The organism is Mycoplasma sp. CSL10166 (assembly GCF_017116885.1).
Classification (GTDB): Bacteria; Bacillota_I; Bacilli_A; order Mycoplasmatales; family Metamycoplasmataceae; genus Mycoplasmopsis.
Map to the genome: position 1 here is coordinate 288356 of NZ_JAFIRF010000001.1, position 230686 is coordinate 519041.

Below are 230686 nucleotides of genomic sequence, written 5' to 3' on the forward strand. Positions count from 1 at the left end.
TAAAAAAAGGAAAATTTGAAAAATTACTTTTTATTTTATTACAATTTTACTTTTTTTAATTTTTAGCTATTTTTCTTCTTTTTTTAATTTTTACGATAATTACTCTCTTCTTTTTGAGAGATTTTCAAGTTTATTCAAATTTAAAAATATAGATTATGATAACGGAATTAACAATTTATGATTATCTAATTTAAGACTTTTATGAGTTACTGTTAAGACAACAACAACCGGAACTATATGTGGGTTAGTTTTAGCCTTTTTTACATCTTATATAAATGCGATAAATTTACATAGAAAAATTTATTTTTCTTTATCTGTAAAATTTCTTTTATCGATACTAAGAAGCTTTCCAATAATTATCTTTATTTATTTTTTTAAAAAAATTTCTACATTAAATTTAACAGCCTTTTTAATATTTTTTTGGTCTACGTGACTGTGAATGCACCGATATTTTAATGATATTATTGAGAACTCAGAAGTTAAAAAATATTGAAATGAAATAAATTTAGGTAAAAGTAAGTTTTTAAGTTTTTATAAAAATATTGTTTTAAATAATAAAAATAGATTTATCATGAATTCTCTTTTAGCTTACGAATCCAATGTTAGATGATCTTCTATTTTAGGTTCTATAGGTATTTATGGAATAGGGATTTTCATAGACGCTTACAAAGAAAAATTTGAATATTTATCTATAAGTCTATTTTATATTATTATATTGCTTGTCATGCTAGAATTATTTCTTGTTCTTTTTAATAAAATTATAGGAATAAGAAATTCTAAACAAACAAGGAATATAAATTTTAATAAAACATTTCAATATAATTACAAGAAATTTATTTCAATTATTTTATTAATTATCGTTTTGGTAGTGGTTGTTTTTGGGTTTATCGACTTGTTCAAAGATGATTTTAATTTAAATAATTTTAAAAAATATTTAGTTAGTTTGTTAAGTTCCGATTTTAGTTATCTAAAAAATAATTGAACATTTTATTATATAGATTATGTTTGAGCTTTTATATATACATATCAAGCCATTTTTTTAGCAATATTTTTTTCAATTTTATATTCTTTTTTAATGGTTGAAAAATTATTGTCTTTAAAATTCACTATATTAGCTAAATTTGTAATTATTATTTTAAAATCAATACCCGCAATTGTTTACTTTTATTTTATTATTATTTTATTTTCACAAGAAACAACGTTTATTTTTATGCTAAGTGTTATAGCTTTTAGAGCGTTAAGTAAACAAATTTCTGAAAAATTAAATTCAAAAATAAATAAAAAAGTATCGACATTATTATCTTTAGGCTTTTCTAAATGGAAGATTTATTGAGTTTATTTGCTCCCTCAAATTAATAAAGATATTTATTCTTTTGTATTTTTTGAATTTGAAGGCACTTATAGAAACGCAATTAATTATGGTATTTTTACTGGAGTTATATCGATAAATTCTAACATTGAACATTTTGAATCTAGAGATAAATATGAATTTATATTACCTTTAATGTTACCGTCAGTAATATTTTTTGTTATTTTAGAATTTTCTTTATTTTTAACTAAATATAGGCTAAGAATTAAAAAACATTTTAATTTAACCTTTATCAAAAAATAAACCTAACAAAATTAGGTTTATTTTTTTTAAAAAAAGAATTCTGTATTACATATTATCAATTAATTCTAAAATTGGTTTAGTTGCTTTTTTATAATAATTTGATAAATGAAGACTAAAAACAACTAAATCATCAATAACATTTAATATACTTAAAGATGTATAATCGTTAATTTCGTGATCATTATTAATTATTCGTTCGAGATATTCATTATTTAAAACTAAAACATCATCATCCTTACTATCTTTATATGCTAATAATGCATATAAATTATTGTTTTGAGCATAAATGGAAGAACTTTCTATTGCGTATCCTTGACCAAAAAGTTTATTTTTTTTAAAATTTTCCAATGCTCTAATAAGGTTATTTTTTTCGTCATCGTTAATAGAGTTTTCACTTCTTAATTTAAACATTATATTTATATCTAAGCTCTGTGTTTTAGTTGGTACTAGGCTTATTTCGTAGCCTTCATTAATTATGTTAAAGTGATTCAATATTGAAAAGTTAGGTATATTTTTTTCGTTATTGATAACAAATTTATAAAAAACTAATCTTTTAATATCACTATTTATTATAGGTTTAATTGCGTCTCTAGCTGTTTCGTTTTGTATTTTTGTGTAGGAAGTTGAATCATATAAGTTATTATTCTCAATTACATCTAGATTTTGTATTTCGACAAGATGATTATTTATTGTATATATTTCACATAATCCTACATCAACTAACTTATTTTGATGAGAAATATCAGGATAACTGAGTAAATTAAAGTGTTTGATTGCACCTTTACTATCTAAATATTTGACATTATTTTGGTTATTTAATATTATTTTCTTTATTTCTTCAATGTTGTAAGTTTTGTTTTTTATTAATTCAAAAGCATATCTTTCTATATCTTCGTTTGTTTTAAATGCTATTTTAGTATTTCTTCTTTTTAAAATAAAAAATACTATTGTTAATATCATAAATAGGATAGCTAAAACACTTGAAGGAATAACACCATAATAAATAATTAGTATACCTTGCGCAACACTTTGGATAATATTATTCAAATTCGGGATAAAAGCAAATAATATCAACGCAATCGAAGATAACATAAATAATATAAAAAATATTAAAAAAGTTATGCTAAGTTTTTTATGTTTAATAGACTTTTTAATTGATAAATCTATTTTAGTATAATTGTCTCTTACGAATTTTTCATCAATATTATCAAATATATTATCTAAAATATTTTTTTTAGTATTTTCAAATTCTTCTATTGAATTTTGTTCTTCTTTTAAAGATTGAATAGTTTCACTTGAAATTGAATAAACTAATTTATTATCTAGGTACCTCAATAAAGGTCTATCCCCTAAGAAAGTAGATAAATTTTGGTTTGTATTTTTTTGTTCCTCTGATTTAAAGTTCAAATTTGAATTGTTCATGTATCTCCTTAATTAAATTATAAAATAATTTAAATTTTTATGTAAATATTATTATTATTTTTTTGATTTAAAAATAAAAGATTCAAGGTATTAAAAATTACTTTTATAGCTTATTTATAGGTACAAAAGTAATTTTTTTTAATATTTTTTATTATCATGATAAGTTTTTTGAAACATAAAAATAAACTCTATATATACACTATTTTTATTAATTACCAAATATTTATTAAAATTTATTTTAAATTGTGCTATAATTTCAATACTTTTAAAATAAGTAATAAAAGTTATTTTGCAATTAATTTGGAGGAAATAAATGGTTGTCGAAAACGATAAAAATAAAAAATATACAATTCGTAAATTTGGTCCCAAAACTTTAAGAAGAGATTATTCTATTACAAAAAAGTCTCTTCCATTGTTTGATATTTTAAAAATAAGCAAGGAAAGTTTTGCGCAATTTATTAAAAACGGTATTCAAGATTCTCTTTTAGAAATTTACCCTATTACAGCCGGTAAAATGAAATTAGAATACGTTAAAGGTTCACTTGAAATTGAATACCCGTATAAAAAAATTACAAGTGAATGAGATGAAATAAATAAATGTAAAACTAAAGGAATTAACTATAGTTTTAAAATTTATGCAACACTAAAAGTTGAAAACATTGAAACTGGTCAACTAAAAAGTGAAAAAGTTCTTTTAGGAGAAGTTCCACATATGACTTCAGGTGGAAGTTTTATCATTAATGGTTCTGAAAAAGTTATAGTTAGTCAGTTGATTCGTTCGCCGGGTGCATATTTTGGTCTTGGTGTTCGTAACAAACAATCTGATGATTTGTTCAATAAATTAGAAATATTACCAAGAATAGGTTCATGATTTGAAGTATCACATAAAATTACTTCTAACTCAATTGATTCAGTTAAGGTAAAAGTAGATAAAAGTAAAAATATTTCACTACCAACATTTTTAGGTTCATTTGGTTTTACACCATCAATGATGTTTAAACTTTTTGGTGAAACAGAATTATTAAAAGAAACATTAAAGAAAGATAAGATTTTAAGTAACAGCGAATTAACTCAAGAACAAATTATTGAATTAACTCAAGAAGAAATATTTAAAACAATCAGAAAAGGTGATAGAGATACATTAGAAGCCAAAAAATCTCTTTTACCTTCTATGCTTTTTGATAAGAGAAGATATAACTTATCAAAAACCGGCCGTCATATGTTAAATAAAAAACTTTCACTAGTTGATCGTATAACAAATACATATTTAGCCGAGGACATTGTAAACAAAGACGGAGAAGTTCTTTATCAAAAAGGAATTTTAATAACTTTAAAAATTGCTAAAGATATTCAATCGTTATTTGACACAAAAATTTTAAGTAGCAAAAAAATTGAAAACATAGACCCGGAACATGTTTATCATAAAATTTATAGACCTGAAGGTTTAAATCTTTATGGTCAACAAGTGGGTAATCCAGAACTTAGAAAACGTATTAAAATAATAAGAGTTAAGGTTTACCCAAGTAAAAAATGAATGAATTTAAAACCTGAAGAACCGGTTTTAGTTATTGGTAATGATCCTCAATCAACAGAAACACATTTATTAATCTCTGATATTGTAGCAGCAATTAATTACTACTTTAACTTAACATGTGGTGTAGGTTCTGATGATGATCCTGATTCATTGATTAACAAACGTATTGTTTCTGTTGGTGAATTATTAGAAGGTCAAATCATGATCGCGCTTTCTAAATTAGAAAAAACAACCCGTGAACGTATGGGTGCTAAAGAAACAGAAAAAATAACAGCTAAAAATGTTACAAACAATAAGTTGATAACAAATCAAATGAAAACGTTTTTCAACTCATCAAAACTTTCTCAATTTATGGATCAAATAAATCCGCTTGCCGAAGTTTCAAATAAACGTCGTGTAACTTCTTTAGGTCCCGGAGGACTTAGTCGTGATACTGCACAATTTGAAGTTCGTGACGTTCACGCAACACATTATGGAAGAATTTGTCCTATCGAGACACCAGAAGGTCTTAATATTGGTCTTATTCTTAACTATGCAACATTTGCGCAAGTAGATGATTTAGGTTTTTTAAAAACTCCATATTTTAAAGTTAATGATGGTGTTGTAGATTATGAAGACGTTCGTTATTTAACAGCAGCTGAGGAAATCGGTTACTCATTTGCTCAATCATTAGTTAAAATTGATGATAACAATAGAATTGTAAGTGAATCACTAACAATTAGACGTGATTATAACTATTTAATTGGAACACCAAAAGACGTTGATTTTATTGAGGTTTCTTCAAAACAGATGGTTTCAGTTGCTGCAGCAGGAATTCCTTTCTTAGAAAACGATGATGCTAACCGTGCGCTTATGGGTTCAAACATGCAACGTCAAGCCGTTCCATTATTACAAACTGAAGCTCCACTTATTGCAACTGGTATCGAATCTGATATCGCTAAATATTCATCATATAATTTAACAGCTAAGAATGCTGGTGTTGTAACTTTTGTAGATAGCTCAAAAATTCATATTAAGAGAGATGAAACTGGAGTTACTGATAAATACATGTTAAGAACTTTTGAGAGAAGTAACCAAGGTACAATCATACATCAAAAACCGATTGTTAAATTAAATGATAGAGTAGAAGTGGGTGATTTACTTACAGATGGTTCATCATTTAAAGATGGAGAATTATCATTAGGTAAAAACGTTTTAGTTGGATTTACAACATGAAATGGTTATAACTTTGAGGATGCTATTATTATTAATGAACGTCTTGTTAAAGAAGATGTCTACACATCTATACATATTGAAGAGCATATAATTCAATTTAGAAATTCAAGAGCAGGAAAAGACGAATTAACTTCAAATATCCCTAATGTTTCTAAATACGCAATTAGAAATTTAGATGAATACGGAATTGTTAAATTAGGTTCTGACGTTAATCCTGGTGATGTTTTGGTAGGTAGAACATCTCCGAAAGGAGAAGAAAATCCTTCTCAAGAGGAAAAACTTTTAAATGCTATTTTAGGTACAAAATCATTAGCTTACAAAGACACATCATTAAAAGTTAAAAATGGACACGGCGGAACTGTTATTGACATTCAAGTTCTTTCAAAGGAAAATAATGATGTTTTAGAAGAAGGTGTAGAAAAAATAGTTAAAGTTTCAATTGCACAAAAACGTAAATTAAAACCAGGTGATAAAATGGCTGGACGTCATGGTAATAAAGGGGTTGTTTCTATTATCTTACCAGTTGAAGACATGCCATACTTAGAAGATGGTACTCCGCTTGATATTATGTTAAATCCACAAGGGGTTCCTTCACGTATGAACATTGGTCAAATTTTAGAGTTGCACTTAGGTATGGCGGCTAGAAAATTAAATGTTAAATTTGTTACTCCATCATTTGATGGTGTTAAAAAACCTGACATTGAAGCAGCTTTAGAAGAAGCTGGTCTAGATAAATCAGGAAAACAAACATTAATAGATCCGATTACAGGTAGAAAATTTGATAAACCAGTTTCTGTTGGTGTTATGTATATGCTTAAACTTAACCATATGGTTGACGATAAGATGCATGGTCGTTCAGTGGGTCCATATTCATTAATTACACAACAACCATTAGGGGGTAAATCTCAAAATGGTGGTCAAAGATTTGGAGAAATGGAAACATGAGCTTTAGAATCATATGGTGCGACAAACGTTTTACAAGAAATATTAACTTACAAATCAGATGATATTCAAGGTAGAAACGCGTTATATAGCGCTTTAGTTTCAGGTAAAGAATTACCTAAGCCTGGTACACCAGAATCCTTTAATGTTTTAAGCTATGAGCTTAAAGGTTTAGGAATGAAATTAGAAGTTTCAGAACAATCATTAGATGAGTACGAAAATGAAAATGAGTACGATATGTTACAATTTGAATCCGGAGGAGACAGTGAATAAAAATTCTAAAAATTATATTAATAAAATAACACTTTCGTTAGCAACAAAAGAAGATGTTGCACAATGATCGAATGGTGAAGTAAAAAAACCTGAAACAATTAATTATAAAACATATAAACCAGAAAAAGATGGTTTGTTTGACGAGTTAATTTTCGGACCTGTTACTGATTATAAATGTGCCATTTGTGGTACAAAATATAAAAAGACTGACGAAAATGATATATGTACTAAAACTCCTCAATGTGAAAAATATAAACCTGTTATACTACCTAAAATTTCAAGAAGAAGTAGAATGGGTCATATTAAACTTCATAATCCGGTTGTTCACTTTTGATTCTTTAAAATAGATCATTCAATAATTTCTAAATTATTAGGATTGAGAGTTAATGATTCAAATAAACCAGTTACAAAAGCCGATTTAGAAAAATTAATTTACTATAAATCACATATAGTTTTAGATAATGGTAATTTAAAGTCTCTTAAAAAGAATACAATTATCGATATTAACGAGGCACCAAACATTTATCGTGCCGCACTTGAAGAAATGCTAACATTACAATATGACGATGAAGAAATTCTCCAAGATATTAAAGATACTTTAGATGAATTAATCGAAGTTGCTCAATCGGAAGATGGAAAATCATTTGGTGTTGATTTTTATCATTATAATGATTTAATCGAAGAATATACAACAGCAAAAATAGGAACAGGTTCAAAAGCAATTGAATATTTATTAGAAAATATTGATCTTGAAGAAGAACGTAAACTTGTTCAATCTGAAATTGATAAAATTAACTTAGAAATAGGAAATAATTACGCCTCAAGTTCTAAGTTACAAGAAAGGTCTAAATTATATAAAAGGCTTACAATTATTAGTTCATTTATTAAGTCAGGTCAAAAGCCTACAGATATGTTAATTTATAATTTGCCTGTTATTCCTGCAGATTTAAGACCTTTAGTTCAACTTGATGGTGGTAGACATTCTACAAGTGATGTTAACGAACTTTACCGTCGTATAATAATAAGAAATAGTCGTTTAGAAAAATGAAATAATGCTGACGCACCTATGTTGATTAAACAAAATGAATATCGTATGATTCAAGAAGCGGTTGACGCTTTAATTGACAACGGTAGAAAAAAACCAAATCCAGTTACTGCGAAAGATAATCAACCACTTAAATCTATTTCTGACGCACTTACTGGTAAAAAAGGACGTTTCCGTCAAAACCTTTTAGGAAAACGTGTTGATTATTCTGGTCGTAGTGTTATCGTTGGTGGTCCAGAATTAAGAATGCACGAAGTTGGTATTCCTCGTGATATGGCAGCAAAATTATTTGAACCTTGAATTATTAAAGAATTAATTAACAACGAAGATAATATCACAAGCATTAAAACAGCAAAAAAATTAATTGAAAACTTAAATCCAATTATTTGAAAATATGTTGAAAAAGCAATTGAAGGTAGACCGGTTCTTTTAAACCGTGCTCCTACACTTCACCGTTTATCTATCCAAGCGTTCCAACCTGTTTTAATTCGTGGTAAGGCAATAAAACTTCATCCACTTGTAACAACTGCATTTAACGCCGATTTCGATGGGGACCAAATGGCTGTTCACGTACCTATTTCAGACCAAGCCGTTAGAGAAGCAAAAGAATTAATGTTAGCTTCTAAAAATATTCTTGGACCAAAAGATGGTGAACCAATCATTAACCCTTCTCAAGATATAATTTTAGGTTTATACTATTTAACAATTGAAAAGCCAGGCGCAAAAGGAGAAGGTAAATTCTTCCCAACAATGGATGAGATGTTATTAGCTTACGAAAGAGAAAATATTACTCTTCATACAAGAGTTGTATTACCTATTAAAGCTTTAAATAAATCAAAAATGTTAGAAAAATTAACTGATAGACCATATATTTATTCAACAGTAGGAAAATTTATATTGAATAATGTATTTCCTATTGATTTTGAATTTATTTTTGGTAAAAACGTTGAACGTAAATATAAAGAAGAAAATGGTGAATTAAAAGTAGTTAGTGAAAAAGAAAAAATTCACACTTCAAGTGTTAAAGAACAACTTGAAAGATATACTTTTGATTACGGAACAAACTTTGTTGAAGAATTAAAAAACAAAGAAGCGAATTTAAGTTTAACCAAAAAAGATATTGCTAAAATTATTAGAAAAGTTTATGAAAACTATGTTCATGTTGTTTCTATGGAAGATATAGCAAAAGTTATTGATAAAGTTAATAGCATTAATTATGAAAATATGTTAGAAGAATGTTTAGCTTTAAAAGACTATAAGAATGATAGTATTCCGGAATCACATGCGAATTTAATTAATAATTTTATAAAAGAAGAATTTGAGAAAATTTGATTTAAAACTAAGAAGACATTAACAAATGAAAATGTTACTTCGGGTATGCAAGAATATCAATGAGATATTACAAAGTATACATCTGTGCTTGAAAAAGTTTGATTTAAATATACAAATATTGTAGCGTTTGTTCTTGACGCTATTAAAGATTTAGGATTTAAATATTCAACACTTTCTGGAATTACAATTTCAATGAATGATGTTAAAACACTTGAATCTACAAAAGAAAAAATTGCAAAAGGTGATAAACATACACAAGAACTTAAAGAGTATTTTGAAAATGGATATTTAACCGATGATGAAAGATATAAATTAACAATTCAAAATTGATCAAAAGTTAAAGATGAAATTGAAAAAGAACTTAAAGAAGTTACAAAATCAGATTTAGACAACCCATTATTTATGATGATGAGTTCTGGTGCTCGTGGTAATGCTTCTAACTTTACACAGTTAGCTGGTATGCGTGGACTTATGAATAACAACACAAAAATACTTAAAGCCGATGCCGAAAATGACCGTGTTGTTCGTTCAACAATTGAAATTCCGGTTAAATCATCATTCCTTGATGGTCTTAGTGCTTATGAATTTTATTCATCAACACACGGGGCTCGTAAAGGACTTACAGATACCGCTCTTAACACAGCAAAATCAGGATATTTAACACGTAGATTGGTTGATGTTGGTCAAAGTATTGTTGTTCGCGAAAATGATTGTCACTCAGATTACGGTTTCCCAGTTAAAGATATTAAAGATACCAAAACTGATACAGTTATCGAATCATTATACGATAGAATTGAAGGTAGATATACAAATAAAGCGATTTACGATGATCATGGAAATGAAATAATTGGTGCAAATAAACTAATTACACCTGAACTTGCAGATTTAATTGTAAATGTTCACAAAAAAGAAGTTGTTGAGATACGTTCAGTTCTGTCATGTCATACACGTAACGGTGTTTGTCAACATTGTTATGGTAAAGATCTTGCAACAAATAGAGTTGTAAGTATCGGAGAAGCAGTTGGAGTTATAGCTGCTCAATCTATTGGTGAACCTGGGACACAGCTTACAATGCGTACATTCCATACTGGGGGGGTTGCTGGAGTTGAAGATATTACAGGTGGATTCGGTAGATTAATCGAACTTATAGATGCTTATGACTTCCCTTGAGGTAAACCAGCTGTTATTTCTACAGTTTATGGAAAAATTTCAAAAATAGAACAAGCTAAAAATAAAGAAACAGGTAAAGAAACAGATATTACAATAGTAACTGTTTCACAAAAAAATTCAAAAGGTGAAGAAACACACGTGGATTACCATGGAAAAATTTCTCAAAAACTACGTGTTAAAAAAGGAGATTCTGTTGCTCCTGGGCAAAAGATTTTTGAAGGACCAGTAATTTTAAATGAATTATTAAATGCAGCAGGACCAAGAGCGGTTCAAAATTATTTATTAAAAGAAACCCAAAGATTATATCGTTTACAAGGTATTACAATTTCGGATAAATATATTGAAATTATTATAAGACAATTATTATCAAAAATCATGATTATTGATACAGGTGATTCTAAATTCTTTAACGGTGCGTTAGTGGATACATTTATTTATCAAAAGGAAAATGGAAAATTACTTGCACAAGGTAAAAAACCAGCATATGGTGAAGTAAAAATTAAAGGTGCAAAACAAGTTCCACTTCTATCAGATTCATGATTATCAGCCGCTTCTTATCAAGAAACTGCTAAGATATTAGTTAACTCTGCTGTTGGTATGAGGATCGATAAATTAGATGGACTAAAAGAAAATATTATTTTAGGACACAAGATTCCAGCGGGTACAAATAGTAATTATGAATTAAAAGGTAAATATGATATTAGAGATCCTAAATCATACTTTAAAGAAAAATATGATCCTACAATCGCTTTAGGCGAAAATTTAGATGAATCAGATACTATTTATGATTTAAATGATATTGTTAGCTATAACTATGACGATAATCAATTAGAAACAAATCAAATGGGAGATGATTACGAATTTGAATTCGAACAATTCGAATAATAAAAAAGACTCAGGAATCAACTGAGTCTTTTTTAATAAAATTTTTATACTTCAATCAATGAAATAACATCGATATTTTCTCCAATTAATTGTCTACCATTTAATTCTTTTAATTCTAGTAAGACAATAACTTTTGTCACTGTTACACCTTGAGATTCTAAAAGTTTAATAATAGCTTTTGTTGTTCCTCCGGTAGCAAGAACATCATCGATAATCACCGCTTTTTGACCACTTTTTACGAAACCTTTTTGTAATTCTAATTTATTACTTCCATATTCTAATTCGTATTCCATCGAAATAACTTCACCTGGTAATTTGTTTGGTTTTCTAACCATTATAAATGGTTTTTTTAGTATAGTGGCAGCTGGTGTTCCAAAAAGAAAACCTCTTGCGTCAGGACCGACAATAATATCTGCTTCTTTAGCGTGTTCTGCTATTTTAGTGATTGTGTAGTTTAGTGCTTCTCCGTCAGCTAACAAAGGAGAAATATCTTTAAAAATAATTCCTTCTTTTGGGAAGTTAGGGACGTCTCTAATTAATTTTTTAATTTCCATACTAATTAATTTTACCTTAATTTTTAATTTATTCTTACGTCTTCGTAAAATTCTAATACATCATCTTCTTCGATGTCGTTGTAGTTTTTGATATGAGTTCCAAAATCTTTTCCTTTTACAACTTCTTTGGTGTCATTTAATTCTCTTCTTAAACTATCTATAACACCTTCATGAATTAATTTACCTTTACGATAAACCTTAACTTTAGATTTTTCTTTTACTAAACCAGTATCCATCATTGCTCCTGCAATTTTACCAACTTTTGAGTAAAAGAACACTTTTATAATGTGAGCCTCACCTGTTTTACGTTCTTCATAGATAGGGGCTTTTTCTCCATCGAGCATTGCTTGGCAATCTTCTAAAATTTTATAAATAACGCTGTGTTCGATGATTGTAATATTTTGAGCAGCGGCATTTTGTTTGATTGTAGAAGGAGTCTTTAAATTAAAAACAAATATTATCGCATTTGATGCTTGTGCTAAAAGTAAATCACTACCACTAACATGACCTGCACTAGCTGCAATAACTTTTATAGTAGCTTCCTCGTTTTCCATGTTAGATAATTGTCCTTTTATAGCTTCACTTGTACCATGAACATCACTTTTAATAATTACATTTATAACTTTTTTACCTTCTGCATTTATTGCCTCTACATTTTTGTGATGCAATAAATCCATTTTATCGGCAAAAGCCTTTTCGTTAGCAAGTTTTTTAGCGAATTTTTCATCATTAAACCCGATAAATTTATCTCCTGCGTCAGGAGCATAATTTAACCCTGTAATAACCCCGGGTTGTCCTGGTTCAATTCTTTCGATTTCCAAACCATTTGCATTGGTTATTTTTCTGATTCTACCATATTTTGAACCCGCAACAATAAAATCACCTTTATATAAAGTACCATTTTCAACTATAACTGTTGATACGGCACCAGCACCTTTATCTATTTTAGATTCAATAACAGTACCTATTGGATATCTCTTAGGGTTTGCTTTAAGATCCAATAATTCTGTAAGTAATGTAATTTCATCAAATAAGTCTATCAAACCTTCTCCCTTAAGAGCTGAACCATATACTATTTGTACATCACCACCATATTCTGGTACTATAACTTCATGTTCCGCTAACTCACCTTTAAGTCTATCTAAATCTTTATTTGGTTTATCCATTTTGTTAACAAAAACTATCAAAGGAACGTTAGCAGCTTTAGCGTGTGTTATCGCTTCAACTGTTTGAGGCATAACTCCATCATCTGCTGCAACAACTAATATAATAATATCTGTGACTTTCGCACCACGGGCACGCATTTTTGTAAATGCTTCATGACCTGGTGTGTCCAAGAATGTTATTTTTTTATCTTTGTGTTTGATTTGATATGCACCAGTATGTTGTGTTATACCACTTGATTCAGTTTCAACAACATTTGTGTTTCTAATTTTGTCGATTAATGTTGTTTTACCATGGTCAACGTGCCCCATTACCGCTATTATAGGACTACGATTTATTAAATCTTCTTCTTTATCTTCGAAATTAACTTCATCTAAAAAGTTAGACCCGTCAATGTTAGTTTCTTTTTGAAAATCTAAATTATTTTCAAGACATAATTCAGCGATTTCTTCTTCATCTAAAATGTGATTTAAATTATACATTTTACCCGCCATGAAAAATTTCTTAATAATTTCGTTTGAATTAATTTTTGTCACTTCTGAAAAATCACTTATAGACATTTTACCTGTAAAAATAAATTTTCCATCTTTGATTTCGGTTTTTGTAGTTTGTAATTGTTGTTTAATGTCGTTAACATTACTTATTCTTTGTGTTTTTTTAGCCATAAAAAGACCTCCTTTAATTCTTGCTCTATTTCGAAGTAATTTTCTTTTGAAATATTGCTTTTAAAAACTCTATTTAAAGCTTTTGTTTTTTTGATTTTATTTCAGTTTTCCTCTGATGGTATAAAATATGCCCCACGCCCATTTAATTCTCTTTTTAAATCTAAAGTTGCATGATTATTATTTTTTAAATAATTAAATCTAATTAAATTTTTGATATCAACTATTTGATTTGTTATAATGCACTTTCTTGTAAAGTTATGATTAATTTTCTTCTTTTTCTCAATCATCGTTAAATTCACTTAAATCAAGATCTAAGCTTAAACCGCCATAACTCACTAAATCATTGTCAACGGTAAAATCTTTTATTTTTTTGTATTCTTCAATAACTTTTTTCTTATTTTTATTAGTGGTATCGTTTGTAGGTTTTCTTAAATTATCATCAATAAATTGAGTTTCTTCTTCGTTTGAATCAGAATCGGACATGTCTTGATCATAATATTTACCTAATTCGTTAACAAAATCATAAGAATCATTATTTTCTTCTTGAAATTCAGAAGTGTCTTCTAATTTTGACTCTAATTCAGAAAATACATCATCAAAATTAAATTGTTTATTTGATTTATCCGTTCTTTTTGTCTTTTTATTAGTTTCTTTTTCGTTAGTTGTTTCTTTGTCTTCCATAGATCTTGTAGATCTTAAAAATTCACTAACATCTTTATCAAACTCTTCAAATTTTAAATCTATATCTTTAAAATAGTTATTTGATCTAGATTTTTTATTTATATTCTTACTATCACCATGTGCAAATAATGGTTTATCATACTCCCTTGTTGGTTTATAACCTGATTGGTTAAATGGAATTTTTCTTTTTATAGCTTCATCAACAGGAATAATATTAATTATATTTTCAGTCAATTTTGAGGCTAAATCATTATTAATACCACGCTTACCTATTGCGATTGTTATATTATCAGCATCGACGATAGCAAAACATTTACCAGTTTTTTTATGAATTGCAACATCTATAATTTTTGCAGGAGATAATGCGTTTATGATATAATCTTTTCTATTTTCTGAATATCTAATGATATCTATTTTTTCTCCTAAAATGTTAGAAGCTGCAATAATTCTTTTTGCCCCTTCACCAAAAATAGAACCTATTATGTCAAAATCAAAAATTTTATCCGGATTTGGCATAACCGCAACTTTAGTTCTTAGACCTGGAGCTCTTTGAACTTTTTTGATTATAATATCGCCGTTAGCAATTTCAACAATGGTTTCTTTTAAAATATTTTCTACTTGTTGTGGTTTAATCATAGATACTTCTAAAACATTTAAAGTACTATCATAATTTACTTTTTCCAGAATAACCTTAACCGAAGAACCAGGGTGTAATTCTCTAATTCTTGTAGCCTTATTTCTATTTAAATGTGATGTATATACATTATTTTCATCATCTAATATTTCTACTAAAAAACCACCTTTTGGTAAAGCGTGTTTAATTTTACCATCAAACTCTTTTCCTATTTTATCACCAAACACCTCTCTAATTCTTTCTTTTTCCTTTGATTTTAATTCAGATTTAAAACCATTATTGATTGCTGTCTTTTGTCTTTGTGTTAGAGAATTAAAGCTAAATTCAATGCTTATGTTATCACCATATTTAACGTTAGGGTTTAATTTAATAGCATCTTGGTAATTCATGCTAATTAATCTTTGTTGGTCAAAATTTAAATCATTATTATCATCAAAATCAATTTCAAAATTTTCTTCTTCAACACTACCAGCGATGTTGTAAATAGTGATAGTTTTTTCTTCATGATTTGGTTCTCAAACTATTTGTGCATCTGGGTCGATGTCTCTTTCAAAAACTTTTTGAGTTTCGTTTCTAAAAAGTTCTAGAACTAAATCAAAATTAAAATGATGTTTATTTGCATAATTTTCTACTATTTCATATCAAATCTTTTTTTCTGAAATTAATTTAAGATCTTCTTTATTTTTTGTATCTTTTCTTGCCATATTTTCCTTTAATATTTAATATATAATTCAGCGTTTAAAATATCTTTTTTTTCAAATTCAATTTTTTTCAATTGTCCCTTTTTGTTTCAAGATGCTATAAAACTATCTAATCTATCTTCAAGTATTTTTACTACAAAAATATCTTGACCTAAATATGATTTTTTAAGTTTTAAAGTTACATCTTTATTAATGAATTTATCTAATTGATTAATGTCAACATTAGTATCAAAACCTTTAGATAAAACCTCTAAGTAGTGGTTATCGGTAAATCATTTTTGGCTTTCTAAAAATAATGATATTTTTTTAGAAAGCATTTCTACATCCTTGAGATTTGTGTGATTTACTGTAACTTCTAAAGTTGGCCCAAAATCATTTTGAATCATTTTAGCTTCTAAAATAATATCGCCAAATGCGTTTGTTAATATTTGTTTATAATCCATAAAACTCCTTTAAAATAACAAAGAGCTGTGCAATGCACAACTCCTTTTTTATTACATAACTAACTAGAAGTAATATTATTATATCATAAATAGAATATTTTGAAAAGTAAATGAAGCTTAATTAATTATGCAATATAGAGACTTTGAAATCAAAGTAGGTTGATCTTATTAAAATAAATGTGTAATTGTGAAAAAATACGCTTAAACCTATTTTGTTTTCAATCTCTCGTAATCTATTTTAATCTTTCTAGCAATTGCAAATTTTACTTATAAAGCTTAAATAAAGCTTAAAATTATTTAGCATATAAAAATAAAGTGTAAAATATATTAAAAGGAGAAAAATGGATAAAAAATACGAAAAATTAGCTCAAAGACTTAAAAAATATATGTCAATTGAAGCGATATCAAGATTTGAAGAACCAGTTGTTGATGAATTAAAATCAAACATTAAAAAAGGTGCTTTTAAAATTGAAAGAGACAAGATGGGCTCTGTAATTTTCTTTAAAAAATCTAAAAAAGAAGATGCACCAAAAGTGATGTTAGCTGCTCATATGGATGAAGTTGGTTATATGGTGAGAACAATTAAAGATAATGGTAATCTAATGGTTACACCAATTGGAGGAGTTTGAGCAAATACTGCTATAGGTACAAGAGCAGTTGTTGTTTCTTCTGAAACAAATCAAAGATTTGAAGGGGTTTTTGGACATACAAGCATTCATATTCAGACACCTGAAATGTATAAATCAGCGGTGAAAAATGATGATTTATATGTTGATTTAGGATTTAAATCAAAAGAAGAAGTTGAAAAAGCTAAAATTAATATCGGTGACAAAATTTTTATGACAGGAGAATACATAGAATTAGCAAATAATTTAGTTGGTGGTAAGGCTATGGACAATAGAGCAGGAGTAACTGTTTTAGAATTTGTTGCTAACAACATTGCCGATTTAGATTTAGATGCAGATGTTTATTTAGTTGGTACAGTTCAAGAAGAAGTTGGTACTCGTGGTGCTAAAACTTCAGTTTCAATAATTAATCCAGACGTAGCATTTGCTGTAGATACCGGAGCAGCTCACGATACAACAGGAGCAAAAGAAGGTACACCAGTTTTAGGTAAAGGTGTAAGTATTTTAGTAAAAGATTCTGGAACATTACCTGATCCAAAATTAATTAATTATTTAGACCTAATTTCAAAAGAAAAAGAAATTCCTACTTATAAATATGTAGCAGGAGGCGGTGGTACAGATGCCGCAGAATTGCAATTTGCTCCAGGGGGTGCGGCTGTAATGACTATTTCTATTCCTCAAAGATATCTACATAGTCCTATAGGTGTTGCTTCTTTACTAGATATACAAGCAACAATAGATTTAATGACAGAATTTATTAAGTCGTATTCTAAAGAAACTCACGAAGAAAAATTATCATACAAATAAAAATAAAAAACTCGCAATTTTGTGAGTTTTTTATTGATCTATTTTTATATTTATTTTAATTTTTTTAGTTTGTGTTTTATCAGAAGTTGTTTCATTTTCGGTTTTTATTTCATTCAATTTATTGATTATTGTTCTATTGTTTTCTTCGCTTAAAGAAAAGTAAAAGTCATATGTAAATTCACTAAAAAGAGCGTTTGGATCAACTTGTCCGAAAACATATTTTATATTTTTATTAAATAATATTTTTTCGAATGAATTTATGTCTAATGCCTCATTTTTTCTTATTGACGGTGAGAAAAATAAACTTAATTCATTAGTTTCATTATTGAATTCAACTTTTGTTATTTTCGGATTATACATCTCTATAGGTGCATATTTTGTTAATTCTAATACTTTATTTGTTAAATTGGTTTCTACGTTTTGAGGCTCAATTACATCTCTAAAAATTGGCATCAATTGTTCCAAACTCAATGAAATTTTAAAAAATGAATTTATGTTATCTGGTAAATAATCACTTAAATCTTTTTCGTTTTCTTCATTTTGGATTTCTTCAACTTTATCAAATTGATTTTTATTTGTTTTTGAATATCTTGTTATGAAAGTATCATCTATTCTACGTTTTGAAGCATTAATTACGCTGCTTTCATAAAAATCACTAGATACAAAATTGTTTACAATATAGTTTGAATCAATATATCTATTTTTAATTTCTTGAAGATTAATAAAATCATTGATTTCTTTAGAATTATTAGCTTTATTTATTAATTCTTCTTTAGAAATATTTAATGGATATAATTCAAAAGTTTTATTTTTGTTTGCTTCTATCCCTGATTCTATGTTAGATGTAGATGTTTCACTTGAACTTGGTTGATCGTTTGAAGTATCTTTTCCATTTCGATCAGAATTAGTAACAGGTACATTAATTTTTTTAATATTAAATGAGTTAGTTGAAATACTTCATATATTACTATTTTTATTAAATGTGTATTTTTCGCTTAAAGAATATTTAAAAATATCAAGCATTTCTTTACTAATATTTAAAATATTATTTTGAATTTGGTTATTAGTTTCATCGTTTGGTACATATTGTGGGTTTGAAATTTTGTCTATTATATTTTTTAAATTTAATTTATATTCATTAGCTTTAGATGTAAATAAATTGATTTGATTTTGAGTTTGCAAATCTAAATTTGAATATTTTTCCATTTTATCAACATATTTTCTTGCTTGGTTATTAATAGATTCTGTTAAAAATAAATTTAATATATATTTAAAATTTTCTTTTTCTTTATCTAAAATTAATTTTGATTCATTAGTATAAATCTCATCTTTAAGAGCTTGTTCTACAAAATCTGTTAAAAAATGTAAATAAAAATTGATTAAGCTATTCAATTTTTTAAAACCTTTATTTTCATCATTTTTAATTTCTGTAAAAGTTTTATTAAGATTATCTAGCAGTCCTGTACCTTTTTTTGTGTATTCAACTAAAAAATTATATTTATCTAAGTTTTCTTTCTTTAATTTTTCTGTTTTTTCTTCATTTTCTAAAAATATTTTTGCATCTTTTATAAACTTATCTTCTAAATCTACCGAAAATTTATTAAAGTATTTTTCAACTGGAATTGATATCGAAGATAATTCATCCATTAAATTAATATTTTCAACGGATGAATCTTGTTGTTTATTTTCATTTGTTTTATTATTTGTAGTGGCACAACTTGTACTTAATGTAATTAAGCTTGATAGTGCGAATGCATTTAATAAAAAATTGATTATCTTTTTCTTTTTCATAGTTTAAATTATATATTAATATGATTTATTTGTTTCTTTCATATTAAATATTTAAATTTATCAAAAAGAGTTATATTGTCAGTGCAAAAAAACAATTTTATTTAAATAGTTTCAAAACTTTTTATTTCAATTTAATAATTGGTGATATAATAATAGAGCCATCTAAACAATAACCCACTAACTTGGTCAGGACAGAAATGTAGCAGCCATATGAGGAAGTGTTGTGTTAGTTGGTCTTTTTTTACGGAGAGGTTTTATGGATGTTATTTTTGAAATTGAAAAAAATAAGAAATTTAAATTAAGAGTAGGAGCTATTTTAATACACAAAAATAAGTTATTGATTGCTTACGATGCAGAAAATAATTATTATCAATATTTACCCGGTGGAAAAGTAGGTTTTGGCGAAAGCTTCGAAGAGTGTATTAAACGTGAATTAAAAGAGGAGTTAAATTTAAATGTTAATTCCTTACAAGAATTTTGCTTATACCAAGGTTTTTTCTTCAATAAATATGTAAAAAAAGATTTTCATGAGGTTTCTATGTATTATTTAGTTGAATCTAATATAGAACCTTGATTTGAACAAGATGATGTTGTGTTTTATGAGGGTGATAGAAAATTAACATTTAAGTGAGTAAAGATTGAAAACCTAAATCAATACAACGTTTTACCTAAAAAAATTGTTGATAAAATAAAAAAAGGTGATTTTCGGTTTGATTTAATTTTAGAAAATAATTATTAAAAAATATTTTACTTTTAATGATAAATATGGTAGAATATTATTACGTGGTCGCGTAGCTCAGCAGGACAGAGCACGAGCCTTCTAAGCTTGTGGTCAGAGGTTCGAATCCTCTCGTGATCGCCATTTTTTTATACCTTTTTTTGTGTTTTTTTCAATATTAATTTATAATTTTAATCATTATTAAGATTAAAAAGTACATTTACTTAAAAGGAGTTAAAATGGTTAAAATGTTTAAAATATTACCTAGAAAAATAAAAATTGAGATGTTATTTTCTTTTATATTGATATTTTTGAATGTTGTAACAATGATGTTTGTTCCTATTTTAATATCACAAATATTACCCTTACTAATAGGGCAATCTGAAATTTATAGTGTTATAGTTTTTAAACATCCGATCTATACCTCTACTGATTACAAGTCAACGTTAACTTTTCTAATTTCTACAATTATTTCGTTAATATTTGCGTCTACATTTATTACTTTAATGTCTACATATACTTTGGTTTGAGCGGGAGAAAAAGCTTCTAATTTTTACAGAGATTCATTGTATAAAAAATTTCAAACTTTAAGTTTAAAAGATATTTCCGATATTACAATAGCTAGTTTGATTACAAGAATAAATGATGATGTAGCGATGTTCTGAGATTTTTTAGTTGGTGCAATAAGCATTTTGATTAAAGCTCCAATGTTTGTTATTATTGGTTTGGTATTTGCATTTACAACAGATTTACAATTAACATGATCTATATTAGCAGTAGTGCCTATATTACTTTTCTTTACATTTTTTATTTTCTTTAAAGTTGTTCCGATTATTAGAACCGGAAGAAAAAGACTAGACAATATAACTAATGCTGTTAGTGAAAATATTTTAGGTGCAAAATTAATTCGTGATTATAATTTACAGGAACAACAGTTAAATAAGTTCAAAAAAACAAACAATGAATGATTAACTAATATTAGAAAAGTTATGAAGTTTTTTACCTTAGGGCAACCGTTTTTCTTCTTTGTTGTTAATTTTGTTATTTTCTTAATATTTCTTACTTCGTTTTTTATTTTACAAAATAATCCAAACACAGATATTAAACAATTAATTGCCAAAATTAATACTTTTATAGAATTTGAATTCATGATTGCGCTAGGTTTAACAATGTTTAGTCAATTTTTTGGCGCATTTTTTAGAGCTAAAGTATCTTCTGGAAGAGTCATGCAAATTTTAAACTATAAGAGCGAAAAAATAAACGTATTAGATGGTATAAAACTAGAAGATAAACCTAATTATTCTCTAGAATTTAAAAATGTATCTTTTAAGTATTTTGAAGAATCAAAAGGTTGAGATTTAAAAAATGTTAGTTTTAAAATTGAAGAAGGAAAAACTTTAGGAATAATTGGGCCCACCGGATCAGGTAAGAGTACAATTGCTAATTTAATTGTTAATAATATGGAGTACTCCAACGGAAATATATTAATCGATGAAAAAGAATTGAAAGAAATTAACACTAATGATCTAAAAAAGAATGTAGGTATTGTTTATCAAAATGCTTTATTGTTTTCTGGAACAATCGAATCTAATATTAGATTTTCTAAAGAAGATGCTACGGATGGTGAGATTGATTATGCTTTAGAATTTTCTTGCTCTAAAGACTTTGTAAATTCTTTTGAAAAGCAATTACAACATGAAGTTTCACAACAAGGTAAAAATTTATCTGGAGGTCAAAAACAAAGATTATCTATTGCAAGAACATTATTAATTAAACCTAAAATTTTAGTTTTAGATGATTCTACAAGCGCTTTAGATAATTTAACAACAAAAACATTAATTAATAATATTTCTAGAAAAAATAGTTCAACAAATGTAATTATTTCACAAAAAATAACATCTATAAAAAACGCCGATAAAATTATAGTAATGGATAAGGGTGAAATAGTTGCGGAAGGTACACACAAATATTTAGTACAAAATTGTGAATGATATAGAGAAATAAGTCAAAATCAATTAGAACAATAGAAAGAGTCATAATGAAAGATATTAAAAAACAAAAAAATTATTACAAAAATTTAAAAAGACTTTTATCTTTTGTTAATAAAGATAAAAAAAGTTTTTATTTAGCTATGTTCTTCTCTTTTATTAATGCAATTTTTTATATTGGTGGTAGTTATTTAATCGGTTATATAGTTTCTAGTTTTTTTGAGCCACTTGGAAACGGTAAAACTTTTAGTGATTTTGAAACAACTAAGTTTTTTCTAATTTTATCAGTTCTAGTTTTATCATATTTAGTTTATGGAATATTTAGATATTCGGAACAATACATATATGCAAAAATTAGTTATCAAGCTTCCGCGAGATTAAGAAATGAAATTGTAGATAAATTAATTCATTTAGATATAAGTTTCTATGATAAGAATAAAACAGGTGATTTAATTTCTAATTTAGTTATTGATGCTAATAATATTGCTAACTCATTATTTCAACTTCTCTCACAACTTATTAGTGCTTTCTTTAATATTACTATTACTATAGTCATGATGTTTTTAGTTTCAACTGCTTTATCATTAATTATAATACCTATAACTCTAATTAGTTTTGGTATGGTATTCTTATTGATCAAGAAATCTCAACCTTATTTTATTAAAATGCAAATGATTTTTGGAGAATTAAATGCTTTTGTTGAAGAATCTCTCCAAAATACAAAAATTACAAATGCATTCAATAAGCAAGAACATTTATTTAATCAATTGACTGATATAACCAAAAGAATTCGTGATACGGCGTTCAAAGGTGACTTTATATCGAAAAGTTTTGATTCAATATACACTTTTTTAAGTAATTTTCTTATTTTAATTATTACTGGTATATCAGCTTATTTTTATTTTAGAGGAACAAATGTATTGGGCCTTCAAGGGTTCGGAGCGGATATAAATGGTCACGCAACAGCAGGCCTAATATTTACTTTTATTTCTATAAATTGAAACTTTTTAGGTCCGTTTCAAGCTTTAATGGGTGCTGTATTTAATATTCAAGTTGGTATAGCCTCAACAAATAGAATTTCAAAATTATTAGATGAACCTTTACCAAAAACTGATCATGAAATAATTAGGATTGTTAAAATAAGTTACAACGAAAACGTTAATGATTTTTTAGAATGTTCTAACGAAGATCCTTTTGGTTTTTTTGCATGAAAAATATACGATCCTAATATCGAAAAATATGTTTACAAATCTGTTAAAGGGAATGTTGAATTTAAAAACGTTTACTTTAGTTATGATCCGACTAAAAATAATAAATATCAACTCAAAAATGCTTCATTCAAAGTAGAGCAAGGTCAAAATATAGCTATTGTAGGACCTACCGGAGCAGGAAAAACTACAATTATAAATTTAATTAGCAAATATTATAACTATCAAAAAGGAAGTATTACAATTGACGGTTTTGAGCTAAAAAATATTAATAGAAAAGATTTAAAAAGAATTATGACTATTGTTTCACAAGATTCATTTTTATTCAATGAAACTATTTTAGATAATTTGAATATGTCTAATGAAGGAATTAATGAAAACAACATTAAAAAAGCAATTGAGATGACACAATCACAACATTTTATTGATTCATTACCTAAAGGCGTTAACACTTTAATCGAAAATAATGGACAAAATATATCTCAAGGTCAAAAGCAATTACTTTCAATAACTAGATCAATACTCTCTAACAAAAATATATTAATATTAGACGAAGCAACATCTAATATTGATTCTAATACTGAAATAATAGTTCAAAAATCAATGCTTAAATTAATGAAATATAAAACTTCATTTGTTATTGCTCATCGTTTAAGCACTATTAAAAATGCCGATTTAATATTAGTAGTTAATAACGGAGAAATAATAGAAACAGGAACACATAAGAGTTTAATTAACTCTAGAGGATTCTATTATGATATGTATACTTCACAATTTATTAATGATTAAAAATATAGATTTTCCCAAATCTATATTTTTTTTACTCATTTTTCTATGCTAAAAACATCTTTATCAATTGTTTCTATAAGTTCGTACATGGATAAGTCAAAGTTTAAAAAAACATCTCCGCTAAATTCTCCGTGAATTCTACTTATAATCAATTCATCTGCAAAATTATAAAATGATTCGTAAATACTTTTACCACCGGCTATAAAAAGTATTTGTGAATTATTTTTATAGTATTCAAATACTTTAAATAATTCACTTGTGTTATTAATGGTTACATCAGCATTAGGTATATTTTCTTCACTCAAAACATAAATTTTTCTATCTTTTAATCTATGCGGTAAACCTAAAAAAGTATTTTTACCAAATAACAGAGAATGATTAAGTGTAGTTGTTTTAAAATGATTTAATTCCTCTTTAATCCTTCAAGGTAATTTGTCTTTATTGCCTATTAAATTATTTTTATCAAGTGCAACTATTAATTTAATCATTATACAGCAACCTTTGCTTTTATCGCAGGTAAGTATTCATAATCTTCTAGTTTAATATCTTCTAAAGTAAAATCAAATATATTATCAATAGACTTATTTAAAACTAATTTAGGTAATTTTAAAGGTCTTCTACTTAATTGTTCATTTACTTGCTCAATATGGTTTGAATAAATGTGTGCGTCACCAATTGTGTGTATGAATTCTCCTACTTTTAAATTCGTAACATGTGCTACCATACTTAATAGTAATGAATATGAGGCTATATTGAATGGTACACCTAAAAATAAATCACCACTTCGTTGGTAAAGTTGTAATGATAATTCATCATTCTTATTTACATAAAATTGAAATAAAGTATGACAAGGTGGTAATGCCATATCTTTTACTTCTAAAGGATTTCATGCACTAACTATATGCCTTCTTGAATAAGGATTTTTCTTAATATCATTTATTAAATTTGAAATTTGATCTACACCAAGAAAATCTCTTCATTGCTTTCCGTACACCGGACCTAAATTTCCGTATTTTTTCGCAAATTTTTCATCTTCCTTTATTCTTTGGATAAATTCTTTTAAAGTTTCTCCCTTAAAATCATTAGATTTTTTAAAATCTTCATAAGGTCATTCGTTTCAAATGTTTACATTATTGTCTATTAAAAATTTAATGTTGGTATCACCTTTTAAAAATCATAATAGTTCGATAACTATTGCTTTTCAAGCCATTTTTTTAGTTGTTAAAAGAGGGAAACCTTCTTTAAGATTATATCTTGATTGGGTACCAAAATAACTTATAGTACCTGTATTAGTTCTATCGTCTTTATTTATTCCTTCTTTTTTAACTAGGTTTAAAAGTTCTAAATATTGTTTCATATTGCTCCTTGTAATAATTAATATGTATTCAATATTATAAATTAAAAAAATGATTTTATGTTAATTTCCATAAAATCATTTTTTAATAAAACATTAAAATTTAATGTGGCATACAACATTTGGATTTTTATCTGAGTAATCTTGATGATATTCTTCGGCTAGATAATAGTTATCTAACTTTTTAATTTCTGTTACAACTTCACCATCAATATCTTTTGAAAGTTTTTCAACAGTTTTTTTAATTATTTCTCCATCTTCTTGTGTTTCGAAATAAATGCCGTTTCTATATTGTGTTCCATGATCGGGACCTTGATAATTTAAAGCCGTTGGATCGATAACTTCAAATAATTTTTCTACTATTTGGGATAAACTTATATTTTCTTCATTGTAATATAATTCTAAAGTTTCGACTGCGTTAGTATCGCCTTGACACACTTGTTTATATGTTGGAGCTTCAACGTCTGAGTTAGCGTATCCTACAGTACTAAATTTTGTTCCTTTTATTGTTTTAAAATAACCTTGCACACCTCAAAAACATCCTCCAGCTAAATATATTCTTTTCATTTTTCCTCCTTTAATTTAGATAATATTTTACCATAAAAAAATAATGCAATATTTATATACTGCATTTCTTGTTTTTTTCAACTAACGTATACTTTTAGATTAAAATTATAAATCTATTATTTTTATTTTTGAAGAAAATGATTCGTTTGTTGTTTCTGAATTTATTTTTAATTCCTCTTTTTTGTTTTTATCCAAAATTCTTAGTTGCAATCCGCTAAATGTTACTGCTGATAGTTTTTTGTTATTTGCATTACTATAATAACTAACTTGAGGTGTTCATTTTATACGAATATATTTTGCTTTTGTTGGATTAAAATCTATATTAAAAATAGTTGCATTGGTTCCCTCGTACGCAAGAAATGAGTTTCCAATTAGCGAACGATATCCAATTGTTTCTTTATATCCTGACACAGGACCAAAATCTTGTAATTCAATTTTATTTTGATTTTGGACGTTGAAGAAATTTTTTCCGTCCATAGAATACTGAATATTTAGTTTACTAGGTAAAAATAATTCTGTTTGATTTTCTTGAGTTAATAAGAAATCAAATCATGAAAATTTTAAGGTATCAAACCATTCGCCTTCTTTGTTAACTGTTTTTAAAGTTATTTGGTTAATATCGTTTTCTTGGTTTGTATTGTTTCTGTCTAAATTACTTCAGAAGTTGTTTTGAGTTTTTCTTAATTTTTCAAATTGTCTTTGAAATATTTTATCTATTTTATCAGGGTTTGATTTGTTTGAGTTATCTTTATCGATAGTTACTTTTTGACTTCAATTATTTTCTTTTGTATTCAAATCATCACTTATTTTTGTACGATCATATTTTACAAAATTGAATTTAGCTTTATATTTTAAGTTTTTAAAATTTGAAGGATTTTCAACGTTTTCTAAAACACCATCTAAAATAATTTCCGATTTTTTATTCTTTTTAATAACACCATTATTATTTTTACTAAATATAATTTTATATTTACCACTAGGTAAAACGTTAGATTCATCTTTCAAATCGATAAAATAATTGTTATTTTCAATATTAAATATTGAATTTAACCTAATAACGTCAGTATAAACATTAAAACTTTGTGTAATTAATTTGTTATCTTCGTATTTTCTAAAACTATCTTTTGAAATTAAAGCTATTTTTTCTTCTGAAGTTTCTGAGTTTGAAGTTAATGTATATTTAATTTCAATGTTTTCTTCTTTTTTAGACGCCGATATAAAGTTAATTTGGAAATTATCTTTTTCAATTAAACCTATAATATTGTCTCGATTTAATTCTTCTTCAGTAATTGAATTGTATGTTTTATTTTTTGAATTTTTAAATTTAAAAGTTGCAAAACTATTATCAAAATTAATTGGTTTTCTAAAACTATCTTTTGAAATTAAAGCTATTTTTTCTTCTGAAGTTTCTGAGTTTGAAGTTAATGTATATTTAATTTCAATGTTTTCATCTTTTTTAGACGCCGATATAAAGTTAATTTGGAAATTAATTTAAAAGTTGCAAAACTATTATCAAAATTAATTGGTTTTCTAAAACTATCTTTTGAAATTAAAGCTATTTTTTCTTCTGAAGTTTCTGAGTTTGAAGTTAATGTATATTTAATTTCAATGTTTTCATCTTTTTTAGACGCCGATATAAAGTTAATTTGGAAATTATCTTTTTCAATTAAACCTATAATATTGTCTTGATTTAATTCTTCTTCAGCAATTGAATTGTATGTTTTATTTTTTGAATTTTTAAATTTAAAAGTTGCAAAACTATTATCAAAATTAATTGGTTTTCTAAAACTATCTTTTGAAATTAAGGATGTTTTTTCTTCTGAAACTTTATTATTGTAAGATATTCTATAAGTTACAATTATTCCGAGTTCGCTCTTTGTAGCACCAATAAATGTATATTTATATTTTGTGTCTATTTTTTTTAATAATATGTTTTCTTTGACTAAATCCAAATTATTTATTGAATTAAATGTTTTTTCTTTTGAGTTTGCAAATAAAAAATTTAGATTCATACTAGATAAAATATTTTTTTCTTTAAAATTATTGCTCTTAGAAATATATATTCCTGAAATCACAATGGACAAAAATGTTGATAAACTTAATGCAGCTGTCCCGATCGCAAAAAGTTTAAAAATCGATGTTCTCTTCATAACACGAGCAATTATAGTCTTTTTTGCCTAAAAACTAATTATTTTTTTAAGTAAAAATAAGTTTTAAAAAGTTAAATTAGTGTATTTGCGAATATAAATATGTAAATAAATGTACAATTATAATATATGATTAAAAAAGAAAATATAATTAATAAAATTTCTAAAGTTCCAAATACTTTTGGTGTTTATTTATGAAAAAAAGACAATGAAGTTATTTATGTCGGTAAGGCAAAAAAACTAAAAAATAGATTAATGCAATATTTCGGTGGCCATAATAATTCTTGATTAACTCCTAAAATGATTAATAGTATAACTGATTTTGATTATTTTTTAGCAAAAAACGAAAACGATGCATTTATTAAAGAACAGAAATTAATTAAAGAATATAATCCTAGATTTAATATAAAATTAGTAAATAAAAAAACTTATCCATATATTAATTTTAATGCCACAAAAAAGGATATTAAGATTCAAATCGGCGACAAAGACAATAACTCGTTGTATAGTTTTGGTCCTTTACCACCAAATACATACTTTAGTGACTTTGTTGATGTTTTAAAAGATATTTATTTATATAATCAAGGCCAAAAAATTTATTTTGATTCCGAAGAAAAAATAAAGCTAATTATTAATGATATAATCGATATTTTTAATAAAAAGTACTCTTACTTTAAAGCTTTAATTTCTCAAAGAGAAAAAGATTATAGTGAAAAACTTCAATTTGAAATAGCTAATAAATATTATAAGGCATCAAAATTTTTGGAAAAAATTAAAGAAAGACAAATTTCTGAAATTTCAAATGAGCACTCAATTGATTTTTTTGATTTTCAAAAAGTTAAATCGAAAGTTTTCATATCTATGTATTCATATAACTACGGATCATTAATTTATCACGAATATGAAAATAAAAATTGAGAAGGATTATTTGCAGAGTTTATTGAAAAATATTTATCTAATTTTTATAGTAAAAATAAGGTTCCGGTTCAAATAGTTTTAAACAAAGAAATGGAAAATTTAAATTTAGAATTAAATGATTTAATTTTGAAAAAAGTAAGATTTAGTAAGAAAGGAATCTTGTACCAAATTAGTGATTTATTAATGCTTAATAACAAAGAGAGTATAAATAAATATCTTGTTAAGCATCCTAATTTTCTAAATGATAACGAGATTGTTTGAGAAAAATTAAAAAATAATTTAGGATTATCAAATATAGAAAAAATCTTTATTTTTGACAATTCATTTCAAAATCATAATAAAAATGTAGTGGGTAGTGTTGTTGCTTTTGATATAAATGGGAAAATTACTAGAATGACAAAAACATATGATTTAACAAACATTGTAAAAAACATTAATAAACATTCTGATATTCAATATACCTACTATAATGCAATCTATTTTTTAGATAAAAATATATCCAAAATTAAAAATAATGATATTTTTATAGCAGATGGTTCAATGGCTCAAGTGAAAGAAATAAAAGAAGCTTTATTGAATTTTAATTTGCAAAATAATGTTTTTGGTCTCGTGAAAGATTCTAAACATAAAACTAAAAAAATAATTAATGATAAGAACATAATTTTAGATATAGATAACGAAATTTTTAATTTTTTGAGTAAAATACAAACTCAAGTAGATCAAAATGCTAAATATAGATATAATAAAGTAAAGAATAAAAATATGAAGTCTAGTGAAATTTTAAATATTAAAGGCATAGGTGAAAAAACACTTAAAAATATTTTGTCATATTTTAAAACTATTGAAAATTTAAAAAAATCTAACTATTCTGAATTAGAAAATCAATTTGGAAAGCGTATTGCAAAATTATTTGAAGAAGCAGATTTTTTTAAAAAATAAAACACTAATATTTTAATTAGGTTAACCTAAAATATTAGTGTTTTTTATTAATTATCTTCACTTAATCTCAATGAATCAATTTCAATGATTAATTCTGTGTTTTTACCAAACTTCTCAAAAACAACTGTTGCTTCTTTTCCTTTTTTATCAACTTTAATAACGGTTGCAATTTGTCCAATGTATGGTCCGCTTATTATCTCTACAATATCTCCGCTAATTAGACCAAAAACATCTTCTCCATCTTCGAATGATTTTATAGCTTCTTGTTCTCTTTTAAACATCCTTTTGATTTCAATATTGCTTACCGGTGTAGGCTTTGCCCCTTTTCTGGATGAACCTACTAAACCTGTTACATATTGAGTATTACGTACTAAGAACCATGCTGCATCAGTCATATGCATTCTTGCAAAAATATATCCAGGATATAAATTTATGTAGTTAATTTTATAATCTAATCCATTAAGTTTTTTTTGGTATTCTTTTTGAGATAAACTTGGTTTTTTAAAAATTCTAAATGCACCAGTTTCTCCAATTTCTTGATCAAAATATTCTTTAAGATCTTCTGCTATTATACGGTTATTTAGAGCTTCAACAACTTGTTCTTCTTTACCTCTCATTGTTGAAATCATATATCATTTCATTTCTTTCATAAATTCTCCTAGTTATTTATATCATTTCTAAAATTTTTGTAAATGCTAGTGTAACACCATAGACAAATAAAGCAAAAATAGCGGTAAAAATTATTATTCTAACAAAGTTTATTGTATTAGTTTTAGCGTCAGGTCATCTAACGCGTTTGACTTCTTTTATTGTTTTTCTTATTCAATATTTTTTATTTCTTAATTGTTTCAATGTTTTTTCTTCATTATTTTTTTTCATTTAGATTTCTTCCTTATGAAGTGTATGTTTTTTGCAATGAACACAATATTTTTTAACAATTAAACGTTCTAAATTCCCTAAACTTTTGTTAGTTATGTAGTTTTTTCTTCTGCATTCTTCGCACGCTAATGAAACTTTATTATTTTTCATATATGTATTTTACCATAAAACGTCTTTTTTAAGTCGGTTTAAAATTGATTAAATACTTTGACAAATATTATTGTATTTAATTCTTATGTTATTTATTATTTCTAATTGTTTACTTCTTGAATATCATGATTTATTTTTAATAGGCATATCTATATTGTTTATATATTCTTTTTCAATTTTATTTAATTTAGAGTAAAGTAATACAAGCAACTCTTTATAATGTCTATTCTCATTTGAATTTATATTATCTAAATAATCTAAATAATTTATTTTATTAAATAATTTTTGATAATTTATTAAGTGATTTCCAATGTAGTTATCAAATATATTTTGTCTACTTTTTAACTTACCTAAAGAATTAAGTGAATTAAATTTCAAACTATTTCAAAATTTATTTTCAAAAGGTATTTTGTCGTCATATTCTTTGAGCATTAGTTCGAAAGATTCAAATAATAATGTATTATATATTTCTTCTCAGCTAATGTTATAAGGCCTTGTCATCCGAAAAATCTTAGCACAAAAAATTTCTATATTTGAATAGTATATCTTTTGAAATTTAAATAATATTTCGTTTTTTGTTATATATTTTTTGTTTTGGTTAATTTTTAAAAATAAAATTACATACTTTGAAAGTTTATTGATTTCGATTTTCTTATCCATTTTTCTTATTGATTAAATCAAAAAGTATAATTCCTGTTGCTACAGATACGTTCAAAGATTGTACTGTTCCAAATTGATTAATATAGATGAATTCATCACTAACGGAAGCTACACTTTTTGAAATTCCAACTCCTTCGTTACCAACTACAATTACTGTTGGCCCATTATAATTTACTTTTGTGTGTGGAAATGCCTTTTCATTTAAAGTTGTTGAATAGATTCAATATCCATGTTTTTTAATTTTTGTTAAAGAAGCAGAAATACTATTTACCCTATAAAAATTAATTCCAATATAACCACCGGATGAAACTTTCAAAGCGGTACTATCTAATTGAGCCGCATTTGTTTTAGGTAAAATTATATCTTTAATTCCTGCTGCATTAGCAGTTCTTATTATTGCTCCTAAATTATGTGGATCTTGGATTTTATCTAATACAAGTACATTTTCTGGTTTATTCTTAATTAAATTGGTTAAATCGAAATAATTAATTCCTGGTAGTACAGCAATAAAACCTTGGTGATTTTCTTGAGTTAAACTATTTAAAAAAATATGGTCAACAATTTTAATGTTAACTCTGTGCTTATTAAAATATTTTAAATTCTCTTTTTTTGATATATAAATTAATTTAATTTTTTGATTATTATTATAAGCATCTATAACTGAGTTTTTACCACACACTAATAATTGTTCCATATTTTATATCCTCTTTTTTAATAATTTTTGTAGTTTTTTATTACTAAATTAGTTCGTTTTTAATCAATGTTTCTCTTACCTTGTCGGCATCAACAAAATTTTTGTTTCTTAAGTGCAACTGTCATTGATTATATAAGTCAACATAGTCTTTATAATTAAATTTAGAAATATCAAATTCTAAACTATCAAATATTTTCATAATTGTAGCCATGTAAATTTTTGAATTATTTTTATTAATCTCCTTGAATAATTCATTAAGAAGCTTATTGAATTTTGAAAAGTTTTTCTCAAAAATATAACTCATTGCTTGTTTAAATAAATCTTCATCATAATTTCTATCGATTTTATTTATTGTTGCTTCAAAAAATATTTTTTTAATTTTTTTCAAAAATAAAGAAGCGTTATTTAATAAGTTTTCATCTATATTAATCTCGCTTGTTAGGTTTGAAAGTAAAAAAATAACTTTCAAATGATCTGCAGAGTATGCTTCGATAAAATCTTTAGGTAAAATTACATTTTGAAGTGATTTAGACATTTTAATTCCGTTTATATTAATTTGACCCGTGCGAAGTCAATTTTTACTTAAGTCCTTACCTGTTATACTAAAAAACTGAATATTTTCGTTTTCGTGATGTGGGAATGTTAAGTCCATCCCACCACCGTGGAAATCAACGCCATTTTCTTTAAAATGCTTGTAAATTAACGCGACACATTCTGTATGTCAACCAGGTCTCCCCAATCCAAAAGGAGAATTGTATTTTACACCTATATTTGTGTCTTTTCATAACGCGAAATCGGCAGGAAAACGTTTTTGATGGTCACTATCTTCAAATTTCATTTTATCAATTTGTTGATTTGATACTTTTCCGTAATTTTCAATATTTTTATTAACGTCAAATCAAACATTTGAACCTATTTTATAAGCGCTTCCTTTGTCTATCATTTTTTGAATTAAATCATAAATTGTATCTAAATTTTTAGTTACATATTCTAAGTGTGTAATTGTGTTTACGTTAAGACTTTTTAAAATTTCTAAATAGTGTTTTGAATATTTTGTAGATATTTCGTCTTCTGTAGTATTTTCTTCGATTGCACGATTGATTATTTTATCATCAATATCAGTTATATTATGAATAAAACTAAATTCAATACCTAAATTTCTAGCAGCTTTTAATATTAAATCGTATGTTAATATTGGTCTAATATTACCAATATGAACATCGTTATAGACCGTTGGTCCGCAAACATAAATTTTTAACATATTTTTATTATATAATGTTTTCATAAAATGTATAATTAAAATACAATGTAGGAGGAAAGTGATGCTTTTAAACGTAAAAATTAGAGATTTGATTATAGATTCGATAAAAAAAATGCAAAAAAATAATTTTTTTCAACAAGAATTTGATGCGAAAAAAATAGGTTTTTTGATTAGTTTACCAAATTTGCCCGAACATTTAGAAGATGAAGAAATCAAATATGATTTATCTACTAATGTAGCATTTTTGCTCAAAAAATTTGTTAAAACTTCACCATTAAATATCGCTACCGAATTAGCAAATACTTTGATGTTAAATTATGAAGTATTTGCTAAAGTTGATGTAGCAACCCCTGGTTTTATAAATATAATTTTAAAAGATGCAGTTTTCAATGAGGTATTATTAAACGCAAATGAACAAGGCTTTAATTATGGTGCAAACCAATTTGATCCAATTAAAATAAATGTCGAATATATTTCTGCTAATCCAACAGGATTTTTACATGTAGGTCATGTTAGAGGTGCTGTTTTTGGAGATTCCTTAATTAAAATTTATCGTCACGCCGGTTATAAAGTAGAGTCAGAATATTATGTTAATGACGCAGGAAATCAAATTAATGTATTGGCTAATTCTGCAAAAGTAAGATATTTTGGATTATTTGACAAAGAATTAGATATGCCTGAAGAATCATACAAAGGACAAGATATTACTTGAGCGGTAGAGCAAATTAAAAATAAAAAAGGAGATTATTACTTAGATAATTTTGATTCAAAATACAATGAATTTAAAACGGAAGTTAAAGATATTTTGTTAGACAAAATTAAGTTTGACTTATCGAAGTTAAACATTAGTAAATTTGATACCTTCTCAAGTGAACTTTCCATTTTAAAAAACGGAGCAGTAGAAGAAGCTCTAGATAAAATGAAAGAATTTACATATCATAAAGATGGTGCTTTATTTTTAAAAACAACAGAATTTAAAGATGATAAAGATCGTGTTTTAATTAAGTCCGATGGAGCTAACACATATTTACTTCCTGATATTGCATATCATTTAACAAAATTTAAGAAAGCGGATCGTTTAATTAATATTTGAGGTGCCGATCATTCAGGTTATGTCGAAAGAATGAAAGCAGCATTAAGTATTTTAGGATATGATGAAAAAAAATTAGATGTTTTAATAATTCAATTAGTTAGATTAATAAAAAACGGAGAAGAATTTAAAATGTCTAAAAGAGCAGGGACAAGTGTTACATTGTCAGACTTATTAGAGGTTAGTTCACCGGACGCAATTAGATTTATGATGTTAACTCGTGAAATTAATAATAAATTTGATTTTGATATTGATTTTTCAAATTCATCAAATAATAGTAATCCAGTTTATATTGTTCAATATGCACACTCTAGAACAGTTTCATTACTTAATAATTTGATAGTTCCGAGTTTAAATGCCGAATTTAAATTAAGTTATAAAGCTAAAAAAATAGTTTTAGCAATTGATGAGTTTCCATCTTTAATTAAAACAATTGTTGAAACTTCAAAAGTTAATTTAATGAGTCAATACTTATTAAATTTAGCTAAATTATTTAATAGTTTTTATTCCGAAACAAAGCTTAAAGGACACGAAAACGAATCTGAATATGCTTATCTAGTTAAGGTTGTTCAACTTGTTTTACGTCTTGGTTTAAGTTTAATAGGTGTTACTGCACCAGAAAATATGTAATTTTTAAACAAATATTAAAAAAAACATTTTTTGGTTTATAATTAATACACAAAGTATCGAAAGGAAAATTAATGAAGAATAAAACAATGTTAGAAATAGCTATAGAAGTTATTTCTTCTGATACATCTAGATCTTTCACATTTGATGAAATTTTCCAAAGAATTGAAGAAGAACTTAGGGAAGTTTGAATTCAAAGCTATGAAGATGACGAAAATTTTACCCTTGATAAGATAAAAGAAAAGAAAATGGGTGAATTATATCGTTTGTTAACTGTTGATATGAGATTTACAAGAAATCTTGACGGTACTTGAATTAGTAGTACAACAGAAATTAATTAACAATGAATAAAATAGAAAGTAGGAAAAAAGATGCCATTAGTAAACGCAAAAGAAATGCTTAAAAAAGCAAAAGAAGGAAAATACGCAGTTCCTCACATTAATATTAATAATCTTGAATGAGCAAAAGCTGTTTTATTAACAGCTGAAGCCGAAAAATCACCAATTATTGTTGCAACATCAGAAGGTGCAGTGAAATATATGGGTGGTTTAAATGCAGTTAGTGGAATGGTTTTAGGTTTAATAAAAGACTTAAAAATTACAATTCCTGTTGCATTACACTTAGATCATGGTTCATATGAAGGTGTTAAAGCTGCTATCGAAAATGAAGGATATACATCAGTTATGTTCGATGGTTCACATTATCCGTTTGATGAGAACTACGCTAAAACAAAAGAATTAGTAGAATTAGCTAGAAAAAGAAATATGTCATTTGAAGCTGAAGTAGGAACAATCGGTGGAGAAGAAGATGGAATTGTAGGAAATGGTGAATTCGCAAATCCTGAAGAAGCTAAAAAAATGGCTTCACTTGGAATTGATGTTTTAGCGGCTGGAATCGGAAATATTCATGGTCCATACCCAACAACATGAGAATCATTAAGTTTTGACACATTAACAGAAATTAGTTCAGCCGCTGGAATCGGTATCGTATTACACGGTGGAAGTGGAATTCCTTCAGAACAAATCAAAAAAGCTATTAGTTTAGGTGTTACAAAAATTAATGTTAATACAGAGTTACAACAATCAAACCATAAAGCATTAAGAGAATATATTTTGAGCGGAAAAGACTTAGAAGGCAAAAACTTTGACCCACGTAAATTATATAAACCAGGGTTTGAAGCTATGTGCGAAACAGTTAAGTTTAAAATACATGAATTCGGTTCAAATAATAAAGCTTAATTTGACAAAAAACACTAAAATAAAGCGAAATAAGTATCGTTTTATTTTTTTTAAAAATTTTTTACAAAAAACATAAAAAAAGTTATAAAATACTTTTAAGCAAACACAAACAAAGGAGTGCTATGAGCAATTTTAGAAAGAGTTTTGATGTTATATATATTACTCTTCTAATTATCTCGAGTGCGTTTTTTTTCATTATTAATTTATGAATAAGAGGATCTTTATTTGGTTTTGCTATAGGGTCTTTTACTTCGTTTTTACTTTTTAAAATTACCTGGATTTTGAATACAGTTAATCTTAAAAAAAGAAAAATATTAATTATTGCTCATATATTAAAAATGTTAATATTTTTTATTATTTTATCCTTAATTATGTATTTAATAGTAAGTATTAATAAAATCTCAAATCAAAGCACAAAGTCCTTATTAGAAGTTAATTTTACTGATGCTCAAATCAATTTAGGTATATTCTTTATTGGTTTATTAAGTAGCTTCATAAGTATTATTTTTACTTCAATATACTTAAAAAATAAAAAGGAGGTTTAATGAAGATAATCGAGAAATTATGAGTTTGAAATTTACCTCAACTATTGTCATTATTTATGACTGTGTTAATTATTGTGGTGCTATCAATTATTGCTTTTATAAAAGTTAAAAAAGTTAAAAATGATAAGTCGCCAACGGGCGTAGCTTTAATAGCAGAATCATATGTAAAGGCATTGGATGATAATTTCGATAATGTTGCTGACGGTTCAATTCCGAAAGCTAAATTTTATATTTTTACTTTAGGTACTTTTTTAGTTATAGGTAACTTGTTACCAATAATTGGATTAAAACCAATTGGTAGTTCAATCTCAGTGCCTTTTACACTTGCTTTAATGACATGAATGGGTGTTTTTGTGGCTGGTGCAATTCATCGAAAAAGAAAATATATTAAAGATGTTATGAATCCGATGGAATTGATTGGTAAATTTGGTAGTTTAATTTCGCTTTCAGCTCGTATGTATGGTAACTTAATGGGTGGTGCTGCGATCTTATTAATGGTATATGCTTTAGTAGGAAATATAACTATCGGAGGGTCACCATTTTATTACTTAGGATCTATCTTTACTCCTGTGCTACATTTTTATTTCGATATATTTGGGGCAGTGTTGCAAGCTATAGTTTTCACGCTGTTAACAATAGTATATTGAAAGATGGAATCGGAAGTTCCAGAAGAAAAACCGAAAAAGTTTACTTATAAAATTTTTAAAAATATGAAAAAAAATAAAGTAGAACATATATATTAATAAAATAAAAGTAGGAGAAAAAATGATTATAGAATCAATTCAAAAATTAGCAGAAGAAGCTTCAAACTCAACATCAAAGGCGGCCGAAGTTATGGCTAACAATGGTGGAGCAGACTTAAAAACTGGATTATTAGCAATCGGTGCTGGTTTAGCAGCTATCGGTGTTATAGGAACAGGGGTTGGACAAGGTTATGCAGCTGGTAAAGCAGCTGAAGCTGTTGGGAGAAACCCAGAAGCAGAGAAAAAAGTTAGAAACATGTTAATTGTTGGTGCTGGAATTGCTGAATCATCAGCTATTTATGCTTTCGTTATTGCTATATTAATTCTTTTCGTATTATAATAGTATTTTTCTTATGATATTAAATATCGATAAATTCCATAAATTTGCAGCAGAAGCGTCAAGTAGTACACCGAGTGCAGGAGAACAACTTAAAGAAGAATTTTTAGGTATTTTTCCAAGTATTCCATTAATGATTGCAACTATTCTTGCTTTCATAATAGTATTTGCTGCACTATGATATTTTCTATATAAACCTGTTAAAAAAATGATGAAAAATCGTCATGATTTTATTCAAAACAATATAGATGATTCGATCAGTAAAAAAGAAGAAAGTATTAAAACATTAAACGAAGCAAATGCGCAACTCAAAAATGCGCACGTGCAAGCTGACAATATCCTTACAAAAGCTAAATTAAAAGCAGAAAAAATAGCAGAGTTTTATACTAACCAAGCAACTATTAAATCAAAACGTTTATTAGATGAAACAAGATTAGACATTAGTGCGCAACAAAAAGAATTTGATCTAAATTCTAAAAAATATATTGTTGAAATTGCTACACAATTATCAGAAAAAATTCTAAAACGTGAAATTTCAAAAGATACACAAGATAAAATCATTGATCAATTCTTAAATTCAGATAAAGAGGTTGAAGAGTTATAATGTATGAAAAAAGACACATTTCAGCCTACGCAGTTGCTATATTTGATTTAGCTAAAGAGGAAGATAAATTTGAAATTCTACAAACAGAATTTGAAACAATTAAAGAATTTACGGATAACAAAGATTTTATAAATTATTTATCAAATTATGATATTAGTGAAATGCATAAATTCGAAACAATAGATATTGCCTTTAAAGGTTTTCACTGAATAACTACTAATTTTATCAAGGTCATTGTTTCCAGAAAAGTTGTTAGTTACCTTAAAAAAATAATTATTGAATATCTAAAACTATCAAATCACGAATTAAGAATTCGTTTTGTAGATGTTATTTCGGCATTTCCAATCGACGAAAAACAACTTTTAGATATTAAAAACAAACTTCAAGAAAATACTCGTAGAAAAGTTAGAATTACACATCATGTGGATCCTAATTTAATTAGCGGTTTTAAAATCGTTTCCCGTACCGAAGTTTTAGAAAATAACATTAAAAACGAATTAGATAAATTAAAAAATGATATTTTAATTAATAAAAAGGAGGTTTAGATGGCAGTCAAATTAGATGATATTTCAGCGATTATTAAAGATAGAATTAAAAATATTAATTCTAATGTAGATCGTTCAGAGATCGGGAAAGTTATCTCTATTGGTGATGGTATAGCTCTTGTTAACGGGCTTGAAAAAGTTATGAATAGTGAAATTGTTACTTTTGACAATGGTGTTTTTGGGCTTGCTCTTAACCTAGAAGAAGAAACAGTTGGTGTCGCTCTTTTTGGAGATGCTAATTCAGTTTCTGAAGGAGATTCTGTTAGAAGAACTGGTGAAGTTATTTCTATTAGTGTCGGAGATGAACTTTTAGGTAGAGTCGTAGACGCACTAGGGAATCCAATTGATGGTAAAGGTCCAATTATCACAACTAAAAAATCAGAAATATTTAAAACAGCTTCCGGTGTTATGAGCCGTAAAGAAGTTAATCAACCTATGGAAACAGGTATTTTAGCAATTGATACCATGATTCCGATTGGTAAAGGACAAAGAGAACTTATTATCGGTGACCGTCAAACCGGTAAAACAGCAATTGCAATTGATACAATTATTAATCAAAAAGATAAAAATGTTAAATGTGTTTATGTCGCAATTGGTCAAAAGAATTCAACAGTTGCTCAAATAGTTCAAAAATTATCAGATTCTGGAGCATTAGAATATACTACAATAGTTGTGGCTGGAGCTAGCGAGCTAGCGCCACAACAATATATTGCGCCTTACACTGGTGTTACAATTGCAGAAGAATGAATGTTTAAAGGTGAAGATGTTTTAATCGTTTATGATGATTTATCAAAACACGCTATCGCTTATAGAACATTATCATTACTTTTAAGAAGACCTCCTGGTCGTGAAGCTTATCCTGGTGATGTTTTCTATTTACACTCTCAATTATTAGAACGTGCCGCAAGATTGAATAAGAACTTCGGTGGTGGTTCAATTACAGCATTACCGATTATTGAAACTCAACAAGGTGATATTTCAGCTTATATACCTACTAACGTAATTTCTATTACTGATGGTCAAATTTTTACAAAAGAAAGTTTATTTAATTCTGGTCAAAGACCTGCGGTAGATATTGGATTTAGTGTTTCTAGGGTTGGTTCTTCAGCTCAAACAAAAGCTATGAAACAAGTTGTGGGTTCTTTGAAGTTAGAATTGGCTCAATATAATGAAATGTTAGCATTTGCTCAATTTGGATCAGATTTAGATGAATCTACAAAAACAATTCTTGATCATGGTGCAAAAGTTTATGAACTATTAAGACAAGAACAATATTCACCAATAAAACAAGAAATTCAATCAATTTTACTTGTAGGTGTTAAAGAAAGAATTATAAACCCTTTACCTAAAGAATACATTCACGAATATCGTGACAATATAATTAATTGAGCAACAACAGATAGTGTCGGTTTATCATTGGTAAGTAGAATCTCAGAACAAGGTAAAATTACAGAAGAAGATTATAAATTAATTGAAAATACAGTCGTTAAAATAGTAAATGATATTGTTGCTACAATACCGGAATATAATCCAAACTTACATAAACAAATGCCAGAAAAATATAGTTTAAAAGATGCCTAATTTAAATAGCTTAAAAAATAGAATTAATGTTGTTAGCAACACACAAAAAATTACTAATGCAATGGAACTTGTTTCTACTTCAAAATTAAGAAAAATGAGAAATGACTATATAAATATTATTTCTTATCAAGAATCATTGCAAGAAACTTTCGACCAATTAATTGCTAATATTGACGAAAATGACTTTTATGCTATTTTTCCAAAGAATTCAGATGTAAAAAGCAGATTATTTATTTTAGTAACTAGTGATTTAGGTTTATGTGGTTCGTATAATCACAATGCTTTTCAATTATTACGTGATAAAGTTTCTGAATACGATCAAATCATAGTTTTAGGAGGAAAAGGGATTAGTTTATTGGCATCTAGTTCCTTAAAATCACAAGTCATAAAACAATATTCAAATATTGGGGATAAAATGCCATATAAATTAGCTTCAGAAATTTCAAAATTAGCTATGGAGCTATACAAAAACAAAGAAATTAATTCAATTAATTTAGTTTATACAAAATTTATTAATAATATAAATCAAGATGCATTATGTCAACAAATTTTTCCGTTTGATTTTACTAAAAAAGAGAATGTTCAAACAAGTAGTTCTGTAATTGAGTTTGAGCCAAATGCAGAAACAGTGCTTTCTTCTTCAGTTCCATTGTTTTTAGCAAGTACTATTTATTGTTTAAGTTCAAATTCGAAAATTTCAGAAACAGCTTCAAGACGTAATGCGATGGAAAACGCAACAAACAATGCTACAGAATTAATTTCGGATTTAAAATTAGAATACAACAGAGAACGTCAAAGTAAAATAACACAAGAATTAACAGAAATAGTTGCTGGTGCAGACGCAACTTAATTAAGGAGAATTTATGATAAGAAACGAAGGTACAATAGTACAAATTCTTGGTCCGGTAGTTGACGTGCGTTTTCAAGAAGGTAAATTACCTAAATTATTAAACGCTTTAACTATCAAGCACGAAGATCAAGTTTATACTTTTGAAGTTGCACAACATATTGGTGATGATACAGCTCGTACAATTGCAATGGGCTCAACAAACGGGCTTCGTAGAGGAATGACAGTTTTAGATACAGGACGTGCTATTTCTATGCCGGTTGGTAATGCAGTTTTAGGTAGAATGTTTGACGTTTTAGGTAATCCTATTGATGATAAACCAATGGATGAAGATGTTGAGCGAATGCCTATTCATGCCCCTTCTCCAAGTTATGAAGAACAAAAAACATCTTCAGAAATATTAGAAACAGGTATTAAGGTTATTGATTTATTAATACCATACGCAAAAGGTGGAAAAATTGGTCTTTTTGGTGGTGCAGGGGTTGGTAAAACAGTTCTTGTTCAAGAATTAATCAACAATATTGCAACACAACATAATGGGCTTTCTGTTTTTGCGGGAGTTGGTGAACGTACTCGTGAAGGTAATGATTTATACCATGAAATGAATGCTGCTGGTGTTTTAGATAAAACAGCATTAGTCTTTGGTCAAATGAATGAATCTCCAGGTGCTCGTATGAGAGTTGCGCTTAGCGGTCTTACAATGGCAGAATATTTTAGAGATAAACAAAATCAAGATGTTTTATTATTCATTGACAATATTTTTAGATTTACACAAGCTGGTTCGGAAGTGTCAGCCTTATTAGGTCGTATGCCATCAGCTGTTGGTTATCAACCAACATTAGCAACAGAAATGGGCGCCTTGCAAGAACGTATTACTTCAACTAGAAGAGGTTCAATAACATCTGTTCAAGCGGTTTATGTTCCTGCTGATGATTTAACTGATCCGGCGCCTGCAACAACATTTACTCACTTAGATGCTAAAACAGTTTTAGACCGTGGTATAGCTTCTTTAGGTATTTACCCGGCGATTGACCCTCTTAACTCATCATCTAGATTATTAGATCCACTTGTGGTTGGTGCTGAACATTATGATGTCGCACAAAAAGTAGTATCTATTTTACAAAGATTTAAAGAGTTACAAGATATTATTGCAATTTTAGGTATGGGTGAACTATCAGAAGAAGATAAAAAAATAGTAGCTCGTGCAAGAAGAATCAGAAACTTCTTATCTCAACCGTTTACAGTTGCAGAGAAGTTTTCAGGTATTAAAGGTGCATATGTGCCACTAAAAGATACAATACGAAGCTTTAAGGAAATTTTAGAAGGTAAATACGATTCATATCCTGAAGATTTATTCAGATATGCAGGAAGCATCGATGATGTTATCGCAAGATTTAATAAAAAATAATGTCTAAAATGTATTTAAAAATAACTGTTCCTTCAGGTATTTTTTATGAAAATGATGTTGAGATTATTACACTTAAAATGTCACGTGGTTATATAGGAATTCAACCGGGACACTCAACAATGTTTTCAAATATTGAAATAGGAACATTAACAATTGGTTGAGAAAATAAACCTGGTACCGAAAAATTTTTCATAGGTGGCGGGTTAATTTATGTGCTTAAGGATAAAATTAATATTATAACAGATGATATTATAAATGTTAAAGACATAGATATTGAACGTGCAATAAAAGAAAGAGATCAATTGGAAAATAAACTTCGTGAAAACAAATATAGTGCAGCAGATGCATATAGCATGGAATTAAAACTCAAAAAAACATTATTGAGAATTGATACATATAATAAAAAATAATATATGACACCTTAGTTTAAATCTAAGGTGTTTTTTATAAGTAATGATTCAAATTAAAAAAGAAAAATAAAATCAGTTAATTAATGATATAATAATTTAGATTTGTAAAAAAATTAATTTATAAAAAACCACAATTACATAAATTTATCTAAATAATTTTATTTACTAGTCCTTTTTGTTCTAATTTATAATTTAAAGATTTTTTAATAAAAATTCATAAGAAATAATTTTGTATACAACAAGTTACAAAATTATTTCATCATTTAATTCATATTATTGTTTAGAAAGGTTAAAATATGAAAACATCGGCATTTAAATATTCAAAATTTGCTTTTAATACTGTGTTTAAGAAGAAAAGTTCAATCATTATTCCATCTTTAACTTTAATGGTTTCTTTTATTATTGGTTTTGTATTTAAGTTTGTTATAAGCGAAAAACACTTGCCACTTTCATCACATTTATACATATTTGGAATTCTAATTACAACAGTTTTATTTGCATCGATTAAGTCTTTGAATATTTTTAAAGATTTTGAAGAAGAGGGTTTAGAATTAGTCGGTTTATCTAAACCTATTTCAAGGAATAATTTTGTATTAGGAAAATTATTAACTCTAATTTATTTTGGATTAATTTGGTCATCAATTTTATTCATATCAGCATTTATTTCTACATATGCATTATATTCTTCGGTAAATCTTTTTGTTTATTCATTATTATTTTTTGTTGTAGGGTTAGTAACCTATTTATTGATTGGTTTAATAACTTCTTTAATAAGTTATAAACTAAGTCAAAAAATATCAATTACATTACCACTAGTATTTTTTATCCCTTTAGCATTAGGGGGTTCATTACTTTCTTCTAACGCTACTACAAATGTAAATAATGCTGCATACTATATAAATAAAAAATACCCTTATCATTTTTCGGGCAATGAGGTCAATGTGGAACCTTATTTCATGAATAACAATAAAGATGAGTTATTATTGATACCAAATGGTTATGAAAATAAAAAATTTACCCAAGAACAAGTTAATTATTTAAAAGAAGTTATGAATATTGCTAATAAATCATCAAATGAGTGACAAATCTATTCATGATTATCTACTCCTTACCAATTGTTAGATATTTTTAATTTTAATGATCAAAACGTATTTGAATCTATTAGTAAAAATAGTTTTTCAAATCAAGATAATTATGTTTATTATAATAATTTAGATAGCATTTTATTTAAATATAAATTAGATCAAAATGTAGATCAAAAGAAATTTAATGTAACAAACAAAAACCAAAACTCACAAAAATATATAGTTCCTGGACTATTAAAATCAAATTCTGTAATTCCAAATAGTATTAACACTGATATTATTTATGCAAGAGAAGACGCTTCAAGTGTAGATGTTTCTTTTCCTGAAGATAACTCGGAGTTCTCTGCTGAAAACAATTTGGTAGGTAAATTAAAATGAAGATATGTTTATGAAGTTTTACAAGATCCGTCATTTAATTTTATAGCTAGAGAATTTGTTAATAATTTTAAAAGTGAAGTAGGTAATGGTGACGAAATAATTGATGTTGTTCAATTAAAATGAAAATTATTTGATACTATTTCGTCTTTTGTTAATAATAACGAAAGTCAAATTAATCAATACTCTAATTCTAATTTAGTATTGTTTGATGAACATGCGATTAAAGATAAAAAGTTACAGTCCGAAATAGAGAGAAAACTTTATTTTGCGGTAGCAATACTTAATTTTATTTATTTTAATTATCAAGATAGTGATATTTTTGAAGCGGTTATCGTTGATCAAGAAAAACCAGATTCTTTTGGCGATAATAGGATCGAATTAAACGTTGCAGGGTTTAAATACTTAATCGGAGGATATCAAAGTTTCGAAAAAAAACTATTTGTAAAAGAAAATAAAGTTTTAATTAGATATGATTTAATCCATAGTAATAGTAATTATTTATTTCAATCTGAAGACCAGTTATTTTCTATAAATAGAGAAAAACAAATAGTAAACAAAAATATCTACTTTATATTATGAATAATAATTATTTCAGGGCTATTTGCATCCGTATTTGTCCTATACAAAAGAAAGGAATTTAAATAGTTATGAAAAAAATTTTAGAAATTAAGAATTTAAAAAAAATATTTTTAAAATCTAATCGTGGAATTAATGAAATTAGTTTTTCTATAGATGCCGGAGCATTTCATGCTTTTATAGGTGAAAATGGTGCTGGTAAAACAACGACAATTAAGACAATAATTGGTGCATATACAAATTACCAAGGAAATGTTTTAATCAATAATATTGATGTTAAAAATGCAGAGGCGCGCGAAATATTAGGTTATGTTCCTGAAGTTGCCGTATTCCCAAAAGAATTAACAGTTTATAACTATTTATATAATTTATCTATTTTATCAAACATCAAAAAAGAAGTTGCTAAAGAAAGAATTTACCACTATTTGAAGTTCTTTAATATTGAAAATTTAATTAACGAAAAACCATATAATTTCTCTTCAGGGCAAAAGAAAAAAGTTTTATTAATTCAAGCTTTGTTACATAATCCTAAATTATTAATTTTGGATGAACCAGCCGCTAATTTAGATCCTAGTGCAAGATTTGAATTATTTTCATTACTAAAAAACATTAATGATAAAGAAAAAATTACAATTTTAATTAGTTCTCATGTTTTAGCAGAAATAGATAAATATGTTGATTCTGTAACGCTTATTCATAATGGTAAAATATTATATTCAGGTCATAAAAAAGAATCTTTAGAGGCGTTGTTTTATGAAAAAGTTATTTCTAGTTAGTGCTAGTTTATTTATCTTACCAATAAGTGTTATTAGTTGTATAAGTAGTAACGAGCAAAAAAATCAGATAAACTCATTCAATAAAAAAGAGAAAAATTATTTTTATAAAAACTCTTCTATTGAAACTATTTTAAATTTTTTCACAAATGATAATGAAAATGAAAAAAATATATATGTTTTTCAACAAGAAAATAAATCAGATGCTAAATATAACGAATTAAAATATGCATTTGTTTATGATCCGATTTTTATTACTAATAGTGTTCATAAAAATGGAGATTATAATTATTTAGCCAACAAATCTAAAGATGTAATTAAAAATGCATTGTCAAATGATTGATATTGAACACTAAATAATATTTCACATTTTAAGTATATATATAATCCGTATGGAGATAAATATCGTGCTTTTGATAAGGAAAAAGAGTATTTCGATCAAGTTAAAAAAGATTTTGGTTCATTAACTATCAATATTAAAAATATTAACCCTACAAAATTAATTAAGATTAATTATCAAGATATTGATATGTTAAAAAATAGCAACGCTTATACCGATAAAGAATCTTGATATTTAATTTATGACAACAATAAAGCAGTTAAAATTTGAAAATTTAAAGAAAATGGAGTCCCTAAAATTCAAATTATGACAGATTTATTAATTTTAAATGATTCGAATAATATTGAAGAACAATTACAAAATTTAGAAAACTTAATTTATCAAAAACGTCTAGAAGAATTTAATAATGAGTATGAATATGCAAAAGGGGACGCCGAATCAGAAGGCGAGACATTTAACGATGAATCCTTCTTAAGCGATCATAACGACGAAAAATATATGGAATTTCAAGCTATATATCAATATAACGGACATTTTACATCAGCTCTAGATGAAATCAATAAAGACGGACTAAATATATATAGATTTAGTATGAGGTTTATAGATGAGTAAAATTAAAAAAAATTTTTTAAGAATTTCTTTATTGGGAACTTTACCAATTTTCTTTTCTCTTGCTTCATGCATAAATATTAGTGAAAGTTCAAAATTAAAGAGCAATATTCCAACTGGTTTTGAGTTTGTTCCTAACACTTTAAACCCACATGAAGTTTCAACAAACGAAATTATTGAAAATTTAGTTAATTTAAGGTTTAGAGATGATGAAATTGGAAAAGTTAATTTTTTAAATTCACAAAAAAAAGAAAATGAATTATTTAATCAGTTTGATGAATTAAGTAAAAGTTATTTAGAATTTAAAACCGAAGAAGGATTAAATAAATTAAGAAATTTTTACACAAATAATTGATTATTTATAATTAAAAATATAGATAAATTCAGTTGAACTTATTCAAGTTGATGAACATTTCCGGAAATAGAAACTGCTAAACACACAGAAGAATTTTTTAGTCGTTTAAAAAAACAATCAAGACCTGATGGTTTAAAATTCTTTGATAATTATTGAGACCAATTAAAGGAAGGTGATGAATCTTTTGAATCTCCAAATGACGTTTATTACTTAAGGAAAGGTAGAATATTAATAAGAGTATTAATTTCTAAGAATAACGAGGAAAACAAAATTTTAACTTTTGATAAGATTGTTTATTTTTCAAGATCGAGAACACAAAATATATCTATTAAATTAGTATCTGATGCTTATCATAATGGTATTATTCATCGTCAACAACAAGGTTTCGACTCATTTGAAAAAGAAGTGATAGATAATTTTGGTTTTCCAGCACTTGGTGCGTTAGTTTATAAAGGTGGTAAATAATGAAAAAAATTAAAAAATGATTTATTTTCTCTCCAATTTTGGCTTTAGTTCCGACAATTGCTGTTTCATGACAAAAAACACAAAATATATCTAACGAAACAAAAATGAGTCAAATTGTTACTAAAGAAATAAAAGAAGACAAATGGGACATTTTCTTAAAATATGAATATGTAAACTCTTTATTAAATTTGGCCTTTAAAACAGAAAAAAGTAAAAAAGCTTATATTAAAAAACAAAGAGAAATAAGTGATAATTATTTAACTGAAATAAAAGATTATTTACTTTATGGTAATAATGTTGTTGCAATGTATCGTTCAGATGATAGCTTTTTTTCAAGTAAAAAAGTAATTGGTCTAAAAGATTATCGTGCAAAATTATCTGAATTATTTTCAAGAAATTGACTTTGATTTTTATTTAATTTAGATAGATTTACATTTGCTCTATACGATGCTTTTGATCAATTTCAAGGTACATTAGAGGCATTAAGTCAAGACATACAAAAAAGCAGTTTAGAAACAAGCGCCTTTAATCGTCCAACAACAAATGAAGTTTTGCAATATGTTATCGAAGAAAATGTTATGGATGAAAATCTTGAATATGATGCTTACTTATTAACTAAACAAGGCATTATTTTAAAAATTTCTTTTTCAACACAAGTTAAAGATGGAGACCAAGAAATTCCAAAAAATAAACAAAAAACTGATGTTGCAATTTTTACATATTCATATATTTATCCGTCGTTATTTCAAAACCAAGTAGCATTGCAAAATTTTGATTTAGCTAGATATGCTAGATCAGAAAAATTAGCATCAACATTCGGTTCTAAAAGATGAGTAAAAATTTTGTTTGATGAGCAAAACGGCGGGACACCTTTACGTTTTACAATTGTATACGTAGATGATAAAAAATAATTGAATAAAAAGTTCCTTGTAATTATCAAGGAACTTTTTTAATACTATAAGTCAAATTCTTTTAATTTAGAATCAAATAATTCTTTGTTTTCTTCGTAGTATTTTTCAGGATTTGTGTCTTTAAATAATGCTGTTTTTGTGCCTGTAATTTCAATTGTATCAACTTTTTTTGCTCCTAAGAAGTTAAATGTACCAACTAATCAACTTATATGGCTTCCTCATTGATATCAATCACGTGGTGCACCTTGAGATGCAACCACTAAAACATTTAATTTGTCTAATAGACCAACAGCATCACCTTTTTTAGAATATTTATATGAAAATGTTTTGTTAGCAACAGCTATTGAATCGATAAAGTTTTTAACAACAGCTGCTGCCCCAAAGTTTGTCATTGATTCTGAAATAACTAATAAATCTATTTCTTTTAGTTTGTCAATTCAAAAATCACTTTTAATATCGTTAAAGTATGTTTTTCATGTTGAGTTTGTTAAAAATACTTTTGAGTGTGTTTCGTTTAAGTTAAATTTTTCAACTTGGTGACCTTCTGCAACTAATTTTTCATATAATTTATTCATAGCAACTGTTGAATATGAGTTGTTTGAATTATCTAATGATCCTTCCAAAAATAGTACTTTTTTCATTTTTTTCCCCCTAAAATTGTGTTTTTGTATTTTTAATGTAATTATTATATCATTTTTTATTTTTAAAATTTAAAAATCAAAACAAAATAAAATATATTTTTTTCAATTATAAGAGTAAAATTAAATGTATATTAAAAAATACAAAAAGGAGTTAATATATGGCAAAATTTAAACGTATATTTATGATTGTAACAGACGGTCTAGGTATTGGTCCTGATAGAGATCAAAAATTCTTTGGTGATGCTGGTGCAAATACAATAAGATCGGCTTCAATGGTTGAAGAATTTAAAATTGACACATGAAAAAAATTAGGAATAGGTAATATTACAAATTTAAATGGTAACTATCATGTGCCAAAAACTTTAGCATATATGGCTAAAGTTCAAGAAGTGTCTAATGCAAAAGATACTTTAGCAGGACATTGAGAAATGATGGGTATTAAAACAGTTACACCATTTCCGACATTTACGGAAACAGGGTTCCCTCAAGAATTGATTGATGAGTTATCTAAAGCATTTGACGGAAGACCAATTGTTGGTAATAAATCTTCATCAGGTACTGAAATAATTAATGAATTAGCACATGAAGAAAAGGAAAGAGGCGCTATAATAGTTTATACATCACTCGACTCCGTTTTACAAATATGTGCGCACGAGGAATGAACAGGATTAGATAATTTATATAGATATGCAAAAGCCGCTCGTGAAATTTGTTCATCGCGTCCTGAATGGAATGTAGGTCGTATTATTGCTAGACCATACATCGGTACATTCGGAAGTTTTGAGAGAACATTTAATAGACATGATTATGCAAACAAACCAAGCGAAATGATTTTGAACAGACTACAAGATAAAGGTGTCGAAGTTGTTTCGATAGGTAAAATCAACGATATTTTTGTTGGTCAAGGAATTAGTACTCACTACGCAAGTCAAGGTGATGAAGATGGCATGGATATTACGATAGAATTAGCACAACAAGAGACAGAAAATAAATTTATTTTTACTAATTTAGTACAATTTGATTCACACTATGGACATAGACGTAATGTTCACGGTTATGCCGAAAATATTGCTAAATTAGATGTTAAATTAGGCAAATTAATTAACGCAATGCGTGAAGATGATTTATTAATTGTAACTTCCGACCATGGAAATGATCCTTTATATCCAGGATTTAATCATACAAGAGAATTTTTACCTGCTACAATTTTTTCAAAAATGTTTACAAAACCAAAAGTATTACCTAACTTCCAAGGTTTAGGAACATTAGGTAATATTGTTGCTAAAAACTTTGGCGTTGATATTGTTGAAGAAACAGGTGACGACATTTTTGATCAATTAGTGTAATTAAAAAATGCAAATTTAAGTTTGCATTTTTTATTATCTAATTACACAATTTAATATCTTCAGGATTAAGCGTTTCTGCTACTAAATAATATTTGAGACACTCTGTTTTTAATAGAATCAAATAAATCTAAAATAGTATTTATTTTTTGAGGGATTTGATTTTTATTTGCTATATTTTCTATAACACCTGCAAAGTAATTGGCTATTTCTCCTTTAAATTCATTTGATCCGATAAAATTATTGTTAATAACCAATAAATCTTTGAAATTATTAACTAATAATTGTTTATCATTTTGATTTAAACTATTAAATCTAAATGATGTTGTTCCGTTTGATTCTCTATTATAACTATATAATTTTCCTAAAATTCCTCTAATTACCATTATTTTTTGATTTATCTCTTCAGAATTTTTACCTGGTTTAGGAGTGAATAATGAACTTATGGAAGCTTCGATATCGGAATCTTTTATTTGCTCCTTAATGATGAGTTCTTTTATTTTTGGTTGTCTCTTAAACACGCTTAAATACATATTTTTTAATCTTTCAAGTGTTTCCGCAATTCCTAAAAAATCTTTTAGTTTATCAATTATAAACATTGTATTTTGCATTGATGTATTTATACTTAACTTAAAACTGTTATATAATTCTAGAAGATTATTAGCTTTTTGCAATGTTTTTTCAACATCAAGAATTTCTTTTAATATAGGTAAAATTTCATAAGAGATAATTTCTTTAGCTTCTTTTGCGCTAAAACCTAAACTAATTGTAAGATCAGAAAAAATACTTAGAACGTTTTCGATTATCAACTTCACATTTTCTTTGACTTGTGCGTCTTTTGCAACCGACACAAAACTATTTTTAAATGATTTTATATATTGCAAGATGTTTTCGTTAATTATATGTACTTCACTATTTCCGTTATTAGACTTTATTGCATAAAATTTTAGAAATTTGGAATTTTCAGATATTCTATAAGAGTGTTCATCTACTTTATCTTTTTCATTTAATTGTTGGATTTCGTTATCAATAATTTCGTTTAATTTTTCAATACCTTTTTGAATTTCTTCAATAAGAGTATTAGCTTGTAATGAATTTTGGTTTTTTAATTCATTAATAGATTGCACGTTATTTTCATTATTCAACTGAACTGTTGATTTATTATAGATAACTTCTGGGTCATCTGCTTTTTTATTATTTTGTTCATTGGCGTTGCATGATACCGCAAAAACTAGTGAACTAGTCATAGAAGGTATTAAAGTACCCAATATAAATTTTCATTTTTTCATATTTTATTTTAAAAACTCCCTAATATAAATTTAATTATCAAAATTATTATATTAAAATTTTATTCAATTTATTTTATTTGGCATAAAAAGATGCTAAATTAATATCTAATAAAAATATTTTGAAAGTATTTATTATCATCATTAAAAGATGCAAATAAAATTTAATATATTTTTAGTTCAAAAAATGGCTATTGAATAATTAAAAATGAAATTAAGAATTAACTCTTAATTTCATTTTTTCTTTAAATATCTTTTGCTAAATTATATATTCAACTTATGGCTTGATTAGTATCATTTTTTTATATTGTATTATCACCATTCTCTTCTATATCTTTTAAAGTTATACCATTTTCATTTTTTCAATCGGTTCTACCATTTGTGTTCATCCCTAACACGAACGCTGCTGCGTATGATGGACTATTGAAAAGATAGTTTTTTGTAAGTCTTCCATTTACTATTTCATTATTATTTTTACATTTTTTTCTAATTTCTTTTATTGTTTTAGGTATAGAATTTGAATCTTCTAATTCGATAATACTATCTTTTAGTACTACAAATCCTTCATTAGTTCTCATACATTTCGATTCAATTATCTTGTTTGATTTTTTGTTTTTACGAGAAAGATACAACATTAATTCTTTTGTTTCTTTAGGGGTATTTTTACTTGTATGATCAATTAGTGGGACAAATAATTTATATCCTAAAACACCAAGCACCATTTTTGAATATTCAATGAAGTCTTCTAGTTCTGATTCTTTTTCTTCAGTAACGTTACCAGGATTGGGATCGTTTTCATTTCTAACTTTAAATCTATCTGTGGAAACGGTCATATTAGTAAATCTATTTTCGAGATAACTTATTTCTGTTGGTCCAAACGAGTTATTTTGGGTTGTTATCATTACTACGTCGCTAAAGTATGTATTATCCCTTAAGTGTTCCATCACTCTAAAAAGTATACCTTCACCATTTTTACGAATTCCTGCTTGTCCTATATAAACTTCATCTTCATCGTTGTCGTTTTTATCGAATAGAAAATAAACTCCACTTTGTTTCAAGTCTTGTCTATCTTTGCATTTATCAATATGCGATCTTGGCACTTTATATACAAGGCCAGTTCAATTTGCTAATGTACACTTTATTCTTCCAGTAACATCACCATCCATCAAATAGAGATTAAAATTTTTGCTATTATTCATTTTTTGTGTCTCCTAAATTTTGCTTCTAATATTTATTACTATTAAATTATAAAATAGTTCTTATTTATAATAAGAAGAAATAGAATTATAATGTATATTTTAAATTTATTTTTTTAAAAGGTTTATAATTAGTATAGGTTGATTTTTATAAGTCAGCCAAAAATAAAAAAATAAATTGAAACATTAATCTTAACTTTTCAGAATATTTACTACATATATAAGCTTAATGTTACTTTATTATTTTCTAAATTAGTGAATTCACTAATCGTTCTATAATTTTATTTGCACAGCTCTAATTCGATCTAAAATAAAAAAGAGCTGTGTTTTTTTAATGAATAATAATTTTTAATAGATTATCACTGTTAAAAATTATTATTTTTATAAGATAATATTTTTAATTTTTATGAAATAATGTAAAATAATATTAAGCCCGAGTGGTGAAATTGGCAGACACGCTAGACTAAGGATCTAGTGGAGCAATCCGTGCAGGTTCAAGTCCTGTCTTGGGCACCAAATAATAAAACAATTATATTTTTTATTTATTAAAAGTGATAAATAGTAAATATAATTGTTTTATTTTCTTTTATAATTAAGTGAATTTAATAACAATTATAGTAAAATATAAATATGTTATTTATTAAAAATAAATTAAAAAAAATGTTAATTAAAATTAGCTTTTCTTCTTTAATTATTTCATTTCCGATTATGGTTGTTTCTTGTTCGGTTCCGAGCGAAGCAAAGTTTGCAAGCAATATAAATTATTTAGAAAAAATTTATATAAATACTCAGTCTAAAAATGATCCGAAATATCGTTTTTTATTGCCGGTAATCAAAAAAAATATTGATTTAATGAAAAAGACAATTAATGAAGATATTAAAGGTTATGATATTAATACAAACGGTTGAAATCATTATATACCAAATCAAGAAGCTAAAATTAAGTTAATTGAAGATGTTATTTTGGAAATTGAAAAAATACCAAATGAAAGTATTGAATCTGAAATAAGATCTGAAAAAATGACTTTACTTTACGCTTTAATAGATGGTTTCGGAGGCATAGATTCTTATTATTTTGATGAATCAAATAGAGAATTATATCAGTTAAAATTAGATTATTATGAGCAAAAATTGTACTTTCTTGAAAAAATGACTTATTCAATAGTTAGTGAAGAAGGTAAAATTAAAAATTTATCTTGATCTATAAAAACTTTAGTCGATAAAAGAAACACTAATAAAAGATTTGAGTTTGAAGATTTGGAACAAATTAACAAAATTCAGAATGATTTTAAAAATTTATACTATGATGATTTGAAATTTTCTTTATCATTCGATTTTATGGAACAATTTGATAAATTATTTGATTTATACTATAAAAGATCTGAAAGTATTTTTGTTAAAGTTTTAAACAATTATTATAATGCTTTAGAGTTTAAATTAATTATTCCTTCTGAAGATTACCAGAAACTAAGAAATAACTGGAATTATATGAGCCAAATCGTTGATGATTATTTTACAAATTTATATGCTTTTGATTTTTCAGACAATAAATTTGATGCATTAGAAATGATTTATAAAAAAATCATAAGCTATGATGCGATTAAAAATGATAAAATAGAAGAAATAGAAGAAAAGTTTAATGTTCTAAAAAATGATAAATCAAGTGAAAAATTAGATGATTTTAGAAGTTATCTAATTTCATATTTAAATAATATTTTTGATTTAGAATTAATAGATAAATATTTAGATAAAATTAATAAAAATATTTAGGAGAAATAATGAAAATAGGAAATTCCCAAGTTGCAATTGATGCAATAAAAAAATATAAAAATATAGTGATTTTTCACCATATTAGACCAGATGGTGATTGCTTAGGATCACAACATGGGCTCGCTGAACTAATTAAAACAAACTTTCCAGATAAAAATGTTTATACAATTGGTAATAATTATGGTATTTTTGAATTTATGGACTATAAATTCACGCCAATTGATCAAATTGATTTTAATGATTCTTTATCAATTGTTGTAGATGCTTCTAGTGGTGATAGAATTGAATGTTCTGAATTGCTTTACGAGAAAAAAACAACCGCTAGACTAAGAATTGATCATCACCCAAATGATGCTGATATTGAATATGAGTATCAATGAATAGACGAACATTATGTAGCAGCCGCTGAAATGATAGCAAAAATTGCTTATGATGGAAATTGAGAAGTTACTCAAAAGGCTTCTGCACATATTTATTTAGGAATCAACACTGATTCAGGTAGATTTTTATATCCAGATACATCGCAAAGAACTTACGAATTAGTTTCGTTTTTAATGAAAAATGGATTCCATCCAAAAGAAATTTTAAGAGAACTTTCAAAAAGAAGTCTTTTAGATATTAAAATTTCTGGACGTATCTTGTCTGAATTTAAGCAAGAAGGACGTGTTTTATATTATGTCATAGAAGAAGATTTCTTAAAAGAATTTAACATTGATTCGTTTAAAGCTGCACAATATGTTAATGATTTAGCTAACATTGATAATAATTCTTGTTGAGCCTTATTTGTTCAATTAGAAGATGGTAAGGTTAGAGGAAGATTGAGATCTAACGGGCCACTTGTAAATAAAATCGCAAAACAATATAATGGTGGTGGTCACGACAATGCCGCAGGGTTAACTTTAGAAAGTTTTGAACAAATTCCTGAAGTTATTTCAAAACTTAATGATTTAATACTTGAATGAGAGGCAAAATAATGAAAGTTGGTAATTTAGAACTAGTAACTAAAGAAATTTATAAATATGATTCGATAGTTATATTTCATCATATTAGACCAGACGGTGATTGTTTAGGTTCACAATTTGGTTTAAAAGAACTAATTAAAACAAATTTTCCTGATAAAAAAGTTTACGCAATAGGAGATAGTAAAAATACTTATAATTTTTTAGATTTTACAATGGATCAAATTCCTGATGATGAAATTTTATCAAAATCACTAGGTGTAGTAGTTGATGCAAATGGTAAAGAAAGAATCGAATCTAGAGAAGTTTTAGATAAAAATTTATTCCCTACAATTATAAGAATTGATCACCATCCTAACGGTGATGATTTAGGTGATAATACAATTAGGTGAGTCGATAGTTCATATTCTGCGGCTGACGAAATGGTTACAGAAATTGCGGTAGTGAACGGTTGAAAAATTACACCTAAAGCAGCAAATTATCTTTATTTAGGAATAAATACAGATTCAGGTAGATTTTTATTTAGTACCGTAAAGGCAAGAACCTTATATTTGGCTTCAAAATTATATGAGGCTGGTTTGGATGCTGATTATATACATAAAAGTTTAGCAACAACTAGTTTAGAAGATTTAAAATATAATTCATGATTATTATCGACTTTGAAAACTAGAGATGGGGTTGCTTATATTCAAAATTCTCTTGAAGATACACTCAAATTAGGTAAAAACCCTCAATCATCAGTTAAAGTCAATACAATCGCTAATATCAAAGGATTCCCGATATGAGTTCAATTTACAGAGGAAGAAGATAGAAGAATTAGAGTTGAATTACGTTCAAATGGTCCGATCGTTAGAAATGTAGCCGTTAAATGAGGCGGCGGAGGTCATGAACGTGCATCAGGATGCATCATAAACTCATTCGACCAGGTCGAAGAGGTTGTTGATGATTGTGCGGCTGAAGTAATGAGATATTTATCAGAAAAATAATTTTATTGCACATTTAAATCGCATTTTGTGCGATTTTTTATTTATTTTTAACATTATAATTTGTTTAAAAAAGTTTAAAAATATAGCATTTTTACATATCATTTTTAACTTTCTGAGATAAAAAAGAGATGATTTTTTTACTTACTTTCTTTCAAAAAATAAAAATAGTAGTGTAATTTGAAAAAGAAAATATTTTTTTATGTTTTTTAAAAATTACTTAAAAAATAATTTTATGTTATACTTTTATGCGCTATGGAAAAACTAAAAAATAAGTTAAAGTATTTTTTATCAATTAACATAGGAGTTGTTATGTCTATTTCAACTCTTTCCTGTTCTAGCGATAAAAAAGAAATAGAAAAAAATATTATTACAAACAATAAACAGAAAGGAGGTAACGGAAAAGAAAAAAATAATATTAACACAAACGTTGCTTTAAATAAAGAGAGAGATATTTTTGGCAAAGAAAATAAAACTATGGAAAATAAAAATATAAATTATAAATCATATGAGCAACACGTAAAAGAGGCTGAAAAATTTTTAAACTTAAATCAAATTCAAATAAAAAAATTTCAAATTGATGTAAATAATTTATATACGATTATCCAAAAACATAAAAAAAGTATCTTAAATAAAACTACAAACATTCAACTTTTAGAAAATGACAAAAATGAATTAGACAAATCAATTAATAATATTAAACAATTAATGAGAGAAGGAGTTGAAAAAAGCAAATTAATTGACTCTATAAACGAATGTATCGTTGACATTAATAGTTTAATAAAAGAAGTTGAAGGTTCTGGGTACGCTAAAGAAACTTTAGTAAAATTAAATGAGCTTATTAATAAAATGAAAATAAAAGAAAAAAACTTTAAAAATACTTTTAAAGAATTAAAAGACTTAAAAGAAAAGTTAATTACACAAAAAGAAAAAATAAAATTTGAGTATAGATCTAATTTACTTAACGTACAAAAAGAATTATTTCTGAAATATAATCTTCTAAAAGATAAATTAAATATATCAACAACTAAAAATGATAATAAAATAACAATAAATGATGAACTTAAAAAACAATTATTTGATTTAAGTGAATCTAACTTAGAACATTCTAATATTTTAAGTAATATTGAAAAAGTTAAACGAAATATAAATGAAATTTCTGAAATATTAAGTTTATTAGAATTAAATAATAGCATAAAAAATATTAATTTAACCACATTGCAATCGTTAATCGAAAGAGTTAAATATGCTAAAATACATTCTGAAACTTACAATATTTATCATCCTTTAAAATCTCGTGCGAAAGAAATTATTGAAAGAGCCGAAAAAATAAAAGAATGTGAATTAGATTCTTCATTATGAACTGTGGATTCGAATAATAAAAACGAATTATTCTCCAAAATAAAAAACATTATAAATGTCCATTCTTCTTTAAATGAATTTTTAGAAGATTATAGTTTAAATGCATATTACCCTGAACCTTAATAGAATAAAAAACGCAAATAATCTTTTATAGATTACTATGCGTTTTTTATTCTATTACAATTTCTTTGTTCTTTATTATTACCTTTTTATCGAATTCTAATTTTTTATATTCGCCATTATTAATATTATAATAAAAAAAGAATCTTAAATTTTCTGAATCAGTCCTATTTAAATAATCACTTAAATCAAATGTTATTCATATTGTATTATTAGGTGTTTTACTACTTTTTTTGTTACTTTTTTGAAGTCTATGTGAAAATTCCTCTTTTGTAGGAAATGTTCAAAAATCATATTTTGAATAATCATCTTCTAGCCTTAAATTCAAGATTACACTTGATTTAGTTTTTAAGATTGTAATTATTCCATATTTTAATGGTTCTTTATCAATTTCTTGTTTGTTATTTTCTTCATTATTTGGTTTTAAACTATTATCTAATATATCAGATGTTTTATCTATTTTTTCAACTGCTCCTCATGGTAACGTGAACATACCTAAGAAAAAATTATCGTATATTTTTCTTTTTTCTTCGCTTAAATTTAAATATTTTTTAAAAGTACTAATTTTTTTATTTTGTTTTTGTTCTATTGTAATTTTATCATTAGATTCTTTATTTAATGAAGGATTATCCTTTTTATCATCAGATATCTCGTTTTTATTGTTTTCTTTGTCAGTATTAATATTTTTGTCTAGTTTATCATCCGTTTTATTTTTGTCATAATTGTTATTTGCGCATGCTGTAGAAGTCACAAAAACAGGGATGATACTAACTGCTAATAATGAGTAATATTTTTTTAAAAAAATCTTTTTCATATTTTCCTTTCTCTTTTCTTTAGTTTAAAGTTTTCTAATATATTATATACGTAAAATTCTTTTTGAGAATTTATAAACTAGTACATAAACCATTCTGTTTTATCTTCAAACAAAAAAGAACGAATTCTTTGAAATGCGTTCTTTTTTGTTTAATAATTATTAATTTTTCAGGAATCTAATTCCTCTTCAGTTGCTAGAATGAAATGATCATCATTAATTTTAAGTCATTGCGGCTGATTATCATCGGTGTATTTATGCATATTAATGTCATATTTATAACCAATCAAACTTCCTTTTTTTCCATTAATAGATGGCACAGCATCCAATAAACTCTTTGTGTAAGGATGTAAAGATTTATTCATTATTTCATCAGTTGTACCAATCTCTAATAATCTTCCTTTATTCATGACGGCAATACGATCTGAGATGTATTCTACCATACGTAAATCGTGAGCGATAAATAGAATAGTCAAATTATATTTTTCTTTAAGTTCGTTAAAGATATTAACAACTTGTGCTTGAATTGAAACATCTAATGCTGAAATAGGTTCATCTGCGACTAAAAGTTGTGGTCGTAAAACAACTGCTCTTGATATACCAATTCTTTGTTGCTGACCACCCGAAAATTCAAGTGGATATCTTCTTAAAACAGAATCATCTAATCCAACCGAACTTAAAATATCGCGAACTAATAATCTTTTACAATCGTTTTCGGTTAGTTTGTTCAATTTATTTCTTTGTTCAATATATTTATCCATAAATTTATTTAGATATTCATTTTTAATATTTCTAACTTTATTATTAGTTTCAACATAAAATGCCTCATAGGCAATTTGATTATTTTTAGAAATTTGTTCATCTAATCAAGTTTCATATTCTCCAAAAAATTCTTTATGGTGTACGTCACATAATTGAGAATAAAATTCTTTTTTATTTTCTTGATCTATATTGTATAAATATATTTCTTTAGCATTTTTTGTATTGGTTAAACCTTCTGAAACTATCGTTTCAACGTTTGCATGTGGATTTAACGAGTTTGCAGGATCTTGAAAAATCATTTGAACTTTATTAACTAAGAAATTTTCAATTTCTTTATACTCTTTTAGTGATTTACCCATTTTAAAACCTCTGCCCATTTTCTTAGGTAAGGTTTTATCTAAAAGCTTTATTTCTCCAAAGTTATAAGGAACTAAACCGACAAGAGCTTTACCGATAGTACTTTTGCCAGAACCTGATTCACCTACCAATCCTAAAACTTCGCCTTTATATATATTTAAGTTTAAGTCTGCAACTGCTCTAAATTCTTTTGTTCCGGTCCCGTAATTTATATCAACGTTTCTAAGTGATGCTAAAATTTCTTGATTTTCATTAGGTTCTAGCATTTGCTCAGTGCCTTTTGTTAGTTTTCTAATAAATCTTTTTTCACCAAAAAGGAATTTTTTAGTTTTATAAATTTTCTCAGTCATTATTTTTTATATTCCTCTCATAGTTTTTGGATTAATGTGGGCGGTTGATATTTTGGTGCTCGCGGATCTTGTAATGCAGATTTTACTTTATGAGTTTCGCTTACTTGGTAAAAATCTGGATCGATACTAAAATCTCTACCAAGAGCATATGAATTTCTAACTGCGAAAGCGTCACCAATAATGTTATTTAAACTTGAAGGAACGCTCCCCGGAATTATAGAAAGTCTTTTTCCTTTATTTAAGTCAGGCATGCTTAAAATTAAACCTCATGTATAAGGGTGTTGTGGATTATGTAAAATTTCATCTGATGTACCTTCTTCAATGATTTGTCCGGCGTACATAATTGAAATATAATCAGCAATTGAAGCTACTACTCCTAAATCGTGAGTTATGAATACAATTGATAATTTAAGTTTTTCTTGCAATTCTTTAATTATATCTAAAACAAGTGCTTGAACTGTTGGGTCTAGCGCCGTTGTAGGTTCGTCCATAACTAATATTTTTGGTTCAAGAGCGACTATTGCAGCAATAACAACACGTTGAATCATACCTCCCGACATTTCATGTGGGTATAATTTCATGACCGCCTCCGGGTCATTAATTTTTGTTAATTTTAGAAATTCTACCGCTCTTTTATATGCTTCTTTACGATTTGGCACAACTTTGTTTTCGAGCATACCTTCTATTATTTGTTCTCCAACTTTCATGGTTGGATTTAAAGTTGACATTGGATTTTGGAAAACGGCTGATACAACTCTACCGCGATAATGTGATTTTTCTCAATCTTTAAAAGAAAATTTTTCTACATTATTATTGTAAAGTTTTACTTCTCCCGAATCAATTACAGCATTATCGCCTGTTAACCCATATAAAAGAGATGTTATAACGGATTTACCTGAACCTGATTCTCCAATAATTGCATGCACTTTACCTTCATATATTTTTAACGAAGGGTTTCTTAAAACCTTATTTTTTTCTCCGGGACGAGCAGGATTTGTAAATGATAAATTAATATTCTTAATTTCAGCTGCAATTTTTAATTTAGTACCATCACTAAATTCTTGATATTCAACATTTTTATAGAATGTTTCCCAATCAAAATCTTTTTTTCGAAGTAATTTATTCTTAAATCAATTACAAAAATTTATTTTTTGTTTATTCCTTTTTTCTTTATTTTTTATTTCTTCATCAAGTTTATTGTTTGCTTCAGTTTTTTGTTCAGCATATTTAATTTTTTCATCGTGTTTTTGAGATATGTGTTCATGTGTTTCAGTTATTAATTCTTCAATTTCTTCATATTCTCTAATATAAATATATTCAACTTCTTTTTTAACTTTTTTTGATTTAAATTTTGGTTTTTTATATCTTTTTGATTTTATTTTCATATTTTCCTATCTTTGTCTTCTTAAGGCGTCTTGAACACTTGCGCCAATCAATTGAACACTTGTTGTCAATAAAATTAAAATTGAAGAAGGAACGAATACATATCTTAAATAAGTCGGGAATACCTTTTGTCCTTCAGAAATTAAGTTACCTAATGTAGGAACATCATCAATTGCTAAACCAATAAATGCTAATGATGTTTCTGATAATATAACTCCTGGTATTGTAAATACTAGCTGAGTAATTAAGATTGGTAAAATAACAGGTATGTAATTTTTTAATATTTTTCAAATGGGAGTTCCTAAAACTTTTGATGCTGAAACTCATTCAAAATGTTTGGCTCTTTTTACTTGTGCTCTAATTTGGTTTGCCATTCCTGTTCAAGAAGTAAATGAGAGTGAAAATACAATAACTCAAAAACTTGGTCTAATAACAATTGTCATTAATATTAAAATTATTATTGTCGGAACAACAGATAAAATTTTAATTATAAAAGTCATTATTTTATCAAATTTTTCAAATTGACCCATCATAATACCTATTGTTAAACCGATTACTACTTCTATTAAAGTAACAACTAACGCTAATGAAAGAGAATATCTTAATCCATGTCATAACCTTGCTCAATAATCACGTCCAATATCATCGGTACCAAAAAAGTGATATACATTGTTTGAATCATACTGATCAAAAGTTAAATTTCGATTATTAACATCAGTTAAATTAGGATCAAATGTTGTAAAGGGCATAATTAATGCTAAAACGATTATTGTAATTAATAAAATAAAACCAAATACACCTGAGAAGTTTTTTGAATATCTAAAAACAAACTCTTTAAATATTTTTGTTTCTTCTTTAAGTTCCTTATCCGCATGATAATCAAATGTTTTACCAACTATTTTTCATGCTTGATATTGAAAAGGTTGTAAAAATGGATTGGGAGCAATATTGCCTTTTCAATTATTAGATTCGCCAACATCATTTCTTGAACGAATTTTATCGGCATATTTTTTAATAAATGTATTAAGTTTACTTGTCATTTTTATGCTCCTTTTCTTCTTACACGTGGGTCAATTACTTCGTATAGCATATCTCTTGTCGCATATGATAATATTGTTAAAAGTGTAAACATAACTATTAAAAATAGTATAACATTGTAATCTTTTGTTTGAATAGCTTGCAATAAGGTTGCTCCAGAACCTGGTATAAAAAATATTTGCTCAATGAAAATAGAACCAATAAAACTACCGAAAATAACGGCCGGAAAGAATGTGGCTATCGGGAATAAAGAAGGTTTAAGAGCATGTTTTCAAACAAATTTGGTTTTACTTAATCCTTTTAAATATGCAAATTTAGCATGAACAGAATTAAGTTCACGATTCAATTCTGTTCTAATATACTTAATATATACAATAATACTTCCTAACGATAATGCCAAACCAGGCAATATATAACTTGCAAAATTATCTACATCAAATATATAAGGAATATTCATTAACCTTCCTAAAAATACCAAGATTAAAGCGAAAATAATAGACGGAACTGACGAAAATATACTTACTAAAATTGTTGAAATATTATCAACTAATCCACCCGGATTTTTACCTACTCAAATACCTAAACTAATTCCAATAACTACTGTTAGTAATACTGAAAAAATTCCAACTAAAAATGATTTATAAAAACGTTCTCATATAAAACTATTGATTTCTCTTTCCGGAAAAAGAGAAAGTGAAATTCCAAATTCTCCTCTAAATAATCCTTTTAAGTATAATCCGTACCTTTGTATAAGTGGTAAATTTAATCCGTACTGAGCTTCTTTAACTTTTCTAGCAGTTTCATCACTTAGACCACTAGTAATTGAATTTGAACCAGGGACAAGATTTATTAAGAAGAATGTAATTGTTATAACTATCAATCCTATTACGAAAAATTCTAACATTATTTTAATAAATCTAATGATTGAATTTAGAAATGGTGAGTTTATAGTAAATATTTTTTCTTTTAAAGTTGAGTCATTAATTCTTTTATTGGTAAAAAATATTTTATTTGAATCAACAAAATAAGTTTTTTTATCTCTTATCTCTTTTTTGAATTTCATTATTGTCCTCTCTTTCTTGGTAATCCTGGTCTAGGTGGTCTTGTAAAATCGTAGGCATATTGCAAACTAAATCTAAAAAGTGAATCAACTCCACCGATTCTTGTTATTTCTCAATTAGTATCAACTTCCATAAGAGGTATAACAGGTGCTGAGTCTCTAACTATTTTTTCAAGTTCTCCAATGAAAACGTAAACATATTCTTGGGTTCATTTTTGTTTTACTTCTTCGTTTGTGAAATTGGCCGAAAAGAATGCATTTAAACGATCTGTATATTGCGCAAATGTTTCATCCTTTTTAAGGAAAGATAATTCGATAAATTTAGATCAAAAATCAATTGATGATGTATCAGATTTATCTTTTAACGACTGTTGTATGTTTAGTCTTTTTTTAGTGTCTAATGTTAATTTTTCAATTCTATTTACTCCGTATTTTTCAAAAATAAATAATTCTGCAAGATGGTTTAATCTATTATTTTTAATTTTTGGATTGTTGATTAATAAAAACTCAAAAGCGTATTTTAATAATTGATTGCTAAAAGATGAATCTTTAAAATCATTACTTAATTTTGTTGCTAAAGAAGATACATCTACAAACTTTTGGGATTTTTTAATTTTATTAAATTCGTTTTTAAATTGAGATTGTTTTGTGGCAAAATTCAAAAGTTCATTTAATAAATTTTTTAATAATTCTCCTTTATTAATATTAAGTTTATCTAAAACTAATTGGCTAATATATGTTGAGTAAGTAAATGAACCTACAGGATTATCTTTGAAAGCTATTCTTTTTTGTATTGAAGAATCTACTTCATCAGGTTTAAAGAAAACTGATACGTAGTCTTGCGCACCGTTTCCACCTAATTTATCGTAATTTTGATAAATTATGTCATATTTACCTTCTTCAATTCAAGAAGCAAATGCATTTTCTGGTAAGCTCTTGTTTTCAATCTTAATAAAACCATCGAAAACTCTATTTAGTTCGGTTGATAAAAAAGTACCAGCTTTTTTTTGCTCATCAGTTGAGTTATTTAAAAATCTTAATGTTACATCTTTTAAGTTAGGATATTTTTTCTTAAATCTTTCAAGATAAATTTTTGCAACTGTTTCATTGTGGGCAATATCGCTTCTTCTTGTTTTTTCAAATGTAAAACCTTTAGCTAGGTGTACTACAAAATCATAGTTTTGCAATGACATTTCCTTAGATCCTTCGCCATTAGCATCTGGTTTAGTATTCATACTTAAGTCACTAAAGTAGTTTTCGATGTTTTTACCGTCAAAAGTTTTATATTGTCCATAAGCAGTCCATGTGCTTACAGGGAATGAAAAGTCCCAACCAACCATTTTTAATATTTTTTCTCTATCGATTGCGTAATAAATTGCATTTCTTAAATCTTGATCATTCAAATAACTTTCACCGTTAGTTTCGCTATCTAAATTGAAACCAAAACCAATTGTCCCGTAGCCTTGATTTTTGTTTAAATAATCTTTATATTCTGGATTTGTTCAATATTCATTAATTTTATTGGCAGGTATATATGTTTGTGAAACAAAACCGTCCTCAAATAATGTTGAATTAGTATTTTTATCAGTAGATAAATAAATTTTAATTTTATTAGAAATTGTATTATCAGCATCAAAATAATCATTATTTTTCACTAAATTAATATATCCTTGTGGGCCGAGCAAAATGTTGTTTCTATCCATTAAGAACGGTCCTGATGTTAAAAAAATATTTGTATCAGAGCCGTATTTATCAATTCCGCCTGCAATTGTTTCGATATATTTTCTATTAACCGGGAATAATCCGTTTAAAATATTTGATAATAAAAAGTTTAAACTTGGTGTTTTATTTTCATCAAATATCATTGAAAACGAGTTTTCGTCCGAACTAATACTTTTTATTTTAGCTAAAATAGATTCTCCTTCAAGGTTAAAAATTTGGTCAGGATTAACAAATGGATTTTTAATAATTTTCTTTGTTATTAAAGTATTTGTGTTTTTATCCATAAATTTAAAATCTTGAATTTCTTTATTTAAATCAAAATTATTTTTTTGATTTTCTTGATGGATGTTATATATTAAATTTTCTGAAATTTCTTCATTTGTATAATCTAAAAATAATTGACCTGTATAAAACCCAAAATCTAATGATGCATTTTTAATTTCTTCAACTTCTTTTAAATCTAAAGGTTCATTTTTGTCATTAAAAACTTGTGGTTGTCATATATTTTGGTTTGGATCTTGGATGTATGTATTTGAAGATTTATCCAAAATATATTTTCTTCTTCCTCATGGATTTAAATATGATTTATTAAACTTTTGGATGTAATTTTTTTGTGCTTCAATAAATCTATCTGTTCCTCTAATTCCGTATTTTTTTATTTCATCAAGCTTTTGTGAGCCTGTATTTAAGTCTAAAATGTATTCTAAATAATCTCTAATGTCATTTGCTGTAACAAAATCATTATTGCTTCAACGATTTCTTTTTGCATTTACTCTTCCTGTAATTGCCATAAAATTATTTGAGTTTTTAGGATTTCTAAAACCATATAATGTTGCATTTGTACGTGGGTCACCTACAGTTGCAGAACCTAACCCTCCGACTATTTGAAATTCATCAATGCTATATCAAGTACCTTGAACTCTACCAAAACCACTTTCTTCTTCCAAAGAGTTTTTATTGTTTTTTATGAAATCAGAGTATTTAGAAGATATGTTTCCGTCTACGTCGATTGTGTTAGAAGAGTCCACCATAACAAAATTAAATTTATTTGTAGTGATAACGCTTTTTAAGGTTGTGTTAGGACCTGTTTTTAAATAAGAATCAACTAATGAAGGAAGTATTTTGTCAATTGACTTGTATTTAATGTAATTTAAATTATTAATTGGTTCTGCTGTAAGTCCAAAATCATAATTTATTAAATTATTTTTATTTATTTGTTCATTATCATTATTTTGCATTGAGCAAGAAACAATGGCAGTTATCGAACCGAAAGAAATTATGCTTCCTAAATAAAAAATTGATTTTTTAATTTTTTTATTTTTCATTTTTCTCCTTCTTATTTATTATCCTGTGATATTAAATTGGTAATCTACAGATATTAATGTTTCGTTTGTATTTTCTTCTTTAATTAACTTGATCGATGCTTGATCGAATGTTTTACCATTTTCTGCTATATATTCAAGATCTCCTAGGTTTATGTTCGAAACTTTTTTACCTTCAGAATCTATAAAGTAAGCATAATATTGATGTTTTGGTTTTAGTAAAGTATCACGATATTTACCCATAAGAGCATAATCCGAAATTCAAGTCGAATATCCTTCATCATTTAAAGTGTGTTTTGAATTTGAATCACCTTGTTTTGTTAGGTAAAAAATGTTATTAGTATCTTTTATATTAACTTTTAAAGTTCTAGCTTCACCAGTTTCTTTGTCTATAAATTGTATTCTATCAATTTTTGAAGCAGTTTGATTATCTAAATAACCATACAAGGCCAATGCGTCTTTTCTTTTGTTTCTAAAAATACCAGATACATTTCTTTTTCCTATACCATAATTTAATAATTGTGATATGAAAAACGCTCTTGCTCTTGAGTTAATTTTTTGTCCATTAAAATCTTTTAATCTTATTGTGTTATCGATTATTTCTTCACCATTATCATCATACAATTCCATTCCAATTTTTGTTTTTTGTCATCTATCTTTAAAGAAACCATTACTTTTGACGGAAAATTGACCAAAATATGAAGAATTTCTTTGTTCGTTACTTGAAATAATATTCTCATTTGAGAAGTCGCCTAATGCAGTTTTTTTAATATTTGATATTTCGTTGTTAAGTTTGTTCAAAATATCTGAAAATTCTTTTCTAAGTACGCTTAATTTGTTCTCGTTTGAATCGTTTTGCTCACTTAATTCTTTTATTTTTTGAACTTGTACGTCTGTTAAATCATCATTTTGTTTAATTTGTTCGATTTCATTTTGAATTTGTTTAATTTGATTTTGAATTTTTAATATATTTAAATGTTTTTGATTTAAATTATCTTGATATTTAGAATTTATTTGTGCAGTTTTTTTGTTAATTTCTCTATATTTTAGGGCTCTTACTGCCTCTAATACACCGTTATTAATGTTTTCTTGATTATTTTTTTTATCATTTCAAACAGATAATTCTGTTGAGTCAACAATATAATCCAATCCTGAAGTAGCTTCATTTAAACCTTTTAGATATTTAGGTAGGTTCTCAAAATCCTTATAGTTTGGCACATAAGTAGTTTGAACATAATCTCTAGTTAGTGTTTCTGCTAAATTGTAGACATAGTCGGTAAATTTATCGCTTAATAAAGCTTCAACTCTAGAAAGATTATAATTTATAACATCGCTAGTTGGCTCTCCGTTTAAGAAATTAACGAAAAGAACTTGATTAAGCGCATAACTTTGATATGAACCATTCCCTTCTCAAATAATTAAATTACCAATAAATTTATATAAGTCTTGAGAATTTATCGAATTATATATATTTTGATCATCTTCATTTGTGTTAAGAATTTTTTTAACATATTTTTTTAGTGCGTCTTGAATATCATTAATGCTAAATTTAGATTCATTATCAATAAAATGAGGATCTTGCTTATTGAAAGTTAAACCTTCTCTAAAGTTATTGTTTGAAATTACAATTCCATATTCTTTTGAGAAAATAGCTTGATTTTCAATTAAATTATTAATCGGATTAAAATCTTTAACAGCCATAAAATAATTTGAATGTCTAAATCTAAACATTGCTATATTAGCAAGTTGTTGTTCGCTATATGTTGAAATAATATTTTTAAGAGGGTCGTTTTCAGAACTAGAAATTTTATTTTTAAATGTATTTAAATCAAATTTAGTTTTAACATAATCAATATTTCAATTAAAATGACTTTCTTCGATACCTTTATCGTTTATTGTCACACTTTCTAATTGTGCTTTTGAATAATCGATGGAACTAAATTCTCATAGTTTTTCAAAAGAATCAAACGAAATTGTTTCTACATCGTTGATTGTAACTTTATTTTGATTAGTCGAGAACGAATTATATAACAATTGTGTAGAATCTTTTTTTTGAGTGTTAAAAATTAATTTATTAGTTAATTCATATAATTTTTCATTATTTTGATTTCTTAATGCGTCTAATATTTCTTGGCTAGTTGCTACTTTATTTTGTGAGTTAGTAAAAAGTATAACAGGATTTGTTTGATTATTTCTTGTTGTTAAAAGGCCTGTGCCTGTTCTTAAAAGTGTAAAAATAGGATTTGTTTGAATAAAACCTGATATTTGTGATATACCAAATTGATCTTTGTAAGTATTTAATGCATTTATATAACCGAATTGACTAGATAAAAAGTTTGAATCATTAACGTAAGGGAATGAATATGATTTAGTAATTTTGTTATCTTTAACATACGCCAAAATATTCCCTACTAGTCCTTGTGAGACTCTAGCGTTACTTAAATTATTTGAAGTTATAATGTATTGAATTAAAGTTTTTGCATTGTTTTGCCCTTCATTTATTGAAGTATATTCAAAGGATTTTCTTCCTGAATCTGGTCTATACCCGTTTGTTTGTGGATTTATTTCGATTAAGTTATTTCTATATTTAATTGAATTATATAAGCCGCTATCATCTTTATAACCGAATAATGTTTTAAAATAAGATTTAATTTCTCCACCCAAAAATGTTTCCTCATTATTTCAACCAGTTTCACTGTAATTTGAGATAATAGAATTCAATATACTTCTTTGAATAATTCTAGTTTTTTCATTAATAAATCTAATGCTTTCTTGATCTAGAGGTTCGTTTAATTTAACATTTATTAAAGGAGTGCCGTCTTCGTTGAATAAATTAATTTTTGTTGCAATTATTTGGTTGTTTTTTTGGGTTAATTCGACTATTCTCAAGTTTATGGAATCATTATTATTGATTGTCATAAAATCTAAGTAATTATTACCTAACCCATCTTTCAAATCTTTTGCTATTTTTAAAATACTAATTTCTTCATAAGTATTATTTGGTTGTTGATCATTTTTGCTTTTAAAAGCTTTTGCTTTTCCTGTAATATACGGATTTAATGTACCGGAATTTTCATCGAATGAATTGGCTATAAATAAATCACCTAAGTCATTTTTTCTTATTTTAGAAGCATTTTGTAATCCTTCAAAATCTTGTAAAAATCTTCTTTCAGGGTTCTCAAGAGTTTTATATATGTTTTCACCATTATTTTTATTTCCTCATATTTGATTTTCTGTCTCTTTTTCTTCGTATTTATATGTTCCATCATCTTGTTTTTTTCCGAAAATAAATTTAAAGAAAGCTCCTTTTTCGGCATTTGTACCAAGTGCATTCACTCTTGAAACATCTAAATGAGTTCTAGCATAAAGATAATTTTTTAAAGCTTCTATTGAGTAGTATGATGATTCGTTTAAACCGCCTCTAGTTGATAAACCACCAACAATAACAGCGTTACCTTTTTCGTTTAATGCTTGAGATTGGTCTAAAGTAAAATGATGTCCATATTCGTGAGTTGCAACATATTTTAAAAAGTCAGTTGAAATACCTTGAAAATCATCAAATGATGCCCCTAAAATAAGAGGAATACCAATTCTGTCGCTTTCTGAAAATCCTTGATATTCACCATCCTCTAATTGATATTCATAATATCCTTTATCATTTAGTTTTTTAACTATATGCGGACCATTTTGTGTTTTTAATAATTGAGGATATTTTTCAATGACTTTGTCGATTAAGTCTGAATATACATCATTATATACTTGGTACCTTCTGCTTTCTAAACCACCTATAGGCTTTCCGTTTTTATCTAATAATGAGACATCTTCAGGACCTGCAGTTAGAGATCTAGGTGTAATTGCTCCATTGTATTTAAGCGCAAATTTTAAGTTATTAAATTCTTTTTTTAACTTAAAGTAATTATTTTTTAATTTTTCATAATTTATTTTATTTATATTTTTGTTCTTGTATTGTTTGTTCAAGTTTTGAAGATATTCATCACTTATTGATTTTGAATTAAACGTTATTTTTTCGATGTTATTATTCGAATCATTTAATGAAAAGGTAATTATCCCATTTTTGACATCAATTTTATTTACGATAAATTCTTTTAAAGAATTTCTATCTTCTTCTTTAATATTATTTAAATCTTTAAATTCTTTTAGTTTATTATATGCTTCAATTTTTGAAGAGAAAAAATAAATATTTTTTTGTGAATCAATAAATTTGATAATTTTTTTATTTTCATACATCTTAACATCATAGAAATCTAAAAAGTGAATTAACGAGTTTGAAATAGCGCTTTCAAATGTTTGATATGTTACTTCGAAGTTTTTATTATTCATATCTTCATTTAAATTGATTGTTTCTTTTCTATTGCCGAAATTAAAAGTAATATTTAGAAAAAGTTTATTATTTTGGTTTCTATCTTTTGAAGTAACAATATCTTCTATCGTAGCTTCTTGAAAATCATTAAAATGCAACTCAGAATCAAAGGAGTTAGAGTTAAAATCGTTATTAAATTGTTTTTCGGTATATTCAAATGGTAAAACAACAAATTTACTTGAATTATTTGAACCTAAATTCTTAGGATTATAAACTAGAAATCTTTTACCTATTAATCTTTTTGGTCCTATTAAGGATAAAAATGTATCATTTCCATTTTGCAATTTTGAATTTTTAATTGCCGAAGCTTCGGGAATAGACTTTAAATATTCGTCAACATTTTGTTTAGTTGTCAACTCTTTAAATAATGAATATGTTAAAGAATCTGACGCATTACCTGGACCAGATTTAATTGAATATATAGGCATAGAACCAAAAAAAGCATCTGGAAAGAATTTGATTTCACTAACTTCTTTATGTATGGTTGAATGAGATCCTAAAGTTATTGCATTACCATTTTCTTCTACTCCGGGAACTATTCTAAAACTCTCGAGTGTAAGTAAGTCTGGACCTCATGAGACGTTGTTGATAAATCATTTTGTAAATTGAACGAACTTTTGTGGTTTTACTGCTAATACATATTCATCATAAAAACTAAATGAACCGTATTTAACTTCCAATATAAATGATTCTTTATATTTTTCAAAATATTCGTTATAAAAGTCATCAAAACCATATTTTGTGTTAGCTTCGTTTGTGAATCAAAACAATGTTTGATTTTCATTTGATTTAGCCACTATATTTTTCTTTAGCGGATCCAAAATTACTATTTCGGGTTTTAAATTTTTATTTTCATCATATATTGCTGAATAGTCATTTTTTAACTCTTTTGAGCTTATGTATGAGTATGAACCATTTACTTCGTCAGAATTATTAGCGTACGAAAACATTGACGCAATGCTAATTGCTGAACCAATTCCAATTATTCCAAATGACAGTAGTATTTTAGATTTTAAATTTAGTCTTCTTTTTTTCATTTTCACCTCTTTTGAGAATGCTATTTTGCTGTTTGTTTTATTGCATAAATGCAATATTAGTGAATAATTTAATATGTTTTTTATTATATCATTTAATGTATAAATTATAAAAAAATAAGCATATTATAATAGGTATTTTTGTAAAAAGTTTATAATTTAAAATATGGAAAATAAGTACCCAAAAATAAAGATTGGAAAAGTTCAAAAAGTATTCAATGACTATGCGATAATTCAGACAAAAGAATTAGAAAAATTTGTGATTTTCAAAAATGAAATTACAGATTTTAATAGAAATATTAATAATATTTTAAGACAAAATGACTTGATTAATTTTGTTGTTTTGTCGTTTAATAGTGAAAAAAATGAAGGAAAAGGAAGTTTTAAGAGAAATCATACTAACGAATTAAATAATCGTATTATTTATAAGTTAAAGGAAACTCCTGGTGGATTTAAAAATTTATTATCATTCACATTAGCTAATATTTCAAAGAAGACAACGGGCAAACACACAAAAAATGGTATCGAAAATGTCAAAAATTAAAATAATAGCCAATAATAACTTAATTATTAATAATAAAATTGAAAATGAAGATTATCGTGACTTGTTAAATCAAATTAAATCATTAAATTTTAAAGGATCAGAAAATCTAGAATTCGATGATATTGCTATAAATTATTCTATTAATGGAATTGATAAAATTATTGAATATTGTAATTTAATTTATTCTAATAATGTTGAGTACCTTATCGTTTGGTCGAGTAAAAACACTGAATTAGCATTAAAAAGTGTTTTAAATTATATTTTTGGATTATATGACTATAATATAGAGAAAAAAGTAAAATTATTATTTTTAAATAGCTCAGATTCTAAAGAGGTTTTTAAAGAAAAAGTTAATTATTATTTTAATTTTTCAAAAGGAAATAATCTTGCAATAATGTTTTTAGATGGTTTTAATTCAAAAGATGATAAGGATAATTTATTTTATTCTAATTATTTATTAGATAAATTTAGTCGTCAAGCCAGTAATTTTTTAATAAAAAAATTAATTTATTTCGTTGGAAAAAGTACCTGGTTAAAATATATTGATAATTTCAATATACCAAATCAAAATATTTTTATTGTATCAGAGCAAATTAATAAAACTTATAATATATTAACTGAAATTTGTTTAATTGTTTTAGCAACACAAGGAGTAAATATAATTAAATTAATCAATGGTTACAAAAATGCATCTAAATATATTTTGACCAATAATTTATATTTCAATAATTCATTAAAATTAGCGTTATATTTAAATAAATTTAGTAAGCAAGAGCAAAAAATGAAAATTAGAAAAAGTAGTTTAAATTTGTTTATTGCATATGACGATTTTTTGACAAATTTAATGAACTTGTTTGCTAATAACTTTAATCAAAAAACATTAAATAAAAACACTTTTAATGATTATGCTGAATTTCCTGGAGATATTTCTGTTTTAGGGCAATCTATTCTCTCTAATAACATTAATAAATTAGTAGTTTACTTTAAAATAAAACAGAAATATTTTGATTTTCAATTATCTTCTAATGCAGATTATAATGATTTATTAACAAATTTTAGTAATTTAACTATGCAACAATTTAACGAAATTAGCTATAAGTCTTTCGATAATTATTTAACTTCTTTTAATGATGATGTAACTTCGCTATGTGTCGAAATTGAAAAAAACGATGAAGAAAGTTTAGGGGAGTTAATTTCTTTACTTTATTGAAGTAAAATATTTTATTGTGTGCTAAATGATATAAATCCTTTTTAAAAAAATCTAAATAAGATATTTTTTTCTTATTTAGATTTTTTATAATTAACTATTTTTTAATAGCTCATTTCCTTCTTCGTGTCCATCGTAAATACATTCACATTCTAGATTGTTTGAATCGTCCATTTTGTACATCATTTGTAAGAACTCTGAGTATTTTTCTTTAAAATCAGGCATTAATTGATAATATAAATTATGTCCTTCTTTTTTTGCGTACACTATTTCCATAGTTCTTAAATTCATTAAATGTTTAGAAATGTTAGCTTGCTTAGAATTAAATTTATTAGCTAGCGTTAGAACATCACATTCATTTTCATGACATGAATATAAATGCAAAATAATTTTTCTTTTGATATCCTTGGAGAATAATCCTAAAAGTGATGATAAATCATTATTATTTGTCTTTTTGTTCATAATCTCCTAAATCTATTTTAAGTTTTTTTGTAATATTTTTTATTTCGTTTTCGAATTCTTCGTTATTATCTAAAAGATCTTCGTCTTCTTCCGTTCCTGGTATTCCTTCAAAATTAATTCACTCGTCGTCTTTGTTAATGTTTTCAACTATTTGATCAATATGATTGAAGTTTTTATTTTCTTCTTCATTTGAGTTCGCGATAAAAGACATAGCAGAATTTATTTTTTGTTCTAGATTTAACTCTTTTTTAGTTATTTCATCATCTTTTTTTTCGAATGAGTGTTCTTCGTTGAAAAAGTAATTTTTATTATTTTGCAAATCTTCTATATCTTTAGATTCTTCATCGTCCAAACTTCACTCATCTTCCGGAATTTTATAAATATCGGAATATTTAATTTTATTTTCAATGTAATTTAATTCATTATTATTTAAAGTTTCGTTTTTTTCTAAATTATCAAAATTTTGATGAGGTTCAAATTTTATTTCATTATCATTGTTATTGTTCAAGCTTATTTCTCTAGTTTTTTGCGTAATAAAATCATTATAATTATTTTCGAATATTTCTTGGGTGTATTCTTTTTGTGATTGATTTTTAACATTTAACAATATATCGTTGCTTATGTTTTTATCTTTTTCTTCTTCAACAAAATTTATAAATTTTGTTTGAGAAATTGTATTTGAATTTTTGTTGTTTATTTTAATTTCTTCTTGTTTTTCAATTTCCACATTAGATTCTTTTTTATTTAAAATTTCTTTTGAATTTGAACTATCATTATTTTGATCAAAAATAAATTTAGTATTTCTTTCGTCTATCTTAATTTCTTTATTATCTATAGATTCATCTGATGTATTAATATTTTTATTTAGTAAATATGAGTTTGTTAATATTTGAGTTTGTTGTTCTGTATTATTTTCATCGGTTTCAAATCAAATATTAATTAATTTTTGTTGTTCAATTCAAGAGATTGGGCTAATAATAGTTACGTCATATTTTTTGCTTTTTAAGAATCAATATTTATCTCTTATTAAAGCATATCTTTTAATGCTTTTATCATAATTTAATGTATCAAAAATAAAACCTTTAAAAACCCTCTTGTTTTTAAGGATTACAAAATCAAAAGTTATTGAGCCTACTGAATAATTTTTCAATAGTTCATAATTTTGATTATTTTTGATAGTTTGTTCAAATCTATCTATTACATATTTTTTAAATCATTCTTCATAAGAATTTGAATTGTTTTGTTGAGTGTCTTTTTGTGAGTTATCTATATTTTTTAAGAAAGTACGTCTACCACTTGAACCTGATTCTAAAAACTCTAATCAATTTTTAAATAGTATAAGGTCTGAAGTTGAATTTTGAGTTAATTGTATATCTCTTGAATTGATAGTTTTTACTACTATCATTTTTGTTTTTGCTCTTGAAACAGCAACGTTTAATGCGTTTTTACCGTTTTCACGACAAATATATGTAGAACTTAATTTTGTGTTTTGATCGTATGCTACTGTAGCAATAATTAAATCAGCTTCATCACCTTGTATGTTTTCTACGTTTCTTATTAATAATTCTTTATTATTTAGTTTTTCAGCAAATAATTCATAATTATTCATATCTTCAAAAATTAAATTAGTTATATAATCGCTTTGTTTAGCGTTAAAACCTAAAATTATTATTTTTTTAAAATCGTTAATATTTTCTTTTAATATTTCAATTACCTTATTTGCTTCTGCAATATTTTTATTATCAGATCATATACCATTTACATCATATACTTCTATAGGTTCTTCGATATTTTCGAGGTTAGAATCAACTACATCAAGATTAGATTCGTAAAAATATTTTGAAGAGAAAGACATTAAGGAAGCATAATTCGATCTGTAATTTTTATTTAAAATAGTTTGGTAAACACCTAAGGAAATTACATAATCTAATAATGATTCTACTTTACCAAAAATAGTATCATCGGTATTTCTAGATCCAAATCAATTGCTTGGACGCATTTGTTTTATATCTCCAGCAAGAATTTTAGTTTTTGATAAATAAAGAATGGGTAGTCCGTTTTCAATAAACATTTGGCTTGATTCATCTAAAATGGAATAATCAAACTCTTCTTTTGATCAACCGGATAAATCCGAATCGGGAGTGGCCACAATGATTGGGAATAATACTTTTATTATGTCTATGTACTCTTTTACGAATTTATATGGTTGGTAATTTTCTACTTTAACGGACTGCGCAAATTCTTTGTAACGCTTCATTTTTTCTTCGCTAAAATTATTTACTTTATTAAAAATTACGCCGGCAACATGTTTTTTTATATCTTCTTTTTTGTAAAATGTTTGTTTAGCTCTTAGGTTCTTACTTAATTGAATTAAGTTGTTAAGTTGCCTAAATGGACTATTATTATTAAAAATTAATCCATCATAATTAATTGCGTTAAAGAATTTTGTCAAATCTTGTAAATTACCGTTAAAATCTGGTAGTTTTAAATTTATATCTTTAGCAATATTTTTTACATTTCAATATTTTTTTAAGAAAAACATATATTTAAGTTTGTTTTCTAAGATTAATTTTTTAACATTATTCTCTGAGTTAAATTCTTCTGAAGGATAATAAATATCCTTTGGTAGATTCATTATATATTCGATATCGGTATCTAAATTAACTTTAACTTTTTTTCTATAAAGATAATAATAAGCTTTTAAAATATAGTGTATTTGAGAATTTTTAAACAATTCAGAAGCTTGAAGAACGAATTGTGTTTCAGCTTCATTAAAATTTGGCTTATCGCCTAATTCAATTTTAGAATTATAATTTTCTAAATAATCAATATATTCTCTAATGGGTTTATAAAATTCTTCTTTTTTTAATATTTTAGAATCACTTAAAAATAAACAAAAACTACTTAGTACACCCAATCTTTCCTTAATAACATCTAATGCTGCTTTTTTTTGTGAAGCAACAACTGCTGTTAATTCATTGAATAATATATTTGAAATAAGATTAATTATTGTTTCGGATTTTCCAGTACCAGGAGGACCTCATATAACTGTATTTTGCAATAGTGATGAAAAAATAGCAGTATCTTGAGAATTGTTTGTTTTAGTTATGTTTCTAAGGCTGTAATTATTGGTGTAGAAACGATTGTTTATAGTATTTTTATATCTATTTTTATTAAAGTCAACATTTATAATAGAATCAATTTCATTATTTTCAATAATTTCTTTCATTCTATTTCTAGAATATCCACCAGAAGGCATAAAAATACCTAAAACAGTACCTGTGTAAAATATAATATTTTCATTTGTTATTTTTTCTGGATCAATATTTGTGAATTTGTCAAAATCATGGATTGGAAGTTGGTATAAATCTTGTCAATCATATTTTATTTTATTTCTTAAGTCGTAAATTGTAAATTCTTCGAAATTTTCATCTAGTTTAATTTGGAATCCTTGAGCATTTAATCAAAAAATTAATTTTTCATTAATTTTAATTCCGCCTTTACTTCTTAAGAAAGGTTTGTTGTTTCTATTAATTATCTCTACTTCTTTAAGAAATAAAGGTGCATAAATTGCCTTTTCATCTTTTCTCAATCTAACAAATAAGAAACCAATATGTAAAGATCAAACATTACTTTCATCAAGTATTTCATTTACCTTTAATTTAAGTTCGTTTCAACTTCTTAATGATTTTTGATACCTTTTACTTAATTCATTAATAATTTTTTGCTGAGCGACTTTAAGTTCAACATCTTTTCCGATTTCGTTAAAAGCAAAATTTGTTTTATTTTGGTTTACCAATATATGATTAATTTCTTCAATGCTATTTGCGTAAGAAATTTTTGTTATTAAATTATTGATTTTATCATTAATTAAACTGATTTCAAAATCTTTGTTTTTGATCAATTTGTTAAAATCATCGTTTTTTAATATTTTAAAAATATCAAAATATTTTTTATTGTCAACACTAGTAAAAATGGATGCATCGTTTTGTAATACATCTAACATATTATCTAATATGACTTGATATTTATTTTGCATCACGAACCTCCTTTAGAACAATTTCGTAGAAAATTTTTGAAAATTCTCCGAGTATTAATGAAATAGAGTTGCTTTTTAAAAATACACCTGTTATTCCTTTTGTGTTTTTCAATTCTTCAGTATTTACAATTTTAGAATTTTTTATATGCAAATTTACTCTTGAAGGTTTTAAATCTAAATCTATAATATTTTTTTTACCACCCAAACTTTTTATAACATCATCGAGTTTGAACGGTAAGTAATCTAGTTGAAAAAAAGTGTTAGCAGGTTTTTTAGCTTGTTTTTTTCATTTAATTCATATTAAACCGAAAGATATTACGGTATAAAAAATTAATTTAATTTTGTTTTTAATCATGCTTTTAATTATACTTTAATATATTAAATATATTAATATAAATTAATATTAGTGTTTTTTTAAGGCTTTTTGTAATTTTTTTATTAAAAATAACAAAGTACTTTTTTAATATTAATTTTTTTATTATTTGCTATACTTATCATATGAAAAAATTAGGAATTATTTTAGATTCATTTTCTTGTATGTCAATTACCGAGGCAAATGAAAAGGGGTATGGTTTTTTACCTTTGGAAATTCAATTTAATAATAAAATATACTATGATACAGGAGAAAATAGTGAAAAAATACTTAAAGAATATGACAATAAAGAACTTGTTATAAAAACATCATCACCTAGTTTAGGTTTTATGACAGAAGTTTTCGAAAAGTTTTCTAAAGAGTTTGATGAAGTTGTTTATTTAGGTATTTCATCACATATGTCAAGCACCATTCAACATGCTAGAAATATTGCACAAAAATTAAAAAATATTTTTATAATGGAAACTCATTTATTTAATACTCAGTTAGTTAGAGTTGCCGAGCATATAAAATGACTTTATGAACAAAGAGATTTTCAAATAAATGATTTATTTGAAAAAGTTAATGAAATTAACGAAACTTCAAAAACATATTTTGTTCCAAAAGCCCTAGAAAATCTTATAAAAAGCGGTAGGTTAAGTTCGATTAAAAAGTTTATTTTAAGTAAAGTTAAAATTTTCCCCATTTTTGAATATAAGGAAGATGGCACAATTAGTCCTCATTCTATTAAATTAACTTTTAAAAACGCTCTTAATAAAGCTTATGGATTAACAAATAGTTTCATTGACAAAATGAGAGAATTAGATCCTAAAGCTAAATTTTATTTAGATATTGTCCACGGTTTAGATAAAGAAGCTAATGATTTTGTTGATTCTCAAGAGCAATTACAACCTTCGACAAAAAACTACTTACCATTAAGTATTGCAGCCCATACCGGTAATGAGGCTATTGGTATTTCTATAATGCCTGAATTAAAGTAATTTATGAAAAAAAGTAAAAATAAAATTGAAAAGCAATTTACTAAAGTTATTGAAGAAGTAATCAACGAAAACCATTTACCCGTTGAAGAAATAAAAAAATATAATAAAAACAAAATTATTTATATAATTGCATTATTGTCGTTTATAGCTGTTTTAGCTCTAATAGGCGTTGTTGTATATTTGATTTTTTTAACACAAAAATAAAAAAGATTAGATTGTATGTTTCTAATCTTTTTTTAAATAAGTAATTGACTCGATATGTTCTGTATTTGGAAACATATCAAAACCTTGTATAAAATTAATTTTATAATTTAATTTTTGAAATAATTTTAAGTCTCTAATTAGACTTTTAGGATCGCAAGACATATAAATTATTTCTTTAATTTTTTTAATTTCAAATCACTGTATTATAGATTCGTTTAATCCACTTCTTGGAGGGTCGACCACTACTAATGAATCTTCAAGATTTATTTTTTTAGCCTTAGATTCAATTATTTTAAAAGCATCTCCAGAATAATATGTACCATTAACTTTATTAATTTCTTTATTTTGGTTCGCCAAATCTATAGAGTTTCTATCTATATCTACACCTATTATTCGTTGATTATTAGTTGCAATAAGTTGAGAAATTACTCCAACACCGCAAAATAGGTCTATTAGTATTTTTTTATTTGAATTTAAATTAATTTCTTTTATTTTGTTAAACATTAAAGATGAAACAAAACTATTTACTTGAAAAAAATTAGTTGGATTTACAAGAAATTGTTTATCATTAATTCGCATATTTAAAGTACTAATATTGATTAATTTTATGTATTTGTTTTCCAGTTTTAAAAATAATTGATTAATATTATTTGTATTTTTTAGTTCTTCAATTAAGTTGCTATCTAAATTAAAAAAATTAGTAATTTCAATTATTATTTGTAACTTATTATTTTCTCCAATTCTAACCGTTAGTTCTTTGAAAAATGATTTATTCTCGTTGTTTGAATAATATTTTTTAATTAGTGTAATTATTTGTTTAATTTTTAATTCTAATTTTTTATCAACTAAAATTAAATCTTGATCTAATTTTATGATTTTATTACTTCTTCTTTGATATTGACCTATGTCAATGTTATCTGAAGTTATCAAGAAAGGGAATCTTGCTTTATTTCTGTAATTTTTAGTAACTGGAGAACTTACAAAATCATATATTAGTTTATCTTCAATACCTAAATTTCATTTAATTAATTTATGAAAATATTCGCTTTTAAATTCAATTTGTTTTTTATATTCTAAATTTACTAATGAAGCATTATTGTATTGAAGATATTGTTTATCTTTCAATCTAAAACTTGATTTTTTTATAAATTCAACAACTTCTCCGAATGCATATTTTGAATAAATTTGATTTAATTTAATTTTAGCAATTTCTCCTGGTAAAAAGTTCGGGACAAAAATACTATATTTTTCAAATCTAGCAGCTCCATATCCTTCGTATGTTATTTCGTTACATTCAATTTTTAAAATATCATCCTTAAAAAAGTTATTCATTTTCATAACAAATATATAAAATATCTATCCTTCCGTATCTTTTTTGTTTAAAAATTCTAAATTTATTTGGAATAATTATTTCATTTATTTTATTTGTTTCTAGTATTATTTCACCATTCGAGTTTAATAAAGACTTTTCACCGATTTTTTCTAAAACACTATTTACAAGTTGATATTCATTGTACGGAGCATCTAAAAAAATAAAATCAAAAGAGTCGCTGTTTTTATTTAAAAAATCATTTGCATCAATATTTAAAGTTCTTATATTCTTAATTTTTAATGAGTTAATATTAGAAGTTAATGTTTTATAAACTTCTCTATTTTTCTCAATTGCGATTGCTTTTGATGCACCTCTACTTACGGCTTCAATAGATAAAGCCCCCGAACCTGAAAATAAATCAAGTATATTTTTATCAATAATTTTGAATTGTATAGATGAAAAAATAGCCTCTCTAACTTTATTTGTTGTGGGTCTAGTTATTTTTAAGTCCGGCTCTTGTATTAGTCTATTTTTATAGATTCCACTTATTATTCTTAACATATAAAACTCCTTTATAAGTATTATAATATATATACTTATTTTAGTATATTTTATTTTATTATATAATAGTATTAGTACTTAAAATTAAAGTATTATTCATTTTTTCAAATTTAATAATTTAGGAGATTTCATGCTATCAAAAAAAGAAAAAACACCTACAAAATTGATAGCTTTAGGTGGTTTTCAGGAAATTGGAAAATCAACTTTAGTTATTGATCATGAAGATCATATTTTTGTAATTGATGCTGGTATAAAGTTTGCTGACACTTTTAACACTGGTGTTAAAGGTATCATACCTAACTATGAATACCTAAACCAAGAAAATAAAGTAATTGAAGGTTTGTTTATAACACACGGTCACGAAGATCATATTGGTGGAGTAATTTATTTAGTTAAACAAACAAATTTAAACAAAATATTTGCGCCAAGAATTGCAATTCAATATTTAAAACTTAAATTCGAAGAGCAACGTATTAATAAAAAAATAGAATTTATAGAAATAGAAAAAAGTGCTGTATATAAGTTTGAAAATAATTGTAAAGTAGATTTTTGAACAGCACAACACTCTATTCCAGATGCTTTTGGAGTTAGAATAACTACACCAAATGGTAGTGTAATGTGCACCGGTGATTTTAGGTTTGATTATACACCAATAGGTAACTATACAGATTTTGCTCGTCTAGATCAAATTGGTAAGGAAGGACTTACAGCGCTACTTTCCGATTCGACAAATGCCATGAGACCAAATCACTCACCTTCCGAAAGCGATATTCTGAACGATATTGAAAACATCATGGTTAATGCAAAAAGAAAATTAATCGTTACAACTTTTGCGTCTAACTTAACTAGAGTAAAGGTAATTATTGAACTTGCTGAAAAATTAGGTAAAAAAGTTATAACATTTGGTCGTTCAATGATTCAAGGTGTTAAAATCGGTAGAAAATTAGGCTACATTAATGTTGGTGATGATGTTTTAATTGAAAAAAGACAATTAGCAACAGTGAAAGACCAAGATTTGGTTATTTTAACAACGGGTTCTCAAGGGGAACAACTTGCAGCTTTATCTAGAATGAGCTACGGTAAACATGCAAGTATTAAAATAACAAAAAATGATACAATTATTTTTTCATCTAGCCCAATTCCAGGAAACAGGATGGTTGTTGAATTATTAATTAATAGATTATACAAATTAGGCGCAATTATAAAAGAAAACGGAGTAGATGGTTACTTACATACTTCAGGTCATGCTTACAAATGAGAACATGATAAAATATTCCAATTAACTAAACCTAAATACTTTTTACCATATCATGGTGAGTATCGTATGAGTGTTACTCATGGTAATACTGCTAAAGAAAATGGTGTTAAAGATTCTAATGTAATTATTTTTGATAAAGGTGTTGTTTACGAAATGTTAGATCAAGAAATTTACAAAACAAATAAAAAGGTAAATTACGGTCCGGTTTATATTGATGGTCATACAGTTTTAACCACTAGTTCAGAGACATTAAAAGAACGCGAGATATTAAAAAAATCCGGTTTTGTAAATATTATTTTTTATATTGATAAAGAAAATAATAATATTATTTCTAGACCTCAAATAATAACTCGTGGTAGTTTCTTTGTTAAAACTTCTAAGAACTTAGTTGAGGAAGCTAAAAGGGTAAGTAATGGTGCTGTTTTACACCAAATTAAGAATGTAAAAGATTGAACTAAAGAAGACTTAGAAAAAATAATTATCGATCGTTTAAGTTCTTTATTCTACAAAGAAAAAAGAAGAAATCCGATTATTATACCTACAATTATTTTCACTGATGAACAACCTGATTCAGATTTAATTACTAAAAAAATTAAGTTTACAAATAATAGAAACACTCAACCGCAAGAAGAGCAAAAACCAGTTAAAAATAATAAGAGAATTTCTAATAAACAAAAAGAAATGTTATTAGAAATTAAGAACGAAATATTTGGAAATGTCGATGTTGAAGATGATTTAATTGACGAAGACGATGAAGTTTAATTATAATTAAATAGCAAATGATACTTTGCTATTTTTTATACTTTTTGACTAGTATTAACTCAAAAAAGTACTAATGAATTAAACATTTAAATTAATATATTATGCAACAAAATGATATAATTTTTAAATTTAAATAAATATTTAAAACGGAGAAAAATGAAAATTGAAGTAAAAGATTTTTTTAATTTAACTGAAGAGCAGATTAAAAATATGAAAGTAGAACTTTCAATGAAATTAGGTGCGGAGATGATGCTCCTAAATTTGTTGATGAATGATTAGAACAAGACGAAAAAGTAAAAGAAAGCGGTACATTTGTGCGTTTATTCCGTGGATGACAATACGAAAACGTAAGAAACTACGATAAAGGTCAAACTGTATTTAGTTTTGTTCAATTGCCAAAAAAAGACGAATGATTATTTGTGTCTGCAGCTGTAATTGAAGAGCTTCCGGAAAGTAGTATATTTAATGAAGAAGATCCAAAAGCAAATCAAGCAAAAATCAAAGTTATTGATAAATATAAACCATACTTTGGAAAATTAATCATTAATCTTAACAAAGGTAATAAATATTCAAGATATGCATTCCTTATGGAAACATTCCTTAGTTGAAACCCAACAGTAAAAGAATTATTACCAACAAAATATAGTGGTGAAAAATTCGAAGGATATGATAAAGTTCACTTAGAATACAAAAAATTAAAATTTATTTTTAATGGAACAATTTTACCAACATATAGAGAAACACTAGAAGGAATTAAAGGTGTATATTGTTTAACAGATAACAAAACTGGAAAATTATACATTGGTTCAGCAACCGGAACTGAAGGTGTTGCTCAGAGATGAGGAAATTACTTAAATTCTAGACATGGTGGTAACAAAAAATTAATTAAACTTGATAAAGAAGAAGGTAAAGGATATTTTGAAGAAAACTTCAGTTTTTCAATAATAGAATACTTGGTTTATCATATGATGATGAAAAAATCAAAGAACGTGAACAACACTGAAAACATGTTTTTTCAACAATTGAAAACGGATATAATGATAACTAAAATACATTAAATTTTTTAAAGTTTTAAATACCAAGCATAAGTTAATATCTTTGGTATTTTTTCTTAACTTTTAACCTATATTTCGACCTATTAATTCGAAACAAAACTCACCACTTTAATGTGAAAATAAAAGTGGTAAATGTGGTACAAAAATATATCTCATTATGCATACGGAAAATTTATGAAAATAATAAGTTATATTATTAAAATGCCTACGGTATAGACATAAAATAATTATTTTACTTTAGTTTAACAAAATAAGTTAATCTAAAATCATACCAAAATTTAAGGATAAAAAACAAAAATTTTTAACTATTTTTTATTTTAATTTTTTTCTAAAAAACAGCCTTGAAATATTGTATTATATATTAACCCGTAGTAGCGGTTTACGGGCTAATAACTAAATTAAAATTGAGGAGCAACAAAAAATGGAAAATAAAAAAATAAAGATAAAAAATCAATATTATTATGATTCAGTTTCGCCAATTGAATATTATCAAAATGGTTTCAAAGGTAGATTAAGAAGTGTTAACTGAAATTGAATAAATGATGACAAAGATTTAGAAGTATGAAATAGAGTTACACAAAACTTTTGACTACCAGAAAAAATTCCTGTATCAAATGATTTAAAATCATGAAATACTTTAGATGAAAAATGACAACAATTAGTGACAAGAACTTTTACAGGTTTAACATTGTTAGATACTGTTCAAGCAACAGTTTCTGACACAGCGCAAATTCCGCATTCTACAACAGATCACGAACAAGTAATTTATGCTAACTTTGCATTTATGGTTGGTGTACATGCTAGAAGTTATGGAACAATTTTTAGTACACTATGTTCAAGTGAACAAATTGAAGAAGCTCATGAATGAGTTGTGGCAAATGACGCTTTACAAGCGAGAGCTAAGGCTCTTATACCATATTATGTAGGAGATGATCCGCTTAAATCTAAAGTGGCATCAGCGCTTATGCCGGGATTTTTATTGTATGGTGGATTTTACTTGCCGTTTTATTTATCTGCACGTTCAAAATTACCAAACACAAGTGACATTATTCGTTTAATTTTACGTGATAAAGTAATTCATAATTACTATAGCGGTTATAAATATCAACGTAAGATCGAAAAAGAATCGGTTGAAAAACAAGCAGAAATGAAAGAGTTTGTTTTTAAATTAATGTATGAACTTATCGATTTAGAGAAAAAGTTCTTATACGAACTTTATGATGGTTTCCATCTAAGTGATGGTGAAAATTTAGCTGAGGATGCAATAAAATTTAGTTTATATAATGCAGGTAAATTTTTACAAAATTTAGGTTATGATTCACCGTTTACAGATGAAGAAACAAAAATTAAACCAGAAGTATTTGCGCAGTTATCTGCTCGAGCAGATGAAAATCATGATTTCTTCTCAGGAAATGGAAGTAGTTATGTTATGGGTGTAAGCGAAGAAACAGAAGATGAGGATTGAGATTTTTAATATGAAATTAGATACAATTAAATTAGATAACGTTGTGAAACCTACCGGTAATATTCATTGCGTTTACTTTAGTACAAATACAAAAAATACAGAAACATTTGTTAAAAAATTAGGTTTTAATAGTACAGCTATTCCTTATGAAATAGAAGAAAGTATTGAACTTAATTTTGATTATGTTTTATTTTGTCCAACATATTCTGGTGGCGGAGAATTTACAAGTGGTGCTGTGCCAAAACAAGTCATTAAGTTTTTAAATAACGAAAAGAATAGATCTCATTGTAGAGGTGTTGTTGCATCAGGGAATACAAATTTTAATAACACTTTTGCCTTAGCAGGAAGTGTGTTAACATCAAAATTAAAAGTTCCTCTTTTATATCAATATGAACTTAGAGGTACCCCATCAGATGTAGAGAGACTACAAAAGATCTTAAAAAATTTTTGAGGTATAAATGAATAAAACCTATAACAAATTAAATAAAGAAGATGATAAATATATTGCATTAAATGCTTTAGCTGGTCTTCAAATGAATGGGAAATATGATTTTGAAGCAGATAAAGAAGCGGCTAAGCAATATATGATTTCACATGTTTTACCTAGATTAAAACATTTTGATTCAGAGTTAGAAAGATTACAATTTTTAGTAAAAAACGACTACTACGAAGAAGAATTAGTAGGTAAATATGGTTATGAATATGTTATCGAATTAACAGAATATGGTTTAAGTTTTAAACATAAATTCCCCGGATTTATGGGTGCGTTTAAATTCTTTTCAACATATTGTTTGAAAAGCTTTGATGAAAAAGAGTATCTTGAAACTTATACGCATAGAGTTGTAATGAATTCATTATTACTTGGCGGAGGTGATAAAGAATTAGCCAAAAAAATATTAAAGGATATGATTTTAGGGTATTTTCAACCTGCTACACCAACATTTTTAAATGCTGGTAAGAAACAACGTGGAGAGTTTGTTTCATGTTATTTATTACGTGTTGAAGATAATATGGAATCAATAGCCCGTGGGATTTCAACTTCATTACAATTATCTAAACGTGCTGGAGGTGTTGCACTATGTTTAACTAACTTACGAGAATTTGGTGCTCCTATTAAGAAATTAGAAAATCAATCATCTGGTATTATCCCAGTAATGAAAATTCTAGAAGATAGTTTTAGTTATGCAAATCAACTTGGTCAAAGGCCAGGTGCTGGTGCTGTTTATTTAAATGTTCACCACCCTGAAGTTATGTCATTTTTAGACACTAAACGTGAAAATGCAGATGAAAAAATAAGAATTAAGTCGCTTTCTTTAGGTCTAATTGTTCCTGATATTACTTTTGAATTAGCTAAACAAAACCAACAAATGGCGTTATTTTCTCCAAAAGATATCAAAGATGTTTACGGTGTGCCAATGAGTGATATTTCAATCACTAAAGAATATGATAATTTAGTTAAAAACCCAAAAATTAAAAAAACTTATATTAGTGCTCGTAAGTTATTTCAAACTATAGCTGAATTACATTTTGAGTCAGGATATCCATATATACTTTTCGATGATACTGTCAATCAAAACAATCCACATAAAAATCGTGGAAGAATTGTTATGTCAAACCTATGTTCAGAAATTGCTCAGGTTTCAACAGAAACAGAATTTGATACTGATTTATCCGTTAAAAAAATAGGTGAAGATATTTCATGTAATTTAGGTAGTTTGAATATAGCTAAAATTATGGATTCAGGAAGTGAATTTGGTTCTGTAGTTGAACGTTCAATTCGTGCTCTTGATAAAGTATCAAGAATTGCTGATTTAAGTTCTGCTCCTTCAGTTAATAACGGAAATAGTAATAATCACGCTTTAGGTCTTGGAGCGATGAATATGCATGGATTTTTGGCAACAAATGAAATTTATTATAGTAGTGAAGAAGCTTTAGATTTTACTAATATTTTCTTTTATACAGTGGCATATCATGCATTCAAAACTTCAAACAAAATTGCTAGAGAAGTTGGTAAATTTAAATCATTTGATATTTCAGAATTTGCAAATGGCGAATATTTATCAAAATATACAAAATGTGAACCTGATAAGTTTACTCCTAAAACACAAAAAATTATTGATATTTTCGATAAATATCATGTTCAAATCCCAACACAGCAAGATTGAGTTGAATTAGATTTAAAAATTAGAAAATACGGCTTAGCAAATTCGCATCTGATGGCAATTGCCCCAACAGGAAGTATTTCTTATTTATCTTCATGTACACCAAGTTTACAACCTGTAGTTTCTCCTGTTGAAGTTCGTAAAGAAGGTAAAGTTGGCCGTGTTTATGTACCTGCTTATCAAGTAAGTAATGAAAATTTAAAATACTATTTAGATGGTGCTTATGAATTAGGTCCAAATCCAATTATTGATCTTGTTGCCGTTGCTCAGCAACATGTTGACCAGGCCATTTCGTTGACATTATTTATGACAGATCAAGCTACTACACGTGATTTGAATAAAGCTTATATAAGAGCATTTACTAAAAAATGTAGTTCTATTTATTATGTTCGTGTTCGTCAAGATGTTCTTGAAGGAAGCGAAAATTTAGAATGTCAAGCTTGCAAAATATAATAATTAAAAAATCAGATTTTAGTCTGATTTTTTAATTATTAAATGAGGAGAATTTATATATTATATTGCGTTTATAAATAACTTTAAACACTTAAAAAAGCAGTATTATATACTTTTTAAATTAAAAAACAATTTTTATTTTATTTTTTAGTTTTTTAATATATAATAAAAATATGAAAAAAGCAAATCAACATTACTCTAATATGTTTATGATTATTAGAAATAGATTTACCCGGATTAAATCTATTTAATTTAGTCATAAAATTCACTTTGTATTGTTGAACTATACATAATGGATTTTAATGATTGTATTGAAATCTATTGTGTCTATAGAGGTGCTGTTAATATTAGTAATTAATTGAGTTGGTAAACGAAGAAATTAATGAAAGGATTCAATAGCCGAAGCTTAAGTAATGACAATTACTTTTGCTGGTAGAAAAGCATAAAAGATTTCTACTCTTTGGTTTAACCATTGGCGCTATAGATATACATTTCTTTTGGTATTATTCAATATATTATAATATTTAAAAAGTCTTTGTATGTTATATAGCATATAAAGCTTTTTTTATTTGTTTATAAAAGGAGATAAAAATGAAAAGAAAATTTTGATTAAAAACAATAAGTTTAACACTAACATCAGCTGGATTAGTATCTTTAGTTTCTTGTTCTAATACTAACTCAAATACAAAAAATAGTGATGATTATAAAAAGTTACAATTAGAATATAAAAAGTATAGAGAACAAAATGAAAATAATTCAAGAGCAAAAGATAATGAAATCACAAGATTAAAAAATGAATTGAGTGAATCAGTGACAGAAAAAGATTCTAAAAACAACGAGTTAATAGAATTATCTGGAAAAATAGATGAATTGACTAGAAAAATTCAAGTTATGAGTGGAACTGCTATCGAGAGAAACGGTTTATCAGTAAGAAATTTATATAATCAAATTAGCAATTTTATAGTTTCTGATTTTACCACTGCACTTAAAGAACAAAAACCAGAAACTTATAGTAAAGAAAAAAGTCTATTAGATCAAATAGTAGCAAGTATAATTAGTACAAATGCAGATGTTGCTACAACTGAAGAAGATTTTGCTAATTTATGAACTTGAGAAAGTACAGTATTCCACCTTCTAAGTAGAAGTAAATTAATTTATGAGTACATCGATGACACAATTAATCCTATAACTGTATATACACCTAAATCAGAAGAAATGGACCTACTATTTCAATGAAGAATTAGGGATTTAAATAAAATCATTAGTATTGTTAATTCGAAACCGCAAGGTACTTATGAAAATAAACAAGACTTATTAGATAGACTTCAATCTTATGTAGAAAAATATCAACAAGCAATTGATGAATCATCATTACTTCAACATCAAATTTCATTTTGATATAATCTTGAACAAGATGGTGGCGATGGTGTAGCAAACAAATTTATTGATTTTTCATCACCAAATATGCGTAGTTTATTGCCTTCATTAAAAATTGATGATAGCGAATTTAGAGTTTCATTATTCCCTGTTTATAAACAAATAATTGATCCTAAATTCATTTCAGAAGCCAAAGCTAAAGTACTTGAATTACAAGGTATTTATAAACAATGAATCGATTCTAATGTTAGAACATATATCAACTCAGTTAGATATGATAAATTATATAACTCAGTTAAATCGATAATCGATAGAATAAATGTTCTTTTATTACCAAATAATTTAACTTACTTTAACGAATTTAATGTTTGAGAAGATTTAAATAAATTTGTTAATGACGCAAAAGCGGTATTATTAGATGGATACTTAGTAGATAATACAAAAGAGAAGCAAGATTATGATGCTGAAGTTAACCAAGAGTTTGATAGCAACAACAATAATAGTTTTGCAAAAATATTCGAGGACGAATTTAAACCTTTATCTCAAAAAAGTGATAATGAATCTAAATATTTATACAAAAATTTTTATGATAAATATTCTCAATCAATCAAAAATATAAAAGGCATGGACACTTCTACATTCCAAAAATCATTTTTAAGATATACAAAATATCAAATAGTAAAAAAAGAAATAGAGATTTCGAAAAAAATTATAAAATTTTACACATTAACAGGTGATAATCTTGAAGATCCAAAATTGTTAGAATTATTAAAATTAGATAATTCAGCTAAGTATGATAAATTAATAAGAGAATCAACTAAAAACAAAGAAAGAGATCAAGAAAGTTTTAAAAAACAAAAAGAATTATTAGAAGCATTCTTATTAAATTTTGATTCTGATAATGAAACAGCAAAAGAATCAATTCTTAATGCATACGAAAAAATGATTCCTATCATAGACGAATTTGTAGAAAAGTTAAACCCAAATATAGATGAAAATAATAATATTATTGGAGAATGAGGTCATATGTATGGCGATAAAACCAATAAAGTTATTAATTTATTAAACCAATTAAAAAACACACTTGAAACGTCAAAAGATTTGGCTAATAATAAAGAAGATGATGATGATCAAGAATTAAAAGATAATATGAATAAAATCGTATTAGAGTCAAATAATTTTATGAAAATGTTTATCGGAAAAACAAGTGATAGTGAAGAAAGTAATACAAATAAAAGTCTTATTCAAGAGTTTAATGAATGATTACAAACAGAATATTATGAATTAGAAGGTGATGATTATGATTCTCAAACTAAGATTTTCGTTAATATTATTAAAATATTAAATGATATTAAAGTTTTAAAAAATACATCATTAGATAAAGCGGAAGTTATAAAATTATTAAATAATAAAAAAGAATTGTCTAACATATATTTAAGTGAACTTGAAGAAATTTTTAGTAGCGGGAAAGCTTGATCCGAATTTAGTGAAAGTGAATTAGAAAAGGTTCGCACACCTTTAAAAAATATTTTAAATTTATTTAATACAAAAATTGATTCTTCTATTGATAAATTAAACAAATCTAATAACATAACAAACGAATTAGATGAAATAATAGAATTTGCAATAAGCGAAATAAATCATATTGGTTCTACTTCAGATGGTGTTCCACCTATTTCAAAAATATTAGAAGAAACCTTAGAAAGTTATGACAATGATATAAAAAGATACGAAAGCAAAAGAGAAAAATCATTACCTCTTTCAAAAATATTAGCTTCGCAAGAAATTATAGTTCTATTACGTTATTGAAAAAATAATAATAAATCAGAATATGAAAAAATACAATTACATGTAGATCCTCAAGGTACTGAAACATACCATGATCGTGATTTAGCTAATTTCTTAAACAAAGAATTAACAAGTGTTTCAAATAAACAAAATTATAATTCTATAATGAATGTTGATGGTACATTAAATAGTTTTGACATTGAAGTAAAAGAAGGAGATTCGAAAGAAAACTCTCAAAATGTTAATAACGAATTTTTTGAATCAGTTACAGAAATAACTCCAAAGGTTATATATGATAAATTTAATGAAATAGAATCTGAATACGCCAAAAGTTTATATGATTTTCTGTTTAAAAACAACGAAAGTTCAGAAGAATTAAAAACAAGATTGGTAGAAAAAAGAATGCAATACTATACATTTTTAAATAAACTTTCAGAAATGGACGTTTTCTTGTCGAACTCATTTATTAGATTTGGTTCAGACTTATTAACATATATAGAAGATGATCCAGAACAAAATTTCTTATTAAGTGATTTATTAAGTTACTACGCAAAAACCGCTGCTGTTGGCGAAATAATGACAGAAATACATGAAAAATATATTAAATAATATTTACGAAAGGAAATATGAAAAACAAAAAAAGAAAAAAGTTCAATTGAAGAGCTTCTGTTTGACCTAAATATGTAATTTCAGCTGCTCTTATTTTTGCCGCAACAGCCACAACAATTTCTTTGCTTAAATATAATTCAGTTAATCAACAAGCCGAAAAAGGTGTTGAAAAAAATGAATTAAAAAATGAATTTGTTGAAGTTAGCAAAGCAAAAGTGTCTTTTGTTACCACAGACAAAGCAACATTAATTGCTGAATTTGATCCATTAAAAGGAGCAAATGGTGAAGTTTTAGTCAATGGTAATTGAGTTGATTATGATAAATTCTTGAATGATTATTTCGAAGAGAATCATTCATTACCGTTTTTAAATATAAGATATGGTAATTTTGACTTTTATAATGAATATTTAGAAGCTGTTAATGCTGTTGATTTTTATAATTTTACACAATGATTCATGAAAAACGTTTCATGAGGTCCTGAAATAATAACACTTAAAGAGTTTTCAATTGTTAAAGGGGTTGAACAACATGGTAATAGCATTACTTTAGGGGCTCACTCAAACGAAAATAAAGAATATACACAAATTAAATTTTACCCTGATGCTTTCTTTGGTTCAATACCATTACACAGTACCCTCAGTGGTGCCGGAAATGCTTCAGATTCTTTATTGTATAAAATTAATAAAAAATTATGAAGTTATGAAGAAGTTCAAAAATTCTTATCGAATGTTACAAAATATAATTCATTTTCAAATACATCATTAGAAACACTTCGTCGTTTTTCATTTAGAAAAATTAGCGATGTTCGTTCTTTAAAGAATAAAAAAGTTTTTGTTGTTTCAGGTTCTTTACCTGAATCAATAAAAGAAAATTCATTTAGTTCAATTGAAAAATCAAGAATTAATATACCTTCAGATTATTTATCAATTGTCTACGCTAAAAACATCGAAGAAGCTAAAGTCAAATTTAGTGAATATGCCAAACAGTATTCAAATTTAGATAAATTTAATACTCTAAATGATTTAGATAAATTTACTTTTGAAGAAAAAACAATTATTAATATTAAATACGATTTCTATAACGAAGGTATTGAGCACGGTTATTCAGATAAATATTTAAGAATTTTCTTTGATGATGGTAAATCAATTGCTTTATTTAATGCTATTAATGATGCTGAATACAGATATATAGACGATAAAGGTGATGAACAATATGCAGTTCCTGAAACAGTAGAAAGTATTGAACAAGGTATAGACCATAACCGTATTAATTTTAGTAATTTATCATCTGATATTAGAGCATTATATGATCAATTTATTTTAAAAAATGAATCATTAGATCAACAAGTCTTTGACAACATTGATAAATATATAGAATCTCAACAATCATTAAAAGAGATCGACGAGGAAATTGTTAAAAATAATGATGTCGTTCAAAAAAGTAAAAAAGAATTTAAAGATATTTTAGTTGCGTATGAAGAAAACAAAAAAACTAATCAAGCTAAAGTAGATGAATTAAGTGCACAGGTAGAAGCTAAGAATTCCGAAATTTTAAAACTTCAGGAAGAATTAAAAGAAACAGAAGATGAAGAAGATTTAAAAGAATTACATTTTAAAATTTATAAATTAAATAAAGAAATTGAAGATTTAGAATTACAAATTTCAGATTATTTAGATGCAGTAAATAGATCTCAAGCTAAAATTGATGAATACACTCAATTAATTCCTACTGACGAGCAATTAAAACAAGCTCATAAAAATATTTCTGATTTAGTTGCAAGAAAAAGAGAAATTAATTTAGAAGAACAAAAAAGATTGCTAGAAGAAACTTTAGTTAAAGCCGGATTAGGTTCAGAAAAGTTTGAAACTGTAATTAATTTGAAAAAATTATTAGACAAATTAAATGAGATTGAACAAAATGAGATAGATTACAATAATTCTACTATTCAACAAAAATTTGACTATGTTAAATTAGTTCATGATTTTATTATTCAAAATAGACCATCATTCAACTTATATAGCGAAGTTTTAAATGGTAATGTTTTTGCTGAGTTAAAACCAGAATCAGATCGTTATGTTTTATATTCTATTGATTTAGGTTATATACCAACACAATTAATAGCAGTTGATGAACTTAATAAGTTGTCTGACGACACCCAAATTAATTGGAGAGAGTACTACAATATTGATGGATTTTTAAGAACCAAAGCAGATAAAGAGGCTACTGGTCGTTCTGAAAGAAGTGATTTTTATGTATATGCACCAAAAATTAATTCTATTTCAGATCCTTATGCTACAACAGAAAAACAAAATGATTTTAAACAAAAAGCTATTACAGAAATAAATAAAAAATTGAGTGATACTTTGAAAGTTAAAGATGAATTTTTAAACGATGAAGAGTTAAAAAATCAATCAACTAAAATTGATAATAGTTTAAATAGTTCAAATTATTCTAATTTATTAGAAGAGTTTGAAAATACAAAAAAAGAATTAGATGACCTTTCTAAAGAATATAAACAAAATATTCGTAATTATGTTGTAGTTATGACTTTAAAAAGTTTATCAGAAGCAGAAGAAAATGGATCTAGAGTATTCTATAAAGAAATTGAAAAATCATTGCTGGAAAATGATGATTTGGCAGAATATAAAGATGATTTTATGTCTATTTTAGACAAATCAGATTCATTAAGACAAGAGATACAAGAAAAATTAGTTTTCTTTAAAGCGAAAGTTAGTGAAAAATTAAAAGATTTTGTAAGAATTTATACTGAAGCCGCAGAAATTACCGCTAGTTTAAAACCGGAATTCGATTCTTACCATAAAATGGTTTCAGAAAAATTTAAAGTATCATTAAACAACATAATTAATAAAATAGCTGATGCTGATTTATTAGACCCAACCGCCAATCAATACATGAATGATTTAATTTCAGAAAGCATTGATGCTATAGATAGCTTTAATATTAGTTTAGCTAATTCAAATAAAAATCTTCAAACAATATTGAATGATTTCAAAGATTCGTTAAATTATTTAAGAAGATTAGAACAAGAATTTGGATTAAATAATTTTGACGATTTAATTAAAAGATACTTTTCTATCATTTCCAATCCAGTTTTTATGAGTTTTGGTTTTCGCGGAGAAAATGATACCAAAGAAGAGCGCATTAAATGAATTGCTGCAATTTTTAAACCAATAATCGAATATAGATACAATTTATATGAAACTAATAATAAATTAGTTGAAGATTACACAGAAAAAATTGAAGAACTTGAAAACGAGATAGACAAATTAAATTCTAGCGAAGAAAAAAAACCTGAAAAAATTGCGGAATTAAAGGAAATAAAGAGAAAATATGAAGTTTTAGCTGAGTATTATAAAGGATTGGTGGCTAAAACTGAAATGGATGAAGATTCAAGCTTTGGAAAAATCGCAAATGGAGCATACGATATCTTAAGTGAACATTGGGATAATGAAGATTTTGAAGAGGGTGGTGAAATGGAATATGACTTCGAAGAAGAAAATCCTGCCGCTTGAGAACAATTTAAAACTCAAATAGATAGATTTAATACAGATGTAACAGAATATACAAAACTTAGAGATAAAACTTATGATTCAGCAGAAGCATTTACACGTAAAAGTTCCGATTATGCAGATCAATTAAAATTAAGCTTTAATACATTTAAGGAAATTGAATCAAAATATAAAACGGTAATGGATCAAACTTTTGAAAATGCAAAGAAAATTATCAATAGAGATATTGCTTCAAAAGTGTGATTAGAAGCTATGAATAGTTCTGAAGGATTAACAATTTCAAAGAAAAACCCTTTATATGTTTCAAATTCTAAAATCGATTTAATTCAAAAATTAACTAAAGCTGGAATTATAACACCAGAGACAAATTTAGTAGAGTTTAGTGAAAATAATATTTTCAATGTAAAACTAAATAAAGTTGAGAAAAAAGGAACAAAACTTTATCTAACACTTAAAGAATATGTTAATAATGAAGGAAATGATTTTGAAAGTTATTTAAATACCAGATTTGTTAAGTTTAATGTAGATGCAAATATTGATGAAAAAGAAAATGGTGATGCCCTTGATCAAGTAAAAGATTTATTTAATGTCATTGAATATAAATCAGTTGTGCAACCATTTGCAATTAAAGAAGAAGGAAGCAAAAATATTAGTACACCAGAAGGTGTTAAAAATGTTTCTACATATAGCGTTTATGTAGAAGCTTATGATGGTTTTGCTAGTTCGCTTGTTAAAAAAGTTCCTTGAGCAACTGAAACTCTTGAAGGAGAGCACCTAGTAAGAAAATTAAATTCTAAAGGTGAATTCGAATATGTTTTAGAAAATGGTAAATATTTTGGATTGAACCCAGATTCACGTGTTGGTATTTGATCATTAATCGCAATGAACAATAAAAATTACAAAGGACTTGCGGCTGATTTTCTTAAATTTGTTGCTGCTCACGAATATGGTCACCACATGACATTAAATTCAGCACAAGATTTAGGTGATAAAGGCAACAAACCAATTTTTGGTTCTGCATTAACACCTGGTTCAACACCTAATATACAAAATTACTACAAAAGAGATGTTATTGATTTATACTTAAAAGCTAGAACACATTTAAGTTTAAATTCTTCACCACTTCTAAACCAACCTAATATTGTTTCTGAAGAAAATGATGGAGAATATTTATTATTTAATTTACCTAAAAAAGAAAATAACGAAATTATCAACAATGAAAGAACAGTTGAAAAACCTGAAAATGTTTGAGGAAATAAAGTTGGTAACGAAAACTTGAAAGATGCATTATTAAATAATAATCGTAGATTTTTACAAACATACGAAGGGCTTCTTAAAGCAACCGAATCACGTAGAAAACAAAACGGACTAACTTCGACAGAAGATAAGAAATGATTAAATGTTTCTGACTTATGATTGATGAATACATTAGATCAAAACTCGGGTACACTTAACCCATCAAAAAATTCAGATGAACAATATCCAGTAAAATATATGGTTCAAGATGCAGACGGAGTTTGAAGATTTAAAAAAGCGTCTTTAGATATGCTTAAAGGTAAAGCTAAAGATGGTATGGGTAATTTGATAGATTTTTATGAATATAACGGAGAAATATTACCTAAAATTGTTGAAGGTGAAAGAAATGATAAGGGTGAATTTATTAAGATAGATAAAGTTTTAATCTTTAATAAAGATAAAACCCCTATTATTAATGTTCCTTTAGGAATTGATTTTACATCCGCTGAAAATAACCCTTTTTATCAAATTGGTAAACAAGGAACAAATACAAATGTTAATATAACACTACAATATGTAAACAAACAAATTAAAGATGCCGAAGATACAATTAAATCACTTATTGTAGATAATTACTCAATTAATGGGTGAGATTCAAATACATCTAATACTTCATTAGAACCAAAAACTAGTGTTGAATTCCCGCTTTTAGGAACTTTATTCTCAGAACTTAGTCCAAATTATAATAAAACATTATTATTACCATATTTAGATAATGTAAAATCAAGAAAACGTAGTGATGGCGGAATAAATGCATCTTACTTTATTGCTAAATATTATGGAGAAGATGGAGAAGTTCTTTATGATAGATTTGCAAAAATTAATAAAAACAATATCATTAAAAATCCATTAGTTCAAGAAGAATTTTATTTAAATCCATATTCTGAAAAATCAAAAGCAGATTCATCATTTGTTGATGTAATACTTGAATTATATTTAGGTACAGGTGGTACTTACGAAACTCTTTCTGCTGGTGGTAAACATGTATTATGATTAAGCGAAAATGAACAGTATTTACCAAATGTTAATTTAAAACAAATTTTTACAACAGGTTTTCTAGATGGACAATTAAGTGCTGATATTTTAAAACAATTAGAACAAAAACAATTCATGGATTGAATGAGTCCTTTTGTTGCTAAATTTATCGGACGTGATGTCGCAAATAATAGTTTCTTAATGATTAACGGAAGCGGTGATGTTGTTTCGAAAAATACTATAAACCCAACTCTTCCTAATTTTGCGGAATTTCGTACATTAAAAATTAATCAAGGAATTGTTGCTAAAGATATTGAAAACAATCTATTTAATAGTTACTATGTAACAGGTACTAATGGAATCAAAAATTATGGTTTTGATATTCAATTTAATGATTTTGATACATTCCTTGCTTTTACAAGTGTCGATACAACAAAAGCAATTTTAGATGTCGCAAATAACGTAGTAAATTGAGATTTAGACTATGTTAAAGCTAGATTTGATATCCCTAAATTTGCAAGAGAATTAAAGATTGCCTTAGCCAAAGAAGAAAAATTAACTTCTGAAGAAAAATCTTACTATAATAAATTGATAGAAAGTAATAACGAACAACAATATGCAAATGAAATAATGAAAAGATTCACTAATTCATCATTGAACTTATTTACAAGAGATCATACTTTTAAACAAATAAGAGATAAAATCAATGAAAGTAAGGAAAATGAATTAAGATACGGTTGAATTTTTGATAAAGATTTAGGATACGGCTTATTTAAATCAGATGGTGTTGTTGTAAGTGATAAAGCGAGAGAAAATGATCAATGATCAATTTCCGTTAAAAAATTCTTTGATACATATCAAAGTTTTGCTGATGAAAATCAAGTTGACTTAGACCAATTTTCATTATTTGATGACTTAATTTTGGACGATAAAATTCAAATGTATACAACTCAACTTTTATACAATTTAAGACTTTCAAAATTCCAATTTAAAGATATATTATTATCATTCGCAAGAGGAAAAACCAAAAAAATTAAACCAACTTCAGATGTTGAAGCTTACTTTAAGACAAAAACAGAACGTAAATTTAATGAATTATTCTCAGATTATACATATTCATTTGCTGAAACAATCAATCGTGATAACTTACAAATAACATATTCACCTTCTCAAGATGAATATAGAAACTTACCAAGCTTTTTATCAGGGTTAAATGAATCAAATACAGGTTTAGAATATGTTTTAGACGGTTCGTATACAGCTAAATGAAGAGATTTAATGTTTAAGTTTAAGGGTGAAGAAAAAGAAACTGTTCAAAATACAATTGTTGAATTTGAACAAAAAAATGATAACGAAGATAAATATAGATCAGAAAAAATAGGAACATCATATTCACCTAGTGATTTAGCATCAAACGATAATTTCTCTGATGACCAAAATAAATCTCCTTTATATTTAGGACGTTTCCAATCAATTAATAATGGTTGATTTAAAGATCGTTGATATAGAGATTTTATTAATTTTAGACTTTATGATGATGAAGGTAACTCAATCCAAGATGATACAATACGTATCACTGATTTAGAAGGTAATGTTGTATCAGATAGAGCAAAAGCTTATTGAGAATACTATATTCAATCTCAAGGTGTCGGAAAACGTAATGTTTCTAACATTTGAAGAAATACAGATAAAGACGCAATAGCTATGTTTGGTTATCTAAATAATGAGGATATAAACAAAGTTGATTATTTAGTATTTGAAGATTTAGAAACACAAGAGGTTAAAACAATTAAAATTAACAAAAAGAATAGTAGTAATATGTTCTATTATAAAACACAAAATGTTAATAACGAAAACAACCCAACTTCACGTCATTGGTTAGGTGATGAAAGATATAATTATACTGATTCAAATGGTCATCATCAAGGACAAGGGTTTACCGCATGAGTAAGTGATTATGCAATCATGTCTAATTATTCAAATAAATTATTAACACCAAACCATGAATATAAAATTTACTTTTCAGATAATTCTAAAGGAACAAAAACATTAGAAATAGATTTAGGTACAGCAGAAAGTATTTCAGAAAACGGAAAAACATTTTCACAGGCACCAACATCAATTTATTTAAAAGAAATTGATGGCAAAAAAGTACCTGTATTTAAAGTTGGTGTTCAATTTAACGGAACTAAATAAAAAGGAGAAAGATGAAATCAAGAAAAAAAATAAAAACATTTTTATTAGCAATTAGTTCTTTTTCAATTCCTCTTGTTGGTGTTGCTTGTTCGCAAGCTCCAACTAAAGAAGGAAACAAAGAAGTTAGTGGACTTAAGAATGAAAATGAAAAAGTTAGAGTTAATGCTAGTTTATTAAATTCTGTGAAAGATTATAATTTAGGTCTTGCAGCCAACCCAATCAACTCTTTAAATTACATTAAGTACCCTTCTGTTAATAAAATATTACCTTCATTAGTTGAATCGCCAATTAAATCCGGACCTAACGAAGCTATTAAAAGAATTGCTAATATACCAAGGATGAATTGGGGTTTATACCAATCCGAAGATGGGACAGTTGATTCGTTTTTAAAAGAAAATCCAAATCCGGAAAATTCGGGAATGTTTTACTCTTTAGATAATTTTGGATCTGCTCCCGGGACTATAAATACCGACCAAACAGAATATTATTCAGTAAATTCAATTATTACTACAAATAATAAGTTTTTAACATCAAACATATTTTTAAATGATGGACAAAGTAAATGAAGTAATGGCGACTCCGTTACTGCAGACGACTATATTGACGGAATTCATTATATTTTAGATTTAGAAACAGGTTCTCAAAGAATAACATCTACATTGCAACGTAAATTTCAAAATGCAAATGAATTAATGCAAGCTCAACAAGAGTATATTCAAAAACATAGTGTTGCATTTAAGAATCCGTTTGCTTATCCTCCAGTTATAGAAGTTAATGGGAAATGAGAATATGATGTATTTAATCCTGATTATCAACCTTGAGCATCACAAAATATAGGTGATGATGAAGAAGTTTTAAAAATTAAAAATAATGCTTTAGCGTTAGGATTATATTCTGGTAGAATGTACTGAAATTATGATAATAAAACAATTTTAAGTGCTATTCCTTATTCTCCTGATTTTGATTTTGAAGCAGAAGATACATTGATTATGTTACCTAATCCTGAATATTCTTTAAAACTTCATACTGAAAAAGAATTAGAAACTATACCTCAAAGATTACCAAAAAGAATTAGAAAGTATTTATATTTTGATCCTAAACAAACAGTTTCTGACGATTTTAAGTCATTATTAAAAGAATCAAGAAGTTTAAAACATAAAATGGGTGATTTAAAATATTCTGAAGATACTAAAAATGAATATATTGAAAAAATTAATAAATTATATAAAAATTTAGTTTCTAACGGACAAACAACACTTGATAATGATTTTGTTAAACAACTTAATCCTAAAAAATATTTCAAAAATCGACTTCTAGGTCTTGATGAATATACTTTAAGAATCGGTTATGACGAATATGAACCTTCAAGCATTAACAGTGCATATCGTGATTTAGAAGGTGAATTAATTCCGGTTAATAGGTTATTTATAGAATCAATAGGTGGAATTAAGGAGTTTGGACTTAAAAAAGAAAACTTTTTAACTAATGGACCATTTAACATTGATGACTTAGTTTTAGGGCCACAAGGTTATGTGTTACTTACTAAAAATAATCAATACTATTCCGCATCTAAAACAATAAGTGATAGAATTAAAATATTCTTTTCAAATGAACCGAACATTAATTCTGCTATGTTTGAAGATGGGTATATTTCCGCAACAAGAATTCCATCAGTTTTACAGTGAGATTATTGATCAAATTTAGCTACAAGAAAATACATGAATAAATCAAATGGTTTTGGAACTATTGCTCTTGGATTTAATTTAGATAAGGAAACCAATAAAGATTCTTTTGTTAATGATCAAGATTTAAGAAACGCAATTTATTATGCCATTGATAGAAATGAAATGTTAAATATAGTCGGATGAAATACTTCGTTCCCTGTTATAACATGAACTGCATTCGGTCAAGCTTCTTCAAGTTTTGGAGACGCTGTTGAGGCTGGTTTTGAACATGATTATATGTATGCAAAATATGGAACATACCCTAAAGATCAAAGTGATTCATCAAATTACTTAAATCAAACAGTGTTTAAAAAATCTAAAGAACAAGCAGATAAAAATAATTGAGGAATTCCAATCCCTGTTCAAAACTATACACATATTGATCATATTTCAAAAGCTATGAAATTTGAGACAGTTGATAGAACTGACAAAGGTTATCATTTAGATGTTGCTAGAGCATATATAAATAAATTCAAAGAAAGACATCCGGGTATAAACCATGTTACTTTAAGATTTATTTCAAATTCTACAGATGAACAAAAAAATGCCGGTTTAGCGCTTAAAGATTTTATGCAAAAAGCATTTGGTGACTTTATTGAAATTGATATTAAAAACTTACCAGAAAATGTTTATGAAGATTGAAGAACTACAGGTAAATTTGATTTAATTTATCGTAATTTCGATACATTTGGAAGTGATATTTATTCTTATATAAGAGTTTTCTTAAAACCGGATGAAATAAATTCAAATCAGCAAAAGACAACTGGTTTTAGAAATAATCCTGTTGGAAGTTGAATTTATAATGATTATTTTAAAAATTTAGGTTATTCAAGAGACGAAAATAATAATTTAGTTATAAAAAACGACGAAGATAAAATTAAGATAGAAGATCTTAAACAAAGATTGAGAATTTTAGGTGGTGAAGAAGCACCTAATAAACCAAAAGGTCCGAATGTTTGAGAAAAAATAGTGGATCTTTCTGTTATGTACAATGACGAAAGTTTAAACGACTATACTCAACGTTATTTAAGATTCTTTACAAGTCAATTTACAGAAAAAGAAAAAGAAGAAGGTTGAACTGAGGTTATTGCTTTTGCTGTAATAGCAGGTTTTGAAAAAATAGTGCGTGAAACAGCACCTGTAATCCCACTTATGGAAGTAGATACATATTGAGAAGTTACAAGAGTAAATGGTGTTAGTGGATTATATTCATATTCATTGCAATACGCTTATGATGTTCTTAATCCGCCTGTTGCTAATTTACCAACAATAATTAAATAAGGAGAAAAATAGATGAAAATAAAAAATACAAATAATTTTGTAACAGAAAATGAACTGAATTTTAAAGATAAAAAATTATCCAATAATAATTCGTTTGTTGACTTTGCAAATAAAATTAAGCCAAAAACCACACTTGTAAATGAAGTTTTTAACACTCAATCAAGTTTAGTGAGAGCATTAAGAAGACTTTTTATTATGGCTTTTGAGTTCTTTACTATAGCTTGAATAGTTGTGACAATTACATTCTTCTTAATAAACTCAATACCTGGGTCTACAACCTTAACATCAGGATTAGATGAAGCATCAAAAAAAGCAATTGAAGCACAATATGGTCTAGATAAACCGTTATTTCAAAGGTATTTAATTTATTTACAAAACTTATTCCATGGTAATTTCGGAATTTCGTATTCTGTATTTCCTGGGCAAAATATTAATGATTTTGTTTGAGTAAGATTTTATAAATCTTTCTTGATCGGAATATTTTCAGTTATGCTAACTTTAGTTATCGGTATACCAATTGGAGTTTATGTTGGTATGAATCCTGATAAATTACCCGATCATATTGCTACAGTAGTTGTCTCAATTTTCTCATCAATTCCATCACTAGTTTTTGCTTTATGATTATTATTATTGGGTCGTATCATTAATATACCTTATTTATATGTTGAAACTGATATTACAACTTATATATTACCTGGTTTAGCATTATCATTAGGTTCAATTATTGTTTATATTAAATATATTAGAACAGAATTAAATCGTGAGTTAAACTCACAACACGCTAAGTTTTGTTATTTAAAAGGACTATCAAAATCAAGATTTGTCTGAACACACGCTCTTAAGCCGTCATTATTCCCAATCGCAACTTTCTTCCCTGTAGTTATTTTTGGTAGTTTTATTGGTAGTTTGTTTGTTGAACAAATATTCTTTATTACAGGTTCTGGTGGTTTATTACTTAATGCAATTACTTCAAAAGATTACAATATAATCTTATTCATGGTTACAGTATTCTCATTATTAACAATTCTCTCATATACAACTCGTGATGCTCTTTATAAATTAATTGATCCACGTGTTAGAAGAAGAAAGTAGGAAAAATGATTTTTAAAATAAAAAAACAACATGTATCACCAAACAATGAACACGGTAAAGATTTAGCGCCAAATCGTTTTATTCAACCGCTTAATTATAAAAAATGAGAGTTAATTGGTAATTTACTCGAATACCATGAATCTAAAAATATTAAAAAACAACAAAATAAATGATCAGAATTATTTTATAGATATTCTAGAAGTTATGCAGGTGTATTTGGTCTAATATTATTTTTAACAATTGTTATTAGTTCTCTTATAATTCCTTTTTTCACAAGAAATCCTGAAACTTTACATATAGAAAATAAATATGAAAACTTTTTCGAAAACGGATCTATTTTTGGGACAGATTATTTAGGTCGCGACTTATTTGGGCGTTTATGATGAGGATTAAGATATTCTTTAGCTCTTGCTTTAGTTACCACAATTATTCAAGTTGCTATTGGGTTATTAATCGGTATAACTATGGGACATTTTAGAATTTTTGATACTATTATGACATATATAATTAAAATTATTTCTAATGTTCCGTCAATAATTATTTTAATCGTTATAACAATAGTTTGAAAACCTACATTTTGAGTTATAGTTTTCGCTCTTACTTTTACATCTTGGACAGGTATTGCAAATCAAATGAGATCCCAAGTTTTAAGAGCTAAAAATTTTGAATGAGTAGCAGCTTCAAGTATTTTAGGTACACCTACTTATAAAATTCTTCTTAATTATTTACCTGTTGTAGTTCCGCTTTTAGTTACAGAAATAGTGTTCCATATTCCAGGGGTTATTCTTAGTGAAACATCATTGGCATTTATTGGATTAAGTATTGATATACCTACTTTAGGAAATTTAATTTCTGAAGGTTCTAAAGTATTTACTGCTTACCCGAGATATGTTTTAATCCCGTCTACTATGCTTGTTTTACTTACAACTTCAATTCAGTTAATATCTGCAAGTGTTCAAGATTCATTATTAAGACAAAGATAGGAAAATATGAAAGTAAAATCAAAAAGATACAAAAAACCAAAGTTTAAAACAAAAAAATCTAAAAAAGAAATAGATTATATATTTATTAGACGGTACGAAGATGTAGTAGAATATGTAACAGAAACAAATCAAGAAGAAATAGAAAACACTATTTATGTAGAAGTAGACGAAGATAATGAAATAAAAGAAAAAATAAATGAAAAAAACATAAAGAATAATGAAGAACAAATTATTATCGAAGAAGAATTAAATTTAAAAACAAAAAGTAATAATGAACAAAATGTTGCTACCCAAGAAAAAGAACAAGATTTAGAAGAAAAGTTAATTAATAATAATATAGATATAAAGAACATAAATATAGAAAACTGAAAAACATTATCTTATCAAGAAAAAATTAAATATTATTCGTCAGTAATGACTACTAATTTAAGTTCTAATCTCGAACTAGATAAAGCACCTTATACAAAACTTTATCCTGAAGTAATTAAAAAATTAGCAAAGCCACATCCTAAAAATTTATTAGAAGTAAGAAAAGACAAAAACAAATCTTTTTCAAGAGGTGTTATAGATTTTTGAACAAACATTTTTAATAAATTAAAAAATTTATCTAAATTAAAAAAACAAAATGCAACTTTCGAATTTCAAAAATATATTGATAATGCAAGAACAGAACATGTATTAGATCAAGATCTAAAAGTGGCCGCAGAGATAGAAGATATTTATTTAACATTCAAAAACCCTGCTAATCCAAGTGAAAAAAACTTAGTCTTAAGAGGTCCTTCACTTAAAGTTTATGAAGGAAAAATACACGCAATTATTGGTGAATCAGGTTCAGGTAAATCCGTTATAACTTCACTTTTATATGGACTTACAGGCAATAATTCTATTATAGAATCAGGTTCAGTTAAATTATATGGTTTAGAAGTCCACAACTTCAACCTATTTAACTGAGAAAAATCAAAATTAAGAGGAAGAATTGTTAGTGCAGTTTTCCAAAACCCAATGTCAATTTTGGACCCTACTATGAAAGTTGGGAGACAAATTACTGAAGGGATGTTAATTAATGGTATTGCAAAAACTAAAAAAGAAGCGATAGAAGAAGCTGTTAAGTATCTTAAATTAGCTAAAATTAACAATCCCGAAAAAGTAATGAATTTATATCCGCATGAACTTTCTGGTGGTATGATTCAACGTATTGCGATAGCCGCTATAGTTAGTTTAAAACCCAAAGTTTTAGTTATGGATGAGCCTACAACGGCACTTGATCCAACAGTTCAAGCTTTGGTTTTAGATATAGTAAGAGAATTACAAGAAAAATTCAAAATTGCAATTGTATTTATTACCCACGATTTAGGTGTTGTTGCTTCTATTTCTGAATTTATAAATATTATGTACGCTGGACAAATAATTGAATCTGGTACACGTGAAGAAATTTTAATGCATCCGCAACATCCGTATACTTGAGGTTTAATCTCATCAATGCCTGATTATAATAATGATGAACGTTTAAGTGTTATTAAAGGTGCAGTCCCATCTTCTCTTAATGATATTAAAGGAGATGCATTTGCAATCCGTAATGATTATGCTTTAGGTAAGGATTTAGAAGAAGAATCTGACTTTTATTACTTATCAGATACACACTATGTAAAATCTAGTTTATTAGACAAAGAAGCACCATTTTATCGTCCTCATAAAATTATTGAAAATCTTTGAAAAAGATATTTCAATCGTTTAGAAAAACTTTATGGAAATAATTATTTCATTACTCATAATGAGTATATTAAAAAATTAGAAGAAACAAATATATATAACGATAAAGTTGTTGAACTAATAAGAAAACAAGAAGAAAATGAACAGGAGCAAGTTGATGAATAAAGAAAAAAAATATTATGTTGAATCGAATTGACTTGGCAAAAAACAGTACCGTGAAGTTAGAGAGGGTACTGAACAAATGTTGAATTCTGTTGATAAAGAAAAAATTCTTGAGATAAGAAATATGGATGTTACATACGGACATGGTGCTAAAACTTTTTATGCGCTTAAAGACTTTAATTTAAATATCTATAAGGGTGAAGTTTTAGGACTAGTTGGTGAATCGGGTTCAGGTAAAACAACAGCAGGTAAAGCAATTATTGGTTTAACTCCTCATAGTTTTGGACAAATAAAAATATTAGATAGGGTAATACCTAAAAATAAAAATAAAGTATTTAAGTGATCTAAAAAAGGAAAAGATATCATCAACTTTATGGTAAATAAGGTTCAAATGATATTCCAAGATCCTACAAATAGTTTAAACCCATTTAAAGATGTTGAATCAATAATCGGCGAAGGTTTAACTAACACAAAAAACGCTAAAGAAATATACATTTATAATTATGATAGTAGAGTTAAAAAAGAGATTTATGGAGAATTATGTAATATTCACCATAAAGAATTTTTTGGTGAATACGAAAAATGACTAGACAAAGAGTTGGCAATCGACGAGAAAAAAGCTTATCAAGCATTTTATGTTGATTTTTATTCAAAAGTAAAAGAATTAAAAAATAATTATTTAAATAAATTTTTAAATAATTATATTGTAGAAAGAGAAAAAATAAGCAAACTTACTGAGAAAGAAGCAAAGGCGTTACTTATTAGAGAAATATTAAGTTCAGTAGGTTTAGACGAAACAGTATTAGGTAGATATCCTCTTGAATTTTCCGGTGGTCAACAGCAACGTATTGGTATTTGTAGAGCGATTGTTCTTAAACCACAAATTTTAATTGCTGATGAACCTATTTCAGCTCTAGACGTTTCTATACAAGCTCAAGTTATTAATATATTTAAAGAATTAAAAGAAAAATATGATTTAACAATTCTATTCATAGCACATGATTTACGTATGGTTGAATATATTTCCGATCGTATTGCTGTTATGAATAAAGGGACTCTTTTAGAAGTTGGTCCGGCAAAATCTATAGTTCACAATCCACACCATCCATATACACAAAGTTTATTAGATGCAGTTCCTTCTATTGAAGCCGAAAAAGGCTCTCTAGTAGGTGAAACATACGATCCTAACATTCATAATTATGATGAAAAAAACCAACCTAAATGAATTCAAGTTGGCGAACAACATTTTGTCTTAGCTTCTGAAAACGAAATTGAAGAATTTAAACAAAAAGCAGTAGAATATAGAAATAAAAAAATAAATTTAACTAATCAATAGACTAAATATTCATTTGACTCATAAAATAAAATACCAAGCATAAAAATATCTGTGCTTGGTATTTTTATTATATTTTAAGTTTGGTGAAAATCTTCTTTCACAAGAAATTTTTTAAAATTGTTTTCTAGATTTTTTAGAGTATTTGAATATTAATTCAAATTAAAAAAGACATTTATGTGATTTTATTCGTATCTATTTTATTTAACAATTACAATAATAATCACATTTTTCTTATTTAATAAAAATGAAATAAACATTTCTTTTAAACTTTAGAAATACTTTTTAAATAAAAATTATTTTGAGTGCTACTTTGTATAAAAACCTTAATTCTTTAGTAATTCATTCTTAATTTTTATTTACAGCCGATATTGTTCATCAATTTAGATGGAGTAGTTTTTATTAAAAATTTCAATGCAATAGAATTATATTTTATATAAATTGTGTTGTGCTGAAATTACAAATTAATAATTTTTAGTTTAGTTTATTTTATTAATGATAATTACATTTTTTAATTTTTAATTTAATGTTTTGAAGAAATTTAGGTAAGAAAAAAGAGCGACACTAACCAAGTCGCCCAAGTGATTCTACTAAATATTTATTCATGCACAACTTGGTGATCAATTACTTCACCAATTAAACGTTGGGGTCTCCCCACTGATTTTCACTTTGGTTTAATTGTTTTTTACATCCAGATTTTTCAACCAGACCAACACCACAGAACCTTATAGTCAGCTCACGCCAACTTCAACTGGACTTTATGTTTTGGTATCGTTTGACTTCGGTTACCACAGCCGCAAGTAAACAACATAACGGTTTGGCGTGTCATTTAATAAATAATAGATTCATTTCCACCATCACGTCTTCGCAAATACATTTTGCTATGAAGGCATTCAAGCCTCGACAATAGTGATGTGCGTTATCAGCAAGTTTTCTGATTTTTCCGCCATTTTTTCGAATAGAATTATATCACTTATTTTTAAAATAGTAACAAACTATAAAATAATTTTATTTTGAATTATTTATTCATATTCAACTATTTTCATATTAAAAAACATATCATTTTTATAATTTCATTTTTTTATTAATAAAAAATAATACATTTAACGCTAATTAATTTATAATATTAAGAGAATTTTAAAACTATTTAATATTATAATTTGAATTACAATGATATAACAATTTAATTATTCATTATTCTTTATAGTGAATATTATTTAGCATCTTTTGTGCTATAATATTTTTGTTAAGTTTTAAAATTTAATCAAGAAAGGTGAAAAATGAAAGAATTTACAGTAAAAATCATCGATCCTATTGGATTACACGCTCGTCCAACAACATTAGTATCACAAGCTGCTGCTAAATTTAAATCTGATTCTTTTATAACAAGTAACGGTCGTGAAGCAAACCTTAAATCAATCATGAACATTATGGCTTTAGGCATTAAACATGGTGCCGAAGTTACTGTTAAAGTTTCAGGAGAAGACGAAGACGAAGCTATCAAAGCACTTCATGATACATTTGTATCACTTGAATTAATATAATATATTATCTCTAGAGATTTTCTGGAGATTTTTTATATACTTAATCAATTTGATATTAAATTTAGTATTTTATTTATATATATAAATAAATTCAATATAATTTTATATATGGAATATAATGTAGGTGTTGATTTAGTGAAAATTTCAAGATTTAATAATAAGTCATTAACTTTTGCCAAGAGAATATTGAGTGAAAATGAATTAAAAGAATATAATAACCTACCCAATGAACAAAAAACTTTATTTTTAGCTAGGTCTTGAGCTATTAAAGAAGCAATTTTTAAAGCTAATAATGAATATTTTGATTTTTCGAAAATAAGCTTACATAAGGAAAATAAAGTTTGAAAATTTAAAGAATTTGCAATTAGTATATCTCATGAAGATGATTTTTTAATCGCTTTTGTAATTGCAAACAAGGAGACAAAATATGAAAAAATCAATTAATATAAAGTTAAAAATATTATTTTCAGCAGTACCTTTCTTTTTTAAAATGATGAAAATAAAAAAAATGTTAAAAAAATATAAGAAAACACCGGAGATGATTAGTGAAGAGCAAAGATATGCATATTTAACTAAAGTTGCTAAAAAGGTGTTGAAAATATATAACATAGATTTAGTGGTTAAAGGTCTTAGTAACTTACCTTCAAATGGTGGTAGCATTTTAGTACCAAATCATAAATCTTATTTAGATGTTGTTGCTTTAATGGTCGCTTTAGAAGAAGAATCAAATGAATATAATATTAAACAAAGAATACCTGTTTTTATAGCTAAAAAAGAATTAAAAAATTCAAGATACATTAATCGTGCAATGGAATTAATGGATACATTTTTAATTGATCAACAATCGGTAAAAAATAGTTTAAACACATTTAAGGAATTTACTTCTTTTGTTAAGTTAAACAAAAGGTTTGGTATTGTGTTTCCTGAAGGAGAAAGAGTCTATAAAGAAGAGGTAGGAGAATATAAAGCCGGAGTTTTTAAAGTAGCGGCTGAATCATACATGAATATTATTCCTGTTACTATTTCAGGTGCGCTTAATTCTTTCGATATCAATCGTAAAGGTAGAAGAACTATCACTGTAAACTTTTTGAGAGAAATAAAAGCAAAAGATTTAATGACACAAACTCCTTCATCCGTTGCTAAGAGAGTGCAAATGATTGTTGATAAGGAAATTGAAAAATATGAAGATAGTTAAGAAAAATATAAACTATGATACAAAATATGAATTTAACTTAAATAATTTTGATGGACCTCTTGATTTACTGCTTGAACTAATTAAAGCAAAAAAGATAGATATTATGGAAGTTAATTTGGTAGAATTAGCTACACAATATATAGAAATAATTAATAAGATAACCGAAGACGAGTTAGATGTAGCTGGTGATTATTTGGCGATGGCGGCTAATTTAATAAATTTAAAATCTAGAATGATTTTAAGAGATCCTGAAGATGAACCAGACAAAGAATTAGAAGAAGAGAAACAAAAACTAATTCAAGAATTGATTGAGTACGAACATTTTAAAAATGTTAGAGAAGCATTGAAAACTTTTCAAGGCTTACGTCAAGATATCTTCATTAAGAAACCAAGCGATATTGAGGATTATTTAATTGATAATGATAATAGTAAGTTAGATGGTCATTCTAGTCCTTTAAAACTTATTAACGTGATGCGTAGAATGTTTGAAAGGGTTTATGCTCAAAGGTTACGTGAAACTAGGTTAGAAAAATTTAATTTGACACCTTCAGATCAATTTCCTTTTATTAAAAATTTAATGAAATTAAATGAGAAAGTGAGTTTCGAGAAAGTATTCAATCAACCTTCTTTAAATCATTTTGTTGTAACTTTAATGGCTTTGCTCGAACTTGCAAGACAACAATTTTTAATAATTCATCAAGATGAGCAGTTTGATACTATTTATATTACTAGAGGAGAATCTTACAATGAAAAATAATATTATCGAAGCACTTTTATACATTCAAGGAGATGAAGGCTTAACTTTAGAACAAGTTAAAGAAATTTTTGGTACACAAACCCTTGCTGAAGCTAAAAAAATAATGATGGATTTCCATAAAGAATTTAATGAGCAAGGTAGAGGTTTAAAAGTAGTTAATTTTAATGATGTTTATAAATTAGCAACCCGTGAAACTGTTAAAGAATATGTAACAAAAATGGTTTCTATTGTAAGACCTAACCGTTTATCAAATGCAGCCATCGAAGTTGCAGGAATTATAGCTTACAAACAACCAATTACTAGAAGTCAAATTAACAAAATACGTGGAGCAGCTTCAGAACAAGTTGTTAATACTTTATTAATTAAAGGTGTTATTGAAGAAGTTGGTATAGCACATACACCAGGACGTCCGGTATTATACGGTGTTACAAATAAATTTTATGATCATTTCAGAATTTCGACATTAAGAGAATTACCTAAAATGGATGATTTTAATTATATAGACGGTATAGAAAACGAATCTAATGATTTTGACTTATTTCAAAGCCAAAGAGAAGAATAATAACAATTTATATATAAACAAACAAAAAAAGGAACTCAGTTTATCGCGGAGCTCCTTTTTTGTTTTATATAAAAATACCCTTAAAAGGGCATTTAATTCTTAAATATTATTTAGTAGTTCACGTAATTTATCGTTTATAGTAAACTCATTTTGAGTTATAAAGTAGTCAACTTCATAATCATTATCTCTAAAATTAAAGTTTTCTTTAAAAGCGTTTCAAATTTCTGTTAGTTTATTGACATCATAATTATCTGAATTTATATAATCAGCAATTTTTACTAGTGTATATAGTAATTCATAGTTAATTAATATATTATTGTATTTTCAATTTATGAAGTTTTTGTAATTTACAGAGTGATTTATATTATGATTTTCATAACCTGTACCCATGTATCCACCTTGTTCTTGATGAGGATTTTCTCAATTAAATTCATTTTTGTTTAATAAATAATTCAATTTAATTAAACTCTCATTTTGAGAATTAAATTCATTGTTTTTGCTTATTGTTGCAAACTTAATATTTTTATTGTTTATTAAATCAATTAATTTTTTAAATCTTTTCTTAATATGGAAATCTAAGAAATCAAGCCTTTCTTGATTTCGTCCGTTATTTTCTCCTAAATATTTTCTTTGGTAATTATGTGTTTGAACTTTATTATCTTCGGTGCTAAAAAATTCTTTTTTGCTTTCAAAAGCTTTCTCAATATAGTTATAAAGATTTGAAAGATTTTCTTTGTTATTATTTTGGTTTGATAAGTTATATATGAATGAATCAAAACCATTTTGAATGTTGTTTCTAAAGTTTTTATCAATTCCGTTTTCGTGATAATTGAAAATTATTTTTCCAGATATATTTTCCGATCTACCATTATTAAAATAAATATATCGTTCATTATTAGCTTTCGATTCATCTCCTCTTGGGTATTGTAAATCAGATAAATCTCTTATTAAAGCGTTATCTTGGAATAATGTGTCATTTATATTTGATTTAAAACTTAAAAGTCATTTTATTACATTGTTTTTATACTCTGAATTTTTATTATCTAATCAATTTTTGTAAGTTTTAAATGTGTATTCTTTATCTTCATTGCTATTTCTATCTTGATTATAACCTTCGTCTTTAGTTGTATCAGAAATATTTTCATTTATAGATAGTTTAACTAATTCTTCATTAAATTTTCACATTATTGAAGATACAAAAATGTCTCTAAAGTCGCCTGAAGAAATTGAATTTAGTTCATTTAAATGGATTTGATCGTTCTCTATTTTGTCTTTGTATAAGTTTATACTTTGAATGAATGAGTCTTTTATATCTTTAATATTAATTTTTATATTTTTATTATCATTTGCAGCGAATAATTTAAATGATTTTAGCATATTTTCATAGTATGCTTTAAATTTTTCGTATGTTGATATTTCTTTTTTTGTATTAAAAGAATAATCTAAATTAGTTTTTACTAAAATTTCATCTACATCATTTTTGTATGCTAAATATAACTCTTTTATAAATTCATCAGAATAAGCTATGTTTGCAAACTCTTCTAGTGTTATTTCATCTTTTGGTGTCTTTTCATCGATGAATAATTTAAGGTTATCTAGTTGTTTATTTAAAATTTCAATTGAAAATTTATGTATTTCATTTAAAATTACATCGAACTTAAATTTTATATCTAAATATTTATCATTTTTAATAATTTCATTTCTTGAATATAATTTATCATTTTTTATATTGTCAAGTCACATTCAATCGCTATTCATTGTATCTTTTGTATAATTTTTTATTTCAATATCATCATCGTCAGGTCCGCTACCTGGACCTGCTGGACCACTAGTTGGTTTATAAAGATATTTATCGAAATTATCACCTATTTCATCTCTTGTACGGTCATCATATCTTGTAAAACGTCTTAATATTGAAATATTATAATTTGAAAATCTATCTACGGTATAATTAGGGAATAATCAATTTTCGATAATTTTATTTAAATTTTCTAAATCTTCTAACTGAATAGTTTTAATATTATCAATAAAATGTTGATCATTGCTTATTTGGTTTAAAAACTCAATCATTTTCTTTTTAGCAATTACAAGATTTTTTGGAAGAACGATTTCATCATCATTTGATGATTCTCTATTTTTATAATAAAAGTCTAAGAAATTAAAAATATAGTTATTACCTTCATTATAGACATCAAATTCCGCAAAATTAAAAGCTAAATATTTAGAAATTCCATCTATTAGATTTATATTTTTGTCTGTGAAAAAGTTATTAAGTTTATTGAAACTTTCTTTGATTTTTAAAAGATTATCTCTTATTTCTTCTTTTCTTTTTTCAATTTTTTTAGCAGATAATAAAACTTCAGTTTTTTTATCTAATGTTATTGTTAAATAGGCTTGCAATTTATTAACGTCATCTTCTTTGTTTAAAGCTTCTTTTGCAATAGTAATATACTCATTTGCCTTATCTGATATTTCTTCAAGAGCTTTGTCGTTTAAACTTATTTTTACATTATCTATATCTTCTACTGCTTTTTCTAGTTCTTCTCTAACATTGTTCTTTGCTACTTCAACAGGAACATTTATTATTTTGTCGTTTTTATTCACTTTATTGATATTGACGTTGTTATAGTAAGATCCATTATTATCTACTGTTCCAGGTACTTCTTGAGCTTCATTTAGTAATTCATTAATTTCTTCTAATTCATTTGAAATCCTACTATTATCTTTTATTGTATCTTTTAAATTTTCGCTTGACTCTTTAAGTTTATTTTGTAGTTTTATAATTGTTGGATCATCCTTTAAAATATTATTATTTTTAATAAACCCTTGAGCTTCAGTTAATTTATTAGCCAATTTATTTATTAATAACAATGTTGTATAATCTACATTTACTTTATTAGGGTTGTTCTTATCTGTACTAATATTGATTTCTGAATTTTTCTTCCTTTGCGGAATCATTACGATGGATGTTGTGGTCACTGCTACACTTGCAAAAGCGGTACTTCCCAAAAGAATTTTATATCTCTTTTTCATTTTTATAATCCTTCCTTTTTATTACAAACAATTTATTATTTTATATTTAGATAGTATATAAAATTTATTTAAATTTAATAGCAATTTTTTATTTTTTGTAGAAACTTACTCAAAAAAAAAAAAAAAACATGGTTTTTTAGTAAAAAAAACATTTTTTTAAAAATTTTTGTATTTTTTCTCCCTAGTATATAGGCAAAAAAATGTTTTCATTTTAAAAATGTACTTTTTTAACATTAAACTTTATCTATCTATATTTTTTTTAAAAAATATGGTAAAAATTTCATATTAGGTTCTAAAAAAGTTGTTCTAGTAAAATTAAATACATAAATGATATTGATTTTTTATTTAATTAAATTATTTTTTGATGAATAATTTTATATCAAAAACGATTTCGTTATAAAAAAATAATGTAATTAATAACTACAAAATTAATTTAAGAAAATAAGAATATAACTAGTGATAATGCTTTAAAATATTATTAGATTTGAAAAAGTTCATTTTTTAATTTAAAAGAAAAGTATTTGTGATAACTAATAAAAAATATAATGTTTATTTATTCTTTAATTTAAAAAATCAAGAGAAATTTGACAATTACATACTAATCTATAAAATTCTAAAAAATAAGTTAAGAGCACAAAAAACTAATTTAGACTTCGATAAAAATTATTTTAAAGCATGTAACAGTTAAAAGTTAAAACTTGGATTTTAAATATTTTGTCAACAATAAAATTGTCGAGTTATTTTAAGGTACAGTGGCGTTTTAATATTTAAAATAGTCTTTTGAAATTTTATGTTATTGAAGTTCATAAAATTAATAATGATTTTAAATTTAAAAATATATTAACGTGTAGAAAAAAATTAGATTTAACTAAAATAATGAAATCAATATGTATTACTTTTAATTTTATTAAAAATATTGTTTATTTTAACTTTTTTAAAAGCTTAACATATAAAAAAGCTCAACTTATGTGTTAAGCTTTCTTAATCTATTCAATATTATTTAATAATTTAGCTAATTCATCGTTTATAGTAAATTCATTTTGTGTTATAAAGTAATCAACTTCATAATCTTTATTAGCAAAGTCGAAGTTTTCTCTAAAAATGTTTCAAATTTCAACTAATTTACTTTCTTCGAATGAACTAGAATTTATATAATCTGCAATTTTTACTAGTGTATATAATAATTCGTAGTTAATTAATATATTATTGTATTTTCAATTTATAAAGTTTTTATAATTTACAATATGATTTTCAGAATATAATACATAATATAAATTTTCGTCAGGTTTAAAAAAAGGTGTTGTTCAATAAAAATTGTTTTTGTTTAATAAATAATTTAGTTTATTTAAATTATTATTTTGAGAAATAAAATTATTTTTTTTATTTAAAATTGCAAATTTAATATTTTTTTCATTTATTAAATCCACTAATTTCTTAAATCTTTTCTTAATATGGAAATCCAAAAAGTTAAGTTTTTCTTTATCGTTACCATTATCACTATCTAAATGATTTTTTTGATTATAATTTACATCAACTTTATTATTTTCGTTCATAAAGAAGTCTTTTTTACTTTCGAACGCCTTTAATATATAGTTATAAAGATTTGAAAGATTTTCTTTGTTATTATTTTGATTTGATAAATTATATACAAACGAGTCGAAACCATTTTGAATGTTATTTCTAAAGTTTTTGTCAATTCCGTTTTCTCGATAATCAAAAATTGTTTTTTGGAGCATTTTTTTCGAAACATTATTATATATGTCTATTGTTTCTTCTTTGTTCGCTTCTTCTTTGTTTCCTCTTGGATATGGTGGTATACCTTCTACTAATAATGCATTATCTTGAAACACAGTATCATTTATATTAGATTTAAAACTTGAGAGTAATTCTAAAACATTATTTTTGTATTCTGTATTTTTACTTTCTAATCAATCTTTATAGGTTGTATATTTATATTCATCTTTAGTTCTATTGTTCTCTTCTTGGTTTCTATATTGATTATAACCTTCATCTTTTGATGTATCAGAAATATTTTTATTTTCTTCAAGATCGACTAATTTTTGATTGAATTTTCACATTAACGAAGAAATAAAAAGATCTCTAAAATCACCACTAGAAATTGAATTTAATTCATTTAAATTTATTTTGTTTGAATTTATTTTTTCTTTATATAAATTTATACTTTCTAAAAATGAATTTTTAATTTCTTTTATATTCATTTTTATATTTTTGTTCTCGTTAGAAGCGAATTGTTTAAATGATTTTAACATATTATCATAATATGATTTAAATTTATCGTATGTTGATATTTCTTTTATTTCCCCGTGATTGTATGTAGGAGTAACTATAATTTCAGTAATGTCATTTTTATATGATCCATATAACTCTTTTATAAATTCGTCTGAATAAACAATTTCAACAAAATCTAATAAAGTTATTTCATCATTCGGGGTTTTTTCACTAATAAATAACTCGAGTTTATTAATTTGTTTATTTAAAATTTCTATCGAAAATCTATATATTTCATTTAAAATAACATTAAAATTAAAGGTTTCAGCTAAATTTTTTTCATTTTTAGTTATTTCATCATTAGAGTATAATTTATTATTTTTGATGTTATCGAGTCACATTCAGTCACTATTTCTTGTATCTTTTGTATAATCAGTTGTATCAACATTGCTATTTTGATTGTTTGAAGGTTGTTCTTTAGAATAGATACTTAAATATTTATCATAATTATCAAATAATTTTTTTCTTGAATGATTGTCGTAGTATTGTAGGAAGCGATTTATAATTGCTTTATTATAATTTGAGAATCTATCTACTGTGTAGTTTGGAAATAGTCAATTCTCGATAATTTGATTTAAGTTTTCTAAATCTTTTAGTTGAACATTTTGTATATTATTAACAAAATTTTCATCGTTAGCTATTTTATTTAAGAATTCGATCATTTTCTTTTTGGCCATCACAAGATCTCTTGGGAGAGTAATCTCGTCATCAGCGTATGATTTTCTATTTTTGTTATAAAAGTCTAAAAAGTTAAATATATATTCATTTCCTGAATCATAAATATCTAAGTTCGAAAAATTAAACGCTAGGTATTTAGATATACCATCTATTAAATTAATGTTATTGCTAGTGAAAAAGTTATTTAAATTTTCTAAACTATTTTTTATTGTTAAAAGTTCATCTTTAATTTCTTCTTTTCTTTTTTCTATTTTTTTAGCAGATAATAAAACTTCGGTTTTTTTATCTAATGTTATTGTTAAAAAAGCTTGTAATTTATTAACATCATCTTCTTTTTCTAAAGCCTCATTAGCTATTGCTATATATTCGTTTGCTTTTTCTGAAACTTCTTCAAGAGCTTTATCATTTAAAGTTGTTTTGATATTATTAATATCCTCTACAGCTTTTTTTAATTCCTCTCTAACATTGTTTTTAGCTTCTTCAAGAGATACATTTATAATTTTGTCTTTTTTATTTGTGTTGTTGTTAATGTTTATATTTTCATAATATGAACCATTATCTTCTGTTGATTTAGGTATTTCTCTAGCTTCATTTAATAGTTTGCTAATCTCTTCTAATTCATTGGTAATTAATTTGTTATCTCTTATTGTACTACTTAATTTTTCACCAGAATCCTCGAGTTTGTTTTGAAGTTTTACAATTTTAGGATTATCTTTTAAATTACTATTATTTCTTATAAACCTTTGAGCTTCGGTTAATTTATCAGCTAACTTATTTATTAACAATGTTGTATAGTCAATATTTACTTTATTCGGGTCTTTATTGTCAGCAACAATATATCTAATAATGTTATTTTGTGTTTTTTTCTTTTGAGGAATCATAATTATTGATGTTGTAGTTATTGCAATAGTTGCAAATATACTACTTCCTAAAAGAACTTTATATCTTTTTTTCATAAATTTATAAACCTCTCAATCATCTTATATAAAATTTAACATTTATTATTAGTATATAATAAATTTATTCTTTTTAAGAAAGTACATAATTTATGCATTAAAAAATACAAAATAGTTTTATTTATTGTTTAAAATTAAGTTTTTACAATTTATTTTTAATTTCTTAAAAATAATTACTTAATTACCATATTATTTTCTAGCTTTATTAGAAAAATAATAATTTCTTGAAGCATAATAAATAGCTTCAGAAATAGTAGGGTGTGTTAAACTTATTTTTTCCAAATCATTAAATTTAATATCTTTTTTCATTGCTTGTGATATTTGATTAATTATCAAACTAGCTCCATCTATAAACATTGATGATCCCAATATTAAACCAGTTTTTTTATCTACTAAAAATTTTAAAAATTCAAGATCTAAATTCGCTCCATCAGCATATGCTCTCGGTAATTGTGAAGATCTAATTATAATGGAATCATATTCAATATTTTTTCTTTTTAGTTCTTCTTCGCTATATCCTATACCTGCAAATCCTGGATTTAAATAAACTGCCCAAGGAATAGTTTTAGTATCTAACTTCTCAAAATTATCATTTTCTAAAATATGATTAGCTATTATATCTGCTGTTTTATAAGCGACAGAAGATAACATCATTAGTCCAGTAAGATCTCCAAGTGCATAAATATGGCTTTCACTTGTTTGCATATATTTGTTCACCTCAACAAATCCTTTTTGATTCATTTTTAAGTTCAATAATTTAAATGAATCATTATTAGGGACTCTGCCTATAGCTAAAAGAATTCTATCTGATTGGAATTCTTTGATTTTGTTATCTATTTCTATTATTAGTTTATTATCTTTATATTCTATAATATTAACATTTTCAATAACGTTAATATTTTTGTTCTCTAAGTATTTTCTTACTGATGTTTGTAATTCCTGATCGAAATTATTCATAAATTTTCTTGCTTCAAGAATGGTTACTTTTGTTCCAAATGTTGAATAAAAGTATGCAAATTCAAGAGAAACTGGACCACCCCCAATTATTATTAGTGAACCCGGAATTTCTTTTAATTCTAATGCATTGGTAGAATCTAATAGTACGTTATTTACTTTTGCTGTTTCAAATCCTTTTAAGTTTAATTCTCTTGATCTAGATCCTGTTGCTAGAACTAGTTTTTGGAATTTTATTTGTTTTTTTGATTGTGTTTCTATAGTATGCGAATTTATTACGTTGGCTTCTTCAAAAAATATTTTTACTCCGGAATTTTCTAACAGGTTTTTTATTGAGTTATTAATTTTTATTTTATTATAAATTCTTCTTTGTTGAATTTTGTCGAAATTAAAAGAAGTGTTGTTTGATGTAATCCCATATTTTTCTGACATTTTTAAAGTATCTAAAACTTTAGCTGATTTAATCAATGTTTTAGTTGAAATACAACCTTCATTAACACATGTCCCACCAAAATGTTTTCTTTCAAATAAGGCTACTTTTTTACCGTTTTTTGCTAAAATAGATGCTAATGTATATCCTCCCGGACCTGCGCCTATGATTGCTATATCAAATTTTTTCATTATTACCTTTCTAATTATTTTTGTCTTTAAAATTATATAAATAACTTAAAAAAAGTTGAAAAAATAATCTTTTTAACCTATAAAAATAACTTTTTAGTTTTTTTCAAAGTAAAATCAAGCAATAAATTTTGCTTGATTTACTATTAATTCATTAAGTCATTTAATTCTTTTATTTTGTTATTAAATAATTCTTCATTGTATTCAGAATAAAAAACTTTTCTTGCTTTTTCTATTTCAATAAAAATTTTATCAATTAAATCTCCATTAGTCTCTCTTTTTAATGTATAAACATATTTGTTCACTTCATCAATTTTATTGATAAGATTAATCTTAATATCATTAACATATTGAGTTGTTGTTTGGGTATCATAATTTTTTATATCATTATTTGCATATCTAAAGCTTAATAATCTTAAACTAAACATAGCTTGTTGAATTTTATTATTTATATCCGGTGATAAGTTATTTTGAGGTTCTCATTCGAATCTTACATATTTCGCTCTAAAAGGTTGAAAATCAAAGTTCATAAGCGGATATCCTTTGGTATAACTATCTCTATTTATATTATAAGTTTCATAGTATTGCTGTGGTCCGTGATTTCCGGTTTCTGAACTGGTAAATAATCTATACGGACCAAAATCTTTGTAAGATTTTTTGCTTTGATATTTAGCTTCTTTTCAATTCATTCCGTCATCAGAATATTTTATAACAATGTTTTTAGGCATTACTATTTTTGAGTCTAATTTAGTAGATCCTGCTCATGTAGAAAATTCAAAACTATAAAAAGTTTTTGGATTATTATTAGCGGTTTTAAATGTTATATAGTCTTTTTGATTTGATTGATCTGTATTGTGTACGTCTCAATTATCTCAACGATTACGTGAGGCATAATCAAATATATTAATATATCCTGATTTGCCATTTGATTGATCGCTTAAGATTGTAAATTCGTTATTTTTAAACTTATATGTGCTTGGACTATAGCTTAATAAGTTTTCAGAGTTATTTCTATTATTAAAATTAATGTGTAATTCATATCTAATATTTTTTATTTTTTCAGTATTGTAAAGACCACTTAAATCGGCATATATTATTTGCTCTTTTATTCCGTTTTTTACGATTGAATTTTCATCATTTTTACTATATACATTTTTCATTTGATCTTTAGGTACTTGTATTTTATATACACCTGGATTAATACCGCTATTTATAGCGTTTTCGTCATTAGATTTGATTTCAATAGTCATATTTTCGTTAAAAATGTCTTCAAACCTAACTGCGGATGAAAAAGTTGTTATGTTTTGTACAATAACCTTAGCTTCTTCTGGAGAAGCTGGTGTTTTAACAAAAATGTTCTTATTAATTTTCTTGTCAAAGGAATGCTTTATTTGATTATTATTAAATGCTAAAGTAATAATAATATTATTTTCATCGTATGTTATTGAATTAAATTCAGGGATATATATGTTGTTTGAATACTCAATAGATATTTCTTTAGCAGCAAAACTATTTTTTAATTCTTCATTATCTATATTTTGCTTAATTTCATCTCAAGAATAAGATCCTGGATTGTTAAATGAAACTTCTATACCATTTTTAATTTCGTTTATTTCATCTTCGTTTAGTTTAAATTCATATTTATTAATATGATATTCAAATATTTGTGAATACTTGTTATTATATTTTATTTTGTATAGAACTTTAATTTTATTTTCTTCTTTGATAGCATCAATTAATATAAACTGAACTTTACTATTTTTGTTTACGAATTCAATTTTGTCATTAGAAACTTTATTTTTTTCCGATGTTTCTACATCTTTAAATAAAGTATTATTTGAATTTTTATAATTAATTTTAGCTTTATTTAAAAGCATAAAATTTATTCCATCATAACTATTAATTGTTTGACTTTGAAAAGTATTATTTGATATTTCACCGTTATGGATCAACTTATATTTAACAAGAATTTTATTATCTTCTTGTTTTGATGCGCTAATAAATTGATGTTCTAATGTAGTTCCTGAGAAATTGTAATTTTCCGGGTTATTTATTTCATTTTCTGGTATTGAGTTAAAATCAATAAAATTTTTATTTGTAAATTCAATTGAAATTTTATTATTTTCGAGCTCAAAATTATATTCAGTTGATTGATTATCTTCTTCTACTGAATTATTATTAACTATTTTTTTTATGTTATAAGTAAATAACTTTGAACTGTAGTTATTATTATAAATAATGTAATTAACGCTTATAGAATTATCAAAATTATAAACATCAACAATTTTAATATTAAAGTTATTTAATTGGTTATGTGAAATTTGTGATGTATCAATTTGAGTAGCGCTAGATGTTTTTGCTTGGTATTGAAAATTAATTTTTTTTCTTAGTTCTTCAAAATTTGGGGCTAATTCGGTCTCTTTGGTATTTAATTCTTTATTTGTAAAAAAGCCCTCTTTAGGAATACTTGTTGTAAATGTTTTAGAAATCTTATTTTTATAAACTAAATTATATTTAACTAATATTTCATTTTCTTTTTTTTCTTTTGAAATTAATTGCACTAAATATTTATTAGGTGCCAAAATATAATAATTTTCATTGTTATTAATATCAGAATCTGATAAGTTGTCAAAAGAGACATCTAAAGAATTTTTATAGCTTATATTAACGATAATGTTTTCAAAATTATCTTCTTTTTTAGGGATTTGGTAATTATTAGAACAAGATATTGATGTCAAAGTAAAAGAACTTAATAGTGTACCGGTTATTATTATTTTTCTAATCTTTTTATTCATCTTTATCCTCTTCTGCGAAATTGTAGTTATAGAATCATGGAGAACTATATTCATTAGGATTTTTTAAATTAGCTCTCATTATTTGGCTAGCAAATGAATTTGTATTGTTGACATCAAACGGGTTTTGATTTTCTAAATTTGAACCTATATAATTATGTTGTCTTGTTCAATATCTATACGCATAACTATCAAATCCTTTGTTTCCACCTCATCATGTTGCGAAGTATGTGTTATTATCTAAGTACATACTTGTTCCTGATCCTCCAGCCCCTAAGTATACAGGAGCATAATTAGATTGACTCTTAATACTAATTTGATCATCGTCTCTTCCTGTGTATGAGCCACTTGGTCTTCGACTAATTATTCCAGAAATTTTAGATAATGGATATCCTATTAAAGCAATATTACGATTTGACGGAACTGTGATATGACCTTTTTCAAAATCTATGTTGAATTTAACGGGTTCTATGTAGTTATTTATATAATCTAATTTGTATACGATATTCATTTTTCCGTTGCGTTTGGCGTCTAGATATTGTTCATTAAAATCAGCGATAAATATAGTTAAATCAACTGTTGCAGATTTTGAAGGATCATTTTCATTTTTTTGGTCTAAACCTGTTCAAATTATGTCGGTCTTAGCCTTAATTTTGTCGTTTGAACCATCTTGGTTAAATCTTCAATATTCATTTATTATATTATTTCTATGTTTTGGAGCTAAATTTAAATTGTAGTAATATTCATTATTGGCAAGTTTATTGAAATCTTTAATATTTTCACCGATCACATGTCTATTTGAAATTAAATAATATTTATGGTCATTTTTGTCATTATTTACTTTACCTATTATAGAAGTTGAGCCTCATAAATCATTTTTGTGTTCTCAATTTTCTGGTCTATCATCAGCAACAAATTGTACAGATCTCATTCATGTATCTCTAGCTAATTCTCAATGTTCCTGTTTGTTTCAATTTAAAATGTCCGCATCCATTAAATAACCTTCATGGAATTTATATGGAACATTTTGATTTGGGTAATACACTTCATTATTTTCTAAAAATGAAGTGTCGTTGCTAAATAAAATTGGTTGATCATTATCTGTGTAAAATACATCATTGTAATCAAATTTATTTGAATTTATTTCAAAATTTTCTTCTTGTGATGTACTTGTATAATTAATTGTTATTTCGGAAGCTGTAGGTAACACGCCAATAGCTTTATTAGGATCAAAATTTACCCCATTTGAGTATTTTATTAAACTAGGATCACCAATAAAAATTTTATTATTTTTGTCTTTACTATCTATTATTACTTTTATTCCTCCGTTTTCATCTCATTTAAAAATGACTTTATATTCTACGGTTGTTCTATTACTTCCAGATCTGAAAGATGTACTTTTATCGAATATAATTATTGATTCATTTTTAAGTTGATTGAAATCAATCAAATATGTATTATCATCGTTAGTTCTTGTTAATCTTTGTGCTTTAGAACTATCGTTTAATAATATATCTGCGTGAATTGTAAATTTAATTGTTGATTTTGTTGTAGTTTCTTTTAAAACGGTTTTTTCGAGATATTTTTTATCTAAGTATCAATATACGTTTTCTTCGTTTTTATTGTATTTTCAATAAGTATCTTTTCAATATTGTTCAATAACTCTTTGTCTAATAATTTCATCATTAGAATTAAAAATAGTTATTAAATTTCTTTTTTCTTGGTTAAAACCTGAATAAAAATCAATGTTTGAGTTCTCCGATTGTTCAGTTTGTTTGAAGCCGGTTATCTTATATCATGAGTTACCCACAAATGTTTTACTTACATTATGAGCAGGGTCAAAACCATCTACTTGTAGTTTAATATAAACCTCATTATTATTGTACTTTTTAATATCATTTATCTTAAATTTATCGACATTAAGTTTGAAATTACGATAAGTTAATCTTTTATTTTCGTCTTGGCCTTTTAAATCTATTGCTTTTGAAAATTCTTCTTTATTATTTAAAAAATAATCTACATTATGTTCTGAAAGCATTTGTTTATTTATTATAATATCATCTAATTTGATATTATTAAGCATTATTTCGGGATATAAAGCTTGTTCGTAATCATTAACAAGATTTATTAAAGTATATGTTTTGTTATTTGAATATCTAACTAAGTTGTTGTCTTTTTTAATTCATCCAAGTTTAAAAGTCAATCCTCTTAAACCAACTGCTTTTATATCATAAAAGTAGTAAAAATAATCTCTTAATAGCGGTTGTAAATCTGTTGAAACTGTAGTTACTCCTGAGTTATAAATTTTATTTTTATCTTCGATTCCAATAAAATCTAGATTGTCTTTATTTTCTCCGGCAATAGCTCTTTCTTGGTTTTTATTTTTTATCCCGATAAAATAATTTAATTTATTAAAAGCTTTTTGCTCTATAAAATTAATAGGATTTAAAGTTCTGTAATCAATTTTTACTGTAGTACCATCTTTCCTTTCGATAGTACCGCTACCTAAATTTCAACCAAAAACAGATTCGTTAATTTGATTCATTAAATTTTTAATATTTGAATCTATTTGATTAGAGTTAAATTCTTGGGAATTAAAGTCTTTTTCAGTGTAAAACTCATCTTTAGGTTTTATATCTTCATAGTTTAAAAACATGAAATTATCTACGGTAAATGAATTTTTAAGACCTTCTACAGGTTTAGGTGCAGGTATTCCATTTTCTTTATATCAAAGTTGTAAATCTGCTTTGCGATTATAATTATTTACATTAGTTATTTTATCTATGTAAATTTCGTATTTTCCAAAACTAGGCATATTATAAAATTCGTTCATTTTTTCAATAGCTTCGGATGCTAAGAAATCGGAGTGATTTCATCTATTTTTAGGGTCCTTCAAGGAAATATTCATAAAAAATTTTCTTTTATCATTTGAATTAATGATATCTAGTATTTTTTCTTTATTTATATTATCTCAATAACTTTGTTTTTCAATTGTTCTTGGATTAAAATTATGGATAGAGCTCAACGAAATTGACTTAATAATTTGGTTATTAAATTTAATATTAATGAATGAATTCAATTTACTTGTTATAAAAATATTTGAAACATCATATTTAAAATACTTTCCTAAATTTACAAATTTAGGTTCAAGTAATTCCTGTTTTTGATTCTCATTTAATTGTTCTATCTCTTCTCTGGCATATGAATTTAGCAATTCATAGTTAATATTAAATAATTGATCTAAATTATCATAAGATAAATTATTTAATTCTTCTATACCGCCGTATTTATACTTTTTAGATTTTTTGAAAGTGTATGCAAAATTTTGAATACCTTTAATTTTTACTTCAATTGTTAACACTAAAGTATCTAGATTTTCACCTTCTAATTCAATATTTTTTATTGTGTAGTTAAATTGTTCGGTATCTGAGTGATCGAAAAATATTTTTGCATTATCAAAATTAAACGATGCAGCATTTTTTATTTCTTCTAAATCATATTTAGCTTCGCCTTGATAATTTTCAATATTAAATTTTTGTTCGGCACTCTCTTTTAAATATTGAGAAGCTGTTTTATTTTCGTTTGGCAACGAATTTAATTTCTCTAATTCTTCATAAAATAATTTAATAATATTTATATTATTTTGAATATTGCTTAGATCGAAATATTGAATTAAGTTGTTATTGTATATTTTTCTATTTTTATTGAGAAGTATATAAAAATTATATTCTGCATTCCCGTTAAGTGATTTATCCATTATTTTTGAATAATATTCATCTATTTTTAGTTTTAATTTATCAATAAGTAATTTTAGTTCTTTGAATTTATCAAAAAAATCTATAAATTTATTACTACTGTTTAGCTGAGAAGTTATTATATTTAAATCATTTTTTAAATTATTGTTAATTAATGCTGAATTTATTAGAATATTTAATTCTTCCTTAGATTTATTTAAATCATTGTGCTCATTTTTAGAAATATTTCTTACGTAATTTAACTCCAAATTTGTAAGCGAATCCTTTATCTCTTCTTTTAATTTTTCTTTAATTTTTGTTTCTAATTTTGAGTCATTTTCAATTTTGTCTAATAATTCTGTTTTATTTATTTCAAAGTTTTTTTCATTACTTTGAGAAGATGAATTTCTAATTTCGCTTTTTAAATTATTTTTAAAATTAAAAATAGTTTCTAAATTAATATCATTTTTTAACTCTTTTTGGATTAATTGATAATTGTTTAATCATGTATTTTTGTCTTCGAATGAATAATTATCTAATATAGAATCTACAATTGAAGCATTCTTATCTAATTCATAAAGTTTCTCTATTAGTGAATTTTTGTATTCTATATTATTGTATGCTAATGTTTTTTGATTTAAATAAATATCCTTTGTTATTTGTTGGTTAAATTGATAAATAGGTAAATTATTTAAGTATTTTGTCATCTTATCGTTATTGTCAGAAATGATTTTATTTCTTATATTTAAAAGTGATGCTAATTTTGTAATTTTTTCATTTGTTTCATCATTTAATTCGCTATAGTTAAAGTCGTTAGGATCTATAACTTTATTTAATTTTTCTAGAAGTTCTTGGAATAACTCGTTTTGATCAAAAATTACCTTAACACCCTCAAGAGGTTCGATAGAATTAATACTTAAGAAATTATTTAAGTTTTTAATAAAAACTAATATTTTTTTATTTAATTTCAAATACTCGTTAGGAATATTTTGAAATTTATATAATTCTAATATTTTATTTTTTATTTTTTGAATTTCTTTGTCTTCAAACCTGTTTAAACTAGTTTCTAAATCTTGTTTAAATAAGTTAAATTCATTTTTCTTTACTTGGTCAATATTAGAAAGAGTTTTAGATGAATTTAATGTAAGATTCGAGTCAAAATTATTGAAATTTATGTTAGATTGTGTAATTATACTTTCGAATCAATTTAGACTACTCATTATATTGGATTCTAGAGGTTTATTAATTTCTAAATTAGTGGTGTTAAAATTTTCATTTAAAATATTTTCATAATTTTCTAATGTTGATTTTATATTTGAGTTTAATTGAACATATTCTTTTTCGCTTTCTAAATAAGGATATTGTTCTAAAATTTTATTTTTAAAATTTATAATTTTATTTTTATCTGAATTAATGGTTAAATTTGTTTCTAATATTTTTTTGTATTTTTCTCTGAGTTGAATATTTTTATTTTTTTGCGTATTGTTAGGTTTTTTTTGTAATAAAACCCCAAGAGTTGTTGCGACAGAAATAGAAGTAATTCCTAAAGCAGAAAAAAATGCAATTAATGCCTTTTTATTATTTTTCAATTTCACTTCACCCCCTTTATTTGGAAAGTTAAATATTATATTTATATATTATATAAAAATAATGAATTATCATTAAAATAATTATTATTTTAAGTTTTTTCTTAATATAAATCAATACTTTATTTCAAAAATTTAATATTCAATAAATATTATTTTCCTGATTTACTATTTTATTTTTCTTTTTAGCTTTTTATATACAAGACAGATTGTTTTATAAGTGTAATCCGCTTTATTAAAAAAACAAGTGTTGCACAATTTACCTTTATATTAATTGTGTAACACTTAAAATTACATTTTAATAACAAATTAGTTATTTTTATTGGTTTATTTTTAATTAAAATTCAATGTCTTCGAATTTTTCTGGATTCTTTCTTAATTCTGATTTTAATTTATTTTTAAATGAATTAGGGTTATTATCTGTTTCAAATCCAAAATAATCGTATTCATTAGATGAAAGAAGCCCAAAACCATATTGGTCATCGTTTCCTATATTTTGCATAAATAAGGCAACCATATTCAAGTCTTGATCAAAAACTACACTACCTGAAGCACCTGAAATTAAATCCAATTTGCTAGAAGGTATATCTTTTAAAATAAAAGTTCTAAAGTGTCCATATTTTTCAAATTCCCTTGCTTGGTCATTTAATTCGATTTTATCAATTTTACTAATTATGTGTTCTCGATATCTTCTTCCGCTAAAACCAGCAAAATTATCTAATGGAAAACTTGCTATTCTAAAATCTACATTTGAATGTTCACTTAAACCTTTTGAGTATTTGCTTAATTTTATTGATTTTAATGTCTTTCATTTATTTAAATAATTTATTATTGATATATTATTAGTTTCTTTTGCATGTTCTAAAATAGGTTTTATGTCTACTATCGAAATGGCTATATCTGCATTTTGAGTTCCATTGTTTGTTAATGTTCCATTTCTATTTGTTTGATTAGAAGATTCTCAAAAACCAAAACTAAATCATTCTTTTTGTATATCTATCGATACTTGACTATCGGAATTTCTAATTAATGAGTCATCATAATGAGGAATCATAAGTTTTTTCATAACTCTTGGGTCTGATCATCTAGAATTTAATATATCTATAACATGTCTATTGGTTACAAAATAGTATCTTTGGTCATTGTTATCATTTGACTTAACCTTGGATAGCATTGTCATTGTTCCGCCTCCAACAACAAAAACTCTTTCTCTTATTTTTTGGAACAATGTATCTTGGTTACTTTGAACGTCTAATCTTTTTGCGCTTCTATTGTTTTTATAAAATTTTTCATTTGAATTTAATGTTGATAAACTAGTATTTATCGGAGAATTAAAGAGGGTAAAATCACTTTCTTTCTCTGTTTCATATGATACGGAACTTGTTGTTCCAAATTGTTCTACAAATATATTCTTTTCATCATTTGTTGTAAATGAAAAGTTTTTATTAATTTTATTTCTTATTTTTACTACTAATATTTCATTTTTTAGACTTACATTAAATTCAAAATCATATTTTTCTTCAACAATTTCATAAAAATTATTATTAATATTATTTAAATCAACTGTTATAGGTAAAGTTTCAATCATATTTCCGTTGTTAATTTTAATGTAAAAAGTAATTTTTTTATTTTCAAAGTTTTTATTTAAAAAGTTTGCGATATTTCTATTAATTATTATTTCGTTATTTTCTATTTTTAAATCATTATCTTGTATTAATACAGGCATTATTTTGTTTATAAATTTCACGGTTTTATTATCTTTTTTGAATTTTACTATTAAATTTGGAATATTTTTATAGGCGTCAAATTTATCATAGTTTTGATAAGATAATTTTGTTCATTTTTCAGGTTGGCTCAAGCTATCTCCGTTTATAAATGAGACAGCCTTATATAATTCTGATTTAAAATAATTTTCAACTACAATTCTATTGTTATTGTTATCTTCTAGAACAATATTTTTAGGAAATGAATCCAAACTAAAAATATTTTTAGGATTTCCTATTGTTCCTGCATTTGTTATTTCATTATTTTCTTCTTGTTCATCATCGTTATTTATCTCTTTTTGATCTTCATTATTTTTTTGATTGTTATTTTTTAAATTTTCTTTAGAAACAGTTGTGCCTTGTTTTTCGTTTGCAATTTCATTATCATTATTATTCGAAACTTCTTTGTTAGGATTTGTTTTATTACTTTCTGTTCTTGTAATATTTTTATTAATGATATTAAAATGAACGCTACTATTTTTTGATTCAATTGAAATCAGTTCAAAAGTCGTTAAATTATCTACTTCCTCTAGATTAAAAGATAAATTATTGTCTATTGTTGTTGATGTTTTCATTAATTTATTGTTTATTTTATAATTTAGAGTAACTATTAAATTACTTAGTTTATTTATGTTTTCTTCTTTTGTTTCAAAAGTCAAAATCTTATCTTCCAACAACACTCTTGTGATATCAATTTTTATCATTTGATCTTCAACATTATTTTTTTCTATTTTTGAAGCGTTATTTGGATTACTATTATTATTTTGTTTTTGTTCTTTCAAACCAGTTTCACATGATATTGTCAAAAATGGTGTTGAAATACCAATTAAAATAGGGAATATTTTTTTTATTTTCATTTTTACCTTCCTTTGGATGTGTTTTATATTATTCTATAGTAACTTTATGTTGTTATATAAAAAAAGATAAAAAAACCAAAACGAGATATTTCTTTTGGTTTTTTATAATTATAAATTATCAAACGATACGTCTTCTCTTTGTTTTTGGCTAGCTTGAAATAGAGGGAGTGTAACTAGTTTCATTGTTGATGATATAACGTTATTTGGTCATGTAAATATACTTGAATTAAATTCGTTAACTCTAGAATTATATAATCTTCTAGCAGCACTAATTTCTCTTTCTAAATAAGCGGATTGTTCCATTAACTCCTTGTATAAATCAGATGATTTTAATTCAGGATAGTTTTCTCTTACGGCAATCAATCTCCCTAAGACAGAATTACTTAAATTTTCTAGTTGCACGGAATCATTAATATTTCCTGTACCTGTTAATGATCTCATTTTTGTGACGCTTGTGTATAATTCTGTTTCGTGATCCTTAAATGATTTTACTGAGTTTACTAATTTGTATAATGTATCTGCTCTTTTGGCTAATTGTGTATCAATTGTTGATGCAGCTTCATTAACATCATTTTGCATTCTCTTAAACATATTTGTTTTTACAACATAATAAATTGCTGAAAAAATCAACAAACCAACTAATCAAAAAAATATTTTTCCTAAAATACTTGATTCTGGTTTTTTTACTGAGTTATCTACAGCAGGTTCTAATCCTTGTGGTGCTGTATATTCTCTATTATTAAATAAATTTGACATTTCTCTCCTTATTGTTATTTGAAATACTAATTCTCAATTAATTATATAATTTTTAAATTATAAAACAAAAGAATTTTATATATATTCTTTAATTATTGGGTATTGTTTAGTTATTTCTAAAACAGATTCCTTTAATTTTAAAATTAATTTCTCATGCTTTTCTTCCGATTTACCATCGTTCAACTCAATCTCAAATTGTATTTTTAATGCTTGGTCAATTATGGAAGCTAGTTTTTCTCATTGGTCAAAATTTCTACTTGTCATTGCAGCTGTCCCGATTCTAACTCCACTACATTGTGTCGGTGGTAATTTATCAAATGGTATGCTATTTTTGTTTAAAGTGACATTTATTTTATTTAGTATTTTTTCTGCTTTAGCACCTGTTAGAAAAATTCCGTTTTTATTAAATTTTTGTACTATATCAAGCATAAAAAGATGATTATCTGTTCCTCCGCTTATTAAACGATATCCAAGATTTGAAAAAGCTTTTGCAAATTTCGATGAATTTTCAACTATTTTTTTACCATATTCTTTAAATTGAGGTTGTAACGCTTCATAAAAAGCAACAGCCTTTCCTGCTATAGCGTGAAATAAAGGGCCTCCTTGATAACCAGGGAATACTCAACGATTTATTTTTTTTGCTATTTCTTCGTCGTTTGTCATTATAATTCCCCCACGTCCTCCTCTTAAGGTTTTATGAGTTGTGGAAGTAATTATGTCAGCATATCCAACCGGTGAGGGATGGGTTCCAGCTACTATCAAACCTGCTATATGTGCAATATCTGCCATTAGTTTTGCACCTACTTTGTCAGCAATTTCTTTAAATCTTTTAAAATCAATTGTTCTTGAATAAGCTGAGTAACCACAAATAATTAAATTTGGTTTTTCTTTTAAAGCTAGCTTTTCAATTTCGTCATAATCAAGTTTTTCGTCTTTTCCTAAATCATAAGAAATAGAGTCGTAAAATATACCGCTAAATGAAATTTTATAACCATGTGTTAGGTGCCCTCCTGAACTTAAAGAAAGACCCATAATTTTTCCACCACTAGGTACAACAGAAGCTATTGCAGCAGCATTAGCAACTGAACCTGAATATGGTTGAACGTTTGCGTATTTGACACCAAAAAGTTTTTGTAAACGTTCGATTGCGGCCGATTCTACAATATCTACGTATTCACAACCTCCATAATAACGTTTATTTGGATACCCTTCACCATATTTGTTAGTTAATACGCTACCTTGCGCTCTTAAAACATCTTCAGAAACATAATTTTCACTTGCTATAAGTTCGATATGTTCTGATTGTCTATTTAATTCTCCATTAATTGCATCTGACACAACTTTATCTTTTAAATTTATTTTTTTATACATTTTATGCTCCTTTTAGGCGTTATATTTTGAGTTTAATACTTCTACTATTCTATTTGAAGCGCTTATTCTAAATGTGATCTGTTTGTTGTTATCTTTTTGATATTCATCAATTTTCTTAATTGAATAAATTTCATTATTAGTAATTTCGTTTATCTCGTTTATTAGATTTTCTATAACCATATTAGTTTCAATACTGAAAGTTATATCAATTGTTTTTAAAGGTGTTAAATCAATTGATTTATAAGAAAAGTTATTAGATATATTTTGTAATTTATTATCCTCTAAAATAGAAGGTTTACTGAATGAGTCTAATAATATTTCTGCATAAAAGGCATTTGTATTATCATTTTTTGGATGAAGTTTTCCAATTCAACCTATTAAAGTATTATTTGCAATTATATATGCAGAAGCATAAGGGTTGATTTGTAAGTTTATATCATTTCCAATATTATCTAAATCAAAATTTTTATTTTGATATTTAAAATTACGTGTAAATTTAACTTCTTGATTTAAAATGTTAATTAAATCGTTTTTAAATGTTAAATAATCTTTTGTTGTCGTAGCTAAACCTAAAACCATTCTATTATTATTTATCATTCCTTTCTCAAAAATGTTAATATCGCTTATTTTTCTTTTTTGGTTATATTCAACAACCTCTTGAAGGGAGGTTATAATAGAATTTCTTACAACTTGACGTTCTTTAGAAACAAAGGTCATTAAGGACATATTTTTTTCAAATTGGAACGGATTAAAAAGACTCTTTTCTTCTGAAACTAAAGTGAACGTTCTAGCTTCAGTATATCCTTGGTTAACTACTTTTTGTTTTAAGTTATTTCTTTTTTGAGTTACATGATATGGTTTAGATAAATATTCATTAGGATTAAAATTGTCATAAGAGTAAATTCTAAATAATTCTTCAATGATGTCTACATCTAATTCTATATCGTATCTATAATTTGGTACTATAACTTCTATTTTTTGTTCTTTTTCATTATTTTTAATTTTGAAATCTAAATTTGATAATTTTTCTATTGAGTCTTTTAATTTATCCAAATCATCAAATTGACCGTACAATTTCAACAATGAATAATCCAAAAATATTTTTTTATTACTTGGAACTTTGATAGGATTAATAGTTTGTGAGATTTTTAAATCTTTTACATAATTTCTTATATATTCCATTCCAATATTTGCAACTTGTGAAGAAATCACTCTTGAAGCTTGGGAAGAACTATTAGACGACAATTTGATTTCTTTTGCGCCGTGTCTTACTAATTCGGTAGGAAATACACCAACTTCGAAGATAAATTCTGTGGAATTTAAATCACTTTTGGTATCTTCAAGACCCATAACAGAAGCTATTGAAATCGGTCTTTTGTCATCTTTTATAATTAATACATTTTTAATTTCAATTTCTTTGTTTCCTAATATCTTTATTTTGCCTGTAAAAATTTCATCTGTTATTTGATCTGAAACTTTATTTTTATCATAAACATGCGCTGTTGCTCCTGTGTTTAATAAAGTAAGATTGGTTAAGTTTACGGCTCAATTGTGTTGAGAAGAAATATCATGTTTAGCTAAAAGCATTTTTTCATATAAAGTTGTTTCTTTATTACCTTTAACTTCACTAAAACTTAATTCAGAAGAAATTGTATTTTTAACCTTAATATTTGATTCGAATGTTGGTTCAATTTTTTCTAAGTTAAATTTAAATTCTGTATTGTAATATGCGGCAATTTCTTTTGCTACAAAATAATACGAATTAAGATCGTTACGATTTGTGGTTAACGAAATTTCAATTATATAATCATCTAAACCTAAAAGTTTTATAGGATCATCATTAATTGTTGCGAAGTTTTTGGGTAGCACTAGAATTTCATCTTTTTCCGCTAAAAGATCTCATTTGTAGCCGATTTCACTTCAAGCGGCCATCATACCTTCTGATAGTTCGCCCTTTAGTTTTTTTGCACCGAAAGTAAAATCACCTTTTTTAGCACCAACAGGAAAACAAACTATAAAATCACCGCTTTTTAAAATTCTATTAGTTGTTTGTATTTGTATTATTCCGTTTTTAGTTTCTAATTTCACTATATCAAGACGATCTGAGTTTGGATTATCTTTTACGTCTAAAACATTTGCGAATAATAATCCTTCAACATCACTAAATTTTTTAGTACCCTCGACTTCAATTCCTAAATTATTTAATGCAATCTCTACTTCTTTGTGAGTTAGCTTTTTATTAGGTAAAAATTTATTTATGTGATTTAATGATAAAAGCATTAAATTACCTCCTTAGTTAAATCTCAATTGATTTGTCTTGTTTTATATTTTTTTAGTAAATTATTTATCTTTTTAAATAATTGAAAATTTTCAAATCCTCTTTTGTAACTAAAAGGGGAAGGGTGAGAAGTTGCTAGAATATTTTCGTTTGATATTTTATGTATGTTTGGTAGTTTTTTAATATATTCTTGAGCTTGTTTTCCTAACGCAACTATAATGACATTATTATTTTCGTTTATCGTTTGTTCAACTACCTTTAAAGTAAAGTTTTCTCATCCGATATTTTTATGAGAATTTGCTTTACCGTATTCTACAGTTAAAACGGTGTTTAATAACAAAACACCTTGTTTTGCTCAATTAACAAGCGAATTTGTTTCTAATTTAACTTCCGGATAATCTTTTTGAAGTTCTTTAAAAATGTTTCTCAATGATGGGGGAGTTTTTTTGTCTCTAGAAGAAAACGCTAAACCATCCGCAGTTCCTAATGTATGGTATGGATCTTGTCCGATAAAAATAACTTTTGTATCTTTTACTTGAAAAAATTCAAACGCTCTAAAAATATCTGTTTGATATGGTAAGATAACTTTATTTTCTTTTTCGGAAATAGATAATTGATTGATAATGTTATTAAAGTAAGGTTTTTTACCTTCTTCTGTTAATATATTTAAAAAACTATTTTTCATATTTAAACTGCTCCAAAATTCTTAAATCATTTTTATATAGATCCCTAATATCTGTAAATCCATATTTAATCATTGTTATTCTTTCTAAACCTAAACCTGCGGCGAAACCGTTGTATTCTCTTGCGTTATATCCTGCTAGTTCTAAAACTTTTGGGTGCAACATACCAGCACCAAGTATTTCAATTCATCTACCTTTATAGAAAACATCAACTTCAACACTTGGTTCTGTAAATGGGAAGTAACTTGGTCTTAATCTAATTTCAATTTCTTGTTCTAAAACATATGATAATAGTGATTTTAGAGTTCAAATTAAGTTCTGAAAACTCACTTTACCGATTGAAACGAAATCTAATTGTGTAAATTGATGAGAATGAGTTGCATCATCTTCGTCATTTCTGTATACTTTACCAATAGAAAAAATTGAAACTTCTTTATTTTTCTCGTTAGAATATTTATATTCGTCCAAGGCTCGAGCGGTAATACCTGTATTGTGTGTTCTTAATAATGTTTTAGGATCAAAGTATAAAGAGTCATGCATTGCCCTTGCTGGGTGATTTGAAGGTATATTAAGACGTTCAAAATTAAATTCATCCGATACGATTTCGCCATCTTCTTGTTCGTAATATCCTCTTTGTAAAAATCAATCTCTTAATCTTTCTTCAATAATTGTAATTGGGTGTAAAGATGATTTTAAATTCACTGGTTCGGTAAAATCTACAAAACTAGATTTTAATTTTTCTTGTATTTCGATATCTTTAATTCTTAATTCCGCTAACTTAAAAAAATCTTCATATTCTCTTTTTAAAATATTAATCTTTCTACCTATTTCTTTTTTTTCTTCAACAGATGCTGTTTTTATCTTTTGTTGTAATTTAAAAATTTCACCATTTGTACCCAAAAGTTCCGCCTTAACTTTTTTTAGGTCTTCTAGTTTGTTTATTGTATTAATATCAATTTTTATCATTATTTCTCCTCTGTTTTTATTTTTTCTCAATATTTTTTTGAATCTTGTTCAAATTTTGAATTACCATATTCAAATATTTTAATATTTTTAATTTTTTTAGGTAAATAGTTTTGTTCAATTCAATTATTTTTAAAGTCATGTGGATACTTATATTCAGTTCCATGACCCAATTTTGTTGCAGACTTATAATGCGAGTCTTTTAAATGTTTTGGTATTGGATATATTTTACCTTCACTAAGTAATTCTTCAACCTTTTTAAGAGCTAAATATCCAGAATTACTTTTCGGAGAATTAGCTAGGTCTATGATAGCCGCAGAAATGGCTAATTTTCCTTCTGGCTCTCCAAGCCTCTCGTATACTCTAATTGCAGCTTCTGTTCGATAACCCAAATTTGGATTAGCCATTCCAACATCTTCGTACGCTACACAAAGCATTCTTCTAAACAAACCATTAACATCACCGGTTTTTAAAATCAATAATCCGTAATAAAGAGATGCGTCAATATCGCTTCCTCTAAGACTTTTGTGAAATGCTGATAAGTTATTGTAATGTTCGCTAGAATTCGAATCACTATAAAAATTTATATTTGGTATTATTTTCTTTAAGTCTTCTTTAGTTATTTCTTTTTCATCATCTAATATCAACGAAATTAATTGTAAATTATTTAAACATAATCTTAAATCTCCTGATGAAAACCGAGAAAGTGCCAGTAAAACTTCATCACTTATCTTTACTTTAATCTTTTTATTTATTATTAATTTTTTAATATATTCAACAATATCAGTTTCATTTATTTTTTCTAATGATAGAATTTGCATTCTACTTCTTAATGCAGGATTTACTTTAAAGTAAGGGTTTTCTGTTGTAGTTGCATAAATTATTACCTTATCAAATTCTAAATATGAGAGTAATATATCTTGTTTATCTTTATTTAATCTATGTATCTCGTCTATTATAATTATTTCGTTGTTTTTTAATATTTTTGTTAATTTAGCTTTATCATCAATTGAAGCATTAAAATACTCGTAATTTAAGCCCATATTTTTAGCTAAAATTAGCGCCATAGTAGTTTTTCCTACGCCGCTCTCACCAAAAAAAATAAAACTAGTAGTAATTTTATTTTTCGAAACTTTTTTTAAAAGTTCTACTATGTTTTTTTGACCCGCAACATCGTCAAACGTTTGTGGTCTTAGATTATTTGCTAAATTATTGTTCATATTTTTATATATTATATTATTTTTTTATAGTTTTATATCATATATTTAAATAACTCTTATATAATTTAAACTATGAGATTAAGACATGATAACACAGCACAAGATAAATTAAATAATTCAGAGTTTTATTTAAACAAATTTCCGGTCCAATTGTATCCAAATGATGTTGTAGAAATCGGAGCAGGTAAAGGGGAGATGATTTCTCAATTAGCACTTAATAATCCTGAAATAAGATTTTTTGCAATAGAAAAATATCCTACTGTAGCTAACAAAATTTTAAATAAAATTAATGATTTAAAATTAACTAATTTATTTGTAATTACAGAAAATGCAGATAATTTAAGTGAAATTTTCGAAGGAAATGTTGATAAAATTTGATTAACTTTCAGTGATCCTTGACCAAAAAATTCCCACGAAAGAAGAAGATTAACCTATAAAAAATATTTGAGTTTATACGAGAAATTACTAACTAAAAGTGGTCAGTTACATTTAAAAACTGATAATGATGGTTTTTTTGATTATTCAACTGAGAGTTTAAAAGAAAATGGTTGAGAAATTGTAGATTCAACGACCGACTTACACAATTCGAAATATAATAAAAATAATTACAAAACAGGTTATGAAATTAAATGATCTAGCAAAGGAAAAAATATTAATTATTTATTCGCTAGAAAAAAATAATATTCTATTTATCTAAAAGAATTATAATTATATTATTAGGAGTTAAAAATGAATAAAGAAAATAAGAAAATAGATTTTATTCAATTCAGAAAAAATGAAATTGAATATGCTAGAGCGAAAGTGTTGCAAGAACAAAATAATACAAAATATTTTACCGAACAAAAACAATTAATTTGATATAAAAGAGATATTTTTTATAATATATTCGGCGCAGTTGTCGCAATGTCTTTAATTGCTACTTTTCTTGTAATAGCTTATGTGGTAGGGAGAATTGCGTAAAATGGTCCTAATTAATTACGTAATTTTAGGATTTGTTATTGCGATTTTTATTTTAATTTTACTTAGTTTGTTAGTTGTGGGAATACCACATTTAAAAAATTGATTTAGTAATTATTTTAAAAAATCTAAGTATGATAAATTAGGTCGTAGCAGTCAAATTCGTTTGATAAATCAACTTAGAGAAAGTGTTGAATATTTTTCCAAACATAAAATAGGTGCTCTTATAACAATAGAAAATAATGACAATATTGATAATTTAAGAACAGACGGAATTATTTTGAATGCTAATATTTCTAGTTCTCTTTTAATTTCTATTTTTAATAAAAATTCACCATTACATGATGGTGCAGTAGTTATACGTGATAATAAAATTTATTATGCATCAACTTTTTATAAAATAACTAAAAAATCACTCGAGAGTGATTTTGGTTCTAGACATCGTGCAGCGATTGGTATTTCAGAACAAAGTGATGCAACTACAATAGTGGTTTCAGAAGAAAATGGTAGCGTTAAGATTATGAAAGATCGTAATATTAGTTCTGTTAAAATTGAATATTTTCAAGAGGAATTGATTAAATATTTAATCGAAAAATCATAATGGAAAATAATAATATAGAACAACTACAAAACCAAATTCTTCATGAAGAAATAAAAAACTTAATATCAACAAAAAGCGTAAAATTGCTAAGAGAATTGGAAGAAGAAACTCCACACGCCGATTTTGCTAAAGCGGTAGAATCGTTGACAAGCGAACAACAAATATATGTTCTTAGAATACTTAGAACTGAAGAAGCTGCGGAAGTTTTTTCTTATTTGGATGATGAAATTCAAACTAATTTAGTTATTCAATTTAGCGATGATTTAGGAGAAAAAGTTTTACAAGAAATAGAAACTGATGAATTAGCTGATATTATAGAAGATTTACCCGTAAACATAACAAGAAAAATTTTATCCAATACATCCAAAGATAAAAGAGATAAGATTAATCAGTTACTATCCTATTCGGATGACCAAATAGGTAGTTTTATGAGCGTTGATTTTTCTATTTTAAAATCTAATTGAACTGCAAAAAAAGCTATTTCTAAAATTAGAGCAGATTATAATAAAAATGTTTTAATGGGCCATAATTTTTATATAGTAGATCAACAAGGCAAATTGGTAGGAGATATAACTTTAGAAGAGTTGGTCTTCTCGGACGAAAATTCATTATTAGATGAATTATACAACGCTGTTGCGAGTGTAAAAACTACAGATGATAAAGAATATGCAGCACAAATCTTTTCTAATCATGATAGGTCAACATTACCGGTTGTTTCTAGTGATAAAAGATTAATAGGTATGATTACTTCTGATGATATTATTGATATTATTCAAGATGAAGCTACTGAAGATATTTATAAAATGGCTGGTATTCGCGATGAAAATGTTGAAGATAGCTATATTAAAAAATCAATTAAAAATATAGTAAGAGCAAGAGTTTTTTGGTTAATTATTTTGATGATATCGGCCACAATTTCTCAATATATAATCCAAGAATTTACTTCGATAAGTGAAAGTTTTTTTAGTAGTGTGGTGCACGTTACTATTTCAACCGGTATAATAACCTCATTAATTCCTATAATTAGTGGTGCAGCAGGTAATGCAGGATCTCAATCTTCAACTACGGTAACTCGTGCAGCCTCTTTAGGTGATTTTAAGAATAACGAATATGGTAAGGTAGTTTGAAAAGAGACTACTATAGGACTAATAATAGGTTTAATAATGTTTTTAGTAAATATTGTTAGGTTATATATTTATTATTCAATTCCTTTTTTTAGAGATCCTTCTCTAAAATGAGGAGAATTATCTTTTATAATAATAGCAAGTTCATTTTCTTTGTGAATAGTAGTTATTTTGGCAAAATTTTTAGGAACAGTTATACCTCTTTTGGCTATTAAATTAAAAAAAGATCCTGCCGTGATGTCGGCGCCAATTTTGACAACTTTATCAGATGCTTTAGCTACATTAATTTTCTTTGGTTTAAATATATTAGTTATGTATATCGCTTATGTAGCCGGATTATTAGGATCATAAACAACATGATAGAAGGAGAAATAATATGGATAAAAATTTAGATAATGTTTTAGACTTTGACAAATTAAAATCATTAGCGGAAGAATATAACGATCATAATCAAGAAGCTAAAAGAATTAAAAAAGAAATTGAAAGTGAACTTGGTGGCTTGGACTTCGAAATTAACGAAAGATTAAACGATGGTGGTGTTTTAAGTTATAAGCCAGCAACAACAGTAACAAAAGTGGATAGAAAAATGCTTTTAAATCTTCTCTATAAGATCATAATAGATGCTGATCGAGAAAATGAGAAAATACCTAATGATGAAGAGTTAAAAGATAAGATTCAAAGCGAATGCACAATTGAAAAAGAAGTAAAATGAAAAGTTACAATTAAGAAAGGTAAAAATGTTAATTAAAGTCAATAGAATGTTTGAAGAAACTAATACAACTACTACAAGTTCTAGTTCTATTAGTGCACTAGGAAGTGGTAATATAATAATTTGAGTAATATTAGGTGTTCTTTTATCCTTGATAGGTGTTTATTTTGTATATTCATATATTAAAGAAAAAATAGAGAAAAAAAGAACAAGAATTGCTGCTAAAGAATTTGAAAATGATTCTCTAAAATATCGTTACGAATTAATGGTTAAAATTAATGAATTAATTGAATTAAACACCAAAATTCACGATGATTTTGTTGTAAGTATTGGTGAATATAAAATGGGACAAATAAATAATGCCACAAGAGAATTATTAGAAAATATTATGAGCTCTTATGAATATAAAACATTTGTTATCCCTGATGAAAAATTAAACAATTTAAAAACAAAAATAAATATGTTAAAAGATTTAAACTCAAATCTTTGAAATAAAAAATTGAACAAAATAATTATCTATTTTAAAGAAGAAGAAGATAAAATACATAAACAAGTAAAAGAACAAAATAAAACAGAAATAGATGATTTAAAAGACATAAATTTAATTAAAGAAGAACTTAAGAATATGCACAATGAAGCATTAATTAAAAGTAAAAAAGAAAGCTTAAATGAAGATTTTCAAGAAAAATAAAGTACCTAATTTGCTAACTATTTTACGTATTTTATTTATTATTCCTGTTATAGGTTTAGCGATATGTTTTTCAAATGATTATTATCTCCGTTTCGATCAAAAGAACAAAACAATTATACTTTTAATGATATTAGTTTTTTTTATTATTGCTATGTTAACTGACTTTATTGATGGTTATTTAGCGAGAAAATGAAAAGTAGTATCTACTTTTGGTAAAATTTTTGACCCTATTGCGGATAAATTAATGACAACCTCCGTTTTAATTTTTTTAAGTGTTAATAATTTTTTACCCTATACATATATAATTTTGCTTATTTTAAGAGATATAGTTGTAGATGCATTTCGAATAATTATGTCTAAAAATAATGTTAAAGTAGAGGCTATTAAAACTGCTAAGTGAAAAACCATGACATTGTCGATTGCTATAGTGATTTTATTCATATTAATTTTAGTGGATATACATACAGAAAATAACTTTCTATATTATTGAACTTGAAGTAAATGGGTTTATTCTATATACTTTGTAATACCAGTGATATTATCGACATTTTCGGGATATTTATATTACAAAAAAGCCAAACAGTTTTTATTTAGTTAAAGAAGCTTATCGAGCTTCTTTTTTATATTTCATAAAAAGTCCCATATTACGCAAGGAAAAATAAATAATAATTTATTCTCTTGAATTACTGTCTTATTTAATATATAATAAATTGTAAAACATTTTAAAAAGGGGTTAATAAATGAAATTAAATAAAAAAATTATAAAAAATATATTAATAACAATTTCTGGAATAAGTGCGGTCACAACTATAAGTTGTTCTCAATCTCATGTGAAGGAAAAAGAGAGAAACATTGAAAAAAATGAAAAAAATATAAATGTGAAATCTGAAATTGAAGTTAAGGAAAAATCGAATGGTAATACCATTAATTCTAGTACAGAATTAGAAACAAATATAAGCGATAACAAAAGTAGTGATGAAAACAGTAATTTAGAGGAAGCTTCTTCAAAAGAAAAAAGTAAAACTTCATCAGATGAAGTTGTAGACAATAATAATTCTTCAAATGAAGATACTTCATCTAAAAGTGAGGAAGAAGTCGCAGATGTAGAGCCTAATAATAATGCATCTACTAGTGAAGATAAAAATTCTGTAGTTGAGAAAAAAGAAAGTATCGAATCAGAAGATGATCAGAAATCTTCAGATGTTGAAGACAAAAAAATAATAGATGATAACCAAGTAGATAATGATCAAGAAGGTAATTCGTCAGAAGAAAAAACTTCTCTAGATTCTAATAATGATTCTTCTAATAATACATCTGAAACTAATAAATCCGAAGATGAAGAAGAATTAATTGAAAATAATGAAGATAATTCTAGTTTAAATTCAACACCAGAAAAGTCTGAAGAATCAGAAAGTGAATCAAATTCAGATGAGAATACTTCAAACAAAAACGAGGATAATAATAATGTTGAAGCTTTTGTTTTAAATGAAAACTTAAATAAAAATGATTTAATATCCTTAATTAATTCAAAAGTTAGAAAAAATCAAGTTCGTTTACACAAGTATGCAAACTCTGAATATTATGGAATATTTGGTGGTGGAAATAATGAACAAAATCATATATTTACAATTAATAAAAAATACAATGAAGAAAATATAAAAAGCGCAACAAATAAAAAAAATATTTTTGCGACATGAAACGATTCCGCTAAAGAACTAAAAATATCTTACAAATATAATGATGAATTAGTAGAACAATCATTTATTTTGACAGAATCTACTTCAAATTTATCAAATACATCTTCTGGGAATTCCGCAGAAGATGGCAATACCGACGCATCCAGTAGTAGCCAATAGTGATGACCATGAAGTTGAACGTTCAGAAGAAACGGTTTATGTAAGACCCCCTTTTGGTGCTAGTTTTGAATTAAAAAGTGAAAAAAATTTCCCTAACATAGTCACCGTTTTTGATCATTTAGATAGTCCCGGAAAGAAAAATAATAGTAGATACAATGAATATGGAGCTAATACAAGTAATTTAGCATATAAAAGTTATGGTTCTTCTTTAGGTTCACAAGAAGCTAGTGAATTTTTATCTATACCTAAATTAATGAAATACTATAAAAAGCACTCAAAAGAAAATTCATTAGTTATCTTTGGAGGGGATACTAATATTGAAAAAGAAAATTTTAATTTAGATAATAATTTTGACCCAGAAATTAATAAAGTTTTAAATTCATATGGAATAGGGCAAAAATATTTTACTTCTTTAAATAAAAATGGTACTGGTTATGTTCAACCTTATGACAAAATTTATTATTTAAATGGAGAAAATAAATATTACGACCTAGTAAATGATAACGACGATCCTCATTTAGATTTTAAAATAGATATAATAAAAGAATTTAAAAAATTCAATAATAAAGAAGAATTTAAAAGTATGAAATGATATAACAATCATGAAGATGAAGGATGAAATATAAGAAATCGCTTATCTGACCACGCTCCTGTTTATGTTGATTTAAATATAAAAACAAACAAAAATATTAATACCTCTTTCGCTTCAATAAACCCAAAAAAAGATACTAATCAACTAAGAATTGCTCATTGAAATATCCTTAATTATGGAAATCAAAATTTAAACACATATAAACATAAAAAGGAATTTAAATACAAAGCAATCGCTTATTTTATAGAAAAATCAGGGTTTGATATTGTTGGTTTAACCGAAATTAATGATAATGGTTCAGATGCTGTTGATTTAATTTTAAATCAGTTGAATAATAAAGGAAAATCAAAATATAAAAAAATAGTTCAAAGTAAAGAGGAATCCAGTTGAAAAAATACAAAATACGAATATTTTTACGGTAGACAAACAGAACAAATAGTTATTATATATAATTCAGATATTCTTGATAATGTTCGTTTTTTAAACGATAAAAAGAGTTTAACATATAGAGAAAATATAAAGTTATACGGCCATATAAAAACAAAATAAAAAAAGCATTTTTGTACAATAAAAGTGCTTTTTTATTATTTTTTAAGAAAAATATTTAATTATTTATAATAATTATTTATAATTGAATTAACTTTTTATTTTTATAGTTTGGAGGAGTTAAAAATGAGCGAAAAAAATCGTATAAACCAGATTTTTTCTGGATATTTAAGTAAGTTAAGTAACAATAACTTAAATTATAAAAATGTATAGAAGCATTCTTAATACATTTTTATCTCACTTTCCATCGAATAAACAAAGATGAATCCTATATTCTAAAATAGCTATACCTATTATTTTTTCGGGTATCATTGTATCATTAAATGGTTTTATTGATAATTTTATGGTTACTAATATAGAAGGAGGTGTATCAGCTCTTAGTTTTGCGAATGGATATTCAGCTATAATAAGAGGTTTATTAATTAGTATTAATATTGTAGGTACATCTATTTTTGGACAATATCGTGGCTCCGTTAAACAAGAAGAGTCTATACAAGTAGTAAGAGCTAGGTATATTTTATCTTTTGGATTAGCTATTTTATTCTTTGTAGTAATAATGTCTGCTCCTGAATTTTTTATGAGATCAGTTACTAAAGGAGATCCAAATGATATTTCTTATAAAACTGTTGTTAATTTAGGTACGGAATATATTAAAGTAATTTCATTTTCGTGATTAATTACAGGAATTAACTTTTCTACTATTTCTATATTAAGAGAAACTGGAAACGGTGGAGCATCTTTTTTTGTTTCTCTCGCTTCGTTATTATCTAATGTAGTTTTTAATTTAATATTAATTCCTAGATTTCAAGTTGTCGGATCTGCATATGCAACAATAATTTCTGGGTTAGTATCAATAGTTTTGGCTTTAATTTTTATTCGTTTGAAGACGAAAAAATATTTAATCAATCCTTTTAAGATTTTTAAAGTTTCAAAGGAAATTTGATTACAATTCTTAAAAAGAATGCCAAGTTTTTTATTAAGTTCAACAAATTTTGTCTTTGTTGCAGTAAGGGTGTTTTTGTGAGCGGCTGCGTTTCCAATTGGTTCCCTAGGGAGTCAACAAAGTTCAAATTATAAACATTGAGGTCTAAGTTCTGGTGATGTATTAGGAATTACGGCTTCATTGACTAATATATTTACAGCAGCATTTGGTGTTGTTGGTTCTAATATAGCTCTTTTTGTTGGTCAAAAATTAGGTAATGATGAGTTTGAACTTGCAGAAAAAAACGCAAAAGAACTTAAAGGCTTTCATGTTACATTAGCCTTGACATTATCTTCCATTTTTGGGTTTGTAATAATTTTTATTCCGTTTATGACATTTTTATCGAACGGTATTCAAGAAAATGTTGCAAAGAGTTTAATGGTAGATGGTGTTACTGATAAAGAAATAATCGCTAAAGAAAAACTTTTAGCATCATATTATTACCTAAAAGAAGTTCAATTAACATCTATTTCTATTGCCGTGTTTAATCCTAGTTGAATTTTCTTCGCAACTAGTGTTAGAATTCTAGAAACAGGTGGTAGAAATAATATTACTGGAATAACAGTTTTTATAACTGGAGTTTTACAAATGGCATGATTAGCTATAATTGCATATTTAATAGTTCCGAATACTATTGAATCAATGGAGTATCCGGTAGGTTTCTTTTACTTTATATTTTACTTATCTGATTTAGTAAAAATGTTTATTATTGAGTTTTTATATATTAAGTTAGATTGGTTAAGAAACATAACAAAAGAGTATAATAATAAAAAATCTTAGTTTATTTCTAAGTTTTTTTATTATATAATGTCTTATATTTAAGGGGTCAAATGATAAAACAATTTTATACAGATAATGAATTAATTGATAATAGAATTATTTTAAGAAACTGTAAGGAAAAATTTAATTTAAAAGTTGATGATTTAATAACTTTAAAAACAAAAACAACTGATAAACAAGTTTTTAGCATTGAATCAATCAATTTTATTAGTCATGATGTCGTTTTAGAATTAAAACCTTTTTGAATTAAATTAAATGATATTGATAACTTTTTCTTTGATTTAGATGGTACATTATTGAATTCTCGAACAGAAATTAATGATAAAAATTTAAACGCGCTTAATTCATTAATTGAAAATAATAAGAATATTTTTGTCGCAACTGGAAGACCTCCTTTTACGGCTTGAGATATTGTTAAAAATGTACCAACTAAGCATCCTTTAATTTTCGCTAATGGATCAATAATTTTGAATGATGATTATTCTTTATTAAAAACTTTTCATATTCCAAACAAAATAGCAATACAAATTTATAAAAAATTAATCGAATTGGAATATGATTTTCTGGTTTATACTCCTGAATTTGTGGCCGGATATAATACTTATAAAACTGATTTTTTTGTAAAGAAAAAATACTTTTCTAGAATTAGAGATGGAGAGTATAAAGAGGGAGATTTTTCAAATGAGATTGAAGATTGAACTTTTTGCAAATTTTTAGTTTTAAGAGAAAGTAATCCTGCAGAAAAATGAAACCAAATTTTAAATTTAGAAAAAGATTTTGATGGAATATATGGAGTCGTTTCGCAAGAACCATTTTTAGATATTATGAGTATAAACGCAACAAAAGGCAACGCCATTAAATATTTACTAGATTTATATGATTTAAGTGTGAATAGAACAATAAGTTTTGGAGATGCGGACAATGATGAATCGATGTTTGAAGCAACCAAATATTCCGGTGTTATGCCAAATGGTATGAAATCTGTTCAAAATAGCGCTTTATTAACTATGGATAATAATGATTCTGATTGATTATCAGATTTTATAGGTAAAATAAATTAAAAAAAATAAGTTATCTAAAAATAACTTATTTTTTTAATGTCTAATAATTTATTTTCTTTTAAAAATGATAACGGAACGAAAATGGTGTATAACACAAAAGTATAAATAGGAATAATTATGACAGATCTTAGAACTATCGGATACATTAAAATTAAATAGCGGTTAGATAATGTGTATGCTTTTCCTAAGAATGTGTTTGCAAAAATGATAAATGCGAACGGTCCTCAAATTCAACGAGATATAACAATTAATGAAACTATTAAAAAATAAAATAGTATCATATAATTTAATTTAGTTTTTACTTTTTTATTCTTAGTAAAAAAAGCTCAAAAAATCATTATATTAAAAGCTATTAGTAAAATTCCTGAAAGTATAGATAATCCTATCATAGTACCAAATGATAGATATGATAACCCAAGAAATTCAGATATTTTATAACCTTTTTTAGATACTCTTGGATCTCCGGTTTTATATATAAATATAATTATTAATGCTGTAAAAACTAACATTAAAAAAATATCCATAAAAATATATGATAATTTTTTGTTATTTTTAAACATTTCGATAAAAATTGATATTGTAAATGTTGAAATTATAGGGACAATAGCATAGACCCAATGGTAAAAACCTATTTTTCCGGAAATAAGTAATCCAAAAAAATCAGCAATAAATGATAATAATGATCCTTTATATTTACCGAAAAAAAATGCAAATATTATGTAAAAAACATATTCAAAACTAAAACTTATTGTTCTTGCAATTGTATAATGGGTGATTGTTGTTAAAATGATAAAAAGTCCCAAAAATACACCAGCAAGACTAATTTCTTTAACTGTAAATGATCCATTTCTTCGTTTTTTTGCTAATTTATAATCTATGAAAAATACTTCATCTTCGTAAACTGTTCCTACTAAGATAAGAAACCTTAACGGTAATGTAAAAATATTACCTATAATTAAATATTTATATTTTTTTAAATATTTATTATTAGTATTTACTTTCGAAAAGACCGAATATTCTCTGTATGATGTGTAAACATTAATTGTTAACAATATTAAAAATATTGGTCATATAATTCAAGATAATTGCTCCCTACCTTTTAATCCAAAAAAATTATATGTTTCTAAATGTGTAAATGAATTTATAATGGCTCAAATTAGAACAATAATCGAACTAACTGTAAAAAATAAATTTTTTAAAAATGAGCTTCAAAATCCTTTAATATTACTTGTTTCTCTTTCTATATTCATCAACTAATTTTAACACAAAAACAATTAGTGTGAATTATATAAATTTTTTTCTACTTCCTTTTTTCGAGGATATACATATGTTAGTTTTGTAAAACTATCATCTTGTGTAAAATAAAATTTTACTTTATCCAAAATTGCTAACTCATTAACCTCACTGACTCTAACATTTTTAAATTGATCATCTAATTCCGATAAAAATTCAAAAAAAGTTGCATTCATTCGATAAAAATTATCAAATAACATCGACATTTCTCATAATGAATTATGATCATATAGTTCAATATAATTTTGTTGATCTTCTTTATTATAATTAAAAATAACTTTTCCAAGCAGTAAGTCATTATCTACACGCATTATAGGTAATAAATATTCTACTTTATCTTTGTTGTATTCTTCTATTGATTTTTTTAATCTATCTTTTATTTTGTAAAGTTTAAACAACTGTATTTTGTCTATTTTTTTGTTTTTCATTTTTTCCTCCAATTAATATTTAAAAAAAGAATAAAAATGAAACAAAAATAGTAAAAAATAAGTATAATTAATATATTAATTATAAATTAAGGAGTAAATATGGTAAATGTTAATGAATTTAAACCGGGTATTACATTTCAGTTAGACGGAGAAATTTTTATTGTTTTAGAAGCTCAACATTCAAAACAAGGTCGTGGACAAGCGAATGTTAAAGCAAAAGTAAAAAACCTTAGAAGTGGTTCTACAACCATAAAATCTTTTACAGGTGGAGACAAAGTTAAAAAAGCTCATATCGATAAAAGAAAAATGAGTTTCTTATATTCAGATGGAGAAAATATTATTTTAATGGATGGAGAAACATTTGAGCAAATTGAAATTTCAATTAAATTAGTAGAATGAGAGTTGAACTTTTTAAAAGAAGGTTCTGAAGTTTTAGTTAGAAAATTTGAAGAAGAAGTTCTTGATATTGAGCTTCCAGCAAATATAGTTTTAGAAGTTACTTCTGCTCCTGACGCTGTTAAAGGTAATACAACAACAAATCCACAAAAAAAAGTTATTGTAGAAACTGGTTTTGAACTTGAAACACCTATGTTCATAAAAGAGGGTGATCAAATAATTGTTTCTACTGAAACTGGTAAATACGCCGGAAAAAGTAATAAATAATGAGTTGAATTAATGTTTCATATCATTCTGATCAGGTTTATGTAGTTCAGGAAAGTGCGATAATTGATTGTATAAAATTATGTTTTTTAAATAATAAATTATTAAAATTAATTAATAAACCTAGAATTAGTATTGACTCAAAAAGAAATAATTGTTATATTTTTTTAGATGTAAAAGTAAAATTGAATAGTGAAAAAAAAGTAAATATTATTATTAAAGAATTAACAAAAAATATAGAAACAAGTGTTAAAAAATTAATAAATGTTACTCCTAAAAATATTCAAATTAGATTACTGTCATTATATTAAAATAAATGAAAAAAAATAAAAGAAATGATGTTGATATTAATTTTGCTATTTTAAGAAATAGGTTTATTAATGATATTGATATCGAAATAAAAAAAGTTGAAAAACTCAAAAATAAAAAGAGAAGTGATAATAAGTATTTAAAAATGTTATCAAATTTAAAATTTCAACTTTATAATAACGTCATAAAAAGCGAGGATTTAAGAATCAATTACCTTGCTTTTTTAAAAATAAAAAAAGAATATAACATCAAAAAAATAACTAAGTATATAGTTTTGGCTGGAATTTTATTTATGATTTTAGTTATTTCGATAATACTTTCTACGTTTTTATAAAAGAGGTACCTATGAGGATAAAAGTTAAATTGCATTTAAGTCATAAAAGTAAAAATATTTTAACTTTTATTATAGGTATAATATTAATATTTTTATATATTTCTACAGTTGTTTGAGAATGAAATGATAGAACTGATGATGTTTGAGACTTTTATCATAAAAACCCTGAAATCATTAGAGAAATTAATAAATTAGCAAATAATGAAAGTGATTTTCAAAAACAAAGAATAATATATGAGAATATATTACCAAATGCAGTAAATGATTTATGAGGTGGTAGCACACATTGATTTACATTTATGTCAAATGTGTTAATGGCCGTTTCTATTTTGTTATTACCTTTTTATCATAAATCTTTGATTGCACATAAAATTTATTTTTCAAGTATGATATATATTATTATTGTTGTTATTGTTTTTTGATCAGGAACAATAACAGACTCTACTATTTTAGGTTATATGAGTAAAAATGATATTTATAGGACTATTATATGGCACGTTATAGGTCCATTAATCGGTTTATCAACTTTGTGTTGAGAACGAAAAAAAATTAAAATTAGTAATAAAACTATATGGGTAACTTTTGTCTTCCCTGTTTTATATCTTATATTTGCAAGTACAATTTATTTTGTTTCATATAAATATAATAATTTTAATAGTTTAGTTAAATTACCACCGTTGTCATCGAATAATTTTCCAAATAATGTTCCTCAAAGATTTAACAGAGAAATAGATCGTGGTATTGCTATATACTCTATAATTTCATTTCAACATCCTTTAGGGTATAGAGGGTCTAATATTTATTTTAAAGTTATAAATATCATTTTAATTGTTCTATTTTCGTTCTTAACATCTCCAATTATAGGATTTATATTACGTAGAGTACTTAGAATTAGACAACCACACGAAAATAATTTACCTAAAGTTTGGTTCGTGTCCCCAACCTCTTATAAAGGTATAAAAAAGCAAACTAAGGAAGAAAATAAAAAATAGTTACTCTTAAGTAACTTATTTTTAGAAAAGGAAAAAATGAATAAAAATGAAAAATATGTTGCTAGTTACTTTCATAAAACTTCACATATATTAGCAAAAGAAAAACCAAATAATATTATTGTTATGCAATTCTTTCAAAGAAAAGATGATTCTATCTTAGCTGGTATCAATGAAGTTTTAGAATTTTTAAAGCATAACACTGATGTTTCTAAATACAAAATAAAATATCTTCCCGAGGGTTCAAAAATAAATAGTTTAGATGTTGTTTTAGAACTCGAGGGACATTATCAAGATTTTGGTATTTGAGAAGGGGTTATTGATGGAATTTTATCAAGAAGTACTTCAATAGCTACAAATGGATATAAAGTGAAAAAAGCCGCCAAAAATAAAGATGTTATTTTTATGGGAGATAGAGCCGACCATTATATAAATCAAGAAATAGATGGTAAGGCAATCAAAATAGGTGGAATAAAAATCGTTTCAACATTAGCGCAAAAAGAATGATGTGAACAAGAAGAGTTTACAGTTTTTGGGAGTATGCCGCATGTTTTAATTCAAGGTTTTAATGGAGATGTGGTTGAAGCTACTAGAGCATTTATAAAGCATTATCCAGAAGCTAAAATAATATCTTTAGTTGATTATCATAATGATATTATTAAAGACTCCCTAAGAATTTGGGAAGCTTTCGGCAATAAAGTGTGAGGTGTTAGAATCGATACTTCGCAGAATATGGTTGATCATATGTTTGATAATGTTGAACCACATTATGGCGTAAATCCAACACAAATTTTTAATTTAAGAAAAGCTTTGGATAAAGCGGGTGCAACACAATATAAAATTGTTGTTTCTTCAGGTTTCAACGAAACTAAAATAAAAGAATTCGAAGATTTAAAAGTACCTGTTGATTATTACGGAGTAGGACAATCAATTTTTAAACTTAATAACTCTTTTTCAGCAGATGCTACAATTTTAAATGGCGAGCATCAAGCTAAAGAAGGTAGAAAATATCGTCCTAATTTAAATTTAATTAAATTAACAATATAATAAAAATGGAAATAGATTAAATTTCCATTTTTATTATATTTTTCTGTTTTATAAAAAATATAACCCAATAATAAAGAGTTATATTTAAATTATTTATCAAATGAAATTATTCAACTGAAACTTCAGCACCTGCTTCAGCTAATGCTGCACGGATAGGTTCAGCTTCGTCTGCGCTAATGTTTTCTTTAATAACAGCTGGTAAGTTGTCAACAACTTTTTTTGCTTCCATTAATGTTAAACCAAGAACTGCTTGAACCGCTTTAATAACTGGGATTTTTTTACCGTTATCTGCTTTTAAAACAACTTTAACGCTTGATTTTTCTTCAGCACCACCTTCTGCTGGAGCAGCAGCAACTGCCATAGCAGCCATAGGGTCGATTCCAAATTCTTCTTTCATTGCTTCAACAAGTTCCATAACTTCTTTAATTGACATTTCTTTTAATGATTCGATAAATGTTTCTTTTGTTAATTTTGCCATAATATTTTTCCTTTCAATTTTAAATTATTATATTATTCTGATTTTTCACTATACATTTTAAGTGATAATCCAAGTTGTTGTAATGGTTGCATCATTGAACGTGCAAGGATAGCAAGTGCTTCTTCATATGTTGGAAGAGTAGCAACAACTTTAACACCGTCGGCATTAACAACATTGCCTTCGTGTGTTCCTGCTTTAATTACAAATAATTTGTGTTTCTTAGCGAAAGCAACAAATAATTTTGCAGCAGCCATAGGATCTTCTGAAAATGCAAAAATGTTAGGTCCAAGTAAATATTGTGATAAATCACCTAAACCAACTTTTTCAGCAGCTATTTTAAATAAACGGTTTTTGTAAACTTTAACCTCTACACCAACCTTAGCAGCTTCATTTCTCAATGATTCTAATTCTGCAACTGTAAGTCCACGGTATTCAGCGAATACTATTGATTGTGTGCTTTGAATTTTATCAACGATTTCTGCAACAACTTCTCTTTTAGCTGTTTTAAATTTTGATTCTGACATTTATGCCCCCTTTCAAAATTAATTATTGCAATACGGGAATAAATAGTAAGTAAATATACATTAGGTAACATATTTAAGTTTTCACAGTTACTGTCTTTACGTATTGCTTTTTAATTATATTAGATTTTTTGATAAATAAAAATAAATATTTTTGAAATTAATTTTTATATTTTTCATATTATAAAATTTAATCTAACATAAAAAGAATAAGTTTAAAGGAACAAGAAAAAATATAAACAAAGTTAATTAATAATTTTCATTTTTACTTTTTCAACCGATTGTTTATTAATTGATCGTTAATTAAAAAACTTTAAAATTTAGAAAAATGATATGAACTTTAATTTATTCATATCATTTTTAAATTACTATTTGTCTTCTAATATCTTTATAAATTCACTTAATGCGATGTTATCGGTTTCACTACCGCTTAATTCTTTTAATAAGGAAGCCAATTCATTTTGAGATTCTATTATAGATTTGTTAATATCTTCGAGAGTTTCGCTATATTTGCTATTTAAAATATTTAATTTTGAAATAAATTCATCAATTATTTCATTAGATTGATTTTTAATTTTAATAAACGAGTCATTAGTTCACTTAAAGAATAAAGTTTCTATTAATTCATCATTTGAAAGTGATAATAATTTTTCTCAAGTTTGTTTTACCGATAGTTCTTTTAATGTTTGCAATTCTTGTTTTGCATTTTTTTCGTTGTTTTTAACTATTTTAAGTTCATCTTTAGTGCTTGTTATTGTTTCGTCAGTTTTATCATCAGAATCTTCATCTTGCTTCAATTCGTTATTTAATTCAGTTATTTTACTTTTTAGTGAATTAAGTTCTTCTTGTAGTTTTTGAATTTTTTCGTATTGATCACTAAAATAAAATTTTGCTATTGTTTTATAGTCTAATAACTGAATATCTCATTCTTTAATTTCTTTTGTTTTCTTTTTATTTTTAGTTGCTTCTTGTTCTAATTCGTTTTCGTTTAAGATTTCTGCATATTCTTTTATGAAGTTGTTTGGTATATTTTCTTCGAAGGAATTTATTTTTTCTATGTCATTTGAAATTAAGTCAATTATATTGTGTAATAATTGATAGAATTGATACTTTTCTAGTAGTGGAATTTGAATTGCATCACTAAAGAAAAAATTATTAAACTCTTCTTCGAATGATTTTGAGTTAAAATTCTCTAAGTTGCTAATATCTTTTATGTGATTTCTTAAAAAGAAATCTATTTTATTTAAAACAAAATTATAAGTATTTAGATATTCTGTTATATCTTGATTATTTCATATTGTTTCGCTAATATTGTCAATATCTTTAAAATGGTAATAATTTTCTTGTTTTTGAGATTTTACAAACAATTTATCTTTTAAATTAGGAAATACTTTTCAATATTCGTTAAATTTATTTATTTCTTCTTGTGAAATTCCACCGTTTATAATTGAATATAAATCATATTCTTCTGGTTTTTCAAAATTATCAATATATCTAGAAATATTTAAATTAAAATCGTTTTCTTCGATTTCTTTATAACTTACTATTCTAGAGAAGTTATCAACTTCTGTTTTATTATTCGCAGCATGTGCAATCTTTTTAATGTGAGATATGTTAAATTTATTTTGACTATCAAATTTAACATATTCTTTTGAAGCATCAATAAATTGAATATTTCCTTTCGAATTATTATTTTTCTTTAAAATCATAATGATAGTTGATATACCTGTATTGAAAAACATATTTGATGGAAGACCAATTATAGTGTCAATAGCAAATTCTTTTGCTAATTTAGTTCTAATTTCTTTTTCGCTACCGCCTCTAAATAAAACGCCGTGTGGTAAAACTATAGCCATAATTCCGTCGTTTTCTAAATGATAATATGAATGTAATAAGAACGCAAAATCTGCTTTACTTTTCGGAGCAACACCATATGATGAAAAACGAGGATCGGTATTTGTGTTATCATCAGGTTTTCACTCTTGTGAATAAGGGGGATTAGAAACTACTGCATCAACTTTTTGAGGCTCTCTAATGCTTGGATCATTATTCTTTTTAAAAGGTCAATCTTCCAATAATGTATCACCACGTCTAACTTTAATTAAAGAAGGTTGTATTCCGTTCATAATTAAATTCATACGAGTTGACACATAAGCGGCATCCATTTTATCTTGTGCATAATAAGTTACTTTGTCTTTGCTGTTTGTTATTCTTTCAAATTCCTTACCTAAATTTAATAATAAAGAACCTGTACCAGATGTTGGGTCGTATATTGTTATTTTATCTCTATTTTTTATGTGATTTCCGATTATTTCGGACATTAAAACAGAAACTTCGTGAGGTGTATAAAATTCTCCGTCATTTTTACCTGAACCAGTAGCAAATTTACCTAATAAATATTCATAAATATGCCCGATGACGTCATAATTTTGTCCATCAACTGGTATTTCATTAATTATTTCCATTAATTGCATCATTGTAGCTGTTTGTTTTTTATCATTTTCTATATTAGATTTATCTAACGTTACAAGAATTATTCTTAATAAACCTTTATATAGTTCTTTGAATTGTTGATTATTACTTTTGTTTACTATATCATCAAAACTAACTATTGCCTTTCTTAATACTTCTATATTAAAACTAAAAGGTGAGTTTTTATCGTTTCCAAATTTGATTCATGTTTGGAATAAGTATTTAAATGGTATATAATATCCCATTTCACTAATAGATACTTCTTCAATATTTTCAATAATTTCCTTTGTGAAACCATTATTTGGGGTTTTGTTTGTTTTTGGATCCAAATATTCTGGGTCTAACTCATTCATTTGTTCGAATGTAATTCCCTCATTTTCGTTGACAAAATCTATTATTTTTTGAGATAAAAATTTATAAAAAATTAATGGCAAAATTATATATTTATAATCCTCTGTGTTGTAATTATTTCTTAATTTATTAGCAGAATTTCATATTTTAGCTGATAACTCTTTTTTATTGACTCTTTTTTTCATTTGTGCTCCTTTTTAAAATGGTAAATTATAATTCTAAAATATTTTTTATAAATTAATTATAACTATATTTTTTATAATAATTGTTCTTTTTTAGTTTTTTTATTGTGTTTATTATATTTACTAAATGTCTATAATAAAAAGCTAATCCTTATTTTTGTTTAAAATAATTTAATTTAATATAAAAAATAAGTCAATTTTTGGTAAAATATCATAAATATAACACTTAAATAAATATTTTTATAATAAGAAGGTAGGAAATATGTCAAATTTAAACAAATGACTTGAACTTTTAGAGTCAAAAAATTTAGAACATGCGCCACAAGAAGTTCAAGAATTAACAGATGCTATGGGTGGTATAAAAAATATAGTATCTTTCAATAATAGTGTTTCTCAATTAAGATATGATCTTAGAAATCCATCATTAGTTAATGAAGAATTATTAAAAAAACTTGGAGCAAAAAAGGTAAATTTATTTACAGAACAAAAATATATTCAAGTCGAAATGGGTGATATTGTTGAAACAATTAATAAAGTAATTAAAAAATATGCTTCAGTTATTGTAGATAATTCTGATCACAATTTGGTTACAACAACAAACAACGTTAATGCAAAAGGTCAAAAAGCATCAAAAGAAATGGAAGTAGTTGCTCCATTATCCGGAAAAGTAGTTTCTCTAGAATCTTTAAAAGACGGTGTGTTTTCAAATGGTTTAGTTGGTAATGGTTTAGCAATTAAAATGGAAGGTAATTCAAAAGTTGAATTATTAGCACCTTTTAATGGTAGAATTACAAGTATGCCCGCATCAAAAACTCAATTTATTTTTAAAACAAATTGCGATGTTGAACTAATTGTTTTAATTGGTCAAGATAGTTACAAATTAGATGGTTTAGGAATAGAAGGAAAAGTTTCTCTTAATGAAGAAGTTAAAGCGGGAGATACATTATTTGTAGTAGATTTAGAAAAATTTACAAACGAAAAAATTGATAAAACATTAATAATTTCAACAACAAGCGATTCAAGACTTAAAAAAGTTATAGAACTAGAAGAATTAGCAGTTTCTGGTAAAAAATTATTTAAATTAAGCTAATAAAAAAATTTATTAAAACTCGTAATAGTTTATATTAGTAAACTTATTACTGAGTTTTTATTTACGCAATATTTCATTAAATTACTTAATTTTTAAGTTACTAAATGAAATTTATATATAATATTAAAAATACAATTTAAAAAACAATCAAAGGAGACGATGTATGAAAGCAAAACAACATGTAATAATTTTAATTAACGGTAAAAGAAGAAGCGGTAAAGGCATTTTAAGTCAAGGTCTTAAAAAATTATTAACAAAGCAATTTGAAGATAATATTCACATACTTTCTTTTGCTGAACCTATCAAAAAGATTACAGAACCAATTTTAGATGAAATTGAATGAGATAAAAAAGATAAAGAAGTGGTTAGACCTCTTTGAATAGCGATGGGTGAAGTCGGAAGAAATATTAATAATAACATTTGATGTGGACGTGTTTTTGAACGTATTACAGAGATTGCAGAGCAATCTGCAAAAGAAAACAAAAATAGTTTATTTATTATTGATGACTTGCGTTTTCCTAATGAATTAGATTATTTCAAAAAACATTTAAAAGACATTCAACAAATAATAGACCCTACTAAAGAAAAACATTTAGCAAGAGTTATAGCAATTAGAATTGAAAAGTTTATGGATGCAAATAAATTTATTCCGGGCGTTGATGATAATTCAACAGAAATTAGTTTTGACAAACTTGTTAACTTAGTTTTTGATTATATAGTACCTCAAAACACGTTGATTAATGAAGAGTTGGTTGCTGATTTTAAGGGTGTTGAAGTTGTTGCTAAATTATTAGTGGAGAATTACATTAAAAATAATGGCTAGACAATATTTTAATAAAAAACATTATATTATAGATGAAGAAAAAAGAGTTGTAATATTATTGCCTGAATTTTATAATCAGTTAAGAACTTTTGATAAGTGAAAAGGTTATAAAAAAATAGGTGGTAGCAGTGTAGGTGACATTTTAACTCCAGGGAGATTTAAATCAGAATTTAATGCATTTTGCCATATTACTAGATTAAAAATTCCTGTATTATCCAAAAAATATATAAATGCGGGTACGATATTAGAGCCAAAGATTTTTGATATATTTAGAAATTCTCCTCAAGTTAAAAAAAGAGGAATTACTATCGAGAATTATGTTGCTTCAGAATATGACTATGATTATTTTAAGAACGTAGATGATGTTCTTAGTGGTGTTCCTGATGGTTTTGATCCTATAAATAAAGTTATTTACGAAGTAAAAACTGCAGGTGAAGCTAAGAAGGAAAAATGAGATAATGAAGGTGTAGATCCCTCGTATTTAAAGCAAGCTCAATTATATACATATTTAATGTCTAAAAAAATAGGTCAAAATGTTGACTTTTACTCTATTTTAGTTGCATTTTTATCAGATGAAAAAGGTGATTATTTAGACCCTGCTAATGTAGATTTAAATCAACGTTACATGAAAGTTTATTCAAGGAAAGTAAATAAAGTTGAAGTTGAAGATGATATTAGAATAGTTCGTGAATGATATAAAAAATATACAAATACAGATACATCGCCACAATTTGATTTTTCTAATGATGCAGATCAATTAGATTTTTTAAGATGTGAAAATCAAGAACAATATCAAGAGTTGATTAAAAAATGAAAAGATTCAGGTAAAGCAGACTCTGATTTTATAGGATAAATAAATTAAAAATTAGCAAAAGGTTGCTAATTTTTAATTTTATCTACTTTTATCTGGTTTAAATAATTTTTCTTCTTGTAATCTTACAAGGTTTTTTAAATCTTTAATTTCTTTTGGTTTCAATGGACGATAGTAACCTAACGGTAATTTTTCAACTGTTATTCCTGCATATTCTAGCCTTTTTAAATTTATAACCATTTTATTTACTGTTTCGAATAATTTTTTAACATGATGATAAGTTCCTAAACTAAGTACAACAAAATAACTTTTTGGGCTATCTTCGCCTACAGGTATAACATCTTGAACACTTTTGGTATTATTTACTTTTACAATGCCATTTAATTTTTTTAATTCCTTAGGAGATAGTTTTTCATTTAATCTAGCTCTATAAACTCTTAATATTTGATATTTTGGATGAGTCAATTTGTTAGCTAAATCCCCGTCATTTGTCAAAATTAAAGCTCCTGTTGTATCATAATCTAATCTACCTACAGGAAATATTTTATATGGTGTATCAATTAAATCTGTAACTTTTTTTCTGTTAAAATTATCTTTAAGTGTAGATACTGTTTTAGGTGGTTTATTCAGAATGAAATAAACTTTTTCTTCTTCACTTTCAATTGGTACATTATTTACTAATATTTCATCGTTAAAAGAAGCTTTGTCTCCCAACTTTGCAACTATTCCATTTACTTTGACTTTTCCGTTAGTAATTAATTTTTCAGCTTCTCTACGAGATGCAACTCCTGCTTTAGAGAGTATTTTCTGTAAACGTTCTTCCATGTTTAGTTTTCTCCTCTTATGTATTCTTGATAAATTGATTCAATTTCTTTATCAAAAATTACACCTTTATCAATATTTCACTGATAAGTAATCTTTATCACTTCCCTAAATGCTTGATCTAAATTTTCGTAAGCTAATTTTTTTATTCTTTGAACACCTTTAAAATGAACTATAGAATTTACTTTATCAGATAATATAATTATTTTATCTAATGTATTCATATCTTTTCTCATGCTTGTATGATATTTTATAGAATTTAATATTTCTAAATCTTTTATTCCGTAAACATATTTAGCTCATAAATATCCGCAAACTTGATGTAAGAAATGTTTAGGAGTATCAATTAATTCAGGCTCTGTCATTTTAATAAAATTCCTTGAATTTTCTACACTTCATTCTTTTGCGATATCATGTAAAATACCAGCTTTATACGCTTTAAGGGCGCTTACACCGTTTAATTTAGCTATTTCTGCCGCAAAACTAGCCGTTAAACTAGAATGTTTAGCTCTACGTGCAGAAAGTGAATTATGTATTATTTCAAATAAGTATAATCCTTTTTCTTGTATGTAATTCATTACCTTTGGATCTAGATAAGAAAAAACTTTTTCATTTTCTATTATCGAAAAACCTTTTTTAAAATCGGTTGAAGAATAATCATATAATTTATTTTTTAATAAAACTCCGTTGTATCTTTTAAGATTAAGTTTATTTATAGTTCTACTTCTACGTACAGCGACTATTTTAGTTAATGTTGAAATAGTTTCTATATCTTTTCATTTATTTAATTTAGGTAAATTATCTGATCCTATAATTAAATATAACTCATCATTTTTATATTTATTTTTTAAATATTTAACAGTGTCTATTGTATAGCTAATATTATTTCTTTTTGCCTCAAATAAACAAAGCTCCATTTTGTCTTCTAAAACCAAATTAATCATATTTATTTTATCTTCTGTTTTAACACCACTTTTATTTTTAAAAGGTGATCGATAAGTTGGGACTATTAATAATTTATCTAGACCAAGCTCGCTTATTACATCTTTTGCTATTTGTATATGACCCTTATGTATTGGGTCAAAACTACCTCCGTAAATACCAATTTTCATATTTCTCCTTGATTATTTTTTAAAAATACTATGTGATATTAAATTTATCTCATGATTAATTTTAATTTTTTCTTTTTTATTTAATTCTGATAATTTAAAAACGTTTGTACTTTTTATTTTTTTATTGACTTGAGCAATTATGGTTTCTACTTTTTCTTTTTGCTCATCGACTTTTTTTGTTTCTCCTAAAAGAGAAAAATGATTATAAATACTATCTTTATCAACTAATTTAGATACTCTAATTCCAATACCTTTTATATTATTTAGATCTACATTTTTATCAATTAATTTTTTAATATGTTTATATATTTCTCTTGAATCATTAGTAGGAGATATGTTTTTATTATAAGCTTTTCATTTTTTACTATAGTCTCTAACTACTAAGGATAAATTTTTTGCTAATAAGAATTCTTCTTTTAATCTATTACTAATATTCAGTGCAATTTTATTTACCTTATCTAGAATTTCTATTTCATCATATTGATATTCAAAGGTTATTTCATTGCCCATTACTTTATTTTGTTCTATTTCAAAGTTTAAATCACTATTTTTTTCTATATCCAAACTATCTAAATATTTGTAAGCTGTAGTTTTAAAAACTTGTAATAATTCAAAATCGTTTTTTTTCTTTTTCGCCAAATCACCAATAGTAAAAATATTTATTTGTCTAAGTTTATTTGCTATTTTAGAACCAATACCATGAAATTTTTCAATATCTAGTTTGAAAAAATTTTCTTTATAATTATTTTCATCTGTATAACCAATACCAAAAGGTTTCGAAATATTAGTAGTCATTTTAGCGTAAAACTTATTTAAAGATATTCCTATGGTTATTGGTATATCAAATTTTTCTAAAACGCTTGTTTGAATTTTTTTAGCATAACTAATTGCTTGTTCTTTGTTTTTTAAAATAATATTCGGAACAATGTAACACTCATCAATTGATGCCACTTCAATTTTTGATGCAAAATTTTTTTTAAATATTTAAAAATTTTATTAGACAAATATTGGTACAACCTAAAATAAGGTTTTTCGATTATTGTTTTAGGTTCAATTGCTAAAATTTCATAAACTTTAGAACCTGCTTTTACTCCTATTTTTTTTAATTCATAACTAATTGAAACAGCAACGGAATGTTTTTCCGATCTAGCTATTGCTACTGGTTTATTTTTTAAATTTGGTTTAATAGTTCTTATAGCGCTTACAAAATATGAATCAAAATCTATATGAAAAATATATTTATTATTCATTTTCTAAGAAATATTTAGGTGTTAATAAAGCACATACCACTCTATTTAAATGAGTTTTAGTATTAAAAAATACTCATAAATCACCAAGTGAATTAATTTGTTCATCACTAAGTTGCTCTTGGTTTACAAATTTTTCAAATAAAAGTGTCAGTTTTCTAATTTCGTTTAATGATAAACCTTTTATTTTATCTAAAAATATATCTGTAGAAGCCATAAATACAGCACAACCATGTCCATTAAAATGAACATCCACTAGCTTATCATTATCTCACTTTGTTTGAATGTTTAATTTATCTGAACATGTTGTGCTAAAACAAGTTTGAAATTCTCCTTGTAATTCCATTTTATTATTAGGTTTAGTATAATGAGACATAATCAATTCTCTAGCTATATTAGGATTAAAATGCATAAAAATCGCCTCCGTTTTTTAATGTTTCTATCAACTTATCAATATCTTCATAATTGTTATATATTGCTAACGAAATTCTTAAATATGAATATTCTTGTTTTATATTTCTTAAATATGGAGCACAAAAAATTCCTGCAATAGTATAAATATGTTTAGAACCTAAATAAGTAGCTACATCTTGAGAGTTTATTCCTTTAATATTTATTAAAGCAATATAATCACCAGGTTTTGAAAATACTTCTATATTTTCTAATTTAGATAGTTGTTCATGTAAGTAAATAGATAATTTTTTTAAAATTTCTTGTGTTTTTTGGTATCCTATTTCGTTAAAAAAATCCAAAGATTTATTAAACATATACATACCGGCAATGTCTGGAGTTCCAGGTTCAAAAGCGGCTATAGTTTTTTTGAGAGTTCATGTTGTATCGGTGTTAATATCATCAATAGCTCCGCCACCAAATTTTACAGGCTTCATTTGTTTTAATAATTCTGTTTTGACTGCCAAAACACCCAATCCAGTTGGTCCATAAAATTTATTTGTGCTAAAAGCTATTGCATCAGAAAAAGAAAAAGAGACTTTTTGGTGAGCTATCGCTTGCGCTGCATCATTAAATAAATATGCATTCTTTTCTTTAACTAACTTATAAATTTTATTTAAATCAAAATTTTGATTAAAATTATTAGTTTCTTGTGCTAATGAAACAATTTTTAAATTAGGGGTATTGTCAATATCATCAATCAAATTTTCGCTAAATTTAATTATCGCACCACTTTGTTTAGATATTTCAATTCACGGGATTATATTTGAAGAATGATTAAATGAACTTAATAAAATAACTTCATCTTTTTTAATTAATTGACTAAACATTCTAACAAAAATATTAATTGACTCAGTTGTTCCGCTTGTAAAAATTATTTCTGAATCTTTAGCATCGAGCAAGTCTGCTACTTTATTTCTAACTTTTATTATTGTTTGATTAATTTCATTTCCTAATGGTGTGTCGGCCGTTCTCGACGAAATAGATTTATTTGTATAATATTCAGTGATTGCATTCGTTGCTATAGTAGGTTTTAGCACAAGCGCCGCACTGTCGAAATATGTAATATTATTTAAAATAGGAAATTGTTTTCTAATATCATTATTCATATTTAAATAACCTTCCTCAAAAGTTTTATTAAGTATTTATTATAATTTTTAATTTTTTTAAATTCATCTAAAAAATTATAATAATAATGTCTTTTTTGATGATTAAATTCAACTTCATCAACTTCTTTGTTAATTATTTTTAATAAACTAAATTTTTGTAATTTTCATTTTTTAAAATACGCATGATAAAAAACGAATTTATAAAAATTATCAATCATTATTTTTTTATTATTATCTAAATTATCCTTAAAGGTTATTTTTTCAAAAAAATTAACAATGAACTCCTCAATGTTATCTCACTTTTTATTATTTAAAAATTTAAGAACTTGATTTAATTCGATTTTTTCGATTAAATTCATTTCTTTGAAAATTAAAAAAGTGTAATTTATTGTTTTATTTCATGAATTAATAAATAATTTATTTCAAAATCATTGCATCATTTAGTTTTGTTCGTTCTTTGTTTTATTTTCGATTAATAAAATAGCCTTATAAAAATTTTCTAATATTCCATTTACAAGATTTTTTTTATCTTTATTTTGTTCGCCATCTTCAAGCGGATAATACATTTTAGTAATTTCAATAGCTTCATTAAAAACTATTTTAGGTTGTATTATTTTAAATTCGCTTGCAGCATTGATTAAAATAGCTCTTATCAAAGGGTCTATTCTATCTCACGATCAATTTTCGTTTAATAAACGATTGAAAATATTTTTACTAAATATATATGAATTTTCAATTCGTCTTAGAGTTTTTAGTTGTTCACTATTTAAGTTAAATTCTTGTTTTACTTCCTCTAAACTAATTTTTTCTCCTAACAATTCGTATTTATATAAAACAGAAATAACTTCAATTCTTAATTCTCTACGTGTTTTATTTTTTTTATTTTTGAAAACTTCTACTTCCATGTATACTCCTAAATCTAATTATTTTATAATTATATCAAAAATACGCATATTTTACCATATAAACTAATTTTTATAAAAAAATAAATTAGTATAAAAAAAGTATTTGCTTAGAAATACTTTATTTTTTATCTATCTTGTATTTACTATATGAAATTAAACATACATTAATAAATAAAATAACCGTAAAAACGCTGAAACTAATTCTAAAGTTTAAAAATCTGTAAAAAACGGTTAATAGTACAATTATCAAAGAGTAAACTATGATTCTAATTGATAATGCATATGCATTTTGCTTATTGTAATCTTTTTTATCAAAATTTTGATAAATTATATTATTTGATGTAGGTTCTGTATAAGAATTAAAAAAGTTTTGAAAACCACTTAAACTAAAAAAACCTACCAATAATAGTGTGTTATTTTTTGAGAAAAATAAGATAAACATAAAAATAAAATGCATAATAAAGATAATTCACATTAACAACTGGAATATTTTATTACTCTTAATTTTATATTTAAGTTTAGACAAAATCAAGAGTAATACAGTGCTTATTAAACCTGAACTATATAATATAAATCTATATAAATATCCGTATTTTTCAATTTCAAAATCTTTAATTTCTTTTAAAAATTGAATAATACCCGCCTGTCTTGGATATAAAAATAATTGAATTATCATCATTGAACTAATTGCAAAAATTCAAACATGAGTATTATTTACTTTTTCTGATTGTTTCATAGAGTTTCGTTTTATAAATTCAGTTGCTATCTTTTTTTGTTGTATTAATAAATAAATCAAATCAGATAAAATGAATGCTACTAAATTAAAAATCATTATATACTTGAACTCTACATATTTTTCAATTAGAAAACCTAAAATTGGTGAGAAAAATGTTGCTGATCCGTACGCTAATATGTTGAGTATATTAAAAGAATGTAATGTATTGCTATCTACACTTGAATAATAAACAATATTTTTTGTAGCAATAAGTCTTACCCCGTCTGAAAATGCATAAACTGTATTTACAACAAAAATACCTATTAGTAATATGGTTATATTATTTATAAAAATATTAGATATCAATAATATTAATAAAAATAATATCGAACCAAAATCTGCTATAAAAATCAATTGTTTAGGACTAAATTTTTTAGCTAAATTGGGTCCTAAAAAATATACAATAACTGAAGGTAATTGTATCATCAAATAAAATAATGATACGAATCAGTCGTTATGTATATTTGCAGCAATAAAAATTGAAGAGTTAAATCGAAAAGTTATTGTTGCTAAAATTGATAAAAACATTGCGAAAGTATATTTTAATTTATTAAAACTTATGTCCTTATCATTTAACAAGTCTTTATGTGGTTTTAATTTATCAACAAAACTAGTTTGTAGATAATTTATATTATTATTCATTAGAACTTCCTTTGATTTTATATTTTATACCTTTTATAGGTTAAAAATAATTTTTTAATAAAAAATACAAAAATAGCCTAATTGATAACTATTTTTGTATTTTATTAATTATTATCTTCACTATTATCTTCGAAAATATTTTTGTACTTTGTCGGATATAGATATGATAATTTTTTATTTATTGAGCGGAAAGTACCTGGATTATAGATGGTGTCATCATTTCCAAAATAAGAATATTTTTGAGTATCAACAAAAATAAAATTATTTATTTTATTAGCAGTACCTTGTTTTACTAGACCTAATAAATCTCCATTGTAATCATATACTGCAGAACCGGAAGAACCACTATACAAGTCAAAATATTCAACTTCAGAGTAAACCGCACCATTAAATGATTTAGAAACATTTGTCGGAGAGCTCAAATGCACTTTCACAGAATTAACACCGTATAAATATTCTCTATATCTAGATGCTTCTACGTTACCATAAGGATTTTTTGTAGGAACTTTTGGTATAGAACTAATATATGCGTTTAAATTTGTAAATGAATTTATGTATCTTGATAATTTGGAAATTTTAAGTGGTTTTAAATTTTTGAAATTTAAAATATGATTTATTGCATTTTTTTCTTGTTCGGTTAAAGTTTTATCGTTGATTGGTTGCGATAAGTCTTTTCCTTCAAATTTTTCAAAAATAGGTTTAAAATCTACAATTGCAATTAGTAAATCGGCGCGATTTTTTTCTTGTTCCATGTATGAAGTGTCGTTGTAATTTTTATATTGTTCTTTTTCGGGTGTTCTAACTTGTTCAATACCCATGTTATCTTTAAATTTATCAAATACATTTTTATTGTTATTGGTAAAATCGATGATCATTTCATATTTAATAGCTTGATTTTCATCAGTAAAATCAAAATTATATAAATTACCATCAACGTTTATATTTTCGATATTTTTTGGCTTGTAATAAACCGGTTGATTTTGATTTGTGGTATTTTTTGATATTAATGTAGGTGCCAAAATTTCACCCTTTGCAATTGATAGAACTTCATTACCACTTTTATTTTTAGATACTGTAGCCATATTTGCATTTTCTGATTTTAATGTTACTCAAACATGATAATTTGAAAAAGTTCAAAAACGATAGTCATTTGGATCGTCGTTTACTTTGGCAAAAATATTCCATGTACCGTCTGATTTATTAGAAAGAGAGTAAGCTCTATTTCTACCTTCTTGTATACCTTTGGAATTATCTTCTTTAAATAAACGTTTAGATATTTCTTCAGGTTTTGGAGTTTCTTCTAAATGATTTTCTATATCTCTAAGAGAAATTGTTCCATCCGGATTTGTTTCTTGACGTTTTAAAGTATTTTCTTTTAGTTCGTAAGTATCATTATAAGCAGTAGCACTAGTCTGTATTGATAATTCATCTAACTTTTGGTTTTCTTTAAAACTCAAGTTTTTTGTTTGATTTGCTTTTGGTTGTATCCAATAAACAAATAAATCAGCTGTATTTAAATAAATAGAACGACCGGATGATGAATTATGTTCTCAAGTTGTATTATTTAAAGTTACGTCGTTATTTCTTGTTTTTATTTTTAATTTTAGTGTGTTATTATTTGATAACTCTAAATTAAAACTAACTAATGATCTTATTTTAGAAGCTATATTAGATTGAAAATTATTATTTTCTGAACTTAAATTATACATAAAATCAACATCATTAATCACTTTATCGTTTAATATATTTTTATAAGACACAGGTATAGTTACTCTTGAATTAACATCGTTAAATTCGCTCCAATGTAGAGCATTTTGAGGGTTAGGATTAAATTCAAATGTTATTCAAAAAATAATATCTTCGCTTGGTATTTGATTTAAATTTACTATGGAATTTAAATCTTTAGTTATTATTGCTAAATCTTTAGATGTATTAATTTTAAAAGGTTGCTTAGCTAAATAATCTCTTGTCTTAAACCAATGTAAGGATTGTTCGACATTATTTTTAATAATTTTGTAATCTATAAACTCTTCACCTAATGGTTTTTGTCTATTTTTATATAAAGTTTTTAAATTATGAACTTCGTAATTATAGTTTATTAGAGTAGATAAATTATTGATAGAAAAAGGCAATTTATTTTTGTTAGATTGATTATTTTCAAATAATTCTTTTTTATTTAAATTTAAATTCGTAAAATTAACATCGGTACTTTCGGGTACATCAAAATTATATAGTTGATCACTCAACTTTTGGTCATTATTTCAATTGAAATTAAAGTTAAAATATGAATTTGTATTATAGTTTATTTTCTCAACTACATTTATATACTCATCATTTGAAACTATATCCAACGAACTTAGTTTATATTGTATTTGTTCTTGCAGACCATTTAAATTAAATTTTCATAATTTATCAAAAGGAACATAAATTCTTTTAATTTTTTGAACTCTATTTTTGTCATCGAATTTTTCATCTTCATTTTCTATTACTTTTTCCCCGGGCCCAAATAAACTTGGTGTTGTATGTGATTTTTCTTGATATATCTTTTGCTTTGCTTCAAAAGTTAAAACAAAAATTTTATCTTTTAAATATATCAATTGTTCTTCGTTTCAATTTAGAGATATTGAACCAAAAATATTTTTATTATTTTCATCTTTGTAAAGGCTAAAATTGTTAATTTCTAAATTTCTAACAGGTGTACTAGTGATTATATTTTTTCCGTTTAGAGCTATTAAATAATTTTTATTATTTGCTTCAATCATAGTAACTACATATTTAGAGATTTTTTTATCTAAATCAGAATTATTAATTACTAGTTTGTCACCTTGTTCTAAAGTTGCGTCCACTCATTTTGATCAATTTTGACTTTGATTTCAACTTTTTATCAAAAGTCTCGGATTATTTAAATTTAAATTAGATTCCTTGTTTAAAATAAATTTTGTATTACTTTCGGAATATTCTATTTCGCTAAAATTAAGTTCGGATTCATAATGTATTTTATCATCTACTTTTTGAATTGAATCATTATATCTTTTATTTAACTCACTAAAATATTTTTTGTACGATTCGTTAGTTTGTAAAGATTCTTTCGTCAACTCGATAATATTTTTTATACCTTGGTCATTGATGCTAAATTCGTTTGCAGGTTGCAAACTTCTGTATGTAACTCTATCTGAATCATTTTTATTTGATAAATGAGAGCTTTTAGTGCTATCAACTTTTTCACTCTCAATTTCTTCATCATTTATTTCATTTGGAATAATGTTTTTTGTTCTAAAAGTAAAATTATATTTTTTAATATTTAAATTATTAATGTTTTCTTCATTTTCTATTTTAATTTCGTCAATTTGATATTCAGTATTTTCGACTAAATCATTAAATTGAAAAGTAACTTCCAAAATATTATCATTTTGCTTTGCGACATTACCTAAAACAAAATTACTATTTTTTAGTTTTGCGAGTATTTTCGAATTATTTTTATAAATGACTTGATAATTCTCGATTTTTAAACGATAAATAGCACTATTTGTTGTGAATTGAGATTCTAATTGATCTTCTTTTAAAAACTTATAGTTTACATTGTTATCTTCGATATTTTCTTCTTTATTAAGTGTTGATTCATCGATGGTTGTATCTTTATTACTTGAATCTTTATTAATATCTTCAGTTATTTCATCATTTTCGACATTGTTAGTATTATCTTTACTATCTTTTTCAACTAAAGATTTCTCTTTTTTAGATGATTCTTTCTTTTCTTCATCAATATCATTAGCGTTATTAATTTTGTTTAACTCATTAGAATCATTGCCTTTATCAACATTATCTTTTTTATTTTGTTTAGATATATTTTCATCATTAGTTTTAGTTTTGGTTGGTTTACTATATTTATTATTTGTTGAACAAGCAATAACAGGAAACATTATTGATGAAGTTAAGGGAATTATTGTTAAAAATTTTATTTTTTTCATTTTTGCCTTTCGAATTGATATTTTTATTTTACTACTTTTATTTTTATATCTTTAAACATAGTTAAAAAATAATTTTTTAGCGGTTATTACTAACACTAAATTTTAAAAAATATCTAATATATCACAAATGAAAAAAAATTTTTCTTTGTGATATACTTATCACAAAAATTGAATAAGAGGGAAAATATGAAAAAAAGACATTTTTTTAGTTGCATTTTAATGGCTACTAACATTTTGATTTCTAGCACTTCAGCAGTTACTACAACAAACAATAACGAAAATATTTTGCCAGTAAAATATGATGGTAGAGGCGAAGGTTATATTACACCCATTAGGCATCAAGGCCTTTCCAATTTATGTTGAGCATACTCAACAATAGCGGTGAGCGAAATAAATATGCTCAAAAAAGGATTGTTTGTTTCGCCTGATACTCTTGATTTATCAGAAAAAAACTTGGCATATAAAACTCTAAATAGAGGTATAGGAGAAGATTTGCTTCATAATACTGATTTTGATAATAATTCATCTTTATTTTGGGAAAAAAGCGGTTCATCACCTATATATGCAGGTTATTCTCTTCTACAATGAAATAAATTGAGAAACGAAAATGATTATGAATGAGAAAAAAATGGTAATAGCACCAATTTCATACTTAAAGATTTTATAAAAATCCCAGATAAAAATACTATATCTAAGGAAAAAAGCATAAACGAAATTAAGTTTGCCGTTAAAAACTATGGTGCGGTTTCATTTTCTTTTTCCGCGGTTGATCTACTAAGCAATAAAGGATATAACTTTTATAATCAAGAGGCTAATAAATATAAAAATTTTACTCATATAACTCATGCGGCAACTATAATAGGTTGAGATGATACTATTTCAAAAGAACAATTTAGTTCTGACACAAGTCAAGATGGTGCTTGAATAGTTAAAAATTCATGGGGCACAAACTCTGGAGAAAATGGATATTTTTATTTATCGTATGATTCTAATATTTCCGAGTTATTTACTCTAGACTACACAAATAAATCGACTTATGAAAACAATTATTACTATGATGGTTCCTTTAAAGATATTTATGGCGATCTTTTTAAAGAAGCAGCCGTAACGTTCCAAGCAAAAAAGGGCGATAAAAATCATAAAGAACAATTGAAGGCGATAAATGTTGGTTTTGAGGGTTTAGATAGTGAAATAGAAATTAAAATATATAGAAAAACCGAGAATCCTAATCCTAGAAATTTAAAATTAGGCGAGTTAGTTCATTCTCAAAAAAAATATTTTCACAATGATGGTTTAAGAACTATTGATTTAGATAATCCTATCGAGATTGAGCAAGGTGAATGATTTACTGTGGTTGTTAAAATAAATAATGAAAACGAATATGCTAAACTAAAATTTTCTGATGAATTAAATACACAGAACGATTTTAGTTTCATTAATCAAAACGGAGAATGAAAATCTAGTCAAAAAGCTTATAACGGAGCAACTGCTCGTATTAAGGTATTCACTAATTCAGAATATATAAATAATTCATCTAATAGCACAAACAAAGATCTTAAATATGCTGAAATTAGTTTGAACAAATATGACTATCATTTAGATCAAGAACACGGTGATGATTTTATAAATATTAAATATAATGGCAAAACATTAGTTTTAAATCAAGATTATAAACTTGAATACCAAGAGGTTTTGGATAAAGAAGGTGGATTTTACTATGATATAGCAAATTGCGGATATAATAAGGTTAAAATTATTGGTATAGGTGATTATTCTGGTGTTAATTATGCATTCTTAACAATAAGAAGAGGTTTGGAACATAAATATAACTCCTCCAATTCAATAACAATAGGTAAAAACATCAATAATACTAACGAAATTAAATTAAAAAAGGGATGAACAATTTTAAATCCATCAAAATTAAGTGATGACGATAACGTTATTGATGTTATATATAACGGAGATAAAGAAAAATACTACAAAATTAATCAAACTAGCCTAACTTTAATCCGTAGTGATTTAATTCAAGACAAAATTGAAATCCAAAAACCAAAAAATGAACAAAATTATAAACCTGAAACGATTGTCCAAGAAAATAACAAAAAGAAACAAGAAAATAAAGATAATTTAGCCTCAATTACTAAAGAAAAACAGGTTGATACTAAAAATTCTAACAGTAGTTCTAAAAATAACAATTCAAACAATTCGATTGAAAATAAAAAATCTGACATTCACAAAGAAAAAGATAAAAAAATAAATTCTAAAACTGATAAAAGTCAAAACAAACAACAAAAAGTTTCTCAAAACAGATTTAACGAAAACAAAAAAACTAAAAGTTTTGTTAAAACAAAATTAGGTATTTTTACAATAATATCTAGTTCAATAATAGCTCTTTTAAGTATTTTTATACCTACATATTATTTTTTAAGAAGGAAAAATAAAAATAATATAAATTCTTAATTTTAGCATTTTTATTTGCAAATTTAATTTATGTGTATAATAAATATAGGAAAATGTTATGAATAAAGAATTAATAGATATAAATGCCAACTTATATATATATATATATATATCAGACTAAACAAATTTCTAATACTTTTAAAAAAATAATAAAACCATATTTATGATAAATGTGGTTATTTTTTAATGCAAAAAAAACGAATTAAAGTATTAGAAACATTTTCAGGTATTGGCGCACAAAATAAGGCAATGAATCAATTGAACAAAAAGTACAACAAAAAGATATTTGAAATCAAAGCAATTGCCGATTGAGATGCTAGAGCTAATATAAGTTATGCTCAAATGCATCATAATTTAGAAGGGAAATATTTAAAAATCTTACAACAACACAATTTAAATACGGAAGAGCAAATAAATTTCTTTTTAAACAAATATACCATTTCTTTAGATTCTAAAAAACCTTCCAAAATAACTCAAAAAGACTACGAATTTAAACAATATTTAGCAGCATCAATATTATTGACCAACAATCAAGTTGATATTACTAAATTAGATCCGAATATATTAGAAGAAGAAAAAATCGATTTAATAACATATTCTTTTCCTTGTCAAGGGTTATCAGTCGCAAGTATGGGTAAAGCTAAAGGAATAAACAATGTTGAATCAACTTCTAATTTAGTATGAGAAATTTATAGAATTTTAAATGAATCAAAAGAAAAACCAAAATATTTGGTTATGGAAAATGTAAAAAATTTATTATCTCAAAAATTCATAAAAGAATATGAAGATTGAAAAAAAGTTTTAAAAAAATTAGGATATAAAACTTTCACCACTGTTATAAATGCATTGGATTCTGGTTCAATTCAAAAGAGAGAACGTGTTTTTGCAATTTCAATTTTAGATAACTTAAAAAGCCCTTTTAAAAATGATCAGGAATTTAAGAAATATTTAGATAAAAAAATGGAAAAGAAAAAATTAAACATAAAAAATAGAGAAAAATATTTTAATAAAATTTTTGATTTTGAATCTAACGAAAAAAACGATGATTTTATAATCAATAATACTCCATCACGTGAAAGAATGATTCAATTACAAATTAATAAAAAGAAGGTTTTAAATAACTCTACAAATTTTGTAATTGATACTGTAACGACAAAACAAGATAGAATACCAAATGTAGGTATTATTGAATATAAGAATAACAAAAACAACAAACTACCTTATAGATTTATTTCAACTAAAGAAGCTTATATGTTGATGGGGTTTGAAGATAAGGATTTTGATAGTTTAAAAAATTTAATAAAAAAGAATATTTTAACTAAAGAATCGCTATATCGACAAGCTGGTAATTCTATAGTTGTACAAGCAATAAAAAATATATTTGAAACAATTAAGGAAATAGAGGACTTAAACTATGAAAAAAATGACTAAAGAAGCTCAAAACATAATTAAAAATCAGGGTGTTGAGCTTTGATCAATAGGAACTGACATAGATAATTATTTTGACTTTTTAAAAAATAATGATGTTAAAAAATATTTTAACAATAATTTTTTGGTGAAAATAACTAATTTAAAAAAAATATATGGAGATGATGAAAATGCAAATAATATTTATTCTCTAAATATAATCGATAAAGAAAGTGATGCAAAAAAACTCGCTCTTTATAAAGAGAATTTATCAATAAGCACATATAATCAAATAGTAAATGTTTTATTAGGATTAAAAATTATTGATTTATATAAAGATGATTCTTATAAATTCAACACTCATTTTAGTAAAATAATTCAAAGTAAAGAAAATTTGATTGAAGGATTTAAGGAATATATTAAGTTTTACATAAAAACTTATTCCAAACCATATTTATTTGACGTAATAGATAATGCTATTCTTGAAGAAAAAGCTTTATTTAGTTCAAATGAAGACATTCAAGTAGTTAGAATGTTAACTAATATTTATGTTAAATTTGATTCAAAAGAATCCAATTTTATTGACTTTTTAAAACTAAAAGCTAAAAATATAAATTATTTTGAGTACTTTTATAACGAATATTTCAAGCAATATGATGATATATTAATTTTATTAAACGATAATCTATCTTCCTTTTACGAAAATTACGAAGTAAAAGATTATTCATGAGTTAAGAAAAAAGTAGAAGATTTTAAATCTTGGAGCGAAACTTATCGTTTAATGAAAGAGTTAGATATTGAAAAAAATGCGTTATCTAATTTAATCGAAAAAAATGCTAGAGAACAACTTTATAAAGACGGAAAACCTATTTTTGCACACTTATTTAGTTTAGGTGAGATTTTAAATGATGGAACAAAATTCTATGTACCTTCATTTCAAAGAGTTTACATGTGAAATGGATATTTGGTAGAAGAATTAATTGAAAATATTTATTCAAGTTTACAAAATAAAAATAAGACAAATAAAGAACAATATGCATTCTTTAATAATATTATTTTGTCTTTTTCGCGTACTAATGTAGAAATATTGGACGGACAACAAAGATTGATGACATTTATAATTTTATTAACTGTTTTATTAAAATTATCTTTAGTATTTTTAGATGCATTTAGAGAAGAAGAATACATTTTGGATAACGAAGATTATCAAAATTTATTACTTTTTAGAGATTTCTACTATGATGTAGTTTATAAAAGACGTATTGATGAATTAAAATCAAACCTTGAAACAGGTGATTCAGAAAACTTTAATACAATTCATAGTATTTTAGGAGATTTCAATACAAGAGGTGATAATAATTATATAAACAACGCAATAGAGTTATCTAAAGTTATTAGTTCATATTTTTATAAATTAGACCTAAATGGTTTAAAAAGATTTTCGGAATTTGTAATTTTCACACTTAAAAATGTCAAATTTACTACAACTATTTTTACCGAAATTTATGATAACCCAACAGAAAAAATTAATATTTTCAAAAATATTAACTTGCATAGTAAAGAATTAAGTGTTTTAGACCTAGTTAAAAGTAGTTTAATTACTTATTTTGATAACTATAACTTACAAAATAAAAATATAAGTATTGAAACAATAGTTAACCTAAACAAAAACATATTTGATAAATATTTTAGAAAAAATCAAAAAGAAACTAAAGATGCAGACATGAATCTTTTAGAATTATTTTATAATTCGATTTATGTTTCAAACAATTGATTTGCAGAAAAAAGAGTTATAGAAGATAAATTTAGCATTTCAAAAAACTCAATTATATATAATAAGTTTGAAGAATTAACATCTAAAATTAACGCAACTATAGAAGATGATAAATACGAGGAATTTTACTTCATTTTTTTCAAGAAAATAGTTTATTTTGAATTTGCAAGAACTGGACATTTAAACAATTTAGATAGTATAGTGAATAAAACTCTTAATAACGGATTAACTAAAGAACAAATAAAATGATTTAATGACTTTAAATCTACTTTACTTGAATTTCCTGTTTTATCATATCAAATATATAATCTAACAAACGATGGAAACTCAAAAGTATTTACACCTTTAATTTTTACCATTTTAAATAAATTTAATTTCTTTAATAACGAAATAAAAGATATTAAAAAATATGTAGCAAAAATTAGTAAATTAATTTACGAATTAGAACGCTTTGAATTTTTATGAAAAAACACAAATTTTGCAGGTGAATCTTTAGGTAAAAAAATAATTGAATTAAGTAAAGTTTTCTTGGATAAAGGCCAATTGGAGGACATAAAACAAATTGATGATCTTGAATTTGAATCAAAATTAAAATTATTTAGAGACGCTTTATTTAATATCCACCCAGAACTTAGATCATCATTGTACATTAATCCAGAAACAGGAGAATATAGATCAAATGAAGTTCTGAGAGAAAAATTAAATGAAACTTATAATAATCATAACTTAGAAAAAAGTGATCTTAAAATTAATAATAACGAAAGAAAAATATTACTAGCAAGAATTAATTCATTTATCGTAAACGATTATAATAAATTCGAAAATGAATTTACTACTGTTAATAAATTTGATGATTTTAAAACTAATTATGGTTACGAGTCAGTAATCAATAAAACTAACTTAGAATTGGATGATCCAAACGAAGAATATAATGAAAAAGAAATTATGAATTATATTCATAAAATAGGTAATGGAGCTTTATTTAACGAAAAAACAATCAAGGCATTTAATGCAAAAAATTCTAAGTTAAAAGAAACTTATAAGGTATCTGAAAATAACTTAATTTTATTTGGCGATAATTTTAAATTGGATAAAAATATATCATTATCACAATTAAATACAAAAGATTTAGATGAATTCGAATTACTTAATAAAAAAATTAAAATAAATAATTATGAAGCTAAAGAATATTTCGATAACATAAACAAAAGAAGTGATCAAATAATAGATATATTAATGGAATTATTTGGGTATAAAGATTAAGAATCTAAAAATAAATAAAAATTAACATTTCGTAAAATGTTAATTTTTTATATCGAAGTTTACTTTTTTAAAGTAACTTTTAATTATTTTCTTCAATAACTTGTCCATTTAACATTAATTTTAATATATCCAATGTTTTCTTTTGTAGTCAATCTTCACTTTCATTGTTTTTTATTTCAGAATTTATTTTGTCTACATTTTCTTTTAATTTATTAGATCAATAACTTTGATCTATATTCATTTTTCTTTCTTTAAAAGCAAAATCATACGATTCTTTTAAAGTTTTTAAATAAATTAAGTTATAAATAGAAATTAATTTTTCGTTTTTATCAAAAATCTGATTTAAATATTCTTTATTTTGTGTATCTTTCTCTTTAATTATTTTTGATATTTCATCAGATAATTTTAGTAATTCTTTAATTGCGTTATTCATCATTTTTTCAATTTCGGAAAAATTGTGGTTAGATACCGATAAATCAACCGTAAATTTTTCTATTAATTTTTGTATCTTTTCCTTAAATTCATTTTCTTTGGATTCGTCAATGTTATTTTTTTCTCTTCATCAGTTATTTAGCGTTTCTGTTATATATTTATGACTAAAACTATTGAATAATCCTAAGATTTCATCATTGTATTTTTTTCTTAGTCAATACAAGTCGGTTTCATCTAATTCTTCTTTTGTTTGATTTTTATTTTTTATATCAGTTGTATTTTTAGAATCATTATTACTGTTTGATTCTTTAAAATTATTTTTGACGTTTTCTTGATCGTTATTTTTACTTTTTGATTCTTTGTTTTTTATATTTTCTTCTACTCTTAAACTATCGTTTATTTTTTGGATAGTAGTTTTAGGACTTACAACATTTTTATTATTTGTTTTTTCTTTAGATTCTTTTTGATTGTTCATTTTACTATTGTCATAATTTAACTCATTATTAGCACAACTAAAAGATATTAAACCTACCGAAGGGAGTGTTCCTATAATAAATAATAATTTAGCTATTTTTCTTTTCATTTTTAATACCTCTCTTAAAAATTTTGAATATTATAGCATAAACAAATTTTGAAGAAAATAAAATTAATATTTTTAATATCTAATTATTTGTTTTCATTTTTTTGATAAAAATAAAGTAATATAATTAAAATATATTTTAATTATCGTAACATTATCATTGTAATAAGAAAGGTAAAAATGAACAATAAAATACTAGAAAATTTGAAAATTTGAAAAAATTCTTTATTAGATTTAACTTTAAGGAATAAAGCATTAAATTTTAATATTTTTTCCGAAAAAAATAAAATCGGTTTACCATTTATATCTCCAAATTTAAAAATATTTTTAAATGAAACTGCAAACTACAAAAACATAGATATCGAAAACTTGGATCTTAAAAAAATGAATTTAACTTCTATAGACTCTAAAATAGACTTAGATATATTGCTAAAACATAATATTAATGTAAATAATAAAAAATCTATTTATTCTAGTGTAAATGGAAAAGAACAAACTGATAGATTAAAAAAACTTTATAAAAATTACATTTCATTTCAAGAAGAATTTGCTATCAATACATTATTTGTTTCAGTCGGATATTTAAAATGATTTGAAAATCTAGAAGATGATAAGGAACATTTCGCTCCGTTAATGTTAATTTCAACAAATTTAAAAGAAGAGAATAAAAATAAAAAAAGAATTTATCAACTTAATTTCGATGATGAATCAATATTACAACCTAACGAAACACTTTTACAAAAATTAGAAACTGCATACAAAATAAAAATAGATATTTCTGTTTTGGATAATGAATTGGACAATTATTCAAAATATATAAAATTCAAAGAACTAATTTCATCTAAATTTAACGATCCTAGATGAGAGATTATTGATCAATTATATTTATCTGTTTTTAACTTTAGCAAAATAAACATGCATAAGGATTTAGAAGAAAATGAAGATAAAATAGTATTAAATAATTTTATAAAATCAATTTCTGGAGATGACCAAAATATAGAATTCGAAAAAATAGATGAAACTAATATAGAAGAAAAATTTAAAAGCAATGAGTTATATCATGTTTTAGACGCCGATTCGTCTCAAGAAATTGCTATTCAAAAAGCTATTCAAGGTCAAAGTTTTATTCTTCAAGGTCCGCCAGGAACAGGAAAATCACATACAATAACAAATATAATTAGCGAATTACTTGCGAGAGGTAAAAAGATACTTTTTGTTTCAGAGAAAAAAGCAGCTTTGGATGTTGTTTATAATAACTTAAAGAAAATAGGGTTAGAATCATATTCAATCCCAATTCACAATGAAGATTTAGACAAAAAAGTAATCTTGAACGAACTATACAAATCACTTGAAAAAGGTAACAAAAATATTAATATAATTAATTCTCAAATTGAAAATATTATTACTAAATATAGTAATTCATCTAATTTTTTGAATAATTATGGTAGAGAACTTCTCTTGAAAAGAGAACCTATTAAAATGAACTTATATCATATGATTTCAAATTATTATAATTTAGAAAAATATGATGATGTATATTTTAAAATTGATAATTTTAATAATTTAAACCTAGAACAAGTAGAAAAAATCTCGAATTTATTGATCGAATTTGAAGAAAGAATGAATTTTTTTGATAAAAACCCTTTCGTTAATTCGTGATGAGGACTTAAATGAAATTCGTATAGCGAATTAGAAAAAGAAGAAATATTATCGCTAATATATAGCGTTAATTCAAAAATTTCAAATATAGACAATTTGTTAATTCAAGAACACAAAGACTTTACTTTTAATAAAGAAAAATTTGCATTTAATATTGAATTAATTACGGATATTTTTAAAAGAATAATTGATTTTAAGAATAAATATCAGTTAAAAATTGATATAAATGCTTTCACTAAAGATTTAAATATTGAAATTGATTTATATCAAAAAATATTTGATGAATCTTCAAAAATTGACACTTTAAAAAGTAAATTGGATACTCTGTATAATTTAGAAAAAATTAATTTATTTGACTTTAATAAAGTTAAAAATATTTATTTAGATAACAAAAATAAATTTTTTAAATTTTTAAATTCTAAATGAAGATCAATAATTAAAGACATAAATAGTTTTTCAAAAGAATCAAAGGCAAATTTAGAATTATTTGAAGACAATATTAACTATATTATTGAGTATAAAGATAGAAAAAAAACAATAGAAGAATGTGCAAGTAAGCTAAATTATAGAATTAATGATTATAAAACCGATAATATAAAACAAACTTTGGATATGTTAGTTTTGGTTTCATTTATTAAAGAACAAGAAAAAAATAGTAATTTTAGAATTAATATTCAAAACTTTATAATGATGGTTAACGATGATTTTGGTTATATTAAAAATTTAAATACATGGATAATGGATAATAATCAGTGAATACAAAATATTAATTCACTACAAAATTTGTTTAAATCAGATATTCTAAACCTTAAAAATTTAAATAAGAAAGATTTAGAATCAAAATTGGATAAATTAATTTCCGATCAACCATATATACGTTCTATTACTGAATTAAATAACAATATTATTGAATTAAAAAATAATTATTTATATGACTTCGTTGACAAAATTTTTGAATTAAAAAAATTAGAAAATTACAAAGAAATATTTTTAAAAAGACTATATAAATTACTAATAGATTATCACTTAAACCAAACTAAAGATTCATACAAATTCACAAATACTACTTTAGAAATAAATAAAAAAGAATTTTCTTTAATAGACGAAGAAATTAAAAAAATAGCAAAAATAAAAACTGACGCAAAATTACTGAGTCAAATTCCTTCTATGGAAGGTATTGGTGCTTCAAATCCGGAGATAAAAATTTTAAAAGCAGAAGCTAATAAATCTCGTAGAATTATGCCTTTTAGAAAATTATTTCAAAAAATACCAAATTTATTATTACAATTAAAACCATGTCTGATGATGTCTCCTTTATCAGTAAGTAAATATTTAAGCGGAACTGAAATAAACTTTGATGTAGTTATTTTTGATGAGGCATCTCAAGTTAGACCAGAAAATGCTATAGGTGCAATTTATCGTTCTAATCAACTTATAATTGTAGGTGATAACGAACAATTACCACCGACAAGTTTCTTTGATTCATTAAATGATAATGAAGAGATTCATGAAGAATATGAAGATGAAAATGATATTTCCATTAAAGGTTTTGATTCCATATTAGAACTATCAAATATAGCACTTCCAACCATTAAATTAAGATGACATTATCGGTCAGAATTTGATCAACTAATTTATCCTTCAAATTATGAAATATATGATGATTTAGTTACATTTCCAGCAAGTAGAATTCCGGGACGTTTTGAGGCTATTCAATTTCAAAAAGTAAGTGGTATTTTTGATAGTGGCATAAACAAAGCTGAAGCTGAAACGGTTATTAATATCCTCGAACAAATAATGAAGGAAAAAGGAACAAATATATCTATAGGTATAGTAACATTTAATATTAAACAACAAATGTATATAGAAGGATTAGTTGAAAAATTTAGAGATAAACATCCGGAATACGAGCCGTTTTTTGATAGAAAAGCAAAAGAACCCTTATTCATAAAAAATATTGAAACGGTACAAGGTGATGAACGTGATATTATAATTATTAGTAGTGTATACGGTAAAGATATTAAAGGAAATATTTCAATGCATTTTGGGCCAATTAATCATAGTAACGGTTACAAACGTTTAAACGTTGCTTTTACAAGAGCTAAAAAGGGTGTAATTCTTGTCTCATCATTATCTTGAACTGATATAGATTTAGAAAGATCTAGTTCGCGTGGAATAAAATTCTTTAAAGATTATTTAAAAATTGCTGAGTTTGGAATTAATAACGAAATAATCAATTTAGAAAATGATATTAATAAATCAGGATTTGAAGATGAATTATATAACGAATTGACTAATAAAGGTTTTAAAATAAAAAAACACATTGGTAATTCTGATTTTAAAGTTGATTTGGCAGTATTAGATCCAAATAATGAAAATAATTACTTATTGGGTATAGAAATAGATGCTGAATCATATAATTGAGCAAAAACTACACGCGATAGAGATAAATTAAGACAACAAATTTTAAAAAATAGAGGATGAAATATATATCGTGTTTGAAGTGTTGATTGATTTAGAAATAAAAGTCAACAACTTCAAAAACTTTTAGACGCTATCGAATCAGCAATAAACTCAAACCAAAATAAAAATATAAACGAAGATATAAATGAAGCTCTTATGAATAAACCAAATATCATAAGAGAGGATTATAGTGAGACCATACAAGAAAGAGCTGACGAGGAAAATTCGAAAGTAAATAACATCAGTCAAAATATAGATAAAAACTATGATACCATAAATCAATATTTTATTGTTGAAGAAAGAGAACCTGAAGAAATAGAATTTAATATATGACCAAACTTTGACTTCAATACAATAAATAATATGCTCTATGAACTTTTTGACGGAAATAAAGAATTATTATACAAAACATTGATAAAACAATACAAAATAATACACGAAAAACAATTGCAAAATATATTTAAATATTCATTTAATACATCTACTTTTAGTAAAAGAATAAGAGAAGTATATGATGCAGTTATAAATAGATTTAAAAACGAAGGTTTTATTAGAATAGAAAAGGGTTATGATGACACTCTTGATAATAATTTTATTGTTCTAAACGAAACTGATACAGATGAAATATTATTTTACGGGTATAACGAAGAAAATAAGAGAAAATCAAATGAAATAAGTGTGTATGAATATAAAGATATAATATTAAAGATATTAAAACAAATACATTTTATAGATCGCGGTTCTTTACATAAAAAACTATTAGAATATATCGGTTATAAATCTACAAATCTGCAAACTTCCAGAATTTTCAATTATGTTTTAGAAAAAATGATTAATGAAAATCTAATAAAATTTAACGAAGATGCAAATATATATAGTTTAATTGAGTAAAAAATAAATATAAAAAATGCACAATAACAAGTTGTGCATTTTAAATTCAACATTTTTATATATCTAGAACTTATTTTTTGGTAAATATATGTAACCATCAATACTTCTAACATCTGTTATTGAAATAAAAGCATCTTCGTCAACTTTACGTACATCGTTTATTATTCTATTTACTTGTCTAAATAATGTAATAGATGTAATAACATAATATCCGCTTGAACTATATCCACCTTTTGCTTTAAATTTGGTTAATCCTGAAACGATTTTCTTATCTGAAGAAATAACATTTGCGATTTGATTATGTTTTTTCATTGAATAAATCTCGACTTTAACCAATTTAAATTTTGGATATAATTTATTTAAAACTGCAATATATACAACGTTTGTTAATATTGTAGCAACAAAATTAGGAGATAAGTATAATTCAAATTTTCAAGCTTTTGAAGTAATATCTTTAATTAATTCAGGATTAGTTGAATTAGCATTAGCTTGATCTAATAATATAGAACCAGGTAATCATGAACCTAATAAAACACCAATTACTACAATAATTATATTCATATATCCAGAAATTGATCCAAATGATTTTTGTTTTTCGTTAGCGTATCATTCACCTATAATACCCGTTACCCCTGCTGTACCACCTATTATTTGAATAATAGCAAAAACTCACGCAAGAAGAAATCCGTATACTGATGCTGAGATAAATAAAGCAATTATATTACCACCATCGTTTCATAAAAGAGGAATAATAGAACTTAGAGATTCTTTATAACCTCCGTCTATACTTTTGAAAACTTCTTTAATTCTTGGATTAGAAAAATCACCTATTAATGAAAAATTTGAACCAGGAATAATACCTATTGAAAATGATATTATCGATGATACAACTAAGAAAATAACTGTTAAATGCCCGAATACTTTACCTATTTTTTTATACCCAAAAATAAATATAGGAATACTCAAAATAATATAAGCAATCCAAAATACAAATTGTTCAATTAAATTTCTTGTTATTACGCTAATTCCTGAATCAGGTTTAAAAAACACAACTATCAATCTTGCTAACGATTGACCTACGGCGGCAAGACCAAAATTATATATACCTACATTTTTAACCAAGAAAACACTTATAACACCAAAAAAAATAGCTGTAATCACAGTGATTAAGATTAATTTTCACATCGGCATTATTGAATATAATCTATTTAATTTAAGACCAAAATTAGACATTTTAGTTCTATTATAAATAGTATTTTTCTTAACCAATCTATTTCTTATTTGTTCACCAGAAAATAAAACGTCAGCAATATCCTGATCAAAATTATTACCTGTTATTTTATTTATCAAGGACTGTGAATCATTTGAATATTGTTCAATTATATTTTCGTCTAAAATACATTCTTTTTCATTTTGGTCTATATCAAGATCAACTTCTTTTTGATTCTTATTATCTAAATTATTGTCCATTTTAAAATACCTCCTTATTATTAATTTTAAAAATAAAAATGTAAACTAGTTACATTAATTGATATATTTTTTATTATACTATTATTTTACATAAAAGTTTATAAAATTGGTTAAAAAACCACATTTTACATAATTCACATATTATATCATATTTTTTATAAAAAGAAGTTTAAAAATATTAAATACAATTACTAGATTAGTTACTTTGTTTCCTTTAAAATAATGTTGATATGGTTTAACCATATGAAAAATATGATACAAAAATAGTTAATTAGAGGTTAATAAAAATGTTAAAAAATAATATTAAAAAAATTATTTATCTAGGAATAATGAGTGCAGGAGTAGTTAGTTCAGCATCATTAATTTTAGCAAACTCAAATCAAAATAAAAATGAAAATAAAAACACAATTGTTAAAGTTGATAAATTATATGCCGAAAATAATTCTACAATTGCAGAAGATTTAAGTCCAACTGACGAAGAACAAGAAAATCTAATCGTTGATGGTTCAACTGCCACAGCTTCTTCACAAGAAAGCAATAATCCGGCCCCAAATGCTATAGATGCCGCTAAAACTTCAACAAGATGAGCATCAAATAAAGGATCAAGTCCTCAACATTTAGACGTAAAATTAAAAAATGCAAGTACAATTTCTTCTTTCTTATTAAATTTAGAACGTGCAAACGTAAGAGAATTTAAGATATTTGCAACAACAAATGAAACATTTGCAAATAATGACGAGACTGAAGAAAATCTTATTTTTCACTTTAATGTAGATGCAAATAGTAGGGAAAAAGATTTTAAAACAAACTTTAATAAAATATATAAAAACGCAAAAAATATACGTATTAAATTTTTACAATATGACGCTAAAGGAAAAAATAGTAATGTAAATTGAAGTAACGTATCTATAATGAATTTTGAACTTTATAAAAGACCTATAGAAGATTATAGTCCCACAAGTGAAGTGCAAGAAAATCTTTTAGGAACAAACGCTACTGCAACAGCTTCAGATGACGAAGGTTCTGGTAATACTCCAGATAAAGTTCTTGATGATAGCAAAACTACAAGATGAGCAACAAATAATAGCCAAAATGGTGAACAAAGAACATTAGATATTCTTTTAGTAGAACCTAAAAATATTTCATCATTTAATTTATTATTAGAGAGATCTAATGTCTCTGAATTCAAAATATATGCCACAAGTTTGGATGATGTTAATAATATTGAAAAACAAGAAAATCTAGTTTATAGCTATAATGTTCAACCAAACGATAGAACAAAAGATATAAAAGGAAACTTTGTAAAAACAATAAAAAAAGCAAAAAGAATAAGAATCAAATTTACCGATTATCAAGCAAACGGTAAGGATGATAGAATTGGATGAAGAAATGTTTCTGTTTTTAATTTTGAAACTTATAAAAGATTTATCGATTTATCTACGCCTCAACAATACCCAGCAGATCTTATAAGCGATACTAACCCAAATGACACCGCAGCTACAAGCGAAATACAAGAAAACAGATTAAAAAATCAAGCGGTGGTTGCTAGTGCAATAGAAAATAATACATTAAACGCAAATAAAGCTGTAGACGGAAATAGAACTAAACCATCTAGATGAGGAACACCAAGAGTAAATAATAATGATAATAATTTTGATCCAGAAGATAGAATATTGACCATCAATTTAGATGGAGGTAAAACATTATCATCATTTAACATTCTATTTGAGCGTGATAATATTTCTGATTTTGAAATTTACGCATCTTCAAAAGCTATGGACGCAAACATTGAAAATGAATCAAATAAAGTTTATTCATATAATGTAAATAACAAATTAGATGATCGTAAAAAAGAAATTACTGCAAACTTTACAAAACCAGTAATTAACGCAAGAACATTAAGACTTAAGATTAAAAATTATCAAGCAAATGCAAAATCAGACCATGATGGTTGAAGAAGTGCCGCTGTAATTGAGTTCGAAGCATACAAAAAACCAATAGATTTTAACTCTGGATTTTATCGGGTACAATCAACATTAGAAAATTGAAAACCTACATTAAATGAGGAAAAAACAAAATTAATATTACCAGAAGGGTTAGATAATTCAAAATTAAAACTATTTGCAGATTATGAACAAGTTATCGATGAACAATACAACGTTTATCAACCATTAACTGATAAAACTGTTGTTCTTGATTTAAATTACAAAGACGGAAATAGAGAATTTAATAAAACATATAATTTCGTAGTTCCAGGTAAACATACACAAGTTGAAGATAAGAACCAAAAACCAAAAGTTGCAGTTGAGATTTCAGAATGATATTCAGACAGTAATGAAAAACTAACTTTAAATGAAGATTTAAAAGTATACTTTAAAGGTGAAATAAACGATAAAATTAATGCTGTATTTAATGAATTAAAAGAGGATTATAAAGAATTATTTGGAAAAGACCTAGAAATCTTAAAGACCGATTCAAATGTAACTAACGGAAATATTTTATTTGATTTGTCAGAAAAATCAATTGGTGGTTTCGATAACGAAACATATTCAATGAATATAAATGATAACGTTACAATTAAAGCCACTGATGCCGTAGGAGCTTACTGGGCAACACGTACATTATTGCAAATGATAAAACTCGACCCTGAACAAAAACTTGTTAAAGGAGAAATGAAAGATTATCCTAAATTCAAGAAAAGAGGTATGTCATTTGACGTAGGTAGAAAAGCAGTTTCTATGGATATTCTAAAAGATATCGTTAAACAAATGTCATGATATAAAATGAATGATTTCCAAGTTCATTTAACAGATAACTTAATTTTCTTAGAAGATTACTACGACCAAGCAAAAGGCTCAAACAACGCGCTTAAAGCATATTCAGGTTGAAGACTTGAGTCAAGCCATAAAAATGATGAAGGTGTTACATTACATAACCAAGACTATCATTATACAAAAGCTGAATTCAAAAACTTTATTGATCAAAGTAGATTATTAGGTGTTGAAATCGTTCCTGAATTAGATTTTCCAGCTCACGCAATAGCATTTACTAAATTACACCCAGAATTAGCAGTTCAAGGGTACTCACAATTTGGTGGCGGAAGAAGATCTCTTGCTGATCACATTGATATTAGAAAACCAGAGGCAGTAAAATTAATTAAAGATATTTTAGATGAATACGTAAATGAAGGTGGAATTTTCGATAAAACCACTGGAACTAATGTTCATATTGGTGCTGATGAATTCTTCTCTGATCATGACGCTTACTATAGATTCGTAAACGATATGTTCAAGTACTTTAAAGAAAAAGAAGTTCAAGTTCGTATTTGGGGAAGTTTTAAATGATTTAAATCTAATACCGAAAAAATTGATGAAGATTTAAAAGAAAACGTAATTATGAATATTTGAAGTTTACAATGAGCAGATCCTGTTCAAATGTACAAAGAAGGATATTCATTAATTCATACATTAGATCAACCAACTTATATAGTTCCTAACGGGAGTGGTCGTCAAGGTGCATACAATGATAGATTCAATGTTAGTGGAATTTATAATGGATACGAAGCTAATGTAATTGGTGGAAATAGAATACCTGCAGGATCAAAACAAATGCTAGGTGGTTCATTTGCTGTTTGAGGTGACTCGGTCATAGATACTCACCATAGTGGACTTACAGAATATGACGAGTTCTTAAGAATAAAAGAAATGATTCCATATTTTGCAACAAGAGTTTGAGGAATTGGTGACGGCTTAGATCAAAACTTTAACGATTACACAAACAATGTAGTAAATAAATTAAATTTAGCTCCCGGAATTAATCCAGGTCATGAATTTACATTAAAAGATTATGATAAACAATTATTTAATTTTGATTTATCAGGTAAAAATGATAATGAAAAATTATTATCCAAATCTGGTGAAGCGGTAAAAATGGAATTAGGAGAAAATACATCATTAAGCGAAGATTTAGTTGGTGAAGATATTACAACCGCTATTGAACTTAAAGGTGGTAATTCACAAGTTAAATTGGGATATGGAAAATTACCATTTAATACAAAAATAACTTTCAAAATTAAACGTCAAGAAGTTGATCAACCTGAGGAAATACTATTCTATGCTCCAACTGCATATGGACAATTAGCAATTAAAACCAAACAAAAAGATACAAATAAATTTGGATTTAGTCAAGAGTTAAACGATTATTCATTTGATTATGAATTACCAATCGGTGAGTGACACGAAATTAGTTTAATAACAGTTCCAAATAATAGAATGGTTGGAATTGTGAAATTATTTGTTGACGGAGAAGAAGTAGGTGGTGTACCAGTAGGTACAAATTATGTATTCAAAGATGGTAGACAACATACATTTAATGGAGCTTCAAGTTTATTTATTCCGATGGAATATTTAGGTTCTAAAGAAAATTCATTTAAAGGTTTAATAAAAGATCTTAGACACGATAAAGATTTCACTATTAACAAAGTTGAAAAAGATTCATTAGAAAGACCAGAAGTATCACTAAAAAATACAGTTGATTGAAATAATTTTGACATAAAATATTTGGACATACCTTCTAACGAAGAATATGATTATAAAGTTGAACTATCAAAAGTTGATAAAGATAATAAAATGGTTATGGGTAAAGTTATTATTAATAAAAAATCAAACCCTGAAATTAAAGTATCTAAAAACTTTATTTTAGATAATAGTTCAGTAACTAATATTGATTCAAATACAAGTGATAACGCACCAAGTCAACCTAAAACAACAGTAGATGAAAATACCACAACACCAAGTGACAATCAAAAAGACGACAAAACAAATACTGATTCAAATACAAGTGATAACGCACCAAGTCAACCTGAAACAACAGTAGATGAAAATACCACAACACCAAGTGACAATCAAAAAGACGACAAAACAAATACTGATTCAAATACAAATAACAATACTCCAAGTCAGCCTGAAACAACAGTAGATGAAAATACTACAAAACCAAGTGACAATCAAAAAGACGACAAAACAAATACTGATTCAAATACAAATAATGATGAAAATAGCAAAAAAACAAAATCTAAAAATACAACAGGAATAGTTGTAACAAGTGTTACAATATCAAGTATTATGGCATTTTTAGGATTGCTATTAGTATTCTTTAAAAGAAGAAAAAAATCTAAATAAAACTACTTAAAAACAACACAAAAAAGTGTTGTTTTTAATTATAAATTAATTGCATTTTATGAATAAAAAAACCATAATAAATTATAGAATTGCGAAAATGTTAATATTATATTATTAAAAATATAATAAGGAGCATAATGAAATTTAAAAAGATATTAATACCATTATTAAGTTCAGTGGTATCTATTCCAAGTTTTTTATCAATATCAACTCAAATAAATAATAATTCAAATTCAAACGAACAAATAATCGCCAATCAAGAATTAGAATTAAAATATAACGAAATAATATCTAATTTTAATCGTGATAATTGAATGAATAATGGATTAGGAATAGGTAATGGTGATCAAGGTGCAACTATTTTTGGAGGTGTTCGCAACGAAAGAATACAATTAAACGAAAAAACAATTTGGACTGGTGGACCAAAATCAAATGAAGAAAATAATGGTGGGAATACCCCGATTGCTTCGGAAAATAATAAACATCATTTTGAATATTTAGATCAAATAAGAAAACTACTATCCGAGAATAAAATTGAAGAAGCAAAACAAATTGCTAATTCTAAATTTATCGGACCACATAATCGTTTATATGGAAAATACATTTCTATGGCTAATGTAGATATTACAGAAAGAAATGCATTTGAACAAAGTGATATTGTAGATTATTCTAAATCATTAAACATATCAAAATCACTAACTACAGTTTCTTATAAAGTTGATGAAACAGAGTATACTAGAGAATATTTTGCTAGTTATCCTGATGATGTTATTGTGATTTCAATGAGTGCAAAAGGTAAAAACAAACTTAACTTTGATTTAGATTTAACTGGTACAAACAATAACGAACAATTAAAACAATATACAAAAAATATTGATTTAGAAAAAAGAGAAATTAGTTTAGACGGTATTGTTAAAGATAACGGATTAAAATTCGCGAGTGTTTTAAGAGTTAAAGAAATAGAAGGTGAAAATAATACAATTACCAAAGAAGGAAATAAACTAAGAATTTCAAATGCATCAAAAGTTTATTTTGTTATTCAATCAAAAAGTGATTATGAATTGAAATTTCCAACATATAGAAAAGAAAACTTTAATCCTTTAAACTACATTAAGAATAATTTAGACAAACTAAACAAAACATATGAACAAATAAAATCTGATCATATTAAAGATTACAAATCGCTTTTTGATCGTGTAAAATTAAATATAGCTAAAAAACCTGAATATAAAAATTTAAAAGATCTTATCGATAAATATCGTAATAATACTTTAGATAGAAATTCAAAAAATTATCTTGAGCAGCTATTGTTTCAATTCGGTAGATATTTAGCAATTTCTGGAAGTAGACCCCACAAAGATTATAAAAGTTTACCAACAAACCTTCAAGGTATTTGAAACATGGATGATGCACCGGCTTGAAATAGTGATTACCATTTAAATGTTAATTTACAAATGAACTATTGAGCATCATTAATGACTAATTTATCAGAAACAATAATTCCTTTATTAGACTATATCGACGACCTACGTCTTGGTGGAAGATTAGCAGCTAAAGAGTATTCAAATATTGCTTCAGATAATTCTAACCCTGCAAACGGTTGATTAGCACACACTCAAGCAACACCATTTGGTTTTAGTGCTCCTGGTTGAGAATTTAACTGAGGTTGATCTCCTGCTTCTAATGCATGAATAGTTCACGAAATATATAATCATTTTGAATACACTTTAGATGAAAAATTATTTGTTGAACGTATATTTCCTTTATTAGAAGAAACTGCAAAATTTTGAGATCAATATTTATATTATGATCAAAAAACAGATAGATGAGTTTCAGCGCCTTCATTTTCTCCGGAGCATGGTACTGTTTCTCTAGGGAATACATACGATCAATCATTGGTTGCTCAGTTATTCATTGATTACATCAATGCAACAAATTATTTATCAAAAAATAATTTAGGTAATTTTGACTCAGAATTAGTTAGATCAATCAAGGAAAAACAACCAAAATTAAAACCTTTAAACATTGGTGATGATGGACAAATTAAAGAATGATACGAAGAAGGTAAATACAACAGATACAAAGATGGTAGAATTATTTCAAATGATAACAGACACCGTCACACAAGTCAATTAATTGGACTATTCCCTGGAAATATTTTTGAAAAAGAAGAAGACATTCAAGCTGCTAAAAAAACTTTAGAATTACGTGGTAATTTTGGTGCAGGTTGAGGTAAAGCTAATAAAATTAACTTATGAGCTAATCTATATGAAGGTAATAATGCACATTCTGTTCTTGAAGATATGTTTACTCAAAATAATATAATGAATAATTTATGAGATAATATTAGAGAAGGTGCAAATGCTTTTCAAATCGAAGCTAATTTCGGAATAGTTAGTGGTATTGCACAAATGCTTTTACAATCCAATAAAGAATATATTAAATTACTACCCGCTTTACCCGATGCTTATAACGATGGTAATGTAAGCGGTTTACTCGCAAGGGGTAACTTTACAATTGATTTAGATTGAAAAAATAAAAATTTAAAATATACAAAAATTAAATCTAATGTAGGCGGAGATTTAAAACTTGAATATAATAACATAGCATTCAAATCTATTTATTTAAATGGTGAAAAAGTTTCAATAAAACCTAACGAAAGTGATAAGATAGTAATCAGAACTCAAAAAAATGATATAGTTGAAATTGCCGACTCATTTTCAGACATTAAAAAAGGTGTAACTTATAGTCCGGAATATGAAAACTCTCAAAATTCTTCAAATGCTAAACCTAATAATAGCGAAACTTCAAAAAATAAAAAAGTAGAAGAAACTGTTGATTATTTAAATAAAATAACAAAAAGCAATATTCAAAATAACGAAAAAGAAAATGATACTAAAACAATTGAAGAAAAAACAGAAAACAAAGAACCAAAAACAACTACTGCCCCTGCAAAAAGTAAAAGTAACCAACAATTTAAAATATTAGGTGGTTTAATAGTTGTTATAGGCATAATAACTGCCATTATATTATTTAAAAACAGAAAAAAGAAACAATAAAATAAAAAATGACACATAAATATTGTGTCATTTTTTGTTATGATTTTGTTTTAGCAAAATAATATGTGGTTATTTTACTTAAAAGAGAGTCGGAAATTGGTTGAAGAGCTTTGTGTCTAACGTTAGAAGTGTTTTCTATTTTATAGATATTAATTACATTTTGATCTTGTCCTTCAACTTTATCAGAAAAGTAATTTCTATAAACTATTTCATAATCTGTTATTTGTGTTGGGACATAATTAATAAAGTTAAAATTAGTTAGATTCTTATAATCTTCAATATAATCATCATTCGATAGATCAATAAACGCTATAGATTGAGCAATAACTTTTTTAACTAAATCTTTTAACTCACTTTGTGACACTTCATTATCAATAATATATTCAATTAATGCATTAAGAATATTTTCTTCACCGCTAAATAATATTTCAATAATTATTTTTTCAATCTCTGTAGATTGTTCTTTAAGATCGTTAATTTTACTTTCGCGATCTTCAACGTTTAAATCTATTAAAGAAGATATTTTATCTAAAAACATAGAATTATTTTCAGATAAATTATTTTCAATAATAGTTGGGTAATAATTTACCTTTTGCTCAAAATTGTCTTCATCATCATTTGATCTTAAATCATAAAATTCTTGATATATTTTTGAATTATTTTTGTTCGATAAGTTTAATAAGTTTGAATAATAGTTAATAAAATTATTAATTGATTCTTGCTCTAAATCTAGTTCACTTAATTCTTTTGTTTTAATATCTTTTCAGATTTTTCAACTATTTAATTCGGAAATCATTCTTTGGGCTTGAGTGATATTAGAATCTGTTAACTGATCAAAATTAGGTACTAAGTTTTGTCCCAATAACTCTTTGTATTCTAAAATGATTTGTGGAGTTTGCGAATATGAACTTTGTGAAATTGTCTTAATATATTTATCTTTTGTTTTTTGATCTAATTTAGATGAAATTATTAAACCATCAACTAATAAAATATTATCACTTGGTCTGTAAGCTAAAACAGATCCATCTTTTGCATTATCATAATTATCCTCGCTATAATAAGCGTCAATAGCATCTCCGTTATACATAATTGATGCATTTATCGAACCAGAATCATCTCGTGGATTAGTAATATCATTAACAATCTCTAGACCATCACCTTTTAAAGAAATATGTTTAGAATCTCGAATGTCATATCCAGTTCCATCCTTAATTAAATCAATAAAAGAATTAATTAAAATTTTATATGTTTCGTTTTGAGACTCCGAGTTTTCTTCTACACTTCCTGTGAATTTTTGATCTGTTCTACCCTCTGGTAAAGGCCAATAAGCAGAAGCATAGAGCATATTATCCCGAACTGAATCTGTAATAACCCAATTATTATAATTAGCACTAGATAAAGCTTTTAAAACATTAACTAAAGCATTTGGGTTTTTAATTTGCGCTTGCTCTTGATGTTCGTTATAATATTTTTTAAAATCAAATCCTCCTAAACTGTTTTTATAATCTTCGGGGATTGCGACTTTATTAATATTGTATGACACGACCATATCTTGAGAATAATAAGGATAAAAATATTCTCATAATTCATCGTTATTATCTAGTTGATAACTTTGTAAGTGTTCTCAAATTTCTTTGCGTAATGATAATTGCACATATTTACGAGCTAAATTACGTGCTTGTGTTGCTTGTTCTAATTTTTCTTTTAACTCATTTGTAGGATTATTTTTAAATTGGTTTCTCAATCTATCATAATCTACCATGGGTTCTAAAATAGGTTCGTTAAATATAATAGAATAATTCAATTTAGAGATAAGTTTATTTTTAATTAAAGAAGCCACTATAAAGTCTGAACCTATTCCGGCAGCAGCTTTGTTATTTATCAATGCGTTGCTAAATTGATTTATTTCATCGAATTCTTTATAATCAAATGATTCACGTAATATTTCGATATTATCATCCGACATGTATGATTTGTAATTAAAAAAACTTGGTTTAAATCTATTTTTATTTTTAATAGCAATTGTTGTCGCTAAAGTTGTGATTCCTATTACTGAACTTATAGTGAGTAAAGCTAATTTTATTTTTCTACTTTTTCTTCAACTTGTAACTTGCATAAACTAAGTTTCCAATGATTGTAGTAAATAATACTATAGCTCCTAAAACAAGTGCTCACGGTCTGAATGCACCTTCGTATAATTTAGTTGCTATTGTGGAAGTATTAGAAGTTGTTCTTGCGATGATAAAATCATCAAAACTTAAAACCGAACTAACTAAAATTACAGAAATAATAGAAGGAATCATATAAATTAAATATGTTTTGAATCAAGCTTTTATTTTAGAGTGTCCTAAATCTTGTGCAGCTTCGAATAAGTTATTATTAAACTTTTCACTACGAGGTAATGTTAATGATATTCCGTAAGGTAAAGCCATAATTGTATGACCTACAATAACTCTTAAAAAACCTTCGTTATCTACTTGAACTATTCCAAAAAAAGCAGTAAAAACTAAAACTAAACCAATTGCTGTTATATTATCAGGGTTGATAAGCGGAATGTTTGATGTTGATGTAAGTGTACTTTTGATTAGTTTATTCTTTTGACGGTACATTGCATATGAAGTTATAATGCTTATTGTAGCCACTAAAAAACTTACTATTATGGCTAATAATATGGTATTTAATAAAGCTAAATCACGACCAGAATCTAATACTGAAACTCAATTGTCAAAAGTACCTTTAATTCAACTTGGGTTTGCTTCTCCTTTTTTAGTAGGAACATTAAAACTAAAAATAACACCAACAACTAATGGAACATAAATTATTAATAAAATTAAGTAAACATAACTACGTTTTAATAATGAGGATACTTTATTCATAATGCGCACCTCTTTTAAAGTAGAAAATTACTCTTGGTAAAATTAGAAATAAACTAAATATACCCATAAATATAGCAGATACAACAATAACTAACGCCGAACCTGTACTTAAATCATATTTATTACCAGGGTTAATTTTACTATTGATCAACTCTCCAATTGTTTGTAATTGGGAACCATCTGTTAATAATTTAGAACTAATAATAAATGTAGTTGCACTCGCTAAAAAGATCATAGCAAGTCCGCTCAAAATCGCCTTTGTACCATAAGGTATAATAACCTTAAAAATTGTTTGAAAACTATTGTTACCTAAATCATTGCTTGCTTCAATAATATTGCGAGGCATATCTTTAAAAACAGTATATAGTGGCATAATCATTAATGGTAAATTTAGGCTTGTAAGTCCAAAAATCATAAAAAGTTCGCTATTTAAACTTTTTGAGTTAGAAACTACCGCTAATGCTAGCACTTTCATAGAATAAATTCTTGAAATGGTGAAAATTGCCATAGGACTTATCATTAAACTTAAGGCAAAAATTCTAAATATTTTTGACTTTGATGATGAAATAAAATATGCATATGGAAATCCGATTATTAAACATAATAATGCGGATACAATCCCTATTCATAGCGATCTTCCAATTATTCTTCAAGTATTGACATCTTTAATTAACACAAATGAATCAAAATTAGAACCATGAACAGCAAATGCATTAACCACAATCATAATAATAGGCAATAAAATTAATAATATAGCAATGATTAAATAAGGAATGAATAAAGCAGTTTTTTTGTCGAAACTAAATAAATGTTTAATTTTGGAAATCATTTTGGGAATAATCTCACTTAGAATCTTTTTTCATTAAGTGAATAGAATCAATTGTTCAACTCAAGTAAACAACTTCCTCTAATTCAAATTTTTTAGCAGTTTCAACATAAATAACATCTTCATCTTCGGTTTCTATTTTTAGATAATAATAACTTCCACGATACGAAATTTCAGTGACAGTACCTTTAATTTTCCCTTCAGTACTTTTAGGTTCTGAAATAATATCAATATCTTCAGGTCTAATTAAAGCATCCAAAACTTCTTTATTGTTAAATTCACTTTTTTCATGAATTGTTTTAAAACTTTTTCCAAGCAATTTAATATTTCCATTAGATTCAAAAGTTGCATCAAAAATATTAGAATCACCAATAAATTTTGCAACTCATATGTTCTTAGGAAAATCATAAATATTTTTAGGTGTATCGTATTGTTCAATAACTCCATCACGCATAACGGCTATGCGGTCTGACAATTCTAAAGCTTCGTCTTGGTCGTGTGTAACAAAAATAAAAGTTAAACCTAAGCTTTGTTGAACACTTCTTAATAAAACTTGCATTTTTTGTCTAATTTTAGCATCTAAAGCACTAAGTGGTTCATCGAGTAATAATATTTCTGGTTCAATAACCAAACTTCTAGCTAAAGCAACTCTTTGTTTCATACCACCTGATAATTGAGAAATTGCTTTTGTTTCGTTACCTTTTAGACCTACAATATCAATTATTTTACTAATTTTTTCGTTCATTTCAGCATTAGTCATTTTACGTTTAAAATGACGATCTTCATATGCTTGTTTTTTTAAATTAACATAATTTTCTCAATATGAATATTTAAAATCAGAATCATCAATTCAATTTTGACGTTTATTATACTGATATGTACCTTTTTTAAGATTTTTAAGTTCTTCAGTATATTGTTCTAATTGAATTTCAATTTGTTTCATTTTCGAATTAGCTTTTTTTGTTCATTGGGACAATTTGATTTCTAAATTGTCAATTTTATTTTGATTAATTTGTTCACGAGGAACACGTTTAAGTTTTAATCCAAAAGCGATATTTCCTTCAACATTTAAATGAGGAAATAAAGCATAATCTTGAAATATAGTAGATACATTTCTCTTATGAGGGGATAGATCTTTAATATCATATCCATTAAATTGAATTTCACCACGAGTAGTTCATTCAAAACCACCAAGTAGTCTTAAAATAGTAGTTTTACCTGACCCTGAAGGACCAAGTAAAGTAACAAATTCACCACGATTAATTTTTAAATTAACGTTGTGTAAAACTGTTTTGTCAGAAAATTCTTTAACAACTTCTTTTAATTCAATAATAGGTAAGTTATTTTTTGCATTTTTTGTCATTATAATGTCTCCTTTCGTATTGTTTTAAAATGCTAACTTAAACAACAGGGAGACGGTATCAAAAAGATTCTCACAGTATTCTTCGACACTGTAAGATTTAGAAGGATATTCAATATCATTAAAGTTACTAAGAATGTCTTTTATTCTTAAAATTTGTATTAAAAGTTCCTTGCTTTTCATATTTTTATATTATATAAAAAATTATTTTTACTTAAAGAAAAATTATCTAAATTTTTTAAATTTTTAAGTCTTTTATATAGTAAGAATAGGATATAAAATTTTTTAATCTAATAAACATTGATTTTAATTACTATTACTGATTGATTTCACCGTATAATTTTAGACAAAATTATTAGTTAATTTTAACGTTTAACACTATGATTAAGGTAAGAAAAATAAAAAGAGTCTAAAAAGTTAGACTCTTACATCAATTAAAATATTAGTCATTTTCTTTTAGTTTGTTTAATGAATTTATAATATTATTTATACTTTCTTTTGATCCATCGTATACTCAATTGTTATCTAAAAAGTTTATAAATTCATTCTTAAAACTATTTCCAATGGTAAGACTATGAAAACGAACTTTTTTCTCTTGGTTAAGTTTAATTTTATTGATAATTTCTTGTTTTAATTGGTTGATTATCATATCGCTAATGAATAGAACATCAGAATTTTTAAAATCTTCTTTTTCTAATGTTTTTATAGACGATTCTATGGCTGGTTCTATATCGGTTCCGCCACCGAAAGACATTGATAAAAATTCATAAAACTTATTTCAATTTTTTGCTAAATCTGTTGCATCATATTCAATAATTCCGTTAGAAAAATTAATAATATAACATTTTCTACTTTGTTTGTGTGCAATTTTAGTTATTGCCAAAGCAAAAGCTTTAGCAATATTTTCGGGAGTCCCGTGCATTGAACCAGAAGTATCAATAACAAGAATGAACGGGCCTTTTTTATCAATGTTCTTTTCACGTTCTTCAAGCGAAGAAATGTATTTTTCTTCAACAACTCTTTCTCTTTTATCGAACATAATTAATTGTTTTTCAGTAAAAAGCTTGTTAAATAACAAGGCTGCGTCTTTATTATTTCTATAACCAAATTGATGTGCTAAAATGCTAAATAAATCATTCCCTGTTTTTATTCCTACATAATTACTTGGAGAATATTCTCATTTTTTATTAGAAGGTAATTTAGTCATTTTTTGTATTTCTTGTTTTTCATATTCTTTTTCCGATTCAGCTAATTTACCTAAAAGTTCCGCGATTTCATTAATAAAATAATTTTGTTCTAATAAAACGGATAATTTTTCAATTAGGTTAACATTCACTTTAAATAAATCATGAATGCTTAAATCTCAAAAAACTCCAAACACATTTAAAAAAGATTTTATATTTTTGGTAATTCTCGCAATCTCTTTTATCTTTTTATAAAATTCATCAAGTCACTTATTTCTTGTTAAATTAAAATTACAAATGTAATTTTCTATTGTTTTAGTCTCTATTATAGTTTCAAGAATGTTCATAAACCTATCAAAATTATCCTTAGTTTTTGTTTTAACTAAATGTTGAAATGTGTTTTTATATTCAACAATTTTTTTTGAAAGTTTTTGAGCTACATCAATATAGTTATTTAAATTTATGTTGTTTAAATCAAGTTCTAATTCGTTCAACGCAATTTGATAAGATTGATTAATTTGATTATTATTAACCGTAAATTTTTGATCAATTTCATCCTTTATAGTTTTTGAAATTGATTCATCATTAATTTCATCTAAGTCAGGTTTTAGCTTATTTAAAAAAGTATTTTTCTGTTCTTTTATTTTTTCTAAAATATTATTTTTTATCTTTTTCATCTTTTTTATTTAAATCTTCTAAAATTAATTTATTTTTAGTTACTACTAAATTATTAATAGAGTCTTCAATAACTTGTTTTGCATATGATAAATTTTCTTTTCAATTTGTATTAAAAATTGAATTTATTTTATTAAGTTTCATAATTTCATCATCTAATTTAACCTGTAACAAAGCGATCTTCTTATCTAAATAACTAATTTCTTTTATAGACTCTTCTTTCGTCGATTCATTTATGGTATATTCGAGTATTGGATCACCTTTTTTTATAATATCATTAATATCAGTTGCTGTTTTAGATGTAAATGTATAGTTTTTATCTCCATCTTCGATTAATATAAAATATGAATTAGAATTTCCGCTTCTTCTTGCGTACTCATTTATATTTATATTAGTGTTCAATGAATCATTTTTCACTACAATATAATAATTAGAATCATTTCATTTAAAGCCGTGATATTCGGTTTCTTTTGTTGTAGATTTGTAAATGCTACCGTAATAATCTTCAGTTTGTGAATATCACTTAATCAATTTATGTTTTGGTATTTTTAATTTATTAATTTTTTCTTTAATATTATCAAAACTATCCGTTATTTCATTGAATGAAACATCAGTTTGTTTTGAAACTAAATCTACAAATATATTGTCAAAAACTTTTGTTATTAATTTTTTTTGATCCGGATTATCTCAAATCATATTTTTAATTAAATCTAAATCTTCTATACCTATCTCACTTCTTTGAGATAATACTGCATTAACTCTTAATACATTAAAAATTTTCTTTCATCTTCTATCTGATATGTATGGTGAATTTTCTTCCAATTCTACTTCTAGTTTTTTTCTAAGTTCAAAAATAAAATCAAAAATATAATCAGGAACATTTATTTTCTTTGCATTTTCTTTCACTTCTTTAATTTCATCCTTTGTAATTTTATTTTCTTCTAAAACATTAATCGAATTATAATTATTATTAACTAAAAATTTAAAATTATCTTCGTTCTCGATAGAACTAGTTAAATATCTAATTAAGAATCTATCATATAGTGCTTCTAAACCTAAATTCGGTTCAGGTAGTTCATTAGAAGCTGAAATTAACATATTAAGCGGAACTTTAATATCTTCATCTCCGTTTCTGAATATTTTTTCATTTATTATAGTCAAAAGTGTATTTTGAATTGCGGGTGACGCTTTTCAAATTTCATCTAAAAAAGCAATGTTAGATGAAGGTAAATATTTCTCTATTTTTCTTTCGAATTTATCATTATTCAATTCTGATAATTTAATTGGTCCGAAAATTTCTTCTGGAGTCGAGAATCTATTCATTAAGTATTCAAAATGAGTAGAGTCTTTTAATATATTTTTAAGTTGTCTAGCTAATAAAGATTTAGCAACACCGGGTTTACCTAACATAAAAATTGATTCACCTGAAAATAGTGCTAAAAAAGAAAGATCTATAAGTTCTTTTCTCTCTAACAAGACTTTTTCTAATTCTAATCTATTAGATTTAATTTTATTAATTATTTTATCCATTTTTACTCCTTTATATATTTTTTATTATACAACCAAAAATATAAAGTAAATTAACAAAAACTAGAAAATAAATATTAAAGAATTTTATTGAATCCCGTAATTATTTTTCTAATTTTGTGCAAATTAGTACAATTTTGTAATTTACATAATTAAATTTTATTAATATGAATTGAAAATTTCAAAAGGGTTTATTTTCAATTGAAACATATTCGAATGTTTCTACGTCTATACCTAATTTTATTCAAAATGTTATTTAAACTATTTTAAAAGATTATTTAGGGATACATACAAAACGTTTAATATCATTATAAAATTATAAAATTCAATAACATTACTAATGTTATGTGGTATTTATCTGTGTTATTATTCTTCTTTTATTCAATTAAATATCCCTCCTGTACAACTTAATTCTCCCACCCTTTTAAAAATATACTTAGTTATATTTGCTTAATTATCACTAAATAAACATAACAAATCACTTTGTTGTTCTTATGTAAATTAATTAGTATACATTTTATTATCTTTATAATAGTTTCTTTTTCTCAGGTAAAATATGCTAATTTAAGGTATATTTTCATTTTTTTATAATTCTTTAATTATCTTTTGATAATTAAAGAATTATATTTTTTAACCTTTTAGAATAATTTCTTTTATTCCATTAATTTCATTAAATTAACAATAACCCATTATCCATGATTCTTTTTGTGTATGTTTATTTTTTTTATTGTTAAATTTATCAATAACATATTTTTCGTTTTTAAACTTGTTTTTTAAAAAATAAAACCTAATTTATATACTTTAAACATAAACTATTATTTTAATTCTTTTTTATAATGCAAATTTAATACAAAGTAGCATGACTATTGAGTATAAAAGTGATATGATGATAATAGCTAGTTACAACTAATAAATGTAAATTTTAAAAAAATGAAAAAACATTGTATAATTTAAAAGTCGAATTCGAATAATTCTTTATAAGTTTTTAAAGAATGATTTGTTTGTTTTTACCGAAATAAGGTAATTATGGTTGAAATATTTTATTAATTTTATTTCTATTATATTTTCAATTTAACTCTTTAGTTAGGCAAGTCTATAAATATCGGCAAAACTTAGTTTATTTAAAAACAAAAATGGTAGACAAAAATAAAGTATGAGAAAACTACTTCGGCAATAATCAATCTGGCATTGATTTTACTGGTAGAGAAATTAAAAAAGGATCATATAACCAACCTAATTCAAAATATGGTTGAGATATTGATCATATTTATCCAAAATCGAAAGGTGGTACTGATAAGTTAGAAAATTTAATACCTGTTCATAATTTAACTAACGATGAAAAAGGTGATAAATTTCCTGTTTTCACCGCTAATAGTACTTCCTATACAATACATAATCAAGAAGGAATGTGAAAAATTAAACGTACTCATTTAGACTTTTACGACTATAAGAGTGTTTTTAAATATATTGACGAAAATAATAAAATCGAATCATTCTATAACGATTCGATTAACATATATATAGAAAAAGTTAAAAAAACAAAAATTAACGGAATCATCAATCTTATAAATGAAATATTTAAACTTTATAAAAATAACTTAAATAATCATTATAAAATAAGTATTAAAAATTCTTCATATGGATATTCAAATGAGTATAATGATTTAAATATAGAAATAGGTGTAAAAAATATAAAAAATACAGAAAATCACATAACAAAAGAATTATTAAGTAATTTAGTATTAATAAACACTTATTTATCATATTTTTGTCAGTCTAATAATAAATTTATAGAAAAATATAATATTGTCATAATTGAAGAATTCATTGGCAATAATAAAATAAAAGAATTTTACTTTCCGATTGAAACTTTTAAAATTAACTGATATGAAAACACTATTATAGTTAACTCTTTAATTTATGATAATGTATTAAAAAACGATATGACTGAAGAACAATTATCAAAATTGAATAAATTTTCGTTATATAGAAAAAACTCATTCGATAATTATGAAAATAATCAAGATACATACTATAGATACAATTATATAAAAACAAATTTACATAATTCATTAAATAAATCATTAGAACAAGAAAAAAAATAAAAAGAAAGGAGAAAATAAACTAAGTTTATAAAGCGAAATTAAGTCGTAAACTTAATTTCGCTTTTATATAAATTCATGTAAGAATTTTAAATCGCTTTTGTTAGGTATAATCTCTTAATATTAGTGTTTAGAATATAAAGATAATTTATCTAATAATTTGTGTGTAATAAGTAGTATTTATTAATGTATTATCATTAAATTTTACATATCTTATTTTTTAATTCAAAAAAAACAATTTCATTAAAACTAAATTCTTTTTTTTATAAACTTAAATTCTAAAAATTCTTAATAAAAGAATTGCTAAATAACACATTTAAAAATGTAAATAAATTTTATGATGGCTTAAAAAATAAATTTTATCAAATTCATGTTTGTTAATATTTTTAAATAAATACGTCATTTTTAATATCAAAGAATAAAGCCTAATGATTTATAATAAAAATATTAGTTTCAATTTAATGAATCTGAAAATACTATTATTTACAAACTATTATAGACAGTAAAACAAACATGATTTTAAATCGAAATTTAAAATACAATAAAATATTATTGTTAAAAAGTTGTAATAAATGAAGCATTAACCTAAATATTACCATACTAGAATACTATAATTTTGATGTAAAAATTAGATAGAAAAAGAAAAAAATAAGTAATTTTAATAAACTAAATTATTTAAATATTTTTTAATTAAATGAATGAATATTTTATTCTCATAAGATTATAGAAAATAGATTATAATAACATATCTTTTAAAACTTGTGAATAATAAGCAAAGAAAATGAAATAATTCTATTTAATTTTATAATTATTCATTCCAAAATATAAATATTAATAAAGGAATAATTTTTAAAAATATACTTTGCGTAATATTCTTTTCAAGATTAAAAATAATTTTAATCTAATAAATAAAACTCATATAAATAAAATTAACATGGGTTTTATTTTGTTCAGTTATACTTGTCTTTGTCTGGAGATAAGTTTTTATTTTATATAAAATCAAAAATAATATATAAAAAACACTAAAAGTAGTAAGTATCAAATTAATTTTATTCATAACGCAATAATATTGTCATTAAATTTTTAAATATTGCTTAAGAATGATATAAAATTCATCTACCAATTTTTCTTTACCTTTATCGCCGTCTATATTATTATTAAGAAAAATTATTTTCTTAGAACTCAATTTCGCTATTTTTAATCACTCTTCATTAACTTCATACTCCTCTCGAAATTTTTTAAATAACTCCAGATTATCGAATTCTAATTTTCTTCTTGTTTTGTCTTTATCTCGAATAGCTAGTTTTCTTCATATACGAATATTTTCTCACGGTGCTTTAACCACTATTAGTAGATCTAATTTAGGTTTATTCATTAAAAATCATTTATATCTTCTTTTTTCTTTAATTCACTTTTCTTTTTCAGATTTAGTAAATTTATTTTCCTTAATCAAAACATCAGCATGTAAAAAACTGTCTGACATATGACGATCTAATAATTGATGAGAATTTGTCAAATTAGACTCAATTATTATCTTTTTTTGACTCTCGAAAAACATTTTTTCAGCATCAAAATAACTACCCTTATTAGATAAAGCTTTAATATAGTCATTATTATTTATATTTGCATTATCTAAATATGACCTTTCATCTTTGAGTAAAATATTGTAATCTTTAAGTAATTTTTGTATTTTAGGATTATTTAATAATGTACTTTTACCAGAACAACCAGGACCGGTTATTGCTATAATTCGCTTTTTGTTTATAAAAGTTTTTATAAATATATATAAAGATAATACTGAAAAAGATATATTTATAATAATAACACTTCAATTCAAAATACCTATACCGGCAAAAAATATAATTGATAAAATATTTTTAATTTGCCAAATTACTCATGATGATTTCATTCCTAGAATCATCATAACTACAGCTACTAATAAAGTTGAATCTATAGAAATAGCAATAATTTTGCCTAAAAATTTATTATTAAAATTATTTTCGAAATATAAAGATTGTTTTATCATTTTCCCATATAAAAATGTTAAATGTGGAATTGTAAAATATAGAACTATAAAACTAATTACTCAAATTGAAACAATAAAAATCGAAGTTAGTCAATTAAAACGATATTGTTTAATTCTGTTTTTGTATTTAGTTATATATCTTAAATATATAAAAGTAGGAACACATAACCCCACATATATAATGAAGTCCGCAACTAAATTCAATGAAATAGAATAAATACCAAATAAAAATGCATTTAATATAGCAAATAAAAATGCATATTTTTTTCTCGTATAAAATCACCAAGTAGCAATAACCCCAAAAATAGCGGAACTAGCAACTATTATTCCTAAAATTTTAACAATAACAGATACATTAGAATCTCATATAATTGTTTTGTTTTCAATAGAAAATGCACTAAAAATAGTAATTATTAAGGTTAGTGAAATTAATAAAATTTTATCCAACTTAGTTGTTTTAATTGAATCCATGTTCTCCTTTAATAATTTGTATGTATATAATTTGATTATACTACGCAACCAAAAAAAAAAAAAAAAAACACTAAAATAGTTATAATTTCGCGTTTTTTGTAATAAAAATATTAAATAAAAACTAAAGGAAATACAAAACTTAAAGGATATGAAAGTAAAAAGAAATTGTTCAATAATCAAAATTTAATTGGTTTTTTATAACTATAGAACAAAAAGAGCGGTATATCTATTAGCGAATAAATTTGAATTTCAGATATTAAATTTAAGTAGCTATAAACTACGTTTACAACAATAAAAAGTAATATTACTAGTATTTTAAATATCAATTGGTTTTTAAAATATTTATCTATCAAAAAAGAATAATAAAACATCATAATTATTAAATATCCATAAGAATGATAATCAATTCTAAATAAGTATTTTGTGCTTGCAATGTTAGAAATACTATATTCTCCTAAAAAAAGAAAAACAAAAGTTAAAAAAGTGAAAACTAAACCAATATAAATATTTTTTCTATGTAAATAAGCACTAAATGAGCCTAAAAATAACATAAACATAATATTAAAATATCCAGGTTTTAACGATTCGTCAAATCCGTTTTTAGATAATATTAATATTCCGATTTGAATAATGGTTCCCATAAACAAAAATCTAAAAATGTAATATAATGGTCTTCGCGAATAATTAATTGCTATAATCGATAAAAATGCAAATATAGGAAACGCCATTCTTCCTACAATTCTTAATTCTTCAACATTTGGATAAGCAATAAGACCAACATGATCAATAAACATTGTTAAGACAGCTATCCATCTTAAAATTGTAGAAGTTAAAAAAACTCAAGATAACATTTTATATTCAAATTTAAAAATATTAAACAAAGACTCTTTAACACCTTCATTAAACTCACAAGTATCAGCTGTAAACATTTTTTTAAGGATAATCTTTAAATTCAAAATTGAATATTTTTTGACTAAGTGTTTTTTAGAATTACTAATAAATTTTAAAATATTATTCATATTAGCTAATTATAGTTTAAAAATAAAGTAATTTAGGTAAAAAGAACTTAAAAATGACACTTTGATAAGTGTCATTAGAATAATGAGTTATTTAGATCTTTTTGCAGTAAACTCATTAATGATAATACCTTTTTTATCATCTTTTATATTCATTTTGATTCTAACAGCATAAGCCTGCACCTTTTTAAAGTCAAAAACTACTTTATCTTGATTATCTGAAAATTTAGTTAAACTTGGGTTATCTATAAGTTCAACATTCTTTCAATTATTATCATCTAATAATTTTGAACCAGTTCAATCTTCAGCATGTCATCATCCACTTTTTAGGTCTGAATCATCTATATTGATTGGATAATATTGTAATTCTCAATCTGTTTTAGGTAAATCAGATTGAAAATCTCTACCAAAGATAATTTCAACTCTATCAATCATTTCTTCTTTTCTAGTTTTGTCCGAACCAAATATAATTCCAACTCAATCTTTTTTACTTCTTTTTACATTTTGTCAATTAGATCATCTATTATTGTAAGTAGTATTATTATCATTTAAAAGAAATTCTTTATCAATAGATCCTGTCGACTTATTTGTGAAACTTGCAATAGAAGCAGGGTAACCAAGTTTATTTGCAATTTTATATGACTTAAATTCTACATCAAATAAATCATCTTTTCTATTTGGTTGTTTTTGTTCGAGATTACTCATTTCAAATTTAGCTTGTGTTGATGTGTTTTGACTCTCTTCTTGATTATTCTTATTCTCTATTTTATTTTCAATGACTCTTTCGTTTTTGGTTTTATTTGTAATATTTGGTTGTTCTTTTTTAGACTCTATATTTTTTTGATTTGAACTATTCTTTTTTAAATTATTATTAGATTGTATTTTTCTCTCTTGTTCTATATTTTTTGCTTCTTGTTTAGGTTTAGAACTCCTTGTTCCTAAAGCGGAACCAATTATGATGCTTGTTAAAGCTAAAGTTGTTCCACTTAATATTCAAAAATATTTTTTATTAAATTTCATATTTTAATGTCTCCTTAGTTTTTTACATTTTATTTTTGTAAAATTATATATTCAAAAAACAAAAACGTAAAAAAATATTAAAGAAATAATTTATGAAAATTAAGACTATAAGCAAGTATTATTAAATAATAAAAAATAGACTAACAAAATTAAATTAGTCTATTTTTATTTATTTAATTAATAAAGATTCTTGATCCATTTCGACAGGTTTATCTACGCCAATATAATCTAAAACTGTCGGTGCTACATTTGCTAAAATACCATCTTTTAATTTAAGTGATTTATCTGTTGCAATCAACATAACCGGACTACTTGTGTGTTTTGTTGCTGGTTTATTATTTTGATCTTCTGTAATTTCAGCATTACCATGATCCGCTGTAATAAATACAGTCACATTATTTGCCTCTGCTCAATCCACAACTCTCTTAATTTGTGAATCTAAAAATGAAACTGCTTCTATTGTAGATTTTAAATTACCTGTGTGACCTACCATATCAGGGTTTGCGTAATTCATAATTGTAACATCATAATTTAATGCGTTAGCCAACAATTCATCTGTAATTTTTTCAGCAGACATATGTGGAGCATCTGCATATGATTCAACTTTAAGAGAATCAACCATTATACGTTTTGAATTTTTAAATTCAATATCATTTCCACCATCCATAAAATATGTAACATGAGCATATTTTTGAGTTTCGGCTAATCTTAATTGACTTTTTCCGGCTAATTCTAAAACTCTACCAATAGGCATACTTACTTCCATTTCATCAAAAGCTATAATTGTGTTAATTCCTTCATATTTCATCATTGAAGCAAATTTATTAATTTTAACTTGGTGAGTTGCTTTAAAATCATATAAAGATGAATTAACGAATAAATGTGTAAGTTGTCTTGCACGGTCAGGACGGAAGTTAAAGAAAATAATTGAATCACCATCTTTAACAAAAGATTCTTTGCTTAAGTTAGAATTTATTGATGGAACAAAAAATTCATCACTGATTTCTGAAGCATATTGTTTATCGACAAATTCTAAAATATTATCAAATTTTGAATCTGCATTTCCTAAAAGCGCGTCGTACGCTTTTTCAACTCTATCAAACATAGAATCACGATCCATTGCATAAAATCTTCCTGAAATAGAAGCTATATTATAACCAAATTTGTCAGTTAATTCCAATAATTTTGTTAAAGATTCTTTAATTGAACGAGGTGCAACATCTCTACCATCTCCAAAAACGTGAACAGAAACTTTTTTTAATCCAAATTCATGTGCGGCTTCTAACAATTTGAATAAATGATCTTCTAATGAGTGGACACCTCCAGGTGATAAAAGGCCCATTAAATGTAATGTTGAATCGTTCTCCTTAACATCATTAAATACTTTAACAAACTGTTTGTTTGTTTTATATGTACCTTCATTTAAAGCTTTCTTGATAAGTGATAATCCAGTATAAACAATTGTACCGGCACCAATATTTAAATGTCCAACTTCTGAATTACCCATTTGTCCTTCAGGTAACCCAACATATTGACCTGATGCTTGTATCAATGAATTTGGATAATTTTTAAATAAGTTATCAAAAGTAGGTGTATTTGCTAATGCGAAACCATTTCCTTGTGTTTCTTTTCTTAAACCTAAACCATCAATAACGATTAATACTACTTTTTTCATATTACTCCTTAAATATAAATATTTTTATTAATTATATAATATATAGTTTTTTACTTAAAAAAAATAATAAATTTTGTTTGCATAAAATAATTATATTAACCAAAAATAAAACCAACTAGTTAAAATTATTTATGTGTTGTAAATATTCCATAAAATTATTAATAAGGTTATCTTTCTTCACACACTCCTTTAATGTATTATTCTATTGTTTGTTATTTATTTTAGTAAATTAAAATCATGAAAATTTTAAAATTAAATATTTTATGTGATTATGTTTAAAAAAATATTTCTTATATTTATAACACACTAATATAAAGTGTATGTAGGCTGCACTTTATATTTTTATTTTCAAAAAATAATAAAAATAATATTTAATATATAATTTAAATATTAAACAATATTAGAGGTAAGCCAATGAAAGAGAATAAAAAAATTCAATTAAAAATTGAGCAATTAGTTAAAAAAATTAATAAATGAAATTATGAATATTTCCAACTCAACGAACCAAGTGTAGAAGATTTAGTTTATGATAAAAATTTACAAGAATTAATTTTATTAGAAAAACAATATCCTCAGTATATTTTAGAAAATTCTCCTACACTCAATTTAGGTTCCTACGCAAGTAATAAATTTAGTAAATTTGTTCACAAAAACCCTATGTTATCTTTAGAAAAAGCTTATTCTGAAAATGATTTGTTGAGATATTATAATAATTTAAACAAATCATTAAATAATCCAAAAATCAATTTTTGTTTAGAACCGAAAATTGACGGATTATCTATTTCTTTGCACTACTCTAGAGGTAAATTAATTAGAGCTATAACACGTGGTGATGGAACTGAAGGTGAAGATGTTACTGAAAATGTTATACAAATAGAAGGTGTTCCACTTTCGTTGAATCAGGACATTGATTTAGAGGTTCGTGGAGAAATTTACATGTCTAAATCAACATATAATAAGTTGAACGAAGAATTCATTAAAAATAATAAAAAGATTTTTGCAAACCCTAGAAATGCAGCCTCAGGCACACTTAGACAACTAGATAAAAATGTTGTTAAGGAACGTAATTTATCTATTATTTTATACGACTTAGTAAATGCTCAAGATTATAATATAGATTTACAGTCTTCTGTAAAAAAATTTTTAGACAATTTAGGTTTTCCCACTAATAAGAATATCATGGTAGCTGACTCTTTTGAACAATTAATTGAACTTGTAGAAAAATTTAGAGAACTAAAAAATGAATTTGAGTTCGATTGTGATGGTTATGTTATTAAATTAAATCAAATTAAATATTGAGAACAACTTGGAAAAACTTCTAAATTTCCTAAATATGCTATAGCTTTTAAATATGAAACACAGGAAGCTACAAGTATCATTAAAAATATAACCGCCTCTGTTGGGAGAACCGGAAAAATAACTTATATAGCTAATTTTGATGAAGTTAATTTAAATCAAACAAACGTTAATAATGCTACTATGCACAATTATGAATACATAAGAAATTTAAATGTAAATATCGGGGATCAAATCACAATTATTAAGTCAGGAGAAATTATTCCAAAAGTAATTGGTTTAAATAAAAAAAATACAAACGGTGTTTTTAGTAAAATATTAAATTGTCCTTCTTGTGGCAATCTTTTAGTAGAAAAAGAAGGTTTTGTTGATCAATTTTGTGTAAATCAAAATTGTGAGGAACAAATAATAAAAAAATTAATTCATTTTGTATCTAAAAAATCTATGAATATTGAAACATTAGGCGAAAAAAATATACGTTTATTTTACGATTTAGGCTACGTAAAAAACATTAAAGATATATATAATTTAAAAAAATATGCTAAAGAAATAAATCAAATACCAGGTTTTAAATCGAAAACAAATAAAAAACTTAATAATATTTTAAATTCAATCGAAGTATCAAAAACTACTAAACTTTTTAAAGCACTATTTTCTATTGGGATACCAAATATAGGAATTCAAGTAGCGCAACTAATAACTAATGACATATCAAAATTAACGGATTTATTCAATATAAATTTAGAAAAATTAACACAAATAAACACAATAGGTGAAATTATTACTCAAAGTATTAGAGAATATATAAAAATAGATGATAACAGAAATCTTTTAGAATTTTTAGATAGTATTTTAATTTATGAACAAGAAGTTCAAGATTCAAATATACTAGACAATTTAAACTTTGTAATAACAGGAACATTAAGTAAAAGTAGAGAATATTTTAAAGAAATGATTGAAAAAAATGGCGGCAAAATTAGCTCGTCAGTTTCTTCGAAAACTACATATTTACTTTACGGTGAAAATCCGGGTTCTAAATATGAAAAGGCTTTGAAATTAAATGTTAAGTTATTAACTGAAGAAGATTTTAAAAAATTAATAAAAATAGGCTTGTAAAAATGTCTATTTTTATTTTAGTGAATGAATAAAATATGCTCTTTTTTATTATTAAAAACCAAAAGATTCTATTTTTATTAATAAAAAAGTTTAAAAATAGGCTTTTTTAAAATGTTTTTTAGCAAATTAGATGCATATACAATTCATAAATATGAGAATGAAAATATCTTTATGCATATAAAATGCATTAACATTATGCTAGATATTAATTTGATTTAATTAATATGTATTAATATAATTAATGCAAACATGTAATTTAAATTTACAAATGAGGTAATAAAAATGAATATTAAAAAAATAGTTAAATATGTTTTAAGCGCTGCAGGATCAGCAGGATTAATTGCTTCAATTAGTGCGGTTGAAACTGGAGAAACAGAAAATACAACTTCTCCTACACAAGTAGCAAACAGAAAAACATATGAAATTTATCCTAAAGTTCAAAAAATTGATTATCTTGACGGAAATTACCTTTTAACACAAAATGTTAATATAGTTTTCGAAAACGGAATTGACGAAGCAACAGTTGATAGATTCAAAGAAGTATTAGATATCAAGAACTTACAATACACAATAACTAAACATATAGTTAAAGGTCAAACAAATATTTTAGTAGGTATTAAAGGTGATGCAGATAACCTAGTAGATAATTTAATTAAATCTCAAAATACAGAAGTAAACGAAGAACTTTACGAAAAAACAGATAGTTACCAAATTAATAACAATAACAATGTTTTATCTGTTTTAGCAAAAGATACAGATGCAGCTTTCTATGGTGCAACAACACTTTGACACATTTTTAACCAATTAAATGGTAGAGAAATTGAAAACTTTAAAATTGAGGATTATGCAGATGTAACAACTCGTGGAGTTATTGAAGGATACTATGGTAATCCATGAAGTTTAGAAGATAGACTTGATTATATGAAATGAGGTACATACTATAAACTTAACGGATATTTCTATGCACCTAAAAACGATCCTAAACACTCTACAAAATGAAGAGAACTTTATACCGATGAAGAAATTGAAAATTTAATTAAACCTCTAGCCGAAACAGGGAATAAAACAAAGGTTCGCTATATTTATACTTTACATCCATTTTTTGGACAAAGAATGAACGAATCTAATTATGAACAATCATTAGTTCAACTTAAAGCAAAATTCTTGCAAGTTATTAAAGCTGGGGTTCGTCAAATCGGAATTTTAGCAGATGATGCCGGAACACCGTTCCCGGGAAATAATAATCAAAAAATGCAAAAAAGATTACTTGACGATGTTGTTGAGTGACTTAAAATGTTACAACCTGAATATCCAGGATTAAAAACTACTCTTCCATATGTTGTTCAAGAATATGGAGGGTATGGTCAAGATTACTTTAGAACATTCCCTAAAGAAGTTCAAATAGTAATGACTGGTGGTAGAATTTGAGGTGAAATATCACAAGATTTTACTAATAGATTTACTCAAAATGTTGGTAGAGGACCTATGTTATGAATTAACTGGCCTTGTTCTGATAACTCAAAGAGCCATTTAATTTTAGGTGGATATAAAGAATTCTTACACAGAAATGTTGATGCTTCAAAAATCGAAGGTGTTATCTTTAACCCTATGCAACAATCACAACCTTCTAGAGTTGCAATTTTTGGTGGAGCCGATTACACTTGAAATATTTGACAAACAGATGATGAAGCAGAGAAATCTTACGAAGCATCATTTAAATATGTTTTAGCTAACAAACAACATGATGATGAAGAGTCAAACGCATTTAGAGAATTATCAAAACACATGATTAATCAAAATATGGATGGTCGTGTTGTAGCATTGCAAGAATCAGTAGATATTAAAGATAAACTAAATGAATTTAAATCTAAATTAAATAATGACTCATATACTGATGAAGAATTAAACGAAATTCAAACAATTTTTAATGATTTAAACAAATACTCAAATATTATGTTAAACGGTAAATCTAACGAAAAAATGAAAGAGCAAATTATTTATTGACTTAAATCATTCGAAGAATTATCAAAAGGTGTTTCATTATATATTGACGCCTTAAAAGATTATAAAGCTAAAGACACATTTAATTTTATAGACCATTACAATCAAGCTTTAAATAAAATTTCAGAATCTAAAACACATAAATTCTGATATTTAGATCACTTTGAAATTGCAGAAGTAGGTGTTCAACATATTCAACCATTTATTAGATCGCTTCAAGCTGCTTTATCTAAAAAATACTCAGAATTATTGATTCCGGATAAACTAACATTTGAATTTGAAACAAACAGAACTGTTCAAGTAGACAGCCCTGCGGGCGATATTTTTGATTATTCAAATCAAAAACAACAAATTTGAAAAGTTGCACACGATGGAACTGATTCAAAATTTGTTCAAGGTGATTATTTTGGAGCAAATGCTTCAACACCATTTACTTTAAAAACATTATTTATTAAAATGGGAGATAGAAACGATCACTTTAAAAACTTTAAAGTTCAATATAAAACAAAAGATGGTCAATGAACCGATCTTAACGGACAAACAAATATAACAAGAAATGACGTAAACGGTCCTTTCGAACCAGTATATATAGAAAACATAAACATAGAAAATGTTGTTGGTGTTAGAGTTGTTAATAACCAAAGTGAAAATTTTGGTGCATGACTACGTGTTACTAATTTAGTAATTAACCAACCTAAAGAAACTAACTTAGAAAACGGTTGATATACAGATCTAAAATACGATGGACAACACGGCGGAAATAGAGAAGTAAGAACAACTAATCAAAATACAAATCCAAACGTTCTTTTTGACAATAATCAAGCCACTGAATTTTGAACAAAAAACTACCAAGGAGCTCCGTCTAATGACGCTATTTCAGTTGATGCAACATTAACTTTTACATTACCTGAACCCAGAACAATTACAAAAGTTTTATTACAACAAGGAAATTCTGCAGGCGGTGATATATTAACAAATTTTGATATTCAATATGAAGCAGAGAATGGAGAATGACAAAAATTTGGAGAAAAAAGCGGTAACAGCGATAAATCACAAACATTTACAGGCAATGTAAAAGCAAAAAGAATTAGAGTTAAAAATAATACAAGTAGAAATGTTTGATGAAGAATTGGTACATTTAAAGTCGGAAACGATTCAGCCGCATTAGACAATAAATATCTTCTTAAAAATGGTAATATAGAAGGATTTGGAACAACTAAATCAAGTACAGGTTTCCAATTATTACACGAATCTGAACCTAGCCAATCACACGAACTAACACTTGAAGCAGGTAAAGAAATAGGTATCGACGTTCAAGATATATTAGAATTCAGCAGCGTTACAGGAGAATACGACAAAATACCAGGAGTTGAATTACAATATTCTAAAGACGGATACACATGAACAAAAATAGATGACCTTAGCACATTAAAAGGTTCATTGGGATTTAGATTTATTAGATTCAAAAATACATCTGAAACAGAATCTAAAACCTTTAATTTTAAACTATTAAACCTTGTTTTACAAGGAGAAAAAGTATTTGGAAAATTAATTAAATCAGATATTGCAATTAACCAAGGGTGAGGAGATCAAAGACATTCTCATAAAGAATTTGATCGAAATGTTAATACTACAACTAAATTTGGTGGTAATCCTGCCAAAGGAAATGTTGCAGTATATGATTTAGGTAAAGAAATTGACTTAAGATCACTTAAATTATACGCAACAGACGGTACAGCTGATTATCCAAGAGATTTAGATGTATTATATTCAACAACAAATAGTGATAATTCTGACAGTTGAAAATTAGCATTTACAATAGGTGACGATGTTACTGATGCAGATAGAGAATCAAATTTATCTAAAATAAATTCAGGTGAAAATGATTCGAACTACCCAAATGTAAGATGATGAGGTAATACAAATATTGAAAACGCAAAAGCTAGATATATTAAACTTTTAGTTAAAGCAAATTATCCAACTCGTGCTTTATTATTTAATGAGATAGTTGTAAATGACTTTGAATACATTAGCTTAAACTCAAACCCTAAATTCACTGGTACAAATTACGTCGAAACAGATGCGGCGCACGTAACAGACAAGACAATCGATGGTAACTTAAGTAGTTACTATACACCAGCAAACAAAAACGGAAACCTAACATATATTGTTAATAAAGGAAGATATGATGCTGCCGATGTAAGAATTATTACACAAGGTGACAATTCTGGTTCAAACGTTAAAGTTAGAGTATATAACACTTCGACAAAACAATACTCAGAAAAAGAGTTAGGTAAATTAACAAATAACATTGTAGAATTTAAAATTCCTTTATTAGTAAATGAAAAAGTTGTATCATTCGATATTTCATGACAAGATAAAACACCTTCTATAGTTGAAATAATACCAATCTCTAAAAAACAAACAGAAGAAACTAATAAAGAACAATTACAAAACTTGGTAAATGCAAAACCAGAAAACTACCAAACATGAATTAAAGCAGATAAAGATAGTTATGATTTATTAGAAGTAATCGCTAAAGAAACACTAAAATCTCAACAAATTAGACAATCAACTATAGATTCTATTAAAAACTCTTTAGAAAAAATTTCTTCAAGTGCAAGAACTAAATTTGATTCAGATAGATTAGATCAAATAATGACAAATCTGCTTTCAAATGAAGATGAATTATACACAACAGAATCATTTAACGCATATCAATTTGTAGTAAATCAAATCGTTGAAGCTTTAAAAGATAAAGATAATTTAACTGAAGAAATAGTAAATTCTCTTGAAGCAGAATACAATGATAAAAAATCTAAATTAGTTACTTTACCATATAAAAAACAATCAGTAACTTTAGATATTAGTAAATTTGATTCACTAAAATCTGATAATTATACTTCTGAAACATATAATGTTTTAAAAGAAAAAGTTGATCAAATGAAACAAAAATTAAGTGATTCAAACACTAGTGTAGAAGAGTTTAATAATTTAGATAAAGAATTTAATGACTTATTTTCAAAATTAGTTGCATCCGAAAAAGGTCAATTGACAAGAAAATACGAAATACATAAAGACCAAAGAGGGTATAAATTTATTGATAAATACTACTTACGTTTCCCAGAATTAACTCAACAAATGCAAGAATTAATCGACGAAACTGAGCAAGAAGTTAATAAAGATGATTCTACAAAAGAAAGTATTCAATTATTAATTGATAAAATAGATACAAAATATAGTGAATTGCGTTCAAAAATTATTGAAATTGATCCAAACAACGCTGATACAACAGAAGATATTATCGATGATATTGACGAATCATTAGTTCCAGATATTTCACATGGTAACGATACAAAAGAACCTGAAACAAACAACGAAAATAACGAAACAGCAAATTCTTCCGATACTTCAACAAATCAACCTAATGTTGAAAAGCCAAATACAAAAGAAATCAAAAACAAAAATACTCCAAAAAGCAGTTCAGGTGCGATAGTTGGTGGAATTCTAGGTTCACTAGGTGCATTAATATTAGCAGGAATTGCAGTAATATTCTTCAAAAAGAAAAATAAAAAATAATTATGCAAAACACAATAAATAACATTATTGTGTTTTTTAATTAAAAATTAAATAAAAAAAGTACATAGTGAAGTCAACTATGTACTTATATTATAATTTGAATATTCTATGTAATATGTAGTCAGTAAGCATTAGTACCGCAAAGTAGGACAAAATAATATAACACATTATATTAATAAAAAGGATAATACACAATACAGAAAGAATAATAATATGATTTTAATTTATAAAACAATTTTGCCTTTATTCACTAAAGGCAAATATATTATATATCAATTTATTAATTTATTCGATTTTTAGGTTAAAATGTGAAATTAATACCACATTAAAAAGATGTAAAAAAATGGTGGAGGTAACGGGAGTCGAACCCGTGTCCACACATAAATTATTATCATACTTCTACAGTTTATTTAGTTTTGAATATTTTTTAAAGAGGCAAATAATTCATTTTAAGTAATTAAACTAACAAAATTCCTCATTCTTAAAATAAATAGTGAATTTCAAATAAAAGACACCACCCTTTTATTTTATCCTTTAAAACCTATGTTTATACTAAAGGAGTTGCATAAACACAACTTGACGCTAAATATTAAGCGAATGCAAGATTTGAGTTAGCGTAAAACGCTGGTGAAGAAAAGTTAAATTCTTCGTTTTCTTTTTTATCGTTTCCGTTTAAAAAGCCTAGTAGAGATTATAGTCCTCAACACTACTGCAATATAATAAAACCTATATATGTCGAAACCATTATACCCCCAATTAATAAAATTTAATTGTTGATTTAATTTTGTTTTGAGCTTCTTCTTTACGTATTTTTTCTCTCTTATCGTATTTTTTAAGACCACGCGCTAATGCAATCTCTAATTTTAATTTAGATTGCTTGTTAAAATAAAATTTAAGTGGTACTATAGTTAATTTTTGAGTCTCCATTTTATGTTTTAACTTACGAATTTCGTTTTTATGAGCTAACAATTTTCTATCACGTGTTGGTTCGGCTTTAAATAACATATACTGTTTAAAAAAAGATTCTTTTAAATAAAGTTCATTTTTATAAATAGAACAAAAAGCGTTATCTAAAGATACTTGAGAAGCACGTGCAGATTTTATTTCTCACCCTAATAAAGATATTCCTACTTCTAAACGATCTAATATTTCGTAGTCTCTAAAAGCATGTTTATTGCTAGCTATTATTTTCATAAGTAATATTATTATAACAATTTTTACTAAAATTTAGTAATTTTAACATAATTAATACGTTTTAAATTTAAACTATCATTTTTTGAAATAAATTTTGTTAAAATGGATTATTTTGCAAAATAAATAAATATTTCATCAAATAACACGTTTAAGTTATAATACCAATTTTATTTTCTTATTAACACTTTATTATGATAGAATGTTATTAAATATAAATATATAATTTAGGAAAGAATTAACATGATAAAAAATAAAAAACAAATTAAATTAGGGCAATTTTTTACAAAAAGAAATGTATGGTTGAAACCACAAGTTTTAGAATTTATTAATTATTCTAAAATGAATATTATATACGATCCTTTTGCTGGTTCGGGAGACTTATTTAATGCTTTTAAAAAAGGTTTTTTTAAAAGCGAAGTTGGTTTAGATATAGATAAAGATTTAAAATGAAAATATAACGATTCACTTATTAATATTCCGCACATTGATGATGCTATAATAATAACTAATCCCCCTTATATTAAAAAACATTCAGCAAAGAGAAATGGTATTGATTTAAAAAAATATTTTAATTCTACCAATTATGATGATATTTACTTACTAGCTTTAGAAAAAATGATTAATGCACAAAAATTTGTCGTAGCAATAGTTCCTGAATCATTTATAAATTCTAACTTTAAGGACAAAAATAAATTATATTCTATCACAATTTTAGAAGAAAATCCATTTTTTGATACAGAAACCCCTGTTTGTGTTGTTTGTTTTGATGGGATCGAAAAACCTTTAAGTAAAATTAAAATATATAAAAACGAAGAATACATTGACAATTTAGAAAAAATATATTCTCATTCACTACCTACTTTAAAAAAAATAAATGTCAAATTTAACGATAAAAAAGGATGATTAGCTCTAAAGGCAATCGATGGAACGAAAGAAAATTCAAAGATCAAATTTGACTTAAAAGAAAATATAGAATATGACTGAGAAAATAAAATAAAAACTTCTTCTAGACATATAACACTAATAAATTTATCTATACAAAATTCAATGAAAAAAAGATTTATAAATAAAATAAATAATATATTAGATAATTTAAGAAAAGATACAAACGACATAATTTTAACCCCTTTTAAAGGTAATACAAAAAAAGGCGAGAGAAGAAGAAGGTTAGATTTTAAATTAGCAAGAGGAATAATCGAAAAAGCTTATAACGAATTACATAAGGAGTTTTTTAATGAATAATTTAGAATTTTATAAAAATAGTAAAAAAGATAAAAAAATATCTATATACGATAAAAATAATGACTTTGGTTTTTTAGTAATACCAAAAACTAAAGAAAATGAAAATGATTTAACAATTAAAAACACAAAATTAATAAATTTAATAACAACTTACTCGACATTAAAAGATTTAGCAATTGAAAAGGAAGTAAAACAGGAACCCAAAATAAAGATAATTGACGAAATTATTGATATTATAGATAATACCAAGCACATTAACTACTCTCCTTTTTGTGTATATTTTCAAACACAAGGAACTTCATACAATCAATTTAAAAAAGGAAAAAAGACAATAGATGAAAAACGAGAAATATTAAAAAATATTCTTGAAAATTACATCCATGATAGACATAATATATACTTATCTCATGGATACTCTAATCAAAGTATGCAAGTGATTAGCGATAGCAATTCCTCTAAAAGAAAAGGTAAGACCGGAATTAAAATAATAGAAAAATTTTTATCTTCCTTTTGTGATGAAAGTTCAGACATAAATAATTTTGACAAAAATCATGAAACATATTTATTCCCTGAAAAAAAACAAAAATTATTCAACGAAATTCTTGAAAAAAATAAAATTAAATTTCTTTTTAGGGAAGAATATATAAATAAATATCCTGATTTACTAGTTAAAATAGGGACAAAAATTATTATTATAGAACATAAATTAACTTCAGGATCTGGTGGCTCACAAAATAGTGAAATAAAAGAGATTATTGATTTTATTAAATTCAATGAAGAAAATAAAAATGTTCATTATGTTTCTTGTTTAGACGGTGATTATTTTTATATATTAGACGATTTAAACAAAAAGGAAAATAAATACTATATACAAAATAGAGCAGTAATTAATAATTTATCTAAAAATAAAAATAATTATTTTTTAAATATAAATCTATTAAAAGAACTATTTATAAAATTTAGAAAAGAGGAATTTAAGGAAAGTTTGTCCTATAAAGAAATTAATTAGATTTAAAATAAGTTAGTTTAACAAAAATTAATACAAAACTCATATTGATTTTTATTGATGTGAGTTTTGTATTATAATTTATCAGATTATATATTACTTTAATTTTGTAATATTATTCTAACGAATGTATATTTTAGATAACTTTACATTTTTTCTTCATAATATTAATGTTTATATTTTTTAACAAGTAATTATAAAATTCAATTGAATTAAATATTTTTTGTATTTTAAATTATTCTTACTTAAGAACTTCAAATGGTGTATTATAATTTTTTTATAATCTAGAGCAATTATAATAAATAAAATATTTGATTATTTATAAATACATAAAATAATTTAGTTTAATAAAACTACTTAATCTTATTTTTTCTCTTTCAATGTTTGTGAAGAAATATTCCAGGCTATGATTTTGGCTAGTTCCCTTTAGCGGACATTGATTAAATTGTTTTATTTTTATTAGGTAATTTTTCACATCAAAATTGGCATGTTCTGCACTATGATCAATATGAAAATATTTAGGTTTAATCTTGCATTTTTTAATACAATTAATAATAATATATTTTATCATTACCTGTTCTAGTTTCTTGTAAATTTCAGTTTAAAATCATATTTATTTTGTTCTCTATAATTACATATAAGTAATAGTATTTATTTTTTAATTTTTATGTATTTTATATCTACTATCCAAACTATTCCAAATTTTAAATCAACTATAATATTATTAATTTCGTTATTTGCTCAAATATCACTATATTTCTATTCTTTTGGTATTTTCTTATTTTATATATGCTTGCTACTTGTATTTAAAACCTTCATATGAAAATCTAAATTCATATTGTGATGTTATCATTATATTCTTTAAAATGTTTTCTAAACTTTTTATCATTGTTAAATAACTTTATAAATGATGGTACATTTTGACCCTAAAACAACGTTTAGGTTTAATTTAACTTGTTCTAAAATTTAATTCATTAAATTATTTTATCTTTATTTTTTCTAATAATAAAAGGTTATATTCAAAACATTCGTAAAATGAAAAAGTTTTGATACATCGATCGATTAGGCTATTTTCTTTTGTATTTTATCTTTAAAATATTTTCATTGTTCGCTACTAGTAATACTTTTTTACCTTTAAATGACTCTTCAAATTATATAATTACAATTCATCTTTATTTAAATCTGTAATTTTAACTTTTTTAGTTTTTAATTTGCTAATACTTAAATTATGAACTTTATATTATTTTTTAAGTAATATATAAACATAACAATATAATCTTTTATTTCTCTTTTGTTTTTGTATAATTCACAATATTTAACTTTTTGTTTAAAAGTAAAATGTTTTGATATAAATAAAAATAACACTCCTTTATTTTGGAGTGTCATTTTTTACCTAACTCATAAATAATATATACTTTATATTAAATAAAATAAACTTTGTGACGTTCTTTACTTTTTTTAAAAATAAAGTTCAATATAATTAGATAATCTTTATTTTATCTATTGTATTCATTTTGAAGCATTTTTTTTAGTTAAAGAATTAAATATATTTTCAGTCATAGTTGACGGCAATTTTGACTTTTGGAAGTTTAGTAAGTTATCATTAGCAAAAGCAAATGAACCAATGCTTATAACTTTTGGCATGTTTACACTTATGAGGGAATTATTGCCCCAAAAAGCCCACTGCCCAATCTCTAGAACATTTGGAATATATATTTTTTTAAGTGAAATATCACCAAAAAAAGCATAATCATTAATATAAGTGACATTCGGGATATTTATAATCTCAAGTAAACTATTATGACCTAAAGCACCCACGCTTATTGTCGTCACTTTCGGCATATCAATACTTATAAGTGATTTATTTCCGTAGAAAGATTTTTCACCAATATTTGTCACATTAGGAAGATAAATACTTTTAAGCGATATATTATCTTTGAATGCACTACTACCGATGTTTATAACATTTGGCATATTTATACTTGTAAGTGATGTATCACCTTCGAACGCACTACTACCGATGTTTATAACATTCGGCATATTTATACTTGTAAGCGATGTATCACCTTCGAACGCACTACTTCCAACGTTTATAACATTCGGCATAATTACATTTTCGAGTAAAAGATTTCCCTTAAATGCCGAATCCTCGATTTCTACAACTTTTGGAATAATTACATTTTCAAGTGAAGTGCTTCCATAAAAAGAATTTTTAATTATCTTTTTAACATTAGGCATATTTAGATTAATGACGTTAATATCGCCTTTAAAAGATAAACTATCTGGTAGCATTCACTTTAACCATGGTATATTTAAATTTCTTTTAATTATATATACATTATATTTTTCATCATGGCCATCTACATTTGTAGATATCATAGATTTTATACTTATAATTCCTTCATTTATAAAATCATATATATTATTCTCATCAATAACAAATCAATTCGCATTTGGAATATTTTTATTTTTTTCATCATATGTTTCATCATATTTTTGTTTAAATGTAATATTTATATTTTTAGAAGTATTATGAGAATTTATTCCATTACAAGAAACGGATATAAAAATCATACTAATCATTAATAATATAGCACTTAAATTTTTTTTCATTTTTAACCTTTCGAAATTTACTATATCTATTAAGAAAATAAGAAAAATATTATTAAAATAATAGTTTAATAAAATTAACAACAATATTATATATTGATTCAAAGATTCAAAAAATATTATTTATCAATTGAATATAGAAAATAACATAATCTTAAATGTATATCATTCATTGAATAATTTATCTAAATTTGTATAAAACATTAAAAATGAACAACAAAAATTATATCAAATAATTAACTTAAGTAAAAATAATACTAAATAAAGTAATGTTATTTGTATAACAAAATATTATGCTACTTGAATGATAATAAAAATGTAAAACTAAATTATTTAGATATTTATGTTTGAAAAATTAATATTTATTCATTTTAAATAAACAATATATTACAAAAAATTAGATTATAAGACGCCATTCGCAACTCTTAAGAAAAAAATAGTTTTAAACACGAAGAAAATAATTTAATTCAATTGAATTTTATAATTATTAGTTTTAAAAATATAAAAATAAACCTTAAATATATATGAAATATACTTTCTAATATATTAATTTCAATATTAAAAACCCATATAAATCAATATGAGTTTTTACTAAATTTTATTCACCCAAATCGCAGTCGCAAATAAATTATTTTATAATTATTTATTAACTTCTAGGTTCGGTTGCAGCACCTGGTTGTTTTCTATTCTTACCTAACTCAGGGTGTTCTTGACCTTTGTCTGAATCATGTGGTTCTTTATTAATTCAACCATCAGGTCTTGCATTAGGATCATCAGAAGGCATTTTTTCATTATCAACTTTAGGTTGGTCACCTTGCATTGTATCTAACTCTCTTTTTTCTTCTGATATTTTTTTATCTTCTCCTACTTTAGGAGTATCTTGTTTAGTATTTACGTCTGTTTTTTCATTTGTTGTTTCACTTTTTTGTTCAATTTTAGAACACGAAACAACGGCTACTGTTGCAGGTAGCATAGTTAAACCTGCAAACAAGTATTTTTTGAATTTAATCATAATAATTTGTTTCCTTAGTTTTTTATTATTAAATTTCGACAAAATTAGATTAAAAATATAAAAAAATGAAATAAATATTTCATTCCTAAAAATAAGGTAAAAATAATAAAATAATTATAAAATTCTTGTAAAAAAATTATAAAAAATATATATAAGAAAATAATTTTACACTAAAAACTCACTTTTTAATAAATATAAAAATATTTTTAAAAATTATTCACTTTATTTCATTAAAATTATTTTTTAAATAGTTACAAGAAAATAATCTTTTTTTATAAAAATTTAAAAATTAATTTATTGAAAAATTAACAAAAAATATATTAAAAACCTATACCGTTAACTTGATATAGGTTTTTAACAATTAGTTCTTTTTCTTTTGTTCTAAAAACTCACTTAGTGGTTTAAATTCGGTAATAGGATAAAAATCATTACTTGTTAAATTTCACTTATAAATACCATATAAATTATTGTAATTTATTTTATAATAATCTTTTTTTTCTTCATTTTTTCGATTGATTATATTTATCTCTTCATTTAAAGGAATAATACTTGGGTCAACAACTTCACGCTTTGAATCAAGTGAATCGTAACCATCAAGTGTTTGTTCGATAAATTGCATTGTAGACATTAAGACAGTTGTTGTTGCTTGAAGTGTAAATAATTTCATATTAGGAATTATTTTACCATTTGATCTTTTAAATAAAACAGATTCACCACTATTATTTTCCAAATTAGAATAATCAAGCGATAACATGTTTTCTCATGAAACAGAAGGGTCTAAAATAATATAATCAGAAACATCATCTTTGCCAAGAAGCATTTTAACATAATTTAATGATTGGTCTGGTTTATAATATGGATGTAATTTAAAAAGATAATTATATTCACTACGAGGATAAAGTTCTTCGATTTTTGCAAAATACGCTATTGCTTTATCTCTCAATTTTTTATTTTCTAAATAAGCACCATTTCTAAAAAGAGATGAACCCATAAAAACCATATTCTTTTTATTAGCGTCATATTTATCACTATTTAAAATCATCAAATCCTTTAATGATTTTGGAGTACTATCCGTGCTATTTTTCATTAAATTATTGACTATTAAAATATCTTTAAGATAATCAGTTCCTTTTAACCATCCTTCTTTTTCTAATTTATTTAAACTTGTAGGATATGAATTAACATTAATCTTAGCCCATGATTTACCTAACTTATCAAATATTTTGTTAAGACTAACACTATAATTACCTTGAAAATTAAAAATTTTAACTTTTTCTTTTAATCTATAATATTCCCTTGCGTTAAATTTATTAATTCCATTTTTTGTATCAAAAGCTTGTTCTATATTTTTTATATCTTCGGGTTCTTTTTTATTTGATACATAATAAAAATATTCCGGAATAAATTTAGCTAATTGTGCATTACCATCTGAGATAATAACTATTTTTTTAGCATGTTTTAACAAATACTCTCTAGCATCTGGACGTAAACCCGTAAATGAAATATCTGGAATAACTACGTTAAACTTGTTTTCTTTATTTGCTTTTAAAAATGGTTTAAAAACATATTCTAAAAATGTTTTAGTTGGTATAACTCTATAATTTTCTAAAGTATCATAGTAGTCCAAAATTTCTGTTTTATATACATATGAAAATTTACCATCTGCGACATTTAATTGGTGATTTTCTAATTTAATACTATTTTTATATTTTTCTTGTAAATAATTTAAATTAAATCTTTTGTTTTCTTCTAAAACATCCTGATCACCTACATAAACAATCTTTGTTTTATCGTTTTTGATTTTATTAGAATAATTTAAAGTAGCAATAGCATGTTGCATACTTGTGTTTCAAACTTGACCAGCATTTCTGTTAAAATAAAAGGTAGGACTTTCATCTTCTGCTGTTTGTTTTATATCATCAAGAAATGAATTAAATTGAGTTTTCTTGTATTCTAATGTTTCTGGATCTAATTCAAAAGTATTTTGAATAGAATCTTTAATATTATTAAAATCTAAATCTTCATATACATTTAATTTTTCAATTCCTAATTTATCTTCATCATTAGGCTCATCTGCGTTTACCTGCGGAGGTTGACCAACACATGAACTGAGCGCTATTATAGGAAACGTTGAAGCTATAATAGCTAGTAATTTTTTCATAATTTTCTCCCTTAATTTTTGTTTATTCTTTATTTAATTAACTATATTATAATGAAATTTAACTATTTAAATAAAATAATTTATAAGCAAAAACTAATATTATATAGGGGAAAAAGTATTTTTTATAAAATTTAAATATATTATTTATTTTTAAAATAGAAAAAATAAAAATATAACGTGACAATAATATTAAAAACTCGCAGCTATAAAGGCTGTGAGTTTTTAACAATTAAATTATTTTTAATTACTCTTCGAAACATCAAGTAATTATTACTAATCTAACTCTCATTAAATCTAAATATTCTTATTAAAATTCAATATCTGAAGTATCGTTATAATCAATTATTATTTGTTCTTTTTCTTCGTTATCATCATAATTTATGATAAAATCATCTTCTTCAAAGCCATTTGCATCAGTTAAATTATACGAAATTTCTTCAATAAATTGCATAGGCTCATCCAAAATATCTTTTTGTTCATTAATATTTTTATATTCTGCGTTCATAAAAATCGTAAGTTTGATTTTAGTGTCATTATTTTTTACAAGAATTAATTTAGGTTCTAAATTAAATTTAGATTTTAAATTTTCTTTTAATATATATAATTCATCAAGCGTAAAATCAGAACTATGTTCAATAACTACTATTGCTTGATTTAAATTATCAAAAAAACTATCCTTATATTTCAATAATTTATCTAAAATTTTAGTAACTCTTCTCGAACCAAAAGCTCAAGCGGTAATAATGTTTATTTTATTCG

The 230686-nt window shown here is 25.3% G+C and carries 158 protein-coding genes, 2 tRNA genes, 2 other RNA genes, 1 pseudogene and 1 riboswitch (1 of these 164 only partly in view); of the genes and pseudogenes, 85 read left to right on the top strand and 78 right to left on the bottom strand.

Features of this window, described 5'->3' with window-relative positions; all coding sequences use genetic code 4:
- The first annotated feature begins 439 nt into the window (after nt 1–439).
- Nucleotides 440–1612, top strand: coding sequence for an ABC transporter permease (locus JXZ93_RS01250; protein WP_205851943.1), 1173 nt, complete (start codon nt 440–442; stop codon nt 1610–1612).
- 45 nt (nt 1613–1657) lie between these two features.
- Here the strand turns inward: JXZ93_RS01250 and JXZ93_RS01255 are convergent, their stop codons facing one another.
- Entirely contained in the window at nt 1658–3034 is a 1377-nt protein-coding gene (locus JXZ93_RS01255; RefSeq protein ID WP_205852497.1) for a hypothetical protein, read from the bottom strand.
- A 313-nt stretch (nt 3035–3347) separates the two neighbouring features.
- On the opposite strand from JXZ93_RS01255, the gene JXZ93_RS01260 reads away from it, so the two are divergent.
- Nucleotides 3348–6998: a DNA-directed RNA polymerase subunit beta gene (locus JXZ93_RS01260; RefSeq protein ID WP_205851941.1), complete on the top strand. Its 3651-nt coding sequence runs from the start codon at nt 3348–3350 to the stop codon at nt 6996–6998.
- Nucleotides 6946–11430, top strand: a complete 4485-nt coding sequence (locus tag JXZ93_RS01265) for a DNA-directed RNA polymerase subunit beta' (protein ID WP_374962774.1) — start codon at nt 6946–6948, stop codon at nt 11428–11430. The genes JXZ93_RS01260 and JXZ93_RS01265 overlap by 53 nt, the downstream gene beginning before the upstream one ends.
- 44 nt (nt 11431–11474) lie before the next feature.
- On the opposite strand, the gene JXZ93_RS01270 is transcribed toward JXZ93_RS01265, so the two are convergent.
- Genes JXZ93_RS01270 through JXZ93_RS01290 form a run of 5 tightly spaced genes read right to left on the bottom strand, consistent with a single transcriptional unit; the run spans nt 11475 to nt 16272 of the window.
- On the bottom strand, nt 11475–11984 hold the full coding sequence (locus JXZ93_RS01270) for an adenine phosphoribosyltransferase (RefSeq protein WP_205851940.1): 510 nt from the start codon (nt 11982–11984) through the stop codon (nt 11475–11477).
- Between the two features lie 23 nt (nt 11985–12007).
- The gene (gene infB, locus JXZ93_RS01275; RefSeq protein ID WP_205852498.1) at nt 12008–13813 is read right to left on the bottom strand and encodes a translation initiation factor IF-2; all 1806 of its coding nucleotides are present in this window, start codon (nt 13811–13813) and stop codon (nt 12008–12010) included.
- Entirely contained in the window at nt 13789–14100 is a 312-nt protein-coding gene (locus JXZ93_RS01280; RefSeq protein WP_205852499.1) for a YlxR family protein, read from the bottom strand. The genes infB and JXZ93_RS01280 overlap by 25 nt, the downstream gene beginning before the upstream one ends.
- The gene (locus tag JXZ93_RS04125; protein WP_205852500.1) at nt 14075–15832 is read right to left on the bottom strand and encodes a NusA N-terminal domain-containing protein; all 1758 of its coding nucleotides are present in this window, start codon (nt 15830–15832) and stop codon (nt 14075–14077) included. The genes JXZ93_RS01280 and JXZ93_RS04125 overlap by 26 nt, the downstream gene beginning before the upstream one ends.
- Before the next feature lie 8 nt (nt 15833–15840).
- A complete protein-coding gene (locus JXZ93_RS01290; protein ID WP_205851936.1) occupies nt 15841–16272 on the bottom strand; it encodes a ribosome assembly cofactor RimP in 432 nt (143 codons plus the stop codon).
- A gap of 341 nt (nt 16273–16613) precedes the next feature.
- Between JXZ93_RS01290 and JXZ93_RS01295 the strand changes: the two genes are divergently transcribed.
- Nucleotides 16614–17705, top strand: a complete 1092-nt coding sequence (locus tag JXZ93_RS01295) for a M42 family metallopeptidase (protein WP_205852501.1) — start codon at nt 16614–16616, stop codon at nt 17703–17705.
- 30 nt (nt 17706–17735) lie between these two features.
- Here JXZ93_RS01295 and JXZ93_RS01300 read toward each other — a convergent pair whose 3' ends face one another.
- Nucleotides 17736–19496: a hypothetical protein gene (locus JXZ93_RS01300; RefSeq protein WP_205852502.1), complete on the bottom strand. Its 1761-nt coding sequence runs from the start codon at nt 19494–19496 to the stop codon at nt 17736–17738.
- Nucleotides 19497–19647: 151 nt separating this feature from the next.
- On the opposite strand from JXZ93_RS01300, the gene ffs reads away from it, so the two are divergent.
- The 5 genes from ffs to JXZ93_RS04135 all read left to right on the top strand — a co-directional run bounded on the left by ffs (nt 19648) and on the right by JXZ93_RS04135 (nt 24199).
- An RNA gene (gene ffs / locus JXZ93_RS01305) (signal recognition particle sRNA small type) lies at nt 19648–19741 on the top strand.
- Nucleotides 19742–19752: 11 nt separating this feature from the next.
- Nucleotides 19753–20235 (top strand): NUDIX hydrolase, encoded by a 483-nt coding sequence (locus tag JXZ93_RS01310; protein WP_205852503.1) that lies wholly within the window; start codon nt 19753–19755, stop codon nt 20233–20235.
- A 46-nt stretch (nt 20236–20281) separates the two neighbouring features.
- Nucleotides 20282–20358: transfer RNA gene (locus tag JXZ93_RS01315), tRNA-Arg, on the top strand.
- Nucleotides 20359–20453: 95 nt separating this feature from the next.
- Complete coding sequence (locus JXZ93_RS04130; protein ID WP_205852504.1) at nt 20454–22241, top strand: ABC transporter ATP-binding protein; 1788 nt, start codon at nt 20454–20456, stop codon at nt 22239–22241.
- A gap of 11 nt (nt 22242–22252) precedes the next feature.
- On the top strand, nt 22253–24199 hold the full coding sequence (locus JXZ93_RS04135) for an ABC transporter ATP-binding protein (protein WP_205852505.1): 1947 nt from the start codon (nt 22253–22255) through the stop codon (nt 24197–24199).
- 20 nt (nt 24200–24219) lie between these two features.
- On the opposite strand, the gene JXZ93_RS01330 is transcribed toward JXZ93_RS04135, so the two are convergent.
- The 5 genes from JXZ93_RS01330 to JXZ93_RS01350 form a co-directional block, all read right to left on the bottom strand.
- A complete protein-coding gene (locus JXZ93_RS01330; protein WP_205851930.1) occupies nt 24220–24687 on the bottom strand; it encodes a dihydrofolate reductase in 468 nt (155 codons plus the stop codon).
- Nucleotides 24687–25556, bottom strand: coding sequence for a thymidylate synthase (locus tag JXZ93_RS01335; protein ID WP_205852506.1), 870 nt, complete (start codon nt 25554–25556; stop codon nt 24687–24689). The genes JXZ93_RS01330 and JXZ93_RS01335 overlap by 1 nt, the downstream gene beginning before the upstream one ends.
- Before the next feature lie 93 nt (nt 25557–25649).
- The gene (msrA, locus tag JXZ93_RS01340; protein ID WP_205851928.1) at nt 25650–26120 is read right to left on the bottom strand and encodes a peptide-methionine (S)-S-oxide reductase MsrA; all 471 of its coding nucleotides are present in this window, start codon (nt 26118–26120) and stop codon (nt 25650–25652) included.
- Nucleotides 26121–26225: 105 nt separating this feature from the next.
- Nucleotides 26226–27125, bottom strand: a complete 900-nt coding sequence (locus JXZ93_RS01345) for a hypothetical protein (protein ID WP_205852507.1) — start codon at nt 27123–27125, stop codon at nt 26226–26228.
- A 416-nt stretch (nt 27126–27541) separates the two neighbouring features.
- Nucleotides 27542–28270: a hypothetical protein gene (locus JXZ93_RS01350; RefSeq protein WP_205852508.1), complete on the bottom strand. Its 729-nt coding sequence runs from the start codon at nt 28268–28270 to the stop codon at nt 27542–27544.
- Between the two features lie 126 nt (nt 28271–28396).
- Between JXZ93_RS01350 and JXZ93_RS04140 the strand changes: the two genes are divergently transcribed.
- Entirely contained in the window at nt 28397–30124 is a 1728-nt protein-coding gene (locus JXZ93_RS04140) for a GIY-YIG nuclease family protein (protein ID WP_205851926.1), read from the top strand.
- A gap of 47 nt (nt 30125–30171) precedes the next feature.
- On the opposite strand, the gene nusG is transcribed toward JXZ93_RS04140, so the two are convergent.
- From nusG to JXZ93_RS01385, 6 genes are read right to left on the bottom strand one after another with little or no spacing between them, the layout of a single operon-like run.
- Complete coding sequence (gene nusG / locus JXZ93_RS01360) at nt 30172–30774, bottom strand: transcription termination/antitermination protein NusG (protein WP_205852509.1); 603 nt, start codon at nt 30772–30774, stop codon at nt 30172–30174.
- A gap of 16 nt (nt 30775–30790) precedes the next feature.
- Nucleotides 30791–31003, bottom strand: coding sequence for a preprotein translocase subunit SecE (gene secE / locus JXZ93_RS01365; RefSeq protein ID WP_205851924.1), 213 nt, complete (start codon nt 31001–31003; stop codon nt 30791–30793).
- Entirely contained in the window at nt 31004–31153 is a 150-nt protein-coding gene (gene rpmG, locus JXZ93_RS01370; protein ID WP_205852510.1) for a 50S ribosomal protein L33, read from the bottom strand. It lies immediately after the preceding gene.
- 48 nt (nt 31154–31201) lie between these two features.
- On the bottom strand, nt 31202–31813 hold the full coding sequence (locus tag JXZ93_RS01375) for a hypothetical protein (protein ID WP_205852511.1): 612 nt from the start codon (nt 31811–31813) through the stop codon (nt 31202–31204).
- Nucleotides 31806–32507 carry a 23S rRNA (guanosine(2251)-2'-O)-methyltransferase RlmB gene (rlmB, locus tag JXZ93_RS01380; RefSeq protein ID WP_205851921.1) on the bottom strand — a complete coding sequence of 234 codons (702 nt, stop codon included), beginning with the start codon at nt 32505–32507 and terminating at the stop codon, nt 31806–31808. The genes JXZ93_RS01375 and rlmB overlap by 8 nt, the downstream gene beginning before the upstream one ends.
- A gap of 43 nt (nt 32508–32550) precedes the next feature.
- A complete protein-coding gene (locus tag JXZ93_RS01385; RefSeq protein ID WP_205852512.1) occupies nt 32551–33768 on the bottom strand; it encodes a class I tRNA ligase family protein in 1218 nt (405 codons plus the stop codon).
- Nucleotides 33769–33829: 61 nt separating this feature from the next.
- Here JXZ93_RS01385 and argS point away from each other — a divergent pair, with 61 nt between their 5' ends.
- The 16 genes from argS to JXZ93_RS01465 all read left to right on the top strand — a co-directional run bounded on the left by argS (nt 33830) and on the right by JXZ93_RS01465 (nt 49235).
- The gene (gene argS, locus JXZ93_RS01390) at nt 33830–35488 is read left to right on the top strand and encodes an arginine--tRNA ligase (protein ID WP_205851920.1); all 1659 of its coding nucleotides are present in this window, start codon (nt 33830–33832) and stop codon (nt 35486–35488) included.
- A 71-nt stretch (nt 35489–35559) separates the two neighbouring features.
- Entirely contained in the window at nt 35560–35826 is a 267-nt protein-coding gene (gene rpoE, locus JXZ93_RS01395; protein ID WP_205851919.1) for a DNA-directed RNA polymerase subunit delta, read from the top strand.
- A gap of 30 nt (nt 35827–35856) precedes the next feature.
- The gene (fba, locus tag JXZ93_RS01400; protein ID WP_205851918.1) at nt 35857–36723 is read left to right on the top strand and encodes a class II fructose-1,6-bisphosphate aldolase; all 867 of its coding nucleotides are present in this window, start codon (nt 35857–35859) and stop codon (nt 36721–36723) included.
- Nucleotides 36724–37267: 544 nt separating this feature from the next.
- Nucleotides 37268–38011 carry a F0F1 ATP synthase subunit A gene (locus JXZ93_RS01405; RefSeq protein ID WP_205851917.1) on the top strand — a complete coding sequence of 248 codons (744 nt, stop codon included), beginning with the start codon at nt 37268–37270 and terminating at the stop codon, nt 38009–38011.
- Nucleotides 38012–38033: 22 nt separating this feature from the next.
- A complete protein-coding gene (gene atpE, locus JXZ93_RS01410) occupies nt 38034–38351 on the top strand; it encodes an ATP synthase F0 subunit C (protein WP_205851916.1) in 318 nt (105 codons plus the stop codon).
- A 13-nt stretch (nt 38352–38364) separates the two neighbouring features.
- Entirely contained in the window at nt 38365–38952 is a 588-nt protein-coding gene (gene atpF, locus JXZ93_RS01415) for a F0F1 ATP synthase subunit B (RefSeq protein ID WP_205851915.1), read from the top strand.
- The gene (atpH, locus tag JXZ93_RS01420; protein ID WP_205852513.1) at nt 38952–39497 is read left to right on the top strand and encodes an ATP synthase F1 subunit delta; all 546 of its coding nucleotides are present in this window, start codon (nt 38952–38954) and stop codon (nt 39495–39497) included. The genes atpF and atpH overlap by 1 nt, the downstream gene beginning before the upstream one ends.
- A complete protein-coding gene (atpA, locus tag JXZ93_RS01425; protein WP_205851913.1) occupies nt 39498–41078 on the top strand; it encodes a F0F1 ATP synthase subunit alpha in 1581 nt (526 codons plus the stop codon).
- Nucleotides 41071–41928, top strand: coding sequence for an ATP synthase F1 subunit gamma (gene atpG, locus JXZ93_RS01430; RefSeq protein WP_205852514.1), 858 nt, complete (start codon nt 41071–41073; stop codon nt 41926–41928). Before atpA ends, atpG begins: the two co-directional genes overlap by 8 nt.
- Before the next feature lie 13 nt (nt 41929–41941).
- Nucleotides 41942–43333: a F0F1 ATP synthase subunit beta gene (gene atpD, locus JXZ93_RS01435; RefSeq protein ID WP_205852515.1), complete on the top strand. Its 1392-nt coding sequence runs from the start codon at nt 41942–41944 to the stop codon at nt 43331–43333.
- Complete coding sequence (gene atpC / locus JXZ93_RS01440) at nt 43333–43743, top strand: ATP synthase F1 subunit epsilon (RefSeq protein WP_308699350.1); 411 nt, start codon at nt 43333–43335, stop codon at nt 43741–43743. The genes atpD and atpC overlap by 1 nt, the downstream gene beginning before the upstream one ends.
- 296 nt (nt 43744–44039) lie before the next feature.
- Nucleotides 44040–45851 carry an ABC transporter permease gene (locus JXZ93_RS01445; protein ID WP_205852516.1) on the top strand — a complete coding sequence of 604 codons (1812 nt, stop codon included), beginning with the start codon at nt 44040–44042 and terminating at the stop codon, nt 45849–45851.
- 2 nt (nt 45852–45853) lie between these two features.
- Complete coding sequence (locus tag JXZ93_RS01450; RefSeq protein WP_205851909.1) at nt 45854–46558, top strand: ABC transporter ATP-binding protein; 705 nt, start codon at nt 45854–45856, stop codon at nt 46556–46558.
- Complete coding sequence (locus JXZ93_RS01455; RefSeq protein ID WP_205852517.1) at nt 46536–47507, top strand: aromatic motif membrane protein; 972 nt, start codon at nt 46536–46538, stop codon at nt 47505–47507. The genes JXZ93_RS01450 and JXZ93_RS01455 overlap by 23 nt, the downstream gene beginning before the upstream one ends.
- A complete protein-coding gene (locus JXZ93_RS01460; RefSeq protein WP_205852518.1) occupies nt 47500–48324 on the top strand; it encodes an aromatic motif membrane protein in 825 nt (274 codons plus the stop codon). Before JXZ93_RS01455 ends, JXZ93_RS01460 begins: the two co-directional genes overlap by 8 nt.
- Nucleotides 48324–49235 carry an aromatic motif membrane protein gene (locus JXZ93_RS01465; RefSeq protein WP_205852519.1) on the top strand — a complete coding sequence of 304 codons (912 nt, stop codon included), beginning with the start codon at nt 48324–48326 and terminating at the stop codon, nt 49233–49235. The genes JXZ93_RS01460 and JXZ93_RS01465 overlap by 1 nt, the downstream gene beginning before the upstream one ends.
- A gap of 44 nt (nt 49236–49279) precedes the next feature.
- Here JXZ93_RS01465 and JXZ93_RS01470 read toward each other — a convergent pair whose 3' ends face one another.
- Nucleotides 49280–49876, bottom strand: coding sequence for an FMN-dependent NADH-azoreductase (locus tag JXZ93_RS01470; RefSeq protein ID WP_205851905.1), 597 nt, complete (start codon nt 49874–49876; stop codon nt 49280–49282).
- Between the two features lie 158 nt (nt 49877–50034).
- Between JXZ93_RS01470 and JXZ93_RS01475 the strand changes: the two genes are divergently transcribed.
- Nucleotides 50035–51222: a phosphopentomutase gene (locus JXZ93_RS01475; protein WP_205851904.1), complete on the top strand. Its 1188-nt coding sequence runs from the start codon at nt 50035–50037 to the stop codon at nt 51220–51222.
- Between the two features lie 65 nt (nt 51223–51287).
- Here the strand turns inward: JXZ93_RS01475 and JXZ93_RS01480 are convergent, their stop codons facing one another.
- Together JXZ93_RS01480 and JXZ93_RS01485 are read right to left on the bottom strand one after the other, a co-directional pair.
- Nucleotides 51288–52508 carry a hypothetical protein gene (locus tag JXZ93_RS01480; protein WP_205851903.1) on the bottom strand — a complete coding sequence of 407 codons (1221 nt, stop codon included), beginning with the start codon at nt 52506–52508 and terminating at the stop codon, nt 51288–51290.
- A gap of 299 nt (nt 52509–52807) precedes the next feature.
- Complete coding sequence (locus JXZ93_RS01485) at nt 52808–53704, bottom strand: GIY-YIG nuclease family protein (RefSeq protein ID WP_205851902.1); 897 nt, start codon at nt 53702–53704, stop codon at nt 52808–52810.
- A 428-nt stretch (nt 53705–54132) separates the two neighbouring features.
- Between JXZ93_RS01485 and JXZ93_RS01490 the strand changes: the two genes are divergently transcribed.
- The 5 genes from JXZ93_RS01490 to JXZ93_RS01510 all read left to right on the top strand — a co-directional run bounded on the left by JXZ93_RS01490 (nt 54133) and on the right by JXZ93_RS01510 (nt 58898).
- Nucleotides 54133–54217, top strand: a tRNA-Leu gene (locus tag JXZ93_RS01490).
- A 114-nt stretch (nt 54218–54331) separates the two neighbouring features.
- Nucleotides 54332–55471, top strand: a complete 1140-nt coding sequence (locus tag JXZ93_RS01495; protein WP_205851901.1) for a hypothetical protein — start codon at nt 54332–54334, stop codon at nt 55469–55471.
- A gap of 8 nt (nt 55472–55479) precedes the next feature.
- Entirely contained in the window at nt 55480–56445 is a 966-nt protein-coding gene (locus tag JXZ93_RS01500; protein WP_205851900.1) for a bifunctional oligoribonuclease/PAP phosphatase NrnA, read from the top strand.
- Nucleotides 56445–57416, top strand: a complete 972-nt coding sequence (locus JXZ93_RS01505) for a bifunctional oligoribonuclease/PAP phosphatase NrnA (RefSeq protein ID WP_205851899.1) — start codon at nt 56445–56447, stop codon at nt 57414–57416. The genes JXZ93_RS01500 and JXZ93_RS01505 overlap by 1 nt, the downstream gene beginning before the upstream one ends.
- Nucleotides 57417–57668: 252 nt before the next feature.
- Nucleotides 57669–58898, top strand: a complete 1230-nt coding sequence (locus JXZ93_RS01510; protein ID WP_205852520.1) for a hypothetical protein — start codon at nt 57669–57671, stop codon at nt 58896–58898.
- A 46-nt stretch (nt 58899–58944) separates the two neighbouring features.
- Here JXZ93_RS01510 and JXZ93_RS01515 read toward each other — a convergent pair whose 3' ends face one another.
- The 7 genes from JXZ93_RS01515 to JXZ93_RS04150 all read right to left on the bottom strand — a co-directional run bounded on the left by JXZ93_RS01515 (nt 58945) and on the right by JXZ93_RS04150 (nt 73118).
- Nucleotides 58945–59709, bottom strand: coding sequence for a hypothetical protein (locus JXZ93_RS01515; RefSeq protein ID WP_205852521.1), 765 nt, complete (start codon nt 59707–59709; stop codon nt 58945–58947).
- Nucleotides 59710–59858: 149 nt separating this feature from the next.
- The gene (locus JXZ93_RS01520) at nt 59859–61175 is read right to left on the bottom strand and encodes an ABC transporter ATP-binding protein (protein ID WP_205852522.1); all 1317 of its coding nucleotides are present in this window, start codon (nt 61173–61175) and stop codon (nt 59859–59861) included.
- Complete coding sequence (locus tag JXZ93_RS01525) at nt 61175–62560, bottom strand: ABC transporter ATP-binding protein (RefSeq protein ID WP_308699384.1); 1386 nt, start codon at nt 62558–62560, stop codon at nt 61175–61177. Before JXZ93_RS01525 ends, JXZ93_RS01520 begins: the two co-directional genes overlap by 1 nt.
- A gap of 6 nt (nt 62561–62566) precedes the next feature.
- Nucleotides 62567–63598, bottom strand: a complete 1032-nt coding sequence (locus JXZ93_RS01530) for an ABC transporter permease (RefSeq protein ID WP_205852523.1) — start codon at nt 63596–63598, stop codon at nt 62567–62569.
- A 2-nt stretch (nt 63599–63600) separates the two neighbouring features.
- Nucleotides 63601–64659: an ABC transporter permease gene (locus JXZ93_RS01535; protein ID WP_205851894.1), complete on the bottom strand. Its 1059-nt coding sequence runs from the start codon at nt 64657–64659 to the stop codon at nt 63601–63603.
- Nucleotides 64659–67703: an ABC transporter substrate-binding protein gene (locus JXZ93_RS04145; RefSeq protein ID WP_205852524.1), complete on the bottom strand. Its 3045-nt coding sequence runs from the start codon at nt 67701–67703 to the stop codon at nt 64659–64661. Before JXZ93_RS04145 ends, JXZ93_RS01535 begins: the two co-directional genes overlap by 1 nt.
- Nucleotides 67704–67721: 18 nt before the next feature.
- Nucleotides 67722–73118, bottom strand: coding sequence for a PDxFFG protein (locus JXZ93_RS04150; protein ID WP_205852525.1), 5397 nt, complete (start codon nt 73116–73118; stop codon nt 67722–67724).
- A gap of 163 nt (nt 73119–73281) precedes the next feature.
- Here JXZ93_RS04150 and JXZ93_RS01550 point away from each other — a divergent pair, with 163 nt between their 5' ends.
- Nucleotides 73282–73659, top strand: coding sequence for an RNA-binding protein (locus tag JXZ93_RS01550; RefSeq protein ID WP_205852526.1), 378 nt, complete (start codon nt 73282–73284; stop codon nt 73657–73659).
- A complete protein-coding gene (locus JXZ93_RS01555; protein ID WP_205852527.1) occupies nt 73646–74914 on the top strand; it encodes a hypothetical protein in 1269 nt (422 codons plus the stop codon). The genes JXZ93_RS01550 and JXZ93_RS01555 overlap by 14 nt, the downstream gene beginning before the upstream one ends.
- Before the next feature lie 45 nt (nt 74915–74959).
- Here JXZ93_RS01555 and JXZ93_RS01560 read toward each other — a convergent pair whose 3' ends face one another.
- The 3 genes from JXZ93_RS01560 to JXZ93_RS01570 are packed head-to-tail and all read right to left on the bottom strand — an operon-like array spanning nt 74960 to nt 79722.
- Entirely contained in the window at nt 74960–75328 is a 369-nt protein-coding gene (locus tag JXZ93_RS01560) for a helix-turn-helix transcriptional regulator (RefSeq protein ID WP_205851889.1), read from the bottom strand.
- On the bottom strand, nt 75309–79367 hold the full coding sequence (locus JXZ93_RS01565) for an AAA domain-containing protein (protein WP_205852528.1): 4059 nt from the start codon (nt 79365–79367) through the stop codon (nt 75309–75311). The genes JXZ93_RS01560 and JXZ93_RS01565 overlap by 20 nt, the downstream gene beginning before the upstream one ends.
- A complete protein-coding gene (locus JXZ93_RS01570) occupies nt 79357–79722 on the bottom strand; it encodes a PTS sugar transporter subunit IIABC (RefSeq protein ID WP_205851887.1) in 366 nt (121 codons plus the stop codon). Before JXZ93_RS01570 ends, JXZ93_RS01565 begins: the two co-directional genes overlap by 11 nt.
- Before the next feature lie 143 nt (nt 79723–79865).
- On the opposite strand from JXZ93_RS01570, the gene JXZ93_RS01575 reads away from it, so the two are divergent.
- Both JXZ93_RS01575 and JXZ93_RS01580 read left to right on the top strand, forming a co-directional pair.
- On the top strand, nt 79866–80720 hold the full coding sequence (locus JXZ93_RS01575; RefSeq protein ID WP_205852529.1) for a DegV family protein: 855 nt from the start codon (nt 79866–79868) through the stop codon (nt 80718–80720).
- A 3-nt stretch (nt 80721–80723) separates the two neighbouring features.
- Nucleotides 80724–80924: a hypothetical protein gene (locus JXZ93_RS01580; RefSeq protein WP_205851885.1), complete on the top strand. Its 201-nt coding sequence runs from the start codon at nt 80724–80726 to the stop codon at nt 80922–80924.
- A 21-nt stretch (nt 80925–80945) separates the two neighbouring features.
- On the opposite strand, the gene rlmD is transcribed toward JXZ93_RS01580, so the two are convergent.
- Complete coding sequence (rlmD, locus tag JXZ93_RS01585) at nt 80946–82256, bottom strand: 23S rRNA (uracil(1939)-C(5))-methyltransferase RlmD (protein WP_205852530.1); 1311 nt, start codon at nt 82254–82256, stop codon at nt 80946–80948.
- Nucleotides 82249–82869, bottom strand: a complete 621-nt coding sequence (rsmD, locus tag JXZ93_RS01590; RefSeq protein WP_374962837.1) for a 16S rRNA (guanine(966)-N(2))-methyltransferase RsmD — start codon at nt 82867–82869, stop codon at nt 82249–82251. Before rsmD ends, rlmD begins: the two co-directional genes overlap by 8 nt.
- Nucleotides 82870–82927: 58 nt before the next feature.
- On the opposite strand from rsmD, the gene JXZ93_RS01595 reads away from it, so the two are divergent.
- The 18 genes from JXZ93_RS01595 (at nt 82928) to scpB (ending at nt 114066) form a co-directional block, all read left to right on the top strand.
- Nucleotides 82928–84817 (top strand): ribonuclease J, encoded by a 1890-nt coding sequence (locus tag JXZ93_RS01595; RefSeq protein ID WP_205852531.1) that lies wholly within the window; start codon nt 82928–82930, stop codon nt 84815–84817.
- Between the two features lie 156 nt (nt 84818–84973).
- Nucleotides 84974–85096: a hypothetical protein gene (locus JXZ93_RS03995; protein ID WP_277395244.1), complete on the top strand. Its 123-nt coding sequence runs from the start codon at nt 84974–84976 to the stop codon at nt 85094–85096.
- 35 nt (nt 85097–85131) lie between these two features.
- A complete protein-coding gene (locus JXZ93_RS01600) occupies nt 85132–85875 on the top strand; it encodes a hypothetical protein (protein WP_205852532.1) in 744 nt (247 codons plus the stop codon).
- A gap of 418 nt (nt 85876–86293) precedes the next feature.
- On the top strand, nt 86294–87346 hold the full coding sequence (gene nrdF / locus JXZ93_RS01605) for a class 1b ribonucleoside-diphosphate reductase subunit beta (RefSeq protein WP_205851881.1): 1053 nt from the start codon (nt 86294–86296) through the stop codon (nt 87344–87346).
- 1 nt (nt 87347) lies between these two features.
- Nucleotides 87348–87803 (top strand): class Ib ribonucleoside-diphosphate reductase assembly flavoprotein NrdI, encoded by a 456-nt coding sequence (nrdI, locus tag JXZ93_RS01610; RefSeq protein WP_205851880.1) that lies wholly within the window; start codon nt 87348–87350, stop codon nt 87801–87803.
- On the top strand, nt 87796–89952 hold the full coding sequence (gene nrdE / locus JXZ93_RS01615; RefSeq protein WP_205852533.1) for a class 1b ribonucleoside-diphosphate reductase subunit alpha: 2157 nt from the start codon (nt 87796–87798) through the stop codon (nt 89950–89952). Before nrdI ends, nrdE begins: the two co-directional genes overlap by 8 nt.
- A gap of 322 nt (nt 89953–90274) precedes the next feature.
- A riboswitch (Lysine riboswitch) is annotated at nt 90275–90441 on the top strand.
- A 102-nt stretch (nt 90442–90543) separates the two neighbouring features.
- Nucleotides 90544–93726, top strand: a complete 3183-nt coding sequence (locus JXZ93_RS01620) for a hypothetical protein (RefSeq protein ID WP_205852534.1) — start codon at nt 90544–90546, stop codon at nt 93724–93726.
- Between the two features lie 17 nt (nt 93727–93743).
- Complete coding sequence (locus tag JXZ93_RS01625) at nt 93744–101723, top strand: PDxFFG protein (protein ID WP_205852535.1); 7980 nt, start codon at nt 93744–93746, stop codon at nt 101721–101723.
- Nucleotides 101724–101734: 11 nt separating this feature from the next.
- Entirely contained in the window at nt 101735–104728 is a 2994-nt protein-coding gene (locus JXZ93_RS04155; protein WP_205852536.1) for an ABC transporter substrate-binding protein, read from the top strand.
- A gap of 12 nt (nt 104729–104740) precedes the next feature.
- On the top strand, nt 104741–105820 hold the full coding sequence (locus JXZ93_RS01635) for an ABC transporter permease (RefSeq protein WP_205851874.1): 1080 nt from the start codon (nt 104741–104743) through the stop codon (nt 105818–105820).
- Nucleotides 105821–105825: 5 nt separating this feature from the next.
- Nucleotides 105826–106803, top strand: a complete 978-nt coding sequence (locus JXZ93_RS01640) for an ABC transporter permease (protein WP_205851873.1) — start codon at nt 105826–105828, stop codon at nt 106801–106803.
- Nucleotides 106804–106809: 6 nt separating this feature from the next.
- Entirely contained in the window at nt 106810–108678 is a 1869-nt protein-coding gene (locus tag JXZ93_RS01645; RefSeq protein ID WP_205851872.1) for an ABC transporter ATP-binding protein, read from the top strand.
- Nucleotides 108671–110011 carry an ABC transporter ATP-binding protein gene (locus tag JXZ93_RS01650; RefSeq protein WP_205852537.1) on the top strand — a complete coding sequence of 447 codons (1341 nt, stop codon included), beginning with the start codon at nt 108671–108673 and terminating at the stop codon, nt 110009–110011. The genes JXZ93_RS01645 and JXZ93_RS01650 overlap by 8 nt, the downstream gene beginning before the upstream one ends.
- Nucleotides 110012–111288: 1277 nt before the next feature.
- Nucleotides 111289–111552: an HPr family phosphocarrier protein gene (locus JXZ93_RS01655; RefSeq protein ID WP_205851870.1), complete on the top strand. Its 264-nt coding sequence runs from the start codon at nt 111289–111291 to the stop codon at nt 111550–111552.
- Nucleotides 111553–111660: 108 nt separating this feature from the next.
- Nucleotides 111661–111996 (top strand): holo-ACP synthase, encoded by a 336-nt coding sequence (locus JXZ93_RS01660; protein WP_205851868.1) that lies wholly within the window; start codon nt 111661–111663, stop codon nt 111994–111996.
- Nucleotides 111980–112747, top strand: coding sequence for a 1-acyl-sn-glycerol-3-phosphate acyltransferase (locus JXZ93_RS01665; RefSeq protein ID WP_205852538.1), 768 nt, complete (start codon nt 111980–111982; stop codon nt 112745–112747). The genes JXZ93_RS01660 and JXZ93_RS01665 overlap by 17 nt, the downstream gene beginning before the upstream one ends.
- Nucleotides 112734–113504 carry a segregation/condensation protein A gene (locus JXZ93_RS01670; protein ID WP_205851865.1) on the top strand — a complete coding sequence of 257 codons (771 nt, stop codon included), beginning with the start codon at nt 112734–112736 and terminating at the stop codon, nt 113502–113504. Before JXZ93_RS01665 ends, JXZ93_RS01670 begins: the two co-directional genes overlap by 14 nt.
- On the top strand, nt 113494–114066 hold the full coding sequence (gene scpB, locus JXZ93_RS01675) for an SMC-Scp complex subunit ScpB (protein WP_205851863.1): 573 nt from the start codon (nt 113494–113496) through the stop codon (nt 114064–114066). Before JXZ93_RS01670 ends, scpB begins: the two co-directional genes overlap by 11 nt.
- Before the next feature lie 99 nt (nt 114067–114165).
- Here scpB and JXZ93_RS01680 read toward each other — a convergent pair whose 3' ends face one another.
- The 12 genes from JXZ93_RS01680 to JXZ93_RS01735 all read right to left on the bottom strand — a co-directional run bounded on the left by JXZ93_RS01680 (nt 114166) and on the right by JXZ93_RS01735 (nt 140597).
- Nucleotides 114166–117099, bottom strand: coding sequence for a hypothetical protein (locus JXZ93_RS01680; RefSeq protein ID WP_205852539.1), 2934 nt, complete (start codon nt 117097–117099; stop codon nt 114166–114168).
- 986 nt (nt 117100–118085) lie between these two features.
- Nucleotides 118086–121022: a hypothetical protein gene (locus JXZ93_RS01685; RefSeq protein WP_205852540.1), complete on the bottom strand. Its 2937-nt coding sequence runs from the start codon at nt 121020–121022 to the stop codon at nt 118086–118088.
- Nucleotides 121023–121211: 189 nt separating this feature from the next.
- Entirely contained in the window at nt 121212–122597 is a 1386-nt protein-coding gene (locus JXZ93_RS01690) for a dihydrolipoyl dehydrogenase (RefSeq protein ID WP_205852541.1), read from the bottom strand.
- A gap of 143 nt (nt 122598–122740) precedes the next feature.
- Nucleotides 122741–125389 (bottom strand): hypothetical protein, encoded by a 2649-nt coding sequence (locus tag JXZ93_RS01695; RefSeq protein WP_205852542.1) that lies wholly within the window; start codon nt 125387–125389, stop codon nt 122741–122743.
- Entirely contained in the window at nt 125382–130709 is a 5328-nt protein-coding gene (locus tag JXZ93_RS01700) for an MGA_1079 family surface serine endopeptidase (RefSeq protein ID WP_205852543.1), read from the bottom strand. Before JXZ93_RS01700 ends, JXZ93_RS01695 begins: the two co-directional genes overlap by 8 nt.
- 334 nt (nt 130710–131043) lie before the next feature.
- Complete coding sequence (locus tag JXZ93_RS01705; RefSeq protein WP_205852544.1) at nt 131044–133326, bottom strand: hypothetical protein; 2283 nt, start codon at nt 133324–133326, stop codon at nt 131044–131046.
- A 108-nt stretch (nt 133327–133434) separates the two neighbouring features.
- Nucleotides 133435–134082, bottom strand: coding sequence for a LemA family protein (locus tag JXZ93_RS01710; RefSeq protein ID WP_205851852.1), 648 nt, complete (start codon nt 134080–134082; stop codon nt 133435–133437).
- Between the two features lie 75 nt (nt 134083–134157).
- On the bottom strand, nt 134158–135453 hold the full coding sequence (glyA, locus tag JXZ93_RS01715) for a serine hydroxymethyltransferase (RefSeq protein ID WP_205852545.1): 1296 nt from the start codon (nt 135451–135453) through the stop codon (nt 134158–134160).
- Between the two features lie 12 nt (nt 135454–135465).
- Nucleotides 135466–137733, bottom strand: a complete 2268-nt coding sequence (locus tag JXZ93_RS01720) for a phenylalanine--tRNA ligase subunit beta (RefSeq protein ID WP_205852546.1) — start codon at nt 137731–137733, stop codon at nt 135466–135468.
- The gene (locus JXZ93_RS01725) at nt 137733–138416 is read right to left on the bottom strand and encodes a uracil-DNA glycosylase (RefSeq protein WP_205851846.1); all 684 of its coding nucleotides are present in this window, start codon (nt 138414–138416) and stop codon (nt 137733–137735) included. The genes JXZ93_RS01720 and JXZ93_RS01725 overlap by 1 nt, the downstream gene beginning before the upstream one ends.
- Nucleotides 138406–139380 carry a phenylalanine--tRNA ligase subunit alpha gene (gene pheS / locus JXZ93_RS01730; protein WP_205851845.1) on the bottom strand — a complete coding sequence of 325 codons (975 nt, stop codon included), beginning with the start codon at nt 139378–139380 and terminating at the stop codon, nt 138406–138408. Before pheS ends, JXZ93_RS01725 begins: the two co-directional genes overlap by 11 nt.
- The gene (locus JXZ93_RS01735; RefSeq protein ID WP_205852547.1) at nt 139380–140597 is read right to left on the bottom strand and encodes an AAA family ATPase; all 1218 of its coding nucleotides are present in this window, start codon (nt 140595–140597) and stop codon (nt 139380–139382) included. The genes pheS and JXZ93_RS01735 overlap by 1 nt, the downstream gene beginning before the upstream one ends.
- A gap of 72 nt (nt 140598–140669) precedes the next feature.
- Between JXZ93_RS01735 and trmB the strand changes: the two genes are divergently transcribed.
- The 11 genes from trmB (at nt 140670) to JXZ93_RS01790 (ending at nt 150496) form a co-directional block, all read left to right on the top strand.
- Entirely contained in the window at nt 140670–141278 is a 609-nt protein-coding gene (gene trmB, locus JXZ93_RS01740; RefSeq protein WP_205851841.1) for a tRNA (guanosine(46)-N7)-methyltransferase TrmB, read from the top strand.
- Nucleotides 141279–141326: 48 nt separating this feature from the next.
- Entirely contained in the window at nt 141327–141557 is a 231-nt protein-coding gene (locus JXZ93_RS01745) for a hypothetical protein (protein WP_205851840.1), read from the top strand.
- Between the two features lies 1 nt (nt 141558).
- Nucleotides 141559–142155: a DNA integrity scanning protein DisA nucleotide-binding domain protein gene (locus tag JXZ93_RS01750; protein WP_205851838.1), complete on the top strand. Its 597-nt coding sequence runs from the start codon at nt 141559–141561 to the stop codon at nt 142153–142155.
- A complete protein-coding gene (gene mgtE / locus JXZ93_RS01755) occupies nt 142155–143630 on the top strand; it encodes a magnesium transporter (RefSeq protein WP_205851836.1) in 1476 nt (491 codons plus the stop codon). The genes JXZ93_RS01750 and mgtE overlap by 1 nt, the downstream gene beginning before the upstream one ends.
- Nucleotides 143631–143655: 25 nt before the next feature.
- On the top strand, nt 143656–144027 hold the full coding sequence (locus JXZ93_RS01760; RefSeq protein ID WP_205851831.1) for a hypothetical protein: 372 nt from the start codon (nt 143656–143658) through the stop codon (nt 144025–144027).
- Complete coding sequence (locus JXZ93_RS01765; protein WP_205852548.1) at nt 144017–144679, top strand: MHJ_0274 family protein; 663 nt, start codon at nt 144017–144019, stop codon at nt 144677–144679. Before JXZ93_RS01760 ends, JXZ93_RS01765 begins: the two co-directional genes overlap by 11 nt.
- Nucleotides 144657–145277 carry a CDP-diacylglycerol--glycerol-3-phosphate 3-phosphatidyltransferase gene (gene pgsA / locus JXZ93_RS01770; protein WP_205851829.1) on the top strand — a complete coding sequence of 207 codons (621 nt, stop codon included), beginning with the start codon at nt 144657–144659 and terminating at the stop codon, nt 145275–145277. Before JXZ93_RS01765 ends, pgsA begins: the two co-directional genes overlap by 23 nt.
- A 142-nt stretch (nt 145278–145419) precedes the next feature.
- Nucleotides 145420–146535, top strand: coding sequence for a hypothetical protein (locus tag JXZ93_RS01775; RefSeq protein ID WP_205852549.1), 1116 nt, complete (start codon nt 145420–145422; stop codon nt 146533–146535).
- Nucleotides 146501–147676 carry a hypothetical protein gene (locus JXZ93_RS01780; RefSeq protein ID WP_205851825.1) on the top strand — a complete coding sequence of 392 codons (1176 nt, stop codon included), beginning with the start codon at nt 146501–146503 and terminating at the stop codon, nt 147674–147676. Before JXZ93_RS01775 ends, JXZ93_RS01780 begins: the two co-directional genes overlap by 35 nt.
- A gap of 202 nt (nt 147677–147878) precedes the next feature.
- Nucleotides 147879–149435 (top strand): MATE family efflux transporter, encoded by a 1557-nt coding sequence (locus tag JXZ93_RS04160; protein ID WP_205851823.1) that lies wholly within the window; start codon nt 147879–147881, stop codon nt 149433–149435.
- Between the two features lie 50 nt (nt 149436–149485).
- Complete coding sequence (locus tag JXZ93_RS01790; RefSeq protein WP_205851822.1) at nt 149486–150496, top strand: HAD family hydrolase; 1011 nt, start codon at nt 149486–149488, stop codon at nt 150494–150496.
- Between the two features lie 14 nt (nt 150497–150510).
- Here JXZ93_RS01790 and JXZ93_RS01795 read toward each other — a convergent pair whose 3' ends face one another.
- A complete protein-coding gene (locus JXZ93_RS01795; protein ID WP_205852550.1) occupies nt 150511–151746 on the bottom strand; it encodes an ECF transporter S component in 1236 nt (411 codons plus the stop codon).
- A gap of 24 nt (nt 151747–151770) precedes the next feature.
- The gene (locus JXZ93_RS01800; RefSeq protein WP_205852551.1) at nt 151771–152217 is read right to left on the bottom strand and encodes a hypothetical protein; all 447 of its coding nucleotides are present in this window, start codon (nt 152215–152217) and stop codon (nt 151771–151773) included.
- 99 nt (nt 152218–152316) lie between these two features.
- On the opposite strand from JXZ93_RS01800, the gene efp reads away from it, so the two are divergent.
- Genes efp through JXZ93_RS01825 form a run of 5 tightly spaced genes read left to right on the top strand, consistent with a single transcriptional unit; the run spans nt 152317 to nt 155556 of the window.
- On the top strand, nt 152317–152880 hold the full coding sequence (gene efp / locus JXZ93_RS01805) for an elongation factor P (RefSeq protein WP_205851819.1): 564 nt from the start codon (nt 152317–152319) through the stop codon (nt 152878–152880).
- Nucleotides 152880–153188 carry an MMB_0454 family protein gene (locus JXZ93_RS01810; protein ID WP_205851817.1) on the top strand — a complete coding sequence of 103 codons (309 nt, stop codon included), beginning with the start codon at nt 152880–152882 and terminating at the stop codon, nt 153186–153188. Before efp ends, JXZ93_RS01810 begins: the two co-directional genes overlap by 1 nt.
- Before the next feature lie 5 nt (nt 153189–153193).
- Entirely contained in the window at nt 153194–153520 is a 327-nt protein-coding gene (locus tag JXZ93_RS01815; protein ID WP_205851816.1) for a hypothetical protein, read from the top strand.
- Between the two features lie 11 nt (nt 153521–153531).
- On the top strand, nt 153532–154512 hold the full coding sequence (locus JXZ93_RS01820; RefSeq protein ID WP_205852552.1) for an MAGa3780 family membrane protein: 981 nt from the start codon (nt 153532–153534) through the stop codon (nt 154510–154512).
- Between the two features lie 36 nt (nt 154513–154548).
- Nucleotides 154549–155556 (top strand): nicotinate phosphoribosyltransferase, encoded by a 1008-nt coding sequence (locus JXZ93_RS01825; RefSeq protein WP_205852553.1) that lies wholly within the window; start codon nt 154549–154551, stop codon nt 155554–155556.
- Between the two features lie 106 nt (nt 155557–155662).
- Here the strand turns inward: JXZ93_RS01825 and rplL are convergent, their stop codons facing one another.
- The 3 genes from rplL to JXZ93_RS04165 all read right to left on the bottom strand — a co-directional run bounded on the left by rplL (nt 155663) and on the right by JXZ93_RS04165 (nt 159563).
- Nucleotides 155663–156034 (bottom strand): 50S ribosomal protein L7/L12, encoded by a 372-nt coding sequence (rplL, locus tag JXZ93_RS01830; protein ID WP_205851813.1) that lies wholly within the window; start codon nt 156032–156034, stop codon nt 155663–155665.
- Nucleotides 156035–156066: 32 nt separating this feature from the next.
- Complete coding sequence (gene rplJ, locus JXZ93_RS01835) at nt 156067–156558, bottom strand: 50S ribosomal protein L10 (RefSeq protein ID WP_205851812.1); 492 nt, start codon at nt 156556–156558, stop codon at nt 156067–156069.
- A gap of 365 nt (nt 156559–156923) precedes the next feature.
- Nucleotides 156924–159563, bottom strand: a complete 2640-nt coding sequence (locus JXZ93_RS04165; protein ID WP_205852554.1) for a type I restriction-modification system subunit M — start codon at nt 159561–159563, stop codon at nt 156924–156926.
- A gap of 259 nt (nt 159564–159822) precedes the next feature.
- Here JXZ93_RS04165 and JXZ93_RS01845 point away from each other — a divergent pair, with 259 nt between their 5' ends.
- The 3 genes from JXZ93_RS01845 (at nt 159823) to JXZ93_RS01855 (ending at nt 162326) form a co-directional block, all read left to right on the top strand.
- Complete coding sequence (locus tag JXZ93_RS01845) at nt 159823–160650, top strand: PTS glucose transporter subunit IIA (protein ID WP_205851810.1); 828 nt, start codon at nt 159823–159825, stop codon at nt 160648–160650.
- A 163-nt stretch (nt 160651–160813) separates the two neighbouring features.
- Nucleotides 160814–161473, top strand: a complete 660-nt coding sequence (locus JXZ93_RS01850) for a hypothetical protein (RefSeq protein ID WP_205851809.1) — start codon at nt 160814–160816, stop codon at nt 161471–161473.
- A complete protein-coding gene (locus JXZ93_RS01855; RefSeq protein ID WP_241007091.1) occupies nt 161466–162326 on the top strand; it encodes an MAGa7180 family putative nuclease in 861 nt (286 codons plus the stop codon). Before JXZ93_RS01850 ends, JXZ93_RS01855 begins: the two co-directional genes overlap by 8 nt.
- Before the next feature lie 39 nt (nt 162327–162365).
- Here JXZ93_RS01855 and JXZ93_RS01860 read toward each other — a convergent pair whose 3' ends face one another.
- The 10 genes and pseudogenes from JXZ93_RS01860 to JXZ93_RS01905 all read right to left on the bottom strand — a co-directional run bounded on the left by JXZ93_RS01860 (nt 162366) and on the right by JXZ93_RS01905 (nt 173314).
- Nucleotides 162366–163109: a pseudouridine synthase gene (locus JXZ93_RS01860; protein ID WP_205851808.1), complete on the bottom strand. Its 744-nt coding sequence runs from the start codon at nt 163107–163109 to the stop codon at nt 162366–162368.
- A 2-nt stretch (nt 163110–163111) separates the two neighbouring features.
- Nucleotides 163112–164218, bottom strand: coding sequence for a nicotinate-nucleotide adenylyltransferase (locus JXZ93_RS01865; RefSeq protein ID WP_205852555.1), 1107 nt, complete (start codon nt 164216–164218; stop codon nt 163112–163114).
- A gap of 12 nt (nt 164219–164230) precedes the next feature.
- Nucleotides 164231–165013, bottom strand: a complete 783-nt coding sequence (locus JXZ93_RS01870) for a hypothetical protein (RefSeq protein ID WP_374962838.1) — start codon at nt 165011–165013, stop codon at nt 164231–164233.
- Nucleotides 165014–165061: 48 nt separating this feature from the next.
- Nucleotides 165062–165468 (bottom strand): annotated as a pseudogene (locus JXZ93_RS01875) (DNA polymerase IV); the annotation flags it as partial.
- A complete protein-coding gene (locus tag JXZ93_RS03745) occupies nt 165461–165877 on the bottom strand; it encodes an iron-sulfur cluster assembly scaffold protein (RefSeq protein ID WP_205851805.1) in 417 nt (138 codons plus the stop codon). The pseudogene JXZ93_RS01875 and the gene JXZ93_RS03745, both read right to left, overlap by 8 nt.
- Nucleotides 165867–167024, bottom strand: a complete 1158-nt coding sequence (locus tag JXZ93_RS01885) for an aminotransferase class V-fold PLP-dependent enzyme (RefSeq protein WP_205852558.1) — start codon at nt 167022–167024, stop codon at nt 165867–165869. Before JXZ93_RS01885 ends, JXZ93_RS03745 begins: the two co-directional genes overlap by 11 nt.
- 2 nt (nt 167025–167026) lie before the next feature.
- A complete protein-coding gene (locus JXZ93_RS01890; protein ID WP_205851803.1) occupies nt 167027–167383 on the bottom strand; it encodes a hypothetical protein in 357 nt (118 codons plus the stop codon).
- 81 nt (nt 167384–167464) lie between these two features.
- Nucleotides 167465–167929, bottom strand: a complete 465-nt coding sequence (locus tag JXZ93_RS01895) for a transcription antitermination factor NusB (RefSeq protein ID WP_205852559.1) — start codon at nt 167927–167929, stop codon at nt 167465–167467.
- 118 nt (nt 167930–168047) lie between these two features.
- On the bottom strand, nt 168048–169346 hold the full coding sequence (locus tag JXZ93_RS01900) for a hypothetical protein (protein WP_205852560.1): 1299 nt from the start codon (nt 169344–169346) through the stop codon (nt 168048–168050).
- A gap of 104 nt (nt 169347–169450) precedes the next feature.
- Nucleotides 169451–173314, bottom strand: coding sequence for a hypothetical protein (locus tag JXZ93_RS01905; RefSeq protein ID WP_205852561.1), 3864 nt, complete (start codon nt 173312–173314; stop codon nt 169451–169453).
- Nucleotides 173315–173500: 186 nt separating this feature from the next.
- On the opposite strand from JXZ93_RS01905, the gene JXZ93_RS01910 reads away from it, so the two are divergent.
- The 3 genes from JXZ93_RS01910 to JXZ93_RS04170 all read left to right on the top strand — a co-directional run bounded on the left by JXZ93_RS01910 (nt 173501) and on the right by JXZ93_RS04170 (nt 180218).
- Nucleotides 173501–175774, top strand: a complete 2274-nt coding sequence (locus JXZ93_RS01910; RefSeq protein ID WP_205852562.1) for a C1 family peptidase — start codon at nt 173501–173503, stop codon at nt 175772–175774.
- A 186-nt stretch (nt 175775–175960) separates the two neighbouring features.
- Entirely contained in the window at nt 175961–177205 is a 1245-nt protein-coding gene (locus JXZ93_RS01915; RefSeq protein ID WP_205851798.1) for a DNA cytosine methyltransferase, read from the top strand.
- Nucleotides 177189–180218 carry a DUF262 domain-containing protein gene (locus tag JXZ93_RS04170; protein ID WP_205852563.1) on the top strand — a complete coding sequence of 1010 codons (3030 nt, stop codon included), beginning with the start codon at nt 177189–177191 and terminating at the stop codon, nt 180216–180218. The genes JXZ93_RS01915 and JXZ93_RS04170 overlap by 17 nt, the downstream gene beginning before the upstream one ends.
- A 79-nt stretch (nt 180219–180297) precedes the next feature.
- Here the strand turns inward: JXZ93_RS04170 and JXZ93_RS01925 are convergent, their stop codons facing one another.
- Complete coding sequence (locus tag JXZ93_RS01925; RefSeq protein WP_205851796.1) at nt 180298–181233, bottom strand: hypothetical protein; 936 nt, start codon at nt 181231–181233, stop codon at nt 180298–180300.
- 177 nt (nt 181234–181410) lie between these two features.
- Here JXZ93_RS01925 and JXZ93_RS04175 point away from each other — a divergent pair, with 177 nt between their 5' ends.
- Nucleotides 181411–186243 (top strand): DUF4011 domain-containing protein, encoded by a 4833-nt coding sequence (locus tag JXZ93_RS04175; RefSeq protein WP_205852564.1) that lies wholly within the window; start codon nt 181411–181413, stop codon nt 186241–186243.
- 63 nt (nt 186244–186306) lie between these two features.
- Here the strand turns inward: JXZ93_RS04175 and JXZ93_RS04180 are convergent, their stop codons facing one another.
- A complete protein-coding gene (locus JXZ93_RS04180) occupies nt 186307–187713 on the bottom strand; it encodes a DUF2179 domain-containing protein (protein WP_205851794.1) in 1407 nt (468 codons plus the stop codon).
- 287 nt (nt 187714–188000) lie between these two features.
- Here JXZ93_RS04180 and JXZ93_RS04185 point away from each other — a divergent pair, with 287 nt between their 5' ends.
- Together JXZ93_RS04185 and JXZ93_RS04190 are read left to right on the top strand one after the other, a co-directional pair.
- The gene (locus JXZ93_RS04185; RefSeq protein WP_205852565.1) at nt 188001–192893 is read left to right on the top strand and encodes a family 20 glycosylhydrolase; all 4893 of its coding nucleotides are present in this window, start codon (nt 188001–188003) and stop codon (nt 192891–192893) included.
- A gap of 137 nt (nt 192894–193030) precedes the next feature.
- On the top strand, nt 193031–195952 hold the full coding sequence (locus tag JXZ93_RS04190; RefSeq protein ID WP_205852566.1) for a glycoside hydrolase N-terminal domain-containing protein: 2922 nt from the start codon (nt 193031–193033) through the stop codon (nt 195950–195952).
- A 37-nt stretch (nt 195953–195989) separates the two neighbouring features.
- On the opposite strand, the gene JXZ93_RS01950 is transcribed toward JXZ93_RS04190, so the two are convergent.
- From JXZ93_RS01950 to JXZ93_RS04310, 3 genes are read right to left on the bottom strand one after another with little or no spacing between them, the layout of a single operon-like run.
- The gene (locus JXZ93_RS01950; RefSeq protein WP_205852567.1) at nt 195990–198068 is read right to left on the bottom strand and encodes a hypothetical protein; all 2079 of its coding nucleotides are present in this window, start codon (nt 198066–198068) and stop codon (nt 195990–195992) included.
- Entirely contained in the window at nt 198040–198828 is a 789-nt protein-coding gene (locus JXZ93_RS01955; RefSeq protein WP_205851790.1) for an ABC transporter permease, read from the bottom strand. The genes JXZ93_RS01950 and JXZ93_RS01955 overlap by 29 nt, the downstream gene beginning before the upstream one ends.
- Nucleotides 198821–199348: an ABC transporter permease subunit gene (locus JXZ93_RS04310; RefSeq protein WP_374962840.1), complete on the bottom strand. Its 528-nt coding sequence runs from the start codon at nt 199346–199348 to the stop codon at nt 198821–198823. Before JXZ93_RS04310 ends, JXZ93_RS01955 begins: the two co-directional genes overlap by 8 nt.
- Here JXZ93_RS04310 and JXZ93_RS04315 point away from each other — a divergent pair.
- Entirely contained in the window at nt 199320–199598 is a 279-nt protein-coding gene (locus JXZ93_RS04315) for a hypothetical protein (protein WP_374962842.1), read from the top strand. The genes JXZ93_RS04310 and JXZ93_RS04315 overlap by 29 nt on opposite strands.
- A gap of 42 nt (nt 199599–199640) precedes the next feature.
- On the opposite strand, the gene JXZ93_RS01965 is transcribed toward JXZ93_RS04315, so the two are convergent.
- From JXZ93_RS01965 to JXZ93_RS04195, 3 genes are all read right to left on the bottom strand, one after another.
- Complete coding sequence (locus tag JXZ93_RS01965; protein WP_205851788.1) at nt 199641–201017, bottom strand: ABC transporter ATP-binding protein; 1377 nt, start codon at nt 201015–201017, stop codon at nt 199641–199643.
- A 439-nt stretch (nt 201018–201456) separates the two neighbouring features.
- Nucleotides 201457–202875, bottom strand: a complete 1419-nt coding sequence (locus tag JXZ93_RS01970; RefSeq protein ID WP_205852568.1) for a VWA domain-containing protein — start codon at nt 202873–202875, stop codon at nt 201457–201459.
- Nucleotides 202856–204403, bottom strand: a complete 1548-nt coding sequence (locus JXZ93_RS04195) for an AAA family ATPase (protein ID WP_205852569.1) — start codon at nt 204401–204403, stop codon at nt 202856–202858. The genes JXZ93_RS01970 and JXZ93_RS04195 overlap by 20 nt, the downstream gene beginning before the upstream one ends.
- Nucleotides 204404–205533: 1130 nt before the next feature.
- Between JXZ93_RS04195 and JXZ93_RS01980 the strand changes: the two genes are divergently transcribed.
- Entirely contained in the window at nt 205534–206505 is a 972-nt protein-coding gene (locus tag JXZ93_RS01980; RefSeq protein WP_205852570.1) for an HNH endonuclease, read from the top strand.
- 1072 nt (nt 206506–207577) lie between these two features.
- Here JXZ93_RS01980 and JXZ93_RS01985 read toward each other — a convergent pair.
- The 4 genes from JXZ93_RS01985 to gpmI form a co-directional block, all read right to left on the bottom strand.
- Nucleotides 207578–208999 (bottom strand): nicotinamide mononucleotide transporter, encoded by a 1422-nt coding sequence (locus JXZ93_RS01985; RefSeq protein ID WP_205851782.1) that lies wholly within the window; start codon nt 208997–208999, stop codon nt 207578–207580.
- A 110-nt stretch (nt 209000–209109) separates the two neighbouring features.
- A complete protein-coding gene (locus tag JXZ93_RS01990) occupies nt 209110–210018 on the bottom strand; it encodes a TraX family protein (RefSeq protein ID WP_205852571.1) in 909 nt (302 codons plus the stop codon).
- 87 nt (nt 210019–210105) lie between these two features.
- Complete coding sequence (locus JXZ93_RS01995; protein ID WP_205852572.1) at nt 210106–211035, bottom strand: hypothetical protein; 930 nt, start codon at nt 211033–211035, stop codon at nt 210106–210108.
- Between the two features lie 169 nt (nt 211036–211204).
- Nucleotides 211205–212710: a 2,3-bisphosphoglycerate-independent phosphoglycerate mutase gene (gpmI, locus tag JXZ93_RS02000; protein WP_205852573.1), complete on the bottom strand. Its 1506-nt coding sequence runs from the start codon at nt 212708–212710 to the stop codon at nt 211205–211207.
- Between the two features lie 414 nt (nt 212711–213124).
- Between gpmI and ligA the strand changes: the two genes are divergently transcribed.
- Both ligA and JXZ93_RS04200 read left to right on the top strand, forming a co-directional pair.
- Nucleotides 213125–215122, top strand: coding sequence for an NAD-dependent DNA ligase LigA (gene ligA / locus JXZ93_RS02005; RefSeq protein WP_205852574.1), 1998 nt, complete (start codon nt 213125–213127; stop codon nt 215120–215122).
- A 282-nt stretch (nt 215123–215404) separates the two neighbouring features.
- Nucleotides 215405–220702 (top strand): beta-N-acetylglucosaminidase domain-containing protein, encoded by a 5298-nt coding sequence (locus JXZ93_RS04200; RefSeq protein WP_205852575.1) that lies wholly within the window; start codon nt 215405–215407, stop codon nt 220700–220702.
- A gap of 344 nt (nt 220703–221046) precedes the next feature.
- Here JXZ93_RS04200 and ssrA read toward each other — a convergent pair.
- Together ssrA and smpB are read right to left on the bottom strand one after the other, a co-directional pair.
- Nucleotides 221047–221456: a transfer-messenger RNA gene (gene ssrA / locus JXZ93_RS02015) on the bottom strand.
- 2 nt (nt 221457–221458) lie between these two features.
- On the bottom strand, nt 221459–221896 hold the full coding sequence (gene smpB / locus JXZ93_RS02020) for an SsrA-binding protein (protein WP_205852576.1): 438 nt from the start codon (nt 221894–221896) through the stop codon (nt 221459–221461).
- A 240-nt stretch (nt 221897–222136) separates the two neighbouring features.
- Between smpB and JXZ93_RS02025 the strand changes: the two genes are divergently transcribed.
- Together JXZ93_RS02025 and JXZ93_RS02030 are read left to right on the top strand one after the other, a co-directional pair.
- Entirely contained in the window at nt 222137–223138 is a 1002-nt protein-coding gene (locus tag JXZ93_RS02025; protein WP_205852577.1) for an Eco57I restriction-modification methylase domain-containing protein, read from the top strand.
- On the top strand, nt 223131–224147 hold the full coding sequence (locus tag JXZ93_RS02030) for a hypothetical protein (RefSeq protein ID WP_205852578.1): 1017 nt from the start codon (nt 223131–223133) through the stop codon (nt 224145–224147). The genes JXZ93_RS02025 and JXZ93_RS02030 overlap by 8 nt, the downstream gene beginning before the upstream one ends.
- Nucleotides 224148–225644: 1497 nt before the next feature.
- Here JXZ93_RS02030 and JXZ93_RS02035 read toward each other — a convergent pair.
- The 4 genes from JXZ93_RS02035 to JXZ93_RS02050 all read right to left on the bottom strand — a co-directional run.
- A complete protein-coding gene (locus JXZ93_RS02035) occupies nt 225645–226757 on the bottom strand; it encodes a leucine-rich repeat domain-containing protein (RefSeq protein WP_205852579.1) in 1113 nt (370 codons plus the stop codon).
- Between the two features lie 643 nt (nt 226758–227400).
- A complete protein-coding gene (locus JXZ93_RS02040) occupies nt 227401–227766 on the bottom strand; it encodes a hypothetical protein (RefSeq protein ID WP_205852580.1) in 366 nt (121 codons plus the stop codon).
- A gap of 361 nt (nt 227767–228127) precedes the next feature.
- Nucleotides 228128–229927, bottom strand: a complete 1800-nt coding sequence (locus JXZ93_RS02045; RefSeq protein ID WP_205852581.1) for a hypothetical protein — start codon at nt 229925–229927, stop codon at nt 228128–228130.
- 307 nt (nt 229928–230234) lie between these two features.
- A protein-coding gene (locus JXZ93_RS02050) for a hypothetical protein (protein ID WP_205852582.1) crosses the window boundary here: on the bottom strand, nt 230235–230686 show its final stretch. The gene runs 565 nt beyond the window's last position; only the last 452 of its 1017 coding nucleotides appear in the window; its start codon lies beyond the right edge, outside the window — the gene reads right to left on this strand; it ends in the stop codon at nt 230235–230237.